General features: G+C 72.5%; 164 protein-coding genes and 1 pseudogene (1 of these 165 only partly in view). 79 read left to right on the plus strand and 86 right to left on the minus strand.

The features are described from left to right. The 4 genes in view from BLS95_RS13465 to BLS95_RS13480 are tightly spaced (at most 40 nt apart) and all read left to right on the plus strand, a layout consistent with a single transcriptional unit that may run on beyond the window. Nucleotides 1–81, plus strand: the final stretch of a protein-coding gene (locus BLS95_RS13465; protein WP_090931279.1) for a serine/threonine-protein kinase. 702 nt of this gene lie to the left of the window's left edge; 81 of the gene's 783 nt are visible here — the last part of the coding sequence; its start codon lies off the left edge, out of view; the stop codon is at nt 79–81. A gap of 40 nt (nt 82–121) precedes the next feature. Then, nucleotides 122–1231, plus strand: a complete 1110-nt coding sequence (locus BLS95_RS13470; protein ID WP_090931280.1) for a hypothetical protein — start codon at nt 122–124, stop codon at nt 1229–1231. Next, nucleotides 1228–2655 (plus strand): hypothetical protein, encoded by a 1428-nt coding sequence (locus tag BLS95_RS13475; protein ID WP_090931281.1) that lies wholly within the window; start codon nt 1228–1230, stop codon nt 2653–2655. Before BLS95_RS13470 ends, BLS95_RS13475 begins: the two co-directional genes overlap by 4 nt. Further along, nucleotides 2652–3962, plus strand: a complete 1311-nt coding sequence (locus tag BLS95_RS13480) for an AAA family ATPase (protein ID WP_090931452.1) — start codon at nt 2652–2654, stop codon at nt 3960–3962. The genes BLS95_RS13475 and BLS95_RS13480 overlap by 4 nt, the downstream gene beginning before the upstream one ends. Nucleotides 3963–4030: 68 nt before the next feature. On the opposite strand, the gene BLS95_RS13485 is transcribed toward BLS95_RS13480, so the two are convergent. Both BLS95_RS13485 and BLS95_RS13490 read right to left on the minus strand, forming a co-directional pair. Then, nucleotides 4031–4981 (minus strand): GNAT family N-acetyltransferase, encoded by a 951-nt coding sequence (locus tag BLS95_RS13485; protein WP_090931282.1) that lies wholly within the window; start codon nt 4979–4981, stop codon nt 4031–4033. Nucleotides 4982–5148: 167 nt separating this feature from the next. Further along, nucleotides 5149–6720, minus strand: coding sequence for an MDR family MFS transporter (locus BLS95_RS13490; protein ID WP_245765024.1), 1572 nt, complete (start codon nt 6718–6720; stop codon nt 5149–5151). A gap of 99 nt (nt 6721–6819) precedes the next feature. On the opposite strand from BLS95_RS13490, the gene BLS95_RS13495 reads away from it, so the two are divergent. Together BLS95_RS13495 and BLS95_RS13500 are read left to right on the plus strand one after the other, a co-directional pair. Then, nucleotides 6820–7365: a TetR/AcrR family transcriptional regulator gene (locus BLS95_RS13495; protein ID WP_090931284.1), complete on the plus strand. Its 546-nt coding sequence runs from the start codon at nt 6820–6822 to the stop codon at nt 7363–7365. A 102-nt stretch (nt 7366–7467) separates the two neighbouring features. Further along, entirely contained in the window at nt 7468–7905 is a 438-nt protein-coding gene (locus BLS95_RS13500; protein ID WP_090931285.1) for an ATP-binding protein, read from the plus strand. Nucleotides 7906–8087: 182 nt separating this feature from the next. On the opposite strand, the gene BLS95_RS13505 is transcribed toward BLS95_RS13500, so the two are convergent. From BLS95_RS13505 to BLS95_RS13515, 3 genes are all read right to left on the minus strand, one after another. Next, the gene (locus BLS95_RS13505) at nt 8088–8453 is read right to left on the minus strand and encodes a hypothetical protein (RefSeq protein ID WP_090931286.1); all 366 of its coding nucleotides are present in this window, start codon (nt 8451–8453) and stop codon (nt 8088–8090) included. A 68-nt stretch (nt 8454–8521) separates the two neighbouring features. Then, entirely contained in the window at nt 8522–9481 is a 960-nt protein-coding gene (locus tag BLS95_RS13510) for a Ppx/GppA family phosphatase (protein WP_090931287.1), read from the minus strand. Between the two features lie 9 nt (nt 9482–9490). Further along, nucleotides 9491–10726 (minus strand): cytochrome P450 family protein, encoded by a 1236-nt coding sequence (locus BLS95_RS13515; protein WP_090931288.1) that lies wholly within the window; start codon nt 10724–10726, stop codon nt 9491–9493. Nucleotides 10727–10865: 139 nt separating this feature from the next. Here BLS95_RS13515 and BLS95_RS13520 point away from each other — a divergent pair, with 139 nt between their 5' ends. Next, entirely contained in the window at nt 10866–11681 is an 816-nt protein-coding gene (locus tag BLS95_RS13520) for a formylglycine-generating enzyme family protein (protein ID WP_090931453.1), read from the plus strand. 4 nt (nt 11682–11685) lie between these two features. Then, entirely contained in the window at nt 11686–12840 is a 1155-nt protein-coding gene (locus BLS95_RS13525) for a UDP-N-acetylglucosamine--N-acetylmuramyl-(pentapeptide) pyrophosphoryl-undecaprenol N-acetylglucosamine transferase (protein WP_090931289.1), read from the plus strand. 36 nt (nt 12841–12876) lie between these two features. Here the strand turns inward: BLS95_RS13525 and BLS95_RS13530 are convergent, their stop codons facing one another. The 4 genes from BLS95_RS13530 to BLS95_RS13550 all read right to left on the minus strand — a co-directional run bounded on the left by BLS95_RS13530 (nt 12877) and on the right by BLS95_RS13550 (nt 16718). Then, nucleotides 12877–13761, minus strand: coding sequence for a hypothetical protein (locus BLS95_RS13530; protein WP_245765025.1), 885 nt, complete (start codon nt 13759–13761; stop codon nt 12877–12879). 20 nt (nt 13762–13781) lie between these two features. Continuing rightward, on the minus strand, nt 13782–14690 hold the full coding sequence (locus BLS95_RS13535; protein ID WP_245765026.1) for a hypothetical protein: 909 nt from the start codon (nt 14688–14690) through the stop codon (nt 13782–13784). Nucleotides 14691–14723: 33 nt separating this feature from the next. Continuing rightward, on the minus strand, nt 14724–15608 hold the full coding sequence (locus BLS95_RS13540; protein ID WP_245765027.1) for a hypothetical protein: 885 nt from the start codon (nt 15606–15608) through the stop codon (nt 14724–14726). Between the two features lie 312 nt (nt 15609–15920). Then, nucleotides 15921–16718 carry an LLM class flavin-dependent oxidoreductase gene (locus tag BLS95_RS13550; protein ID WP_090931292.1) on the minus strand — a complete coding sequence of 266 codons (798 nt, stop codon included), beginning with the start codon at nt 16716–16718 and terminating at the stop codon, nt 15921–15923. Between the two features lie 140 nt (nt 16719–16858). Between BLS95_RS13550 and BLS95_RS13555 the strand changes: the two genes are divergently transcribed. Both BLS95_RS13555 and BLS95_RS13560 read left to right on the plus strand, forming a co-directional pair. Continuing rightward, the gene (locus BLS95_RS13555; RefSeq protein ID WP_090931456.1) at nt 16859–17515 is read left to right on the plus strand and encodes a response regulator transcription factor; all 657 of its coding nucleotides are present in this window, start codon (nt 16859–16861) and stop codon (nt 17513–17515) included. Further along, entirely contained in the window at nt 17512–18681 is a 1170-nt protein-coding gene (locus tag BLS95_RS13560) for a sensor histidine kinase (protein WP_090931293.1), read from the plus strand. Before BLS95_RS13555 ends, BLS95_RS13560 begins: the two co-directional genes overlap by 4 nt. Before the next feature lie 3 nt (nt 18682–18684). Here BLS95_RS13560 and BLS95_RS13565 read toward each other — a convergent pair whose 3' ends face one another. Both BLS95_RS13565 and BLS95_RS13570 read right to left on the minus strand, forming a co-directional pair. Further along, nucleotides 18685–21510: an NACHT domain-containing protein gene (locus BLS95_RS13565; protein ID WP_090931294.1), complete on the minus strand. Its 2826-nt coding sequence runs from the start codon at nt 21508–21510 to the stop codon at nt 18685–18687. Between the two features lie 95 nt (nt 21511–21605). After that, nucleotides 21606–23471, minus strand: a complete 1866-nt coding sequence (locus tag BLS95_RS13570) for a propionyl-CoA synthetase (protein ID WP_090931295.1) — start codon at nt 23469–23471, stop codon at nt 21606–21608. A 45-nt stretch (nt 23472–23516) separates the two neighbouring features. Between BLS95_RS13570 and BLS95_RS13575 the strand changes: the two genes are divergently transcribed. Then, nucleotides 23517–24179: a nucleotidyltransferase domain-containing protein gene (locus tag BLS95_RS13575; RefSeq protein ID WP_090931296.1), complete on the plus strand. Its 663-nt coding sequence runs from the start codon at nt 23517–23519 to the stop codon at nt 24177–24179. A gap of 8 nt (nt 24180–24187) precedes the next feature. Here the strand turns inward: BLS95_RS13575 and BLS95_RS13580 are convergent, their stop codons facing one another. Next, nucleotides 24188–25132, minus strand: a complete 945-nt coding sequence (locus BLS95_RS13580) for a GNAT family N-acetyltransferase (protein ID WP_090931297.1) — start codon at nt 25130–25132, stop codon at nt 24188–24190. Nucleotides 25133–25262: 130 nt separating this feature from the next. Here BLS95_RS13580 and BLS95_RS13585 point away from each other — a divergent pair, with 130 nt between their 5' ends. Both BLS95_RS13585 and BLS95_RS13590 read left to right on the plus strand, forming a co-directional pair. After that, nucleotides 25263–26210: a hypothetical protein gene (locus BLS95_RS13585; RefSeq protein ID WP_090931298.1), complete on the plus strand. Its 948-nt coding sequence runs from the start codon at nt 25263–25265 to the stop codon at nt 26208–26210. Nucleotides 26211–26282: 72 nt separating this feature from the next. Then, complete coding sequence (locus BLS95_RS13590) at nt 26283–26792, plus strand: hypothetical protein (RefSeq protein ID WP_245765050.1); 510 nt, start codon at nt 26283–26285, stop codon at nt 26790–26792. A 69-nt stretch (nt 26793–26861) separates the two neighbouring features. Here the strand turns inward: BLS95_RS13590 and BLS95_RS13595 are convergent, their stop codons facing one another. Then, a complete protein-coding gene (locus BLS95_RS13595; RefSeq protein WP_090931300.1) occupies nt 26862–27656 on the minus strand; it encodes a class I SAM-dependent methyltransferase in 795 nt (264 codons plus the stop codon). Nucleotides 27657–27791: 135 nt separating this feature from the next. Between BLS95_RS13595 and def the strand changes: the two genes are divergently transcribed. The 5 genes from def (at nt 27792) to BLS95_RS13615 (ending at nt 30117) form a co-directional block, all read left to right on the plus strand. Further along, the gene (gene def / locus BLS95_RS13600) at nt 27792–28334 is read left to right on the plus strand and encodes a peptide deformylase (RefSeq protein WP_342742705.1); all 543 of its coding nucleotides are present in this window, start codon (nt 27792–27794) and stop codon (nt 28332–28334) included. A 7-nt stretch (nt 28335–28341) separates the two neighbouring features. Continuing rightward, on the plus strand, nt 28342–28980 hold the full coding sequence (locus BLS95_RS13605; RefSeq protein ID WP_245765028.1) for a helix-turn-helix domain-containing protein: 639 nt from the start codon (nt 28342–28344) through the stop codon (nt 28978–28980). After that, nucleotides 28973–29101, plus strand: coding sequence for a hypothetical protein (locus tag BLS95_RS58980; protein ID WP_281249990.1), 129 nt, complete (start codon nt 28973–28975; stop codon nt 29099–29101). The genes BLS95_RS13605 and BLS95_RS58980 overlap by 8 nt, the downstream gene beginning before the upstream one ends. A 210-nt stretch (nt 29102–29311) precedes the next feature. Continuing rightward, a complete protein-coding gene (locus BLS95_RS13610; RefSeq protein WP_245765029.1) occupies nt 29312–29740 on the plus strand; it encodes a CBS domain-containing protein in 429 nt (142 codons plus the stop codon). 23 nt (nt 29741–29763) lie between these two features. Continuing rightward, on the plus strand, nt 29764–30117 hold the full coding sequence (locus BLS95_RS13615) for an MmcQ/YjbR family DNA-binding protein (protein ID WP_090931303.1): 354 nt from the start codon (nt 29764–29766) through the stop codon (nt 30115–30117). 41 nt (nt 30118–30158) lie between these two features. Here BLS95_RS13615 and BLS95_RS13620 read toward each other — a convergent pair whose 3' ends face one another. Beyond that, on the minus strand, nt 30159–31046 hold the full coding sequence (locus BLS95_RS13620) for a D-alanyl-D-alanine carboxypeptidase family protein (protein ID WP_245765030.1): 888 nt from the start codon (nt 31044–31046) through the stop codon (nt 30159–30161). Nucleotides 31047–31154: 108 nt separating this feature from the next. Between BLS95_RS13620 and BLS95_RS13625 the strand changes: the two genes are divergently transcribed. The 8 genes from BLS95_RS13625 to BLS95_RS13660 are packed head-to-tail and all read left to right on the plus strand — an operon-like array spanning nt 31155 to nt 38038. Further along, entirely contained in the window at nt 31155–31916 is a 762-nt protein-coding gene (locus tag BLS95_RS13625; RefSeq protein WP_090931305.1) for a DeoR/GlpR family DNA-binding transcription regulator, read from the plus strand. After that, a complete protein-coding gene (gene pfkB / locus BLS95_RS13630; RefSeq protein ID WP_090931306.1) occupies nt 31913–32869 on the plus strand; it encodes a 1-phosphofructokinase in 957 nt (318 codons plus the stop codon). The genes BLS95_RS13625 and pfkB overlap by 4 nt, the downstream gene beginning before the upstream one ends. A 33-nt stretch (nt 32870–32902) precedes the next feature. Further along, a complete protein-coding gene (gene mtlA, locus BLS95_RS13635) occupies nt 32903–34054 on the plus strand; it encodes a mannitol-specific PTS transporter subunit IIC (RefSeq protein ID WP_245765031.1) in 1152 nt (383 codons plus the stop codon). 3 nt (nt 34055–34057) lie between these two features. Then, nucleotides 34058–34366: a PTS sugar transporter subunit IIBC family protein gene (locus BLS95_RS13640; RefSeq protein ID WP_090931307.1), complete on the plus strand. Its 309-nt coding sequence runs from the start codon at nt 34058–34060 to the stop codon at nt 34364–34366. After that, nucleotides 34359–34784 carry a PTS mannitol transporter subunit IIA gene (locus tag BLS95_RS13645; RefSeq protein ID WP_090931308.1) on the plus strand — a complete coding sequence of 142 codons (426 nt, stop codon included), beginning with the start codon at nt 34359–34361 and terminating at the stop codon, nt 34782–34784. Before BLS95_RS13640 ends, BLS95_RS13645 begins: the two co-directional genes overlap by 8 nt. Continuing rightward, the gene (locus BLS95_RS13650) at nt 34781–35785 is read left to right on the plus strand and encodes a zinc-dependent dehydrogenase (RefSeq protein ID WP_090931309.1); all 1005 of its coding nucleotides are present in this window, start codon (nt 34781–34783) and stop codon (nt 35783–35785) included. Before BLS95_RS13645 ends, BLS95_RS13650 begins: the two co-directional genes overlap by 4 nt. 23 nt (nt 35786–35808) lie before the next feature. Further along, nucleotides 35809–36090 (plus strand): HPr family phosphocarrier protein, encoded by a 282-nt coding sequence (locus tag BLS95_RS13655; protein ID WP_090931310.1) that lies wholly within the window; start codon nt 35809–35811, stop codon nt 36088–36090. Next, nucleotides 36083–38038: a phosphoenolpyruvate--protein phosphotransferase gene (locus BLS95_RS13660; RefSeq protein ID WP_281249991.1), complete on the plus strand. Its 1956-nt coding sequence runs from the start codon at nt 36083–36085 to the stop codon at nt 38036–38038. Before BLS95_RS13655 ends, BLS95_RS13660 begins: the two co-directional genes overlap by 8 nt. A 277-nt stretch (nt 38039–38315) precedes the next feature. Here BLS95_RS13660 and BLS95_RS13665 read toward each other — a convergent pair whose 3' ends face one another. Then, entirely contained in the window at nt 38316–39353 is a 1038-nt protein-coding gene (locus tag BLS95_RS13665) for an aldo/keto reductase (RefSeq protein ID WP_090931312.1), read from the minus strand. Nucleotides 39354–39357: 4 nt separating this feature from the next. Beyond that, a complete protein-coding gene (locus tag BLS95_RS13670; RefSeq protein WP_090931313.1) occupies nt 39358–39603 on the minus strand; it encodes a hypothetical protein in 246 nt (81 codons plus the stop codon). Nucleotides 39604–39617: 14 nt separating this feature from the next. Here BLS95_RS13670 and BLS95_RS13675 point away from each other — a divergent pair, with 14 nt between their 5' ends. From BLS95_RS13675 to BLS95_RS13685, 3 genes are all read left to right on the plus strand, one after another. Beyond that, nucleotides 39618–40310 carry an HAD family hydrolase gene (locus BLS95_RS13675; RefSeq protein ID WP_090931314.1) on the plus strand — a complete coding sequence of 231 codons (693 nt, stop codon included), beginning with the start codon at nt 39618–39620 and terminating at the stop codon, nt 40308–40310. 63 nt (nt 40311–40373) lie between these two features. Beyond that, a complete protein-coding gene (gene gndA, locus BLS95_RS13680; protein ID WP_090931315.1) occupies nt 40374–41798 on the plus strand; it encodes an NADP-dependent phosphogluconate dehydrogenase in 1425 nt (474 codons plus the stop codon). 314 nt (nt 41799–42112) lie between these two features. After that, nucleotides 42113–43465, plus strand: a complete 1353-nt coding sequence (locus BLS95_RS13685; protein WP_143043688.1) for a sensor histidine kinase — start codon at nt 42113–42115, stop codon at nt 43463–43465. A 56-nt stretch (nt 43466–43521) separates the two neighbouring features. Here BLS95_RS13685 and BLS95_RS13690 read toward each other — a convergent pair whose 3' ends face one another. Further along, nucleotides 43522–44295, minus strand: coding sequence for a thioesterase family protein (locus BLS95_RS13690; protein WP_245765033.1), 774 nt, complete (start codon nt 44293–44295; stop codon nt 43522–43524). Between the two features lie 86 nt (nt 44296–44381). Beyond that, a pseudogene (locus BLS95_RS13695) lies at nt 44382–44785 on the minus strand (helix-turn-helix transcriptional regulator); the annotation flags it as partial. Nucleotides 44786–44836: 51 nt separating this feature from the next. Here BLS95_RS13695 and BLS95_RS13700 point away from each other — a divergent pair. The 4 genes from BLS95_RS13700 (at nt 44837) to BLS95_RS13715 (ending at nt 48456) form a co-directional block, all read left to right on the plus strand. Continuing rightward, the gene (locus BLS95_RS13700; protein ID WP_090931318.1) at nt 44837–45913 is read left to right on the plus strand and encodes an epoxide hydrolase family protein; all 1077 of its coding nucleotides are present in this window, start codon (nt 44837–44839) and stop codon (nt 45911–45913) included. 49 nt (nt 45914–45962) lie between these two features. After that, nucleotides 45963–46391 (plus strand): type II toxin-antitoxin system PemK/MazF family toxin, encoded by a 429-nt coding sequence (locus BLS95_RS13705; protein ID WP_090931319.1) that lies wholly within the window; start codon nt 45963–45965, stop codon nt 46389–46391. 84 nt (nt 46392–46475) lie between these two features. After that, complete coding sequence (locus tag BLS95_RS13710; RefSeq protein WP_090931320.1) at nt 46476–47621, plus strand: NAD(P)/FAD-dependent oxidoreductase; 1146 nt, start codon at nt 46476–46478, stop codon at nt 47619–47621. A gap of 91 nt (nt 47622–47712) precedes the next feature. Further along, nucleotides 47713–48456, plus strand: a complete 744-nt coding sequence (locus tag BLS95_RS13715) for a DUF3152 domain-containing protein (protein ID WP_245765034.1) — start codon at nt 47713–47715, stop codon at nt 48454–48456. A 70-nt stretch (nt 48457–48526) separates the two neighbouring features. Here BLS95_RS13715 and BLS95_RS13720 read toward each other — a convergent pair whose 3' ends face one another. After that, on the minus strand, nt 48527–49102 hold the full coding sequence (locus BLS95_RS13720) for a TetR/AcrR family transcriptional regulator (protein WP_218135741.1): 576 nt from the start codon (nt 49100–49102) through the stop codon (nt 48527–48529). A 116-nt stretch (nt 49103–49218) separates the two neighbouring features. Here BLS95_RS13720 and BLS95_RS13725 point away from each other — a divergent pair, with 116 nt between their 5' ends. The 3 genes from BLS95_RS13725 to BLS95_RS13735 all read left to right on the plus strand — a co-directional run bounded on the left by BLS95_RS13725 (nt 49219) and on the right by BLS95_RS13735 (nt 52254). After that, nucleotides 49219–50007, plus strand: coding sequence for an SDR family NAD(P)-dependent oxidoreductase (locus BLS95_RS13725; RefSeq protein WP_090931321.1), 789 nt, complete (start codon nt 49219–49221; stop codon nt 50005–50007). An 86-nt stretch (nt 50008–50093) separates the two neighbouring features. Next, nucleotides 50094–51215, plus strand: coding sequence for an MBL fold metallo-hydrolase (locus BLS95_RS13730; RefSeq protein ID WP_090931322.1), 1122 nt, complete (start codon nt 50094–50096; stop codon nt 51213–51215). 109 nt (nt 51216–51324) lie between these two features. Then, nucleotides 51325–52254 (plus strand): pirin family protein, encoded by a 930-nt coding sequence (locus BLS95_RS13735; RefSeq protein WP_090931323.1) that lies wholly within the window; start codon nt 51325–51327, stop codon nt 52252–52254. A gap of 19 nt (nt 52255–52273) precedes the next feature. Here BLS95_RS13735 and BLS95_RS13740 read toward each other — a convergent pair whose 3' ends face one another. Then, nucleotides 52274–53275, minus strand: a complete 1002-nt coding sequence (locus BLS95_RS13740) for a coiled-coil domain-containing protein (RefSeq protein WP_090931324.1) — start codon at nt 53273–53275, stop codon at nt 52274–52276. A gap of 102 nt (nt 53276–53377) precedes the next feature. Then, nucleotides 53378–55030: a serine/threonine-protein kinase gene (locus tag BLS95_RS13745; protein WP_090931325.1), complete on the minus strand. Its 1653-nt coding sequence runs from the start codon at nt 55028–55030 to the stop codon at nt 53378–53380. Between the two features lie 133 nt (nt 55031–55163). On the opposite strand from BLS95_RS13745, the gene BLS95_RS13750 reads away from it, so the two are divergent. After that, a complete protein-coding gene (locus BLS95_RS13750; protein WP_218135742.1) occupies nt 55164–55802 on the plus strand; it encodes a GNAT family N-acetyltransferase in 639 nt (212 codons plus the stop codon). Between the two features lie 115 nt (nt 55803–55917). On the opposite strand, the gene BLS95_RS13755 is transcribed toward BLS95_RS13750, so the two are convergent. Both BLS95_RS13755 and BLS95_RS13760 read right to left on the minus strand, forming a co-directional pair. Then, a complete protein-coding gene (locus BLS95_RS13755) occupies nt 55918–57153 on the minus strand; it encodes a LacI family DNA-binding transcriptional regulator (protein ID WP_090931460.1) in 1236 nt (411 codons plus the stop codon). After that, nucleotides 57137–59581: a glycoside hydrolase family 3 N-terminal domain-containing protein gene (locus tag BLS95_RS13760; protein WP_090931327.1), complete on the minus strand. Its 2445-nt coding sequence runs from the start codon at nt 59579–59581 to the stop codon at nt 57137–57139. The genes BLS95_RS13755 and BLS95_RS13760 overlap by 17 nt, the downstream gene beginning before the upstream one ends. Before the next feature lie 390 nt (nt 59582–59971). Here BLS95_RS13760 and BLS95_RS13765 point away from each other — a divergent pair, with 390 nt between their 5' ends. From BLS95_RS13765 to BLS95_RS13775, 3 genes are read left to right on the plus strand one after another with little or no spacing between them, the layout of a single operon-like run. Then, nucleotides 59972–61282, plus strand: a complete 1311-nt coding sequence (locus BLS95_RS13765; protein WP_245765035.1) for an extracellular solute-binding protein — start codon at nt 59972–59974, stop codon at nt 61280–61282. Next, nucleotides 61279–62184 carry a carbohydrate ABC transporter permease gene (locus BLS95_RS13770; protein WP_090931328.1) on the plus strand — a complete coding sequence of 302 codons (906 nt, stop codon included), beginning with the start codon at nt 61279–61281 and terminating at the stop codon, nt 62182–62184. Before BLS95_RS13765 ends, BLS95_RS13770 begins: the two co-directional genes overlap by 4 nt. Nucleotides 62185–62188: 4 nt before the next feature. Further along, on the plus strand, nt 62189–63082 hold the full coding sequence (locus BLS95_RS13775; protein WP_090931329.1) for a carbohydrate ABC transporter permease: 894 nt from the start codon (nt 62189–62191) through the stop codon (nt 63080–63082). On the opposite strand, the gene BLS95_RS13780 is transcribed toward BLS95_RS13775, so the two are convergent. From BLS95_RS13780 to BLS95_RS13795, 4 genes are all read right to left on the minus strand, one after another. After that, nucleotides 63072–63863, minus strand: a complete 792-nt coding sequence (locus BLS95_RS13780) for a phosphotransferase enzyme family protein (RefSeq protein WP_090931330.1) — start codon at nt 63861–63863, stop codon at nt 63072–63074. The two genes, BLS95_RS13775 and BLS95_RS13780, sit on opposite strands and share 11 nt — an antisense overlap. A gap of 88 nt (nt 63864–63951) precedes the next feature. Next, nucleotides 63952–64512: a hypothetical protein gene (locus BLS95_RS13785; protein WP_090931331.1), complete on the minus strand. Its 561-nt coding sequence runs from the start codon at nt 64510–64512 to the stop codon at nt 63952–63954. A gap of 2 nt (nt 64513–64514) precedes the next feature. Next, entirely contained in the window at nt 64515–65282 is a 768-nt protein-coding gene (locus BLS95_RS13790) for a bestrophin-like domain (protein ID WP_143043689.1), read from the minus strand. A gap of 203 nt (nt 65283–65485) precedes the next feature. Continuing rightward, entirely contained in the window at nt 65486–66694 is a 1209-nt protein-coding gene (locus tag BLS95_RS13795; protein ID WP_176993171.1) for a sialidase family protein, read from the minus strand. 175 nt (nt 66695–66869) lie between these two features. Between BLS95_RS13795 and BLS95_RS13800 the strand changes: the two genes are divergently transcribed. Both BLS95_RS13800 and BLS95_RS13805 read left to right on the plus strand, forming a co-directional pair. Then, a complete protein-coding gene (locus tag BLS95_RS13800; RefSeq protein WP_176993172.1) occupies nt 66870–67424 on the plus strand; it encodes an acyclic terpene utilization AtuA family protein in 555 nt (184 codons plus the stop codon). 263 nt (nt 67425–67687) lie between these two features. Further along, nucleotides 67688–68314 (plus strand): protoglobin domain-containing protein, encoded by a 627-nt coding sequence (locus BLS95_RS13805; protein WP_090931335.1) that lies wholly within the window; start codon nt 67688–67690, stop codon nt 68312–68314. 262 nt (nt 68315–68576) lie between these two features. On the opposite strand, the gene BLS95_RS13810 is transcribed toward BLS95_RS13805, so the two are convergent. Then, on the minus strand, nt 68577–71549 hold the full coding sequence (locus BLS95_RS13810; RefSeq protein ID WP_218135743.1) for an AfsR/SARP family transcriptional regulator: 2973 nt from the start codon (nt 71547–71549) through the stop codon (nt 68577–68579). A 627-nt stretch (nt 71550–72176) separates the two neighbouring features. Between BLS95_RS13810 and tuf the strand changes: the two genes are divergently transcribed. Further along, the gene (gene tuf, locus BLS95_RS13815) at nt 72177–73343 is read left to right on the plus strand and encodes an elongation factor Tu (protein ID WP_090931337.1); all 1167 of its coding nucleotides are present in this window, start codon (nt 72177–72179) and stop codon (nt 73341–73343) included. A 75-nt stretch (nt 73344–73418) separates the two neighbouring features. Here tuf and BLS95_RS13820 read toward each other — a convergent pair whose 3' ends face one another. The 8 genes from BLS95_RS13820 to BLS95_RS13855 form a co-directional block, all read right to left on the minus strand. Next, on the minus strand, nt 73419–76238 hold the full coding sequence (locus BLS95_RS13820) for a glycoside hydrolase family 2 TIM barrel-domain containing protein (protein WP_090931338.1): 2820 nt from the start codon (nt 76236–76238) through the stop codon (nt 73419–73421). An 89-nt stretch (nt 76239–76327) separates the two neighbouring features. After that, on the minus strand, nt 76328–77482 hold the full coding sequence (locus BLS95_RS13825; protein ID WP_090931339.1) for an amidohydrolase family protein: 1155 nt from the start codon (nt 77480–77482) through the stop codon (nt 76328–76330). A gap of 140 nt (nt 77483–77622) precedes the next feature. Beyond that, entirely contained in the window at nt 77623–81012 is a 3390-nt protein-coding gene (locus BLS95_RS13830) for a phosphodiester glycosidase family protein (RefSeq protein ID WP_245765036.1), read from the minus strand. Between the two features lie 63 nt (nt 81013–81075). Next, a complete protein-coding gene (locus BLS95_RS13835) occupies nt 81076–83250 on the minus strand; it encodes a hypothetical protein (protein WP_090931340.1) in 2175 nt (724 codons plus the stop codon). Nucleotides 83251–83324: 74 nt separating this feature from the next. Further along, nucleotides 83325–85688, minus strand: coding sequence for a hypothetical protein (locus tag BLS95_RS13840; RefSeq protein ID WP_090931341.1), 2364 nt, complete (start codon nt 85686–85688; stop codon nt 83325–83327). A 59-nt stretch (nt 85689–85747) separates the two neighbouring features. Then, nucleotides 85748–86650, minus strand: a complete 903-nt coding sequence (locus BLS95_RS13845; RefSeq protein WP_245765037.1) for a sugar ABC transporter permease — start codon at nt 86648–86650, stop codon at nt 85748–85750. Next, nucleotides 86647–87648 (minus strand): carbohydrate ABC transporter permease, encoded by a 1002-nt coding sequence (locus tag BLS95_RS13850; RefSeq protein ID WP_090931342.1) that lies wholly within the window; start codon nt 87646–87648, stop codon nt 86647–86649. Before BLS95_RS13850 ends, BLS95_RS13845 begins: the two co-directional genes overlap by 4 nt. A 3-nt stretch (nt 87649–87651) precedes the next feature. Further along, nucleotides 87652–88938, minus strand: coding sequence for an extracellular solute-binding protein (locus BLS95_RS13855; RefSeq protein ID WP_090931343.1), 1287 nt, complete (start codon nt 88936–88938; stop codon nt 87652–87654). A gap of 325 nt (nt 88939–89263) precedes the next feature. Between BLS95_RS13855 and pulA the strand changes: the two genes are divergently transcribed. The 3 genes from pulA (at nt 89264) to BLS95_RS13870 (ending at nt 93643) form a co-directional block, all read left to right on the plus strand. Beyond that, on the plus strand, nt 89264–91903 hold the full coding sequence (pulA, locus tag BLS95_RS13860) for a pullulanase-type alpha-1,6-glucosidase (protein WP_245765038.1): 2640 nt from the start codon (nt 89264–89266) through the stop codon (nt 91901–91903). Between the two features lie 120 nt (nt 91904–92023). Next, on the plus strand, nt 92024–92665 hold the full coding sequence (locus BLS95_RS13865; RefSeq protein ID WP_245765039.1) for a hypothetical protein: 642 nt from the start codon (nt 92024–92026) through the stop codon (nt 92663–92665). A 252-nt stretch (nt 92666–92917) separates the two neighbouring features. Beyond that, a complete protein-coding gene (locus BLS95_RS13870) occupies nt 92918–93643 on the plus strand; it encodes a VIT1/CCC1 transporter family protein (RefSeq protein ID WP_245765040.1) in 726 nt (241 codons plus the stop codon). A gap of 6 nt (nt 93644–93649) precedes the next feature. Here the strand turns inward: BLS95_RS13870 and BLS95_RS13875 are convergent, their stop codons facing one another. The 5 genes from BLS95_RS13875 to BLS95_RS13895 all read right to left on the minus strand — a co-directional run bounded on the left by BLS95_RS13875 (nt 93650) and on the right by BLS95_RS13895 (nt 99554). Beyond that, a complete protein-coding gene (locus tag BLS95_RS13875) occupies nt 93650–94285 on the minus strand; it encodes a LysE family translocator (protein ID WP_090931466.1) in 636 nt (211 codons plus the stop codon). Between the two features lie 31 nt (nt 94286–94316). Beyond that, complete coding sequence (locus BLS95_RS13880; RefSeq protein ID WP_090931345.1) at nt 94317–94670, minus strand: GerW family sporulation protein; 354 nt, start codon at nt 94668–94670, stop codon at nt 94317–94319. A gap of 55 nt (nt 94671–94725) precedes the next feature. Continuing rightward, the gene (gene zwf / locus BLS95_RS13885; RefSeq protein WP_245765041.1) at nt 94726–96117 is read right to left on the minus strand and encodes a glucose-6-phosphate dehydrogenase; all 1392 of its coding nucleotides are present in this window, start codon (nt 96115–96117) and stop codon (nt 94726–94728) included. Nucleotide 96118: 1 nt separating this feature from the next. Next, nucleotides 96119–97768 carry a glucose-6-phosphate isomerase gene (gene pgi / locus BLS95_RS13890; RefSeq protein ID WP_245765051.1) on the minus strand — a complete coding sequence of 550 codons (1650 nt, stop codon included), beginning with the start codon at nt 97766–97768 and terminating at the stop codon, nt 96119–96121. A gap of 79 nt (nt 97769–97847) precedes the next feature. Continuing rightward, the gene (locus BLS95_RS13895; RefSeq protein ID WP_090931348.1) at nt 97848–99554 is read right to left on the minus strand and encodes an IlvD/Edd family dehydratase; all 1707 of its coding nucleotides are present in this window, start codon (nt 99552–99554) and stop codon (nt 97848–97850) included. A 62-nt stretch (nt 99555–99616) separates the two neighbouring features. Between BLS95_RS13895 and BLS95_RS13900 the strand changes: the two genes are divergently transcribed. After that, nucleotides 99617–101920, plus strand: a complete 2304-nt coding sequence (locus tag BLS95_RS13900; protein ID WP_090931349.1) for a phosphoketolase family protein — start codon at nt 99617–99619, stop codon at nt 101918–101920. Then, nucleotides 101896–103083: an acetate/propionate family kinase gene (locus BLS95_RS13905; protein WP_090931350.1), complete on the plus strand. Its 1188-nt coding sequence runs from the start codon at nt 101896–101898 to the stop codon at nt 103081–103083. Before BLS95_RS13900 ends, BLS95_RS13905 begins: the two co-directional genes overlap by 25 nt. 36 nt (nt 103084–103119) lie before the next feature. On the opposite strand, the gene BLS95_RS13910 is transcribed toward BLS95_RS13905, so the two are convergent. The 3 genes from BLS95_RS13910 to BLS95_RS13920 all read right to left on the minus strand — a co-directional run bounded on the left by BLS95_RS13910 (nt 103120) and on the right by BLS95_RS13920 (nt 105300). After that, nucleotides 103120–104154, minus strand: coding sequence for a PAS domain-containing sensor histidine kinase (locus BLS95_RS13910; protein ID WP_090931351.1), 1035 nt, complete (start codon nt 104152–104154; stop codon nt 103120–103122). Between the two features lie 41 nt (nt 104155–104195). Then, complete coding sequence (locus tag BLS95_RS13915; RefSeq protein WP_143043691.1) at nt 104196–104594, minus strand: ATP-binding protein; 399 nt, start codon at nt 104592–104594, stop codon at nt 104196–104198. Nucleotides 104595–104688: 94 nt separating this feature from the next. Then, nucleotides 104689–105300, minus strand: a complete 612-nt coding sequence (locus BLS95_RS13920) for a response regulator transcription factor (RefSeq protein WP_245765042.1) — start codon at nt 105298–105300, stop codon at nt 104689–104691. Nucleotides 105301–105583: 283 nt separating this feature from the next. On the opposite strand from BLS95_RS13920, the gene BLS95_RS13925 reads away from it, so the two are divergent. The 10 genes from BLS95_RS13925 (at nt 105584) to BLS95_RS13970 (ending at nt 116325) form a co-directional block, all read left to right on the plus strand. Further along, nucleotides 105584–106435, plus strand: a complete 852-nt coding sequence (locus BLS95_RS13925) for a DUF2382 domain-containing protein (protein WP_176993173.1) — start codon at nt 105584–105586, stop codon at nt 106433–106435. Between the two features lie 634 nt (nt 106436–107069). Next, nucleotides 107070–107978 (plus strand): hypothetical protein, encoded by a 909-nt coding sequence (locus BLS95_RS13930; protein WP_143043692.1) that lies wholly within the window; start codon nt 107070–107072, stop codon nt 107976–107978. Between the two features lie 86 nt (nt 107979–108064). Then, a complete protein-coding gene (locus BLS95_RS13935; protein WP_090931356.1) occupies nt 108065–108325 on the plus strand; it encodes a hypothetical protein in 261 nt (86 codons plus the stop codon). A 130-nt stretch (nt 108326–108455) separates the two neighbouring features. Then, nucleotides 108456–109784, plus strand: a complete 1329-nt coding sequence (locus BLS95_RS13940) for an FAD-binding oxidoreductase (protein WP_176993174.1) — start codon at nt 108456–108458, stop codon at nt 109782–109784. A 182-nt stretch (nt 109785–109966) separates the two neighbouring features. Then, nucleotides 109967–111547: an MFS transporter gene (locus BLS95_RS13945; protein ID WP_090931358.1), complete on the plus strand. Its 1581-nt coding sequence runs from the start codon at nt 109967–109969 to the stop codon at nt 111545–111547. Nucleotides 111548–111573: 26 nt separating this feature from the next. After that, nucleotides 111574–112698, plus strand: a complete 1125-nt coding sequence (locus BLS95_RS13950) for an FAD-dependent monooxygenase (protein WP_090931359.1) — start codon at nt 111574–111576, stop codon at nt 112696–112698. A 219-nt stretch (nt 112699–112917) separates the two neighbouring features. Further along, nucleotides 112918–113961, plus strand: a complete 1044-nt coding sequence (locus tag BLS95_RS13955; protein WP_090931360.1) for a fatty acid desaturase family protein — start codon at nt 112918–112920, stop codon at nt 113959–113961. Between the two features lie 88 nt (nt 113962–114049). Next, entirely contained in the window at nt 114050–114634 is a 585-nt protein-coding gene (locus BLS95_RS13960; protein WP_143043693.1) for a hypothetical protein, read from the plus strand. 94 nt (nt 114635–114728) lie between these two features. Then, entirely contained in the window at nt 114729–115343 is a 615-nt protein-coding gene (locus BLS95_RS13965) for a copper resistance CopC family protein (RefSeq protein ID WP_090931362.1), read from the plus strand. Next, entirely contained in the window at nt 115333–116325 is a 993-nt protein-coding gene (locus BLS95_RS13970; protein ID WP_090931363.1) for a hypothetical protein, read from the plus strand. The genes BLS95_RS13965 and BLS95_RS13970 overlap by 11 nt, the downstream gene beginning before the upstream one ends. A gap of 4 nt (nt 116326–116329) precedes the next feature. Here the strand turns inward: BLS95_RS13970 and BLS95_RS13975 are convergent, their stop codons facing one another. Continuing rightward, entirely contained in the window at nt 116330–117316 is a 987-nt protein-coding gene (locus BLS95_RS13975; protein WP_090931364.1) for an aldo/keto reductase, read from the minus strand. Nucleotides 117317–117470: 154 nt separating this feature from the next. Between BLS95_RS13975 and BLS95_RS13980 the strand changes: the two genes are divergently transcribed. Next, nucleotides 117471–118328 (plus strand): helix-turn-helix domain-containing protein, encoded by an 858-nt coding sequence (locus BLS95_RS13980; protein WP_090931365.1) that lies wholly within the window; start codon nt 117471–117473, stop codon nt 118326–118328. A 3-nt stretch (nt 118329–118331) separates the two neighbouring features. Here the strand turns inward: BLS95_RS13980 and BLS95_RS57795 are convergent, their stop codons facing one another. The 5 genes from BLS95_RS57795 to fxlM all read right to left on the minus strand — a co-directional run bounded on the left by BLS95_RS57795 (nt 118332) and on the right by fxlM (nt 123921). Further along, nucleotides 118332–120224: a hypothetical protein gene (locus tag BLS95_RS57795; protein WP_090931366.1), complete on the minus strand. Its 1893-nt coding sequence runs from the start codon at nt 120222–120224 to the stop codon at nt 118332–118334. Between the two features lie 55 nt (nt 120225–120279). After that, complete coding sequence (locus tag BLS95_RS13990) at nt 120280–120873, minus strand: pentapeptide repeat-containing protein (protein WP_090931367.1); 594 nt, start codon at nt 120871–120873, stop codon at nt 120280–120282. Nucleotides 120874–120890: 17 nt separating this feature from the next. Continuing rightward, complete coding sequence (locus BLS95_RS13995; RefSeq protein ID WP_425434722.1) at nt 120891–122036, minus strand: cation:proton antiporter; 1146 nt, start codon at nt 122034–122036, stop codon at nt 120891–120893. Nucleotides 122037–122060: 24 nt separating this feature from the next. Further along, a complete protein-coding gene (locus BLS95_RS14000; protein WP_090931369.1) occupies nt 122061–122543 on the minus strand; it encodes a cation:proton antiporter regulatory subunit in 483 nt (160 codons plus the stop codon). A 226-nt stretch (nt 122544–122769) separates the two neighbouring features. Then, complete coding sequence (fxlM, locus tag BLS95_RS14005) at nt 122770–123921, minus strand: methyltransferase, FxLD system (RefSeq protein WP_090931370.1); 1152 nt, start codon at nt 123919–123921, stop codon at nt 122770–122772. A 148-nt stretch (nt 123922–124069) separates the two neighbouring features. Here fxlM and BLS95_RS14010 point away from each other — a divergent pair, with 148 nt between their 5' ends. Next, the gene (locus BLS95_RS14010) at nt 124070–124357 is read left to right on the plus strand and encodes a HesB/IscA family protein (RefSeq protein ID WP_090931371.1); all 288 of its coding nucleotides are present in this window, start codon (nt 124070–124072) and stop codon (nt 124355–124357) included. A gap of 45 nt (nt 124358–124402) precedes the next feature. Here BLS95_RS14010 and BLS95_RS14015 read toward each other — a convergent pair whose 3' ends face one another. Next, complete coding sequence (locus tag BLS95_RS14015) at nt 124403–125383, minus strand: acetylxylan esterase (RefSeq protein WP_090931372.1); 981 nt, start codon at nt 125381–125383, stop codon at nt 124403–124405. A 111-nt stretch (nt 125384–125494) separates the two neighbouring features. Here BLS95_RS14015 and BLS95_RS14020 point away from each other — a divergent pair, with 111 nt between their 5' ends. Beyond that, on the plus strand, nt 125495–125770 hold the full coding sequence (locus BLS95_RS14020; protein WP_090931373.1) for a hypothetical protein: 276 nt from the start codon (nt 125495–125497) through the stop codon (nt 125768–125770). Between the two features lie 95 nt (nt 125771–125865). On the opposite strand, the gene BLS95_RS55630 is transcribed toward BLS95_RS14020, so the two are convergent. From BLS95_RS55630 to BLS95_RS58985, 4 genes are all read right to left on the minus strand, one after another. Then, nucleotides 125866–129933: a hypothetical protein gene (locus BLS95_RS55630; RefSeq protein WP_090931374.1), complete on the minus strand. Its 4068-nt coding sequence runs from the start codon at nt 129931–129933 to the stop codon at nt 125866–125868. Nucleotides 129934–130051: 118 nt separating this feature from the next. Next, nucleotides 130052–130558, minus strand: a complete 507-nt coding sequence (locus tag BLS95_RS14030) for a methyltransferase family protein (RefSeq protein WP_090931375.1) — start codon at nt 130556–130558, stop codon at nt 130052–130054. Between the two features lie 84 nt (nt 130559–130642). Beyond that, nucleotides 130643–130975 (minus strand): YnfA family protein, encoded by a 333-nt coding sequence (locus tag BLS95_RS14035; protein WP_090931467.1) that lies wholly within the window; start codon nt 130973–130975, stop codon nt 130643–130645. Between the two features lie 246 nt (nt 130976–131221). After that, on the minus strand, nt 131222–132676 hold the full coding sequence (locus BLS95_RS58985; RefSeq protein ID WP_281249992.1) for a zinc-dependent alcohol dehydrogenase: 1455 nt from the start codon (nt 132674–132676) through the stop codon (nt 131222–131224). Nucleotides 132677–132722: 46 nt separating this feature from the next. On the opposite strand from BLS95_RS58985, the gene BLS95_RS14050 reads away from it, so the two are divergent. Both BLS95_RS14050 and BLS95_RS14055 read left to right on the plus strand, forming a co-directional pair. Beyond that, nucleotides 132723–133337, plus strand: coding sequence for a nucleotidyltransferase domain-containing protein (locus tag BLS95_RS14050; RefSeq protein WP_090931376.1), 615 nt, complete (start codon nt 132723–132725; stop codon nt 133335–133337). A 377-nt stretch (nt 133338–133714) separates the two neighbouring features. After that, on the plus strand, nt 133715–133906 hold the full coding sequence (locus BLS95_RS14055; RefSeq protein WP_090931377.1) for a DUF1918 domain-containing protein: 192 nt from the start codon (nt 133715–133717) through the stop codon (nt 133904–133906). Between the two features lie 64 nt (nt 133907–133970). On the opposite strand, the gene BLS95_RS14060 is transcribed toward BLS95_RS14055, so the two are convergent. Beyond that, nucleotides 133971–134522, minus strand: coding sequence for a type II toxin-antitoxin system Phd/YefM family antitoxin (locus tag BLS95_RS14060; RefSeq protein ID WP_090931378.1), 552 nt, complete (start codon nt 134520–134522; stop codon nt 133971–133973). A gap of 107 nt (nt 134523–134629) precedes the next feature. On the opposite strand from BLS95_RS14060, the gene BLS95_RS14065 reads away from it, so the two are divergent. After that, a complete protein-coding gene (locus BLS95_RS14065; RefSeq protein WP_090931468.1) occupies nt 134630–135451 on the plus strand; it encodes an SDR family NAD(P)-dependent oxidoreductase in 822 nt (273 codons plus the stop codon). A gap of 400 nt (nt 135452–135851) precedes the next feature. On the opposite strand, the gene BLS95_RS57810 is transcribed toward BLS95_RS14065, so the two are convergent. Next, a complete protein-coding gene (locus tag BLS95_RS57810) occupies nt 135852–136775 on the minus strand; it encodes a class I SAM-dependent methyltransferase (RefSeq protein WP_245765043.1) in 924 nt (307 codons plus the stop codon). 55 nt (nt 136776–136830) lie between these two features. Here BLS95_RS57810 and BLS95_RS14080 point away from each other — a divergent pair, with 55 nt between their 5' ends. After that, on the plus strand, nt 136831–137592 hold the full coding sequence (locus BLS95_RS14080; RefSeq protein ID WP_090931469.1) for an SDR family NAD(P)-dependent oxidoreductase: 762 nt from the start codon (nt 136831–136833) through the stop codon (nt 137590–137592). Between the two features lie 66 nt (nt 137593–137658). Here the strand turns inward: BLS95_RS14080 and BLS95_RS14085 are convergent, their stop codons facing one another. From BLS95_RS14085 to BLS95_RS14125, 9 genes are read right to left on the minus strand one after another with little or no spacing between them, the layout of a single operon-like run. After that, on the minus strand, nt 137659–140739 hold the full coding sequence (locus BLS95_RS14085) for a chondroitinase family polysaccharide lyase (RefSeq protein ID WP_176993175.1): 3081 nt from the start codon (nt 140737–140739) through the stop codon (nt 137659–137661). Nucleotides 140740–140792: 53 nt separating this feature from the next. Beyond that, complete coding sequence (locus BLS95_RS14090; protein WP_090931380.1) at nt 140793–142214, minus strand: aldehyde dehydrogenase family protein; 1422 nt, start codon at nt 142212–142214, stop codon at nt 140793–140795. After that, nucleotides 142211–143233 (minus strand): P1 family peptidase, encoded by a 1023-nt coding sequence (locus tag BLS95_RS14095; RefSeq protein ID WP_090931381.1) that lies wholly within the window; start codon nt 143231–143233, stop codon nt 142211–142213. The genes BLS95_RS14090 and BLS95_RS14095 overlap by 4 nt, the downstream gene beginning before the upstream one ends. Then, nucleotides 143233–144411, minus strand: a complete 1179-nt coding sequence (locus tag BLS95_RS14100; protein ID WP_245765044.1) for a M20 family metallopeptidase — start codon at nt 144409–144411, stop codon at nt 143233–143235. The genes BLS95_RS14095 and BLS95_RS14100 overlap by 1 nt, the downstream gene beginning before the upstream one ends. Next, a complete protein-coding gene (locus tag BLS95_RS14105; RefSeq protein WP_090931382.1) occupies nt 144408–145208 on the minus strand; it encodes an ATP-binding cassette domain-containing protein in 801 nt (266 codons plus the stop codon). The genes BLS95_RS14100 and BLS95_RS14105 overlap by 4 nt, the downstream gene beginning before the upstream one ends. After that, on the minus strand, nt 145177–146091 hold the full coding sequence (locus BLS95_RS14110) for an ABC transporter ATP-binding protein (protein WP_090931383.1): 915 nt from the start codon (nt 146089–146091) through the stop codon (nt 145177–145179). Before BLS95_RS14110 ends, BLS95_RS14105 begins: the two co-directional genes overlap by 32 nt. A gap of 2 nt (nt 146092–146093) precedes the next feature. Beyond that, nucleotides 146094–146942, minus strand: coding sequence for an ABC transporter permease (locus tag BLS95_RS14115; protein ID WP_245765045.1), 849 nt, complete (start codon nt 146940–146942; stop codon nt 146094–146096). An 8-nt stretch (nt 146943–146950) separates the two neighbouring features. Then, complete coding sequence (locus BLS95_RS14120; RefSeq protein WP_090931385.1) at nt 146951–147889, minus strand: ABC transporter permease; 939 nt, start codon at nt 147887–147889, stop codon at nt 146951–146953. A gap of 7 nt (nt 147890–147896) precedes the next feature. Then, nucleotides 147897–149390 (minus strand): ABC transporter substrate-binding protein, encoded by a 1494-nt coding sequence (locus BLS95_RS14125; RefSeq protein WP_090931386.1) that lies wholly within the window; start codon nt 149388–149390, stop codon nt 147897–147899. Nucleotides 149391–149478: 88 nt separating this feature from the next. Here BLS95_RS14125 and BLS95_RS14130 point away from each other — a divergent pair, with 88 nt between their 5' ends. From BLS95_RS14130 to BLS95_RS14140, 3 genes are all read left to right on the plus strand, one after another. Then, nucleotides 149479–150231 carry a FadR/GntR family transcriptional regulator gene (locus BLS95_RS14130; RefSeq protein ID WP_090931387.1) on the plus strand — a complete coding sequence of 251 codons (753 nt, stop codon included), beginning with the start codon at nt 149479–149481 and terminating at the stop codon, nt 150229–150231. 30 nt (nt 150232–150261) lie between these two features. Continuing rightward, nucleotides 150262–151218 (plus strand): adenylate/guanylate cyclase domain-containing protein, encoded by a 957-nt coding sequence (locus tag BLS95_RS14135; protein ID WP_143043695.1) that lies wholly within the window; start codon nt 150262–150264, stop codon nt 151216–151218. 88 nt (nt 151219–151306) lie between these two features. Next, on the plus strand, nt 151307–152824 hold the full coding sequence (locus tag BLS95_RS14140) for an acyl-CoA synthetase (protein WP_090931389.1): 1518 nt from the start codon (nt 151307–151309) through the stop codon (nt 152822–152824). A 24-nt stretch (nt 152825–152848) separates the two neighbouring features. Here the strand turns inward: BLS95_RS14140 and BLS95_RS14145 are convergent, their stop codons facing one another. From BLS95_RS14145 to BLS95_RS14195, 11 genes are all read right to left on the minus strand, one after another. After that, entirely contained in the window at nt 152849–154132 is a 1284-nt protein-coding gene (locus tag BLS95_RS14145) for an RNA polymerase sigma factor (protein WP_090931390.1), read from the minus strand. A gap of 12 nt (nt 154133–154144) precedes the next feature. Beyond that, entirely contained in the window at nt 154145–154492 is a 348-nt protein-coding gene (locus BLS95_RS14150) for a YciI family protein (RefSeq protein ID WP_090931391.1), read from the minus strand. A 119-nt stretch (nt 154493–154611) separates the two neighbouring features. Next, entirely contained in the window at nt 154612–156222 is a 1611-nt protein-coding gene (locus BLS95_RS14155) for a benzoate-CoA ligase family protein (protein WP_090931392.1), read from the minus strand. Nucleotides 156223–156322: 100 nt separating this feature from the next. After that, complete coding sequence (locus tag BLS95_RS14160) at nt 156323–157141, minus strand: NUDIX hydrolase (protein WP_245765046.1); 819 nt, start codon at nt 157139–157141, stop codon at nt 156323–156325. A gap of 58 nt (nt 157142–157199) precedes the next feature. Further along, on the minus strand, nt 157200–157823 hold the full coding sequence (locus BLS95_RS14165) for a LuxR C-terminal-related transcriptional regulator (RefSeq protein ID WP_090931394.1): 624 nt from the start codon (nt 157821–157823) through the stop codon (nt 157200–157202). Next, nucleotides 157814–159001 (minus strand): sensor histidine kinase, encoded by a 1188-nt coding sequence (locus tag BLS95_RS14170; RefSeq protein ID WP_245765047.1) that lies wholly within the window; start codon nt 158999–159001, stop codon nt 157814–157816. Before BLS95_RS14170 ends, BLS95_RS14165 begins: the two co-directional genes overlap by 10 nt. Before the next feature lie 11 nt (nt 159002–159012). Then, nucleotides 159013–159210 carry a hypothetical protein gene (locus BLS95_RS14175; protein WP_143043696.1) on the minus strand — a complete coding sequence of 66 codons (198 nt, stop codon included), beginning with the start codon at nt 159208–159210 and terminating at the stop codon, nt 159013–159015. 162 nt (nt 159211–159372) lie between these two features. Continuing rightward, entirely contained in the window at nt 159373–160290 is a 918-nt protein-coding gene (locus BLS95_RS14180; RefSeq protein ID WP_090931397.1) for an ATP-binding cassette domain-containing protein, read from the minus strand. An 86-nt stretch (nt 160291–160376) separates the two neighbouring features. After that, on the minus strand, nt 160377–162008 hold the full coding sequence (locus tag BLS95_RS14185) for an ABC transporter permease (RefSeq protein ID WP_090931398.1): 1632 nt from the start codon (nt 162006–162008) through the stop codon (nt 160377–160379). Then, a complete protein-coding gene (locus BLS95_RS14190; RefSeq protein ID WP_090931399.1) occupies nt 162005–162898 on the minus strand; it encodes an ABC transporter ATP-binding protein in 894 nt (297 codons plus the stop codon). The genes BLS95_RS14185 and BLS95_RS14190 overlap by 4 nt, the downstream gene beginning before the upstream one ends. Before the next feature lie 35 nt (nt 162899–162933). Next, on the minus strand, nt 162934–163770 hold the full coding sequence (locus BLS95_RS14195) for an oxidoreductase (RefSeq protein ID WP_090931400.1): 837 nt from the start codon (nt 163768–163770) through the stop codon (nt 162934–162936). Nucleotides 163771–164032: 262 nt separating this feature from the next. On the opposite strand from BLS95_RS14195, the gene BLS95_RS59805 reads away from it, so the two are divergent. From BLS95_RS59805 to BLS95_RS14210, 3 genes are all read left to right on the plus strand, one after another. Further along, nucleotides 164033–164743, plus strand: coding sequence for a helix-turn-helix domain-containing protein (locus BLS95_RS59805; protein WP_090931401.1), 711 nt, complete (start codon nt 164033–164035; stop codon nt 164741–164743). A gap of 210 nt (nt 164744–164953) precedes the next feature. Beyond that, a complete protein-coding gene (locus BLS95_RS14205; RefSeq protein ID WP_090931402.1) occupies nt 164954–166129 on the plus strand; it encodes a glycosyltransferase in 1176 nt (391 codons plus the stop codon). A gap of 138 nt (nt 166130–166267) precedes the next feature. Further along, nucleotides 166268–166786, plus strand: a complete 519-nt coding sequence (locus BLS95_RS14210) for a hypothetical protein (protein ID WP_143043697.1) — start codon at nt 166268–166270, stop codon at nt 166784–166786. Nucleotides 166787–166837: 51 nt separating this feature from the next. Here the strand turns inward: BLS95_RS14210 and BLS95_RS14215 are convergent, their stop codons facing one another. Then, nucleotides 166838–167566: an SDR family NAD(P)-dependent oxidoreductase gene (locus BLS95_RS14215; RefSeq protein WP_090931404.1), complete on the minus strand. Its 729-nt coding sequence runs from the start codon at nt 167564–167566 to the stop codon at nt 166838–166840. 158 nt (nt 167567–167724) lie between these two features. Here BLS95_RS14215 and BLS95_RS14220 point away from each other — a divergent pair, with 158 nt between their 5' ends. The 4 genes from BLS95_RS14220 to BLS95_RS14235 are packed head-to-tail and all read left to right on the plus strand — an operon-like array spanning nt 167725 to nt 171262. Further along, nucleotides 167725–168819, plus strand: a complete 1095-nt coding sequence (locus tag BLS95_RS14220; protein ID WP_090931405.1) for a glycerophosphodiester phosphodiesterase — start codon at nt 167725–167727, stop codon at nt 168817–168819. A 44-nt stretch (nt 168820–168863) separates the two neighbouring features. Beyond that, complete coding sequence (locus BLS95_RS14225; RefSeq protein WP_090931406.1) at nt 168864–170267, plus strand: tetratricopeptide repeat protein; 1404 nt, start codon at nt 168864–168866, stop codon at nt 170265–170267. Nucleotides 170268–170308: 41 nt separating this feature from the next. Beyond that, nucleotides 170309–170875: a TetR/AcrR family transcriptional regulator gene (locus BLS95_RS14230; RefSeq protein ID WP_090931407.1), complete on the plus strand. Its 567-nt coding sequence runs from the start codon at nt 170309–170311 to the stop codon at nt 170873–170875. A 3-nt stretch (nt 170876–170878) separates the two neighbouring features. Then, the gene (locus tag BLS95_RS14235; RefSeq protein ID WP_090931408.1) at nt 170879–171262 is read left to right on the plus strand and encodes a tautomerase family protein; all 384 of its coding nucleotides are present in this window, start codon (nt 170879–170881) and stop codon (nt 171260–171262) included. 228 nt (nt 171263–171490) lie between these two features. Here BLS95_RS14235 and BLS95_RS14240 read toward each other — a convergent pair whose 3' ends face one another. Beyond that, complete coding sequence (locus BLS95_RS14240) at nt 171491–171976, minus strand: TetR family transcriptional regulator (protein ID WP_090931409.1); 486 nt, start codon at nt 171974–171976, stop codon at nt 171491–171493. A 171-nt stretch (nt 171977–172147) separates the two neighbouring features. On the opposite strand from BLS95_RS14240, the gene BLS95_RS14245 reads away from it, so the two are divergent. Next, on the plus strand, nt 172148–173038 hold the full coding sequence (locus BLS95_RS14245; RefSeq protein ID WP_090931471.1) for an NAD(P)H-binding protein: 891 nt from the start codon (nt 172148–172150) through the stop codon (nt 173036–173038). Nucleotides 173039–173248: 210 nt separating this feature from the next. On the opposite strand, the gene BLS95_RS14250 is transcribed toward BLS95_RS14245, so the two are convergent. After that, nucleotides 173249–173734: a DUF3224 domain-containing protein gene (locus tag BLS95_RS14250; RefSeq protein WP_218135745.1), complete on the minus strand. Its 486-nt coding sequence runs from the start codon at nt 173732–173734 to the stop codon at nt 173249–173251. 106 nt (nt 173735–173840) lie between these two features. After that, complete coding sequence (locus BLS95_RS14255) at nt 173841–174476, minus strand: TetR/AcrR family transcriptional regulator (protein ID WP_090931410.1); 636 nt, start codon at nt 174474–174476, stop codon at nt 173841–173843. Between the two features lie 153 nt (nt 174477–174629). Between BLS95_RS14255 and BLS95_RS14260 the strand changes: the two genes are divergently transcribed. Beyond that, nucleotides 174630–174818 carry a dihydrofolate reductase family protein gene (locus tag BLS95_RS14260; RefSeq protein ID WP_143043698.1) on the plus strand — a complete coding sequence of 63 codons (189 nt, stop codon included), beginning with the start codon at nt 174630–174632 and terminating at the stop codon, nt 174816–174818. Nucleotides 174819–174915: 97 nt separating this feature from the next. Here BLS95_RS14260 and BLS95_RS14265 read toward each other — a convergent pair whose 3' ends face one another. Next, nucleotides 174916–175383 (minus strand): SRPBCC domain-containing protein, encoded by a 468-nt coding sequence (locus tag BLS95_RS14265; protein WP_090931411.1) that lies wholly within the window; start codon nt 175381–175383, stop codon nt 174916–174918. Between the two features lie 88 nt (nt 175384–175471). On the opposite strand from BLS95_RS14265, the gene BLS95_RS14270 reads away from it, so the two are divergent. Further along, on the plus strand, nt 175472–176299 hold the full coding sequence (locus tag BLS95_RS14270; protein WP_090931412.1) for a PIG-L family deacetylase: 828 nt from the start codon (nt 175472–175474) through the stop codon (nt 176297–176299). 347 nt (nt 176300–176646) lie between these two features. Here BLS95_RS14270 and BLS95_RS14275 read toward each other — a convergent pair whose 3' ends face one another. The 4 genes from BLS95_RS14275 to BLS95_RS14290 are packed head-to-tail and all read right to left on the minus strand — an operon-like array spanning nt 176647 to nt 180472. After that, entirely contained in the window at nt 176647–177660 is a 1014-nt protein-coding gene (locus tag BLS95_RS14275; RefSeq protein ID WP_218135746.1) for a LacI family DNA-binding transcriptional regulator, read from the minus strand. Between the two features lie 21 nt (nt 177661–177681). Beyond that, entirely contained in the window at nt 177682–178503 is an 822-nt protein-coding gene (locus BLS95_RS14280) for an ATP-binding cassette domain-containing protein (RefSeq protein WP_090931414.1), read from the minus strand. Next, complete coding sequence (locus BLS95_RS14285; RefSeq protein WP_090931415.1) at nt 178500–179471, minus strand: ABC transporter permease; 972 nt, start codon at nt 179469–179471, stop codon at nt 178500–178502. Before BLS95_RS14285 ends, BLS95_RS14280 begins: the two co-directional genes overlap by 4 nt. A 2-nt stretch (nt 179472–179473) precedes the next feature. Continuing rightward, the gene (locus tag BLS95_RS14290; RefSeq protein ID WP_090931416.1) at nt 179474–180472 is read right to left on the minus strand and encodes a sugar ABC transporter substrate-binding protein; all 999 of its coding nucleotides are present in this window, start codon (nt 180470–180472) and stop codon (nt 179474–179476) included. Nucleotides 180473–180621: 149 nt separating this feature from the next. On the opposite strand from BLS95_RS14290, the gene BLS95_RS56815 reads away from it, so the two are divergent. Continuing rightward, nucleotides 180622–180974, plus strand: a 353-nt coding sequence (locus BLS95_RS56815) for a hypothetical protein (RefSeq protein WP_218135747.1), incomplete at its 3' end; no start/stop codon positions are given.

A 180974-nucleotide genomic window follows, 5' to 3' on the forward strand; every position in this document is an offset into this window, starting at 1 on the left:
GCGACGGCGCAGCTCGGTGACACCGCCCGGCTGTTCGGCGCCGCTACGCTGATGACGATCAAGAAGGAGAATGCCAAGTGAGCGGCTGGAAGCGGGAAGGCCCGCCCCACGGGGTGAGGCCATGAGCACGCAGCACCGTCTCGACGCGTTGCGGGGCACGACCCCGCCGCGCCCGCACGACGCCCGCGCCATCGCGGCCCTGGCCGCCAACCCCGGGTGCAGCCGCCGCGCGCTCATGGACGGCGCCGGCGTGGACAAGGACGCCGCCGCCCGGCACCTGGGGTTCCCCGCGCCGTTCGGGCAGTCGCCGTTCGCGATCACCCGCGGCAACGTGTTCGAGGCGCTGGTCAAGGCCGACGGGTGCGCGGAGCTGCTGCGGATGCTGCGCGAGGCGCTGGGCCTGCCGGTCGCCGAGGTCGCCTACCACGACGTGGAGAACGTCGGCGCCCACCTGCGCCACGCCCACACCAGGGCGCTCATCGACCGCGCGGCGACCGGCGGCCAGGACGCGGGCACCCTCTACGACCACCCGCTGCTCACCCTGGAGATCGCCGGGCACACCGCCTACCTGGAGCCGGACGTGGTGGCGTTCCAGCTCGGCGGCCGGTTCCACATCGTGGAGATCAAGTCGTTCGCGGTGATCGACGGCCAGGCCGACCCGGCGGCGGTGGCGGCGGCGGCGCGGCAGGCGGCCGTCTACGTGCTGGCGCTGCGCACGCTGCTGGAGGAGCTGGGCCACGACCCGCTGCAGGTCTCGCACGACGTGGTTCTGGTCTGCCCGGAGAACTTCGCCAACCGCCCCGTCGCGACCCTCGTCGACGTACGCAGGCAGCTCGCCGTGCTGCGCCGCCAGCTCACCCGCATGACCTCGCTCGACCGGCTGCTGGCGGCACTGCCCGAGGACGTCACGTTCGACCTGCGGCCGGACGAGGACGGGCGGCCCACCAGGCCGGTCGCCGAGCTGGCCGACGCGCTGCGCGGGGCCACGGCCCGGTACGCGCCCGACTGCCTGTCCACCTGCGACCTGTGCTTCTTCTGCCGGGACGAGGCCCGCCAGGAGGGCGCCTGCGACCTGCTGGGCCGCCAGGTGCGCGACGAGCTCGGCGGGGTGGCCTCGGTGGCCGAGGCGCTCGGCCTGGCCGACGGCACCCGGGACCCCGCCGTGGGTCAGGAGGAGATCGCCCGGCTGCTCCGCAACGCCGAGCGCCTGCGCAGGGAGTGCCTCACGTGAGCCTGCTGACCTCGCTGGCCCGGCTGCGGGCCCTGGAGGAGGGCATCGCGCAGCCCGTGGCGACCGTCCGGCACTGCCATCTGTCGGCGCGGCCGATGGTGTTCGTGCCGCTCAAGCTGTCGGGCGAGGCCGCCGCGCCGCTGGCCGCCATGCTCGGCACCGAGCGCGAGCGGCCCCGGCTGCTGGTGGTGACCCAGCCCCGCAACCGGGACCTGCGCTTCGCCTGGGCCGCCGAGCTGGCCGGAGTGCTGCTGCCCTACATCGAGGGGTTCCTCGCCGACACCGAGACGGTGGAGCGCAGGAACGCCGACCCCTACGAGCGGGCCATGGACGCGCCGCAGCTCATCGTGCCGAACCAGGGTGGCGTGGCCTTCACCCGGTTGCTCGGCCGCTCGACGCGCTTCCGCCGGCCCGACGGGCCCTACCCGGTGCCGGAGTCGGTGCCGGTACTGGGGCGGTGGCTGACCTATTTCGGGGAGCGGGCGGCGTACCCGGGGTCGGCGCTGATGCTGGCCGCGACCGAGGAGCTGGGCCGGCACTGGGCGAGCGGGCAGAGCGGGCTGGAGGACGCCAACCTGGCGGCGCTGCTCGCCTGGATCACCACCGGGCCGAGCGAGGAGGCCGAGGACCCTCTCGTCTGGCCGCCCGCCGGGCCCGCGACCGATCCCGGGTTCGACGCGGAGGTGCTGGCGCCGGCGATCGAGAGCGGGAAGCCCGAGCGCGTCGCCGAGGCGCTGCGCACGCAGCTCGAACCCACCTGGCGGCTCATGTGGCAGGCCATCGACCTGCTGGCCGGGCTGCCCGAGGGCGCGAGCGCGGCGCAGCGGTGGGAGCAGGACCGGGGGTCCTTCAGCGGCATGGCGACGCACCTGGCCGAGGGCGCGCCGCCGCAGGCCCGGCGTGACGGCGCCGTCGCCGCCGCGGCCAGGCTCGCCCGCATGGAGCGCGCCCAGGCCGCCTACGACGTCCAGCGCGCCTACGACGACCCCCTCGTGATGGCCGAATACCGGCTGACCGGCGAGGCGTTCGCGGGCGAGGTGGTCGAGACCGACCCGGACAACACCGAGGGCGAGGGCCGCTCGCGCAAGCTCCGCCCGCTGGTGGTGATCAAGACCGACGACCCGGTACGCCTGCCGCCCGGCGCCACCCTGGGCACCCCGCAACGCCGGGCCCAGGGCGCCGAGCTCGTGTCGGCCGGCGAGGGACTCGTCACCGTGAAGATCACCAAGGGTATGGGCCGGGGCCGGACGGCGGCTCCCGGCGCCGTGCCGGAGGTGGGCGAGCGGGTCTGCTACACCTCGCTGACCGACGACTTCCAGGGCTCGCCCCAGCTCCCCGAGGCCGAGGCCACGCCGTGGACGCACGGCGGGCCGCCGCAGGACTACGTGCCCGACGACGAGGACGCCCAGGAGGAGTGGTCGTGAACCCGCCCGCCGCGAGCGCCGGTCCGGAGCAGGACCTCCGGCCGGAACAGGTCATCAGCGACGTCCTGGCCGACCTGCCCCGCCACCGGGGCGTGGTGGTGGACTCGCCGCCGGGCGCGGGCAAGTCCACCCTGGTGGTACGCGCCGCCGCGCACATCGCGGCCACGGGCGAGCCGCTGATGATCGTCGCCCAGACCAACGAGCAGGTCGACGACCTGGTGACCCGGATCTCCGGCAAGCACCCGCACCTGAGCGTGGGACGGCTGTCGGCCGGTGGCTACGTGCCGCCGCCGCGCATGCTGGAGCTGCCCGGTGTCCGGTTCGGGACCAGGATCCAGGACCTGGGCGACCCGGACATCGTCATCGCCACCGCCGACAAGTGGGCCTGGATCGGGGACCGGGTGTGGCCGTGGGCGATCGTGGACGAGGCGTACCAGATGCGCTCGGACAAGCTGCTGCGGATCGCGGGGTCGTTCGAGCGGGCGCTGTTCGTGGGCGATCCCGGGCAGCTCGACCCGTTCTCGATCGTGGACGGGGACCGCTGGTCGGGCTTGTCGTGGGATCCGCTGCAGAGCGCGGTCTCGGTGCTGCTGCGGCACAACCCGGACCTGCCGGTGCACCGGCTGCCGGTGTCGTGGCGGCTGCCGGCGTCGGCCGCGCCCGTGGTGTCGCGGGCGTTCTATCCGTTCACCGGGTTCCGGGCGGGCACCTCCGACGGGGACCGGCGGCTGGAGCTGGCCACGGGCGGCATGGGGACCGTGCACGACCGGGCGCTGGAGGAGGCCGCCCGGTCGGGGTGGGCACTGCTGGAGCTGCCGAACCGGCACACCGTGCGCACGGACGGGGAGGCCGTGCAGGCGGTGGCGCTGCTGGCGGCACGGTTGTTGCAGCGCGGCGCGGTGGCGAGCTCGGAGCAGGGCGAGCGGCCGGTGACGGCCGACCGCATCGCCGTCGGGGCCGCCCACCGCGACCAGGTGGCCGCCATCCGCGCCGCCGGGCTGCCCGCCGAGATCACCGTGGACACCGCCAACCGGCTGCAGGGCCGCGAGTACGACGTGACGATCGTGCTGCACCCGCTGTCGGGCCGGCGCGACGCCACGGCCTTCCACCTGGAGTCGGGCCGGCTGTGCGTGCTGACGTCCCGGCACCGGCACGCCTGCGTGGTGGTGGCCAGGGCGGGCATCGCCGAGCTGCTCGACGCCCACCCGTCGGCCGAGCCGGTGCAGCTGGGGGTGCCGGTGAAGTTCCCGGACGGCTGGGAGGCGAACCAGTCGGTCCTGGACCACCTGTCCCGCCACCGCGTCTGACCCCACCGGCACCCCACCGCGTCCGGGTGCGGGCCGGGTCAGACGGGCAGGGTCAAAACGGGCAGGGGTCAGACGGGCAGGTCGCGGCGCCAGACGTCGATGGCCATGACCGCGCGCATCCCCGCCGACTCGTACAGCCCCAGCGCCGGGGTCGTGTTGTTGGAGTCCACGTGGAGGATGGTCCCCTCGCGGCCCCGGGCGGCGTCGGCGGCGAAGGCGTGGCGGAGCAGGAACCGGCCGAGGCCCCTGCCCCGGTAGTCCGGCAGCACCGCCAGCGTGTCCACGTAGCCGCAGTCCTGGTCCGGGACGAACTGGTTGTTGCCGATCAACAGGGCCGCCGGGTGGCCGTCGAGGTAGGCCAGGGTGAGCTGGCTCCAGTCGGTGGCGCTCGACGCCTGGCGGCGCTCGTACCACACGTCGTAGCCGACCGGCACGAAGCCGAAGTGCTCGGTGAAGGCCCGCTGGTGCACGAGGTGCGCGGCCCGCCGCACGTCCTCGCTCTCCCCGGTACGCAGGGTGAGCCCCGCGGGCGGCTCGGCCGTGACCGCGGCGGGGCCGGCCTCGGCGCCCTGGTGGTCGATGCGCATGCGGTGGAAGCTGGTGCCCGGCTCGAAGCCCTGCTCCTTGGCCTCGGCCTGCTTGCCCTGGTCGGCGCGGTAGACGCCGAGGTGGAGGGTGATCCGCGCGTGGCCGCGCGCGGCGCCCTGCTCGCGGGCGCGCCGCAGCACGCGCGGCCACAGCCGCGCGGCCAGGCCCTCGACCCCGGGCCGGACGATCACCTGCACGTCCACCAGGTCGCTGTCACCGTTCGAGCACGCCCAGGCCCAGCCGTCGAGCCCGCCGCCCGCGTCGTGGGCCAGCCAGCCGTCCTTGTCGCGGTCGAAGCCGGGCTCGACCAGTTCGTCGGCGACGTCCTCCAGGGTCATGTCCGGTGCACCGAGCACCGCCGTGTCACGGATCGCGATGAGCTCGTGGATGGCCGCGGCGTCCTCCACACGCGGCGCTCTGATGCTGTGCATAGGGAGGATTGTCCAGAAACCGAGGTTCCGCGCGCCTCCCATTTTCCGGCACCGGGCCCCGCTCTGAGCGGGAAGGCGGGCCTCGGGCGTCAACGCCGTCCCGCACGTGGTCGCGTTGACGCCCTACCGGCGCGGCCTGTTCCAGCTCACCGCGCTCGACCGGCCGTTCAGCCTGCCGCCGGGGTGACCTCTTCCTGCTTGGCGGCCTCCACCGGCGCGGCCCCGCGCAGCGGGATCTCCTTGACGAACGCCGCCAGCACCGGCACGACGATCGCGAACAGGATGGCCCACCAGAAGACCCCCGTCAGGGAGGTGGCCAGCGACTCCAGCAGCCCGGTACGCATGGGCGGCGGCATCTTGTCCAGCAGCTTCGGGTCCATCTGGGCGCCGCCCTTGGACAGCTTCTCCCCCGCCTCCGGGCCGAACCTGGCGGTCAGCTCCGACAGGAACCGGTTGTTGAAGATCGCGCCGAACAGCGACACGCCGAACGAGCCGCCGATCGACCGGAAGAACGTGCTCGCGCTGCTGGCGACGCCGAGGTCCTTCTGCTCCACGCTGTTCTGGGCGATCAGCAGCGTGGTCTGCATGAGGAAGCCCATGCCGAGGCCCAGTACGGCGATGTGCACGCCGGTCAGCCAGGCGGGCGTGGACACGTCCATGGTGGACAGCAGCCACATGCCCGCGGCCATGCCGACGCCGCCGAGGATCGGGTAGATCTTGTACTTGCCGGTGCTGGTGATCGCCTTGCCCACGAACAACGACACGACCATGGAGGCGGCCATCATCGGCAGCAGCAGCAGGCCGGAGTTGGTGGCCGTGGCGCCCTGCACCATCTGCTGGAACACCGGCAGGAAGGTGATCGCGCCGAACAGGGCGAAGCCGAGCAGGAAGCCGATGACCGAGATCAGGGTGAAGTTGCGGTTGCGGAAGAGCTGCAGCGGCAGGATCGGCTCCTCCGTCCTGCGCTCCACCATGATGAACGCCGCCAGCGTGACCACCGAGAGCGCGGCCAGGGAGAGGATCTGCCAGGAGCCCCAGGCGTACTCGTTGCCGCCCCAGGTGGTGATGAGCACCATGCCGGTGATGCTGATGGACAGCAGCACCGCGCCCTTCCAGTCGATCCGTACCTTGTTGTGCAGCTTGGGCAGGTGCAGCTTCACCACCAGCAGCACGAGCGCGACCGCGCCGATCGGCAGGTTGACGTAGAAGGCCCAGCGCCAGTCGAGGTTGTCGGTGATGAAACCGCCGACCAGCGGGCCCGCGATCATCGCCAGCGACATGACACCGGCCATGATGCCGGTGTACTGGCCGCGCTCGCGGGGCGGCACCAGGTCGCCGATGATCGCCATGACGTTGACGATCAGGCCGCCCGCGCCCAGCCCCTGGATCGCGCGGAACGCGATGAGCTGGGCCATGCCGTTGTCCGGGCCACCGAGCATCGAGGAGCCGGCCATGCCGCAGAGCGCCGAACCGATCAGGAAGATGACGACCGAGGTGATGAAGATGCTCTTGCGGCCGTACAGGTCTCCGATCTTGCCCCAGATCGGGGTGGAGACGGTCGTGCCCAGCACGTACGCCGTCACGACCCAGGACATGTGCGCTAAGCCGCCGAACTCGATCAGAATCTTCGGCATGGCCGTGCCCACGACCATGTTGTCCAGCATGGCCAGCATCATCGCCAGCAGCAGTCCTGGCAGGACGACCATGACCTCCCGGCGTCGCCCGACGGCCTCCGCCACCACACACCCCCATGTAGAGCTCTTGCTTACTTGCCGACCGGCAAGCATAGAATAAGGTAAATACTTACTTGTCGGCCGTCAAGTCGAAAAGGTGCAATTGTGCGGGAAGACACGCGAGCCCGGATCCAGGAGATCGCACTGAGGCTCTTCACTGAGCAGGGCTACGAGGCGACGTCCCTGCGCGAGATCGCCGAGGAGCTCGGCGTGACGAAGGCCGCCCTCTATTACCACTTCAAGACCAAGGACGACATCGTCACGAGCCTGGTCGATCTCCGCGTCGCCGAGCTGGAGAAGCTGCTGGAGTGGGCCAGGAGCCAGGAGAAGAACGCGGAGATGCGGCGCGAGCTGGTGCGGCGCTACGCGGAGCAGTTCACGACGCCGCGCTATCTGCAGGTGGCCCGGTTCCTGGAGCGCAACCAGACGGCGCTGCGCAACCATCCGAAGCTCGCCAAGATGCGCGAGGCGATGATCCGCCTGTCGGCGGAGATGTGCGCGCCGGGGGCGCCGGCCACCGAGCGCATCATCCACTCGCTGGCCTTCTTCGCGCTCCACGCGGGCAAGTGGCTGACACTCGAGGGTGAGTTCAGCGACGAGGAGATCGAGAAGGCCTCCCTGGAGGTGGCCCTGCGACTGCTTGAGTTGTAAATTTTCCGGACACTGGAGCCCAAAAAGGGATGATTAGAACAACGGATCGAGGGGAGGAAACCTACTCGGGAAACCACGGGTATCCACACGGGAGGAGACGCAGTGGAGACCACGATAGCGCTCCGGCTGCCCAGGGACGCGGCGAGCGTCCCGCTGGTCAGGCAGATGCTGGAGGGCACCCTGCGGTCGCTCGGCGTCGAGCAGCAGGTCCGCGACGACATCGAGCTGATGCTCACCGAGGCATGCTCCAACGTGATCAAACACGCGGAACCGAGCGACTGCTACCGGGTCAGCGCGGCCGTCTTCGACCACATGTGCATCATCAAGGTGGTCGACGCCGGCGGCGGCTTCGATCCGCGCGAGATCGTGGATCCGGAGCCGAACGCCGACCATGGACGGGGGCTGCAGATCATGCGCGCGCTCGCCGACGACATCCGCTTCACCAACAGGGCGCAGAAGGGGGCGGTGGTCTGCCTGGAGAAACGCCTCCGCTACGTACCCGGCGCCGCCGGGCCGCATCTCATGACCATGCCCGCCTAGCGCGCCACCCCTGACGACACCTCGGCCACCGGGCCGAGGTCCCCGCTCGGCAAGCCCCCTCACCCCGGTCCAGCGCCGGCACCCTCCGTCGAGCCACGAGCTCCGGCCGCTTCTGATGTTCCTTCCGTGCTCCGGTCGGCCCCGGGATCCCGGTCGGGCCGGAACCCCGGGGCCGATCCGGGTCAGATCCCGATGCGGCGCCGCACCGGGCGGTGGCCGTGTGGTCGCAGGCGTCGCGCGTCAGCGCCTTCTCCCCCGCTGCCGCGCCTCCCCGAAGGGAGGCCGCCGAGCCGGAGCCTGCGGCGTACCCGGGGGATGCCGCCGCTCAGCTCGGCCCGCAGCCGAGCGGGCGCCGTGTCCGCGCTGAGTTTCAGCGGGAGACGGGCCCGTCCGCGGGTCAGCCGCCGCCGCAACGCCCGCCAGTCCGTCATCGACCCGGCCAGCGCCACGAGGACCGCCAGGCCGACCACCGCGATGACCAGCACGGCCAGGACAATGAGCACCAGAACCACCGTCAAGGAGCCGATCATGCCGAGCACTGCCACCATTTGGCGAAGAATGCCCGCCCACCAGCGCTTCATGCAAAAATTTCGCAAAATTTAGGGATAGATCGAACTTACTCCGGCCCGCCGCCGAGCCGCTCCAGCCGTCCCGGCAGGATGTCGAGCCGGCGCAGGATCACTCCCTCGCGCAACGCCCACGGGCACACGTCGAGCCGGTCCACCTCGAACAGGTCCATGGCCGCGTCGGCGACCAACGCCCCGGCCGCCAGCTGCGCCGCCCGGCCCTCGGACACGCCCGGCAGCTGGGCCCGCTCGGCGGAGCCCATGGTGGTGAGCTTGACCGCCCAGTCGGCCATGTCCTGCCGCGACAGCGAGCGCGAGACGTAGGGGCCGTCGTTGGAGGGCGCGGCCCCGGCGATCCTGGCGAGCTGCTTGAACGTCTTGGACGTGGCGACCGCCCGGTTGGCCTCGCCATAGCGGGCGATGCCGCCGACCGTGCGGGCGATCTCGGTGCGTACGTGCTTGCGCAGCCTGCGGATCTCCTCGGCGGTCGGCGGGTCGCCGGTGAACCAGTCGCGCGTCAGTCGCCCGGCGCCCAGCGGCAGCGAGGCGGCCACGTCAGGCTCCTCGTCCACCCCGGCGGCGATCTCCAGCGAGCCGCCCCCGATGTCGAAGGCCAGCAGCCGCCCCGACGACCACCCGAACCACCGGCGCACGGCCAGGAACGTCAGCCTGGCCTCGTCGCGACCGGACAGGACCTCGATGTGCACCCCGCAGCGCGCGTCGATCTCGGCCAGCACCTGCTCGCCGTTGGCGGCCTCGCGCACGGCGGAGGTGGCGAAGGCCAGCACCTCCTCCACCCCCTTGTCCTCGGCCAGCCGCATCGCCTCTTCGACGAACTCGCCGAGCCGCGTGACACCGTCGCGCGCCAGCCGGTTTTCCGCGTCGAGGTATTCCGTCAGGCGCAGATCGATCTTGTTGGAGTAGGCCGGCATGGGCCGGGCGCCCCGATGGGCGTCGACGACCAGTAAATGGACGGTGTTCGAGCCGATGTCCAGCACGCCGAGTCGCATGGGAAAACGCTACCGGTCTGCGGCTTTCACGGCGAAACGGAGCCGGAAATGGTCAAGGGTGGCGGGCAGCGGAGAGGCCAGCGGCGTGTACGGCCGGACGGATCGCTCGCGCAGGATGGCGCCCAGGATCGTGGCGGCGGTGAAGAGCACGAGATCCTCCCCGGGGCAGCGGGCGAACCCGACGCTGAACGGCACACCCGCCCAGACGTCCTCGTCGCCGAGCCACAGCTCCGGGCGGAACGTGTCGCCGGGCTCGGCCCGGTTCACGTACGGGCAGTAGATGACCACGACCGTGCCCTCGGGGACGTCCCAGCGGGTGGGGCCGGTGATGTCGCGCAGGATCGCCAGCGTGGTGGGCCAGAGCCGCACGGACTCCAGCACGGCGGCGCGCAGGTGCTCCGGCCACCGGGCGGGGTCGCGCGGGCCGGGATGGCTGGTGAGCAGGGCGAGCGCGCGGTAGGCGGCCATGCCGGCCGAGTCGAAGGCGAACAGCCAGTGCGGCGCCTGCCCCTCGGCGTTCACGTCGGCCGGCGCGTGGGTGCCGGCGAGCACGGCCGCCAGGCTGCCCGGCTCGGCCCGCGCCAGGTGCCGGGCCAGCCTGCGGCGGAAGGCGCTGAGCACGTCGATGCGGTGGCCGCGCAGATAGGACCAGTTGGCGTCGCGGCGCAGCCGGTCGAGCTGCCGGGTGAGCGTCACGTCGTCGCGGGCCTGGTCGCCGAGCACGATACGGCGCACGATCCGCCAGTGGGCGGCGTGGAAGCGCGCCCAGGTGAGGATGCCGTCGCGGGGCAGCGTGGCGGCCTCCTCCTCGATCACCCGGCTGAACGGGCCGAAGTCCGAGCACACCACCTGCTCGTTCAGGGCGCGGCGCCGCTCGCGGAGCTCTCGTCCTGAGGTGATGAGCACGGAGTCGGGCGCGAAGTGGCCGAGCGCGCCGCACTTCTCCCGGTTGGCCGGGGTGAAGACCCGGTCCTCCAGCACCTCGCGCACGTCCCGCGAGGCCAGCGGCAACATCGCCCAGCCCCGTTTCGGCACCCGTACCAGCAGCGGCCCGTCGCCGTGCTCGGCGCGCAGCCGGTGCAGCAGCCGGATCGCGCGCCCGTCGGCGTCGGCCAGGCCGGCCAGCCGCACCGCGGGCGGGCGGCGCACGATGACGCCCTGGGCGACGGTCGGGAGCACCAGAGTGGTGGCGAGCGCGAGCGTCTGCGCGGCTGTGACCTGAGGCAGCCGCGTGATCGTGGCCATGCTTCAGGGACTACCCTTCCCTGTGAGTCGTGACACTTTGGGGGGATCCTTGAGTGCTTGTTGTGGTCCGAGCAGGGAGGCCGCCGCGCCGCCCCGGGAGACCGTGGCGACGGCCGTACGGCGGCAGGTGCCGCGCGGCATGGTGCGCATTCCCGGCGGGACGTTCCTCATGGGCGGCGACGACCCTGACGGCCGGCCCGAGGACGGCGAGGGGCCGGTGCGGGAGGTACGGCTGGACCCGTTCATGATCGACCCGGCGTGCGTGACGAACGCGCAGTTCGCCACGTTCGTCAAGGAGACGGGCTACGTCACCGAGGCCGAGCGGATCGGCTGGTCGTTCGTGTTCGCGCGGTTCGCCACGGGCGGCGTCATGGACGCGGGGGTGCCGGGGGCGCCGTGGTGGGCCGGCGTCGAGGGGGCCGCGTGGCGCACTCCGGAGGGGCCCGGCTCGTCGATCGGCGACCGTCAGAACCACCCGGTCGTGCACGTGTCGTGGCACGACGCGAGCGCGTACGCCGCCTGGGCGGGCAAGCGGCTGCCCACGGAGGCGGAGTGGGAGATGGCGGCCCGCGGCGGCCTGTCGCGCATGCGCTACCCGTGGGGCGACGAGTTGGCACCCAAGGGGCGGCAGCGGTGCAACATCTGGCAGGGCCGCTTCCCGACCGCGCCGAGCAGGGGAACGATGCCGGTGAAGTCGTTCCAGCCCAACGGCTACGGCCTCTACAACGTCTCCGGCAACGTGTGGGAGTGGACCACCGACTGGTGGGGCACGAGCTGGGAGCCCTCCGCCGACAATCCCACGGGTCCCGCCGAGGGCACGGCGAAGGTCATCCGCGGCGGCTCCTACCTGTGCCACGACTCCTACTGCAACCGCTACCGGGTGGCCGCCCGCACCTCGAACACACCGGACTCCTCGACCGGGCACACCGGTTTCCGCTGTGCGGCCCTAATCTGATCGCATGTCACGAACCCTGCGACTGTTGATCACCGGCGGCGGCACCGGTGGTCACACCTATCCGGCCCTGACGACCCTGTCGGCCGTCCAGCGACGTCAGGTGCCGCACGACGTGCTCTGGGTGGGCACAGCCAACGGCCTGGAGGCCAGGATCACGGCCGAGCACGGCATCCCGTTCAAGGCGATCACCACGGGCAAGCTGCGGCGCCGCCCCAACCTCAAGGAACTGGGCACCAACATCGCCGACGTGTTCCGCATCCCGGTCGGGGTGTTCCAGGCGGTGGGGCACGCCGCCCGCTATCTCCCCGACGTGGTGCTGTCGACCGGAGGATACGTGGCGGTGCCGATCGGGGTGGCGGCCAAGCTGATCCGCCGGCCGCTGGTCATGCACGAGCAGACGACCGTGGTGGGGCTCGCCAACCGCATCCTGGCCAGGCTCGCCACCAGCATCGCGCTGTCGCACGAGTCCTCGCTGGAATACCTGCCCGCCGCCGCCAGGGCGAAGGCCGTGGTGACGGGCAATCCGGTCCGGCCGGAGCTGCTGCAAGGCAACCGGGCGGCGGCCTACGACCTGTTCGGGCTGACGTTCGAGGTGCCGCTGATCTACGTGACCGGCGGCGCGCAGGGCAGCAAGCAGATCAACACGCTCATCGCGGAGGTCCTGCCGCGGCTGCTGCCGCACGCGCAGATCGTGCACCAGTGCGGCCCGGCCTGGATCGACCAGATGCGCGCCGTCGCGCTGCCTCCGGAGCTGGCCGACCGCTACCACCCGGTGCCCTACGTCGGCGCGGAGCTGGCCGACCTGTTTGCGGCGGCCGACGTGGTGATCTCGCGCAGCGGGGCGGGCACGGTGTCGGAGCTGACCGCGATCGGCAAGCCGTCCGTGCTGATCCCGCTGATCCCGACGGGCGGCGACGAGCAGCGCAAGAACGCCGGATACCTGGCCTCGGCCGGGGCGGCGCGGGCACTGCTGGAGCCGCGTCCGACGGCCGAGCAGCTGCTGGCCGAGCTGATGCCGCTGCTGGCCGATCCCGAGCTGCGCTCGTCGATGGGGCAGGCCGCGGCCGCGCTCGGCCGCGTGGACGCCGCAGACGCCCTCTGCGACGTGCTCCTGCGGGCGGCTCACCTCGGCACGGCCCAGGCGCAGGGCTCCCGATAGCGCGGTGTCCTCGGGGGACCAGATCGCGCGGCGCCCTCAGGGCTCCAGATGGCGGAACGCCTCGTGGGCGGAGCGCACGCTCCGCCTCAGCGCCTGTTCGAGCCGGTCGGCGTCCGCGGCCAGGCGTTCCAGCTCCGGTACGACGAAGCCGTCCGCCCCGCTCTCGGCCACCAGTTCCTCGTACTGGTGCAGCCGGCCGCGCAACTCCGCGATCTGGTGGTGGGCCAGGTAGGCGCGCTCGGCCTCGGTGACGTTGGCGGCGTAACGTTCCAGCGCCTCGACGCGGGCCAGCACGGCCTCCTCACTGCTGTCCAGAGCCCTGGCGAGCGGTTCTGCCACGGCCGCGACCTCGGGGGTGAGCCCCTTCGAGACGGTCTCCCTGTGCTTGGTACGCAGGTCCGACAGCTTGGCCAGCAGCCGGGCGATCTCCCACTCCTGCGCCGGCAGCATCACCGCGTTGCGCACGTCGTCCAGCAGGCCCTCGGTGTTGACCACGGAGTTCGTCACGGTGCCGATGGCCGCGCGGGCGCGGGCGAGCAGCCTGCCCGCGGACTCGTCGAGGTCGTCCAGGAGCACGTAGCGGCCCTCGTACCAGCGCAGTTGGTCGTAGACCCGGCGTTCGTACTCGTCCTGCTCGTCCTCGAGCACGTCGTTGCGGACGAACATGATGAGGATGAACGGGATGCCGAGCATGATCGCAAACAGGAGGCCGAATCCCCTGTTCAGCAGCCCGGCGCCGGTCATCAGCCCGAAGAACATCACCGTACCGATGACCGCGATCATGCGGTATTGCGTGCTCGAGACGGCTCCGCGCGATCGGGGGACCCAGCCCTGGCGCATCTTGATCAGCACCCGCCGGCTGTCCCTGAGCAACTGCGCGTCGTCCGGTGGCACTTCTGGGTCAATCACCACATCCGCCACGAACCGGATACTAAGCCAAGTCAACGACGTAGGTGGCGAAATGCTTCATGAGCGGAGCTGACGCTGTCGCGTAACGCCTGTTCGAGGCGGTCGGCGTCGTCCGACAACCTGCTCAGCTCCGGCACGGCCGACTGATCCGCGCCGGACTCGGCGAGCAGCTCCTCGTAGCGGGGCAGGCGGGCGCTGAGGCGTTCGATCTGGTTCCTGGCGCGGTAGGCGCGCTCGGCCTCGGCCACGTGGCCGGCGTAGCGCTCCAGGGCCTCCACCCGGGCCAGCACCGCCTGATGGCTGCTGTCCAGGGCGTGGGCGAGCGGCTCGGCGACGGCGGCCACCTCGGGGACGACCCCCTCGGAGACGACCTCCTGATGCTCCGAGCGCAGGGCCGACAGCTTGGCCAGCAGGCGGGCGATCTCCCACTCCTGCGCGGGCAGCATCACCGCGTTGCGCACGTCGTCCAGCAGGCCCTCGGTGTTGACGCTGGACGCCATGACCTGGTCGATGGCCGTCTGGGCGCGGGACATCAGGCTCCTGGCAGGATCGTCGAGGCTCTCCCGCAGGACATAGCGGCCCTCGTTCGCGGTGGCGGCGTCGTGGACGTCGCGTTCGAGCGCGTGCCTGCGTTCCACCTCGGCGTCGGGCCGGGGCCGGAGCAGGACGCCGACGATCAGCAGCGCGGCACCCGTCATGATCACCACGAAAGGCGTGTAGCGCTCGGCGACGAACAGGGCCAGGCCGTAGACGACCGCCGCCACAGCGGTGCCGGTGGCCACCAGGCGGGCCGCGGTGCCGGCCGCCGGATGAGAGCGCCGGCGCTCGGGAACCCAGCCCGAGTGGATGCGTACGAGGAGCTTGCGATTGTCACGGAGCAGGGAGGCGACGTGGTCGGGCACCGCCGGATCGACGATCACCTTCGCATGACGTCCGGGCACATAAGAGATCCTATGTTCCGGTCTGTCCGACTGTCAGCCTTCCAAGTAGCGGAAAGCCTCGTGGGCGGACTCGACGCTGCGCCGTAGCGTGCGCTCCAGCACGTCGGCGTCCTCGGCCAGCCGCTCGATCTCGGGCACGGCCAGGGAGTCCGCCCCGGACTCCGCCAGCAGTTCCTCGTAGCGCGGCAGCCGGGCGCGCAGCTCCTCGATCTGGCCGCGGGCGTGGTAGGCGCGCTCGGCCTCGGCCACGTGGCCGGCATAACGTTCCAGCGCCTCCACGCGGGCGACCACGGCGGCCTCGCTGTTGACCAGGGCGCGTTCGAGCGGCTCGATCACCGCGGCCACCTCCGGCGCGATGCCCCTGGCCAGCAGCTCACGGTGCTCCAGGCGCAGGGCCGACAGCTTGGCCAGGAGGCTGGCGATCTCCCACTCCTGCGCGGGCAGCATCAGGGCGTTGCGGGCGTCGTCGAGCAGGCCCTCGGCGTTGACGTGGGAGCGCAGCACGGACCCGATGGCCCGCTGCGCCCTGCCCAGCACCACCCTGGCCTCCTCGTCGAAGTCCTCGGCCAGCAGGTAGCGGCCGTCGTACCAGCGGGCCTGCTCGTACACGCCGCGCTCGTGCGGCCGCTGGTCGTCCACCACCTCGTTCATGGAGGCGATCTTCACCAGGACGATGAACACGTACGTGCCGAGGAGCACGAACCCGGCCGGCGCGAACGGCGAGGCCAGCAGCATGGCCATGAGCGCGACCACGAGGGGCGTGGCGGCCAGCAGCAGGGCGCTGGACGGGCTGTTGCGGCGGGCGGGGGCCGCGACGGGGGGCACCCACCCGGACCTGATCCTGGACAGTAAGGGAGCGTTGGCACGCAGCAATCCGGCGATTTCCGGGGGTACTCCCGGATCGACGACCACACCCACGCTCTGTCCTGGCACCCTGGCGCCCCCAACGCTCGTGATGTTCGGATATTACGTGCCATTCCGGCTGAGTGTCAGCCTCCGGAGGGGACAGGCTGGGAAACCATCAGTCGCGCGGACCGGGCGCTTCCATGACGGCGGGCACCGGAACGAGGGGCACCACAGGGGCGTTCACCAGCACCGCAACCGCCGATGCCACCCTCATGACCCGAAGCCCGCAATCGCCGAACGCGCCGGAGGCGGCGAGGACGCAAAACATGATCGTAGCCGTGGCGGTAATGGCCGGGGCGCCCGCCACGGCTCGTCGTCGCGGGGTCAGTCCTTGCCGACGAGCGTGCCGACCTCGGCCGCCATGCGTACGAAGCCCTCGGGGTCGGGCTCGTCGCCCGCCGGTTCGAGCACCACGTGGTCGGCGCCCGCCCGCGCCCGATCCCGGGCGATCCCGGCAACCGTCTCCGGGTCGCCGTTCCCGGACTGGACGTAGGCGATCAGCGGGTGCCGGTCGGTGCGGCCGGCCTCCGCCCGGCCCTCGTCGATCAGCCGCCGTGCCTGCCGTACCTGGTCGAGGGGCGTACCGGCGTGCAGGACGGTGCCGTCGGCCGCCGCGCCGGACAGCCTCAGCGTGCGGGGCCCCGTGGCCGCGCAGACCACCGCCGGCGGCGTGTGCGGCGGCCAGCCGAGGGCGACCGCGTCGAGCCGGACGTAGCGGCCCTCGGTGGTGACCTCCTGCCCGCGCAGCAGCGCCCGCAGCGCGTCGAGATGCTCGCGCAGGAGCGTCAGCGGCGACTCCGCCCCCGCCCCCACCTGCGCCATCCACTGCTGCACCCCGTGGCCGACGCCGACCGTCACCCGGCCGGGGAACAGCCGGTGCAGGGTCGCCACCTCCATGGCCGTCAGGGCGACGTTGCGCAGGGGCACCGGGAGCACGCCGATCGCGATCCGCAGCCGCTCGGTCCAGGCCAGTGCCGCCGCGGCCGTCGCGATGCCGCTCTCCAGGAAGCAGTCCTCCCAGAGCCACAACTCCGCCAGCCCGGCCTCCTCGGCCGCGGTGACCACCGAACGCAGGCGCTCGGGGGGAAGTTGTGGCCGAAATATCGCGCCTATAACCGTCATGCCCGGATCATTCCCCAGAGCGACGGCCCGTGGCAAAACCGGCCAGGACCTATAGCCTGGATCCCCGCTTCGAGTGGTTATGCGCGCGTTATCCGCAGCGGAGCACACTGTCGGGCACATGACATCTCATGGGGGGCGCGGTGCGGGTTCTGGTCGCCGAGGATGAGCGGATGCTCGCCGACTCGATCGCCGAGGGGTTACGGGGTGAGGCGCTCGCCGTCGACGTCGCCTACGACGGGGACGCCGCCCTGGAACGGCTCGGGGTGCACGACTACGACGTCGTGATCCTCGACCGGGACCTGCCGGTCGTGCACGGGGACGACGTGTGCCGGGCCGTCGTCGAGCGGGGCTGGCCGGTGCGGGTGCTCATGCTGACCGCCGCCGGTGACGTGCGCTCGCGGGTCGCCGGGCTGTCGCTGGGGGCCGACGACTACGTGACCAAGCCGTTCGCGTTCGAGGAGCTGGTGGCCCGGGTGCACGCGCTCGGCCGGCGGGCCAGGCCGGCCGATCCGCCCATGCTGGAGCGGGCGGGGGTGCGGCTGGACTGGGCGCACCGGCAGGTGTTCCGCGAGGGCGTGTACGTACCGCTGGCACGCAAGGAGTTCGGCGTGCTGGCGGAGCTGCTGCGCGCCCAGGGGGCCGTGGTCTCGGCCGAGAGCCTGCTGGAGAAGGTGTGGGACGAGCACATCGATCCGTTCACGAACACCGTGCGCACGACGATGATGAAGCTGCGCAAGAAGCTCGGCGAGCCCCAGGTCATCGAGACCGTGCCCGGATCGGGATACCGCATCCCATGAGCCTGCGCCTGCGTTTCGCGCTGGCCTGCGCCGGGGTGTTCCTCGTCGTCGGCGGGCTGCTCGTGACCGTGCTCTACTTCGTCACCCGGTCCAACCTCGACTACCGGGCCTCCGTGCTGACCCCCACCAAGATCACGTACGTCCGCGACGGGGAGGGCGTCTACTCCGTCCAGCGGTACAGCCCTCCGTACGAGCTCGCCCGCTCCTTCGCCATCCGGGCGAGCGCCACGTACCAGAACACCGCCCTGGCCGGGGTGCGCGACATCGGCGGGCTGGCCGTGCTGGCGGGGACGGGGGCGGCGTTCGGGCTGGGCTGGCGGACGGCGGGCGTGGTGCTGCGCCCGCTCAGGAAGGTCAACGAGAGCGCCCGCCGGGTCGCCCAGAGCCACGACCTGACCCAGCGCATCGCCTACCGGGGCCCGCGCGACGAGGTCCGGGAACTGACCGACAGCTACGACACCATGCTCGACCGGCTGGCCCGCGCGTTCGACGGGCAGCGCAAGTTCGTCGCGAACGCCTCCCACGAGCTGCGCACGCCGCTGACGATCAACCGGACGCTGGTGGACGTGGCCGTGCGCCGGCCCGACGCGACCGAGGACGTCCGGCGGCTCGGCGAGTCGCTCCTGGTGGTCAACACCCGCCACGAACGCCTCATCGACGGCCTGCTGGCGCTGGCCGAGGGCGAGCAGGCGGTGCTGGACCGGCGGCCGTTCGACCTGGCGGACGTGGCCGAGCACGTGCTCGACCAGGCGGCGGCCGAGGCGGAGGAGCGCGAGGTCACCATGCACCGGCTGCTCGATCCGGCGCCCACCACGGGCGAGGCGGTGCTGGTGGAGAGGCTGGTGCAGAACCTGGTGGAGAACGCCGTCCGGCACAACCACGCCAAGGGCGAGGTGTGGGTGACGACGCGGCGGCGGGCCGAGCGGGTGGAGCTGGTCGTGGCCAACACGGGACTGCAGGTGCCGCCGTACGAGATCGAGACGATCTTCGAGCCGTTCCGGCGGCTGCACGGCGACCGGCTGCGCTCCGAACGGGGCAGCGGGCTGGGGCTGTCGATCGTCCGGGTGATCACCGAGGCGCACGGGGGCACGGTGAGCGCCCGGCCACGGGACGAGGGCGGGCTGATGATCACCGTGGAGCTGCCGGTCGACCCCGCCGCGCCCTGAGACTCACCCGCGCGGGCCTGGCTCGGTGCTCTGGTGCAGGTCCCACAGCACCGTCTCCGGCACGCCGGCCCTGACGAGCTGCTCCCAGGCGGCCATCCGGTCCACCGGGTCGGCGAGCAGCGCGTGCAGCAGGGGCCGCAGCTCCGCGTGGTCGGCCCCCTCCTCCGTCCACATCGCCCCCGCCGCGCGGTACAGGGCGGGCGAGCGCACCGCCACCGTCCGCGCCAGCTCCTCCAGGATGCCGGCCCGGTCGCGGTAGGGCAGGTTCCGGCCCTCCCCCAGCGCCCCCAGCAGCAGGTCCAGCAGCCGGCGGTGGCGCGGCGTGTGACCGGTGGCGACCGCCACCACCACGTCCCCCAGCCCGGAGGTCTCCCCGCCGCCGAGCACCACGTCCTCCCGGCCCTCCTCGACCACCCGGTGCGCCGACAGCGCGGTGACCAGCCCGGTCCAGCCCTCCTGCCCGAGCTCGCCCTTCCACAGGTGGGTGAGCGCGGACCACCGTTCCAGGTGGTCGGGCTCCGGCAGCAGCGACGAGACGGTGACCGGCTCCTCGGCGGCGGCCACGATGAGCAGGGTGAGGTTGGCGGAGTACGCGGCCAGCCGCCGGGTCATCGTGTGGCGTACCGGCCGGAAGCCGGTGAAGTGACGCCGCGCGCGCTCGTGCAGCGACCGGCGCAGCAGCCCGGCCAGCAGGTCCACGCATCGCGCCCGGACGACGGAGGGCACCTCGTCCAGCAACTCCAGGATGAACCCGACCGTCGGCCCGCGCTCGGCCAGGCACGAGTGGGAGGTGACGGCGTACAGCAGGTCGTCGTCCACGCTCTGCACCAGGGCGAGCGGCTCGTCGCCGGCCAGGCGGCGGCGCCGGTCGAGGTCGCGCAGCGCGTACATGGTGAGCCAGGCCAGCAGGAAGTCGCCGAAGGTGGCGTGCAGGAACGTGTGGCCGTTGCGGCGTACGAAAAAGAACCGCTCGGTGGCCCGGCGCGCCCAGTCGACGCCCTCCCCGCCCGGGTCGTCCTCGCCGCCGTGGCACAGGGCGGGCACGTCCCTGTCGAGCTCCGCGTCGGTGATGACCTGGCGGCCGCGGGCGAGCATGGACAGGGCGACGGTGCCAAGCAGCACCAGCTCCTGGTCGATGGCGACCCGCTGCGCCCCGCCGGTCTCGCGTTCGGTGTAGTCGCGCAGCAGCACCTCGTACAGGCGGGCGCGGCCGAGCGGGCCGTGATCGCGCTGCAAGGCGTTGCTGCCGGCGTCGTAGAGCGCGAGCAGCAGCAGGAGCAGCGGTTGCCGGGCCATGTCGCCGTGGACGAGCGCCGCCTCGGCGGGCAGCGGCTTGAGGTCGCGGCGGGCCAGCAGGGCGCGGTTGGCCTGGTCCCAGATGTCCAGCCACTGGCGCACCTGCCCGTCCGCGAACGGCTGGAGCTGCAGCGCCAGCAGGCCCCGGGGGAACCTGATCCGGTCGGCGACCACGGTGCGGCTGGTCACGATCACCACGACGGGCCGCCCCAGCCCGGCCTCCCTGTCCTGGAATCGCTGGACCTGCTCCAGGTAGTCGTAGCGGTTGGCGCCGCCCTGGACCAGCTCGTCGAGCCCGTCGAGCAGGATCACCGGCATCGCCCCGTCGCCGGCGGCCACCAGGTCGGCGTAGGTCACCTCCTCGCCCAGCACCGCCCGTACGGCCTGCTCGATCTGCTCGGTGACGGAGGCCCGCGCCGCCACGCTCTGCAGCTCCACCCGGATCGGCAGGAACTCGGACCTGGCCAGCCGCGCGCCGAGCACCTCGGTCAGCTTGGTCTTGCCGGAGCCGGGCTCGCCCAGCACCAGCAGCGGCGCCTGGGTGGCGCGCAGCGAGGTGAGGTGACCCACCAGGAACGCCTCGGGGTCGGACAGCAGCCGCTGGTCGTCCCACCAGGCACGCAGCGCGGGCGTGGCCTCGCGGGTCAGCTCGGCGACCCGGCAGCGCGGGCTGAGGTAGCCCTCGCCGAGCAGCGGCAGCGACACGTCCTCCGGCAGCTTGCCGGCCAGCAGCAGCGGCTGGTCGAGCGCGTTCGCGGCCATCCGCACCCGGTGGATCATGGGCCGGTCGCCGACCCGGGGCGGGGCCAGCTCGGCCAGTAACCACGCCACCCGAGACAGGGCCGTGGCGGGCGCTGGCTGCTCCGTGACGAGGCTGCGCACGCCGAACTCGTGGCTGTCGAGCGCCAGCGACCGGTAGTCCTCGTCGTAGATGCGCAGCGCGTGCGCGGGCGGCCCCTCGGCGAGCATGCGGGGCAGCAGGAGCTGGTCGTCGACCGACAACTCGTCCCAGACCGCCAGGCCGCCGACGTATCCGGCCATGGCCTCCGACATGCGCAGGAAGGCACGTTCCACGGCCTGCCGGGTCTCCGCGTACGGCAGGTGCGGCTCGGGCATGGGCAGCCGGTCGAGCAGCAGCCCCGCCACCAGCCGGGCGAACCGCTCGCGGGTCGGCACCCCGTGCGAGATCGTGTCGTTGCGGTCGAGCCGGTCGAGTGTGAACGGCAGCTTGGCCTCGCCGAGCGCCTCGAAGTAGGCGGAGACGACGATCACCGCGTGCGCCGCGGCCAGCCGCTGCGTGCGGGTGAACCGGTCCACGCCGCTCTTCAGCTCCGGCAGGCGGCGGATGACGTCCTCGCCGTAGCGGACGATGCCCTCGCGCATGTCGCGCAGGCCCAGCACGAGCTGCCCGCCGCCGGCCAGCGCCCAGCCGGTGCGCTTGGCGGCGGCGGAGAACCCGACCACCTTGACGAGCCTGCCGTCCTTGCATCCGAGAATCCGCAAGGCGTCGGCGTAGCTCGGGGTTTCGATCATGGCCTCCTCCCGGGCACTGGATGTCCCCATCATCCGCCGTACGCCGCGGTCGCGCAGGCTCCTTGGTCTCCGACGATCCGAACGTTACCCGCGCGTCATGTTCGCTTCATCGCCCGGGCGATCTCCGGCAACGCCGCCGGATCCTCGATCGTCGAGGGGGTGCCGTACGGCCTGCCGTCGGCGATGTCCCGCATCGTGGCCCGCAGGATCTTGCCGGAGCGGGTCTTGGGCAGCCGGGAGACGACGACCGCGCGGCGGAAGGCGGCCACCGGGCCGATGCGTTCGCGCATCAGGGCGGTCAGCTCGCGTTCGAGGTCGGTGGGGTCGCGCTCGGAGCCCGCCTTCAGCACCACGAACCCCACCGGGAGCTGGCCCTTGAGCTCGTCGGCGACGCCGATCACCGCGCACTCGGCCACGTCCGGGTGGGAGGCGATGACCTCCTCCATCGAGCCGGTCGAGAGCCGGTGGCCTGCGACGTTGATCACGTCGTCGATGCGGCCCATGACGTAGAGGTAGCCGTCGGCGTCCAGGTGGCCGCCGTCGCCGGTCAGGTAGTGGCCCGGGTAGCGCTCCAGGTAGGAGCGGGCGAAGCGGGCGTCGTCGCGGTAGAGGGTGGGCAGCGAGCCCGGCGGGAGCGGCAGCCTGACCGTGACCGCTCCGTCCACCCCCGGCGGGCACTCCTCGCCGTCGGGGTCGAGGACCCGGATGTCCCAGCCGGGCACCGGTTTGGTGGGCGCGCCGGGCCTGATGGGGAGGGTCTCGATGCCGACGCAGTTCGCGGCCATCGGCCAGCCGGTCTCGGTCTGCCACCAGTGGTCGATGACGGGGATGCCGAGCAGGTCGGAGGCCCAGTGGTAGGTGTCGGGGTCGAGCCGCTCACCGGCCAGGAACAGGTGCCGCAAGCCCGACAAATCCCATTTTTTCGCGAAGCTTCCGGATGGGTCCTCTTTTTTGATGGCTCTGATCGCGGTCGGCGCGGTGAACAGCGTCCGCACCCCGTGCGTGGCCACCACCCGCCAGAACGCGCCGGGGTCGGGGGTGCCGACCGGCTTGCCCTCGTACAGGACGGTGGTGCAGCCCGCCAGCAGCGGCGCGTACACGATGTAGGAGTGCCCCACCACCCAGCCCACGTCGGAGGCCGCCCAGTAGACCTCGCCGGGGGCGGCGCCGTAGACGTGGGCCATGCTCCAGTGCAGCGCCACCGCGTGGCCGCCGTTATCGCGCACCACGCCCTTGGGCGAGCCGGTGGTGCCGGAGGTGTAGAGGATGTAGAGCGGGTCGGTGGCCGCCACGCTCACACAGCCGGCCGGCCGGGCCTCCCGCACGGCCCGCGCCCAGTCGAGGTCGCGCCCCTCCGCCAGCTCCGCCACGGCCTGGGGCCGCTGCAGGATCACGCACCGCTCGGGCCGGTGCTCGGCCTGCGCCAGCGCCGCGTCCAGCAGCGGCTTGTACGCCACCACCCGCCCCGGCTCGATCCCGCACGACGCCGACAGCACGACCTTCGGCCGGGCGTGGTCGATGCGGACCGCCAGCTCCCCGGCCGCGAACCCGCCGAACACCACCGAGTGCACCGCCCCGAGCCGCGCGCAGGCCAGCATCCCGATCACGGCCTCCGGCACCATCGGCATGTAGATCACCACGGTGTCCCCGGCCCGCACGCCGAGGTCGCGCAGCAGGCCCGCGGTCCTGGCCACCTCGTCGCGCAGTTCGGCGTACGTGATCGTGCGCACCGCGCCGGTGACCGGGCTGTCGTAGATCAGCGCCGGCTGCTCGCCGCGCCCCGCCGTGACGTGCCGGTCCACCGCGTTGTGACAGGTGTTCAGCCGCCCGTCGGGGAACCAGCGGCCGTCTCCGTGAACCGTGGTGGGCGCCACGTCCCAGTCGATGCCCCGGGCCGCCTCCGCCCAGAACTCGCCGGGCCGCTCAATGCTCCGCCGATAAGCCTCGTCATAACCGCCCACTTATCGATCAGATCAGCCGCCGGGTACATCACGCAAGATATTCGGATGAGCGATGACTTGATCCTTTCCGTCGTCACGGGTTCCCGGGCGTACGGACTCGACACGGCCGAATCCGACGTGGACCGGCGCGGGGTGTTCGTGGCGCCGACGGCCGCGTTCTGGCGGCTGGACAAGCCCGCCACCCACCGGGACGGGCCGCTGCCCGAGCAGTTCTCGTGGGAGGTCGAACGGTTCTGCGTGCTCGCCCTCGACGCGAACCCGACGATCCTGGAATGCCTCTGGTCACCCCTGGTGGAGGTGATCACCCCCGCCGGGCGGCGGCTGCGCGACCTGCGGGAGGCGTTCCTGTCGACGCGGGCGCTGCGGTCGTTCGCCGGATACGCCGAGGACCAGTCGCGGCGCCTCGACCCGGCCGCGCCCCGGTGGAAGCAGGCCATGCACATGATCCGGCTACTGCTCAGCGGCCTGCACCTGGCACGGCACGGGGAGCCGCTGATCCAGGTCGGGCCGCACCGGGACCGGCTGATGGCGATCAGGCGCGGCGAGGTGCCGTGGGCGGAGGTGGACGCCTGGCGGGCCGGACTGACCGCCGAACTGACCGCCATGATGACCGCGACGATGGCTGGGGCGCCCACCGTGCTGCCCACCCGGCCGGACCGCGACCGGGTGGAGGACTTCCTGGCCGGCGTGCGCCGGGAGCACCTCTGACCGGCGCGTCAGTCCTTCAGCGGGTCCGCCGACAGGACCAGCCTGATGGCCTGGTTGCGGTAGCCGGCCCGTTCGAACGCCCTGGCCATCGGCGCGTTGCCGCGGTCCGTGTCGGCCATGATGCGCTGGACGCCGCGGCCGGCGTGGCTACGGGTGATCTCGGCGAGCAGGTCGTCCACGTAGCCGTGGCCCCGGTGCTCGGGCACCACGCCAAGGTAGCCGACCACCGGCCCGCCGTCGTTGGCCGAGGGCAGGGCGAACCCCACCAGGTCCTCCCCGTCCCTGGTGTAGGCCAGGCGCCACCAGGAGCGGTCGCCCGGCATGGACCTGAGGTCGCGCACGTCCTCGCGGGCCTGCGCCTCCGGGTCCAGGGTGAGCAGCGCCTGCCGGGTGGCGAAGTCCAGGGTGCCGACGGCCGCCCGCCGGAAGGCCGCCACGAACGCCTCGTCGTCGTCATCGCCGCGGAACACCAGCCGCTTCGAGGGTTCCGGCACGGCCTCGTCCGGCGTCCACTCGTAGCGCAGGCGCTCCAGTTCCTCGGTCAGCCCGGCGCGGGCCGCGGCCTCCCGCCGCCAGGCGACGGCCCCCGCCGAGCGCGGCTGGTCGCGCCAGTCGTTGGTGAGGAAGATGTGGTATTCCGGCCTGCGGCCGTAGGCGGTGTGGGCGCGGGTCAGCAGTTCGGTGGCCAGGCCGACCCGGTCCTCGACCGACGGATGGACGTACACGCAGTCCAGGGCCAGGGGGTGGTCGGCCCCCGGGAAACCCCACCAGACGGCGCGGCCCAGGATCTCGCCGCTCTCCTCGTCCACGGCGAGCCAGATGCGGTCGAAACGGTAGTTACCCCGGTCCAGGTTGGACAGCAGCCGGTCGGGGTGGGCCCAGCTGATGGATTCGTCGACGACGCAGCCGAGCAGGCCGTCTAGATCGGCCTCGACAGCGGTGCGGAGACGCATGATTCCTCCGAGAAGTAGAAGCGGGCGCGGTGAGCGCCCAGAGCGGTGCCGTACATCTCAGCGCCTCCTTTCTTCCGACTTTTCGGTGTCAGAGGGCACTCTAGCCGAAATATCACGACAGGATGGGCTCGTGAGGTCCTACGACGACGACACGCTGCCCCTGCAGCCGCCCATCCGGCTGCCCGGCGCGGCCACCCTCGCGGCCGCCGTCCGCGCCGCTCCCCTGGCCGATCAGGTCCTGAAGGACGAGCTCATGGCGGAGGACGGCGACGACACGGAGGTGCTGTCCACCTGGGCGGAGCACTGCCGCGAGAGCCTGGCCGCCGACGAGGGGCTGCTGCTGGAGCTCATCAGGATGTTCCTGTCGCGCGAGCCGCTCAAGGGCGACGTGCCCGAGACGCTGTCGGGTCTCGGGCTGGTACGGCAGGCGGAGCCGTACACGCTGAGCTGGCTCGGCCTGTGGGTGGCGCGGCAGATCATCGCCGAGACCACCGGGCAGGACATCCCGGTCATGGGCACGCTCGCGGACCGGGACGCCGCGGCGTTGCTGCACGGCCTGCGCTCCTATCCGGAGCCCGAGCGCGGCGAGGAGCTGGCCGGGTGGCTGAAGGAGCGGGAGCCGGAGGCGGCGGCGGCCGAGATCGCCGCGGTGCTCGGCACGGTCAGCCCGCTGAGCCGGGCGGTCGGCGTGGAGCTGCTCTCGTCGGCGCTCGGCGACGAGGGCCGGCTGGCGCTGGCCCGGCTGCTGGAGGAGCCGAAGCTCGGCGCGGTCATCGCCGCCAGGACCGGGCGGGAGGAGCGGCAGCCCGCCCCCGACGAGATCTCCTGGGTGCTGGTGGACATGGCGGCGGCGCTGCTGGAGTTCGGGGGCGAGACGGGCGAGGTGATCGACTCGATCGCCATGGGGATGGACGCCGAGGAGCAGGCCGGCACGATCGCGATCCTGGCCTTCGGGGATCATCCCTGGACGGGACGGGTGCTGCGGGTGTTCATCGATCACCATCCGGACGAGAAGGTCGTGGCGGCGGCGCGCAAGGCGTTACGCCGCCTGCACGGCCTGGCCGACGTGCGGAGCTGAGATGGCGCGGGTGGTCTCCTCCGCCCCGGGGGTCGTTCCTCGCGGGTGAACGGTAGAGTCGGCCCAGTGAGCATGCATGCGATCTCCCCGCAGAGCGGCGTCCTGGGTGACGCGTTCGCCTGTGATTGCGGCGCCGTGCTGGCCGGGCGGATGACCGCCGAGCTGCACGCCGCCGAGAACGGCCTGTGCTCCGCCTGCCTCGGCACTGCCGAGGAGCAACTCGCCCCCGGGCTGCTACGCGGCTGTTCGGCCTGTGTGGGCACCGGCCGGCGCAAGGAGCAGATCACCTGGCAGCTCGCCTACGCCGAGGCCGAGCAGCGCATCACGATGTCCCTCGTCCGGGGGATCGTGGCGGGATTCGACGGGCCGTTCCGCCTGTCGGAGATCGCCGACACGGTCAGAGCCGGGCTGGGGCTGGCCACGGGCCGCATGCCCGTCGGGCCCCGGGTGCGCGACCTGCTGCTGCGGATGCAGGCCGGGGGCGAGATCACCATGCTGTCCGCGCCCGACGAGATGGTCGGCACGGACATGGTCCTCTACCGCGACCCGCAGTGGCAGCGTGCCCGCACCCTGGGCATCTGAGACGTAAACGGATCCCCGCCCGGGGATAGCGGTTCCCTTGGGCAGGGATAGCGGTTCGCTGAACTCGGCTCAGGCGCGGCAGAGGAGCTCGCCGTGCAGGATGGACAGCCAGCCGTCGTCCGCCGCCGCCCACTCCAGCCAGCCCGCCGAGATGCGCCGCAGGTCGGCCTCCGTGGCGGCGCCGGTGGCCAGGGCCTGCTCGGCCATGGAGGAGTGCAGGATCCGCTCCGCCCACATCCCGCCCCACCAGGCCCGGTCCTCGGGCGTGGCGAAGCACCAGGTCGAGGAGGTGGCGGTGACGTCCTCGAAGCCCGCCGCCCTGGCCCACGACAGCAACCGCCGCCCGGCGTCCGGCTCTCCGCCGTTCCCCCGCGCGACCCGCTGGTAGAGCGCCAGCCACTCCTCCAGCTCCGGCAGGAGCGGATACCAGGTGAATCCGGAGTAGTCGCTGTCGCGTACCGCCACCAGCCCGCCGGGCCTGGTCACCCTACGCATCTCCGACAGCGCCCGCACCGGGTCGCCGACGTGCTGCAGCACCTGGTGCGCGTGCGTCACCCAGAACGTGTCGTCCGGGAAGTCCAGCGCCAGCACGTCGGCCACCGCGAAGTCCACGTTCGACAGCCCCCGGCCGGTGATCTCGGCCCTGGCCAGGTCGAGCGCGCCGGCGCTCACCTCCGATGCCGTCAGCCGCTCCACCCGGGCGGCCAGGTCGGCGCTGATGGTGCCCGGCCCGCTGCCCACGTCCAGGACGGTCATGTGCGGCTGGAGGTGGGGCAGCAGGTAGGCGGCCGAGTTCTCGGCGGTGCGCCAGCGGTGCGAGCGCAGCACGGACTCGTGGTGGCCATGGGTGTAAACGACATCCATGTCAGGAACTCCTTTGTTTCGCCCACTCTAGCCGCATCTCACGATGCAAGAGAAAATGTCTTGTCATATGAGATTTCATTGATCATCTAAACTTGTGGCGGCATGTTCGTAAACCTCAGGGAAGGCGGTTGGTTCGTGGGAGAGATCCGGCCGATCGTGCACGTGGGCGACCCGGTGCTGCATCAGCCGTGCGAGCCGGTCACCCGGTTCGACGACGCCCTGGCGGCGCTCGTGGACGACATGTTCGCCAGCATGTACGCGGCGGAGGGCGTGGGCCTGGCCGCCAACCAGATCGGCGTGTCCCTGCGGGTGTTCGTCTACGACTGCCCGGACGCGGACGGCGAGCGCCACAAGGGCGTCGTGGTCAACCCGGTCCTGGTGCTCCCCGAGGTCGGCGAGCGCCGGCTCGACCCCGGCGAGGAGGGCTGCCTGTCGGTGCCCGGCCAGTACGCGCCCCTGCCCCGCGCGGACCACGCCACCGTGCACGGGTTCGACGTGGCGGGCGAGCCCGTCACCGTCGAGGGCACGGGGCTGCTCTCGCGCTGCCTCCAGCACGAGACCGACCACCTCGACGGCCACCTCTACATCGACCGTCTGCCGGCCAAGCGGCGCAAACAGGTGCTGGCCGCGTACGAGGCGGCCCGCGATTCCGCTATGGCGGACAAAACGCCGCTATAGCGGAAATGTGCATGGCGAAGGGGTTCTGTCCAGCGGCCTGTCGATGGCCGAACTGGGGCAGCGGATCCGGGCCGAGCGGCAGGCGCGCGGCCTGTCCATCGAACGCCTGGCCGAGCTGAGCGGCATCAGCCGGAGCATGGTGTCGGAGGTCGAGCGCGGCACGAAGACCCCGACCGTGCCGGTGCTCGACCGGCCGGCCACGGCCCTCGGCACCTCGATCGCCCGGCTGCTCGACGAGCCCGCGCACGCGGCGCTGCGGGTGCTGCGCCACGCCGACCAGCGGGTGCTGCGCGACCCGTCCGGCTGGGAGCGGCGGGTGCTGTCGCCGGTGCCGGCCGACGTGGAGTTCGAGTTCATGCGCACGACCATCGGGCCGGGCGTGGACGCGGGCGAGTTCGCGCCGCACGCGCCGGGCTCGCGGGAATACCTCGCCGTCGAGGCCGGCGACCTGCGGCTGACCGTCAACGGCAGGGCGTACGAGCTGGGCGCGGGCGACCCGGCCTACTACCCGGGCGACTGCCGCCACGCCTTCGCCAACGACGGCCCGATCGACTGCGTCTACTACCTCGCCATGGAGCTGGGCGGCGCCGGCCACCACCAGAGCGGCCACGGGGGCGATGGAGGCCAGGGAGAATCGCATGGATGACCTGACCAGGGACGAGTTGCGGCGGGCCGGGGCTGCGGCGGCCGGGGTCGTGGCCGATCATCTCGCGGGCGTCGCCGGCCGCCCGGCGTGGCGACCGGTGCCGGCCGCCGAGCGTGCCTGACTGGGCGGGCGGGACGTGCTGCGGGCCTGCTTCCTGCACCCGGACACCACCGAACGGGACCTGACCGTGCTGCTCGACGAGATCCGCCTGGCGGCCAAGACCCTCTGACCCCGGGGACCCGCCCCGCTGAGCTGGGCCCATAGGCCAAGGCCAGTGAGTCGGGCCCGTGCCCGGGTAGGGGGTTCGACACCGATCGACTGGGAGGTTCCCATGGCCGAGACCGTGGCGAAGACCGTGGCGGACGTGATGACGACGCATCCCGCGACGGTCGAGGCCGACCAGCCCGTGTCCGTGGCCGCCTCGCTCATGCGTGACCATGACACCGGCTGCGTGATCGTCAACCAGAACGGTCGCATGCAGGGCATCATCACCGACCGTGACATCACCGTACGCGTGGTCGCCGCGGACAAGTGCTGCCAGACGCCGGTACGCGAGGCGTGCAGCCCCTCGGTCGAGGCCATCGGGCCTGACACCACCCTCGAACAGGCGATCCAGCTCATGCGTTCGCACGCCGTACGCCGCCTGCCGGTGGTCGAGGACGGCCGCGCCGTCGGCATCGTGAGCCTCGGGGATCTCGCGCTCGAACGCGACCCGGACTCCGCGCTGGCCGGCATCTCGGCCGCCGAGGCCAATCGATAGCCGCCAGGCGGTAGCGTGGCCGGATGGTCACCGTCGACGATGTGCGCCGCTTCGCGCGCACGCTCCCGCGCACGTCGGAACATCTGATCAGGGATCGGGTCAAGTTCCGGGTCGGCAAGATCGTTTATGTGGCGTTCTCGCGTGACGAGACGCAGATGGGCTTCGGCTTCCCCAAGGAGGAGCGCGCGGCCCTGGTCGCGGCCGAGCCGGCCAAGTTCCTGCTGCCGCGCGAGTCCGACATGCGGTTCAACTGGGTGGTCGCGCGCATGGACGCGCTCGACGAGGAGGAGATGCGCGAGCTCGTGCTGGAGGCGTGGCGCATGTGCGTGCCCAAGAAAGTACGCCTGGAGCAGCAACTCACCGCCCAGGGCCGCTGACCCCGCCGCACCGCCTCCTCCCGCAAGGCCGGTGATGGCGTCTAGGACACGCTGCGGTAGAGATCCCTGGTCAGCGTGGTGATGCGCTTGACGGAGGCGCTCCACGTGCCGCCCACCGGGTGGGCCGTCAGCACCGCCATGACGTAGCGCTCACCCTTGCCCACCAGGCCGCTGGTGTGCAGCACGGGACGGCCGTAGTCGGGCACGCCCGACCCGGTGGCGCGCTGCGCGACCCACGAGACGGGCGCGCTGGTGGCCTTGGCGTCGCACCTGACCGGCGGCGTCGTGCCGAACCCCGACCACCCCTGCTTGACCGCCCACGGCCGGGGCAGCGCGTCGGGAATGCCGAAGGTCTGGTCGAAGCCGTCGGTCCCGCACGGCGTGGACCGCCGCAGGTGCCCCAGGATCGTGTCCCTGACCTTGGGCGCGGCCCGGTCGAGCAGGTAACGGTAGGTCCGCACGATGTCGTACGCGCTGAGCGAGGTGTAACCCCAGAAGCCCGGTTTGGAGGCGGGCGGCGGCGTGGTGTCGGACAGGCCGAGCTTGCGGGCCGTACGGACGACGATCTGCCCCTTGCCCCCGCGGTCCCAGAACGTGGAGGCCGCGTCGTCGTCGCTGGACCGCAGCATGATCTTCAGCAGGTTGGCGTCGGCCGCGGGCACGCTCTTGCGCCGCTCCAGGTAGTCGATCGCGATCAGGATCTTGACGACCGAGGCCGAGCGGTATTTCCGGTGCGCGTTCTTGGTGGCCACGATCTTGCCGGCATGCCGGTCGAACACCACCCACGCCGCCGTGGTCCCCGCCGGGACCCGGGGCGGCTGGATGTGCACGCTCGGAGCGGCCCCGCCCGCGGCGTCGGCGGCCTGGGGAGGACCCGCGAGCGCGAGGACGAGGGGCCCGGAAAGCAGCAGGGGGGTCAGAGGCTTCATGCGCATCCGCCTATAACTACCAGATTCCCCGAGTCTACCCTTGACCCTCCAACGCAATCGGGTATAAACACAGAGGAAACCAACTCGAAACGGCGGTGAACCAACATCGTGTACGCCGAGGAGCGGCACCAGGAGATCCTGCGCAGGGCACGGGCGGCGGGCCGGGTCGACGTGGTCACGCTGGCCACCGAGCTGGAGGTGACCACCGAGACGATCCGCCGCGACCTGACCTCGCTGGAGCGGGCGGGCGTGCTGCGCCGGGTGCACGGCGGCGCGATCCCCGTGGAGCGGCTCGGGTTCGAGCCCGCGCTGGCCACCCGCGACGAGGTGATGACCTCCGAGAAGGAGCGCATCGCCAAGGCCGCGCTGGCCGAGCTGCCCGAGGACGGATCGGTGATCATCGACGCGGGCACCACCACGGGCCGCCTGGTCCAGGTGCTCCCGGCCGACCGGGAGCTCACCGTCGTGGTCAACTCGCCACCGCTGGCCACGATGCTGGCCGCGCGCCCCAACCTGCACGTGATCATGCTGGGCGGCCGGGTGCGCGGCAAGACCCTGGCCACGGTCGACGACTGGGCGCTGCGCCCGCTGGCCTATCTCAACGTGGACGTGGCGTTCATGGCGGCCAACGGCTGCCTGCCCGCGCGCGGCCTGACCACGCCGGACCCGGCCGAGGCGGCGATCAAGCGGGCCATGATCAAGGCCGCGCAGCGCAGCGTGCTGCTCGCCGACCACACGAAGTTCACCAACACCTATCTGGCCAGGTTCGCCGACCTGAGCGAGATCGACGTGGTGATCACGGACTCCGGGATCGACGTGACCCTGGCCGCCGACCTGGCCGCCGCCGGCCCGGAGGTGATCAGGGCGTGATCGTGACCCTGACGCTGAACCCGAGCCTCGACCGCACCATCGAGATCGCCTCGCTCGACAGGGGCACGGTGATCCGCGCCGCCGCGGCCCACCTCGACCCCGGCGGCAAGGGCGTGAACGTCTCGCGCGCCTTACTCGCCAACGCGGTCGCCGCGCGCGCGGTGGTCCCGTACGGCGGGGACGAGGGCAGGCAGCTCGTCCGCCTGCTGGCCGCGGAGGGGCTCGACATGGTCACCGTCCCGGTCTCGGGCAGGACCCGCTCCAACGTCACCCTCGCCGAGCCCGACGGCACCATCACCAAGATCAACGAACCCGGCACGGCGCTGTCGCCCGCGGAGCTCGACACCATCGCCGAGGCGGTCCTGGCCGAGGCGCACTCCGACGACAAAGGGGCCGACTGGGTGGTCGCCTCCGGCAGCCTGCCGCCGGAGGTCCCCGCCGACGTCTACGCCCGGCTCTGCCGCAGGTTCGCCGAGGCCGGCATCCACGTGGCCGTCGACACCAGCGGCCCGGCGCTCGTCCACGCGCTCGGCGCCGCGCCCGCCCTGGTCAAACCCAACCTGGAGGAGCTGCGCGGGGCCACAGGCATGCCCATCCGCAACCTCGGTGACGTGGTGGAGGCGGCGGGCAAGCTGCGCGCGGCGGGGGCGCGTACCGTGCTGGCCAGTCTGGGCGCCGACGGAGCCGTCCTGGTCGAGGAGCACGGCGTCTGGTACGGCGAGGCGACCGTGACCGAGCCGCGCAGCTCGGTCGGCGCCGGGGACGCCATGCTGGCCGGTTTCCTGGCCGCGGGCGGACGGGGTCCGCGGGCCCTGGCGCGAGCGCTGGCCTGGGGGGCCGCCGCCGTACGCCTGCCGGGCAGCCGGATGCCGGGTCCCGGCGACATCGACCCGGACGGGGTCACCGTGGGCCCGCCCGGTCCCGACCGCCCCCTCACCGCGAGCAACCACTGATCCACTGCTCACCCCCCCCGAAGGAGCAAGTCCATGGCCGACACTTACACACCCCCGGTCACCGGAACCGGCGTCAAGGCCACCATCCAGCGCATCGGCGGCCACCTCGCCGGCATGATCATGCCCAACATCGGCGCGTTCATCGCCTGGGGCCTGATCACCGCGCTCTTCATCCCGACCGGCTGGCTCCCCAACGAGACGCTCGCGCAGATGGTCAGTCCGATCATCTCGATCCTGCTGCCGGTCCTGATCGCCTACACCGGCGGCCGGATGGTGCACGGGCAGCGGGGCGCGGTCGTCGGCGCGGTGGCGGTGATGGGCGTCGTGGTGGGTACGGACGCTCCGATGTTCCTCGGCGCCATGATCATCGGCCCCCTCACCGCCTTGATCCTGAAATATGTGGACAAGTTCACGGAGCAGCGGACCAGGGCCGGGTTCGAGATGCTGGTGGACAACTTCTCCGCCGGCATCGTGGGCGGCGCGATGGCCGTGGTCGGGATGCTGGGCATCGGCCCGATCGTCGAGACGGTCACCACGGCCGCGGGCAACGCGGTGGGCTGGCTGATCCAGCACAACCTGCTCCCCGTGGCCTCCGTGCTGATCGAGCCGGCCAAGGTGCTGTTCCTGAACAACGCCGTCAACCACGGCGTGCTGAGCCCGCTCGGCGTGGCCGAGGCGGCGGAGCAGGGCAAGTCGATCCTGTTCATGCTGGAGTCGAACCCGGGTCCCGGGCTGGGGCTGCTGCTGGCGTACCTGCTGTTCGGGCCGCGGGCGCTGCGGCCGAGCACGCCCGCCGCGATGATCATCCACTTCTTCGGCGGCATCCACGAGATCTACTTCCCTTACGTGCTCATGAAGCCGCGCCTCATCCTGGCCGTCATCGCGGGCGGCGCGGCCGGGGTGTTCACGTTCATGGTCACCGGTGCGGGGCTGGTCGCCACCCCGTCGCCGGGCAGCATCTTCGCCTACATCGCGGTCACCCCGAAGGGCGGATGGCTCGGCTCCAGCCTGGGCATCCTGCTGGCCACCGCGGTGTCGTTCGCCGTCGCCGCCGTACTGCTCGGCTTCGGCAGGGGCGAGAAGGAGGAGCCCGAGCCCGGCGAGACCGGCACGGGGCAGATGAATGAGGATGAGCACGCCCGCGCCGGGCACACCGGCACCGAACCCGCCACCAAGGAGGCCTGAGCCATGGCCGGCATCGACAGCAAGGACATCAAGAAGATCATCGTGGCCTGCGACGCCGGGATGGGCAGCAGCGTGATGCTCGCCTCCCAGCTGCGCAAGCAGCTCAAGGACACGGGCGTCAGCGTCGAGCACACGCCGGTCAACTCCATCCCCGACGACGCCGACGTGGTGCTGTGCCACGCCGGGCTGGCCGCCAGGGCCAGGGCCTCGGCTCCGGGGAAGGTGCTGGTGTCGTTCCAGATCTTCCTCGGGGACCCGGCGGTGACCCGGCTGGTGTCCACGATCAAGAACGGCGGCACGGTCGATGCGTGACGGCCTGCTCGACCCCCGGGCGGTGCTGCTGCACGAGAGCGCGCCCGACCGGGACGCGGCCATCCGCCGGTGCGGACGGGCGCTGGTCGAGGTGGGTGCGGTCGCGGAGCCGTACATCGAGGCGATGCTCGAACGTGAGCGGACCATCTCCACCTACGTCGGCGAGGGCGTGGCCATCCCCCACGGTACGAACGCCTCCAAGGAGGACATCAAGCACGACGCGATCTGCGTGGTGCGCTTCCCCGGCGGGGTTGACTGGGACGGCGAGCTCGTCACGCTCTGCGTCGGCATCGCGGCCCGGGGCGACGGGCACGTGCCGCTGCTGGCGGCGGTGGCCGAGATCCTGCTCGATCCCGATCGTGCCAGGACGTTGCGGGAGGCCACGGAGGTCTCCCGGGTATTGGAGGAACTGACATGAGGGTCGCCAGATTCCACGCTCCCGGCGACATCAGGATCGAGGACGCGCCCGAACCGGTCGCCGGCCCCGGAGAGCTGAAGATCCGGGTACGCAACTGCTCGACGTGCGGCACCGACGCCAAGATCTACAAGTTCGGGCACCACCACATCAGGCCGCCCCGGGTGATGGGCCACGAGATCGCCGGCGAGGTCGTGGACACGGGCGCACGGGTGCAGGTGATCGCGGCGATCCCGTGCGGCTCGTGCCACGAGTGCCGACACGGCCGCCAGACCGTCTGCCCGAACCAGGAGTCCATGGGCTACCACTACGACGGTGGTTTCGCCGAATACCTGATCGTCCCGGCGAAGGTGCTGGCCGTACAGGGTGTGAACGCCGTCCCGGCCGGGGTGGGCTTCGCGGAGGCGTCGATGGCCGAGCCGCTCGCATGCGTGCTCAACGGCCAGTCGCTGGCGCGCGTCGGGCCGGGCGACGACGTGGTGGTCATGGGCGCGGGCCCGATCGGCTGCCTGCACGCACGGCTGGCGCGGGCCCGCGGCGCCGCCCGGGTCTTCCTGGTCGACGTCAACGCGGGACGGCTGGCGATGGCCGCCGACCTGGTACGCCCCGACGCCGCGATCGATTCCGACGCCGTCGACCAGGTGCTGAAGCTCACCGGCGGCCGGGGCGCCGACGTGGTGATCACGGCGGCCGCGTCCGGCGCGGCCCAGGAGCAGGCGGTGCGGATGGCGGCCCGGCAGGGACGCATCAGCTTCTTCGGCGGCCTGCCCAAGGACGACCCGGTCATCGCGCTGGACGCCAATCTGGTGCACTACCGGGAGCTGACCATCGTGGGCGCGAACGGCTCCAGCCCGGCGCACAACGCCGAGGCGCTGCGACTGGTGGCCGAGGGGGCGGTGCCGGTGTCGGACCTGATCACGCACCGGCTGCCGCTGTCCCGGGTGCTCGACGGGATCGATCTCGTCAGCCGGGGCGAGGCCATCAAGGTCACCATCGAGCCCTGATCCGATCGGGAGGTTTGAGGAAGATGGCACATCGTACGGTGGTCGTGGCCTCCGCCAGCGGCCTGCACGCGCGGCCCGCCAAGCTGTTCGTGCAGGCGGCGATGCGGCTGGGGGTGCCGGTGAAGATCCGGCTGGGCGAGAAGTCGGTCCCGGCCAGGAGCATGCTCGGGGTGTTGTCGCTGGGGGCGGTCCGGGGCACGGAGGTCACCCTGGAGGCGGACGGGCCGGGGGCCGAGGAGGCCCTGGACACGCTGACGGCGCTGCTCTCCCGCGACCTGGACGCGGACGAGGCCCCCGATGCCTGACCCCACCCCCCACCCACCCCAGCACACCCCTCCCCCCGCCTCCCCCAACCCCGACGCCCCTCCCGTCCCCGGCCGCATCGCCTCCGGCACCGCCCCCGGATCAGGCACTCCTCCCTCCGGTGCCGCCCCCGGACCAGGCACACCCGCCCCCCGCACCACCTCCGTGTCAGGTACTCCCACCTCCGCGTCGGGCACTCCCGCCTCCGGCGCCACCTCTCCCTCCGACGGCCTCTCCAGCCCGGGCGGTCCCGCTTCTGGCGTCTCTCGCGGCGTCGGTGCTCTAGCCGCCGGCTCCCCTTCCAGCCTCGATACCCCCGTCTCCGACGCCGGTTCCGGTGTTGGCGGTGTCGCTCGCGGGGCCGGTGCCGGGGGGAGGCTGGGTGGGCTGGGGGTCAGTCCGGGCCGGGCGGCGGGGCCGGTGATGCGGATGGCCGGGCCGCCGGTGTTGCCGCCGCCCCGCCCGGTCGTGGACGCCGCCGCCGAGGTAGCCGCCGTGGGCAAGGCGCTGGCGGCGGTGGCCGCCGACCTCGACCGGCGGGCCGCCGCCGCGTCAGGGGAGGCCAGCGAAATCCTGGAGGCGCTGGCGATGATGGCCGGCGACCCCATGCTGCTGGAGGAGGCCGAGCAGCGGGCCGAGGCGGGCGCGGACGCGGCGCACGCTCTGGACGGGGCCTTCGCCGGGCACCGGGAGGCGCTGGCCGCGCTCGGCGGCTACCTCGCGGAGCGGGCCGCCGACCTGGACGACCTCAGGCACCGGGCGGTGGCGTACGCGCTCGACCTGCCCATGCCCGGCCTGCCCGACCCCGGCCACCCGTACGTGCTGGCCGCCGCCGACCTCTCCCCCGCCGACACCGCCGGGCTGGGCCCCGACGTGCTCGCCCTGATCACCGAGCGGGGCGGGCCGACGAGCCACACCGCGATCCTGGCCAGGGGCCGGGGCCTGCCCGCGGTGGTGGCCTGCGCGGGCGTCATGGACGTGCCCGACGGCACGGTCGTCGGGGTGGACGGTGGCACCGGCGAGATCACGATCGGCCTGACCGACGAGGAGGCGGCCGCGGTCGGGGAGGGCGACCGCGCGGAGCGGGCCCGGCTTGCGGCGAGCGCCGGACCCGGCAGGACCGCCGACGGGCATCCGGTGAAGCTGCTGCTCAACATCGGCTCGGCCGGGGACCTGCGGCCGGGCGCGGAAGGGGTCGGGCTGTTCAGGACGGAGTTCCTGTTCCTCGACCGTACGGGGGCGCCGTCGTTCGAGGAGCAGGTGGCCGCCTATGCGGAGGTGTTCGAGCAGGCGGAGGAGGTGATCGTGCGCACTCTCGACGCGGGCACCGACAAGCCGCTGCCCTTCCTGGGCCTGCCGGAGGAGCAGAACCCGGCCCTGGGCGTACGCGGCCTGCGGGTGGACCGCCTGCTGCCCGAGGTGCTGGACACCCAGCTCGACGCGATCGCCGAGGCGGCCAGGGCGACCGGCACGCAGGCGTGGGTGATGGCGCCCATGGTCACCACCCCGGCGGAGGCCGCCGGCTTCGCCCGCCGGGCCAGGGCCCGGGGCATCGCCAAGGTGGGAGCGATGGTCGAGGTCCCGGCCGCGGCGCTGCGGGCGGCGGCCCTGCTGCGGGAGATGGACTTCCTCAGCATCGGCACGAACGACCTGGCCCAGTACACGTTCGCCGCCGACCGCCAACACCCGGACCTGGCCGATCTGCTCGACCCCGGCCAGCCCGCGCTGCTCGCCCTGGTCGCCATGTGCGCGGAAGCGGGGCGGGCGGCGGGCAAGCCGGTCGGGGTGTGCGGCGAGGCGGCGGGTGACCCGCGGCTGGCGCCGCTGCTGGTGGGGCTGGGCGTGACGAGCCTGTCCATGGCCCCGGTGTCGGTCCCCGCCGTGCGGACGGCCCTGGCCGCCCGCACCCTGGCCGAATGCGCCGACGCAGCCCGATCCGCCCTGATCTGAGGCACGCGACTCTCCTCAATACCGCCCCGGCCTGAGACACGCGAACGTCAGCGACGCCGCCTGGCTGAGGCGCACGAAGTCCGGCAACGCCGCCTGGCCTAAGGCACGCGAACTCCGGCAACGCCGCCTGGCCTAAGGCACGCGAACTCCGGCAACGCCGCCTGGCCTAAGGCACGCGAACTCCGGCAACGCCGCCTGGCCTGAGGCACCGCGAACCCGGCGACGCCACCCTGCCCGGGGGCGTCTCAGCTCCGGTGCCACCTTGCCCTGGGGTGTGTCAGCTGCTGCGGCGGCGCAGGCTCGCGTCGGTCAGCTCCGGCGGCGCCCAGCCCGCGTCGGCCGGGTTGAGGGTGACGCCGGGCGGCACGATCTCGTCGATCCGGTCGAGCACGTCGTCCGTCAGGCGCACGTCGGCGGCGGTGAGCTGGCTCTCCAGGTGCTCCATGGTGCGCGGCCCGATGATGGCCGAGGTCACCGCCCGGTGCCTGATGGTGAAGGCCAGCGCCAGCTCGACCAGCGTGATCCCGGCCTCCTCCGCCAGCACGGCGAGCCGCTCGGCCGCCGCCAGCTTGCGCTGGTTGACCTCCAGCGCCATGTCATAACGCTGCGGCAGCATCACGGACCTGCGGGTCTGCGGCAGTTCGCGGCCCTCGCGGTAGCGCCCGGTCAGCCAGCCGCCCGCCAGCGGGCTCCACACGATGACGCCCATGCCGTACTTCTCGGCCACCGGCAGCACGTCGGCCTCGATGCCGCGCACGAGCAGCGAGTACGGCGGCTGCTCGCACACGAACCGCTCCAGCGAGCGCCGCTCCGCGGCCCACTGCGCCTCGACCACGCGGTGCGCGGGGAAGGTGGAGCTGCCGATGTAGCGGACCTTGCCCTGGCGGACGAGGTCGGTGAGCGCGCCGAGGGTCTCCTCGATGTCGGTGCCGGGCTCGGGACGGTGGATCTGGTAAAGGTCGATCCAGTCGGTGCCGAGGCGGCGCAGGCTGTTCTCGACGGCCTGGAAGATCCAGCGGCGGGAGTTGCCCCGCTGGTTGGGGCCCTCGCCCATGACGCCGTGGCATTTGGTGGCCAGGACCACGTCGTCCCGCTTGCCGGACTTGGCCAGCGCCCGCCCGACGAACTCCTCCGACTGACCCTGGGAGTAGACGTCGGCCGTGTCGATGAAGTTGATGCCGGAGTCGAGCGCCCGGTCGATGATCCGGGCCGACTCGTCGGGGTCGGACTCGCCCCACCCGCCGAACATCATCGCGCCGAGGCACAGTGGGCTGACCTTGAGACCGGTACGTCCGAGGTTGCGATATTCCGTCATGTCCTCACTCTGTCTTTAGAAGGCCGGCGATGGGCGTGCCGCCGGAGACGAGTTCCAGTGCCTTCCCGGCGGTCGCGGAGTCCGCGAGCACCGCGACGATGACCCCGATGGCCGTGACGTCGGCGCCGTACGCGGGCTTGCGCGTCGGCGCCGTACGCGGGCTCGCGTGCCAGGCCCGGCCGCCCCGGATCCCAGGCGCGGCGCGATCGTCCCAGGTCCACCCGCCACCACGGGCCGCACATCCACCCATGGTGTCATGGACGCATGAGCGACTATCCGCAAGCCCCCACCCCGGCATTCCTGTTCGACCTGGACGGAACGCTGATCGACAGCGTCTACCAGCATGTCATCGCATGGCGGCAGGCATTGTCCGGTATAGGGATCGACCTGTCGGTATGGCGCATCCACCGGCGTATCGGCATGAGCGGCGGGTTGTTCGTCAGCGCGTTGCTGCGCGAGACGGGGCTCGACCTGACGCGGGAGCAGATCGACGAGTTGCAGACCTCGCACGCGGAGGCATATGAGCAGCAGGCGCAGTCCGTCAGGCCGCTGCCGGGCGCCAACGAGTTGCTGTCCGAGCTGACCTCGCGCGGCGTGCCGTGGGCCATCGCCACCAGTGGATACGCCCGTACGGCCAAGCTCGCCCTGGGCCTGCTGGGCCTGCCGGACGGCACTCCGATGGTCACCCGTGACCTGGTACGCCGGGCGAAGCCGGACCCCGACCTGTTCCTGGCCGGCGCGGCGCTGGTCGGGGTGGATCCCCGGCACTCCATGGTGGTGGGCGACAGCATCTGGGACCTGCTGGCCGCCCGCCGGGCGGGAGCGCTCGGCATCGGACTGCAGTCGGGAGGGTATGGCAGGGACGAACTCGAACGCGCGGGGGCATTCAGGGTCTACGCTGACCCGGCGGACATGCTGGACAGGCTGGACGAGCTCGGGGTGCGGCAGAGCGATTAATCCAGGAATATCCCGCCGAACTACTTGGCTGGTTCATGCGTATTCCCCACAGAGGAGCTGAAGATGGATTTGGCAGACATCGGCGTCACCGGCCTGGCGACCATGGGGCGTAACCTGGCCCGCAACCTGGCCAGGCACGGATACGCGGTGGCCGTGCACAACCGCTCATATGCGCGGACGCAGCAACTCATGCAGGAATATGGCGGGGAGGGCACGTTCGTGCCGTCGGAGGAGATGGCCACCTTCGTCGCCTCGCTGAAGCGCCCACGGCGGGCGATCATCATGGTCAAGGCGGGCGCGGGCACCGACGCCGTGATCAACGAGCTCGCCGACCTGATGGAGCCGGGCGACATGATCGTCGACGGCGGCAACGCGCACTTCGATGACACCCGGCGGCGCGAGGCCGCGCTGCGCGAGCGGGGCATCCACTTCGTCGGCACCGGCATCTCGGGCGGCGAGGAGGGCGCGCTGCTCGGGCCGAGCATCATGCCGGGCGGGTCGAAGGAGTCGTGGGAGGCGCTCGGGCCGATCCTGCAGGACATCGCGGCCAAGGTGGACGGGGTGCCGTGTTCGGTGCACGTCGGCCCCGACGGTGCCGGACATTTCGTGAAAATGGTCCACAACGGCATTGAGTACTCGGACATGCAGCTCATCGCCGAGTCCTACGACCTGCTGCGCCAGGCCCTCGGCGCCACCCCGGCCGAACTGGCCGAGATCTTCCGCGAGTGGAACCGCGGCGACCTGGACTCCTACCTGATCGAGATCACCGCCGAGGTGCTGGAGCAGGTCGACGCGGAGACGGGCAAGCCGTTCGTGGACGTGGTGGTGGACCAGGCCGAGCAGAAGGGCACCGGCCGCTGGACCGTGCAGAGCGCGCTCGACCTGGGGGTCCCGGTGACGGGCATCGCGGAGGCCGTCTTCGCGCGGGCCCTGTCCGGCCACCCGGAGCAGCGCGCCGCCGCCGCGTCCCTGCAGGGCCCGTACGTGTCCGGGGACGGCGCCCGTGAGCTGGTGGACGACGTACGGCAGGCCCTGTACGCCTCCAAGATCGTCGCCTACGCCCAGGGCTTCGACCAGATGGCCGCCGCCTCGAAGGAGTACGGCTGGGACATCGAGCTCGGCGCGATGGCCACGATCTGGCGCGGAGGGTGCATCATCCGGGCCAAGTTCCTGGACCGCATCCGCTCCGCCTACGACGCCAACCCCGAGCTGCCGACGCTGCTGGCCGACCCGACCTTCGCCGACGTGCTGAACTCCGCGCAGGAGGCGTGGCGGCGGGTGGTGACCACGGCCGTGCGGATCGGCGTGCCCACGCCGGGCTTCTCCTCGGCGCTGGCCTACTACGACGGGCTGCGCCGCGATCGGCTGCCGGCGGCCCTGGTACAGGGGCTGCGGGACTTCTTCGGGGCGCACACGTACCAGCGGGTGGACAAGGAGGGCGCCTTCCACACGGACTGGTCCGGCGACCGCACGGAACGCCCGGCGTAACCTCCGCCGCACGTCCCCACGGCGCGGGCCGCGCCGGAAGCGGCCCCGCGTCCCGCACACCGCGGCCTCCGGCCGGCTCCGGCCCGCGTCCGGACGCCGCGGCCTCCGGCCGACCGCGGCCCGCGTCCGGACGTGCGGGCGGCCGCGGTTCGCGGGCCGGGAGGCCCGTGAGCGCGGATCGCACCCCATTTGACCAGGTCTTGGCGCCGCATTCGCCAACAATCGCCCGATCCCTTCACAGACGGCTACGGCCCATGTGCTGCACTGTGTGGAGGGATTGCACTATGACTACCGGGCGCCGCAGTTCGATAACAATGCGTATCACCCTGTTCACAGGGGTGGTGGCGGCCCTGATGTCGGCGCTCCTGGCCGTCACCGTCATGATCGCGTTCCATCGGTACGCCACCGGATCCCTCATCGAGGAGGTCACGGCGGCCGGCGGCCGGGTGGCCAGCGAGGTGGAGCACCGCCGGCTGGAGATGCCGCTCGCCCAGCACCGGGACCGCAACATACAGGTCGTCGACCCGCGCGGGACGATCGTCGCCGCGACACCGCAGTTGCAGGGCAAGCCGGTGATGGCCCAGTTCAACTCCGACAGCAGGAACATCGCCACCTCGGCCGTGTGCGGCGGCGTCTTCCCCGCGGGTGAGTGCGACATCGTGGTGGCGCAGTCGGCGCACCGGGACGGCCAGGACTGGACGATCTACAGCGCCTCCCCCACGATCCCGCCGTACGTGGATCCGTGGCTGGCCACGACGGTGGGCGGCGCCGCGCTTGTGCTGGCCGTGGCCATCACCTACCTGGGCCGGCGGATCGTGGCCGCCTCCCTCCATCCGGTGAGCGACATCCGGGCGGAGCTGGACAGGATCAACGAAACCTGCCCCGAGCGCCGGGTGCCGTTCCCGCCGAGCCAGGACGAGATCCACGACCTGGCCGACAGCGTCAACCGGACGCTGAGCCGCCTGCAGGCCGCGATGACGCAGCAGCGCCAGTTCACCTCGGACGCCTCCCACGAGCTCCGCAGCCCCATCGCCGCGATCCGCGCCGAGATCGAGGACGCGCTGCAGGCCCCCGAGGACACGAACCTGCCCCTGGTGTGCACGACCGTCCTGGCCAGCCTGGACCGGCTGGAGTCCATCGTGGACGACCTGCTGACCATCGCCAAGCTGGACGACGGCAGGCCGGGCGGGAAGGAGCCGATCGACCTGGCCGGGCTCGTGACCGAGGAATGCGAGCGGCGTCCCCGGCCGGACAAGCGGTTCGAGTACACCCTCGAACCCGGCGTCGTGGTGATCGGCGACCGGGCGCGGCTGACGCGCCTGCTCGCCAACCTGATCGACAACGCCGAGCGGCACGCCGCCAGCACCGTCAGCTTCCACGTGTGGCATGCGGCCAGCTCCAGGCGCGACGTGCACCGCTTCCCGAACGGGATCGCCCGGCTGGAGGTGATCGACAACGGGCCGGGCATCGATCCGGACAAGCGCGAGCTGGTCTTCCAGCGGTTCGCCCGGCTGGACACGGCCCGCGACAGGACCGCCGGGGGCACCGGCCTGGGCCTGCCGATCGCCCGGCAGATCGCCGAGGCCCACCGGGGCAGCCTCCAGATCGAGGACCACCCGAGCGGCACCCGAGTCGTCCTCTGCCTGCCCGCCGCCGGCCCGAACTAGCACCCGCCGAGCCCGTTCCCCCAGGCTCGGCGACCGCCTCACCCTTCGGACCAGGCTCAGCGACCGCCGAGCGGCGCCGGGTTGGCCACGGCCGTCACCAGGCAGAACCCGAACGGACCCGTCGTGTCGTGCAGCGTGACCTGGCCCGTGGCCACTCCGGCGGCGCTGAGGTGGCCGGTGGCCTCGACGCCGACGAGGTCGTCCACCGGCAGCCGGGCGAGGGTCAGCGTGTAGTCGGCGTTGATGAAGTGCAGCCCGTCCGTCGCAGAGTTGCTGAGCGGGCTGGCGAAGTCGGCGGCCAGCGCCGCGCGCACGAACGGCGTCACCGGCTCCTCGTCCACCAGCGGGTACGACTCCCGCATCCACACCCGCCCCGGCCCCGGCTCTCCCCAGCCGGTCACCCGCCACAGGTCGAACGGCGGCGTCCACCCCCCGCCCCGCACCGGCGGCCCGTCCGGCGGCGGCTCGTCCCACGCGGGCGTGACGAGCGTCTGCGTGCCCTCGGGTTGCTCCCCCCGGCGCAGCAGCACGGCACTGGCCCGCCCGATCACCCCCTGGTCGGTGGAGATCGTCGCGTCGGCGACCCGGATCCGGCGGCCGTCCCTGACCAGGGTCGTCTCCACCGTGACGGGCAGCATCGGGCTGCTGCGGAACAGGTCGACGGTCAACCGGGCGAACTGCAGGTCCGGCCGGCCGTGACGCTGCTCGATGGCCCGCGCGGCCAGGCCGCCGAGCAGACGGCCGTGGAGCATGTCGGGGGACCAGGGACCGCGGGCGTGCGGCGCGGGGACGAGCTCGTCCCGCTTCAGGGTGAAGAAGGCTGACGACACAGAGTCAGATTCTAGAGCCATGCGAGGCGCTTCCCCAGCGCGCGCAGGCTCTCCTTGAGCTCCACCGGTGCCAGCACCTCGAAGTTGCCCCTGCTGACGAGGCTGTGCGGCTCGGCCTTCCTGGACGCGCACTCGCCATGGTGGTCGGTGTAGTCGAAACGCAGCTGCTCGTGGTCGCGGCAGGCCGCGGCGACCCGGCTGAGCAGGTCGGCGTCCACGGTCGGGCCCTCCCGGTCGATCCGCACCGTGTGCGTCTGGACCGCGTTCACCCGGTGGCGGAGGCGGGCGGGCAGCACCTGTTCGAGCTTGGCCAGGGCACGCAGCGAGGTCTCCTCGATGCCGGTCACCGTGCGCCGCGCAGCCGTTCGACGTCGCGGCGCACGGTCCGCCTGGCGACGCCGAGCCGCTCGGCCAGCTCGGGTCCGGGCCAGTCGCGTCTGGTCTGCAGCAGGGACAGCAGGCGCAACAATCTTGCCGAGGTGTCCAGCACGCCCCCATTGTGGCCTGAATCTGACCGCATCGCCGTCTAACGTCGGCCGATATGGACACTTTCGTCATCGACATATCGCAGGACCGCCTCGACGACCTGCGGGCACGGCTGGCCCGGACCCGCTGGCCCGACGCCCTCGACGGGGTCGGCTGGTCGTACGGCGTGCCACCGGAGGCGGTGCGGGAGCTGGCGGCGTACTGGCTCGACGGCTACTCCTGGCGCGCGCACGAGGCCAGGCTCAACGAGCTGCCGCAGTACACGACCCGGATCGACGGGCAGCTCGTGCACTTCGCGCACGTGCGCTCGGCCCGGCCGGGGGCTTTGCCGCTGGTGCTGACGCACGGGTGGCCGAGCACGTTCGCGGACTTCTCGCGGGTGGCCGGGCCGCTCAGCCGGGACTTCCACCTGGTGATCCCGTCCGTTCCCGGGTTCGCCTGCTCCGGGCCGGCCACCGAGCCGGGCTGGGGGGTGCGGCGGGTCGCCGCCGCCTGGGCGGAGCTGATGGACCGGCTCGGCTACGACCGCTACGGCGCCCACGGCGGCGACCTCGGCGCCCTGGTCTCGCCCGCGCTCGCCCGGCTGGCGCCGGACCGGGTGGTGGGCGTGCATGTGAACGCGCTCACCACGTTCGTCACGGACGACATGTCGGGGCTGACGGAGGCCGAGGTGGCCCGGGCGCGCGGGATCGAGCGGTGGCGTACGGAGTTCTCCGGGTACGCCGCCGTCCAGGGCACCAGGCCGCAGACCCTCGCATACGCCCTGGCCGACTCCCCCGCCGGGCTGCTCGCCTGGACCCTCGACGTCTTCGCCTCCTGGGGCCGCGACGCCGGCGGGGTGCCCGCCGACGACCTCCTGACCGACGTCAGCCTCGCCTGGCTCACCGGTACGGCCGGGTCGTCCACCCGCATCTACCGGGAGAGCGGCGCGGACTGGGCGCCCCCCGCCACCCCCGGCAGCACGCCGACGGGCGTGGCCGTCTTCCCTGGCGACAACACGGTCAGACGGTACGCCGAGCGGGCGCACAACGTCGTGCACTGGTCGGAGTTCCCGCGGGGCGGGCACCACGCCGCGCTGCAGGCCCCGGCACTGCTGGCCGACGACATCAGGACGTTCTTCTCGAGCCTCTGAACATCCGCTCCGGGTGGATTTCGCCGCCTCGCCCCCGTAGGCTCCCCCAATGCGTGATCTAGGTGAGGACCCCCGCCCGGCCCGGGGCGCGGTACGCGAGATCCATGTGCTCAACGGCCCCGCCACCCTGGCCTACTCCCCCGACCTCGACGGCCTGGCCGACCCCGGCGAGATCGTCTGGGCCTGGGTGCCGTACGAGGAGGACCCGTCCCGGGGCAAGGACCGCCCGCTGCTGATCGTGGGGCGAACCGGGCGCAGGCTGCTGGGCATGATGTTGTCCAGCAAGGGCGACGACGGGCCCGACTGGGTGGAGCTGGGCGCGTGGGGACGCGACGACCGGGTGTCCTACGTGCGGCTGGACCGGGTGTTCGTGCTGGACGAGGACGACATCCGGCGCGAGGGCGCGGTGCTCGACGGGGAACGGTTCGCCCGCGTGGCGGCCCGCCTGATGAAGACGCACGGCTGGGGCGCCGGCTGACCCTGGGCCGGGTGTGGCCGGGTTTGCCGAGTACGGCCCAGACCGGGCACCGGTCGAGGTGAACGGGCTGAGATCATGGGATCCATGCGTGTTGTGGTGATCGGGAGCGGCATCGTCGGAGCCGGCGCGGCCTACTACCTGAGCGAGCGGGGTGTGTCGGTGACCGTGGTGGACGGCGGCTACCACGGCGAGGCGACGCAGGCGGGCGCGGGCATCGTGTGCCCGTGGGTGGACCATCCCGAGGACGAGGACTGGTACCGGCTCAACCGCGAGGGCGCCCGCCACTACCCGGGGCTGGTGGAGGCTCTGGGCGAGGACATCGGATATGCCAAGGTGGGCGCCCTCCTGGTGGCCGAGGACCCCGCCGACCTGGAGCCGGTACGCGCCCTGCTGCGCCGCCGCCACGCCGAGGCGCCCGAGATGGGGGACGTCGTCGACGTCGACACCCCGGCCGAGCTGTTCCCGCCGCTGTCCGACACGCTGCGGGCGATCCTGGTGCCCGGCGCGGCCCGGGTGGACGGCCGCACGGTGCGCGACGCCCTGCTGGCCGCCGCCGTCGCCCGGGGCGCCCGGATTCGCAGGGCCGCCGCGACGCTCACCCCCGACGGCCGCGTGTCCGCGCACCCCCTGCCCGGCGCGGCCCCCGCCGGACTGCCCCAGGACGGGCGGCACGACCTCGGCGTGTCCTGCCCGGCCGGAGAGGGTGAGCCGCTCGACGCCGACATGGTGATCGTCGCCGCGGGGGCCTGGACGGGCGAGGTGTGCCGGCCGCTGGGGGTGGAGCTGCCGGTGTTCCCGCGGCGGGGCCAGATCCTGCACGCCACCCTGGAGGGCGTGGACACCGCGTGGTGGCCGATGGTGCTGCCCCGGACCGGCCCGTACCTGCTGGGCTTCCCCGACTCCCGGGTGGTGATCGGCGCGACCGTGGAGGACGTGGGGTTCTCGCCGAGGGTCACGATGGGCGGGCTGGCCGAGGTGATCGACGCGGGGCTGCGGGTGGCGCCGGGCCTGTTCGCCGCCACGGTGTCGGAGACGAGGGTGGGCCTGCGCCCGGTCTACGCCCCCGGCCCGGCGCTCATCGGCCCGCTCACGCCGCGGGTGGTGGTGGCGACGGGCCTGAGCGCGTACGGGCTGACGGCGGGGCCGGTCACCGGCAGGATCGCCGCCGCCCTGGCGCTCGGCGAGGAACCCCCGATCGACATCGCCCCGTACGCACCGCCCACCGCCTGATCCGGGGCCGCCGCACAGCTGCCCGGCAAGGGCGACAATCAGCAACGTAGGATCAGATTTCTCCCCACCGTGATCTCGTGGGGAGGCCACGTTGCCGCAGCTCGCACGGCTGTCACCGCTGGTCCTGCTGATGTCGCCGGCCGTGCTGCTGGTGCCGGCCGGATGCGGCACCCCGCCGCCTCCGCCTCCCGTGCTGCCCACGGCCGCGCCGTCCCCGCCGCCCCGGCCGACCCCCACGCCCCGGCGGCGTTCCCGCCCGCCGAAGCCGAAGGTGCGGGTGCCGTTCGCGGCCTCGGGCGAGTACGTCGTCGTGCGCGGCGGCGCTCCCGCCCGGCCCGGCCGGGGTGCGGTGGTGCGCTATCTGGTGGAGGTCGAGCGCGGGCTGCCGTTCGATCCGGAGACGTTCGCGGCGGCCGTGCACCGCACGCTCAACGACGTCCGCGGCTGGGCCCGCTTCCGGCGCGTCGACCACGGCCCGGTGCAGGTGCGCGTCGCCCTGTCCAGCCCCGGCCTCACCATCCGGGAGTGCCTCCCGCTGCACACCGGTGGCGAGTTGTCCTGCTGGAACGGCACCCGCTCGATCATCAACGCGCGGCGCTGGGCCGAGGGCGTCCCCCAGTACGAGGGTGACCTGGCCGCCTACCGCCACTACGTCATCAACCACGAGGTCGGCCACAGCCTGGGCCACAGCCACCTCCCCTGCCCCGGCCCCGGCCGCCTCGCCCCGGTCATGACGCAGCAGTCGAAGTCGCTGGGCCGCTGCCGCCCCAACCCTTGGCCGTTCCCGAGCCGCCGCCCCGACGACCCGGACCAGGCCGACGCCCGCAGACCGTAACCGCCGTAACCCACCGTAACCCGCCGTTAGCGCCGCGACCGCGGGCTGTGGCCGTACCGGCCCCGAGGGGCTAGCCGAGGCCCCGGCCGGTGCCGACGCCGCGGAGGAGGGTGTCCACCAGGCGGGTGGCCATCGCGTCGGCGTCGCCGTCGCGGCTCTCCGCCGCCTCGTGGATCAGCGCGTAATAGACCCGCCGGGCCCACTCGGGGTCCACGTCGGCCCGCAGCACCCCCACCTCGCGCGCCCGGTGGAAGAGGCGACGGCAGCGCTCCTCGACGTCCGCGTGCACCCTGGCCACCTCGGGGTCGGCCGACAGCGCCCGGCTCATCGCGAACCCCCAGTCGAGCTTCACCCGCAGCACGTTGGCCGTGACCTGGTAGAGCGCGACCAGCGGCGGCGTGTTGTCGGGGTGGGCGGCCTCGACGGCGGCGGCGAACTGCCGGGTCGCCCACGCCGCCATCGCGCCCACCAGCGCCTCCCGCGAGGCGAACCGCCGGTGCACGGTCGTGCGCGCCACCCCGGCCGCCTCGGCGATCTGCTCCATGCTGGCCGCCGGATTCCTGCTGAGCACCCGCTCGGCCGCCTCCAGGATCGTGCGCACCGTCCGCTCGGCATCGGAGCGCAGCGCCCGCGTCGTCTCACTCACATCCCACAGGTTACGCCAGCGTCTCCGTTCCTCCCTCAATTTGCATCATAACTGTTGCAAGTCTAGGGTCTTCAGCGTCCGGCAAGATGCAATTTGGCCCGAGGGAAAGGATTGTCATGGACATGCGACTCACCGGCGGGACCGCCGTCGTCACCGGCGCGAGCAGGGGCATCGGGCTGGCCGTCGTCCAGGCGCTCGTCGCCGAGGGGATGCGGGTGGTGGCCGCCGCGCGGACGATCTCGCCCGCCCTGAAGGAGAGCGGGGCCGTGGCGGTGACGGCCGACCTGTCCACCGCCGGCGGCCCCGCCGAGGTGATCGACCGGGCGCTGGCCGCCCTGGGGGAGATCGACCTGCTGGTCAACAACGTGGGCGGCGGCGACGGGGGCGAGGGCCAGACGGGCGGCTTCCTCGGCTTCGACGACGAGCAGTGGCACAGCACGTACGACCTGAACTTCCTGAGCGCGGTGCGCGCCACCCGCGCCGCCCTGCCGAGCCTGCTGCGGCGCGGCGGCACCGTGATCAACGTGTCCTCCATCAGCGCGCGGATGCCGCACACGGGCCCGATCCCGTACACGACGTCCAAGGCGGCGCTGACGGCGTTCGGCAAGGCGCTGGCCGAGGAGTTCGGCCCGCAGGGGGTGCGGGTCGCCACGGTCTCGCCAGGGGCGGTGCGCACGTCGATGTGGGAGGACCCGAACGGATACGGCGCGGCGGTGGCGGCCGCGCACGGGGTCGAGCACGAGCGGTTCCTGGCGGGGCTGCCGTCGAACACCGGAATGACGACCGGTAGGTTCATCGAACCGGAAGAGGTCGCCGCGCTGGTGACGTACCTGGCCTCGCCGCATGCCGGGAGCATCAGCGGTGCCGACTACGTCATCGACGGCGGGTCCGGCAAAACAGTTTGAACTATCGCGATATATCTTAGAAGCGAGTCACAGGGGAGTCCCGCTCGGCCGGGGCGGGACGCACGGATTTCCAGGGGAGTGTGGCAATGGCAGGCAAGCGGACGGCGTGGCGGATCCTCACGGGCGGCGCGGCCCTGGCGGCGGCGGGCTGGGCGTTGCGTGACGTGCCCGCCGAGCTGGGGGTGCGCCCGCTGACGTCGGGGCCCGAGCGGGCGGCCAGGATACGGCGCTCGCCGCAGTTCCGGGACGGGGTGTTCGTCAACACCATGCCGGAGCAGGGGCACGCGATGACCACCCCGCCCGCGAACCTGATCGGCGAGCTGGCCAAGGACAAGGAGCTGCGCCGGCCCGCCGGTCTCGTCCCGCTGCGCTTCCCGCCGACCACCCCGCCGCCCGCCGACGGCGTACGCGCGGTCTGGTACGGCCACGCCTCCACGCTGGTGGAGATCGAGGGCAGGCGGGTGCTGTTCGACCCGGTGTGGAGCCGGCGGCCCTCCCCCGCGCAGTTCGTCGGGCCCAAGCGGCACCACCCGGTGCCCGTGGAGCTCTCCGAGCTGCCGCAGGTCGACGCCATCGCGATCTCCCACGACCACTACGACCACCTCGACCTGGCCACCGTGCGGTCGCTGACGCGTACGCAGAAGGCGCCCTTCCTGGTGCCGCTGGGCATCGGGGCGCATCTGGAGCGGTGGGGCGTGCCCGCGTACCGGATCGTCGAGCTCGACTGGGAGGAGGAGACCGTGGTGGCGGGCCTGCGCTTCGTGGCCACCGCCGCCCGGCACTTCTCCGGCCGGTCGTTGACCCGGAACGACACCCTGTGGGGGTCCTGGGTGGTGGCCGGGGCGACCAGGCGGGTGTTCTACGCGGGCGACTCCGGATACTTCGCGGGATATCGCGGTATCGGGGCGGCGCATGGGCCGTTCGACCTGACCCTGATGCCGATCGGCGCCTACAGCCCGGCCTGGCCGGACATCCACATGAACCCGGAGGAGGCCGTCAACGCCCACCTCGACCTGGGGGGCGAGCTGCTGCTTCCGGTGCACTGGGCGACGTTCACGCTGGCGCTGCACCCGTGGGCGGAGCCGGTGGACCGGCTGTGGCGGGAGGCCAAGGCCCGCGACGTCAGGATCGTGGTGCCCCGGCCCGGCGAGGGCGTCGACACCGCCGCCGCCCCGGCCGTGGACGGCTGGTGGGAGACCCTGACCTGACCCGGTCGGGCGGGTGGCGGGCCCTGACCTGACCCCGGCCGTGGGCGGCGGTCGCGGGAGGCCCTGGGCTGATCGGCCCGCCGCCCGCCGGACGCCGTACAGTCTTCGGGTGAGCAACCTGGAGCTGGACCCACGGGAGATCCACTGCGGCGCCGAGGCCGGCGCGGACCGCGAGGTGCTGCCCGGGCGCGAGGTGCCGCTGGGCGGGCCGCGCGCCATGCTGGTGAGCCGGACGCTGCCGGGCACGCGCCGGCGCATGATCGGCGCGTGGTGCTTCGTGGACGCCTACGGCCCGCAGCGGGCCGCCATGCGGGTGCCGCCGCACCCGCACACCGGCCTGCAGACGGTGAGCTGGCTGGTCGAGGGCGAGGTGCTGCATCTCGACAGCCTGGGCAGCCGCCGGCACGTACGCCCCGGGCAGCTCAACCTGATGACCGCCGGCCGGGGCATCTCGCACTCCGAGGAGTCCCCGGAGACGATGCTGCACGGGGTGCAGTTGTGGGTGGCGCTGCCCGGCGAGCACCGGCACGTCGGCCCCGGCTTCGAGCACCATCCGAGCCTGCCCGTGTTCGCGGGACCCGGCTTCGAGGCGACCGTCGTCATGGGCACGCTGGGCGGGGTCTCCTCTCCGGCCACCGCCTACAGCCCGCTCGTGGGCGCGGAGCTCGCCGTGGACGGCGCGGCCCGGGTGCCGTTGACGGCCGGGTTCGAGCACGGGCTGCTGCTGCTCGACGGCACGATCGACGAGCTGGAGCGGGGGTCGATGGTCTACCTGGCGCCGGGACGGGAGGAGTTGCGGCTGTCCGGGCGCGGGCGGGTGCTGCTGATCGGCGGGGAGCCGTTCGGCGAGGAGATCGTCATGTGGTGGAACTTCGTCGGCCGCACCCACGACGAGATCGCCGCGTTCCGGGCAGAGTGGATGGAGGGGCTGGAGTCGGGCGCCTCGGTCTTCGGCTCCGTCGCCGGGTTCGACGGGGCTCCGCTGCCCGCGCCAGTCCTGCCGGGCATCCGGCTCAAGCCGCGCGGGCGGGTGCGCTAGTCACCCCGGCGCCCGCCCCCTAGTACACCGAGATATGCGGGTGATCGTAGTGGTTGGCGGTCGTGCCGCCCCGGTCGGACATCGTGCGCCAACCGCCCGTCCTGACGTGCCAGATGCGCTGCCGGTAGATGATGTACATGATCCCCAGCCGCCTGGCGTTCTTGATCGCCCACTCGGCGATCTCGTCACCGCGCTTCAGCTCCTCGCCGGTCGGCATCGCCCCGCCCCGGCTCAGCATGAAGTCGCACGCCCGCCCCAGCGGATGCTCGCCACCGTCCTGGACGGCCCGGTAGCACCCGATCCCGTACGGCACGTCGAACCGCTGCTCGATGAGCATCTTGACCAGCCGCATCCTGGGCGTGACGTTGTCGGCCCCCTCGGGAAGCTGCGGCACCCACGTGCCGTCGGGCCGCCGCACCCCCGGCGCCGTGTAGAGCTGGTCGATCCGGTCCTTGATACGCTCGATCGTCTTCTCGGCCCTGGCCTTGCGCTCCTCCAGCTCATCGACCGTCCGGGCGAGCTCCTCGGCACGGGCGGCGGCCTCGCCCTTGGCCCGCTGGTGGTCGTCCCTGACCCGGGCGTACCCGCCCAGCCGGGCGTCCTGGAGCGTGACGAGGTGCCGGGTGAGCGCCATCCGGCCGAGGAGCGCGGACGGGTCCTGGGCGCCGGTCATCATGGTGACCTCGTTCGGCGCGCCGCCGGTGTACTGGGCGACGGCCATGGCCCTGAGCGCGACGGACTCGCGGTCGTAGACCTCCTGGGCGGCGGCCAGCTTCTCCCGTGCTGATTTTTCCGCCTTTTCCGCCTTCTGCTGGTCAATGCGGCTGCTGTAGTAGTCGGCGATGAGCTTGTCCGACTCCTTCTGGAGCTCGGCCAGCTCCTTCTTCAGCTGCTTCACCGTCGGCTTGGGCTCCGCCCGCGCCACGGCGGCGAATCCGGGCAGCAGAAGCCCCGTGATGAGGGCCGCGACGAAGGTCCTGGCCGGGCTGAGCGACCGGCCGGTGGGGGGCGCAACCGGCACTCTTCTCCTAACCACGCACAGCAGGGCGATTCCGGTCAGGAACTAATCGGTCCGGCAGCCGCCCTCTATCCCCCGCCGATAGTAGGGGATCGTACGTCTCCGCTACTCCATTTCCGGCTTTTCGATCTTTGGCCGCCGCCGTACCCTGCGTGCCACGATCCGGCGGCCGAGCAGCGCCGAGCCCGGCACCACCACCAGGCCCAGCAGGCTGGAGCCGAGCCCCAGGCCCACGTCGGCGTCCAGCAGCCCGTCGCCCTCCCCGCTGAGGATCGGCACGTTGAGCGACACCTTCACCGACACCGAGACGAGCGGCTCCCTGTCCCCGCCGGGCGGCGTGTCCGGGCCGGGCGGCGGGGTGTCCGGTGGCGGCGTGGCCGGCGGCCGGGTGGGGGACGGGTCGTCGTCGGGCGGGGAGGTGCTGGGCGGCCTGCTCGTGGGCGGGGCGGTGGTCGGCGGGCGCGAGGTCGCGGGCGTGCTGGGGCGGGCGGTCGGACGGGTCGTCCGGGTCGGTTCCCGCGTCGGCTCGCGTGTGGCGCGCGGCGGCTCCGGCCTGGCCCTCGTCGGCAGGGGCCGCTCCGCGGGCGGCACGGCCACGTCCGTACCGGGCTGGTCCACGGGCGGCGTTTCCCTGAGGCTCTCCGGCGGTGTGCCGCTCGGGCTCGGGGACGGCTCGGGCCGCTCGGAGGCCCGCGGGGCGGGCGGCTCGGTGAGCGACGGCGCGATCCGGACGGGCGGGAGGGCGGCGCCGCTCTCGGGCTCCGGCGTGTCCACGAGGATCACGAACGACGCCGCCACCGCCGCCGCGGTCGCCAGCACCAGCCCGCTCGTCATCGCGAACTTCGTCATCGGCGTGAGCGTGCTGTGGAACAGGCTGGTGCCGCCGTCGGCGACGGGCTGCGGCTTGGGCAGCAGCGCGGCGAGCGGCAGCGTCAGGATCCCGAGCCCGGTCCGTCCGCTAAGCTCCCATTCCTCCCCGTACGCATCGAGCGCGACCTGCTCCAGCTCGGCCAGGAACGCCTCCGCCGACTCCGGCCGGTCCGCGGGGTCCTTGGCCAGGCCGTGCTCGACGAGCGGGCGCAGCGGCTCCTCGACCTCCTCGACCGGGGGCGGCACGTGCTGGTGCTGGTAGGCGAGGGCGGCCACGTTCTCGCCTTGGAAGGCCCGGTGCCCGGTCAGGCACTCGAAGAACACCAGCGTCGCGGCGTAGACGTCGGTCGCCGGGCCGGCCGGGGCGTCGTCCCACTGCTCGGGCGCCATATAGGAGGGGGTGCCGGCGAGGTCGGCGCTCTCCCCGGAGTGCGCGGCGACGCCGAAGTCGACGAGTTTGCTGTCGCCGTCCTGGGTGATGATCACGTTCTCGGGTTTGAAGTCGCGGTGCACGATCCCGCGCCGGTGGGCCTCGGCCAGCCCGAGCAGCGCGCCCTTCAGCACCACGAGCGCGGCCTCGGCGCCGGTCCCGCCCTCGTGCTCCAGCAACCGGCGTAAGGTGATGCCGTCCACCAGCTCCATCACGATGACGGCGTCGTCCCCGGCCTCGACGTAGTCCAGCAGGCGCGCGGTGTACGGGCTGTCGATCTCCCGGATGACCTGGGCCTCCGCCCGGAACCTGGCGACGAACTCGGCGTTCTCGCGCAGCGCCTCGGACAGGTGCTTGATCGCGACCGCCAGCCCGTCGGAGTCCCGTACGGCGAGCATCACCCGGCCCGTCCCGCCGTGCCCGAGTTCCCGGATCTCGGTGTAGCCGGGAACTTCCATCTGGACCTCCTGCCCGGATAAAGATCCTGATGTCAGGAAGTTAGCCGGTGTAACGCCATGTGTCGACCCTCTTCGCGCGGGTAACCACACCCCTGCCGTAATCGATATTTTTACTACTCCCTATAGTAGGTGCGTGTCGATAACCGATCATCTTCGCCACTGGCTGGGAGCGTGGCCCCCGACGGAGAAACTGCAGGTCATCGGCTCCGAACAGCGCACCGTCCCGGCCTGGGACGGCAGCGTCCACCCGGCGCTGGGCGTCGGCACACCGGACGGCGCGGTCCTGTCGGTGCCACCGGAGCACGTCGCCCGGGTGGCCGCCGCACGCACGCGGGGGGAGATCCCCAAGCTGGTCGGGTACGGCGAGCGCGCCTGGTTCGAGGCCGTCTACCGCTGGACCGACAACCCGGCCCCACTGGCGGACGCCGGGCGGTGGCTGCCCGCCACGGCACCCGGCGTTCCCGACTGGCTGCTCCCGTTCGGCGGTGAGGTGCTGGTGGCCGTGGATCCCGGAACCGGCCGGCACCTGGCCGGGGTGGGGATCAAGCGGCACGACGCGTACGGGTGCGAGCTGGCGGTGGTGACGTCCCCGGCGGCGCGCGGGCGCGGGCTGGCCAGGCGGCTGGTGGCCCAGGCGGCGCGGCGGGTGCTGGACGAGGGAGCGGTGCCGACGTACCTGCATGCCACCACGAACGCCGCCTCGGCGGCCGTGGCCACGGCGGCGGGCTTCCCCGACCGGGGCTGGACGGCCTTCGGCGTCGCCGAGAAGTGACCCAACGCCTCCCCCCTGCGGCCCGTCGGGGGCGGGCGGCCGGCCCGTCCCGCCTCCCCCCTGCGGCCGGTCGGGGGCGGGCGGCCGGCCCGTCCCGCTTCCCACCGGAGGCGGCTCAGGCGGTGCGGTCGGGCGTGCCCTTCCCGTCCGTCGCCGCGGCTCGGGACGACGGCTTGCGCGACACGCGAGCCGGCCTGGGAGTCGAAGCCGGAGCCGGCCGCGAAACCGCGGCCGGAGCGGCCAAGGCGGACTGTGCGACCGGCGCCACGGACTCAGCGGCCGAGGAGGGACGCACGCCGGCCCGCGAGCCGGAAACGCGGGCCGTCGAGCCGCGGACCACCAGCTCGGTGGCCAGTTCCATGTGATGGGAGTCGACCCGCTCCCCCGCCACCAGCCGCAGCGCCGTCCGTAGCGCGACCCCGCCCATCTCGCGCAGCGGCTGCCGGACGGTGGTCAGCGGCGGTGAGGCCATCTGGGCGATCTGCGTGTCGTCGAACCCCACGATGCTGAGGTCCTCAGGGATGCGCAGCCCCCGGGCCCGGGCCGCCTCCATGATGCCGAGGGCCGTCTCGTCGCTGCCCGCGAAGATGGCCGTCGGCGCCACCGGCAGGTCGAGCACGGCCGCCCCGCCCACCACCCCGTCGTGATACCGGAAGTGCCCGGCCTGGACGTAGCCGGGCGGCACGGCGGCGCCCTCGGCCTCCATCGCGGCCCGGTAGCCGTGCAGCCGGGCCTGGTTGCAGGCCGCCGTGGCCGGACCCCCGACGTAGGCGATGCGCCGGTGGCCGAGCGACAGCAGGTGGTGGGTGGCGGCCAGGCCGCCGGCGAAGTTCGTCGAGCCGATGCTGGTCACCCGGGTCTGCGGCAGGTTCAGCGGGTCGATCACGACCAGCGGCAGCCGGGCCCGCGCCAGCGCCGCCAGCTGCCGGCCGGTCAGCTCGCTGGTGACGGCGATGAGCGCCCGCCGCCCTGCGTCGGCCAGGTCGCGGGCCCATCCCGCGGTGCGGTCGGACCCCTTCCTGATGCTGACGACGACCCCGACCCCTGCCTCCGCCCCGGCCGCCACCGCCCCCTGGATGATCTCGGTCGAGTACGCGTTCAGGTCCGTGTCGAACTGCACCTCGATCGAGGCCACCCCGCCCTTCTCGGCCCGCCGGGGCGCCGGGGCGACGTACTCGTGCTGCCGCAGCAGCGACTGCACGAGCGACCGGGTGGCGGGCGCCACGTCGCTGCGCCCGTTGAGCACCTTGGAGACGGTCGCCACCGACACGCCCGCCGAGGCCGCGACGGTGGCCAGCGTCGCCCGCCGGGGACCGGCCGACACCCCGGCGCGCCTAGGACTGTCCGGCATCCGCACCCCCTTGTCCTGATCCGCGGTCGTTGGAGCCCACCTCCACCGGCGTGACGAGCCGCCGGCCACGGCCGACGTGCCGCGTGGGGCCGGTCAGTCGCACGCTGCCCCGGCACGGCAGCTCCGCCGCGGACGTGCCCACGAACACCTCGACGTCTCCCGGCTCGACGATCCGCCGCAGGTCGCGCCCGGTGAACGCGGTCCGGTCGGCGTGCACCAGGAAGCGCACGCCGGTGCTCTCACCGGGCTCCAGGTGCACCCTGGCGAACCCGGCGAGCTGCCGCACCGGCCGGGTGACCTGGGCGAGCACGTCGTGCAGGTAGAGCTGGACGACCTCGGAACCCGCCCGGCCGCCGGTGTTGCGCACGCTGACGGACACGGTGAACTCCCCGTCCGTGGGCACCTCGGTCTCGCTGATCCGCAGGTCGCCGACCTCGAAGGTGGTGTAGGAGGCGCCGTACCCGAACGGGAACAGCGGCGTCGGGTCCAGGTTGCTGATGCCGTGGCTGTCGGCCCCCAGCGGCGGCTGCAGGTAGGTGCCCGGCTGCCCGCCCGGCGAACGCGGGATCTGCACGGGCAGCCGGCCGCCGGGCTGGACCCGGCCGGAGAGCACCCCGGCGATCGCCGCCCCGCCCTCCTCGCCCGGCATGAACGCCTGCACGAGCCCGGCGGCGCCGGCGTGCGCGTCGCCGAGCGCGTACGGGCGGCCGGAGACGACCACCACGACGACCGGCGTGCCGGTGGCGAAGAGCTCGGCCAGCAGGTCACCCTGCACGCCCGGCAGCCGCAGGTCCTCGGCGTCGCAGCCCTCACCCGAGGTGCCCAGCCCGAACAGGCCGGCCAGGTCGCCCACGACGGCCACGCACAGGTCGGCGGCGCGTGCCGCCGCCACCGCGGCGGGGAAGCCGGAGCGGTCGGCGCCGCGTACGTCGCAGCCGCGCTCGTGGGAGATCACGGCGCCGGGCAGCTCGGCGCGCAGCGCGTCGAGCACGCTGGGCGCCTCGATCCCGAGCCCGAGCCGGGGGTGGCGGGGCAGCACGTGGTTGGGGAAGGCGTAGCAGCCCATGAAGGTACGGGGGTCGTCCGCGCCGGGCCCGACGACGGCGACCCGGCCGGGCGCGGTGCGGCCCGCGCCGAGCAGCGGCAGGGCGGTCCCGGCGTCGAGCAGGATGACGGACCGCTCGGCCATCTCCCGTGCCAGGTCCCGGTTGGCCGGCGAGTCCAGGTCCACACCGCCGGCGGTCGCGGTGGCGACCGAGCGCTCCGGCGTCCAGCCCGGGTCGAGCAGCCCGAGCTGCACCTTCTGGGCGAGCAGGCGGCGCGCCGCCCGGTCGATCAGCGACTCCGGCAGCTCACCCCGCCTGACCCGCTCCACCAGGTGCTGTCCGAACCCGAGCCGGTCCGGCAGCTCGACGTCGATCCCGGCGGTCAGCGCCAGCACGCCGGCCTCCTCGGTGTCGCCCGCGACCGCGTGCATCGTCGCCAGGAACGGGACGGCCCAGTAGTCCGACACGACCGTCCCGGTGAAGCCCCACTCGTCCCGCAGCACCTCGGTCAGCAGCCACGGGTCGGCCCCGGCCGGCACGCCGTCCACGTCGGCGTAGGCGTTCATCACCGAGCGTGCCCCGCCCAGCGCGATGGCGGCCTCGAACGGCGGCAGGATCATGTCCATCAGCTCCCGCCGTCCCATCGGCACCGGACCGTGGTTCCTGGCGGCCCGCGAGGCGGAGTATCCGGCGAAGTGCTTGAGGGTGGCGACCACCCCGGCGCTCTCCAGCCCGCGCACGTAGGCGGCGCCGAGCATCGAGACGAGGTACGGGTCCTCGCCCATGGTCTCCTCGACCCGCCCCCATCGGTAGTCGCGCACCACGTCCAGCACCGGCGACAGTCCCTGGTGCACGCCCACGGCGGCCATGTCCCGCCCGATGGCCGCCGCCATGCGCTCCACCAGGTCAGGGTCGAACGTGGCCGCCCAGGCGATGGCCGCCGGGTAGACGGTCGCGCCATAGGTGGTGAACCCGGTCAGGCACTCCTCGTGCACGATCGCCGGGATGCCCAGCCGGGAGCGTTCGACGACCGCGCGCTGCAGTCGCACCACCTCCGCGGCGCCCTCGGCCACGCTCACCGGCGCGCTGCCGAACACCCGGGTCAGGTGGCCGATGCCGTGCCGGATCGCCTCCTCCCACGGGACCGTGCCCGAGGCGGCGAAAACGTCCTGCATCGGCGCCACGTTCAGCGTGTCGGCGTCCGGCTCGGGCGCCTCGTCCAGCATCTCGTTGCCGATCCACCGGCTGCCGAGCTGGCCGACCTTTTCCTCCAGAGTCAGCTCCCCGAGGAGGGCGTCGACTCGCTCGACCACGGGAAGCGCCGGGTCCTGCCACGGGCGAAGGACCTGGTCCGCCGCGGGAGTCCGATCAAGAGCCGTCATGTGCTCTCCCTTGATTCTGCTGTCGCAAGAGTTTCGAAATATTTCGGGCGCCGAACGGCTTCGCGCCGAAACTACAGTGCTCACCCGAAAAGACCAGGAGCCCGCGCCAGAGTACTTTACACGCGCCTATACCAAGGTGGAGAGTGGTTTCCACGCAACACTCTTGACACATAGAAAGCCGAAACCTAGATTGGCGACCCCCGCGGTCATGTCGAAAAAGTTTCGGAGAGCTGACCCAAGGAGGACTCGTAACGTGGCATCGGCAGGTGCCAGTCCCCCGACCGCCGGCCACCACATCGGATGATCAACGAGCCGCTCCCCCAGCAGCGGCATACGAGTACGGAGATCAGCGTGGAGTCCAGGAGTTCTTCTCGCCGCACCTTCCTTACCATGTCGATGGGCCTGCCCCTGGGCGCCGCGTTGGCCGCCTGCGGCACCTCCGGGCCGACCAGACCCGGCGCCACCAGCACCGGCGGTGGCGGCGGCGGCACCACCGCCACCTACTGGTATCTGTCGACCCAGCCGCAAGAGGGCGTGCGCACCAGGACGATGGAGCGCTTCAACAAGGCCAACCCCAACGGCCGGCTCGTCGGGACGACCTTCCAGAACGACGCCTTCAAGACGAAGATCAAGACGGCCATCGGGGCCGGCCAGGCACCCACGCTCATCTGGGGCTGGGGCGGCGGCGGACTGCGCAGCTACGTGCAGGCGGGCCAGGTCGAGGACCTCACCTCGTGGTTCGACCAGAATCCCGCCGTCAAGGACCGGCTGTTCCCCTCCTCCTTCGGCGCCGCCACCATCGACGGCAAGATCTACGCGATGCCGTGCGAGACGATGCAGCCGATCGTCCTGTACTACGACAAGCGGGCCTTCGAGAAGATCAAGGCCGAGCCGCCCCAGAGCTGGGGCGACATCATGGCCCTGGTGCCCAAGTTCAACGCCGCGGGCATCGCGCCGTTCTCGCTCGGCGGGCAGTCGCGCTGGACGAACATGATGTGGCTGGAGTTCCTGTTCGACCGCATCGGCGGTCCCGAGGTGTTCCAGGCCGTGTTCGACGCCGAGAAGGACGCCTGGTCCAACCCGATCGCCCTGGACGCCCTCACCAAGGCGCAGGACCTGATCAAGGCGGACGGCTTCATCAAGGGCTTCTCCTCCATCACCGCCGACTCCAACGCCGACCAGGCGCTGCTCTACACCGGCAAGGCCGCGATGATGCTGCACGGCGGCTGGACGTACGGCAGCATGTCCACCGACGGCGGCGACTTCGTCTCCGGCGGCAACCTCGGCTACATGAACTTCCCGCCCGTCGAGGGCGGCAAGGGCGACCCCAGCAACACCGTCGGCAACCCCGGCCAGTACCTGTCGATCTCCGCCAAGGCGACCCCCGAGCAGAAGGAGATCGCCAAGAAGTTCTTCGCCACCGAGCTGATGAGCGACGAGTCGGTGAAGGACTGGGTCGGCACCGGCGCGGTGCCGATCGTCAAGGGCGCCGACGCCGCGTTCGGCAGCGCCAAGGACGCCGAGTTCCTGAAGTTCGTCTACGGCATCGCCGTCAACGCCAAGACCTTCGCCCAGTCCTGGGACCAGGCGCTCAGCCCCACGGCCGCCGAGGTGCTGCTGGACAACATCTCCAAGCTGTTCCAGCTGTCGATCTCGCCACAGCAGTTCGCGACGAACATGAACGCGGTCATCGGCAAGTGAGCGCGCCCGCGACCTCCGTCCCGCGAGGGAGCGCCCGGCGTGGCTCCCTCGCGTGGCTGGCCGTCCCCGCGCTGCTCCTCTTCGTCTGTTTCGGGGTGATCCCGCTGGCAGGCGTGCTGCTGCTCAGCTTCACCTCCTGGGACGGGCTCGGCGACATCCACTTCGCCGGCCTGGAGAGCTGGCAGGCCATCCTCGCCGACCCCGGGCTGCCGCACGCGCTGTGGGTGACCTTCCTGGTGATGGCCGTGTCCTGGGCGGTGCAGACCCCGGCGAGCATCCTGATGGGCGTGTTCCTGGCCGGGTCGCAGCGCTACCGGGCGGTCCTGGCGGTGCTGTACTTCGTGCCGCTGCTGCTCAGCCACGCCGCGGTGGCGATCACGTACAAGGCGCTGCTCGACCCCAACTTCGGGCTCGGGCCGGGGCTCAACCTGGCGCTGCTCACGCAGGACTGGCTGGGCAGGCCGTGGCTCGCCTTCGGCGTGGTGATCTTCGTGGTCTCCTGGCAGTTCATCCCGTTCCACGCGCTGATCTACCAGGGCGGGGTCCGCCAGATCCCGCGCTCGATGTACGAGGCCGCCGAGCTCGACGGCGCCGGCCGGGTGCGCAAGTTCTTCAGCATCACCCTGCCGCAGCTCAAGTACACGATCATCACCTCCTCCACCCTCATGGTGGTCGGCTCGCTGACCTTCTTCGACCTGATCTTCGTGCTGACCGCGGGCGGACCGGGCGACGCCACCCGGGTGCTCGCCCTGGACATGTACAAGCGCGGGTTCCAGGCCAACCTCATGGGCCCGGCCAGCGCCATCGCCGTCATCCTGGTCCTCGTGGGGCTCGCGCTGGCGTTGCTCCTGCGCCGGGTCGGCGGCCGTGACGCCTCGCACAGCCAGCTGGAAGGGGCCTGACCTCATGGCGACCATCCTGTCCACCGGTCCCGAGCGGACGGCCCCGCCCCGGCCCCGGCCCGCCTCCGGCCGGGTCACCGAGCGCCCCAACTGGCTGGGCAGCCTGACGGCCTGGATCTGGCTGGCGATCGTGATCGTGCCCATCTACTGGATCGTCATCACCAGCTTCAAGACGCAGTCCAACTATTACGCCGAGCATCCCTTCATGCCGCCGGCCGAGCCGACGCTGGCCAACTACCGGATGGTCATCGAGGCGGACTTCGCCCAGTACTTCCTCAACAGCCTGATCTCCACGGTCGGTGCCGTGGTGCCGGCCGTGCTGTTCAGCTTCATGGCGGCGTACGCGATCGTGCGCAGCGGCGGTGCCAGCAGGTTCCTGCGCTGGACGAACTCGCTCTTCCTGATGGGCCTGGCGATCCCGTTGCAGGCGACGATCATCCCGATCTACCTGATCATCATCAGGCTGCACCTCTACGACTCGCTCATGGCGCTGATCCTGCCGTCGATCGCCTTCGCCATCCCCCTGTCGGTGCTGATCCTGGCGAACTTCATCCGCGACGTGCCCAAGGAGCTGTTCGACTCGATGCGGATCGACGGCGCCGGGGAGCAGGTGACGCTGTGGCGGCTGGCGTTCCCGCTGACGATGCCGGCCGTGGTGACGGTGACGATCTACAACGCGCTGATGATCTGGAACGGGTTCCTGCTGCCGCTGGTCCTCACCCAGAGCACCGACAAGCGCACGCTGCCGCTGGCGTTGTGGAACTTCCAGGGCCAGTACAGCGTGAACGTGCCCGCCGTGCTCGCCTCCGTCGTGCTCACCACGCTCCCCATCCTGCTGCTGTACGTGGTGGGCCGCCGCCAGCTCCTCAGCGGCCTGACCGCGGGATTCAGCCGGTGACCGGGTCCGCCAGCAGCGCCCGCGTCAACGTGGCCCGGTGGCGGGCCAGGTGGTCGATGTCCGCGCGATAGAGCGTGTCGTCGCCGCGGGCGATGTGACCGGCGAAGGCCGCCTCACCCGCGGCGGCCCGCTCGTGCATGTGCCGAACCAGGTGTGCCAGCCGCGCCCGCGCCGTCTCGGCCAGCGCGCCCCTGTCGCCGTCGCCGAGCCCGTAGGCGTCGGCGAACAGCCGCACCCGGCGCGCCTGCTCCGCCACGGGAGCGCCGTCCGGGTGCCGCGGGTCGCCGAGCGGCACGAACCGGTAGGCGGCGTAGGCCACGTCCCAGATCCGCGGCCCCGGGTGCGCCGTGTCGAAGTCGATGAACGCGACCGGCCGCCCGTCCCGGAACACGCAGTTGTAGGTCGCCACGTCCCCGTGGCAGACGACCTCGGCCGGACTTTGCGGCGGGAAGTACCACGACATGTCCGGAGATTTCGGGAAATCGAGGGTGGCGTCGTGGAGCTCCCGCAGCAGCCTCCCGACGACCGCCAGCGCGCCGTCCGCCCGGGCCCATTCCGGCAGCGGATGACCCGGCACCTCGCCGGGCACGAAGTCCAGGACCTCCCGCCCCGCGTCGTCCACCCCGTGGCACCGCGGCGCACCGGTGAACCCGCGTGCCGCCAGGTGCTCCAGCAGGGCGTGCACGGCCGGCGTCCACGGGCCCACCGGCCGCCGTACCGTGCCGCCGACCCGGACGACGTGGTTGACGCCCCCACCGGTCAGCACCTCCTCGTCGCCCACCGGCCCTCCCGACCCCTCCGAACCCGCCGGCCAGTCTGCCACGCTCAAGGGTGAGCGGGGCCGCCATGGCCAGGTGCCGTCAGGGGTTTCAGCCTCGGGCGCGGAATGCCACGGCCGTCGTCGAGCTGATCGCCGTCACCACCACCACCGTGACCAGCACCGTGGCCAGGGGACTCTTGCGCCGCTCCGAGGCCGCCAGCCACCTGACGTGCGACCGGGGCGACACCTTCGGCGTGGGCTTGGGAGTCGGGGTCGGGGCCGGAACGAGGAACGGCGCCGCGCGGGGCACGGGCCGGGCGGGGACCGGGCGCCGGGGCCGCTTGCGCGGGCACTCCCCCAGCACGACCCGGCCCATGCACACCGCGTCCCGGTAAATGGTCACCTGGGGCAGCGTGACCTTGGGCACGGGGCGGCGGGCGCGGGGCCGGATCGAGATCGACACCCCGGGGACGGGTTCGCGCCACGTCTTCACCTTGGGAACCGACACCCTGGGCCCCACCGACACCCCCTTGGGCGGGGCGGGCGGGACCGGCGGGCGTACGGACACCCTCGGCACCGGGCGGGGCTCCCGCTCGGCCGTCGCCGGACCCGCGACGACCACCGCCAGCAGGGCGGCGGCCAGCAGCAGCGGCGCGCGCCTCCCCGCCATGATCACATCCCCCCGGCGATGCGCGCGAACTCCTGCATCGCCCCACGGAACGCCTCCGGCCCGACGGCCAGCGGCCCGGCGAAGGCACGGGAGATGTCCCAGGTCAGGAAGACGCCGAAGCCGAGCAGGCCCGCCATCGCCACCAGCGGCGCGAGGGCCGGCCCGCGCGGCCTGGCCCCGGCCAGGAACGGGAAGAGGATGACCACCACCGCGGTCAGGACCGTCAGGTGCAGCAGCCCAGCGGGGGGTGTCGCGGCGGCGTCGGCGGTGCGCTGGGCGCGGGCGGCGGAGACGGCCCTGATGTGCTCCAGCACGGCGTCCTTGGCGTCCTCCTGCGTGTCGCCGCGCACCTGCAGCGCGTCGACCCGGCCGCGCAGCGCGTCCACCTTGGCCGCGCCGACGGGGTGCATCCGGCCCTCGGCCATGAACGGCCACTCGTCCCTGATCACGAAGGTGACGTAGTCGCGCAGTGCCGCGCGCACCTCCAGCGGCGCGGTGCCGGGCAGATCTCCGGCCGCCCAGTAGGCGTCGATCGCCGACTGGCTCTCGGTCTGTGTGTTGAGGCGGGCGGCGTCGGCGGTGGTCCACGGCACGATGATCGCGATGGCGAACACCAGCAGGAACATGGCCGACAACATCGACCCCGCGTGCCCGGCTGACGGCCCGCCGGGGTCCCGGTCGTCGCTCGCCCGCTTGACCTTGCTGAACACCAGCGCGGCGAGCGCCACCCCACCCACCGCCGCCAAGATCGAGAGTATGTACGCCACCATGAAGATCTCCCGAATCACCTCTGATACGTAGCGTCACATTACTATCACACAGTGCAATGTTGGTGTCAGGCCCTGAAACGCAAAGTCCCGGCAAGCCATGTGCTTACACCCACGGCCCGGCGGCGGCACCAGGGTGGTCGGCGCCGGCAACCCGACCGCCCTGGTGTGACAGCCGGACTGGACCCGTCCGGCTCCGCCGGGGGTCAGCGCAGGCCGATGCCGCTCTCCCAGAACCAGTTCCAGCGGATCTCGTCCCGGAAGCGGTTCACGCCCGCCTCGTAGAGCACGCCGATCGCGCCGTCGCCGATGAGCGTCATGTCGGAGTATCCGGCGTGGTCGCCGTCGATGCGGATGCCGCCGGCGCCGGCGGAGCCGTCCCAGTGCCGCCAGGTGGCGCCCTCGTCGAAGGAGGAGCGTACGTTCATGCCCACGGGGTTGTTGTCGGTCTTCGGGGTGGCGGGCGCGGACAGCAGGATCCGGGTGTACGAGCCGCCGGCCCCGCGCTGGCGGAGCAGGGCGGGATGGGTGGGCGGGGCGGTGATGGAGTTGTCGGCCCGGAAGTCGCCGTCGAAGGTGAGGCCGCCGTCGAGGCTGACGCCACGGGCCAGGCCGCGTACGGAGGTCTGGTCCGGGACCGAGCCGTTGCGGGCGATCACCAGGATGCTCCCGTCGGTCCGCTCGACCAGGGTCTGCTCGCCCAGCCGCAGCACCGACTTGTCGTAGGTCGCGGTCGCGCCGATCTTCCAGCTCGCGCCGCGGTCGTCGCTGTAGACGAGCCGCACGCTCTGCTGGTCGCCGATGCCGAAGTAGACCGGCACGACCAGCCGTCCCCGGTGGTCGGGATGGGTGAGCTCGATGCCGTGCCCCGGCCCGGTGGCGAACCAGTCCCCGGCGCCCGCGGGCGTCTTGATCACCCCCGACAGGTCGTCCGGCGCCGACCAGGTCCGACCGTCGTCGTTGCTGACCTGGACCTTCGGGACGCGGGGCGTGGTCTGGGTGGCGGTCGGCTCGGAGGTGGTGAACAGGAACACCGGCCCCGCCGAATGCGCCACCACCGTCGCGTTGCCCTGCAGGGCCGCGCCCGCGGCGCCGGCCAGGACCGTCCTGCTCGCCTCCCACGTGCGGCCGTTGTCGGTGGAACGCCGCATGACGACGTCGAACGCGCCGTGGTCGGCGCAGTTGTTGCGGTTGCGCCGCTCGGCGAACGCGAGCAGCACGTTGTTCCTGGTCTTGACCACGGCGGGGAGCCGGAAGCAGGTCGTCGACCCGCCGTCGGTGTAGGACCGCCACAGGGTCTGCTTGTGGAAGGAGAGCGTGGGCGGCTGGGCGGCCAGGGCCGCCGCGGGTGTCGCGGAGGTGGCCATGGCCACCACCGCTCCGATCACAGCGCCGAACGTCCGTAACGTACGCATGGATGACCTCCGAGGTCGGGTCCGGGCCGTCATGATCTCAACCACCGGACCCTTGATCCACCCCATCGCTCCGTCCGGGCTCGGGCGACCAGCCGGGTGACGTGCGGCGGCCGTTACGGAACACCGAATCGGGTAACAGCGTGTGATGGCCAGCGCAAAGGGTAGTCAAGTGATTATGCTGCGCATCGGCACATGGGGGACTGCCGAGTCGGCCGACGTCGTCGCCTGCGGGTGGCGCGACACCGGTCCCGGACTTGTCCGAACGGGCGTCAAACTCATCTATTCAGCGACCGGCCGGGTGCCGGAGTTACCGGGGCTGCGGATCGCCACGCCGGTCGCGAACGGGGCCGAGGAGATCGCCAGGGCGCTGTTCCAGGGGCTGGACGTGGTGCTCACCGCCCCCGATTGTTGTCCGGCCGCGCCCGTGGTGGCGGCGGGCATGTGGCACTACGGCTGGACGCGCGGCGATCTCGGCGCGCTGGCCGGGGCGACGGTGGCGGGGCTGGCGCTGGCCGCGCAGCCGGGGCCGTGCGTGATGGAGGTCCACCGCGACGGGCACAGCTTCCTTGACGGCGACGTGACGGCGGCGGCGGTGCGCGCCTGCCTGGCCGCCCGCTTTTCAGGCGGCCGTTACCGCACACCCGAGGTCACGGTCCCGCTCGACTCGGTACACCTCAGCCAGGAGGCCCCCACCCGCATCCTCATCGCCCCCTGCGCGGTCACCCCCTGACGAGCCCCACACCGCCGCCGGCGAAGTCGGCGTACGCCCCGACGACGCCGCTCTCGCGGAGATCGCGCAGCCGCGCGGTCAGGGGCGAGGTGTGACGCCTTCGACCAGGGTAGAGGCCCGGGTGGACGCCGGGTGCGGCGGATCTGCGGCCAGGTCCGCGCCTGTCCGGATCCGCGCGGAGCGGAGCATGGCGCCGGGGTTCGGGCGGCTCCTCCGTGATCTCGTCAGGTGCGGTGGCGTACCGAGCAAGGGAGGTCTTGGTGATGAGTGAGCATACGCCGACACCGAAACTGGTCACCGAACATGCCGAGGCGATCCCCGGTTACTCCTATGGCACCGCCGAGGCCGCCACCTCGCCGCTGACCCTGGAGGACCTGGAACGGCTCAAGGCCGTGGTGGGGCTGACCAAGGACGACGAGGACGCCTTGGTGGAGGCGGCCGGCGTACTGGTCGACCAGGCCGACGACATGGTGACCGCCTACCGCCGGCGGCTCGGGGAAATGCCGTTCATGCGCCCCTACTTCGGCCACCCCGACGGGAGCCCGAACCCGGAGTACGGCGCGGCGTCCCAGCCGCGGTTCGACCGGTTCATCATCGACGCCTGCACCCGCCCGCTGGATCAGGACTGGCTGAACTACCAGCAGGAGATCGGGCTGCGTCACACCCGGGCCAAGAAGAACGTCACCGATCACGCCGACTCCGCCGACCACATTCCGATGCGCTACCTGCTCGCCTTCACCGCCGTCGTGATCGCCACCGCGCGTGAGTACCTGGGCGCCACGGGCGCCTCCCCCGAGCAGGTCGACCGCATGCACGCCGCCTTCACCAAGTCGGTCATGCTGCACGTCACGGTCTGGACCCGGCCGTACGTGGACGCCGCCGAGTGGTGACGGGGACGAGGCGGACCGCGTCGCTGAAGACGCCATCCGCGGTCGCGTCCTGGCGGTCGCCACCGGGCCGGCCGCGCTCCTGGCGGTCTATTACACCGCGCGTAACGCCGACACCCGCTTCGTAGGAGCGAAATTCGGCGAGGCGATGTTGCCGGACTTCCCCATCACTGGGACGACACCATTCTTTCCGGGGCCGGCCCGAACAAGGCGGATTTCAGCATGATGTCGCCTCGGAGGCCGGCGTTGGTCGGCGTGGCGCGGGTCATGTGCTGAGGTCGGGTGCGGACGGGTCCTGGGGCGGGGTGCCGAGGGAGGCGAGCCAGGCGCGGAGGTCCTCGGTGTGGACGGTGCCGAGCTCGATGTGGATCGCCAGGGAGTGCTCCCCGTGCCGACGGGCACGATCGGGATCGCCGATCGCCTGAAAGGCCCGCCCGAGCCCGCGGTGGGCGCGGGCCTGCTCGTCCCGTTCGCCGATCTCCACGGCCAGGTCCAGTGCGGAGGTGTGCTGGGCGACGGCGTTCGCGTGGGCGCCGGCCAGGCGGTGGGCCTCGCCCAGGCCGTTCAGCACGCACACCTGCCCGTAGCGCTCGCCGAGCTGCCGGAACAGGGCCAGGGCCCGCTGGTAGAGGTCGAGGGCCGCTTGCGGCCGGGCCGACATCACCTGGACGTCGGCGAGGTTGTTCAGCGCGGTCGCCTCGCCGCCGACGTGGCCGAGCTCGCGGAAGATCGCCAGGGCCCGCGTGTGCCGCTCCGCCGCCGAGGCCAGGCGGCCGCACTGTACGTCCACGTCGCCCATGTTGTTCAGCGTGTTCGCCTCCCCGACCCGGTCGCCGAGCTCGCGGAACAGTTCGAGTGCCTGCTCGTGATGGCTGATGGCGGACTCCACCAGGCCCATGCGGCCCTGCAGCATGCCCAGGTTGCCCAGCGTACGGGCCTGCCCGGTGCGGTCGCCGAGCTCCCGGAAGATGGCCAGGGCCTGGGTGAAGTGCTCGGTGACCCGGTCGTGGTTGCCGAGCTGCAGGTGGACGACGCCGAGGTGGACGAGGGCGCCGGCCTCCCCGGCCAGGTCACCGGTCTGCCGGGCGGCCTGGAGGGCGTAGGAGTGCATGAGCAGGGCGTCCGTGGAGTGGCCGCCGTTGTCGAGGTAGGCGTACAGAACGGCGGCCAGCCGGGTGGCGTGGCCGGGCCGGTCCTGTTCCGCACGGGCGCACGCGGCGAGCAGGGCGGGCCGGTGGCGTTCCAGCCACGTTCGCGCGGCGGCGGCGTCGGCGAGCGCCGGCGAGTAGGGGGTCGGCGGCCCGACCTCGGGCCGGCGATGGCGCTCGGCCGGATAGAGGATGTCCATGGCCGCGCCGGCGGTGGTCAGGTAGTGATCGAACAGCCGGGTCAGCGCGTCGCGCCGCTCGTGCTCCGCGTCGTGACGGGCGCTCAGCCAGGTGGCGTACGCGCGCAGCAGGTCGTGCGTGCCGTACCGGCCGGGCGGGGCGGGCTGCAGCAGGCTGGCCCTCGCCAGCAGGGCCAGGGTGCGCTCGGCCCACTCGGGTGAGTCGCCGGTGAGCGCCGCGGCGGCATGGGCGTCCACGTCGGGGCCGGGAGACAGGCTCAGCAGGCGGAAGGCCCGCTGCACGGGCGGCGGGAGGCGCTGGTAGGACCAGGAGAAGACGGCCCGTACCGCGGCCCGCCCGTCCCCACCGGCTTCGAGCAGGTCGAGCCGCGCCTGGTGGTCGGCCAGCTCGCCGGTCAGCTCCGCCAGCGAAGCCCCGGGCCTGGTGGTGGCGAGCTCCGCGGCCACACGCAGCGCCAGCGGCAGCCGCGCGCACTGCCCGGCCAGTACGGCCGCCGCCCGCGGCTCCGCCGCCACCCGGGCGCCGATGAGCGTGCCCAGCAGGCCGATCGCGTCGGGAAGCGGCAGCAGGTCGAGCAGGATCCGGTGGGCGCCGTACAGGGTCACCAGTCCGGGCACCGAGTCGCGGCTGGTCACGATCACCATGCAGGAGGGCGAGCCGGGCAGCAGGGGGCGGACCTGCTCGGCCGAGGAGGCGTTGTCCAGCACGATCAGCAGGCGCCGGCCACTGACCTCGGTACGGAAGCGGGCCGCCCGCTGCTCGGTGTCCGGTGGCATGAGGGGCGCGGGCACCCCCAGCGCGCCGAGCAGGGCGGCCAGTGCCTCGTGGGCCGACATGGGCGGGCCGACGTCGTAGCCGCGCAGGTTCAGGTAGAGCCGGCCGTCGGGGAAGGCGTCCTTGACCCGGTGCGCCCAGTGCACGGCCAGCGCGGTCTTGCCCACGCCCGGGGTGCCCGACAGCGCGGAGATGATGACCGCGGTCGGGTGCTTCACCGACTCCTCCAGCAGGGCGTCCAGCTCGGCCAGCTCGGCGGCGCGGGCGGTGAAACCGCGGACGTCCAGCGGGAGCTGCTCCGGGACGACCCGGGACGGCGGCGCGGGCGGCGTGGATGGTGCCGGCGGTGTGGACGGTGGTGCGACGATCTCGTCGCGCAGCAGCGCCTGGTGCAGGTGCTGCAGCTCGGCCCCCGGCCCGGCGCCGAGCTCGTCGACCAGTCGCTCCCGGAAGGAGGCGTAGCAGGCCAGCGCCTCCGCGGTGCTGCCGGTCGCGTGCAGTGCCCGCATGAGGGCGGCGATCAGGGGCTCGGACAGGGGGTGCTCGGTCAGCAGCTCGCGCAGCCGGTGCGGGACCCGGTCCCGGCCACCGTACTGGAGCTCCAGCCCGGCCCAGTGCACGGCGACGTCCAGGCGCTGCCGGCCCCAGCCCTCTCGCACGCGCTCCGCCCACTCCCCCTTGATCCCGGCCAGGGGGACGCCCCGCCACAGCTCCAGGGCCCCGCGCAGCAACTCCAGCCGCTCGGGTCCGGCCAGGCCGGGGTCGCGGGCCCGCTCGGCCATGCCCTTGAACCGGTGCAGGTCGATGCGTTCGGGCTCGACCCGTAGCAGGTAGCCGTTCGCCTGCCGCGGCACGGACGCCGCCGTACCGCCGTCCCCGGCACCGGCGTCGCTCAGCAGGCGGCGGAGGCGGGTGATGTGCGCGTGCAGCGCCCGGCGCGCCCCGTCAGGCGGCCCGTCGCCCCACACCCGGCCGATCAGCGTCTCGGCCGACACCTGCCGCCCGGCGTCCACGGCCAGCGCCGCCAGCACGCTTCGCCGCTGAGGTGGTCCGATGTCCACCGCGCCGGCATCCGTCTCCAGCTCCACCGGACCGAACAGCCGGAATCCGAGCACACCGTCACCCCGATCTCGGGAGCACCGATACCTTCTGGGACACCCCATCACATCGGCGACAACATACTGACAACATTCCGCCTGCCTCGCCAGGTCCAAGATTTTCACAGGACGCCGGCGGCTCACGGGGGTGCACGGTCGCCGCGCTCCGGTAGAGGCGCCCCGGCGGCGGCACCAGCCCGTGCCGCCGCCAGGGCGGGTCGCGTCTTCGGCGCTGCTCCACATGCGCCGGTATAGATGCGCTGCTCCGCACACGGGGTTACGTCCACGGGGCCCCGGATGCGGGGGCCTCAGCCTGGGTCCACGGGCCGCCTCCCGATCGGGCCTCCCGCGGCCCCCCTCGCCGCCGCGGCTCCGGCCGGGTCGCGGCCCGCGGTCCCAGGTTGAGCGGGCGCCGGGCCGCCCGGGAATATTCCGTTGCCCTCCGGCGCTGATCGCCCCACTATGGTCCTCATGTTCCTGCGCGCTCGCCACACCGCACCCGCCGTGCCGGGTGCGTTCGAGCGTGCCTGCGACGGCCTGGAGCGCTGACCTCTTCCCGTAAGTCCTGAAGGTGACCCGGCGGGGGGAGGTGGACGACCCCGACGGGTCACGCGAGACGACCAGGCGATTCTGAGGGAAGGAATCATGGCCAAGCAGGCCTACGTACGGAACAAGCCGCATCTCAACATCGGCACCATGGGGCATGTCGACCACGGGAAGACCACCTTGACCGCGGCGATCACCAAGGTGCTGGCGGCGCGGGGGCAGGCCACGTACACGCCGTTCGAGCGGATCGACCGGACCCCGGAGGAGGCCTCCAGGGGGATCACGATCAACATCTCGCACGTCGAGTACGAGACCGACACCCGGCACTACGCGCACGTGGACATGCCGGGACACGCCGACTACGTGAAGAACATGATCACGGGGGCGGCGCAGCTCGACGGGGCGATCCTCGTCGTGTCCGCGCACGACGGGATCATGCCGCAGACCAGGGAGCACGTGCTGCTGGCCAAGCGGGTCGGCGTCGAGCACCTGGTCGTGGCCGTCAACAAGGCCGACGGCGCGGACCCGGAGCTGACCGACCTGGTCGAGCTGGAGCTGCAGGACATGCTCGGCGAGCACGGCTACCACGACGTGCCGATGGTCCGGGTGTCCGGGCTGCGCGCGCTGGAGGGCGACCCGGTCTGGACGGCGTCCGTCGAGGCGCTGCTCCAGGCGGTGGACGAGCACATCCCCGTACCGGTCCGGTACGTGGACGCGCCGTTCCTCATGCCGGTCGAGAACGTGCTGACGGTCACCGGCCGCGGCACGGTCGTCACCGGCGCCATCGAGCGCGGCTCCGTCCGGGTCGGCGACACGGTGGAGGCCGTCGGCTTCGGCGACGGGTTCAGCGCGGTCGTCACCGGGGTGGAGACGTTCGGCAAGACGATGGAGCGCGGCGAGGCCGGTGACAACGCCGCCGTGCTGCTGCGCGGGGTGCGCCGCGAGCAGGTGCGGCGGGGCATGGTGCTGGCCGAGCCGGGCAGCCAGCGGGCCCGTACGTCGTTCACCGCCCGCGTCTACCTGCTGACCCCCGAGGAGGGCGGGCGGAGCAGGCCGATCGCCTCCGGGTATCGGCCGCAGTTCTACCTGCGCACCACCGACGTGCCGGGCGAACTGGCCCTGTCCGGGCCGGGCCGGCCGGGCGACATGGTGGAGGCGGAGGTCGAGCTGGGCAAGGCGGTGGCGATCGAGCCCGGGCTCGGCTTCGCGATCCGCGAGGGCGGGCTGACGGTCGGCGCCGGCACGATCCTCACCGTCCCCGACTGAAACCCGAGTCCCACCGAAGGTCCAGCGTGCTGGGCAGGCCGGGGTCCCGCGAACCGCGCGGGGCCCCAGCCTTTATCAGCTCGGGTCGAAGCGGAGGGCGAAGGTGGCCCGGGCGGCCCGGAGCGCGTAGCGCGGCAGAGGTCCGGGGCCGCAGGCGGCGGTGCCGATGCCCTGGTGGGCGAGGTCCAGGTGGAGGTGCACCCGCTCCCCTGCCACCAGGTCCGGCCGGTGCCGGGCGGCGTCCAGTTCCTCGATGCTCCACGGCCGCGCCGTCATCCCGAACACCGGCTCCCCCGACACCCGGAAACCGCCGAAGTCGGCCCAGCGCACCTCAGCCCGGTGCCCGTTCTCCTGCGGGAACACGTACGGCGTCTGCAGCTCCGCGACCGTCGCCGACCAGCGGCCCACCCGGGCGGCCAGCCCCGTGTCCGGATAGGCCTCGCCGGGCCCGAGCCCGAACCAGGCGACCCGCGCCACCTCGCGCGGCAGCGACATCGTCAGCCCGAGCCGCGGGATCGGGTCCTGCCAGTCACCCTCGGGCTCGACCTCCAGCTCCAGCCGCAGCCCACCGTCGAACGTCCACCGGTACGTGGCCCGCATCCCAAGGTCGGTGGCCGCCGGCGCGACCCGGGTACGGACGGTCAGCCCGGCGCCGACCTCGACGGCGTCCACCCGGTGGGTGAGCCGGTGCAGGCCCAGCGCGCGCCACCGCCCGGCGAGACCGCCGTAGGAGTCGTTGTCGGTCGGCGCCCGCCACAGGTCCAGCCGGGGGCCGTCCACCTCCACCCCGAACAGCCGGACGAGCCGGCCCGTCCCCGCATCGAAGGCGGAGTCCCCGGCGGTGATCTCGCCGCCGTCCCGCACGAACCCCACACCCGCACCCGTGCCCGAGGTCGTGGCCGCCGTCCCGTCGGGGCGCGGAGGGGGCGGGGCCAGGAGCGTCTGTGCCCATGCCACCTCATGGCCCGCCTTCGCCCACGGCTGGTCCTCGGCCAGCACCGCGCGCACGGTCAGCCACCGCTCCCTGTCCCCGGCGGGCAGGTCGGGCAGCTTGACCACGCCACCCCCGGCGGGCACCGCCAGCGTCCCCGCCGGACCCAGCGTCCCCGCCGCGACCTCCGCAGTGCCTGCCGCCGACTCCACCGTGACGACGAGCTCCAGCTCGGCCAGATCCGCGAAGTCGTAGCAGTTGACGACCCGCACCACCCCGCTCTCGAACTCGAACTTGACCGGCTCGAACACCTTCTTCAGGTCCAGCAGCCCCGGCGAGGGCGTCCGGTCGGGGAACACGAGCCCGTCGATCACGAAGTTCCCGTCGTGCACGGGCTCGCCGTAGTCGCCGCCGTAGGCGTACTCGTGGACGGGATGCGCCAGGCCGTGATCGATCCACTCCCAGACGAACCCGCCGGCCAATCGCGGGTAGCGCTCGAACAGCTCCTGGTACTCGGCCAGCCCGCCGGGCCCGTTGCCCATGGCGTGGGCGTACTCGCACTGCAGGAACGGCATCGCCCGCCGCCGCGCGTCCAGGTCCGGGTCGTCCAGCGGGTCCTCCGCCAGCCGGCCGATGGCCTCGACCTCGGCGTGGGAGGCGTACATGCGGGAGTAGACGTCGGTGTGCGCGCACGACAGGTCGCCCTCGTAGTGCAGCGGCCGGGACGGGTCGCGTTCGCGGGCCCAGTCCGCCATGACGGCCAGGTTCCGGCCGACCCCGGCCTCGTTGCCGAGCGACCACATGATGACGCTGGGGTGGTTCTTGTCGCGTTCGACCATGCGGCGCATGCGGTCGAGCAGGGCCTCGGCGTAGCGGGGGTCGTCGGTGGGGTTGGCCCGCCAGCCGACCTGGCCGAAGCCGTGCGTCTCCAGGTCGCACTCGTCGATCACCCACAGGCCCAGCTCGTCGCACAGGTCCAGGAAGTCCGGATGCGGCGGGTAGTGGCTGGTCCTGACGGCGTTGATGTTGTGCTGCTTCATCCGCAGCACGTCCTGGCGCATCGTCTCGTACGGGACGGCGCGGCCGTGCTCGGGGTGGAACTCGTGCCGGTTCACGCCCTTGAGCAGGATCGGGCGGCCGTTGGCGAGCAGCACGCCGTCCGCGATGGAGATCGTGCGGAAGCCGACGCGCAGGCGTACCGACTCCTCGGGGCAGGTCACGACGGCGTCGTACAGGCGGGGGGTCTCCGCCGTCCACGGCTCCACGTCGAGGGTGACCTCGGTGCCGGGCTCAAGGTCGGCGACGCCGAGCTCCGGCACGCTCATCCGGCCGGGCGCCTCGAAGCTGAGCGTGCCGCGCCCGTCCCGGTAGGAGGCGCGTACGAAGACGTCCGCCGTGGAGCGGGTGAGCGTGACGTCCCGGAAAATCCCGGGCAGCCACCACATGTCCTGGTCCTCCAGGTAGCTGGCGGCCGACCACTGGTGCACGCGTACAGCGAGCACGTTGCGCCCCGGCCTGAGCCACGGCCCGGCGTCGAACTCGACGGGCAGCCGGCTGCCGGTGCTGAAGCCCAGCTCGTGGCCGTTGAGCCAGACCCGGGCGAAGGAGTCCACCCCCTCGAACCGCAGCCGGCCGCCGGTCCAGCCCTCCGGCAGGTCGAACTCCCGCCGGTAGTCGCCCGTGGGGTTCTCGCCGGGGACGTGGGGCGGGTCGACGGGGATGGGGAAGGAGACGTTGGTGTAGGCGGGGGCGCCGTGGCCGTGCAGCGGCCAGTGGGCGGGGACGGGCAGGTCGTCCCAGGAGGCGTCGTCGAACTCGGGGCGGGCGAAGTCGTCGGGGACGGTCGCGGTAGGTGACAGGCGGAAGCGCCAGGTCCCGTTGAGGTCGAGAGCCGGCGCGTCGGAGCGGAGTGCCGCCCGGGGTTCGAGTCGCCCCGAACCGGGCGTGAATGTTTCGGGATCCATCGTCGCCGAGCCTAGAGGTTCGCGATGGTTTCGTCATCGATGAGTTTTGTGCCCGATATGCACGGCGCCGGTCTGCGGTACCGGGCCGGTCAGGCGTCGGCGCCCAGGTCGTACACGCGGCGCGCGTTCTCGGCGCCCACCATCGAGGCCACCCGTACCGCCTGCGCGAGCGACCACTCACCCTCGTCCACGAACGCGCCCAGCACCCGTTCCATCGCCCGCCGCCACAGATGCGCCCCGAGGTAGTGGAGCTCGGCCGGTCCCCAGGCGTCGGACGAGAACAGCACCTTGGCGAACGGCGCCACCTCCAGGCTCTCCGCCACCAGCGCCGCGCTGCGCGCCCCCGAGTAGTTGAGGCCCAGTCCCACGTCGAAGTACACGTTCGGGTACGCGTGCGCCAGGAGCCCGGCATGCCGCTGATACGGATAGCAGTGCAGCAACAGCAGCGGCACCCCGGTCGGCTCGGCCCGTTCGATCAGCCCGCGCAGCAGCAGCGGGTCCGAGCGGCGCAGGTCCACGTCCGGGTCGCCGTAGCCGATGTGGAACTGCAGCGGCAACCCCCGTTCGAGACCGGTCCAGATGAGGTGCCGCAGCAGCACGGGGTCGTCGAGCCGGCCGCCGCCCGCCGCCAGCCAGCGCCCGGCCGCCTCCGTGACCTCCTCACGGCCCGGCGGGGCAGGGTCGAAGTCGAGGCCATGCCGGTAGGCGGCGATGGTCTTGAGCCCGCGCGCCGTGCGGCTGCGCTCCCACAACTCCTCCGCGAACCGCCCGGCGAACGCCGCGGCGTCGCACCCGGTGGCGGCGACCCGCTCGGCCACGGCCTCCAGGCGGACCACCTCGTCGGCGGGCACCCCGGCGAGCTCGGCCATCCCGGACGGGCCGAGGATCTCGTCGCCGCGGTAGCCGGTCTCGACCAGGAAGTGGCCGACGCCACTGGCGCCGAGCAGCAGCCGGTTGACCTCGTCGGTGCCCAGCCTGGCACGCCTGGCCAGGTATTCCTCCGGCGCGCAGTGCGGCTCCAGCCCGAGCACGGGCGCGCAGTGGCGCAGGATGGCGTAGCCGACCTGGGAGTCGAACTGGGTCATCCACTCGGGCACAGGCCGGTCGGACTCGGTGATCATCTCCTCGAAGGCCTTGCGTGACAGGTCCTTCGCCGAGGCCCCGTGCACGTGGTGGTCGACCAGCGGCAACGCCTCGACGGCCCGTACGAGTCCGGCGGGCACCAGGTCGAGCTCAGCGGACATCGGCGGGCCCCCAAGCACTCACGAGCGATTTGTCCTCCCCCCGTCACCCCGGTCCGTACCCGCGCCCCGGGCGCGGTGAACACCCGCGAGGCGGAGCCCCGCGGGACGGTGAGCCGTCCCGCGGGGCCCGGCGGAGAGGGTCAGGCGGCGGCCCTGGCGGCGATCGCCACCTGCGCCTGCCGCCTCACGCCGCTGACCGTGACGGCCACCGTCACCGTGCCCTTGCGCAGCGCCGTCAGCGTGCCCGTGGCCGGGTCGAGCACGGCGACGTCCCACGGTTTGGCGGTCAGGCGGCTGCCGATGTGCAGGTTCGGCGAGCCCGACCACGTCACCGAGACCGGGTAGGCGGCCGGCACCGTCCGGCCGCCCTGCTTGACCGCGGCCGTCACCGTCGCGGGCGAGCCGACGCGGACCGAGGCCGGGACGGTGAGCGTCAGGTCGTCCACGTGCGGGCGCACCTGCGTACCGATCCACTCGGGCGCGTCGGCGAACCAGTTACGCCTGACCTGCTCGGCCTCGGACTTCGAGACCGGGTCGACGCCCCACAGCGACCAGCCGGTGAAGCCGCCGTCGTCGGGAGCTGTGGCCGGGGTCTTGGCGGAGTTGCCGTTGACGAAGTACGGCACCGCGTCCACCCGGCCGGCGTGGAAGGTCCCCACGTGCGCCCCGATGTAGGCGGCGCCCTTGCCGGTCGCGCGCTGGAAGTCGGCCAGCCAGCCCTCCACCAGCGCGGCCTCCTTGCGGTCGCCGAGCTGGCTGGCCTTGGCGGGCAGGGGGTCGCGCGGCGGCACGTGGAACAGCACCGCGACCGACCCCACCTTCGGGTCCTCGGCCGCCTTGTCCAGCTCCGAACGCAGCATGGCCACCTGGTCGAAGCCGCCGCCCCGCAGGTTCAGTCGCGAGGTGTCCAGGGTGACGAAGCGGGTGCCCTTGTGGTCGAACGTCCGGTACGTGTCGCCGAAGACCGCCCTGAAGTTGTCGATCGCGCCGCCCATGACCTCGTGGTTGCCCGGAATGTAGTGGTATTCCAGCTTCCCGCCGAGCTCCTCGTCGAGGACCTTCTTGGCCAGCGCGAAGTCCTCAGGCGACGCCTCGTCCACCAGGTCACCGTTGATCACCAGGAAGTCCGGCTTGGCCGCCCTGATCTCCTGGAGCGTGCGGCGCGCGTTCCTGACCAGGTCGCTGTCCGGGGCCCGGGCCACGAACTGCGCGTCCGACATGACCGCGAACCGCCACGGCATCTTCCCCACCTCCGCCTTGACCACCGGGTCGGCGACCTCCGGCACGGCGGGCGGCGACACCGACGGCGGCACCTTGGCGACCAGGCCGTCGATGAGGATCTCGTTGGTGTACGAGACGGCGGCCTTGGTCTCGGCCACGTAGAACCGGCGCAGCTTGAGCGGGTGGTTGATGCCCGCCGGCACCGGGAACTCGACGTAGCGCCAGGCGGTCCACGTCATGTACGGCCCGCGCAGGATCTGCGACTGCCCGAGCGCGTCGTAGAACTCCAGGCTGGGCCACTCCCCCTTGCCGGTGGAGTTGATCCAGAGCCCGAACGCCTGCGGCTGCCCGTCCACCTCGATCTGCCGCGGCGGGCTGGCGTAGGCCGCCCGGGTGCCGGTGGAGGTGGTGAAGTCGTAGGACAGCTTGAGCCCGCCGCCGCTCTGGCCGGGCGCGGCGGCCAGCGAGCCGGTGGCGCGGGCGGCGGCGAAGGTCCACGAGCCCGCGTCCTCGAAGTCGGCGACCGGCTTGGTCTCCAGGCCGACGGTCACCGGGACGGCGGTGCTGATCTTGCCGACCTTGGCGGTGATCAGCCCGGAGGCGGTGGCCTGCCTGGCCTTGACGGTGAAGTAGCCCTCCTCGGCGGCGGTCACCTCGAACAGGTTCCGGTCGTAGTCGAGCGTGAGGTCGCCGGGCTCGATGGGCGCGGAGTTGCCGTTGCGGTCGTAGCCGACCACGCCGAACGTCGCGGTCCCGTTCACGCCCTGCATGCCGAGCCGGTCGGAGGTGGTGCCGAGCCGCTCCAGGGGCTGCAGGACGGTCAGGTCGAGGCTGCCCTTGGCCTTGCCGCGCGAGGCGGTGACGGTGGCCGGGCCGGGCACCAGGGCGTGGAACCTGCCGTCGCGGATGACGCCGTGCACCGCCGGGGTCGACCGCCAGGAGGGGGCGCCGGCGGCGGGGCCGTACGTCTCGTCGTACCCGGCGGCGGTGAGCCTCCTCGTGAGGCCGGGGAAGACGCGGTCGGGACGGCCACCGGGGACGGGCCCGATTCCGGGCGCCTTGGCCGGGTCGGTGGCGGTCTCCAGCCAGAAGCCCTTGAGCTTGCCGCTGCCCTCGGGCGCGTAGAGCGCCAGGCCGTTGGGCACGTGCCGCTCGCCGCCGTCGGAGGGGCTGTTCTCCACCTGGACGTCGGCGGAGCCGGGCTCGCGGGCGAGCATGGTGGACGAGCCGCCGCCGTCGAGGTTGAGCGCGTTCGCGGCGCCGAGCTCGATCATCATCTGGGCCAGCTCGTTGAGGGTGACGCCACGGCTGTCGACCTGGCGGCCGTCCACGGTCAGGAGGTACATCTCGCGGCCGTCGGCGGAGAACCCGACGGCGGTACGGGGGTGCGCGGCCGTGTCGGTGGAGTTCTGTACGACGCCGTCCTTGACCAGCACCCAGTTGCCGCCGATGGCCGCCTTGACCGTGCCGCCGTCGGAGGGCTTCGGCTGGTACTTCACGTCCACGCGGTCGCCGGGCTTCAGCGCGGCCAAGCTGGCGGCGCCGGCGTCGCGGCCGAGCAGGATGGAGGTCCCGGCGGGGATGGGGCCGGTGCCGGCGGCCGTGCGTACCTCGGTGACCACCCCGTCCACCAGCACGGCCTCGGCGACGGACGTGGCGCCCTCGACGGCGCGGGCCCGGTTGTAGGAGCCCCACAGCGGCGTGAAGAGCCCGACGCCGCCGCGCTGGATGATCTGGTTGAACTGGGTGAGCGCGATCGGCGCGCCGCCAGCCGGCGTGGCGCTGCCCTCGAAGTACATCTTGAGCACGCGCCCGACGCCGTCGCCGGTGACCGCGACGGCGTTCTCGTGCCCGGAGACCGGCGACTGGACGAGCTCGCCGTTCCGCACGCCGATGCCCTCGGCGGCGCCGGAGTTGTTGATGTCGAAGAAGTCGCCGTTGACGGCGGCGACGGCCCGGGAGCGCCGGGCGGGGCCGGACAGCGGCTCGGTCCTGGACACCTCGCCGGAGAAGACGTAGTCGGCCTTCGCGCCGCCGAGGTCGGCAGTGACGGCGTCGGCACGCAGCCACCCGAGCGCGTCGTAGGTGTCGAACGAGGTCAGCGAGATGCCCGGGGCGATCGGCCGGGTCCTCTTGGCCGTCTCCAGCTTCTGCCCGGCCTCCTGGGCGAGCAGCGTGGACGGCGGCGGGTAGGACGACGCCTCGAGCGCGTCCTCTGCGGGAACTGCGGGGTCGGCCTGCGCGGGCACGGCGGTCAGGGCCACGGGCCCTAATAACAGTGCGGCGGCCAGCAATCGGAGGGTCTGCACGACCCGAACTCAATCGCCCGCGGTTATAACTTTCAAGACTTGTACGTGAACTAAAAGATAATTTCAGATCTTGGAGGGCTGCAGATCCCCCGGCGGCGGCGACCCCGGCGACCCCGGCGATTCCGGCGACCCTCCCGAACCGGACGGCTCCGGCGTGCCGGACCGCTCCGCCTGCTCCGGCGCGTCGCCCGAGGCCATGGCGCGTACCCCGGCGTGCAGCACCAGCGGCACCGACAGCGCCACCACCATGGACAGCACGGCCGTGCCCGAGTCGTTGACCAGCATGCCGATCACCCCGCTGACCAGGGCGCCGATGAGCCCGGCCCGCAGCATGGGCGCCTGCGTGAACGCCCTGGGCACCGCGCCCGCGCTCACCTTGCCCGGCCGCAGCACCGCGAACACCAGGAAGATCATCCCGGCCAGCACGATCGGCATGAGGTTCGGCGAGAGCATGGTGTTGAGCATGGCGCCGAGCTTGCGCCCGATCATGGGCAGGAACGTCCCGTCGATCACCTGGCCCACGAACCTGCCCAGGTGCGTCTGCGTGGCCGGCGGCCGCAGGAAGTCGAGCACCGCGATGGCCGACACCAGCACGCCGCCCAGCACGCAGAACCCGGCCAGCTTCAGCAGCGACACCCGCCGGCCGGCCACCAGCAGCGCGACCACGGCGATGCCCGGCACGAACGCGATCACGCCGCCGAAGTCGCTGCCCACCCCTGGCCAGCCCGCCAGCAGCATCGCGATCACGCCGAGGCCCACCACGACGGCGACCGCGGCCTTCTGGCGCCCGGCGCGTACGAGGTGCTCGGCGACGATGGCGGTGCCCGTCAGCACGGAGGTGGCCAGCAGCGCGAACGGGATGTTCGCCAGCCCGTAGTAGCGCCCGCCGACCACGGCCGTGTAGCCCATCAGGCTGTTGAACTGCAACGTCGTCCCGGTCAGCAGGTCCCCCACCAGGATGGCGGCGGTGATGACGGCCACCGCGGCGGGTGGCCCGAGCGGGTCCCGCCGCCATGGACCGCACAGCGCGATCGTGGCGATGAGCGCCGTGATCGCCAGCACCCCGGCGACCGCCGTCGGGATGAGGTACGGGCTGCGGTCCCACGGCAGCAGGTTGACCGCGTAGGTGGAGACGGGCATCGCAGCGAGCACGATGGCGGCCGAGCCGATCAGCCGCAGCCGCCGGCGGCGCGACAGCAGGAAGTAGGCCAGCACGTAGAAGCTCACCTGGACGACGGCGAACGAGGTGAAGAACACCCCCGTGGCGCCGCGCACCGACACTCCCGCCAGGTCGTCCCTGCGCAGGTCGGCGGGGGTCGTGGTGGGGCCGAGCCGCCACTGCTGGCCGACGACGGTCGGGGGGGCCGCGATGCCGGCGGCGGCGAGAACCGTGGGCGTGATGTCGGGCAGGACGACCAGATCGTCTCTTCGGGTGGAGTTCGTCCCGACGGCCGGCCCGGACACCTCACCGGCCGCCTCACCGGAGGGCGTGGCCGCGCGCTTCCACATCGCCACCCGCAGGTGCGGCACGGAGCCGTGGTCGCTGATCCCGGCCAGCACGATCTCCGTGCCGGCGGGCAGCCGGTCCAGCACCGTGCCGATCCGGGCGTCGGCCTCGCGCGCCAGGGCCCGCCGCCGCTCCGGCGCGAGCGGCTCCGGCTCCTGGGGCAGCTTGCCGTCCACCAGGTACGGCCGCACCAGCGTGTCCACGTCCACCGCCAGCACCCGGCACCGCGACCAGTCGGTCAGCCCGCCGGGCTCGCTCGCGTACAGGTCGACCTTGCCCGCCCGGTCGGCCAGGCCCAGCGCCGCGCCCCTGCCCACGGCGGCCGTACACTGGCCGGCGGCGTGCACGGCCTCGCCGAGCGTGCCCGCGTAGGTGCCGTCACGGGTGGTGTGCAGCCAGGACACGTCGGTGACGACCGCCCCCGCGCCCTGCGCGACCGGCTCGGGCGGCAGCCCGCAGCGCTGCCCGACGGCCGAGCGCACGCCCGACGACACGGTCAGCCACCCGTCGTAGGGGCAGGCCAGGGTGCCCACGGTCTTGACCGAGACCGAGCCGAGCCCGCTCTCCCCGGCCAGCCGCCACAGGCGCGGCGTGTCCTGGGCGTTGACGTCCGACCACAGCAGGCCCGGCACCCCGATGAACGCGACCCGCCCCGCCTCGGCCGCGCGGGCCTCCGCGTGGACCGGCGGTGCCGCCCACCACAGCCCCGACGCGACCAGCAGTAGCAGCACCCATCTCACCGTCGGCCCCCGTGTTCCCTGCGGAAAGGTCTTCGAGTCCCCGAAACCCTACAGGGCGGGCCGTTCTAGACGGCGGGTTTCACGACGATCAGTCGGGCCAGTGCGGCATCGTAGGAGGGTTCGAGCCAGTAGTCCGAATGCCAGCGGGCCATCGGCAGCGGCCGGCCGGGCCTGGCCGGCAACGGATCCCAGCAGAACTCGTCCACGTCGTCCCCGTTGGCCGCGTCCGCGACGGCCGGTCCTGGGGCGGCTTTCCCGGCGGCGAGCGGATCGACCCGCCGGAACGCCGGTCCGCCGATCGGGTCGCTGAGCCGGTAGAGGTTGCACCAGGACACGGCGGTACGCACGGCGGACAGGCCGTCGTCGCCGAAGTAGGCGGGGAAGAAGGCGGCGTACAGGCGGCGCAGCGGCGAGCCGTGGGTGAGCAGCCGCACCCGGGGGCGCAGCTCGGGCCCCAGCTGCGGCACCAGGGCGGCGGCGATGACGGCGCCCTGGCTGTGTCCGGACAGCACGACCTCGTCCCGGTCGGTCTCGGCCAGGTCGCCGACGCGGGCGATCAGCTCGGGGACGACGCGTTCGGTGTAGCAGGGCGGCGCCAGCGGGTGCACGGCCCTGGGCCAGAAGGTGGCCACGTCCCACACGATGCCGATCGTCCTGCGCAGCCGCGGATCGCGGTACGTCCGCCGGCCCAGCACCACCAGTCCGACGACGAAGGCGGTGGTGGCCCAGCTCCCGACGGTGGCGAGCAGCCCCGCGAGCCCCCCGTCCGGGGTGAACAGCCCGAACCGGTCGATCACGGTCACGGCCAGGGTTCCGGCCACCCCGATCCCGGTGAGCACCCCGAGCGCCAGCCCGGCCCGGTCGGTGAGCGCGGCCAGCGACCACATGCGCGCGACCGTGACGCAGTCGCGCTCGCCGTAGTACGGCCGCAGCTCGGGGACGAGCCGGCGCGCGTGGCTGCCCCGGATCAGCCACAGGACGAGCGCGACGGCGGCGAACCCGGCCCCCAGCAGCGGCACCAGGGCCGCCGTCCACCAGAACGGGGCGTCGAGGAAGAGCCTGCCGTCGAGCGGGTCCGGCGCGGCCGGGGTGGCGGGGGCGCCGAAGAACGTGGCGGTCCAGAACAGCACGCCGAGCGACAGCCCGTTGGCGCAGCCCGCGGCCGCCATCAGCACGAACCAGGCGCCCATCCCGCACAGCGGCCGCCGCGCGGACTCGCCCCGGTCCCTGCGGGCCAGCACGCCGGTGGTGACCAGGACGAACAGCCCGAGTGCGATGGTGAACGCGATGTGGAACGCTCCAAATCCGATGTCGGGAAGTTGCCGCGCCGCCGATTGCGCGGGCATCCCGGCCAGGGCCAGCCCGATCGTGAGGGCGAGCACGGCCAGCGTGGCCGCGCGCAACGCCTGGCAGGCCGGCGACAGCCACCGGGGCACCGACTCGCTGGAGTGCGGGTCCATCCGCCGGGCGATCGACGGCAGCGCGGCCAGCCCCGCGGCGGCGAGTTGCAGGCCCGCGTTGGCGACGGTCAGCATCAGGCCGCGCGGGGTGCCGGTGAAGGGGGCGGACACGGCCAGCCCGATCGAGGCGAGCGCGAAGCAGACGTGCACGACCCGCAGCCGCCACACCGGCGCGCCGCCGTGCCACAACCGGGGCCGCGCCAGCAGCACCCCGCTCCGGACGCCACTGGACGGACCGCCCGCCCCTTCACCGTGACCCCCGGACGGACCGGCCCCGGGCTCGCCCCGACCACCGGGCTCGTCCTGGCCGGCGGGCGGGTGCTCGCTCCGGATGCCGCCGACCAGGGGTGGGACCGTGCGCTCGTCGCGGCTCCAGGTGCGCCGGGCGAGCCACCATAGCAGGGCGACGAGCAGCAGCGGCACCAGCGCGGTGACCGCCAGCCGCTTCGACGGCTCGTCCCCCCACAATGTGCCCAGCCAGTGCACCCAGCCGGGCGCGGACTCCCGGGTGCAGGCGCGGCCGGCGGCGGTGCACTGCCAGCCGACGAGGTCCACGCTGGCCCGGGTGACGGCGCCGACGAGCGTCCCGGTGAGCAGCAGGGCGAACAGCCGCAGCGCGGCCTCCGTGGCGTGCCGCAGCCGGGTCCCGCCCGGCGGCCGGGGCAGCATGAAGTACGACACGTTGGCCAGCGAGAACGGCAGCAGCAGGAGCCACAGCGCGATCGCCCGGCCGCCGGAGGTGAGGCCACCCCACGCGTAGGCCTCCCGGTGGTGGCTGTCCGGCACGTCCGCGTGGTCGCCGGCCGGCGGCCCGGCGGCCCACCAGCGCCGGTAGAAGCCCGTGGTGCCATCACCGGCGACGAGCCGGGGGTGGGGGTGGTTGAGGATGCCCGCCGGCGGGGTGCCGGAAGCGCCGTGTACGCGTAGCTCGGTCACACCTCCGCGGGTCTCGTCCAGGAATCCGTCCATGTCATCAGGATCCAACGCCTGTCACGTACAGTGATCGAGCTATTGCCCTGCGGATATGGTCAGGCTTTTGTGGCGCCCGCGGTGAGCCCGGTGACGAGGTGGCGCTGGACCAGCAGGAAGACCGCCCCGGCCGGGAGCGCGATGAGCACGGCCGAGGCCGTCATCAGGCCCCAGTCGGACCAGTGCAGGCCGACGAACTGCTGCAGCCCGACACCCAGGGTGCGCTTGTCCTCCTGGGTCATGAACACGGTGGCGTAGCCCACCTCTCCCCAGGCCGTCATGAAGCAGTAGAAGGCGGTCACCGCGACCCCCGGCCGGGCCAGCGGCAGCACGACCCGCCAGAAGGCGCCGAACGGGGTCAGCCCGTCCACCATCGCGGCCTGGTCGATCTCGATCGGCACGGTGTCGAAGTAGCTCTTCATCATCCAGGCGCAGAACGGCACCGCGATCGTCATGTACGCGATCACCAGGCCCGGGATCTGGTTGAGCAGCCCCAGCCGGGCCATCAGGTTGAACAGCGGCACGATGAGGATGGCCACCGGGAACATCTGGGTGACCAGCAGCAGCCACATCGTCGCCCGGTGGCCGGGGAAGCGGAACCTGCTGACCGCGTAGCCGGTGCTGGCCGCCAGGAAGACGCCGAGCACCATGGTGAGCCCGGCGGTCAGCACGCTGTTGAGCAGCCACTGCGGGAACTCGGTGCCGGTCAGCACCCGGACGTAGTTGTCGAGCGAGGGGTCGTTGAAGAACCGCAGCTCCGTGGACAACCAGCCGTTGCGCGGTTTGAGCGAGGTCAGCACCAGCCAGGCGACCGGGAACAGGGAGATCGCCACCGCGATCAGCAGCCCCGCGTGCAGCCCGACGGAGGCCAGCGGGCCGCGCTCGCCGCGCGGGCGCGCACGGGGCGACGTGCGGGGCGACGTCGGGGGCGGCGTGCGGACGGTGTGCACCGGGGAGGTCACCAGGGGTCTCCTTGGGAGCGCAGGGTGCGGCGGTAGCCGAGGGCGAGCACGACGAGCATGGCCAGGATGATCACGCCCCAGGCGGCCGAGCCGGCGTAGTCGCGGATCCCGGTGAAGGCCTCGCGGAAGGCGTAGGTGACCAGGATCTCGGTCTCGCTGCCCGGCCCGCCCCCGGTGATCAGGAAGATGATGGGGAACATGTTGAACGTCCAGATCGTGCCGAGCAGGACCACGGTGCCGGACACCTGCCGCAGGCCGGGCAGCGTGATCGAGGCGAACCGCTGCCAGGGGGATGCGCCGTCCACCTCGGCGGCCTCGTAGAGCTCGGCGGGGATCGACTGCAGGCCGCCGAGCAGGGCGACCATCATGAAGGGCACGCCGAGCCAGACGTTCACCGCGATCACCGCGATCTTGGCGGTGGTCGGGTCGTCCAGCCAGCCCACCCCCGACAGGCCGGCCAGCTTCAGGAAGCCGTTGATCACGCCGTAGTCGCTGTTGTAGAGGTAGCGCCAGATGAAGGCGGCCACGAACGCCGGGACGGCCCAGGGCAGGATCAGCAGCACCCGGTAGAGGGAGCGGAGGCGGAGCTTGCGGTTGAGCATCACGGCCAGGCCCAGTCCGATGCCGTAGTGCAGGCCCACGCAGGCGACCGTCCAGATGACGGTCCACAGCAGCTTGTCCCAGAACAGGCTGCTGGTCAGGATCTGCACGTAGTTGTCCAGGCCGACGAACTCGTACGTGGCGGGGATGACGTTCACCCCGATGGTGCGGCCGATGGTGGCCTCGGTCGCGTCCGTCAGCGACAGGTACACCCCCCACACCAGCGGCCAGCCGATCAGGACCAGCATGACGACGATCGCCGGTGCGATCATCGCCCAGGCGTACCAGTGGGTGGACATCGACCGCCGCAGCGGGCCCTGCCTGTCGGGGCGCCCGTCATGGCGCCGGCCGCGGGCGGACTCGCTCGCGGCCGGCACGCCTCCGGTGGAGACCGCCACCGCTCAGCTCCAGTCCTTCATGATCCCGCGATACTGCTCGTAGACCTTCTTGAGCATGTCCGTGGGGGTGGACTCGCCGCCGACGAGTGCCTGGTAGCCCTCCAGCAGCGGCTGGAACAGCTGGCCGCCCTCGGGGATCCACGGGCGGGGCACGGCGGTGTCCATGATCGGCTTGAACACGGCCACGTCCGCGTTGCCCTGGACGGCGGGGTCGGCGTAGGCGGAGGTACGGGTGGGGAGCAGGCTGATCTCCTTGGCGATCTTCGCCTGGGCCTGGACCGTGGTCATGAACCGGACGAACTCGTACGCCGCCGGGATGTTCTTCGACCCGGCGTAGATCGCCAGGTTCCAGCCGCCGGTGGGCGCGCCGGCCTTGACCGACCCGGCGGGCACGGGGGCGATGCCCAGGTTGGCCTTGTCCTGGAACTCCTTGCCCTGGTAGATCTCCGACAGGGCCCACGGGCCATTGTAGATCATCGCCGCCTTGCCCTCCTTGAGGGCGGTCATGGCGTTGGCGTAGCTGTCCGTGGTGGCGGGCTTGGGCGCGGCGCCGGAGCTGATGAGGTCGGCCACGGTCTGGATGGCCTTTGCGTTCGCCGGGGAGTTGACCACGATCTTCTTGTTCGGCACGTCCAGCAGGTCGCCGCCCTCACCGTAGATGAACGGCAGCAGGAAGTAGGAGTCCACGTTGAGCGCGAGCCCGGCCGCGCCGGTCTTGGCCTTGACGTCCAGGGCGGTCTGCTTCAGCTCGGCGACCGTGGCCGGCGGCGCGTCGTGGCCGGCCTCCTTCAGCAGCCGCTTGTTGTAGATCAGCGCCAGCGTGTCGGTCACCTGCGGCACCGCGTAGGTCTTGCCGTTGAACTTGGTGCTGGACAGCGGTCCTGGCAGGAAGTCGTCCGGCCGGTCCACCGCGCGGGTGCCGTCCAGCGGCTGCAGGTAGCCCAGCGAGGCGAACTGCGAGGTCCAGGCCACCTCGGAGCGGATCACGTCCGGCGCCCCCGACCCGGCCTGGGCCGCGGTCTGGAACTGGTTCTGTGCCTGGTCCGACGGCACGTTCACATAGTTGACCTTGATCTGCGGATATTGTGCCTGGAACTCCTTGATCAACGCCTGGAACGTCGGCCCCTCGCTGTCCGGGCGCGTCGTGTCCCACCACGTCACCTCGCCCTTGATCTGCGACGGGTCGGAAACGGTCGGGGCGGTGCCCGCGCTCTCGCCACCGCCGCCGCACGCGGAGATCGTCAGGGTCAATGCCGCGACGGCCGCAACGGCCGGTAAGAGTCGTCGCATGTCCTTTTCCTCACTGCTGGCCGGAGGTCGGGGTACGCCGGAGATTACGCCGACGTGACCCCGATCGATAGATCAGGACGCAAGGTTTCTGCAAGTTGTTACATTGATCCATCCGCGTGCCCCGGACGGTCTCGCGGCCTGCGGATTTTGCCGTTTCCGCAGGTCATGATGGACTTCTCCGCATTGTGCTCCGCGTCCGGCGGCGCGTCCATCGACGTACGGGCCAGGAAGCCGTTTGGACTGTTGCAGAAATTTCCAGCAAGCGTTGCAAAGCCACGGGGCCGCCGTCGCGCTTCACCGCCCCCCAGCGGGGAACGACCTTGGGGTGCCACGCGCCGAGGGGGCGACGAGCCTGAGCCACGTCATCGACCAGGGTGAGCGGACCGGCGCGCCCGCCGGGCGGGCCGAGGCCAGGGCCCACTGGATCGACCGCGACACGGTGGTCTGGCAGACCGACCCCGCCCTGCGGCACACGCTCGCCTTCAGCCCCGACGGGGGCATCGCCGTCGGGGCCTCCGGCGAGCTGACGGGGCACCCGCGCATCGTCAGGCTGGCCCCCGGCACGCTCAGCGAGGAGCAGCGAAGCCGCTGGCCCCACCTGGCCGGGTACACCGCGCTGAAGGTCGACCGGCGCGACGCCGGCCTGGTGCGGCAGGCACTGCGCGGCCAGGTCGTGGCCGTGGCCCGGGACGCCGAGGGCGGGCTGCGGGCCGCGACGGGCGTGCAGATCCCCGGCGTGCTCGACGACCTGTACGCCGCGGCGGCCACCGCCCCGCTCGGCCCGGCCGGTCGGGTGGTCCCCAGGCTGGCGTTGTGGGCGCCGACCGCGCGGCGGGTGGAGCTGGCCCTGTACGGGCGCTCGCGCACGGTCCACCCGATGCGGCGCGACGACCGGACCGGCATCTGGTCGTTCCGCGGGCTGCCCACCTGGATGGGACGCGAGTACACGTTCCTGGTCACCGTCTACTCCCCCGCGGCCGGCAGGGTCGTCACGAACGAGGTCACCGACCCCTACAGCCTGGCCGTCGCCCCGGACGGGACACGCAGCAGGCTGGTCAGCCTGGACAGCGCCGCGCTCAAGCCGCCCGGCTGGGACCGGCTGGCCAAGCCCGCGGCCGTGCCCCAGGAGCGGGCCTCGATCTACGAGTTGCACGTGCGCGACTTCTCCGCCTCCGACGCCGGCGTCCCGGCCGGGCGGCGCGGCACATATGCGGCCTTCTCCGGGGACGCTGCCGGGGATTCGGCCGGGATGCGCGAGTTGCGGGGGCTGGCCGCGGACGGGCTGACGCACGTGCACCTGCTGCCGGTGTTCGACTTCGCCACGGTCCCCGAGCGCGCGGCGGACCGTACCGAGCCGGACTGCGACCTCGCGGCCCTGCCGCCCGACTCCGAGCGGCAGCAGGAGTGCGTGGCGCGCACGGCCGCGACCGACTCCTTCAACTGGGGGTACGACCCGCTGCACTACACCGTGCCGGAGGGCTCCTACGCGACGGACCCGGACGAGCGGACCCGGCAGTTCAGGGGCATGGTCGCCGGGCTCAACCGGGCGGGGCTGCGCGTGGTGATGGACGTGGTCTACAACCACACCCACTCCACCGGCGTGCTCGACCCGATCGTGCCCGGCTACTACCACCGGCTGCTGGAGGACGGCACGGTGGCCACCTCCACCTGCTGCCCCAACACCGCGCCCGAGCACGCCATGATGGGCCGGCTGATCGTCGACTCGGTCGTCACCTGGGCCCGCCAGTACAAGATCGACGGCTTCCGTTTCGACCTCATGGGCCACCACCCGAAGGCCAACATCCTCGCCGTCCGCCGCGCCCTCGACGCGCTGACCGTGGCCAGGGACGGCGTGGACGGCCCGTCGATCATCCTGTACGGCGAGGGCTGGAACTTCGGCGAGGTGGCGAACGACGCCCGCTTCGAGCAGGCCACGCAGGCGAACCTGGCGGGCACCGGCATCGGCACGTTCACCGACCGGCTGCGGGACGCGGTGCGCGGAGGCGGCCCGTTCGACGCCGACCCGCGCGTGCAGGGGTTCGGCTCCGGCCTGGCGGGGGCGCCCAACGGGGCGCCGGCCAACGGCACGGCCGAGCAGCAGCGGGCCCGGCTGGCGTACTACACCGACCTGATCAAGGTGGGCCTGACCGGTAACCTGCGCGACTACGTACTGCCCTCCGGGAAGAAGGGCTCGGAGATCGACTACAACGGCTCGCCCGCGGGCTACACGGCCGCGCCCGGAGAGGCGGTGACGTACGTGGACGCGCACGACAACGAGACGCTGTTCGACGCGCTGGCCTACAAGCTGCCGCAGGACACGCCGATGGCCGACCGGGTGCGCATGCAGGCGCTGTCGCTGGCCACGGCGGTGCTGGCGCAGGGGACGACGTTCGTGCACGCGGGCAGCGAGCGGTTGCGGTCGAAGTCGCTCGACCGCAACTCCTACGACTCCGGCGACTGGTTCAACCGGCTGCTGTGGGACTGCGCGGCCGGCAACGGCTTCGGCGCCGGACTGCCGCCCCGGGCCGGCAACGCGGACAGATGGCCCTACGCCCGGCCCCTGCTCGCCGACCCGGCGCTGCTGCCCGACTGCGCGGCCATCGACGCCGCCCGGGCCAGGTACGGCGAGCTGCTGCGGATCCGGGCCTCGACGCCCGCCTTCGCGCTGGGGTCGCTCGCCGAGGTGCGGCGGCGGTTGACGTTCCCCGACGCGGCGGAGGGCGTGATCGCCATGCACGTGGACACGACCGGCCTGGATCCGCGGTGGAGGTCGGTCACCGTCGTGTTCAACGCGACGCCCTGGGCCTGCGCGCAGGCGATGGAGTCGCTGGCCGGGCGGGCGGTGGCGCTCCATCCCGTACAGGCCGGGTCCGGCGATCCGGTGGTGCGCCGATCGTCGTTCGACCCGGCCTCCGGCACGCTCACGGTGCCGCCGCGTACGGTCGCGGTGTTCGTCCAGTCCTGACCGGGGAAGGAACAACAGGAAAGACGCCCATCACTGGCGTCGGCGCGCACATCGGCGCAGACTGGATAGACGGCTATCGCGTGGAGCAGTGGAGCATCCGTGGACAATCACCTTGATCACATGCCGGTTCTGTCCCGCGGCAGGCATCGCAACCCCAAGCGCGGCGCCTGCTTCATGGAGCTGGCCTCCTACCTGGCCGGGGAGCGGTGGAGCGACCATCCGGCGTGCACGCACCCGCTGCTGGCCGCGCTCGCCCGCCTCGTCAACGACAACACCAGCGACGAGAGCCGGGCCAAGCTCGTCCGGCTCGTGCCGTCCATCATCGGCCTGGCCAGCGACGACCTGCGGGTGGACGCGCGGATCGCGCTGCGCTGCGCCACGACGGCGCTGCCGGTGGCGGCGGCCGAGCGCCAGCTCGCGCTGGCGGTGTCGGTGCTGGCGGCGGAGGAGATGCTGGCCCGGCTCGACGGGGCCCCGTCGGGACGGTTCAGCGAGGAGAGCCGGCGGGCGATGGCGGAGGTGCCGCAGGCGGCCGAGCAGGCCAGGCACTTCAGCCGCGCGGCCCGGATCACGGAGAAGGGTTTCCGCCGGTACGCGGCCCCGAACGCGGTGCAACTCGCGGTCGTGGGCATCGTCCAGGCCTGCATCCCGGACCCGGACGCGCTGCTGCGCAAGCTCCTGGAGGACACCATCACCGACTGCGCCACCCTGATCCGCGGCCCCCAGCCCACCCCCACCACCCCGGCCCCGATCCACGCCTGACCACCCGGGTCCGCCGCGAGCCGGCCAGGGCGGCAGCGAGCTCGTAGCGTCCCCCGGCCTCCGTCGATCAACTCGGTGCGCTCCCCGGGCTGGGGCAGCTTGAGCCAGTTGGCGACGGTGTGACCAGGGGGGCGACTGAGCGGGAACGGCAGCGCCTCGCGAGTAGACGCAGGTCAGGCAAGCCTGTCCTGCGTTGCGAGGTTTACGAGCATATGTCTACATTTGCTGGCCGAGGGTCGGCATATGGAGGGCATGATGACCATCGAGCTCACCCGCCCGTACTCCGCCGAGAAGCATCACCGTCACCGCGACGTCACCGGTGGCTGGTTGCGGCCGGCGGTGTTCGGGGCGATGGACGGGCTGGTGTCCAACTTCGCGTTGATCGCCGGGGTCGTGGGGGCGGCGGGGGCCGGGCGCGGGACGGTGGTGGCCGGGTTCGCGGGGCTGATCGCCGGGGCGTGTTCCATGGCGGCCGGGGAGTACACCTCGGTCAGGTCGCAGACCGAGCTGATGCGGGCCGAGATCGCCGTCGAGCGGCGCGAGCTGGCCCGCGATCCCGAGGGCGAGCAGGCCGAGCTGGCGGCGCTCTACCGGGCGCGGGGGCTGGACCCGGACCTCGCGCGCCAGGTCGCCGCCGGGCTGTCGGCCAACCCCGAGCAGGCGCTCCGGGTGCACGTGCGGGAGGAGCTCGGGGTGGATCCGGACGACCTGCCCTCGCCCTACGTGGCGGCCGCCTCGTCGTTCTGCGCGTTCGCCACGGGGGCGCTGGTGCCGCTGGCGCCGTTCCTGTTCGGGGCGTCCGGGCTGGTGGTGGCGCTGGTGCTGAGCGTGGTGGCGCTGTTCGGGTTCGGCGCGGTGGTGGCGCGGATGACGGCCCGGCCCTGGTGGCTGGGCGGGATGCGGCAGCTGGTGCTGGGGGTCGGGGCCGCGGCCGTCACCTTCGGGCTGGGGCAGTTGCTCGGCGTCGCCGTCTCATGAGCCCGGTCACGTACGGGTGGCGGTGGCGAGCCTGAGGCCGAGGGCGATGAGGGCGGCTCCCGTGAGGCCGTCCACCGTCCTGCGTACGGCCGGCCTGGTGAACAGCCTGCGCAGCGCGCCGACGACGTTGGCCACGACGAGGAACCAGGCGACGGTCCCCGCCAGGGCGATCAGCGACAGCACCAGGGCGTCCTCCAGCAGGGCCCCCGAGCCGACGAACTGGGGCACGAGGGCCACGAAGAACAGGGCCGCCTTGGGGTTGAGCACGTTGGTCAGCAGTCCCTCGGCGAAGGCGGCCCAGGCGTTGCGCCGCCCCGGGTCCGGCAGGTCGAGCTCCGGCTTCCCGCCGCCGCGCAGGGCCGAGCGCAGCGCCCGTGCCCCCAGGTAGAACAGGTAGGCCGCGCCCACCACCTTCACCACGGTGAACGCCATCGCCGAGGCGGCCAGCAGCGCCGCGACGCCGGTGGCCGCGGCGGCCACCCAGACGAACACTCCCACGGAGATCCCGGCCGCCGCCGCCATGCCGTGACGCCGCCCGGACACGGCCGAGCGGCGCACGACGACCGCGAAGTCCGGGCCGGGTGACATGGCGCCGAGCATCACCACACCGCCGAAGGCGGCTATCTGTGTCACAGAGGTCATGGCGTCCACCTTACGAGGCGGGCACCACGCCTCAGCGCTTGCGGCCGCGCTTCTTGATCAAAGAACGCAGGGTCAGCAGCAGCACGACGGCCACGATCTGGCCGGCCAGCACGATGCGGTTGACGTCCACGGCGGGCCGCCAGTGAGCGTCGCCGTCCTTGAGCACGTAGACGCCCGCGGGCGTGGCGCTGAGCCCGAACCCACCGCCGCTGCCGGTGCCCTCCTCGTTCTTCTCCCCCCTGCCCTGACCTTGACCGCCCCCGCCGCCCTGAGCGACCCGGGCGACGGGGATGACGACGACGTCGCCCTGCTGGATCGGCTCGCCGAAGACGCGTTTGACGGTCGCGGCGTCCTTCGATCGCTCCATGAGCTCCATGATGTTCATCCCCCCATCCTCGCCCTCGGCCGCCCGCCTGGCCACCGGCGCCCGCGGGCGTTCGCTAGTCGAAGGTGGTCGAGATCTCGTGCCACCCGCCCGGCGGGATCTTCGCCGCCGGCTCGGGCCCCCAGGTCCCCTTCTCGTACGGCAGCGGCTGCTCGGGCAGGTCGAGCACCCGGTGCACGATCCGCCACGACTCGTCCACCAGGTCGAACCGGGCGAACCTGCGTGGATCGCCGCTGAGGGCGTCGGTCAGGATCCGTACGTAGGCGGCCTCCATCGGCCCGAGCACCTTGGTGAAGTCGACGCTGACCGGCACCGGCCTGGTGTGCTGCTTGCCCGGCTCCTTGGCCAGCAGGTCGAACGTCACCCCGGCGTCCGGCTGCAGCCGGAACCTGATGAGGTTGGGCCCGGCGGGCTCGGCGCCGCCGCGGAACATCGTCACCGGCGGCCTGCGCAGCTCGGCGACGACCTCCAGGTCGGTGGTGGGCAGCGCCTTGCCGGAGCGGATGCACCAGGGCACCCCGGCCCAGCGCCAGTTGTCGATGTGGGCGCGCATGGCGACGTAGGTCTCGGTGGTCGAGCCGGGGCGGACGCCGTCGGTGTCGAGATAGCCGGCGTACTGGCCGCGTACGACGTCGGAGGGGTCGATGGCCTGGACGGCGCGCAGCACCCGCCACTTCTCGTCGAGCTGGGCGCGGGCGTCGGTGGACGGCGGCGGGTCCATCGCGAGGATGGCAAGCAGTTGCAGCAGGTGGTTCTGCACCACGTCGCGGATGGTGCCGTTGGCGTCGTAGAAGGCGCCGCGGTCGCGGACGTCGAAGTCCTCGGCCATGGTGATCTGGATGCTGCGGATGTGGTTGCGGTTCCAGATGGGCTCCAGCAGGGTGTTCGCGAAGCGGAACACCATGAGGTCCTCGACCGGCTCCTTGCCCAGGAAGTGGTCGACCCGCCGCAGGTGGTCCTCGTCGAAGTGGCACAGCAGCTGGTCGTTGAGCTCCCGGGCCGATGCGAGGTCATGGCCGAACGGCTTCTCCACCACCAGCCGCGCCTCGCGGTTGAGCCCCACCCCCGACAGCCCCTCGGCGACCACCGCGAACAGCGACGGCGGCACCGCCAGGTAGTGCACCAGGAAGCCCAGGCCGGCCACCTCGTCACGCAGCCCGGCGAACGTCTCCGGGTCGCGGTAGTCGCCCGCGACCAGCCGCAGATTGCCGGCCAGCTTCTTGAACGCCGCGTCGCCGACCTCGGCGCCGACGGCCTCGCGGACGTGCTCGCGCAGCGCCGCGAGGTCCATGTCGGTCTTGGCCACGCCGATGATCGGCAGGTCGAGCCGCTTGTCGGCGGTCAGGCGGTAGAGGGCCGGCAGGACCATCTTGCGCGCCAGGTCGCCGGTGACCCCGAACAGGACGAGTGCGCCGGCGTCTTCCACGCCCCCCGATGCGTGCCCCACGTCAGATCCGCCTTCCGCGCAGCTCCCGGTATTTGCGGACGAGCCGCTCGGTGGAGGCGTCAGGGAGATCGCCCGGCGGATCCTCGGAGGTGAGCGCGGGCGCCAGGTCGAGCGCCATCTTCTTGCCCAGCTCGACACCCCACTGGTCGAAGGAGTCGATGCCCCAGATCGTGCCCTCGACGAAGACGATGTGCTCGTAGAGGGCGACGAGCTGGCCGAGCGTGGACGGGGTCAGCTTGGGCGCGAGGATCGTGGAGGTGGGGCGGTTGCCGGGCATCACCTTGTGCGGCACGATCTCCGGCGGCGTGCCCTCGGCGGCGATCTCCTCGGAGGTCTTGCCGAACGCCAGCGCCGAGGTCTGGGCCAGCAGGTTGGCGATGAGCTGGTCGTGCATGCCCGCGCGGTCGTCGAACGGCTCGGCGAAGCCGATGAAGTCGGCCGGCACGAGCCGCGTGCCCTGGTGCAGCAGCTGGTAGAAGGCGTGCTGGCCGTTGGTGCCCGGCTCGCCCCAGAAGATCTCGCCGGTGTCGGCGGTGACCGGGGTGCCGTCGGCGCGTACGGACTTGCCGTTGGACTCCATCGTGAGCTGCTGCAGGTAGGCGGGGAAGCGGTGCAGCCGCTGGCTGTAGGGCAGGACGGCATGGGTCTCGGCGCCGAAGAAGTCGGTGTACCAGATGCCGAGCAGGCCCATCAGGACCGGCATGTTTGCCTGGAACGGCGCGGTGCGGAAGTGCTGGTCCATGGCGTGGAAGCCGGCGAGCATCTCGCGGAACCGCTCGGGCCCGATGGCGATCATCACGGACAGGCCGATGGCGCCGTCGAAGGAGTAGCGCCCGCCGACCCAGTCCCAGAAGCCGAACATGTTGTCGGGGTCGATGCCGAACTCGGCGACCTTGCCGGCGTTGGTGGAGACGGCCACGAAGTGCCGGGAGACCGCGTCCTGGCCGAGCGCGTCGACCAGCCACTGGCGGGCGACGCGGGCGTTGGTGAGCGTCTCCAGCGTGGTGAACGTCTTGGAGCTGACCACGAACAGCGTGGTCGCGGGGTCGAGGTCGGCGAGGTTTCCGGTGATGTCGGCCGGGTCGATGTTGGAGACGAACCTGGCCTTGATGCCCGCGTCGGCGTAGTCGCGCAGCGCCTCGTAGGCCATGGCGGGGCCGAGGTCGGAGCCGCCGATGCCGATGTTGACGACGGTCTCGATCGGCCGCCCGGTGGCGCCCGTCCAGTCCCGCGACCTGACCCGGTCGGCGAAGGCGCTCATCCTGTCCAGCACGGCGTGCACGTCGGCCGTCACGTCCTGCCCGTCCACGACGAGCTCGGCGTCCGGCGGCAGGCGCAGCGCGACGTGCAGGACGGCGCGGTCCTCGCTGACGTTGATGTGCTCGCCGCGGAACATGGCCTCGATCCTGTCGCGCAGGCCCGCGCGCTCGGCCAGGCTCACGAGCAGGTCGATGGTCTCCTGCGTGGCACGGTGTTTGGCGTAGTCGAGGTAGAGGTCGCCCGCGGTCACGGTCATGCGCTCGGCGCGGGCGGGGTCCTCGGCGAACAGCTCGCGCAGCCGCCTGCCCTTCAACTCCTCGTAATGCTTGGCCAGGGCCGCCCACTCATGGCTCTGGGTGATGTCGCCGTTCACGCTCTTTCCTCCTCGCATCGCCAAACCGATCACCATCGTCCCGTAACCCCGTACCCCCGATAGCGCATTCCGCCCGCCGCGGGGAGGACTCTTTGCCTCAGTGGGACTCCCGGCCCACGTGGTCGCCGCTGGACCCGATGAGGAAGTCCAGGTCGGCGCCGCGGTCGGCCTGGGTGACGTGCTCGACGTAGAGGCGTTCCCAGCCGCGGGTGGGGGCGGCGTAGCCGGTGGTGACGGGCTTCCTGGCGGCCAGCTCGGCCGCGGGCACGTCCACGTCGAGCCGCCTGGCGGGCACGTCCAGCACGATCGGGTCGCCGGTGCGCACCCTGGCCAGCGGCCCGCCGGCCGCCGCCTCGGGCGCGGTGTGCAGCACGACCGTGCCGTACGCGGTGCCGCTCATGCGGGCGTCGCTGATGCGGACCATGTCGCGTACGCCCTTGGCCAGTAACTTCGCCGGTAACGGCAGGTTGCCCACCTCGGGCATGCCCGGATACCCCTTGGGCCCGCACCCGCGCAGCACCAGCACCGACGTCTCGTCCACGTCCAGGTCGGGCGAGTCGAGCCGGGCGTAGACGTCCTCGACGCTGTCGAAGACCACGGCCCGGCCGCGGTGCCGCAGCAGCTCGGGCGAGGCGGCGGCGGGCTTGATCACGGCGCCGCCGGGCGCGAGGTTGCCGCGCAGCACGGCGATGCCCGCGTCGGGCAGCAGCGGGGCGGAGCGGCGCCGGATGACGTCCTCGTCCCAGATCTCGGCCCCGGCCAGGTGCTCGACGAGCGGCCGCCCGGTGACGGTGATCGCCTCGGGGTCGAGCAGGTCCTCGACCTCCTTGAGCACGGCGGCGAGCCCGCCGGCCCGGAAGAGGTCGTCCATGAGGTGCCGCCCGGCCGGCTGGAGGTCCACCAGCAGCGGCACCCCGGCGCCGATGCGGTCGAAGTCGTCCAGGGTCAGGTCCACGCCGAGCCGGCCGGCGATGGCCAGCAGGTGCACGACGGCGTTGGTGGAGCCGCCGATCGCGGCCAGGGTGACGATGGCGTTGCGGAAGGAGCCTTTGGTCATGACCTGGCTGGGGCGGCGGCCCTGCCTGACGAGGTCCACGACGTGGCGCCCGGTCTCGTGGGCGCGTTCGAGCAGGCGGTTGTCGGGGGCGGGGGTGCCGGCGGTGCCGGGCAGCGTCATGCCGAGCGCCTCGGCCATGCAGGCCATGGTGGAGGCGGTGCCCATGGTGTTGCAGTGGCCGCGGCTGCGGATCATGGACGACTCGGACTCCAGGAACGCCTCGCGGGAGAGCGTGCCGGCGCGTACCTCCTCGCTGAGCCGCCACACGTCGGTGCCGCAGCCGAGCGGGGCGCCGCGGAAGTGCCCGGTCAGCATGGGTCCGCCGGGTACCACGACGGCCGGCAGGTCCACGGAGGAGGCGGCCATGAGCAGCGACGGGATGGTCTTGTCGCAGCCGCCGAGGAGCACGACGCCGTCGATGGGGTTGGCGCGCAGCATCTCCTCGGTGGCCATGGCGGCCAGGTTGCGCCAGAGCATCGCGGTGGGGCGTACGTTCGTCTCGCCGAGGGAGACGACAGGCAGGTTGAGCGGCACGCCGCCGGCCTCCCACACGCCGTTCATGACGCGCTGGGCCACCTCGTTCAGGTGGGAGTTGCAGGGGGTCAGGTCGGAGGCGGTGTTGGCGATGGCGATGTGCGGCCTGCCGCCCTCGAACGCCTCACGCGGCAGGCCTCGCCGCATCCACGCCCGATGGATGTAGGAGTTGCGGTCGTTCCCCGAATACCACTGCGAACTCCTCAATTCCATGTTTGGCACCTTATCGGGGGCTTTGGGGATTCAGTACGCCCGGGGGAGGAAGCACCAAGGGCATGGAGCTCATCGACGCGTACTGGCGGGCGGCGAACTACCTGTCCGTCGGGCAGATCTATCTGCTGGACAATCCGCTGCTGACAGAGCCGTTGCGGCCGGAGCACATCAAGCCCCGCCTGCTCGGCCACTGGGGCACCACACCCGGGCTGAACTTCTGCTTCGCCCACCTCAACCGGATCATCACCGAGCGCGACCAGGACATGATCTACATCGCGGGCCCCGGCCACGGCGGCCCCGCCGCGGTGGCGCACGCCTGGCTGGAGGGAACGTACTCGGAGCGCTATCCGGACGTCTCGCAGGACGCCGCGGGCATGCGGCTGCTGTTCCGCCAGTTCTCCTTCCCCGGCGGGATCCCCAGCCACGTCGCGCCCGAGACGCCCGGATCCATCCACGAGGGCGGCGAGCTGGGCTACTCGCTCGCGCACGCCTACGGGGCCGCGTTCGACAACCCGGACCTGGTGGTGGCGTGCATCGTGGGCGACGGGGAGGCCGAGACCGGGCCGCTGGCCGCGAGCTGGCACTCCAACAAGTTCGTGAACCGGCGGCGGGACGGGGTCGTGCTGCCCATCCTCCACCTGAACGGCTACAAGATCGCCAACCCCACCGTCCTCGCCCGCATCCCCTTCGAGGACCTGGTCAAGCTCATGGAGGGGTACGGCTATCACCCGCACCTGGTGGGCCCCGACCACGCGGAGATGGCCGGCACCCTGGACACGGTCTTCGACGAGATCGCCGCCTACCGCGACGGCCGGGCCGACCGGCTGCCGATGATCATCCTGCGTACGCCGAAGGGCTGGACCGGCCCCCGCGAGGTGGACGGCAAACCGGTGGAGGGCACCTGGCGGGCGCACCAGGTGCCGCTGCCCCGGGTGCGCGAGGACGCCTCGCACCTGGCCCAGCTGGAGCAGTGGATGCGCTCGTACCGGCCCGAGGAGCTGTTCGGCGAGGACGGGCGGCCGGTCGGCGAGATCCGGCGCACGGTGCCGCGCGGCCCGCGCAGGATGAGCGCCAACCCGCACGCCAACGGCGGGGAGCTGCTGAAGCCGCTGCGGCTGCCGGACTTCCGCACGCTGGCGGTGGAGGTCAAGTCGCCGGCCGGGCAGTCGAGCGAACCCACCCGGGTGCTCGGCGGGCTGCTGCGCGACGTGATCGCCGCCAATCCGCGCAACTTCCGGCTGCTGGGCCCGGACGAGACGGCGTCGAACCGGCTGACGGACGTGTTCGAGGTCACGGACCGGGCGTGGGACGCCGCCGTCGAGCCGACCGACGAGCACCTGGCCGCGGACGGTCGGGTGATGGAGGTGCTGAGCGAACACCTGTGCCAGGGCTGGCTGGAGGGTTACCTGCTGACCGGGCGGCACGGGCTGTTCAACTGCTACGAGGCGTTCATCCACATCGTCGACGCCATGTTCAACCAGCACGCCAAGTGGCTGGAGTCCTCCCAGCGGATCACCTGGCGGCGGCCGGTGGCGTCGCTGACGTACCTGCTGTCGTCGCACGTGTGGCGGCAGGACCACAACGGGTTCAGCCACCAGGACCCGGGGTTCCTGGACGTGGTGGTCAACAAGAAGGCGTCCGTGGTGCGCGTCTACCTGCCGCCGGACGCGAACACGCTGCTGTCCGTCGGTGACCACTGCCTGCGCTCGCGGGACTACGTGAACGTCATCGTGGCCGGCAAGCAGCCCGTGCTCGACCTGTTCACCATGGACGAGGCCATCGCCCACAACACGCGCGGCCTCGGCATCCTGCCGTGGGCCTCCACCGACCAGGACCAGGACCCGGACGTGGTGCTGGCCTGCGCGGGCGACGTGCCGACCCTGGAGGTGCTGGCGGCCGCCGCGATCCTGCGCGAGCACCTGCCCGCGCTCAAGGTCCGGGTGGTCAACGTGGTGGACCTGATGCGGCTGCAGACGCCGTCGGAGCACCCGCACGGCATGCCGGACGCCGAGTTCGACGCGCTGTTCACCACGGACAAGCCGGTCATCTTCAACTTCCACGGCTATCCGTCTCTCATCCACCAGCTCACCTACCGCCGCCACGGCCACCAGCACCTGCACGTACGCGGCTACAAGGAGGAGGGCACCACGACGACGCCGTTCGACATGTGCATGCTCAACGACATCGACCGCTACCACCTGGTGATCGACGTGATCGACCGGGTCCCAGGGCTCGGCTCCCACCAGGCTCACCTCCGCCAGCGGATGACCGACGCCCGGCTGGAGGCCCGCGCCTACACCAGGGAGCACGGCGAGGACCCGCCGGAGATCAGGACGTGGACATGGCCGGCCACATTCTCGTCCTGAACACCGGCTCGTCGTCCATCAAGTACGAGCTGGTCGATCCGGCCAGCCGTGCCCGCCCCGCCAGGGGGCTGGTCGAACGCGTCGGCGAGGAGCAGGGGCTGCTCACCCACCACGCGGGCGAGGGGCCGCCCTACCGGCACGCGGCGCGTTTCCCCGGGCACGGCGAGGGGCTGGCCGCGGTGCTGGAGGCGTTCAAGGCGGCCGGGCCCGAGCTGGACCCCGTGGCGGTAGGGCACCGGGTGGTGCACGGCGGCACCAGGTTCACCGGGGCGGTGGTCGTCGACGACGCGGTGATCCGGGCCATCGAGGAGCTCGCACCGCTGGCTCCGCTGCACAACCCGGTCAACCTCACCGGGATCCGGGTGGCGCGCACGACCTTTCCCGGGGTGCCGCAGGTGGCCGTGTTCGACACGGCGTTCCAGCTCACGCTGCCGCCGGCGGCGTACACGTACGCGGTGCCGCGCGAATGGCGGCAGCGGCTCGGCGTGCGGCGCTTCGGCTTCCACGGCACCTCCTGCGCCTACGTCTCCCGCCGCGCCGCCGCCTTCCTCGGCCGCGACCCGGCCGGGTTGAACCTGGTCGTGCTGCACCTGGGCAACGGCGCCAGCGCGACGGCGATCTCGGGCGGGCGCAGCGTGGACACCTCCATGGGCATGACGCCGCTGGAGGGGCTGGTCATGGGCACGCGCTCGGGCGACGTCGACCCGGCGCTGGCCGGCTACCTGGCGCGGGTGGACGGGCTGGACGCGCGGGAGGTGGAGCAGGCGCTCGCCCGCCACGGCGGCCTGCTGGCGCTGACCGGGACGGGCGACATGCGGGAGGTACGCGCCCGCGACGACCCCGAGGCCGCGCTGGCCCTGGAGATCTACACCCGGCGCATCCGCAAGTACGTGGGCGCCTACTACGCGCTGCTCGGGCGGGTGGACGCGATCGTGTTCACCGGCGGGGTGGGCGAGCACGACGCCGCCACCCGCGCCGCCGCCCTGGCGGGGCTCGACCGGCTCGGCATCGCGGTCGACCCGGCGCGCAACCGGGCCGCCTCGACGGCCGAGCGCGCGATCTCGCCTCCGGGCGGCGAGGTGGCGGTGCTGGTCATCCCGACGGACGAGGAGGGTGAGATCGCCTGCCAGGCCCTGGCACTACTCGACGCCGACGGCTCATGACCGTTGCCGGGGGTTCATGACTTTTGCCGGGATTCATCACCGTTGCCGGCGGGGGACGGCGGGGACCCAGAACTCCACCGTCGTGCCCGCGCCCGGCGCGCTCCGGATGCTCCACCAGCCGCCCGCCGTCTCGGCGCGCTCCCGCATCTCGATCAGCCCGAAGTGGCCGGGCAGACCGTCGGCGGAGAGCAGGCCGACACCGTCGTCGCCGACGCGCACGTGCACGCCCCGGTCGAGCGCGGCCAGCTCGACGGTGACCGTGGTCGCGCAGGCGTGTTTGAGCACGTTGGTCACCGCCTCCTGGCAGATGCGGAAGATGGTGATCGCGGTCTCGGTGGGCGGCTCGCCCTCCAGATCGTGCACCAGGTCGAAGGCCAGGCCGCCGGCCGCCAGGGCCTGCTCCAGGTAGACGGCCAGGCTCTCCACCAGTCCCTCGCCGGGCGGGCGCAACCGGAAGGCGAGGTCGCGCAGCCGCACGACGGCCGCGTCCACGGCGGCGTCCAGCGCCTGCAGGGCGCCGGCGTGCTCCGCGGGCAGGCTCTCGCCCAGCATCCGCAGCCGCATCCCGACGGAGATCATGGTCTGGATGGTGTCGTCGTGCACGTCGGAGGCGATGCGGCGGCGCTCCGCCTCCTGGGCCTGGACCAGACGGGCCAGCAGCAGGCCGCGCTCGTCCAGCGCCCTGGCCATGCTGCGGCGCTCGGTCAGGTCACGGGTCACCTTGCCGTATCCGCGCAGGCCGCCGTCCTGGTCGTGCAGGGCGGTGATGACCACGCTGGCCCAGAACCTGGTGCCGTCCTTGCGGACCCGCCACCCCTCCTCCTCCCACCGCCCGTCGACGGCGGCGATCTCCAGCTCGCCGTCGGGCTTGCCGGACGCCACGTCCTCGGGCGGATAGAACACGGAGAAGTGGGTGCCGATGATCTCCTCGGCGGTGTATCCCTTGATCCGCTGTGCTCCCGCGTTCCAGCTCGCGATCCTGCCCTGGGGGTCGAGCATGAAGATCGCGTAGTCCCGGATGCTCTGGACGAGGAGCTGCATGTCCTCCGGTGGGCGCTCATGCTCGGGCATACCGCAGCCTTGCACGGCCGCTCACCGGAATCAAAGCCGGGTCAAACCGATGCCAGCTCGCACCACACCATCTTGCCGCCTTCCTTGCCCTCCCCGTTGGAGGAGATGCCCCAGCCGGTGGACAGCAGCCGGACGACGTGCAGGCCCCAGCCGCTGGCCGGGCCGGGGACCCGGGCCTCGGGCATGTGCGCGCCGGTGTCGCTCACCTCGACCCGTACGTGGGAGGCGCCACCCCACATGCGCAGCCCGGGCCCGCCCTCGCCGTGTAAGAGCGCGTTCGTCACGAGCTCCGACACCACCAGCAGCACGTCCTCGTGATGACCCTCATAGCCGCACTCCGCCAGAGCGCGCCGGACGATCTGCCGTGCCACGGTGATGCTGTCCATCTCCTCCGGCAGCTTGGTCTCCACGACGCACGCCCCCGCCTCCTCGGTTCCCACCCATCTACTTTCGGCGAGGTCGCCTACCGGCCACGAGACGCAACCGCGCCAGCCACCCTGATACGGCTGCGGCAAGCGCCATAGTGCATTTGCGTCAGTCGAGCAGCCCTTCCCTGCGGGCCAGCGCCACCGCCTCCAGCTTGGACCGCGCCCCCAGCTTCTCCAGCACATGCTGTACGTGGTTGCGCGCGGTGTTGCGGGCCACACCGAGCCGCTCGCCGATCTCGGCCGTGCTCGCGCCCTCGGCCAGCAGCAGCAACGTCTCGCGCTCGCGCGCCGTCAGCGCCGACCCCAGGTGCCCCGCGCGGCCCGTCAGCCGGTCGAGCACGCCCGGCAACAGCCCGGGAGCGAACACCACTCCCCCCGCCGCCACCTCCCGCACCGCAGACTCCAGCTCCCCCAGCCGCGACGACTTCACCACCAGCCCGGCGCCGCCGGCCGCCACCACCCTGGCCGCCACGGAGACGGTCGCCTCGGCGGTCAGCACCAGCACCCGGGCCCCGGGGGCGACGGCGGCAAGCTGGCCGATGGCCTCGATGCCGTCGCCGTCGGGAAGGCGCCGGTCGAGCACGACGACGTCGGGCCGGCACCGGGCGGTCTCGGCCACGGCGGCGACGATGGTGCCGGCCCGCGCCACGACCTCGATGTCGGGGGTCCGGCCGAGCGCGAGGCTGATGGCCTCCGCGACCATGGCATGGTCTTCCACGAGAACCAGCCTGATCGGCGGGGAAGACGGCATGGCGCATGTCCCTCGGGTCTCGGGTGCCTGGGCGCGGCCCGGGGTGTGGCCCGCGTCCATGAGGAGTCTGCCACGGGGTGCCGCGCGCCCGTCACCCGCCGTTGCCGCCGAGGCGCATGAGCGTGGAGAGGCCGGAGAGGCGCCGCCGAATTGGCCAAAAGCTTCCCTAACCGGGCATGACACTGTAGCGATTTAGGGTATTTGTCCTTTTTGAACCCGAAACGAACACATCGGGGGGATCGTCATGGCTATGGAGACAGAGATCCGTAACCTGCTCGACTGCCACGTGGTGGGTTCGGATGGACAGCCGATCGGCAAGGTCGGCCAGGTCTACCTCAACGACCGTACAGGGGAACCGGAGTGGGTGACCGTGCGTACAGGGTTCTTCGGTATGAAGCAGACCTTCGTGCCGCTGGCCAACGCGCGCCGCTCGGGCGAGGAGATCAGGGTCCCCTTCGACAGGGAGATGATCAAGGGAGCACCGAACATCGACGTGAACGGCCGCCTGGCGCTGGAAGAGGAGGCCGACCTCTACCGCTACTACGGCATGCAGCCGTCGGGCATCCCGCAGCAGCGCAGCGGCGAGCCGCGGACGCGGGGACCGTTCACGGGCGAGCGCTTCGCGGAGCAGGAGCGGGGCGTTCCCGGCGAGCCACTCGGCGAGCGCGGCGTTCCCGGTGAGCCGTTCGGCGGCCTCGCCGACGAGCGCGACATCGACATGACCATGTCGGAGGAGCGCCTGCGCATCGGCAAGGAGAGCAGGGAGACGGGCCGCGTGCGCCTGCACAAGTACGTCGAGACCGAGCACGTCACCGAGCGGATCCCGCTCTCGCACGAGGAACTCGTGATCGAGCGCGAGCCCATTTCCGACGGGGAGACCGCCACGCCGCTGGAGATCCGCGAGGAAGAGCGGCAGATGATCCTGCACGAGGAGCGTCCGATCGTCGGCAAGGAGACCAGGCCGGTCGAGCGCGTCCGCATCCACAAGCGGGACGTGCGGCACGAGGAGATCGTGGAGGGCCAGGTCCGGAGGGAGCGACTGGAGATCGACGAGGAGGGGATCACCAGGGCCGAGGGCGAGGGCCTGCCGCCGGAGCGGTGAACCCTTCGGCGGACCACCCTCGGATGGAACCGAGCGAACCGCGCTCGGATGGATCCCGGCGCACCACGCTCGGGTGATCGGGTGTCGCGCGGGGGCGGCGGACGACGTCCCCGCTGACGCCATCGGCCGCACTGCCGCCGCCCGCCACACGGACCGGTCCGGCGCACAGACCCGTCCGGCACACAGACCCGTCCGCTTCGCCGGCGCGTGTGCGCCTCGCCGGCGACGTGCGCCCTTCGAGGTGGACCGATTCGGTCTGGTAACCAAGCAGTGTCGACGGGGTAAGCCCTGCGGACTGGCGGGACTGCCGCGACCGCAGGCGGTGACCGGCGCCCCGCCTGCGGCCCGACCGAGAGCGAGGCCGCCCATACCCCCCGTGACCACGGCATCGATCACCCGCGCGGCCCACTCCCCCACTCCTGCCGACCGGCGCACGACCATGCCCGGAAACACAGCGTTCACCTGCGTGGAGAGGCCCGTTCACACCTGCGCCCGGCGCGGCGCCAAGCGATCGATACCAGATTCGTTAAGTGACAGTTGACAGGAAACCCGCCGCTGACGACCATCGTGGGCGTAGGTATTAAGTGTCAATTTACGAGTCGAGCCGGGCCCACGGGTCAGGAGGTGGCCTCAGTTGAGCATCGAGCCGAGGGCGAGAGTGGCCCCAGAGCGCGTGCTGCCAGGCCCGGTGCCCATGGCGCCGGAGACAGCCGCGCAGCAACGGGTGGTGCGGCGGATCTGCGCCAGGGTGGCGCCGGAGGGTATGGAGGTCGGCGTCGGCGAGCTGCCCCCGGGCGGCCTGCAGGTGTGGATCGACACCCCGGCCCCGCTCGGCACCCAGGAGTCCTGGGTGCTGCACCACCGCATGGCCCGCGAGGTGGCGCTGGTCGGCTGGCACTGCGAGGCCGACGCCGACCGCCTGCTGGTGCTCGGCTGGAGCGCCGCGTGCCTGCACAACCGCGTACGCCTGCTGCAGAGCGGACTGCGCAGACTGGCCGACTTCGAGCACACCGCCCAGCGGGCCGTGCAGCTCGACGGGCTGCTCGGCGAACTGAGCCCCGACGACGAGGCGCCCGCCCAGGTCGCGGCGGCCGTCTGCGAGTCGATCGAGCGCCGGCTGCGCTGGCCCGAGCGGCTGGCCGAGCTGGAGGGCTACGAGCGCAGCTCCGGCCTGCCCCACCTGCAGCTGCTGCTGGCCCAGGTCGCCGGGCTGGAGACGAAGGTCGCCAGCGCCTGCGAGGAGCACCTCGTCATGGCGCGCGTGCTGGCGCGGGCCGTCTGCGAGCACTACGCGCTCCACTCCGACCTGCGCCGCGCGCAGAGAGAAGTGCTGGCCGAGACCCGCCGATGGGTGCACGCCAGCTCCATGATCCGTGGCTCGGCCGGCCCACGGCCGGGCTTCACTGGTGGCGGCCGTCCCCACATGGGGCTGGCCGAGCGCCGCATCGCCGCGAGCGTCATCAACCACGGCACGCCGCGGGCCACCCCCGCGACCGCCGCTCCCCGGGCCGGACACCTCGGCCAGGGGGAGGGCGCCCGCTGAACCCGTAACCGCTCAACGGCGAGCGGTCGCCCGGAAACCCCCCACCCCACATCCGGTCACCAGAATCCGGTAGGAGAGCTCCCGTCATGCGAACCCCCCCGCACCTGCCCGCCCGATCCAGGCGCGAGTCCCGTGAGACCGACACCGCCAGACCCCGCCGCCACCCCTACGGCCTGCACGAGGTTCCCGTGCAGGCGGCTCCGCGCGGCACGCTCGACCTCCCCGACGCCGTCCCCGGCCTGCCCGACGAACCCGACGTGTTCGTCGAGCAGCGGCTGCTCGGCATCAGGGAAATGTCCAACCAGGCCATCGGCTCCATCGACGACCTGCTCCAGCACACTGCCTGAAGTGTGCCCCAGCGGCTCCGGGACGGGAGCCGGCACAGCGATATCTCAGAGGAGAGTCATGCAGGGACTATCGCGACTGGAGCTGAGGCCGCGTGATGTCGGAGGTCACCAGCCACGCTCCATAGCGGGCATGGAAGCGCCGCGCACCTTGGACGAGGTACGCGCACTCGTACGGCGGGCCATGGTCAGCAAGAGCCGCCTGTACCCGGTCAGCACCGGCAGGAACTGGGGCATGGGCTCCGCCATGCCGATCACCGAGGACAACGTCGTCGTCGATCTCAGCGGCATGAACCGCATCCGCAGCCTCGACCTGGAGGCCGGCTTCGCCGTCATCGAACCGGGAGTGACCCAGGCGCAGCTCGCCGAGGTGCTGCGCGAGACCCCGTGGATGCTCAACGTCACCGCCTCCTGTGCCGACACCTCCGTCATCGGCAACGCCCTCGACCGCGGCGACGGCTGCGTGCGCTCCCGGGTGCACGACGTGGCCGGGATCGAGGCCGTGCTGGCGGACGGCAGCGTGGTCACCACCGGCGGGCTGGACCCGGCCGGGCGCTATCACGGGCGGGTCGCCGGACCGGACCTGACGGCGGCGTTCGTCCAGCACAACCTGGGCGTCGTCACCGCCATGGCGGTCGCGCTGGTGCCACGCCCGCAGACCATCGGGCTGGTGCACGGCCGGATCCCGCGGGACCAGGCCGGCGTGGCGCTCGGCGCGGTCACGAACTTCCTGCGCCGCGGCAACCCGGCCGAGGGACTGCTGCGCGTACGCGAGCTGTCGCTCGTGCCGAGCCACGGCGACTGGATCCTGCCCCAAGGCGTCGATCCGAGCCTGTTCACCATCCTGGGGCCGCTCATGGGCAGCGACGCCACGGTGGAACTGGCCGAGGAGCTGCTGCGTAAGGCCCTCATCGAGGTGGAGGGCGCCGAGGCGCTGCGCGTCGTCGACGCCGCCGAGGTCGCCCCCGGCGACCCGCTCTACGCGCGGGCGCTCATGGCGCAGGGCATCCCCACCTGCCTCGGCGTACGCAACGCGCTCGGCGTGGCGTCGTGCGACCAGATCGACGAGGGCGAGATGGGCTTCCTGGCGCTGCTGCCGCTGATGCCCATGCACGCCCGCAGGACCGAGCACATCCTGGCCGCGCTCCAGACGGCCGTGGACGCGCACACCACCGCCCTGATGATCGAGTGGAACCTCGTCAGCAGGCACCTGGCCAACGGCGTCATCCAGATCTTCTTCGAACGCGACGCGCCCGACGCGCCCTACCGGGCACACCAGCTCCGCAACGACGGCAACTGCCTGCTGCGCGGCCACGGGTGCGCCATCTACCGGTCCGACATCGACCACGCCGCCGCCGACGTCTGGTCGGAGACCAGCACCGCCAGCCTCGGCATGCTGCACCGGCTCAAGACGGCGCTCGACCCCGACGGCCTGCTCTCCCCCGGCCGCTACGGCGCCTGACCGCCGGCCCCGGCCACCACACCCGACCGGAAGCACCACCGACCGAAGCACCACCGGACCCGAGGGTCCGGATCCCAGCCGGGCCCGGTCCTCGGGCCCGTACCACCTGTCCGAATTCGCCGGTCGCACAGCCGGAGTGTGCCGGCCGGCGGAGCCACATACATCGCTTTGGAGGTGACCACATGCGTTCGTCACCAGCGCGGGGGACGAGCACCGTAGACCGCCGTCACGGAATCATGCTGCGGCTGGTCGGCGCCGGTGTCATGTTGACGGTGATGGCCGACACCACGGCCACCACCCTGGCGGTCGGGGTGTTGCGGTACACGCCGGCGGGCGCCGGCATGCCGCTCGGCGACCTGGTCTGGCTGACCAGCGCGGCCTTCATCCCGATCGCGGCGTTGCTGGCCACCGCCGGCCGGTGGGCCGACCTGTTCGGCCGGCGCCGGGTGCTGGCCGTCGGGCTGGTGGTGTTCGTGCTGGGCGGGATCGCCACGGTCACCGTGGACTCCTGGTCGTACGTCCTGGCCGCACGCGCGGTCCAGGGCGCCGGCGCGGCGGCGATGATCCCGGCCAGCCTCGGGCTGCTGCTCGGCGAGCTGCCGGAGTCGCAGCGGCGCGGCGCGATCGCCCTGTGGAGCTCGGCCTCCGGGCTCGGCTGCCTGCTCATGCAGGCGGGCGGCGGCTGGCTGGCCGCCACCGTCGGCTGGCGGGCGCTGTTCGTCCCCGACGTCATCATCGGCGTCGTGCTCCTCATCGCCTGCGCCGCGCTGCCGCCGGGCAGGCGGACCACGGCCAAGGGCGTGCCGGACATGCTCGGCGCGTGGCTGCTCGCCGGGGGCATCGCGGTGATCGTCCTGGCGATCTCCAAGGCCATGGCCTGGGGCACGGACGTGCTGTGGCTGGCGCTGGCCGCGGTGGCGCTGCTGGGTGGCGCGCTCGCGCAGGCCAGGCACCACCGGCTGCCCGCGATCGACCTCGCGCTGTGGCGGCGGCCCAGGTTCGTCTGGGGCTGGCTGGCCACGTGGTGCTTCGGCGCGCTGTCGTTCGGCCTGCTCACCGTGCAGCCGCTCTACCTGCTCCACCTGGGTTACCCCATGCTGGAAGTGGCGATGTGGCTGACGCCCACGTCGGTGGCCGTCGTCGTGACGAGCTACCTGGCCGGCAAGCTCCTCAAGCGGGTCGGCGCGTACGGCCTGATCTACGCCGGCTCCCTGCTCTGCGGCGGCGCGTGCGTGCTCGTGCTGACGCAGGCCGGGCCCACCGTGTGGGGCCTGATCGCCAGCGTCGTGGTCGGCATGGGCGTCGGCGCGCTCGCGCCCGGCACGTCCGTGGCCACCACCCTGGCCGCCCGCCCCCACCAGTACGCCTCCGCCGTCGGCGCCGCCACCATGGCGCGCATGGTCGGCGGGGCCGTGGGCGTCGCGGTCGTCTCGGTCGTCATCGACCACCCGTTCATGACCGGCCCGTTCGCGGGCCTGGCCGGCGCGCTCGCCATGTGCGTGGCCATCTCCGTACTGATCGGCGCGATAGCCCTGACCAAGATCACCCGGCTGCGGACCGACCCCGGCGACGTCATGATCAAGGTGCCGCGGCGGATGCTGCTTGAGCTGCGCATGACCCTCGCGACCGTCGCGGCGGAGGCTGACGCTCTGCTGCCAGTCGAGACCCGCACACCCCCCATGGACACCCCCACGGACCGTGTCCCGCGTCCGCGGACGCCCGAACCCGGGCCGCTCGCCGGCACCCGCGGGCACACGCACTAGTACAACCATTCGAAAGGGCTCTCGTCATGGCAACCACTTCCTGCGACGTAGCCATCGTCGGCGCCGGGCTCGGCGGCTGCTTCCTAGCGTTATTGCTGGGACGCCGCGGCCGGCACGTCGTCGTCGTCGAGCAGGCTCCCTCCGTACCGAGCGGGGGCGCCGACTTCCTCAAGCCGCCGGGTCTGCGGGTGCTGGCCCGGCACGGAATGGCGCACCTCATCGAACGCCATGGCCTCAGACGCGACGTCATCCGCTACTACCACGACGGTGAGCCGATCAAGGAGTGCCGCTTCCCCGACGGCGGCTTCCTCATCCGCCCCTACCGCGAGCTGGTGGAGCTCATCTACGCCAGTTGCGCGATGGAGGGCGTCGAGTTCCGGTTCGACGCCAGCATCGACGACATCGTCATCGAGGACGGCCACGTCGAGGAGCTGGCGCTGTCCAACGGGGACCGGCTGCGGGCCGGCGTCGTGATCGGCGCCGACGGCACCAAGTCCGCCGTGCGCGAGGCGCTCGGCATCGAGCAGCGCACCATGCCGTACGAGCGGCTGCTGATGCGGGTGGCCACCGTGCCGCTGAGCGCCAGCGTCGCCCAGCTCAACCGGCTCTACTTCAGCTCGGAAGGCTGGCTCGCCTACCTCTACCCGATCAACCAGGACCAGGCCAGGGTGTTCGTCGGCCTGCCGCCGGAGGACGACAAGGAGATCTTCCAGGACGGCATCCCCGCGCTGCTCGACGAGCTGAAGAAGTTCGTCACCGACAGCTCCGACGCCTTCGACTTCCTGCAGCCCGCCACCTGGCAGCGGATCAAGGTGTCGTCGCTGCGGTTGAGCGCCTACCACAAGGGCAACGCGGCGCTGCTGGGCTCGGCGGCGTTCGCCTGCCACCCGATGACGGGCATGGGCATGAGCTACACGCTGCACGACGCCGAACTGCTGGCCGATGTCATCTGCGCGGCCGGCGGCGACCATGAGCTGCTCGACCGGCTGCTCTACGCCCGCTACGAGCCCCGCCGACACGCCCACCGGCAGCTCATCGACTATGGTGACGCCCTGGCCGCGACCTTCCGCGACAGGGACGCCTACCTGGCCGCCTTCCGCCCCGACCTGCACGTCCACGGCGAGGCTGCGGCGGCGCTCCTACCCGGCTGAGCCGGGGCCCCCGCCGCCCGCCATTCCCCAACTGAGGCCGTCCCGTGCGACGCTGAGTGCGATGGGCCGGCCCGATCCCCAGGCGGCGGGGGCGCCTCATGTGGTAGTGCCTGCCCTACCGCAAGTACGGGTGACAGCGGGGGTCCGCCCGGCACCGGATCTTCGCGATGCTGATGCGAGATCACGTACGACTCGTCGGCATCGGAGAGAACTGTGCCTATGGTGGACACGTCCCTCACCCCCGCGTCAGCCAGGAGAGATGGCGACAGGGGCAGCGACTTCGCGCGGTTGTCGCGCCGCATCGCCGAGGAGGGCCTGCTGGACAGGCGCCCCGGCTACTACGCGGTCCGGATCGGCCTGGTCGCGGCCCTGTTCGCGGGAAGCTGGGCGCTCTTCGCGGCGCTCGGGGACTCCTGGTGGCAGATCCCGGTGGCGGTGCTGCTGGCGGTGGCGTTCGCCCAGGTCACGCTGCTGGCGCACGACCTGGCGCACGGGCAGATCGCCCGGTCGCGGCGGACGAGCCGGATCGCCGGGCTGCTGGTGGGCAACCTGGGCGTCGGCCTCAGCTACGGCTGGTGGATGGACAAGCACACCCGCCACCACGCCAACCCCAACCACGAGGAGCACGACCCCGACGTCGCGCCCGACCTGCTGATCTGGTCGGAGCGGCAGGCCGCGACGGCCGGCGGGATCTCCCGGTTCATCGGGCGGTGGCAGGCGTTCCTGTTCTTCCCGCTGCTCACCCTGGAAGGGGTGAACCTCAAGGTCTCGAGCTTCCGCGCGCTGCGCCGCCCGTCGCTGAAGAACCGAAGGATCGAGGGGCTGCTGCTGGGCGGGCACGTGGCGGCGTACCTGGGGGCGCTGTTCCTGGTGCTGCCGCCCGGCAAGGCGCTGGTGTTCCTGGCCGTGCACCAGGCCTGTTACGGGATCTACCTGGGCTGCACGTTCGCGCCCAACCACAAGGGCATGCCGGTGCTCACCGCGCAGGACAAGCTGGACTTCCTCCGCCGCCAGGTGTTGACCTCCCGGAACGTGCGCGGCGGGTGGCTGACCGACATCGCGCTCGGCGGCCTCAATCTGCAGATCGAGCACCATCTCTTTCCCAGCATGCCGAGCGCGAACCTGCGCAGGGCACGGCCCATCGTGCGGGCGTACTGCAGCTCGCTCGGCGTCGAGTACGCCGAGTGCGGGCTGATCGAATCGTGGGGTGTGGCGCTGCGCCACCTGCACGAGGTGGGCAGGCCGCTGCGCGTCGGGACGTGACGATCGGCTCCGTCCCGCCGGGTCCGCTGCCCCGCTGGAGCGTGAGGAACCTGCGGGACCGGCCGGACCCTGTGTCAGGATGGCGACTGTGTCCACAGTGTCGCCGGTGCCCGTCGCGGCGGCCGCGTTGCGGCTGTCGCGGGCCGTCGTGTTCGCGGCGGTCTGCGGTGCCGTGTCGGCGGGCGGGCACGCGCTGGCCGGGGGCGGGCCGGTGCCGTTCGGGGTCTACCTGGCCGGGGTGCTGGGCGCGTTCGGGCTGGCATGCCTGATCGACGGGCGCGAGCGCGGGCCCGCGGCCGTGCTGGCCGCGACCGTGGGCGCCCAGATGGTGCTGCACCAGCTCTTCGAGCGGGTGGCGCCGGGCGCGGCGGGCGATCCCGGGCACGCGCACCCAGCGTTCGGCATGGCGCTGGCGCATCTCACGGTGGCGGCGCTGACGGCGTGGTGGCTGCACCGCGGCGAGCGCGCCCTGTGGCTGGTGCTCCGCCTCTACGCGACGCCGCCGCCGATCGGATGGCTGCCCGTCCGCGGGCCGGTGGCGGGCGCCGCCGGGTCCGGCGCGCAGGCCGCCCTGTCGTGGCGGCCGGTGACCCACGACGTGCCCGCGTCCGCGGGCAGGACCGTCTCCCCCACAGTGAGCAGGCGAGGGCCGCCCGGCACGCCGAGGCGTTGAAGTCCTTCGGCGTCCATGTCGGGCGCGTCCTTTCCTGCCTGTGCTCCGGACGGCGCCACGGGCGCGGTCCGGAAGATCCTTCTGGAGATCGGTCATGACATTCCCGCGGCTGAGCATCCGCAAAGCGGCGCTCGCGGCCCTCGCCTGTGCCCTCTTCCTGGCACTCCCCGCCTCGCCGGCCCTGGCCCACGACGCGCTCAAGCGCAGCTCGCCGGCCAAGAACGCGCAGGTCGGCTCGGTCGACCGGATCGAGCTCGAATACTCCGCCGGCGTCAAGTTCCCGTTCGTCCTGCTGCACGACGCGGCGGGCAAGCAGATCACGATCGGCGAGCCGCGCACCTCCGGGCACCTGGTGCTCGCCGACGTCCCGCAGCCGCTCGCGCCGGGCGCGTACGTGATCGCCTGGCGGGTGGTCTCCTCCGACGGCCACCCCATAGAGGGCGAAATCCCCTTCAGCGTGAAAGGATCATCCTCCGTATCGGCATCACCCTCGCCGGCCGGCGGGGCGGCCACCGGTGGGCCGTCCACGGCGGCGACCCGGCCGGCCCCGGCCGGATCCGCCGCGGCGGCCGGGGAGACGTCCGCCGCCTCGGCGGGCGTACCCGGCTGGATCTGGGGCGGGCTGGCGGTGCTCGTCGTGCTGGGCGCGTTCGTCCTGATCAGGACCGCGCGCCGCGGCCGTGATCGGGAGGACGTGAATGCGGATTGAGCAGGCCAGGCAGATCGCGCGGACGTGGGTGCGGGAGCACGGGGCCGGGCTGCCCGGGTTCGGCGGGGCCTTCCTCACCGGGTCCGTGCTGTGGGCCCCCGACCCGGACGCGGAGCTTCCCCCGACCGCCGACGTGGACGTCGTCCTGATCCAGGATCCGCCCTCGCGCCTCGGGAAGTTCCGTTACGAGGGGGTGCTGATCGAGGTCTCCGCCCTGGCCGGGCTCGGCTCCGCGCACGACGTGCTGAGCGACTACCACCTGGCCGGCGCCTTCCACCTGCCGTGCGTGCTGGCCGACCCGACCGGGCGGCTGGGCGAGCTCCAGCGGGTGGTGGCCCGCGACTTCGCCGAGCGGCCGTGGATCCTGGCCCGCTGCACCGACGCGATGGACCGGGTGCGCGGGTGGATCAACGGCATGGACGAGTCCGCGCCGCTGGCCGACCAGGTCACCTCGTGGCTGTTCGGCACCGGGGTGACCACGCACGTGCTGCTGGTGGCGGGGCTGCGCAACCCCACCGTGCGCCGCCGGTACGCGGCCGTGCGCGAACTGCTGGCCGCGCACGGGCGGCTGGACTTCCACGAGAGCCTGCTCGGCCTGCTGGGCTGCGCCGAGCTGAGCCCGGCCAGGGTGGAGCGGCACCTGGCCGCGCTGGAGACGGTATTCGACGCCACCTCGGGGCTGCGGGTGCCCTCCTACCGGTTCGACAGCGACATCTCGCCCGTGGCCCGGCCGGTCACCATCGACGGCAGCCGCGAGCTCATCACGTGCGGGCTGCACAGGGAGGCCGTGTTCTGGCTGGTGGCCACGTACGCGCGCTGCCTGGCCAAGCGGGCGGCGGCGGGCGCCGGCGGCTACGAGGACGGTTTCCTGGAGCTGCTGGCCGACCTCGGCGTGGCGACCTTCGCCGACCGCCGCCGCCGTGGCGATCGCGTCCTGGCCGCCCTGCCCGGGGTGTGGCAGACGGCCATGGCGCTGTGCTGACGGGTCAGCGGCCGTCCAGCAGGTGGAGGTCGTCGCCGTAGATGTCGGGGCTGAGGTCCACTTCGCCGACGAAGTTCCCGGGGAAGCCCAGCTCGAACTCCGCCGCCGACTCCAGCCGCCGCACCGCCTCCTCGGGCAGCGCCAGCCGCGTCGCTTCGAGGTTGTCCTTGAGCTGCTCGGCGCTGCTCACCCCGATGATCGGGTGCACGCCCCCGCGCAGCACCCAGGCCAGGGCCACCTGCGCGGGCGTGGCGCCCAGCTCGCCGGCCACCTCGACCACGACCCGCACCACGGCCCGGTCCCGCGCGCTGATGCCCTCGGGCGACACCCGCGAGGCCGCCGCGTCCGGGGCCTCGTAGCGGCCCGACAGCACGCCGTGCCCGAGCGCCCCCCACGCGGCCACGCTGATCTCCAGGGCCCGCGCCATCGGCAGCAGCTCCCGCTCCACGTCGCGGTGGACCAGGCTGTAGGGCACCTGCAGGCCGGCGAACGGCGTCCAGCCGCGCCAGTCGGCCAGGGTGTTGGCCTGGCTGACCACCCAGGCCGGGGCGTCGGAGAAGCCGATGTGCAGCACCTTGCCCGCGCGGACCGCGTCGTCCAGTGCCCGCATCGTCTCCTCGATCGGGGTGTGCCGGTCCCAGACGTGCACCCAGTAGAGGTCGATGTAGTCGGTACGCAGCCGCCGCAGGCTGCGCTCCAGCGACAGGACGAGGTTCTTGCGGTGGTTGCCGGCCGCGTTCAGGTCGGTGCGGTCGCGGGTGGGGGTGTACTTGGTGGCCAGGACGTAACGGTCGCGGCGGCCCTGGAGCAGCTCGCCGACGACGAGTTCGCTGTCGCCGTACATCGAGGCCGTGTCCACGACGTTGCCGCCCGCCTCGGAGTACAGGTCGAAGATCCGCCGCACCTCCGGCGTGGCCTCCCGGTAGGTCATCGCGCCCAGGAACAGCTCGGAGATCCGCAGCCCGGTGCGGCCCAGCAGGCGGTAGCGCATCACGTCGCCCCCTCTCGGGGCGCGGGTGCGGTGGTGGCGAGGTTCCGTGTCATGGAGCAAGCACATCGCGATCGGCCCTGGACAGGGAGGCCGGGGTGAGACTGGCCCCCGCAGGGCCACGATCAGGGCGCGGGGCCACCGTAGACTCGGGGCCGTGACCGACAACGAGCTGGGGGCGTTCCTCCGCGCCCGCCGCGAGGCGCTCAAACCCTCCGACGTCGGGTTACCGGACGGTCCGCGGCGGCGCACGCCGGGGCTGCGCAGGTCCGAGGTGGCCACCGTGGCGGGCGTGAGCGTCGAATATCTGACCAGGCTGGAGCAGGGCCGCGACCGCAACCCGTCCACGCAGGTGCTCGCGACGCTGGCCGGCGCGCTGCGCATGACGCCGCAGGAGCGCGTGCACCTGCGCTATCTCGCCAAGGTGGCCGGCGGCGGCCACCTGTTGTGCCCGGGGCCGGACCAGGCGCCCGCCCGTACGGTGCGCCCCGCGGTGCACGCGCTGCTCGACCGGCTCGAACCCGCCCCTGCGGCCGTGCTCAACCGGCTGGGCGACGTGCTCGCGCACACCACGGGCTTCGAGCGGCTCTTCGGCCCGCTCGGGCTGCTGGACGGCGAGCGGCCCAACATGTTCCGGTTCGTCTTCGCCGACGCGCGGTCCAGGGCCGCCTTCCCCGAGTGGGACCAGGTCGCCGACGAGTACGCCGCCACGCTCCGGCTGGAGGCCGCCGCCGACGACGACTATGCGACGGAGCTGCTCGCCGAGCTGTCGTTCGCGGCGGGTGAGTCCTTCGGCGCGCGCCTGTCGGGGCCACCATGCCCGCCGCGCCTGGCGCCCGTGGAGCGGCTGACGCATCCACGGGCGGGCGAGCTGCGGCTGGAGCTGGAGCCGCTCCACCTCTCGGACCAGGAGCAGCGCCTCATCGTCTACCTGCCGGCCGACGCCGCCACCGCGGCCGCGCTCGACCTGCTCACCGGCCGCCGGCCGGGCGCGCTGCGCGCCGTCGGCGGCTGACCCTCAGGCCCTGCGCAGCGACCGGGTGAGCCCGGCGGCGATCGTCGTCGCCAGCACCCAGCCCGCCACGATCAGCGCGTACGCGAGCCACTGCGTCCCGCCGCCGGGTTTGTACGCCTTCTCCTGCCCGAAGTCGATGATCGGCAGCAGCAGGTCCAGGGTGTAGACCAGCGCGTTGAAGTCCGGCGCCTCCCCCGGTTTCAGCGGCGGCGGCTCGAACGCGGTGAACACCCCCGTGCCCAGGGCCAGCAGGGCCGCCAGCCAGCCGGCCGCACGTAGGGGACGGAAGCCGTAGCCGACGGTGACGTCCTGCAGGCGGCCCCAGAGGCCGGCGTACCAGGGCAGGGTGGCGCGGCGGCGGCGCTGGCCGGCCAGGAGCGTGTCGCGGGCGTCGGCGTCGCTGCCCAGCCGCCGGTACATCGCGGCGAGCTGCTCGTAGGCGCCCGGCAGGTAGCCGTCGGGGTCGGCGCGCAGCCAGCCGAGCCGTTCCGCGGCGGGGAGCAGGGGTTCGAGCACCTCGTACGACAGCCCGTCCATACGGATCGCCGCGGGCCAAACGCCGGGGTCGTCGCGCAGCACCCCGATGCGCGCGTGGCGCAGCTCGACCGTGCCGCCGACGGGCCGCGCGGTGCGCAGGGCCAGCTCCCGCGCCTCCAGCCGCCAGCATTTCAGCGCCACCTCGCCGGGGGCCTCCAGGATGGCGTCGTCGAAGCACAGGCGGCTGCCGACCTGGGCGTTGGTCAGCCGGACGCGACCTCGGGCGGTGAAGCCGTGGCAGAGGTTGAGCACCTTGCCGACCGTGAGGCCGTTGGCCGACAGCGCCGAGCCGCCCGGGTTGTCCAGGCGGGCGCCCTCGAAGTGGGCCGGGCCGGTGACGGAGGCGTCGAGCAGGCTGACCTCGCCCTCCGCCGACAGACCCTTGCGGGCGTGCAGGGCGCCGTTCACGACGACGCCGTCGGCCGCGACCACCACGTCGCCGGGGTTGCGCAGGGTGGCGCCGTCCAGATTGAGCGCGCCGCCGATGGTGGCGTTCTTCAGGCGGATCTGGCCGTCGGCCTCGACGAGTGACAGGAACAGGCCGCCCTCGGCGTTCAGGCCGCCGCCGTGCACCGCGAGGCCGCCGGCGTTGGCGATGCGCGAGCCGCGCAGCGTGGCGGGCCCGCCGATGCGGGCGAAGCGCAGGCTGATCTCCCCGTCGGCCGTCATCCGCCGGGCGAACAGGCCCACCTGGACGTCCAGGTTGGAGCCGCCCAGCGCCAGGCCGCCGGGGGCGTGCAGAGTGGCGCCGTCGAGGTTGACGGCCGCGCCGATCCTGGCGGCGGTCAGGATGATCTCGCCGTCGCTGGTGAACCCGTCCTGGGCGCGCAGGTTGCTGCCGACATCGAGGTGCTCGGCGTAGACGGCGGCGCCGCCGGGGTTGTGCAGGCGGGTGCCGTTCAAGGTGAGGTTGCCGCTGATCCGGCCGCTGGGCAGGCGCACCTCCCCGGTGACGTGGCAGCCGGTGAGCCGTAAGTTGCCCTCCACCTGGATGTTGGAGGCGGTCAGGCCGGGCAGCAGGGAGCCGCTGAAGCTGAGGAAGCGGGTGCGGGCCTGGTAGAGGTCGGGGGTCTCGTCGAAGGCGCACCCCTGGAACATGACCGGGCAGCCGATCTCGCCGAAGGCCAGGTGGAGCCGGCCGGTGACGCGGGCTCCCGCCAGCCGCAGCGCCCGCCGGGGGGCGTCGTCCAGCAGCAGCTCGGCCAGCACCTCCGCGCGCACGCTGCGGTCGGGGTGCCAGGAGGCGGCGTCGGCGGGATCGTCGTGGCCGGGGGATCCGGTGCGCAGGTCCACCTGCGCGCCGCGGTCCAGGGCGGCGGCCACGGCCTGCTCGGCGGGGGTGAGGTCAGCGGTTCGCACACCGACATCCTGGCCGCCTGGAGCGTCGATCATGTAACGCCACTGATGACCGGCTCTAGTCGCGCACGTCCAGACCCAGGGCGGCGGCGATGACCGTGGCCTGGACGGGGTCGATGATCGCGCCCTTGATCGTGACGGTGTGCGGGTCGAGCGTGCTCAGGTCGCTGCCGCGCAGGTCGCACCGGGTCAGGTCGGCCTCGCGCAGCACCGCGCCCGACAGGTCGCAGCGCCGCAGCTCGGCGCCCTCCAGCCGGGCGCCCGTCAGGTCGGCCTCGCGCAGCCGGACGCCGTGGAAGGCGCTGCCGCGCAGCTCGGCGCCGCGCAGGCCGGCGAAGGACCAGTCGCCGCCCTCGACCTTGAGCAGGCCGTAGGTGCACCGGTCGAACACGCTGCCGGTCAGCTTGCAACCCTCGAACGTGGCCTCGAAGAGCGAGCACCGGGTGAAGGTGCAGTTGAGGAAGCGGGCGTCGCGGTGCTCGGACACGTTGAACCGCACGTTGCTGAAGTGGCATTCCTCGAACGAGGACCCGTGGTCGATCAGCTCGGTCATGTCCACGTCCTGGAACAGCACCCGCCGGTGCGTCTCCCCCGAGATCTCCAGGGTGTCCCAGTCCTCCGCCCAGATCGTCTTCTCCGTGGGATGTGCCATGCGAACACGTTAGCGGCTCAGGCCCGTTTCGCGATGGCCTCGATGAGGGGTTGAACGAGCTTGGCAGCCAGCGGGCCGAACGCGGCCAGGATGAGGACGTACGCCGCCGCCAGCGCGCCCAGGTCGGGATGAACGCCCGCGCCCACCGCCAGGCCGGCGATGACGATGTTGAACTCGCCGCGCGGGATGAGCGCGATGCCCGCCCGCGCCTGGCCGGCCCTGGCGATGCCCGCCCGCCGGGCCGCGTACGCGCCGGTGAGCAGTTTCGTGATCATGCTGATCACGGCCAGCAGGGCGGCCAGCCCGGCCACGGGAAGGATCTTGGCCGGGTCGGTCTGCAGGCCGAAGAACACGAAGAAAACGGCCGCGAACAGGTCGCGCAGCGGCTCCAGCAGCGCCCGCGCGTCGTGCGCGAGCTGCCCGGACAGCGCGATCCCGACCAGGAACGCGCCGACCGCCGCCGACACCTGCAGCTGCTGCGCCAGCCCGGCCACCAGCAGTGCCAGCCCGACCACCTTGAGCAGCAGCACCTCGGAGTTGGGGCTGGACACGAACGCCTCGATGAACCGGCCGAAGCGCAGCGCCACGATCAGCACCACGCTCACGGTCAGCAGCGCCACGCCCACCGAGACCGCCCCGCTGGCCAGGCTCAGCCCGGCCAGCATGGTGGTCAGCACGGGCAGGTAGATCGCCATCGTCAGGTCTTCGAACACCAGCAGGGACAGCACCGTGGGTGTCTCCCTGTTGCCGATCCAGCCCAGGTCGGACAGCACCTTGGCGGTGATGCCGGAGGAGGTCGCGTAAGTCACGCCGGCCATGGCCACGGCCGCCACCGGGCCCCAGCCCAGCAATAACGCGCACGCGGCCCCGGGGGCGGCGTTGAGCACGAGGTCCACGATGCCCGCGCGGGCGTTGCTCGTCAGGCTCGTGACGAGTTCGTCGGCGTTGTACTCCAGGCCGAGCGTGAGGAGCAGCAGGACGACGCCCAGCTCCGCTCCGACGGAGATGAACTCCTCGCTGGTCGCCAGCGGCAGCACGCCACCGGTCCCGAACGCGAGACCGGCGATGAGGTAGAGCGGGATCGGGGAGATGCCCGCCCGCAGGGCCAGCGCGCCGAGCACGCCGAGGCCGAGCAAGACAGCACCGAACTCCAGGAAAAGCACCGCGGTGTGGTGCAAACCGCGGCCCTACCCCTCTGCCAGGAGGTCGGCGACCTCTGCGGTGCTGTCCTCGCTGCCCACCACGACGACGACGTCGCCGGCGGCGAACACGAAGTCGGGCCCGGGGCTGGCGAACACCCGCCCGCCACGGACGACAGCGACGATCGAGGCGCTCGTACGGGTCCGTACGCGTGCCTCGCCCATCGGGCGGTCGGCGTACGGGGAGCCTGCCGGGATCGGCAACTGCACGCTGACCAGGCCCTCCACCTGCTGGTGCAGCGCGTTGAGCCGGGCCACGATGCGGGGGGCGCCGAGGAGCTCGGCCAGGGCGTCGGCCTCCTCGTCGTTGAGCTTGACGGTCTGGCAGGCGCGGTCGGGATCGTCCTTGTCGTAGATCACCAGATCCCGGCGCCCGGTTCGGTGGGACACGACGCCGACCCGCTGCCCCTTACGGGTGGTGAAGTCGTGCCGCAGTCCGATCCCTGGCAGTGCTGTCTGTTCGACCTCCACCTATCCCACCCGTCCAGATCACGCTTTTTCTGGACAACCTTACCAATAGTTCACTTCCCGGAAACCGCATAATTTATGGTCTTTTGTAGCGAACGGCGGCCCCGGCCACAGGCGCCGGCTCCTCCCGGGCAGGCTCAGCCCCGGAGGCGGCGGCACTCCCAGACCAGCGCAGCCGCGGGCGCGTCACCGGACGCGCCCGCGACCGGTTGGCTGAAGGTTAGGGGCTCTAGGGGAAGCTCAGCACCAGCTTGGTGTGCCGCTTGGCGATGATCGTGCCCGCCGTGGGGACGGCCCCCTGGTACGCCTCGACGCGCAGGTCCTCCGCCTCCGGCCGGCCCGCCCCATCCCACGCCCCGACGTGCGCGGCCAGCTCGGCGGCCAGCCTGGCGCCCCCCGGCCCGTGGCCGCGCGCCACCAGCGTGCGATCCTCCGCCAGCAGCGCGATGCTGTCGCCCTCCACGATTCCGGCGGTGATGCCGTATCCGGCGCCCAGCGTCCCGCTCAGCGTGCACCAGCGGGGCTCGTGCAGCGCCAGCCACAACGACAGGCCCATGCCGGTCGCGGACATCAGCGATGACATCTCCACCTTCGTGGCGATCTCGGTGGGCACGGCGCCGAGCGCGGCCGGCACGTCGCCGATCTCGCGCGGCTCCGGCAGCACCAGCATCAGGTCGGGATCGCGGCTCAGCACCAGCGTCACCTCGGGCCCGGCGAACGGCCCGCGCATGCGCATGAACCCGCACGGCAGCACCGACCGGCTGACCCAGTGCCCGCCGCTCCGCTCCATCGCCACGGACGCCTGCACGCCGCGCAGATCGAGCGGCACCACCAGCCGCCCGTCGCCCTTGAGCTGCTCCAGCCAGGCCGGGGCCAGGTCCCACACCCCGACGGTCGCGATCACCCGGTCGTACGGGGCCCGCTCCCGCCATCCCGCCGCCCCGTCGGCGCACACCACCTCCACCGGTGAGGAGGTCCCGGCGGCCGACAGGTGCCGCCTGGCCCCCGCCACGATGTCCTCGTCGATGTCCACGCTCACCACGTGCCCGCCGGGCGCCACGAGGTGGGCCAGCAGGGCTGCGTTGTAGCCGGTGCCCGCGCCGATCTCCAGTACCCGGTCTCCTGGCCGCACGCCGAGCTGGTCGAGCATGGCGGCCATGATCGCGGGCTGCGAGGAGGAGCTGATCGGCCGGCCCTCGTCGTCGCGCTTGGTGACGATGGGCTCGTCGCGATAGGACTCCTCGGGGTCGACGCCGGGCAGGAACAGATGCCGGGGCACCGCGAGCATCGCCGCGGCCACGGGCTCGCCGACCTCCTGGCGCTCGCGCAGCAGCGCCACCAGGGCGTGCCGCTGCGCCTCGTACTCCGACCCGCGGTCCATGAACCCATTGTCCCCCGGCGGGAGCCGGCCCGCCGGTGACGCGGGATCTCCGGGAAGTATGGGTAAAGAAACGGTCAGGAAGGGTTGAGCTCGCGAGTTGCGGGAAGGGCAGGCAATTCGTGTACGTCAAACGTGAGGAGGAGCCGTAGTGCTCACCCTGACAGCCAACGCAGCCCAGGCGATTCGCGATCTCACCGCGTCCGCGCCCGAGCCTTCCCAGAGCGGGATCCGCATCTCGTCCCAGGGGGAGGGCGCGAGTTCGCTCACCCTTACGCTGGCCACCGCCCCGGAGCCGGCCGACGAGGTGGTCGAGACCGAGGGGGCGCGGGTCTATCTCGATCCCGTCGCCGCGAGCGTGCTGGAGGACAAGTCACTGGACGCCGGGGCCGACGACCAAGGGAGTGTCTCGTTCCTCGTCAAGGAACAGCCGGTCTGACGCGGCCCCGCCGTGCCGGCACCGTCCGGCACGGCGGGATTCCGCTCAGCCGTCGGCGAGCAGCTTGTGCAGGTAGCGAAGCTGTTCCTCCGACTGGAAGCCGCCTCCGCCCTCGTGGTTGTTCCAAGGCCAGACCGTGATCTCCTTGGGACCCCGCCAGTGGTTGAAGGCGGCGAACACCGTGGACGGCGGGCAGATGTCGTCCATCAGCGCCACCGAATAGAGCGCGGGCACCTGGCCACGGGCCGCGAAGTTCAGCCCGTCGAAGTACGACAGCGTGCGGAACACCTGCTCGGCGCTGCCCCGCTGGGTGGCGAGGAACCGGACCAGCTCCTGGTACGGATCCCGCCCGGTGATCTCGACGGCCCGCCGGAAGTGGGTCAGGAACGGCACGTCGATCAGCGCCGCCTTGACCGAGGGGTGCAGGACGGCCGTGGCCTGGGCGATGCCGCCGCCCTGACTGCCACCCGAGACCACGATGCGGCCCGCGTCGACCGCCGGGTGGGCGGCGGCCACGTCCACGGCCCTGACGGCGTCGGTGAACACCCGCCGGTAGTAGTAGTCGTCGGGGTCGAGGATGCCGCGGGTCATCATGCCCGGCGCCTGAGGCGAGGCGCTGCCGTGCGGGTCCCCGGTGGCGCCGGGGCTGTTGGGATTGGCGCCGCCGTGGCCCCTGGTCTCCATGACGAACACCGCGTAGCCCGCCGACGGCCACATCAGGTGGTCCTTGGGGAACCCGCGGCCACCGCTGTAACCGATGTAGTGCATGACACACGGCACCGGCCCCTCCGTGCCGCGCGGCACGATGAACCAGCCGTTGATCCGGTGCCCGCCCCAGCCGGCGAACGAGACGTCGTACACGTCCACGGTGACGAAGGGCAGGTCGTAGGGGACGAATTCGGCGGCCGGCTCGGTCTCCCTGGCCTCGGCCAGAGTGCGGGTCCAGAACGCGTCGAAGTCGGCGGGCTCGTCCCGGTCGGGGAGGTATCGGCGCAGTTCCTCTAGGGGCAGATCGAACAGTGGCACATGATCTCCAACCTGTAGCTAAGAATGGTGATATTTCACCTCATAGGGACGAGAAGCACCATCCCGCCTTCCGGGATGCGAGAAACGGCGAGGGACGGGTAGGGGCGTCGCGTGAGCCACTACCTCATCGAAGTCCCCTACCCGCACCTCTATCCCGGGCTGATCCTGGACGCCCCGGCTGAGGTGGATGACTTCCTCGTGCTCTTCGGCGACGGCTCGGAGTCCAGGGCGCAACTGATCAGCGACGCCACCGGCCGGCCGGTGCTCCGGATGGGCGGCTACATGACGGCCGCCGGCACGGTCATCGACGAGCGCGTGTGGACGGTACGCGAGTCCGCCCGCCACGGCGACCGCCTCCACCTCCGCCTGGGCGAGCCACTCCCCTGACCGCCACCCCACCCACGAACCCCGCGCCAGCCCGTCCGGACCGCACCAGCGAGCCGGTCGCAAGTAGTAGGGGGTTGGCGCGGGTGGGGGAACGGTCAGCGGGTGTTCGGGTGGGATGGGCCGGGCCGGTCGCAGGAGCCGGCCTCGGTGCTCGCCACCTTCCAGTCCGCCCCCGGGAACGGGCTCATGAAGTGGGTCAGCAGGTCCACCGCGTAGTCCGGCACCCGACCGCCCGGGTCCAGCAGTGACACCATCTGCGGGCCGTCCGCGCCACGCAGCGTGATCGAGTTGCCGCCGCCGGCCGCGAAGCCCGGCTTGGCGTCCACGGTCACGCAGGCCAGGCTGATCCCGGCGGCCTTGATCTCCTGCTCGGCCCCGATGCGCCGCATCCGCTGGTCGTAGCGGCGCAGGGCCAGCGAGCTTGTACGGGTCAGGCGTACCGAGTCGTGGAAGACGTCGTTGCCGATCTCCCTGCTGAGCCGGACCTGCAGCGAGACGTCCGGCCGCAGGTCCACCCCCTTGGCGGCGAGCCGGAGCCGCCCGTAGTCCCCCTCGAAGCCGGGCGCGACGTAGCCGAGCACCGGCGGCGCCTTCAGCCCGAACGGGACCTTGCCGGGCCGCACGCGCAGCCACGACATGCGCTCGATGGACAGGGCGAGGTCCTTCACCGCGCTCGCACCCAGCCCGAACCGGCCGCCGACGTGGTAGGTGAGGAAGCCCTTGGTGTACGGGACCTCCTTGCTGACGGCGATGCGCTGGGCGGCCATGGGGTCCATCCGCAGCCCCGCGCGCAGCGAGATCCGCCCCGTGGGCACCGGTTTCGACACCAGGTCCAGCGACAGGTCCGGATTGAGGCGGACCGTGGTGTCGGCGGCCAGATCCTTGACCGCGAACGCCACGTCGCCGAGCCGGCCCCGCGGGTCCACCAGCCCGCCCTCGACGCCCAGCGAGCCGTCGAGCGTGTTCACGCCGCCCACGGCCTTGTACGTGACGGCGGGCACGCTCAGTCCGGCGCCCGAGGCGTCGGCGTCCACCCCGAACACGGCGGGCACGTCGGAGAAGCGCAGTTCCCCGGTGCCCTTCCCGGCCAGGGTGACCCTGGCGATCAGGCGCTTGACGGGCGCGGAGTTCGTCACGCGGATGCGAGTCTTGGCGCCGTACGTCCCGCGGACGTCCACCGCGGCGGGCACCGGGTCGATGGCCACCTGGCCGCGCACCCCCGCCGCCTCGGCCAGCACGTCGAGCGTGCCGAGCGTGGCCGCGGGCTCGATGCGGTACCCGGCCCGTACGGCGTTGCCCTGCGCCACCTCCAACGGCCCCAGCGCCAGGCTGGTGATCTTGGACGGCAGCCCGGTCAGCGTGGCCCTGGCCTTGATCGGCACCGGTGACAGGACGCTGCTGGCCAGGTAGACCCCCAGGTCCCGGCGCCGGGGACGGAACCCGGAGAACGCGAACGTCCGGCCCGCCACGTCCACCGACACCTGGTCGGGCAGCCCGGTCACGTCCAGGTAGCCCTGCAGCCCGAAGCACCCGCGCCCCGGCACGCAGAACGGCCCCTGGGCACAACCCGCCGACCCGGCCGCGCACCCGCCGTCCACCAGGGACACGCCGCCCGGCACGGCGGGGGCGGCCCCCATGCGGGACAGGGCGCCGACCTTGCCGAGCCAGGCCCTGGCCCGCACGTCCAGGCGCGAGCCCTGGTAGGTGAGTTTGCCGCCGGCGGCGGAGACGGCCAGGCGGCCGGGCACCGGGCCCACCGTGCCGATCAGGCCGAACCGGATATCGCCCTTGGTGATGTCGGCGTCCACGGCCATGCTCTGCCGGGCGGAGCGGAAGTCGGCGTCGAACCCCTCCTCGGCCGGGCTGAACTCGACGTGCGACAACCCCTTGACCAGCACGCTGGCGTCCAGGTCGCCGCTGGCCTGGTCGTAGTGCGCGGCCAGGTGCGGGCCGGTGGGCGCGGTGGCGCCGTCGTGGTTGGTGACGGCCAGCGCCGCCGATCCGACCGGGCCTGACAGTCCGCGGAACCGGTACGAGCCGGCCTGCCACGAGGCGTCGAACCTGGCCGGGACGCCGGTCACCTCGGCGGCGGCCCTGACGTATCGGCCGCCCAGCTTGGCCCTGGCCAGGGCCGAGACCTTGGTGACCGGGCCGTCCGAGGTCCAGGTGAGCGTCCCGGCGCCGGTGTCGGCGGCCAGTTCGGCGTGCTTGCGCACGCCCTCGACGGTCATCCGCAGGTCCTCGCCGGTCGCTGCGGTAGTTACGTTCGCTTTATTGGCATAAATCCTCAGTTGCTGGAGCTTGCCGGACGTGTCCACCTTGACCACCGACCGCTCGCCCAGCTCCCACGAGGCCGTGACATCGTCCTGCACGCCGAGCACGGTGCCGTCGATCGTCGGGCCCGACCTGCGGTCGGCGTAGGCGGCGCGCAGCCGGCCGATCACGCCGGTGGCCCGGTAGACGGCCTTCCTGGCGGCCGGGTCGATGGTGACGTCCACGGTGGAGGGGGTGTTCGAGAGCTCCAGCCGGGTCACGTGGACGCCGTCGATACTGGCCGCGCCCACGAACGACTTGCCGCCGGCGGTGGCCCGCAGGTGGGCGTGCGGCGCGGCCCCGTACGAGACGTCGAACCCGGACAGCCCCGACACCAGCCCCGACATCCCCAGGGCGGCGCCGTTCTTGATCATGGTGACGTGGCCGCCCCGCGGGCTGGCGATCGCGCCCTCGCCGCGCTGCAGCACCACCGCGAACGTGCCCACGGGAGAGCTGCTCGTCTGCGTGACGCGGCGCGCGTCCGGGTCGCTGACCAGGCGCACCTTCGCGGGCAGGTCGCTCATCTCGGCCTTCAGCACGGTCCTGGCGGCGGCCCGGTCGAAGAAGGTCAGGTTCGCCGCGCCGGCCCCGGGGCGGCCCGCGTCGACCGACAGGGTCTGCTTGCCGTTCGCGGCGGCGTACTTGGCGGTGAAGGACGGCGGCACCTGCCGCAGCTCGGCGCTCAGCGCGCGGGACAGGCGGCCGTCGCGGTAGGTGAAGTGGTGCAGCCGGGCGGTCGCGATCGGCGACGAGCTGGTGAAGCGCAGCTCGGTGCCCGACAGGCGTACCGCGGCGCGGGTGTCCATCCGGTCGAGCACGGCCTCGGTGAACCGCTGGCCCGACACCGACAGCGCCTCCAGCCGGGCCGGGGCGGAGGCGGTGACGTCCAGCGCGTCCAGCCGGGCGGGGGCGGAGGCGGTGCTGTCCAGGGCGGGCGAGCCGAGCGCGGCGTTCACGGTGAGCCGCTCGGTGGCGGGGGTCTGGCGCAGGCTCACGGCGGTGCGCCCGGTGAGGCCCGCGATCACGGCCGCGGACTCCCCCGGCTCCGTACGCTCGATGTCCGCCTTGACCCGCCTGCCCGCCAGGTCCATGGTGAACGTGCCCCGGTCGGAGCGCGACAGCGACGACCCGCGGCGCAGCCCGTCGAACCCGACCGACACCTTGCCGTCGTACTCGGCCCAGACCCGCGCCTTGAGGCTTTCCTTCGACAGCCGCCTGACGGCGAACCCGAGCCCGATCGAGCCCTCGGCGGGGCCGGCCACGGGGACCAGGTCGGCGGCCAGGTCGGGCATGCTGTCGCCGGTGACGTCGGCCGCCACCGGCACGCCGACCGGCCGGGCGATCGAGCAGGACACCGGCACGTCCGCGCTCTCCACGCAGAGCCGGTACGTCAGCCCCGGCACGGCCTTGCCCAGTCCCTCCAACTCCCGCGCCACCGCGGCCAGCGGCTTCAGGAGGGTCAGCGGCTGCGCCTGCGCGGTGTCGGGCACCACCTGGCCGACCGCGGGGGCCCGCCCGCTCATGCCCTGCTCCTGCTGGACGGCGGCGGCCGCGGCGGTGATCTCGTTGATCAGCCGTGGACCCGCGGGTGTGGTCACCTCGGGCATCTCGGGCCCGACGCGTTCGTCCCCGGCGGGGCGGGCGGCGATGGAGGGCCCGCTCGGCAGGCTCACCACGGCGGCCGGCGGCTCCTCAACGGCAGGCACCGGCCGGATCTTCGCCGCCTGCCGATCCATCACGTGTCGCGTCGCCGCCCCGTGCGCCTGTGCCTGGCTGGTGGCGGGCAAGGCCACCAGGACCGCGCTGGCAACGGTCGTCGAAGCGAGCACGCGCAGGAGGGCGTGCGTCATTAACGTTCTCCCCCGGACCGGTGAAAATCATCACATCAGAAACAACGGTCACGAGATGACCACATGTCATCACTCATCGTCAAACCACCGGGCACATGGGACTCCAATTTCTCTGCCGTCACGGCCGGTACGGGGACAGGCGCGGCCACCAGCCCGGCACGTGGGCGCGGTAGTCGTCGTAGTCGGAGCCGAACTTCCGGCGCAGGGCCGGCTCCTCGTACCAGCGCACGAAGGAATAGACGGGAACCCCCAGAACGGTCGCGTAGCCCAGCAGCCACGGATCACCGAAGATCGCGGCCTGCCCGACGACCGCCGCGAAGACCGCGACGTACATGGGGTTGCGGACGTGGCGGTAGAAGCCGCCGACCACCAGCCGGTCGGGCGGCGCGACCGGCATCGGCGTGCCGAATCCCTCGACCACGAACCTGACGAAGGCGTGGACCAGCACGACGAGCCCGGCCAGCACCAGCAGCCCGCCCAGCACCTGGAGCGGGATCATGACGGCGGGCGGGAAGGGGTCGCGCATCCGCCAGCCGCTGATCCAGTACGGGATCAGGACGGCGACGGTGCCCGGCGCGGCGGCGAAGAAGGCGGCACTGACGACGGCCGCGGGTGTCCTGCGCATACGATCGCTCCTCGGCGCTAATTCACTACATGATGAGTTTAAGAAGCGACGAAGAGCACCGTCAACGGCGTGCGGGCAGGGGGTTCAGCTTCGCGGGGCGTACATGATGACGGCCACGCCCACCAGGCAGATCAGCGCGCCGATCACGTCCCACCGGTCCGGGCGGAAGCCGTCCGCCACCACGCCCCAGACCAGGGATCCGGCCACGAAGACGCCACCGTAGGCGGCCAGGACGCGGCCGAAGTTGGCATCGGGCTGGAAGGTGGCGACGAAACCGTAGGCGGCCAGGGCGAGGATCCCGGCGGCGACCCACCACAGGCCGCGCTGCTCCCGCCAGCCCTGCCAGACCAGCCAGGCGCCACCGATCTCGGCGACGGCGGCGAGCAGGAACAGGGCGATGGAACGCAACACGGCCATGCCGCCCACGATACGAGCGCCCCGAAACCGCCGGTCCTCCGTGCCCGCCGGGGGCACGCCGGACGTCCCTGCCCACCAGGAGCACGCCGGACGTCCCTGCCCACCCGAGGCACGCCGGACATGCCTGCCCACCCGAGGCACGCCGAGCGTCCCTGCCCGCGAGAGGCGCCGGTCACACGCACCCACCGGGGCCCCTCATGGGAGGCTGCCGGGGCGCCTCTCATGGGAGGCGGCCGGGGGCTCCGGTCACGGGAGCCGGGGGTCGACGTGGATCTTGGGGGCGTCGCCCCACTCGAGTCGCCGCTCCCCCGCCAGCACGGCGGCCACCTCGCCCAGGGAGACGGTGGCCGCGACCAGCGGGCGGGGATCGACCTGGCGGGAGGCGTACAGGTCGGTGGTCCCGGCGAGCCCGCCCGAGGCGCTGAGGACGCCCACGGCGGTGACGTCCTTGAGCACCATCCGGCGCGTGTCGAGCCGGCTCGGCTCTGCCGACAGCCCGATGAACACCACGTGCCGGCCGGGTTCGACAAGGTCGAGCGCGAGCGCAGGCGAGCCGGCCCCGTTCGAGGCGTCGATCACGGCATCGAACCGCAACGAGGGATCGAGCCCCACCCCCGCCTTGCCCCGATCGTCCGCCTTCGCAGCATGCCCCGCCTTTGCCCCATCGCCCGCCTTGTCCCCGCCTGCCTTGGCCCCATCGCCCGCCTTCACGGCATGCCTCGCCTTTGCCCCATCCCCCGCCTTCTTCCCGAGCACCTCCGCGCCCGCTATTTCCGCACCCGCCGCCTCAATGCCGCCTCCCCGCAGTCCGCCGCCTCCACCCAGGCCCACAACTCCCTCCAGGCCCCCGGCTCCTTCCAGGCCCGCAGCTCCCTCCAGGCCCGCAGCTCCTTCCAGGCCCGCAGCTCCCTCCAGGCCCCGGGCTCCCTCCGGGCCCGCTCCTTTCAGACCCGCGGGTCCCTCCAGGCCCATTGCCCCCTGCAGGCCTGCCGGTCCCTCCAAGACCCTTACCCCCTCCAGGCCCGCTTCTCCTTCCGGGACCGGTGGTGCCGTCCAGGTGTGGGTGAAGCCAAGGGAGCGGGCGAAGGCGAGCGAGCGTTCGGTCACCCCCAGCAGGTGGACCTCCACCCCTTGGGCCCTGGCCATCAGCGCCGCCAGCAGCCCGATGGTGCCCGGTCCGATCACCAGTAGCCGCTCCCCGGGTGCCAGCGCTGCGGCCCGCACGGCGCGCAGCGCGTTGCCGCCCGGCTCCACCAGAGCGCCGAGCCCCGGATCGACCGTGTCGGGCAGCGGCAGCAGCGCGCGTACGGGCACGGGCAGGCGTTCGGCCAGCGCGCCGGGCCAGCCGTGGCGGATGCCGATCTCGTACCGGTCGTCGCAGAGGTGTTGCCGGCCGGAGCCGCACCGGGCGCACCGCCCGCACCCGAGCATGGTGTCGCCCGTGACGCGCCGCCCCAGCCAGGCGGGGTCGACTCCGTCGCCGACCTCGCACACCCGCCCGGCCCACTCGTGCCCGATTCGTACGGGATAACGGGCCTCGCCGGTACGCAGGTAGGCCATCGCACCGGAGAAGACCTCCGCGTCGGTGCCGCACACCCCGGCTCGTTCGACCTCGACCACCACCTCACCGGGGCCGGGCACCGGCGGATCGACCTCCTGGATCTCCGCGCGTCCCGGACCGGTGATGACGAAGGCACGCATGGCGGCTGACGTTACCCCAGCCCGGACAGCGGTGCATGATTGCCGGATGACGCTGCGAATCGAGACCCCGTGGGGGCCGTGGGAGGCCATGTCCCTGCCCTCGGTCGTCGAGCTGTTCCGGCAGGCCGCGGTGCCGTGGTGGGTGAGCGGCGGGTACGCGGTCGAGCTGGCCGTGGGCCGCGCCTACCGGGATCACGGGGACCTGGACGTCTCGCTGCTGCGCCGGGACCATGTCGCGGTGCGCGGCCTGCTGTCCGGATGGGACTGCCACGTGGCCGATTCGGGGACGCTGCGGCCGTGGCCGCCGGGTGAGGTGCTGCCGGAGACGGCCCACGACATCTGGGTACGTGAGCATCCCGGCGGGCCGTGGCGGTTCCAGCTCATGCTGGACGAGGCCGACGGCACCGACTGGGTCTACCGGCGCGACCCCCGCATCCGCCGCGCCCTGGCCACCCTGACGATCGAGGAGCCGGGTTTCCGGCGCCTCGCCCCGGAGGTCCAGCTCCTCTACAAGGCCAACGACCCGCGCCCGAAGGACGAGCAGGACTTCACCGAGGTCGTGCCGGTCCTCACCGGCGAGCAGCGGCACTGGCTGGACACGGCCCTCCGGCTCACCCACCCCACCCACCCGTGGCGCGAGCGCCTGCGCTCCGAGCCGTAACCACGCGGGCGGGGCCGTTGCAGCACGGGCAGGCCGTAGCCGCACGGGCAAGCCATAGCCACGCGGGCAAGCCGTAGCCGCACGGGCAGGCCATAGCCGCACGGGCAGGCCATAGCCACGCGGACAGGCCGTAGCCACGCAGGCAAGCCATAGCCACGCAGGCAAGCCATAGCCACGCAGGCAAGCCATAGCCACGCAGGCAAGCCGTTGCAGCGCAGGCAGGCCGTAGCCACGTGGGCAGGCCCGGGTCTCTTCGAGGGGCTCTGCCGAAGAATCCTCCGGCAAGTGGCGCGGCCTGTCGGCTTTCCGAGTCGGCCGCTCTCGTGCACTGTGGGATGGAATCCCAAGGTTGCCAGAGCCCGGCGAGAGGACCCACCATGCAGGCGAACGTCGGTGACATGCTGATCATCCATGGTCACGTCGTCGGCCAGCGAGACCGGAAGGGCGAGATCATCGAGATCCGGGGCCCGGCCGGATCACCGCCCTACGTCGTCCGTTTCGACGACGGGCATGAGCAGCTCATGTTCCCCGGCCCGGACGCGGTGGTCCAGCCCGCCATGTCCGAATGACCGCACCTGCACTGTCCCGCTAAATACTTCCGGCCGTGTCCTGAGGCCGTTGCTCCCGGCTCGATCAGGTTCCGCCGATCTCGCCGTGGCCGGGTGCGGCGAGGGCACGCAGGGCCTCGTTGACGTCGCCACCCGAGCCGGCCGCGATCTCGTGGCCCGCTCGGTCACGGGCCACGACGGCGACCGCCCCGTCCGCCAGGCGGGCCAGGGTGATCGTGGCGCCGTCGGTCAGCAGCCCGTCGGCGCCCGGCCGGTGCCGGGACCCGGGCCTGTCCAGCAGGCGCCGGGCCGCGACCAGCCCGGCGACCGGGGTGCGGTGCCGGCCCAGCAGCACGGGTGAGTCCTCGTACGGCTGCGCGACCTGCCGTACGAGGTCACCGAGTTTCGAGCGGGCGGTCGACAGCGGGACGAGCGGCAGGCCGCTCAGCACCCCGGACACCTCGGACAGCGGGACCAGCGCGGCCCACTCCCAGCGCTCGCGGGTGATGAGCGTGATCCCGCCGTTCGCGGCGGCCTTGACGAGCGAGCTCCAGCGGGCCCGGGCGTCCTCCACCCCGGCCGGAGGGCCGAACCGCGCCTCCAGCTCGTCGTACGACGGCCGATCAGTGTTGATCATACGGAGAATCGTAAGGCTGCTTACGGAATTTTCGCAAGCCGCCTTACAGAAACGCGGAACAGGGTGGCTGATAGCGTCGGAGCCTAACGGCCGGAGTGGAGGTGGGCATGCGTCCCATGGAGCAGCGGACGATTCTCGTCACGGGCGCGACCGACGGCCTCGGCCGGGCGCTGGCGGCCGACCTCGCCGGGCGGGGCGCCACCGTGCTCGTACACGGCCGGGATGAGCGGCGCGGGCAGGACACCCTGGAGGAGATCCGGGAGCGGGCCCCCGGCGCCCGGTTGCACTGGTACAGGGCCGATCTGGCCTCGCTCGCCGAGGTGCGGGAGCTCGCCGAGGCCGTACGGGGCGAGCATCAGGCGCTCGACACCCTGGTCAACAACGCCGGCATCGGGTCGACCGTGCCCGGGGGCGGGATGCGGCAGGAGAGCGCGGAGGGTTACGAGCTCCGGTTCGCGGTCAACTACCTGGCCGGCTATCTGCTCACCCGACTGCTGCTGCCGGTGCTGCGGGCGGCTGCCCCGGCCCGGATCGTGAACGTCAGCAGCCTCGGCCAGACCCCGATCGACTTCGGCGACGTGATGCTGGCCAAGGACTACAGCGGGGTGCGGGCCTACTGCCAGAGCAAGCTCGCGCAGGTGATGTTCACCGTGGACCTGGCCGAGGAGCTGGCGGGGAGCGGGGTGACGGTCAACGCGTTGCATCCGGCCACCTACATGCCGACGAAGATGGTCGCGACCCCGACGAGCGAGCTGCGCGAAGGGGTGGAGGCCACGGCCCGCCTGGTCACCGACCCGGAGCTGGACGAGGTGTCCGGGCGCTTCTTCGACGGCACGCGCCCGGCACAGGCACTCGACCAGGCCTACGACCACGACGCCCGAGCCCGCCTACGCACCCTGTCACACTCGCTGACCGACCTCCCGAGCTAACCCGCCTCCCGAGCTAATCGGGCTCCAGAACTGACCGGCCTCACAAGCTGACCGGGCTCACAAGCTGACCGGGCTCGCAAGCTGACCGGGCTCGCAAGCTGACCGGGCTCCAGAACTGACCGGCCTCCCAAGCCAACCCGCCTCCAGAGCTGACCAGGGCTCCAGAGCTGACCAGGGCTCCGGAACTGACCGACCTCCGGAGCTGACGGACCTCCCGAGCTAGCCCGCCGCCCGAGCTGACCGACCTCCGGAGCTGACCGACCTCCCGAGCTAGCCCGCCGCCCGAGCTGACCGACCTCCGGAGCTGAGCGACCTCCTGGAGCCGACCGGCCGCCGGAGGTTGACACCGGCCCGTACCGGTGCGGGCCGGAAGGGCCGCTGCGGCGGCTCCGACCAGCCCCTATATCCGGGCCACCACCGCGTAGCGCTCGTCGTCGATCTCCTTGCCCCACAGCACCGGGTCCGGCAGCGGATCGACGCGGGTGTCGGCGACGAGCGGTCGCAACGCCGCCACCAGATCGGCCGCGCTCACCCCACCCGCCCAGGGCAACTCGCCTCCCGGGCCACCGCCCGGATCGCCGCCAGAGTCGCCAGAGTCGCCACCCAGGCCACCGCCCGGATCACCGGCCAGGCCACCACTCGGATCGCCACCCGGGCCACCATCCGGATCGCCACCCGCGTCGCCGCCGGGGCCACCGCCGGGGCCGCCACGGCTACCCGCATCGCCGCCCGTAGTCCCACCCGCATCGCCACCAGGGCCGCCCGGATCGCCGCCAGGGCCGCCCGCATTGCCGCCAGGGCCGCCGAGGTCCCCGGGGCCGCCACAGCCGCCCGGGGTGACGTTGGCGGGTGTGCTCCAGCGGCCCTCCACGAGCACCAGGCGGCCGCCGGGGCGCAGCAGCCCCGTCCAGCGCGACAGGGCCGCCCCGGGGGCGGGGACGGTCCACAGGAGGTGGCGGGCGAGCAGCACGTCGAAGCGCCGGTCGCCGACCGGTGGCCGGGCCGCGTCTCCGACCAGGACGGACGCGCCCGTGCCCGCCAGCTTGGCGCGGGCCCGTGCCACCATCCGGGGCGCCAGGTCCACCCCCACCACGCGGTGCCCCTGCTCGGCCAGCAGCAGCGCCAGCGAACCCGTGCCGCACCCCAGGTCGAGCACGTCGAGCGGCCCGTCGGGTAACCATCCGGCCAGCCGGGCGGACCAGGCGGCCCGGACCGCGGGGTCGCGCAGGCCGTGGTCGGCCTCCTCGTCGAAGGTGTCGGCGGCGGCGTCCCAGAGTTCGGCGATGCTCTTCATGGCGTACAGCTTGCCTGTCTCCACTGACATTTCTGCGGTCAGGAACCTGGTGCACTGGTCAGACCAGTCGCTAGGGTTGCCTCTCATGGGATATGACGCGTTGTTCCGCCTCGATGGGCGACGGGCCGTGGTGATCGGGGCTGGGAGCGGGATCGGCCGGGAGGCGGCGCTGGCGCTGGCCGCCCACGGGGCCGGCGTGGTGTGCGCGGACCTCGACCTGGACGCGGCGGAGCGGACGGCCGCCGGGTGCGGCGGGTCCGCCCGCCTGGTCGACGTGCTGGACGACGCCGCGGTGCGCGGCCTGGCCGCCGCGGAGCCGGCCGACGTGCTGGTGTTCACGGCGGCCACGAACGTGCGCAAGCGGCTGCTCGACTACTCCGGCGAGGAGTTCGAGCGGGTGGTGAACCTCAACCTACGGGCCTCGTTCGACGTGGTGCGCGCGTTCGGGGCGGGCATGGTCGAGCGGGGGCGCGGCTCGATCATCGGGTTCGCGTCGATCCGGGCGTCCGTCACCGAGCCGGGGCAGGGCGTCTACTCCGCCACCAAGGCGGGGCTGGTGCAGCTGCTGCGGACGGCGGCGGCCGAGTTCGGGCCGAGCGGGGTGCGGGTCAACGCCATCGCGCCGGGCGTCGTCGAGACGCCGCTGACCCGGCAGATCAAGGACAACCCCGACTGGTACGCCGCGTACGCCGCCAAGAGCGCCCTGGGCCGGTGGGCGTCGGCGGAAGAGCTGGCCGGCGCGGTGGTCTACCTGGCCGGCGACGCGGCCAGCTTCGTGACCGGCTCCGTCCTGTACGTGGACGGCGGCTGGACCGCCGTGGACGGCCGCTTCGACCCGCCCAACTGACCCCCGCAGCAGTGACAGGGGCGGAGGCCCTTGCCCGGCCGGGTCAGGCGGCCCGCCGCCCGACCGTCAGCGGCGGCGCAGGCGGGCCTGCAGCGGCCGGCCGTGCACCGTCTCGAACTCGACGACCGTGCGCGACCCCGTGACCCTGGCGCGGCACGGCTGGCCCTCCTCCGCCCGCCAGCGCCCCTCCAGGGTCACCCGCAGCAGGTGCGGGTGGCTCGGCTCGGCCAGCCAGGGCCGCGACCACGGGCTGTAGTGCCCGACGTAGCGCCCCCGCTCGTACTGGTCGAGGTCGATCCCGCTGTAGAGCCGCAGGTCCGGATCGCAGACCGCCAGCACCAGCCCGTCGCCCTCCTCCCGGACGAGCAGCATCGAGGGCGTGTCCACCTCGCGCACCACCCCGTCCAGGCGGGTGCGCTCGAACACCGCGTACCCGGTCAGGCCGGTCTCCCGGTCGCTGACGACGTGCGCCGCCCGGTCGGCCCGCAGCACCCGGTACGGCGCCCGCGCCGGATCCGCCATCGCGGCGGCGAAGCCGGCCATCCGCTCGGCGGTCGTGTTCACCACCATCGCGTACTGGTAGGTCCCGTCGCGCGGCGCCCGCCCGTGCCTGATCCAGGCGGTGGCGAAGTCCCCGGCGGTGGGCTCCTCGGTGGCGTTGTGCCGGGAGGACTGGGCCGAGCGGGTGAGGGCGACCCGCTGCCCGGCTGCCAGGTAGTAGCCGATGCCCTTGTCGTCCAGCAGCCAGCGCGGCGCGCCGTCGAGCGCCTCGTAAGGGAAGGCCGTCACCGCGGACCCGTCCACCACCGTGGCCGCGTCCCGGGCGGCCAGCCGGGTCTGGAACAGGGTGGTCTCGGTCTCGTCGGCTCGGTCGTCGTTCGTGATGCCGGTGCCGACGGCCACGATCCGGTCGTCGAACAGGAACACCGACTTGCGGGCCCGGTGCGTGCCGTCGTACTTGGGGTGGCCGTGCAGGTCCATGGCGAACATGCCGTTGCGCCCGTCGATGCTGTGCGCCCCGGCGAAGCGGGAGTCGGTCAGCAGCATCTCCTCGATGGCCCCGGTGAGGTCGCCCTTGAGCCGGTCGAGCGGCTTGTGGATGACCGTGGTGCCGGGCCGCCGGTTCCAGTCCCAGCCGGGCTGGGCGTAGCCGCTGTCGAGGTTGGTGACCGGGTCGCCGCGGTGCAGGACCTGGATCTGGCCGTAGGTGTTGTAGCGGCCGTACCAGTTGGCTCCGACGTAGATCTCGGTGCTCCACAGGTAGCGGTTGTGGCCGCGTACGGTGACCTGCCACTCCTCGCGCCGGTGCACGGCGAGCGCCGCGTAGTTGAGCGCCCACGTCCCGCTCGGCGCGGCCTCGGCCCTGATGCCGCGGGCGGCCAGCCGGGCGGCGAGGTCGCGCTGCTCCGGCGTGGGCGAGGCGGGCAGCAGCCGCAGGAAGGCGGCGGCGATGTCGTCGTCCATGGGCGCGAGCCACTGGAAGGGGACGATCGACAGGGCGGTGGCGCCGCTGGGGTTGCGGCCGCTGATGGAGATCGGCCACTGCGCCTTGTTGGCGTAGACGCGCTGCATGAGCAGTGCCTTCTTGAGCCAGCCGAACGCCTCGCCGGAGACGGCGAAGGCGCCGCCGCGCATGACGTAGACGAGCGGGGCGAGCCCGGCCAGGCCGTCGCGCACGTAGTCGGGGAAGAAGCCGACGTGGTGGAAGGCCGTGCCGTCCACCTTGATCCCGTCCTGGATGCCGTCGGTGGGCATCAGGGTGTCGTTCAGCCAGTCGCGCAGCACCCGCAGGTAGGCGACCTGCTCGGCCTCGCCGTCGCGCAGCAGCACGGCCGCCAGCATGCCGCGGAACGTGGTGTTGTGGATGTCCATCATGCTGCCGCGCGCCATCCGGAACCCGAAGCCGCGGAAGATCCGGCCGAGCCCGGTGAGCCACTCCAGATCCGCCCGGACCCGCTCGAACTCCCCGGCCGCGCGCAGCGCGTCGCGCATGAGGTAGACGGAGTCGTGGAAGCCGCGGGCGTCGTAGCCGAGGTGGTGGATCGTGCCCTGGCCGCTGCCCCTGGTCCAGCCCTGCTCGCGCAGGTGGGCGACCATCCGCAGGTAGAGCCCGGCCAGCGCGGGCCGGTCCTGCGCGCTCGCCTGGTGGGCGCGGGCGATGGCCTGCATCAGGTCCGTGCAGGCGCGCAGCGTCACCGGGTTCACGAACGCCTTCAGCTCGGCCGCGATCTCCACCGGGTAGATCTGCGACTGGTAGGCGTGGGTGGGCCGGCCGACCAGGGCGTTCACCTGCGCGGTGAGGGCGGGGACGTCCGCCTTGACCGGGGCGATGAGGTATTCGTCGTGGTAGCGGGTGTGCAGGGTGCGCAGCGCGTCCAGCTCCGCCGCGGTCGGGGGTGACGGGTCCGGCTTGACGGTGGCCAGCAGCCGGTCGAAGCGGTTGAGGGCCTGCCAGTGCTGGTTGTCGTACTCGTCGCCCTCAGGGGCGATGTCGGGGAGCTGGTGGTCGCTGTTGGGGGCGTCGGGGCGCAGGGGCACGTTCAGCATGAGCTGGTCGAGGTGCAGGGCGCCGGCGCGGCGCGGGGCGATGACCCGCAGGGTGTCCATGGCGGGGTGGGGCTTGCCGCGCATGTCGTACGCGTACCGCACCCACGCCGTACGCCACCCGCTGAAGCCCAGCCGGAACTCGAACCAGACGTCGGTGCGCTCACCCCTGCCGAACTCGAACCTGAGCACGTCGTCCACCGGCGTCCCGTTGTGCACCCACACGCAGAACGCGTCCACCATCCCCTGCCACGCCTGGTCGTCGCCGTAGCGGTAGGGGTCGGGCGCCCACTTCAGCGGCGCCCTGACGGTGATCACGTCGCCCGGGCCGTGGTCCCAGCGCAGTGACCTGGTCCCGCACACCGCCACCTGGTCGCCGATCGACAGCCCGGTGCCGGAGAAGTGCGGCGGGACCGCGCTCTCCAGCAGGAACACCGGCGGCTCCAGCGCCATCGCCCGCTGCTCCAGGCCGGGATCGAGGGCCGCGGCAAGGGCGGAGCCCGGACCGGTGCCCGCGGTCATGGCGGCGGCGGGCTCCGGCAGGGTGAGGAAGGCGCTTGCCGCCCCGGCCTTGAACACCGTCCTGCGCGTGATCTTCGCCATGGCCGCCATCAAACGCGACAGTCGGGCGAAGGTAAAGACAACGCGTCGAACTGTTACGGCCGGATGATGGCCATCCTCGTGACCGTCAGCTCCTCGATGGCGAAGCGCGGCCCCTCGCGGCCGACGCCCGAGTCCTTGACGCCGCCGTAGGGCATGTTGTCCGCCCGGAACCCCGGCACCTCGTTGACCACCACTCCCCCGGCGTCGATGCGCTCGATCGCCGCGAACGCCGTGGCCAGCGACCGGGTGAAGACCGCCACGTGCAGGCCGTAGCGCGACTGGTTGACGGCGGCGAAGGCGGCGTCGAGGTCGGGCACCGAACGCACGCACACGACCGGCCCGAAGATCTCCTCGTCCCACGCCGCCGCGCCGTCCGGCACGTCGGCGAGCACGGTGGGCGCGATGGCCCGGCCGTCGCGGTGCCCGCCCGTGAGCGGTTCGGCCCCGGAGGCGGCGATCCACTCCAGGACGCGGTCGGTGGCGGGCCCGTCGATGAGCGGGGCCACCCGGGTGCCGGGCAGCCGGGGGTCGCCGACCTCGACGTCCTTGACCCGCTCGGCCACCAGGGACAGGAACGCCTCGCGTACGGGCTCCTCGACCAGCACCCGCTGCACCGAGATGCACGCCTGGCCGGAGGCGTAGTAGCCGCCCCGCACGACCGCGTCGGCGGCGGCCTCCAGGTCGGCGTCGGCCGCCACCACGAGCGCGGCGTTCGAGCCGAGTTCCAGCAGGACCTTGGTGGGGGCGGCGTTGCGCGCGATGGCGTGGCCGGCGGCGGCCGAGCCGGTGAAGGAGACCGCGCCGATCCTGCGGTCCTCGACCAGCCTGCGGCCGACCTCGACGTCCCCGGTGACGAGCTGCACGCCCCCCGGCGGCAGCGAGTCGCGCAGCAGGTGCACCAGCCAGAGGGTGGCCAGCGGGGTCGCCGGGGCGGGCTTGACGATCACGGGGCAGCCGGCGGCCACCGATGGGGCGATCTTGTGGGCGGCCAGCAGCAGCGGGTAGTTGAAGCCGGTGATCCCGACGACGACGCCGATCGGCCGGCGCGTCCAGAACCCGACCAGCCCCTCGCCGGACGGCAGCAGGTCCAGCGGCACGGTCTCCCCGTGCAGCCTGGCGACCTCCTCGGCGGCCGTGGCCAGCGTGACGAGCGTCCTGGCCACCTCGACCTTGCAGTCCACCAGCGGCTTGCCGGTCTCCAGCACCAGCAGCCGCTCGAAGTCCTCCTGCCGGTCCCGCAGGGTGTCGTGGGCCCGCAGGAGGGCCGCGCGGCGGGCGTGCGAGGGCAGCGCGGCCATGGCGGGAGCCGCCGCCAGCGCCGCGTCGAGGGCCGCCGCGGCGAGTTCGGGCGTGCCCAGCGGGGCCTTGGCGACCAGGGATCCGTCGTAGGGGAAGAGCACGTCGGTGGTGCCGGCGGTCTCCACCCAGCCGTTCCCGATGGGCAGCCCGGACGGCCATTCGGCGGTGAAGGTCATGATCGCCCTCCTGTGGCGCTCGGGAACACGTCGAGGTACGCGGGCGCGTCCTCGCGACCGGTGGCGGCCAGTACGGCGTGCGCGACGGCCCTGCTGAACACGTCGGCCGCCGCCGCCAGCGTGTCCTGGAGGGCGTCGTGGCCGGGGACCGGGCGGGCACAGGTGGCCAGGGCGAAGATGGTGTCGCCGTCGGTCATGGTGTGCGCCGGCCGGATGGCCCTGGCCAGGCCGTCGTGGGCCACCCCTGCGAGCTTGCCGCACTGCGCCTTGCCGAGGTCCAGGTCGGTGGCCACCACGCCGATGGTGGTGTTGAAGGACGGCCGGTTCTCGGGGTTCCAGGCCACGACCTCGTGCGGGGCGGGCGGCCGGAGGTGGTCGAACTCGCCGGGCAGCCCGTATCTGGCGCCGGCGAGGGTGCCGTCGACCGGGTCGAGCACCGAGCCGGCGGGGTTGACCACGGCCAGGGCGGCGACGGTGGCGCCGCAGTCCAGGACGGCGCTGGCCGTGCCCACGCCGCCGGCCAAGCCGCCCGCCGTCGCGGCGGTGCCCGCTCCGACGGAGCCGTTGGCCTCCGGGGGCGTCGTGCCGGGGTGCGGGTGCGCGGCGGCGTCGTAGGCCGCGCTGCCCAGGGCGGCGTCCGGGGTGGCGCGGAACGTTCCGCCCCGGCCCAGGTCGAAGATGACGGCCGCGGGGACGATCGGGACCACGCCGCCCGCCACGGGGTAGCCGACGCCCGCGTCCGCGAGCCGGTCCACCACCCCGCAGGCGGCGGCCAGCCCGTACGCGCTGCCGCCGGTCAGCACCACGGCGTGCACCCGCTGCACCAGGTTGCGCGGGTCGAGCAGCTCGGTCTCCCGGGTCCCCGGGGCGGCCCCGCGCACGTCGACCCCCGCCACGGCGCCGCCGTCGGGGGCCAGCACGACCGTGGTGCCGGTCCGGTGGCCGCCGCCGACCCGCTGGGCGTGCCCGACCCGCAGCCCGGCCACGTCCACCAGAGAGTTCGTCGGCCCGGGACGCATCAGTAGTCCCCGTTCAGGAAGCGCCGCGCGGCCTCGGCGAACACGCGGGTGCACCGGACGATCTCGGCCACCTCGACGAACTCGTCCGCCTGGTGCGCGATCCACTTCCCGCCGGGCCCGTACACGACCGAGGGGATGCCGCCCCAGTGCGTCAGCACGGTCCCGTCCGTCGAGCCCGGCACCCCGCCGTACACCGGCTCCTCCCCCGTCACCGACCGGTGGGCGGCGGCCAGCGCGGCCACCACCGGGTCGGAGACGGGCACATCCACCGGCGGCCGGTCCACCAGGATCGACACCTCGGCGGCGATCCCGTCGTATCCGGCGAGGGCGGCCACCCGGTCGGCGACGACCTTGTGCTCGACCCCGGGGATCGTCCGCACGTCCACGAACACCGAGGCCACGGCGGGGATCACGTTGACCTGCTCCTCCGAACCGGCCCGCAGCACGGTGGGGGTGACGTACACCTCGCCGAGGTGCTCGTGCGCCGGGTGCCGCGCCTGCAGCTCGTCCTGCAGCGCCCCGAGGCCCGCCAGCAGCGCGCCCACGGCGGGGATGGGGTTGCGGCCGTGCTGCGGCATGGCCCCGTGCGCCATCTTTCCGGTGAGGTCCACCCGCAGCCGCAGCGCTCCCTTGGCCACGGCGCAGATCTCCCCGGCCTCCGGCTCGGCCACGATCGCGCCGTCCACGTCGGCGGTCAGCCCCTCGGCGACGAAGTGGTGCGCGCCGAGCATGAGGCCCTCCTCGTCGGCCAGCGCGCACACCTTGATCCGGCCCGGGAACGGTCCAGCCAGCTGCAGCGCGCGGGTGGCGTAGAGGGTGGCGGCCAGGCCCGACTTCATGTCGGCGCTGCCCCGGCCCCACAGCCGCCCGTCGCGGATCTCGCCGCCGAACGGGTCCACGGTCCAGGTGGACAGATCACCCTCGGTGACGACGTCCGTGTGGCCCTCGAACATCAGCGTCGGCCCGTCCCCGCCGCCGCCCTCGACCACCGCCACCACGTTCGGCCTGCCGGGCGCGGCCTCGGACACCACCGGCCGCCATCCCCACTCGCGCATCTTCGCCTCGACCAGCTCGGCGGCGGGCCGCTCGTCGCGGCCCCGCGCCGGGTCGTTGGTGCTGGGGATCCGCACCAGCGCCTGCGTGAAGGCCACCACGCCCTCGGCATCGACCTCGATCAAAGCAATCCCTCCAGAGTTGGTACGGCCTGCAGCAACGTACGCGTGTAGGCGTGGGCGGGCGCGGCCCAGACGTCGTCCACCGGCCCGGTCTCCACGATCTCGCCCCGGCTCATGACCGCGACCGTCTCGCACACGTGCCGCACCACGGACAGGTCGTGCGAGACGAACACCAGCGTCAGCCCCAGCTCGTCGGCCAGGTCGGCCAGCAGGTTGAGGATCTGCCCGCGGACCGAGACGTCCAGGGCGCTGACCGGTTCGTCGGCGACCAGCACCTTCGGCCGGGGCGCGAGCGCGCGGGCGATGGCGATGCGCTGCCGCTGCCCGCCGGAGAACTGGTGCGGGTACCGGTCGGCGGCCGTGGCGGGCAGCCCGACCGCGTCCAGCAGCCCGGCCACCCGGTCGCCGACGGGCAGGCCGAGGGCGGTGAGCGGCTCGGCGACGAGGTCGCGCACCCGCATGCGGGGGTCGAGCGAGCTCATCGGGTCCTGGAAGACGATCTGCAGGTTCTCGCGCAGGAAGCGCAGCCGCCGCTCCGGCAGGCCGGCGATCTCCTGCCCGTCGAAGCGGATGGAGCCTCCGGTGGGCTGGTCGAGCCCGCACAGCAGGCGCAGCAGCGTGGACTTGCCCGAGCCGGACTCGCCGACGATGCCGTAACGCTCGCCGCGGTGCACGGTCAGCGACACGTCCCGCAGCGCGTGCACCTCGGCTCCCGGTTTGGTGAGCGAGGTGCGGGGGCGGCGGTAGACGCGGGTGAGGTCGCGGGCCTCAATCAGCGGGGTGCCAGCATGCGTGGGCATGTCCGTCTCCTGTCAGCGCCGGGACCTGCTCGCACGCGGTGGTGGCCTGCGGGCAGCGGTTCCTGAACACGCAGCCGTCGGGGAAGTGGCCGGCCGGCGGGACGTTGCCCTGGATGGTGGGCAGGCGGGTGCCGCGCGGGGTGAGCTTGGAGGCGGCCAGCAGGCCCTCCGTGTAGCGGTGGCGGGGGCGGGTGAACACCTCGCGGATGGGGCCGCTCTCCACGACGCGGCCGCCGTACATGACCAGGACCCGCTCGCAGACGGAGGCCACGACGGCGAGGTCGTGGGTGATGAACAGCAGCGCGGGCGCGACCTCCGCGATCAGCTCCAGCATCTGCTTCTGCACGGTGACGTCGAGCGCGGTGGTGGGCTCGTCGCAGATGAGCAGCCGGGGCTCGTTGGCCAGCGCGATGGCGAGCATGACGCGCTGGCGCTGGCCGCCGGACAGCTGGTGCGGGTAGGCGCGGAAGATCTGTTCCGGGTCGGGCAGCCGGACGCGGCCGAGCAGGTCGAGCGCCCGGGCGCGGGCCTCGGGGCTGGAGCGGCCGTGCAGGGTCATGACCTCGGCCACCTGGGCGCCGATCCGCATGAGCGGGTTCAGCGCGGTCATGGGCTCCTGGAAGACCATGGACAGCTCCCGGCCGCGCAGGTCCTTGATCCGGCTCTCGGGCACGCCGACCAGGTCGCGCTCGCCCAGGCGGGCGGTGCCGGAGGCGGTGACGCCTTCGGGGAGCAGCCCCATGAGCGACAGCGCGGTGAGCGACTTGCCTGACCCGGACTCGCCGATCAGCCCGACCCGCTCGCCGGGCGCGATGGCGAACGACACCTGGTGCACGAGCTCGGCGGAGTCCGCCCGCACGGTCAGGCCGTCAACACTCAGCATGCTCAACGGGTCGCTCCGTTCGCGGGGGGCTCGGCCTGCTCCCTGATCCGCCTGAGCCTGGGGTCCAGGTAGTCCCGCAGGCCGTCGCCCAGCAGGTTGAAGCCGAGCACGGCCAGCGCGATGGCCAGGCCGGGCCAGAGCGCCAGGCGCGGGGTGGAGAAGAGCAGCTCCTGCGACTCCTGCAGCATCCGCCCCCACGACGGGGTGGGCGGCCGGGTGCCGAAGCCGAGGAACGACAGCGCCGCCTCGGCCAGGATGGCGATGGCGAACGACACCGACGCCTGGACGATCAGCATCGAGGAGATGTTCGGCAGCACGTGCCGCACCGCGATGGCCGGGCGCCGCCGCCCTGCGGCCCGGGCGGCGAGGATGTAGTCGGTCACCATGACCTGGAGCGTGGCCGCGCGGGTCACCCGGGCGAACGCGGGCACGGTGGCCACCCCGATCGCGATCATCGCGGTGAGCGTGCCCGCCCCGTAGACCGCGCCGAGCATGACGGCCAGCAGCAGCGCCGGGAAGGCGAACACCAGGTCGTTGACCCGCATGATCAGTTCCGACAGCCAGCCGCGCGGGGTCATCCCGGCGACCATGCCGAGCGGCACGCCCAGCACGGCGGCGATGCCGACGGCCACGATGCCCACGTAGAGCGTGGTCCGGGCGCCGACCATGAGCTGGCTGAAGGTGTCGCGGCCGAATTTGTCGGCCCCGAGCAGGTAGCCGCCGCCCGGCTCGCGCAGCTTGCGCGCCGCGTCCACGAGTGTCGGGTCGTGCGGCGTCCAGAAGAACGACACCACCGCGGCCAGCCCCACCAGCGCCACGAGCACGGCGCCGACCAGCAGCGCGACGTTCACCCGGCCCTTCATCGCAGCCTCGGGTCGAGCAGGTGGTAGGCCACGTCCACCACGAAGTTGATCAGCAGCACGGCCGCCACCAATACCATCACCACCCCCTGGACGAGCAGCAGGTCGCGCCCTGCCACGCCGTTGAGCAGCAGGTCGCCCAGCCCCGGGATGACGAAGACCCGCTCGACCACGACCGCGCCGATGAGCAGCGTGGCCAGTTGCAGCCCGAGCACGGTGACGACCGGGATGGAGGCGTTGCGCAGCCCGTGCCGCCACAGCGCGCCGGTGCTACCCCGGCCCTTGGCCCGGGCGGTGCGCAGGTAGTCCTCGCGCATCACGTCGAGCACGGCGCTGCGCACGTAGCGGGTGAGTACGGCGCCCTGGACGAGCCCGAGCGACAGCCACGGGAGCAGCAGGCCGCGCAGCCACTCCGCCGGGTTCTCCGCGATCGGCACGTAGCCGCCGGACGGCAGGGCCTGGGCCTGCACCGCGAACACGAACACCAGCAGGATGCCCGCCAGGAACGCCGGGACGGCGATGCCGATCTGGCTGGCCGCGCTGATGAGCGCGCCGAGCGGATTGCGGTGGTGCACGGCGGCGAACGTGCCCAGCGGCACCGCGACCAGCAGCGCCACGATCATGCCGCCGACCACCAGCACGGTCGTCACGGCGAGCCGGTCGCTGATCTGCGGGCCGATCGGCGAGCTGGTGACGTAGGAGGTGCCGAAGTCGCCGTGGAGCAGCCCGCCGAACCAGTCGAGGAACTGCACGACGGGCGCCCGGTCGGTGCCGAACTGCCGGCGCAGCTCTGCGACCGCCTCGGGCGTGGCGTTGACGCCCAGGGCGATCTCGGCGGGGTCGCCGGGCAGCAGCCCCATGAACGCGAACACCACGACCGCGGCCACGGCGGTGCTGGCGACCAGCACCGCCAGCCGTTTCAGCAGGTAGAGCGTCATGTGGGGGTCACTGCTTGGCGAGCGCGGTGAAGTCGAAGGACTCCGCGATGGCGTTCTTCGGCAGCCCGGTGACGCCCTTCTTCGCCACGATCAGGTTGGGGAACAGGAACAGCCAGTCGGCCGCGGCGTCCTCGGACAGCAGCTTGGCGGCCTGCTTGAGGTCGTCGGTCTGCTCCTGCTCGGTGCCCTCGTCGGCGGCGGCGAGCAGCTTGCCGAACTCGGGGTTGTCGTAATGGAAGTAGTACGACTTGTCAGCAAAAATCCCCATGTCGCGGGGTTCGACGTGGTTGATAATGGACAGGTCGTAGTCGCCCTTCGTGAACACCTGGTCCAGCCAGCGGGCCGGGAACTCCAGGGGCTCGATCTCGGCATTGATGCCCACCTGCGCGAGCTGCGACTTGACGACCTGCGCGCTGGCGACCGCGTACGGCAGGTTGGGGATGCGCATCTTGACGTCGTACGTCTTGCCGCCGAGCAGTTCCTTGGCCTTGGCCGGGTCGTAGGGGTAGTCGCCGGTGCGGTCCTCGTACCAGGGGTCGGTGGGCGGCACCATCGAGCCGATCGGCTGGCCGCGCCCGGCCCAGGCGGTCTCCAGCAGCGCCTTGTGGTCGATGGCGTGCCTGACGGCCTGGCGGACCTTCTTGTCGTTGAACGGCGGGCGGCCGTTGTTCATCGACAGCACGACCTCGCCGTTGGTGGTGCCCTCGATCGTCTGGAAGCGGTTGGGGTCGGCGAACTGCTGCAGCGACTCGGGCGCCTGCACCGCGGAGATGACGTCGATGCCGCCGGTCAGCAGCGCGTTGCTCATCGCCGTGGCGTCCTTGAAGTATTTCAGGGTGACGGTCGGCACCTTCGGCTTCGTCCCCCAGTAGGAGGGGTTGGGCTGAAGCTGGATGGAGTCGCCGCGCCGCCAGGAGCCCAGCACGTAAGGGCCGGTGCCGACGGGCTTGTTGGCCAGGTCGGCCACCCCGGTGCGGCTGAACATCGCGCCGAGCCTGGTCGCCATCGAGTAGAGGAAGCCGTTGCTCGGCCGCTTGAGGGTGACGACGGCGGTGTGGTCGTCGGTCTTCTCCACCTTGTCGACCACGTCGAGCTGCGACTTGATCTTGAGCTTCCAGTCCGTCTTCACCCGGTCGAGCGAGAAGACCACGTCGTCGGCCGTGAACGGCGCGCCGCTGCTGAACTTCACGTCCTTGCGCAGGGTGAAGGTGTAGGTTTTGCGGTCGGCCGAGACGTCCCACTTCTCCGCGAGCAGCGGCACGATCTTGCCGTCCTGGTCGAGCTTGACCATGCCTTCGTAGACGTTGACGAGTAACGCCTGGGGAATGGCCGCGCCCTCGGTCGAGGTGAAGTCGAGGTTGGCGGGCTCGGCCACGAACCCGACGGACAACGACTGGGCTTGGGGGGTGCCTGTTCCGCCGCCACCGCCGGCACCGCCGCCGCAGGCGGCCAGGGCCAGCAGGAGACCGCCGGCGGCGATCCAGGTGCCGATTCGCCTCATCTTTTACAGCCTCCTGGCTAGTGCACTGGTCGGACCAGTAGGCTACGCACATTGCCAGTCGGCGGCGGCTCAGGTCAAGGGGGATTGCATGGGTGGTCCGCGCTTCGAGCCGGTGCGTGCCGTGCGCGCGTACGAGCGGGTCGTCGAGCAGGTCGAGGAGGCCATCGAGAGCGGCTCCCTGACCCCGGGCCAGCGGCTGCCCAGCGAGCGCGAGCTGATGGTGCAGTTCTCCGTCAGCCGCTCCACCGTCCGCGAGGCGCTGCGCGTGCTGCAGGCGCGCGGTCTGGTCCGCTCGCGGCCCGGCGACCCGAACGGGGCGGAGGTGCTGCCCTTCACACCCGCCGCGTTACACAAGTCGATGACCACCCTCGCCAGGGTGGAGGAGCTGTCGCTGGCCGAGCTGCTGCAGTTCAGGATGGTGCTGGACTCCTCGGCCATCCTGCTGGCCACCCGGCAGCGCAGCGAGGAGCAGCTCGCCGAGATGGACGCGGCCGTGGCCCGCATGCGGGAGGCGGTGGAGGCCGGCCATGACACGTTCGGGGCGGCCGACGTGGCCTTCCACGACGCCGTGGCCAGGGCGAGCGGCAACAAGCTGATCCAGATCTGCACCGACGTGGTCCGCTCGATCGTGCTCGGCCTGATCTCGGAGAAGATCGCCACCGCTCCCGACCGGGCGGCGCTGATGCGGCAGAGCATCAGCCACCACGAGGAGGTGATCGCCGCCGTGCGCGCAGGGGACGGCCGGCTGGCGGCCCGCCTGTCGCGAAAGGCGATGTACGACTACTACGCCGGCTACGTTCCGGCCGACGAGCGTTCCGCACTGCGGGCGCTGCTGGAGTGACCTGGCCCACAGAGTGTTATCTTGGCGCCCGTGGATGGGGACGGGGTGCTGGAGACCTTCCTGCGCGCGCCGCGCCGCTACACCAGCCACCAGGTCGCCCAGATGGCGGGGGTGCCGGTCTATCGCGCGCGGCGGTTCTGGCGTGCTCTGGGATTCGCCAACGTGGCCGACGACGCGGTCGAGTTCACCGACTCCGACGTCGAGGCGCTCAAGACGCTGCTCGGCATGGTCACCTCGGGCGTCTACGACGAGGAGCACGTGCTGCTGCTGGCCCGCTCGCTCGGCCGGGCCACCACCCAGCTCGCCGAGTCGCAGGCCGAGCTGGGCGTGGAGGCGCTCGACCAGGCGGGCGTGCCGCTCGCGGAGCGGCCCAGGGCCTGGCGCCGGCGGGCCGAGCGGGTGGTGCCCGACCTGGCGCGGCTGCTGGTCTACGCCTGGCAGCGCCAGCTCGCCGTGGCCGCCGGGCGCATCGCCGACCAGGACATGAGCGCCGTACGCCTGTCGGTCGGGTTCGCCGACCTGGTCGCGTTCACCCGGCTGAGCAGGCAGATCACGGCCGTCGAGCTGGCCCGGCTGATCGACGCCTTCGAGGGCCGCTCGGCCGACATCGTGATGTCCACCGGCGGCCGGGTGATCAAGACGCTGGGTGACTCGGTGCTGTTCGTGGCCGACCAGTCGCACGTGGCGGCGGAGATCGGGCTGCGGCTGGTGGAGACGCACAAACGCGGCCGGGACATGCCCGAGCTGCGGGTGGGGCTGGCCTCCGGGCCGGTGATCTGGCGCATGGGCGACGTGTTCGGCACGACGGTCAACCTGGCCAGCCGGCTCACGGCGCTGTCGCTGCCCGGCACGGTGCTGGCCGATCCCGAGCTGGCCGAGGAGCTGGAGGGCGATCGGGCCTTCCGGCTGCGCGCGGTCGACCGGCTGTCGGTGCGGGGCCTGGGCGAGCTGGCGCCGTTCACGGTCACACGCGCGGGCTCGCACTGACGCCGCGCCCGTATGCGGGGTGAGTTTCGCGGGCCTTCCCGGTTAGGATCACCCGAACATCGTTCTGCCATGATCGGAAGGTGTCGGGTTGACTCGTCAGCATGCCATCGGTGACCTGCTGCGGCGCTCGGCCGCGCGCCACCCCGCCAAGACCGCCGTCGTCTACGGCAACCTCCGCCAGAGCTACGCCGATCTGGACCTGACGGTCAACCGCACGGCCAACGCGCTGGCGGCCCGGGGGGTGGGCAAGGGCGACAGGTTCGCGGTGTTCAGCCACAACAACCACGCTTTCGTGGTGACGTACCTGGCGCTGGCGCGGCTGGGGGCGATCTCCGTGCCGATCAACTTCATGCTGGGGGCCGAGGAGGTCGCGTACGTGCTGGAGCACTCCGGCGCGACCGGCCTGCTGGCGGAGGAGGCGCTGCTGCCGGTCGCCGCGGCGGCGGCCGGACCCGCGGTGACGGTGCGCGGCGTGATCGGCGCCGCCGACGGGTGGGAGCCGTTCGCCGCGTGGGCGGCCTTCGACGACGCCTCCGAGCCCAGTGTGGAGATCGCCGACGACGACCCGATCCAGGTCATGTACACCAGCGGCACCGAGTCCCGCCCCAAGGGCGCCACACTGTCGAGCCGCAGCCTGATCTCCCAGTACGTCACGTGCCTGGTCGACGGCGAGATGCGGCACGAGGACGTCGAGGTGCACGCCCTGCCGCTCTATCACTGCGCGCAACTGCACTGCTTCCTGACGCCCGGCCTCTACGTGGGCGCCACCAACATCATCCTGCCCGGCGCCGACCCGGGGACGATCCTGGCCACGATCGAGGGCGAGAGCGCCACGAAGCTGTTCTGCCCGCCCACCGTCTGGATCGGGCTGCTACGCCACCCGTCCTTCGACCGCCGGGACCTGTCGTCGCTGCGCAAGGGCTACTACGGCGCCTCGATCATGCCGGTGGAGGTGCTGAAGGAGATCGCCGCGCGGCTGCCGGACGTGCGCCTGTTCAACTTCTACGGCCAGACCGAGATGGCGCCCGTGGCCACGGTCCTCGGCCCGGACGAGCAGCTCACCCGGCTGGGCTCGGCCGGGCGGCCCGCGCTCAACGTCGAGACCCGGATCGTCGACGACGCGGACCGGCCGGTGCCGCCCGGCGTGGTCGGCGAGATCGTGCACCGCAGCCCGCACGCCATGCTCGGCTACTGGAACGACCCGGCCACCACCGAGGAGGTCTTCCGAGGCGGCTGGTTCCACAGCGGTGACCTGGGCGTCATGGACGCCGACGGCTACCTGTCGGTCGTGGACAGGAAGAAGGACATGATCAAGTCGGGCGGCGAGAACGTGGCCGGCCGCGAGGTGGAGGAGGTCATCTACCGGCATCCGGCGGTCGCGGAGGCGGCGGTGTTCGGGGTGCCGGACCCCAAGTGGGTCGAGGCGGTGACGGCCGCGGTGGTGCTGCGGGACGGGGGCGAGGTGACCGCGGAGGAGCTGATCGCGTTCCTGCGGGAGCAGCTGGCCGCGTTCAAGACGCCCAAGCGGGTGGTGTTCGTGGATTCCCTGCCGAAGAACGCCTCCGGCAAGGTGCTCAAACGCGAGCTGCGCCACAGGTTCGGCTGAAGCGGCGGTCACCGGGCCGGCCCCTCAGGCTTCGCCGGGGCTTTCGAGGGCCGCCAGGCGGCGGCGCAGGTGGGCGCGTTCGGGCTCGGTGCCCGCCAGGGCGAGCGCCTGCCGGTAGGCCGCGGCGGCCTCGGCCCGCCGGCCGAGCCGTTCCAGCAGGTCGGCGCGGGCCGTCGCGTACGGGGTGTAGGCCCGCAGCCGCGGCTCGGCCGCCAGCGCGTCGAGGAGGGCCAGGCCCGCCGCGGGGCCGTCGCGCAGCGCCACCGCCGCCGCCCGGTTCACTTCGACGATCGGGGAGGGCGTGAGCGCGAGCAGCACGTCGTAGAGCGCCACGATCTGCGGCCAGTCGGTCGTGGCGACGTCGGCGGCCTCGTCGTGCAGCGCGGCGATCGCGGCCTGCACGCCGTAGGGGCCGGGAGGGCCGCCGGTCAGCGCGGCGGGCACCAGGGCGAGCCCCTCCTCGATCATCGCGCGGTCCCAGCGGCCCCGGTCCTGCTCGTCCAGCAGGACGAGCTCGCCGCCGGTCCCGGTGCGGGCCGCGCGCCGGGCGTGGATCAGCAGCATCAGCGCGAGCAGGCCCGCTACCTCGCGCTCGGCGGGCAGCAGGCGGCGCAGGATCCGCGCCAGCCGGATGGCCTCCTCCGCGAGGTCGAGCCGCTGCAGGTCCGGGCCCGCGCTGGCCGCGTACCCCTCGGTGAAGATCGAGTAGACGACCTGGAGCACGCCCGGCAGGCGTTCCGGCAGCTCGTCGGGGCCGGGCACGCGGAACGGGATGCGGGCCTGGCTGATCTTCTTCTTGGCCCGTACGATCCGCTTGGCGACGGTCGCCGGCGGCACCAGGAAGGCCCGCGCGACCTCGGGCGTGGTGAGCCCGCCGAGGCAGCGCAGCATCAGCGCCCCGCGGTCCTCGGCGGACAGGGCCGGGTGGGAACAGGTGAAGAACAACCGCAGCCGCTCGTCGGGCAGGCCGTCGCCGGCCTCGGCGGGCGGGACGGGTTCCGCCCGGTCGGCCTCCACCTGCAGGATGGCCAGCCGGGCGGCGTACGCCTTGTCCCGCCGCAGCCGGTCGACGGCCCGGCGGCGTGCCGTCGTCATCAGCCACCCGCCGGGGTTGGGCGGCACGCCGTCGACCGGCCAGCGCACCAGCGCCGCCTCGACGGCCTCCGAGGCCACCTCCTCGGCCAGGTCGAGATCGCCGAAGCGGCGGACGAGGGCCGCGAGCAGCCGGCCGTGTTCCTCCCGGAAGATCGCCTCCACCGACGCCCGCGCACCTGTCTCGGCGGGCCGGTCCGCACGCGGATCCCTCATGTGTCGCCCGGCCTAGAACTCGGCGACCGGGCGGACCACGATCGAACCGCCGGCGTGCGCGCCCGGGCAGCGGGCCGCCCAGTCGAGCGCGACGTCGAGGTCGGGGACGTCGATGACGTAGTAACCGCCGAGGATCTCCCGGGTCTCGGCGAACGGCCCGTCCGTCACGGTCCGCTCACCGCCCGGCCCGACCCGCACGGTCGTGGCCGTGGTCAGGTCCGCCAGCGAGTGCCCGGCGACGAAGATCCCCGCCTCCTGGACGGCCTTGTCGTAGGCCATCCAGTCCTCCACCTCGCACCCGTCGGACGTCGGGGCGTCGCTCTGCGTGGCGGCCGTGTGGATGAGCAGCATGTACTTCATGGTCAGGGTCCTTTCCGCGTGACTGTGACCGTGCGGCCGGACGCGACCGGGTCACCTTACGGGATGACCACGAACGGGACGCGCCCCGATGGACATCGCCCGGGCACGAACTTTCCGCTCTAGGCTCCGTGCTTGCCCAGCAGGTCGGCGGCGATGCGGCGGACCACCACGCGCTGGATCTTCCCGGTGGCCGTCTTGGGCAGCTCGTCCAGGATCAGCACCTCGCGCGGGCGCTTGAACGCGGCCAGGCCGTCCCGGCAGAAGGCGACGAGTTCGGCGGCGTCCACCGTACGGCCAGGGGCGGAGACCACGCACGCCACCGGCTTCTCCAGTCCCTCGCTGTCGATGTAGGCCACGACGGCGCACTCGCCGACCGAGACGTGCTGCAGCAGCCTGCCCTCGACCTCCATCGGCGACACCCAGATGCCGCCCGCCTTGATCATGTCGTTGGAGCGGCCCAGGCACTGGTAGAAGCCGTCCTCGCCGCGGATGTAGGTGTCGCCGGTGCGCAGCCACTCGCCCTGGAACACCTGGCGGGTGGTGGCCGTACGGCACCAGTAGCCGGTGGCCACGGAGTCGCCGCGGACGTACAGGTGGCCGGGCTCGCCGTCCTTGACGGGGGCGCCGAAGTCGTCGAGCAGCTTGGCCTCGTAGCCCGGCACGACGGTTCCCGAGCTGCCGGGCCGCACCCGGCCTGGGCGGTTGGAGATGAAGATGTGCAGCGCCTCGGTGGAGCCGAGGCCGTCGAGGATGTCGGTGCCGAAGCGGCCGGTGAAGCGGCGGTAGATCTCGGCGGGCAGGGCCTCGCCCGCGGAGACGGCCAGGCGTACCGACTGGAAGGAGGTGCCGGGGGCGTCGGTGGCGAGGAGCGCGGCGAAGAACGTGGGGCCCGCGAAGAACAGCGTCGGCCGGTGCTCGGCCACGCTCGCCAGCACTCCCGCGGGCGTGGGGCGGGCCGGGTCGAGGATGGCGGTGGCGCCGGCGGCCAGCGGGAAGAACAGGGAGTTGCCGATGCCGTAGGCGAAGAACAGCCTGGCCACGGAGAGGCAGCGGTCCTTCGGGCGGATGCCCAGCACCTGGCGGCCGTAGGTCTCGTAGACGTCCCGGATGGCGCCGTGGCGGTGCATCGCGGCCTTCGGGGCGCCGGTGGTGCCCGAGGTGTAGAGCCACAGGGCGGCCGAATCGCGCCAGGTGTCGTACGCGGGGGCGGCCTGCGGGCCGGTCGGGAGCAGGTCGGCCCAGCGGCAGGTGGTGACCTCGGCGGTCAGGCTCCGCGCGGCTCCAGCTGGGTCGGCCGGGCCCGCCGGCGGACGGCCGTCGGCGTCCGTGAGCACGAGCACCGCCACGTCGGGGGCGTCGAGAAGCGCCTCCCGCACGGTCGGCTCGAACTCGGGCGTGGCCACGACGACCCGCGCCCGCGAGTCCCGGATCAACGTCCCCAGCTCGGCGTCGGTGTACATGGTGGACACCGGCACGGCCACCGCGCCCATCCGCATGACGGCCAGCACGGTGATCACCGTCTCGGGCCGGTCCGACATGACCAGCAGCACCCGCTCCTCGGGCCTGACGCCCAGCGTTCGTAACCCGGTGGCCAGCGCGGCGACCTGCGCGGCGAGCTCCGCGTACGTGACCGTGCCCGCGGGGCCCGTGAGCGCGACGTGGTCCCCTCGCCCTGCTTCGACCTGCCGGTCCACGAGATAGACGCTGGCGTTGAACGACTCGGACGTCATTGGCCGACCCCATCCGCAGGCGGACATTGTACGAAAATCTTCTACACAGGAATGATGCTCCGTCAATGACTTGTAGCATTGCCAGGTCTCGCCGCCGGGATCAACGTTCGGCGGGCCATGCGTGGAGGGCGAACGGGACCTGGCCGAGGATGTGCGCGATGGCCGCCGCCGGGGAGTCGATCATGTCGTGCGGCAGGGCGTTCACGGGCCACCAGGCTAGTTCTGAGCATTTGTCCGGTTCGGCGTTGTAGGGCTCGCCGGCCCAGGTTTCCGTGCGGAAGAAGAGGCCCAGGCGTTCCGGGGCGCGGTGCATGACGTGGACCAGGGTCAGGTCCGCCGGGTCGAGGGTCACGCCCAGCTCCTCCTTGGCCTCCCGTACGGCCGCGTCGATCACCGGCTCCCCCTCCTCCAGGTGGCCGGAGGGCAGGTGCCACAGCCCGTCGCCGAAGCCGGTGCCGGTGCGCCTGCCGAGCAGCACTTCGCCACTCCCGGGGGCGCGGCGCAGCAGCAGGACGTGCACGTCGACGATGGGCCGGAACCGATCCGCCGCCGCCGGGGCGGGGGCGGGCCGGGGGTCGATGGATGGTGGGGACGGGCGGCGGTCGAGGGACTGGACCCATTTGACGGCCACGGCGGCCGCCTGGATCAGCTCGGCGCGCAACCGGTCAGGGTCCGACTCCGCGAACGCCTCCAGGACCTCCTCGGCCAGGATGTGGCGCCAGGTCAGGGTCCCGGTCCTGCCCGACTCGTCCGTCTCCTGCCGGGCCAGGTCCGCGTCGGCCACCCTGGCCGCGCCGCCCGTCCCGTCGGGCAGCACCTGCATGCCCCATCTCGCGTCCTGAGCCGCTCGCTCCGCCGCCACGTCAGCCAGGACTCTCGCCAGCGAGCCCGGTACGCCCGCATCCCCGTCATGTATCACCGTCCCAGTCTGGCGCAGGAACCCCGCAGGGCCGGACCCGCCGCACGCCTGGGATCGCTCAGCTTTCGAGGTAGCGCAGGATGGCCAGGGCGCGGCGGCTGTAGTCGCGGTCGCGCGGCAGGTCGAGCTTGTCCATGATGGCGTTGACGTGCTTCTCCACGGTGCTGAGCGACACGTGGAGGCGCTCGGCGATGGCGGCGTTGACCAGGCCCTGGGCGAGGTGGCGCAGCACCTCGGCCTCGCGCGGGCTCAGGCGGCTCAGCGGGTCGGCGTGCGTGGTGCGGGCCAGCAGCCGGCGCACCACCTCGGGGTCGAACGCGGTCCCGCCCGCGCGTACGCGTTCGAGCGAGTCGAGGAAGTCGGCCACCTCCGACACCCGGTCCTTGAGCAGGTAGCCGAGCCCCTGCGGGGACCCGGCCAGCAGCCGGGCCGCGTAGTGCTGCTCGACATATTGCGACAGGACGAGGACGCCGACCTCCGGGCGGCGTTCGCGGATCTCCAGCGCCGCCCGCAGCCCGTCGTCCTTGTGCGTGGGCGGCATGCGCACGTCGATCACGGCCACGTCGGGGCGGTGCTCATCGACGGCGGCCAGCAGCGCGGGCGCGTCGTGACCGGCGTCGTCGAGCAGCCGGGTGAGCCCTTCGCGCAGCAGGACGGAGTCGTCGGCGAGGATCACCCGCACGGCGGCGCCTTGGGCAGCCTGGCGGTGATGCGGGTGGGGCCGCCGGGCGGACTGTGCACGGTGAGCTCGCCGTCGAGCGCCAGGACGCGCCTGCCCAGCCCGGCCAGCCCGCCGCCCGCGGGGTCGGCGCCGCCCCTGCCGTCGTCCGAGATCGTCACGCTCACCGTCCGTTCGTCCTCGCCCAGCACGACCAGGATGTCATGGGCGGCGGCGTGCTTGACCGCGTTGGTGATGGCCTCGCGGGCCACGAAGTACAGGGCGGTCTCGGTCTCCGGCAGGAGGCGGCCGGCCAGCCCGTAGTGCATCGTCACCGGCACGCCGGCGCGCTCGGCCACGCCGTCGAGCGCGGCGCGCAGCCCCAGTTCGTCGAGCGCGGTGGGGTAGATCCGCCAGGCGACGCTGCGCAGCTCGTCGAGGAGGCGGCGCGACTCGGTGTAGGCCTGGGCGACCAGGTCGGTGGCGGCGGCGGAGTCCCGGGCGTGACGGGCGCGGCCGAGCAGCATGGCCAGCGCGACGCCGCGCTGCTGGACGCCGTCGTGCAGGTCGCGCTCGATCCTGCGCCGCTCCTCGTCCACGGCCTTGACGATGCCGGAGCGGGTGGCGGTCAGCTCGGCGATCCTGCGGCGCATCCGCTCGCGGTCGCCGGGGCCGAGGAAGCGGATGGCCAGCCGGCGTTCCAGCCGGCCGACGGCCAGGATCATCAGGGTCAGCACCGCCAGCAGGACGATCCCGTTGGTCAGGCCGAGCATGCCGCTGCTGGTGACGATCTTCACGCCGGGCAGGGTGACGGGCACCGGCTCGGACTCGCCGCGCAGCATGACCCAGGGCCCGCCGAACAGCAGCAGCGCGGTGACGAACAGCACGGCCGCGCAGCCGTATCCGCTCAGCAGGCCGAGCGCGGCGCGGGCGGCGAGGTATCCGTAGCCGCCCCGGCCGGTCGTCTCGTGGTCGAACCACCTCGCCAGCCGGGCGCGCTCGGCGGCCATGAGCCGGGCCAGGCCGCGGGCCGCGACCGGTCGCGCGGCCGGGATCAGCGCCGCGGGCCAGGCCACGGCCAGGAACGCCAGCTCGGCGAGGGCGAGGACCGTCCCCAGGAGCACCCCGGCCAGGACGCGCACGGCACCGCTCGAGGAGACCTTGTCATCCGGCCCGCCGTCGTACGTCATGCTGCCCGCCACGCCCGTGCAGTCTATGCGTCGCGGCGGCGCAGCACGGCGTGGCCGGCCGCCAGCCCGGCCGCGACCCAGGCGAGCAGCCAGGCCAGGCCCTCCCCCGCCGGGTACGGCATGGGCCCGCCGGTCAGGTTGTCCGTGCTGCCCATGAACGCCAGCCCGGCGAACATCGGCATCCGCAGCGAGAGATCCAGCGCGAGCCGGCTCCCGGTCATCAGCAGCATCAGCGCCGTCGCGCAGGGCGTCCGTGGCGGTGGCGCCGCCCAGGGTCAGCGCGGCCAGCACCATGAGCACCGTCGTGGCGGCCAGGCACCACCAGGTGGAGCGGACCGACCACAGCTTCACCCACTCGGCCCCGGCCGCCTGCCGCAACCCGCTCATGCGCCCGCCCGTCCCGTGGCGCCGTACTCGACGCTGTCCGCGGTCAGCTCATGGTAGGCCTGCTCCAGCGACGCCTCCCTGGTGCGCAGCCCGTGCAGCCGGATGCCCGCCTCGTGCGCCAGGTCCCCGACCCGCTCGACGGGGACGCCGGTGGCGGCGACCTCGTTCTCGCCGAGCCGTTCCGTCGCGATCCCGGCGGCGCGCAGGCAGGCGGCCAGCTCGCCCGCGTGCGGGGTGCGTACGAGCACGGTCGTGCCGGCGCTACCCGCGATGACCTGCGCCAGCGGCGCGTCCATGATGAGCCGCCCCTTGCCGATCACCACCAGGTGGTCGGCGGTCAGCTGCATCTCGCTCATCAGGTGACTGGAGACGAACACGGTACGGCCCTCGCCGGCCAGCGACCGCATGAGCCCGCGTACCCACCGCACCCCGTCCGGGTCGAGCCCGTTGACGGGTTCGTCGAACATGACCACCTCGGGATCCCCCAGCAATGCCGACGCGATCCCGAGCCGCTGGCTCATGCCCAGGGACAGCGCGCCCGCCCGGCGGCGGGCGGCCTCCGACATGCCGACCGTCTCCAGCACCTCCGCCACCCGCCGCCGCGGGATGCCGTTGCTGCGCGCCAGCGCCACCAGGTGGGCGCGCCCGCTGCGGCCCGGGTGCACGGCCCGCGCGTCGAGCAGCGCGCCGACCGTGCGCAGCGGGTTCCTGATCCGGTGGTACGGCACCCCGCCGATCGTGGCCGTGCCCGAGGTGGGCCGGTCGAGGCCGAGGATCAACCGCATCGTGGTGGATTTCCCGGCCCCGTTCGGCCCCAGGAACCCGGTCACCCTGCCCGGCTTCAGCTCCAGCGACAGGTCCTCCACCGCGAGCCGGTCGCCGTAGCGCTTGCTCAAACCCTTGAGACTGATCACGCCGCCCCACGGTAGGCGGGCCCGGCGCGAGCGGCCATGGGGGCGGGCCGCCGACCTCGATGGCGGGAAACCGTAAACGCGGCCGGTCAGCCGGTGGCGAGATCGCGGCGGCGCAGGCCGTACAGGCCGAGGGCCGTCAGGATCGCGGCGAGGGCGGTGAGCACCACCGTGGCCACCGGGGTGAACGTGCCCAGCGGGGTCCAGGGCAGGTGGGACAGCGCCGAGGTGTTCGGCACCCAGTCCGGCAGGCCCGCGTAGGTGCCCAGGACCGTCACGAACCCGCAGTACGCGAGCGCCGCCCAGGCCAGGCCGAGCAGCCGCGGGGCCAGGCCCAGCAGCGCGGCGGGGACGGCGAGCAGCACCAGCACCTCAGGGGCCCGGATCAGGCACGCCCGGGTGACCTCCCCCACGTACGCGGGATCGCCCGTCGACACGGCGGCCCCGACACCGAGCCCGGCTCCGTAAACCGCGAGCAGCACCACCACGGCGAGAACCGTGACCAGCAGCGACGCCCCGAACCACGTCACCCGGCCGGTCGGCCCTGCCAGCACGGGCCCGCTACGGCCGCGCACCTCCTCCGTCCGGAGCCGGAGGACCGACAGGACCGCGAAGACGGCGGTGTAGAGGGAGCCGGTGAACACCATGAGGCCGATCCAGGCCCGCCCGAGGTCCGCCCCGGCGGAGAAGATGGGCAGATCGGTGGTCAGCATGCCACCGGTCATGGCCCCCAGGATCAGGCCGACGGCCAGGAACGCGGCCGCCCACCAGCCGATGGCCGCCTGCTGCAGTCGCAGCGCGAGCGCGAACGGCGAGCGCACCCATGGGGCCGCCGAGGCCCGGCCGGGACGCGGGGCCACCAGGGAGGCGCCGAGGTCCCTGCGCTCCGCCAGCGCGTACGCGGCCGCCACCAGCAGCCCGGCGGCCAGCACCGGAAGACCGAGTGGCCACCAGCGCTCGTCGGCCAGTACCCGGGTCTGCTGCGACCAGCCGAGCGGAGACAGCCAGAACAGCGGGCCGCCCTCTGGGCTCTGCAGCGCTCCCGCCCCGCGCAGGATCCACGCCACGGCGAGCGCCACGCCCGCGAGCCCGGCCGCCCCTCTGGAGTGCTCGGTGACCTGGGCGGTGACCGCGGTGAGCGCGCCGAACACCAGCCCGGCCGCGGCGAGGGAGGCGCCGAACAGCAGCGCGCCCCCGATGGGGAAACCCACCGCGATCGCCGCGGCGGCGCTGCAGAGCGCGAGGGCGGCGTTGCCGATCAGCGCGAGGACCAGCGCCGCGGTGAGCTGGGCGTGCCGGCCCACGGCGGCCGCCCGGACGAGCTCGGCCCGGCCGGTCTGCTCCTCCGCCCGGGTGTGCCGGGTGACGAGCAGGATGGTCATCAGCGCGGCTGCCAGCAGGAACTCGACCCAGTAGGCGAGGAGGAAATACTGCTGCGAGGTGCCGGCCGGGTCGCCGAAGACGGGTCCGGCCAGCACCTTCATGAACGAGCCCTGGATCATCAGGGTGGCCTCCAACCTGGCCTCCGGCGTCGGGGCGACGACGGTGGTGGCCGCGCCGTAGAAGCGCGGGATGAGGGCCGTGATGGCGAGCACCCAGAGCGGCAGCTTGATCCGGTCGCGGCGCAGCGCCAGCCGGATCATGGCGCCGGTGCCGGTCAGCCGGCCGCCCGCCGCCCGCGATCCGGTACGGCCGCGCGTCCGGGAGACCGTGACGGTCATGCCGCCGCCCCGTTCCCGTAGTGCCGGAGCATGAGCTCCTCAAGCGTCGGCGGGTGGCTGACCAGCGAGCGGACGCCGAACTGGGCCAGGTGCCTGACGGCGGTGTCCAGGTGCTGGGCGTCCACGCTGAACCGTACGGTCCCGTCCGCGGTCGTCGGCCGATGCACGCCCGGCAGCCCGTCGAGGCCGGTGACCGGGCGGGCGGTGCTCGCCTCGATCGTCGTCCTGGTCAGGTGCCGCAGCTCCGCCAGCGTCCCGGACTCCACGGCCTTCCCGTCCCGGATGATGGTGATCCGGTCGGCGAGCCTCTCGACCTGGGCGAGGATGTGGCTGGACAGCAGGATGGTGTGGCCGGCGGCCTTGGCCTCGGCGACGACCCGCTGGAACACCGCCTCCATCAGCGGGTCCAGGCCGCTCGTGGGCTCGTCCAGGATGAGCAGCTCCACGTCGGCGGACAGGGCGGCGACGAGGGCGACCTTCTGGCGGTTGCCCTTGGAGTAGGTGCGTGCCTTCTTCCGCGGGTCGAGCTCGAACCGCTCGATCAGCGCCTGCCTGCGCTTGGGGTCGAGCCCGCCGCGCAGCCGGCCGAGCAGGTCGATGGCCTCGCCGCCGGTGAGGTTGGGCCACAGCTCCACGTCTCCCGGCACGTACGCCAGCCGCCGGTGCAACGTGACGGCATCGGCCCACGGGTCGCCGCCGAGCAGCCGGGCGCTGCCGGAGGTGGCCCGGATGAGGCCCAGCAGGACGCGGATGGTGGTGCTCTTTCCCGCGCCGTTCGGGCCGAGAAAGCCGTGCACCTCCCCGGCGGCCACGGTCAGGTCGAGCCCGTCGAGTGCCCGGGTCCGCCCGTAGGTCTTGACGAGCCCGGAAACGGCGATGGCAGGGGTCATGGGTTTCTCCGATGGCGGATCTGATGGGGTGCGGCTCATCGCCGCGTCGAGTCCGCGGGCCTGGTCACCGCCGCGTCGAACTCGCGGTCGGTGAGGGTTCTGTTGAGGTTGAGGAGCGCCTCGGCCTGCCAGCCCACGACGTAGCGGGTCTCCGGCCGGGCCGACTCGACGGCCTCCCGGATGGTGACCGCGACCACCTCGGGGTCCGAGGCCGGGCTGTCGCCGCCCAGGTGCGTCTCGGCCGCGTGTGCCATGGCCTCGGCCAGCCGCCGGTAGGCGCCGTTCCCGGAGATCTCCCGCAGTTGGCGCGCGGTTCCGGCCTCGAAGTCGGTTTTGATGATGCCGGGCTGGACGACGACGACGTCGATGCCGAAGGCGCCGGCCTCCATGCGCAGCGTGTCGGAGAAGGCCTCCAGGGCGTGCTTGGAGGCGTAGTACCAGGCGCCGAGCGGCAGGGCGATCTCGCCGCCGATCGAGGACACGTTGACGATCGTGCCGGAGCCCCGCGCCCGCATGTGCGGCAGGACGAGCTGCGCCAGCCGGGCCGGCGCGAACACGTTGACCTCGAACTCGTCCCGTGCCAGCGCCAAGGGCGTGTCCTCGACCGCGCCATGGAGCACGGCTCCCGCGTTGTTCACCAGGACGTCGATCCGCTCGTGCGCGTCCAGGACGGTACGGACGGCCCGCCGGAGGTCTTCCTCCTCGGTCACGTCCATCGCGAGGGCGTGGCCTCCCGCCTCCTCGATCGCCGCCATCAGGTGCACCCGGCGCGCCGCGCCGTACACGATGTGGCCGCCACGCAGGAGTTCGAGCGCGGTGGCGTGGCCGATACCGGACGAGGCACCGGTGACGAGACATACCTTGGCCGTCATGGCAGGGGTTCCTCAGGACTCGACGAATGGGCGGTGGGTCACCCGCCCCAGGCGGGAACGCCGATCGTTCACGCATGAGGAAACGCTACGGATGCGTTCGAGAATTCAGCAAGCCGGAAAGGCCGTTTACGCAGGTCAGACGCTTTCAAGTGGCGCAATAGCGAGAACCAGAAATGCAACAACGGGCTACCGGGGTGTCGCACCCAAGCACCTCCCGTACGCATACTTGGGCCGAGGTGACGACGAAGTGCCGGGAGGGCGCATGCCGGGAGGCCACCTGACGTACGAGGATCGCCGGAAGATCGCCGAAGGGCTGGCGGAAGGGCTCAGCTACGCGGAGATCGCCCGTCGTCTGGGGCGGCCGAGATCCACCGTCGGCCGCGAGATCGCCAGGAACGGCGGCCCGCACGCCTACCGCGCTGCCCGGGCGCAGCAGGCGACCGGGTGGCGCGCCCGGCGCCGGATCCCGCCGCCGAGCTCACCGGAGACCGCGGAGGCCGACGCGCGTGACCCCCAGGCGGTGCGGGAGCTGGAGCAGAAGCTCTCGGCGATGCTGACCGAGGCGGGCGGGGTGCCGGCCATCGCGGGCAAGGTGCTGGCCTGCCTGCTCACCAGCGACTCCGGCCACCGGACCGTGGCCGACCTGGTCGAACGGCTGCAGGTCAGCCCCGCGTCGATCTCCAAGGGCGTCGGCTGGCTCGACCGCGTCAACCTCGTCCGGCGCGAGCGGGAAGACCGGCGCGAGCGCTATTTCATCGACGAGGACGTCTGGTATCGGGCGTGGGTGATCAACAGCCGCGCGATGGCGAAGTGGGCCGACACGACGCAGGAAGGCGTCGAGATCCTCGGCGCGAACACCCCGGCCAGCGCCCGGCTCCGGGCCGCCAGCCAGTTCTTCCGGCTCCTCGGCCGCGACATGGCCCAGGCGGCCGAGCACTACCGGCAGATCGCCTCCGGACCTCCATCGGACTGAAACGACCGCCACCTCCCCGGCCCCGCCACCTCCTCAGCCCCGCCACCTCCTCAGCCCCGCCAACTCCCCGACCCCGCCACCGTCGAGTGCGGCGGCGGGCGGCTCGACGCGGGCTCCCCGCCGGGTCGTACCGGTAGTGATGCGGGCACTCCAGGTAACCTAGGGTTCCAGGATGCGTCGGGTGTCCGGATGCGGGGGGAAGGAGCCGGCGTGCGGGTGCTTTGTACCGTGACGGGGTCGATGTCACACGCCAGGGCCATGTTGCCGCTGGTGTCGGCGCTGGCGGAGGCCGGGCACGAGGTGCTGGTCGCGGCGCCGCGGCGGCCCGCGTCCATGCTGTCCACCGCGCCGGTGACTGTCGCCCCGGTCATGGGCGATCCCGCCGACCACACGCCCGTCACGCCGTGCCCGATCGACGAGCTGTGGTTCCAGATCTTCATGGGGCCGCTGCTGCTGGCGGACTTCGCGGCGCTGATGCCGCTCGCCCGGGAGTTCCGGCCCGACCTGATCGTGCGCGACGGCGGCGAGCTGGCGGGGCGGCTGGTGTCCGAGTCGCTCGGCGTGCCGCTCGTGGTCGCGCCCTCGGGCGCCGCCAACCACATCAACCCGGTCACCCTGCTGCCCGTGCTCAACGAGCGCCGCGCCCAGCTCGGGCTGCCCCGGGCCACGGAGCCGTACGCCGTCAACGGGTTCGGCCGGCTCGACTGCATGCCGCCGGAATACTCCTTCGACGCCTACCCGGCCAAGCGCACGCTCCTCTACCGGCAGCCCGCCGTCGTGGACCCGTCGGAGTCGGACCTGGACGGCTGGGCGGCCGACCTGCGCACCGGCCGGCCGCTGGTGCTGGCCTCCGTCGGCACCGTGCTGCCCCGGCTGACCCTGCTGCGGCCCGACGGCGCCACGCCGGACCGGCTCTTCCAGACCGCGGAGCTGCTCGACGCCATCGTCACCGGGTTGTCGCGGCTGGACTGCCACGCGCTCGTCGCCACCGGCGGCCTCCCGGTGCGGGAGCCGCCGCCCGGCAGTGGGGTCCGCGTCGTGGACCGGTTCCCGCAACCCACGTTGCTGCCGTACGCGCGGCTGTTCGTCACGCACGGCGGCTACAACAGCGTGCGGGAGGCGGTGGCGGCCGGCGTCCCCATGGCGGTGCTGCCGCGCTTCGGCGACCAGCCGCGCAACGCCGACCGGATCCGGCGGCTCGGCCTGGGCGACCGCCTGCCCGGCGACGACCCCGCCACCATCGCGGCCACGTGCGGCCTCCTGCTCCACGACTCCCGTACGATCGCGCAGGCCCTCAACGCCCGGCAGCGCATGCTCGCCCTGCCCCCGGTCGAGACGATCGTGGCCGACCTCGAACAGGCCGCCCGCTGCGGCCCCGACTCCTGACGGTTTCGTCATGGCGGATGGCAGGTGGGGCGTCGGCCGGCCCGGCTGTGGACGAGACGTAAGGATTCGGTGAGAAATCTCGCTTGTTACGGCCCCTACGGTGATCATGAATCCCTGCACGCTTTCAAGGAACCGTCGATGCGCCGATCCCTCCGCGGTGCCATGTCCATGGCCATGGCCACGACCCTGATCGTGTCCACGTCGCTGCCCCCGCTCACCTGGCCGCCCCGCGTCGCTCCGTTTCTGACCAAGTTCTGGATGGCCGCGTACGCCCGGACACGACGCCCTTCACCGGAGGCGTCCCCGTGCCCTGCCGTTCCGACCGGCCTCCCCGAGCCGGAACACCGCCGCCGCGAACTGGTCCACGGCCCGTCGTACGGCTGGATCCACCACGACAACGGCATCACACAGGTGGAGCTCTCGCTGTACCGCATCACGACCGGCCGGCCGTGCCTAGGGCGCCAGCCCGAGGTGACCTGGGTGGTCGACTGGAGGGCGAACCTGACGGACGAGGCGTTCGCCCCGATCACCGGTGACGGCCGGCCCGTGACGGAGGACGCGGTGCGATCGGGCACCTGGGATGTCCTGGCGTGCACGCTGCTGCGCAACGAGTTCGCCTTTCACGCGCAGCGATACGGGCGCACCGGAGCCGCATGAATCCGCCCCTTCCACACCGTCGTCGTACACGGGAGTGGCGGCCCGCCGCGGTCAGCGCGGGTGAGCGCCGCCGTCCACACCCATCACCTGGCTGGTGACGAACCCGTTGCCGAGTACGGCCATCGCCAGGTCGGCCACCTCCTCGGGACGCCCGTACCGCCCCACGGGCAGGTTGTCCGGGGAGGCCGTGGCGGGGAGCATGCCGGTGTCCTCGATCAGCGCGGGCGCCAGGGCGTTCACGGTCACGCCACGCCGGGCCACCCGCGCGGCCAGGTAGTGGACCAGGCCGTGCAGCCCCGCCTTGGAGGCCGCGTAGTGCGGCCCGACGATGCCGCCGGTGAACCCCGCGACCGACGACATGAACAGCACCCGCCCGAACCCCCGCTCGACCATCCCCGGCAGCGCCCGCTGGGCCAGCAGGAACGGCGCCCGCAGGTTGACGGCCATCGTCCGCTCCCACGTCGCGGCGTCCACGTCGGTGTAGTCGAGCTGGACGGCGTGTCCCGCGTTGGCGATCAGCAGGTCGACCGGGCCGAGCGCCTCGGCCGTGGCGCCCAGCAGGGCCATCGGCACCTGGGGATCGGCCAGGTCGCCCGGGAACGCGGCCGCGTCCACCCCCGCCGCCCGCGACTCCGCCACCAGTTCGTCGGCCTGGCGGGCGCGGGAGCCGTACGCGAAGGCCGTGCGCACGCCGGCGGCGATGAGCCGGCGCCCGAGCGCCCGCCCGATGCCGCCGGACGCGCCGGTCAGCAGGGCCACGCGGCCGTCGAGATCGGTCATGTCCCCAATCTTCCACGCGACGGCGCGAAACCCCGGCACCCGCGCCCGGTGTCCCCGAGCGTGTCATCCCAGCTCCCGCGCCGGGCCCCGACAGGCCCGACTCCCCCTGTGCGCCCGTCCGTAACTCGTGGTCCACCTGAGCGGTCTACGGTGCGCGCATGACAATCCGAAGGATCTTAGCCAGTGTGCTGGCCGGTGTGGTCGCCGGCGGTACGGTCGCCTTTGTGCTGACCCAGACGCCTCCCGCCACGGCCGACCGCCGCGGCCAGGAGCCCCTCGTGATCGGCCACCGGGGCGCCAGCGCGCACCGGCCCGAGCACACCCTCCTGTCGTACGAGACGGCCATCGCGATGGGCGCCGACTACATCGAGCCCGACCTCGTCTCCACCAAGGACCACGTGCTGGTGGCCCGGCACGAGAACGAGATCTCCGGCACCACCGACGTGGCCGACCACCCCGAGTTCGCCCCCCGCCGCACCACCAAGACCGTGGACGGCCGCCCTGTCACCGGCTGGTTCACCGAAGACTTCACGCTGGCCGAGCTCAAGACGCTGCGGGCCAAGGAACGCGTGCCCGACCTGCGGCCCGACAACACGGCCTTCGACGGGCTGCCGGAGATCCCGACGTTCGAGGAGGTCGTCAAGCTGGCCCTGCGGCACGGCGTCGGCGTCTACCCCGAGACCAAGCACCCGACCTACTTCGACTCCATCGGCCTGTCGCTGGAGGAGCCGCTGCTGGACGTGCTGAACCGGAACCGCGTGCGCAAGGCGTACATCCAGTCCTTCGAGACCGCGAACCTGCGCGACCTGAGCCGCAGGACCCGGCTGCCGCTGGTCCAGCTCATCACGTTCGGCGGCGCGCCGTACGACTGGATCGCCGCCGGGAGCACCCGGACCTATGACGACATGGTGACGCCCGAGGGGCTGCGCGAGGTGGCCCGTTACGCGAGCGGCATCGGCGTGGACACCCGGCGTGTGGTGCCCCAGGACGCCTCCGGCCGGACCACGCAGCCCACGACGCTGGTCGCCGACGCCCACCGCAGGCAGCTCGACGTGCACGTCTGGACGGTACGCAACGAGAACTCCCAGCTCCCCGCCGACTACCGGCTGGGCAACCCGGCGAGCCCGGTCTACCCGCGGGCGACCGGTGACGTGATGGGCTGGGTGTCGCGGCTCATCGAGCTGGGCGTCGACGGCGTGTTCTGCGACGACCCCTCCATGGGCCGGGCCGTGGTGGCCCGCCGCTCGCTCTGAGCCGGTACGCGTCGCGGCGCCGGCCCCCTGGGTACGCTGAATCGGTGACCACCGACCAGCACGGCCTGGCGATGACCGGGGCCGGCGCCGCCGCCGCACAGCACTACGACCGGGCGATCGACGAGCTGCTGCACTTCAGGGTGGAGGTCGCCACCGAGACGAAGGCGGCGCTCGCCGAGTCGCCCGGTTTCCCGATGGCCAACGTCCTGTCGGCGTACCTGGGGTTGCTGACCACCGAGGCGGACGACGCCCGCAAGGCGCGGGCGCGGTTCGGCGCGTTCCGCCGCGGGACCGACGAGCACGCGCTGCTGCCCCGCGAGCGGGCGCACGTGGCGGCCGTCCAGGCCCTGCTCGACGGCGACTTCCTGACCTGCGGGGCGCTGCTCGGCGAGATCACCGTGGAGCATCCGCGTGACGCGCTGGCGCTGGCCGTCGGGCACCAGATCGACTTCTTCACCGGCGACGCGCGCTCGCTGCGCGACCGGATCGGCGGCGCGCTGACCGCCTGGCGCGAGGACGACCGGCACTTCGGCCACCTGCTCGGCATGTACGCCTTCGGCCTGGAGGAGGCCGGGCACTACGACAGGTCGGAGGAGGTCGGGCTGCGGGCCGTGGAGCTGAACCCGCGTGACGTGTGGGGCATCCACGCGGTGGTGCACACCTACGAGATGCAGGGCCGCTTCGGCGACGGCCTGCGCTACCTCGACGCGCGGACGCGGGACTGGTCGACGGGCACGTTCTTCAACATCCACAACTGGTGGCACTACGGCCTCTATGCCCTGGAGTCCGGCGACGTGCCGCGGGCGCTGGCGATCTACGACTCGGTGCTGGCGGGCGGGGAGTCCAGCATGGAGCTGCTCGACGCCGCCGCCCTGCTCTGGCGGCTCCACCTGGAGGGCTCCGACCAGCACGAACGCTGGCTCGGCCTGGCCGAGGCGTGGCCGCCGCTGGTGGCCGAGCCGTTCTACGCGTTCAACGACATGCACGCGGTCATGTCGTACGTGGGCGCGGGGCGGATCGGGGACGCGGAGAAGCTGGTGGCCGCGCGGGAGGCGTACGTGCTGGAGCCGCGTCCGGGGGTGACGAACCTGGACATGACGCTCCACGTGGGCCTGCCGGTGTGCCGTGCCGTCGTGGCCTTCGGCCGGGGCGACTACGCGTCGGTGGTGGATCTGCTCTATCCGATCAGGCACCGGATCAACGAGTTCGGCGGCAGCCACGCGCAGCGGGACGCCGTCCAGCGGACCCTCCTGGAGGCGGTCCTGCGGGCGGGGCGGCGGGACCTGGCCAGGACGCTGGTGAGCGAGCGGATCAACGTACGGCCGTGCAGCCCGTACAACTGGCTCAAGCAGGCGGCCCTGGCCGACCTGCTCGGCGAGCGCGGCGCGGCGGCCGCGGCCCGGGTCCGCGCGGACGAGCTGGCCCGGGACGGCGGCCGGACCCCGTAGCCGAGGATATCGCGATCCTCTGTACCTACTAGTATGTAGGCATGGACACGAGGGAACGGCTCATCGAGAGCACGCGCGAGCTGCTGTGGGAACGCGGCTATGTGGGCACGAGCCCCAAGGCCATCCAGCACCGGTCGGGCGCGGGCCAGGGCAGTATGTACCACCACTTCACCGGCAAACCCGACCTCGCGCTGGCCGCGATGACCCGTAGCGCGCAGGAGATGAGGGACAGCGCCGAAGCCGCCTTCACCGGGCCCGGCACCGCGCTCCAGCGGGTGAGCGCCTACCTGCGCCGCGAACGGGACGCGCTCAAGGGCTGCCCCGTGGGCCGCCTCACCCAGGACCCCGACGTGATGGCCGACCCGGTGCTGCGCAAGCCGGTCGAGGAGACGTTCGCCTGGCTCGCCGACCGGCTGGCCGGGCTGCTGGCGGAGGCCCGCGAGGACGGCGAGCTCGACGCGGCGCTCGACCCCGCCGCCACGGCCGCCGCGCTGGCCGCCGTGGTGCAGGGCGGCTACGTCCTGGCCCGTGCCGCCGGCCGGCCCGACGCGTACGCCGCGGCCGTCGAAGGCGCCCTCGGCCTGCTGACCCGCCCGAAAGGGGACTGAGCCATGCCCTTCGTCCGCATCGACGCGCTGCGGGGCGGCGCCGAACGGCTCGACGCGCTCGGCCGCGCCGTGCACGACGCCCTCGTGGAGACCATCGGCATCCCGCCCGACGACCTCTTCCAGGTCCTGACCGGCCACGACGGCACTCTGCGGTACGGCACATTCCCCGGCATCGACCGCGACGACGACGTGGTGTTCGTGGCGATCACCATGCGCTCCGGCCGCACGCCCGCCCAGAAGCAGGCCATGTACCGGCGCATCGCGGAGTTCGCCCACGAGTACGCGGGCACCGAACCACGCAACGTGCTCGTCACCGTGACGGAGAACGAGTCCATCGACTGGTCGTTCGGCAACGGAGTGGCCCACTACGCCGCCCCCGCCCTCTAAGGTGGCGTAGCGGGCCCATGACGCGCTCAGCGTCGAGCCCGACCACCAGGCCACACATGCCCACTCACGCAGGGTCAGCAGCCGCAACCGCACCGGCTCTCGGCCGCGCAGGCCGGGCACCGTCAGGGGATCCCGGCGGCCGGGTGGGACGGCTGGTCACGGCATCAAGATTGCCGGCATGAGCCGATCATCCCCGGGCCGGAACACCGGCGCTGTCCGAGGCTTGCGTTACCGCAGTTGAGCGAATGCCTGGTCAGCGTCGGCGACGGCCTCGGGGTGGACGTCGCGGGCGGTTCGCCCGTCGGCGATTTTCTGCCAGTTGGCCCGGGCGAGCACCCGTTGGACCGCGAGCACCTGCGCGGCTCGCAGTCGTGCGTGGATGCCCGGGCCGAGGGCGCCCGCCAGCGCCTCCTCGTCCTCGAGCATGTACTGCGTGAGCCGTCCCGCCAGGCTCGGTGTGGTGAACACCAGCCGGTGAAACGCCACCACCTCGGAATGGTCGTTGAGGCCGGTGACGGGTTCGTACCGATCGAGGCCGGCCCGGAAGTGACGGTGCAGCGCCGTCACCGGGGAGACGTCGGGCCGGCGGTCACGCACGACGCGCGCGGCCTCGCCGTGGTGATCCGCGAATCGGTGCAGCGAGATCGCCGCGTCGGCGATGGCGTCACGGGTCCGCGCCTTCTTGCGGGCCCGCAGCCCCATCGGCTCGATCACCCGATCAGCGTAAGTAACGTTTGATGGACATGTGACTCAGACAGACACTCTCGTGGCCGGTGCCACCCCGACCGGCCTGACGCTCGCGTGTGATCTCGCCCGGCGCATGCGCTCCCGGGAGGACTGCATGGCTCACCACACGCGCCTGCCACGGACCTCGGCGAGGTGCTCATGACACGAACGCACGTGCCTCCGGTACTCGTCACCGGGGCCACCGGCCGGGTTGGCCGCGTCGTCATCGATCGACTCATCGACGCGGGCGTGCCGGTCCGCGCCCTCACGCGTCGCCCCGAGGCGGCGGCGACGCTGCCGGCGAACGTCGAGGTCGTCACCGGCGACCTCACCGTGCCCGAATCACTCGACGCCGCATTGCGAAGCACCGGTGCCGTCTTCCTCGTCTGGACCGCCCCGCCGGCGACCGCTCCGGCAGTTGTCGAGCGTCTGGCAGCCCACGCGCGGCGTGTCGTCTTTCTCTCCTCACCGCACCAGACGCCACACCCCTTCTTCCAGCAGCCGAATCCCATGGCGGCACTCCACGCCGATATTGAGCGACTCATCGCGGCCACCGGACTCGAGTCGACGATCATCCGTCCGGGAATGTTCGCGTCGAACACGTTGTCCTGGTGGGCGACCGCAATCCGGGCCGGCGATGTCGTCCGGTGGCCTTACGGCGCTGCCGAAACGGCACCCATCGATGACCGCGACATCGCAGCCGTCGCGGCACGGACCCTGTACCAGGACGGACATGCCGGAGGCGACTACGTCCTCACGGGCCCCGAGCCGCTGAGTCAGGCAGCGCAGGTGAGCATCATCGGTGACGTCCTGAGACGCCGGATCAGGTTTGAGGAGCTGACGCCGGACCAGTTCCGGAGTCAGACGGAGGGAAGCTGGCCCCGCCCGGCCGTCGACATGCTGCTCGCCGCTTGGAGCGCGACGATCGGAAGGCCCGCGTTCATCACCTCTACTGTCTCCGACATCCTCGGATCGGCGCCGCGATCGTTTCGCCAGTGGGTCGCCGACCACGCCACCGCGTTCATGGAGGGCCCCACCCCATCAAGCTGATCCTCACCCCAGCCAGGCACCGAACCAAGGCCACCACAGCCCCGGCTCCAAAGCACGCCGGGACCGCCACCCCACCCCGCCCCGAAGACCAGGGCGGGGCCGGCACCGCGACCTCGTCATAGATCCGCGTGCCGCCGGTCTCGATGCAACCGGGACGAGCGAGGGCATGACCGCACGGCGCCTTGCCCGGGATCGCGGACATGTGCTGCCTTACTTGTCGAACCAGTGGGTGAAGCTGTCCTCGGCTCGCCAGGTGCCGTCCGGCCCCAGCGCCACGGTGAACGTGCCGCGCCCGCGCAGCCCGGCCAGCTCTCCCGTGCCGGATCCCGGGACCACCGTCCAGAAGCCCCGCCCCGCCCCCGGCCGGTCCCCATAGCCGTAGCTGGTCAGTACGAAACTCCCTGATCGGCCGTCGATGGTGCCGACGACCCGTTCGACCCCGGCGACGATCTGCGAGCCGTCCGGTTGCATCACCCGAACGTGGTCGGCGTGCCCCGTGCCCTCGATGCCACCGGTGAACCGCTCCGTCATGAGCGTCGCGAACACCGCCGGACCGCCCTCGACCTGCGGGCCGATGTCCTGCCTGTCCATGGTCAGCACCACGACGGAGCTGGTGTGTGTCACCGCGTCAGCCGGCGGCTGCTCCTCCGCGAAGGTGACAGGTCCCTCGGTGAGTCCGCCCCAGGTGAATGACATGTGATCTTTCCCTTCCGCCGGACCTTGCCCGGCAACTATCAAACCAAACCGTTCAGTTCTCTTTCGAGGCAGGCGAAGAGCGTTCATGACCGATACCCCTCAGCCTTCAGGTGATCGCGCGCAGGAACATGTCCACGATCCGCTCGACGCGCTCGCGATCAGGGGCGGCCACCGGCCCATCCACGGCCACGATCCCGTCCGGCAGGACGTAGGTGAGCAGGCCACCCGTGAGCAACCGGGTCGCCGCCTCCACGTCATCGACCACCACAACCCCGGCCTCACGCGCCCGCTCCAGCAATCCGGCCACCACGAGCCGAATGCCCCCGGTGATCGTCTGAGCCCACAGCCGCCCGATCTCCGGCACCCGTGGCGAGTCGGCGATGATGACGCGCGCCAAGGCGAGATAGTCGCTACCCGACACGGCCTCCAGCACCTCCGATGCCAGCTCGACCAGCGTGGCCCGAAGCGCCGGCAGCGAGTCCACCGACCGCTCGCCTTCCAGTACCGCGTGATCGCGATTCAGCCTCGCCAGCAGCGAGCCGAGCACGTCGACCATGAGCTGCTCTTTACTGCGGTAATAGACGTACAGCGTCTGCTTGGACACACCTGCGGCCTTGGCGATGGCGTCCGTGGTCGCGCCGGCGAACCCCTCCGCCAGGAAGACGCGCGTTGCCCCATGACGGATCTGAGCCCGCTTGGCCTCACTACGCGCCGACCCCTGAGCCACCTTGGCCGCCTCCATGCTCCAAACCGTACTGTTCAGTTTGATTCTGCGTCAAGACGTCCCGATACGATGCGCCTCCGCCCACGTACACCCGGACTTCTTGGGCAGCCGCCCGTCTCTGACATCCGGTGAATGTCCGGTTGTTGTCCTGGTGAGGCGTAGTTCACATAGGTGGAATCAGGGGCCCGATCGGCGCTGGAGGCCGGGGGGCTGGACGAGCTCCGGATTCATCTGGTCCCCGTGCTGCTCGGTCGCGGGCGCCGCCTGTTCGACGTCCTGCCGTCGGAGATGGAGTTGGAGGTCATCCGAGTGATCGACACGCCGGCGGCCACCCACATCCGCTACCGCGTCCGTCGCTGAGCCGGTCGGCCCGCGGTGGCGCCTGGTTGCAGGGGTTCGAGCCGAATCGCGATCACCGGCGCCCGATCGGCCGCCGGTGCGGCACGGACTCGACGGGTCAGTCCGCCTGGCCGCCCTCGACGAGCTTGGCGAGGTTGTCCAGGGCCATCCGGGTGCCGGTCTCGTTGTCGGCGGCGGGCACGACGTCGGGAATCCCCTCGTGCAGGATGCGGACCTCGGTGCCGCCGTCCACCTCGGTCAGCGTCGTGGTCATCGTCATCTCGCCGCGCATCGCCGGATCCGCCGTCTCGAACTCGAACACCTCGACCACCTGCTCACCCGGCACCAGCCGGACGAAGTGACCGTGGTAGGTGTCGGTGTGCGCGGCCGACTTGCCTGTCCCGGTCGGTGCGTCGTACGTGAGCGAGACCCGGAACGTGCCACCTTCACGAGCGTCGAACTCGTGCACGTGAGAGCTCATATCGACCGGCACCCGCCACCTGGCGATCGCGTCCGGATCGATGAGTGCCCGGTAGACGGCCTGAGGCGGGGCGCTGACACGTCGGGAGATCTGTGTCGAATACACGCGTCCACCCTACGGCCTCGCACCGGGCAGACGGGGAGCGGAATGGGCCGGACGTCGATTGTCGGGGGCGGCGGCTAGTGTTCGAGCCATGGAACGCCAACTCACCCTGATGGCCGTGCACGCCCACCCCGACGACGAGTGTCTGAGCACGGGCGGCATTCTCGCCCGCTACACCGAGGAGGGCATCCGCACAGTCCTCGTCACCTGCACCAACGGCGAGCAGGGCGACGGCCCGAATGGTGTCAAGCCGGGCGAGCCGGGGCATGACCCCGAGGCCGTGGCCGAGCGGCGGCTGGGCGAGCTGCGCGAGTCGGTCGCTCACCTGGGCATCGACCACCTGGAGCTGCTCGGTTACCGCGACTCCGGCATGGAGGGCTGGGACACCAACGCCCATCCCGACGCGTTCGCCAACGTGCCGGTCCAGACGGCCGCGACGCGGCTGGCGGCGCTGATGGAGCACTACCGGCCCCAGGTCGTGATCACCTATGACGAGACGGGTGGCAGCGGCTACAACCACCCGGACCACGTGCAGACCCACCGGGTCACGATGGCGGCCACCGAGCTGACCGGCATCCCCGACAAGCTCTACTACACGGCCATCCCCCGGGCCTCGATCAAGCGGATGTTCGAGCTGATGCGCGACACCGGCATCGACCTCGGCGACTTCCAGCCCTCCGACGACTTCGGCACCCCCGACGAGCGGGTCACCAGCATCGTCGACGTCAGCCCCTACGTCGAGCGCAAGCTCAAGGCCCTCAAGGCGCACGAGAGCCAGGGTGACAGCATCTTCCTGCTGCGCATGCCGGAGGAGGCGCAGCAGCAGGCGTTCTCACACGAGGCGTTCGAGCGCAAGCTGAGCAAGGTGAGCGCGCCCGATCATGAGGAGGATCTGTTCGCGGGCCTGCGCGATGGCTAGGTCCTCCTGATCCTGCCCGCCGCCGCCTGTGGGGATTGGTCGCCGGGGGTCTGACACTCCGGGCGGGTCGGGGTGCGGGGTTGGGGTTACGTGGGCGAGCTGACATGCCGGTTCACCGCCCCCGCACTCGATGCCGCCGGCCCGCACGCCCGCTCCAGATGCTCGGGAGCCGCTCAGCCGGGCCGCTCGCTTCACGGAGGGATGTCCCACGGGACGGCCCCATGCCAAGCGCACGCGGTTGCGTCCCCGCGCAAAGGGCGGGCCGGTGGCCCTGATCGGAAGGCCAGCGGGGGCGCTTCCTTTGTGTGGGGTCGTCTGGCTTTGTCCGGGTGGGCGGGGCCTTGTGGTTAACGGGGTGGTGGGGGAAGTTCGCCCGAGCCCCGGGGCAGCAGGCGGGTCGGGACGAGGGAGCGGCGGGCCCTGGAGCGGTCGCCGTCCAGCCGGGCCAGCACCAGTTGCGCCGCCACCGCCCCCATCCCCGCCGGGTCCTGGGCCACCACCGTCAGCGGCGGGTCGAGCACCTCGGCCAGCGGCAGGTCGTCGAAGCCGACGAGGGCCACGTCCCGGCGCCCCGCCCGTGACAGCGCCAGCACCGCGCCCATCGACGCGAGGTTGTTGGCGGCGAACAGCGCCGTCGGGGGATCGGCCAGCTCCAGCAGTCGCAGGGTGGCGTGGGCCGCGGCCTCCTGGTCGTGGCCGGTCTCCACGAGCGCGCGGTCGAAGGGCAGCCCCGCCCGGCCGAGGGCGTCGCGGTAGCCGAGGAAACGTTCGCGGCGGGTGTAGAGGGTGGCGGGCTGGTCGCCGACGAACCCGATCCGGCGGTGGCCGTAGGCGACCAGATGGGCGACGCCGGCCCGGGCGCCCTCCCGGTTGGCGCTGACCACGCTGTCGGCCCGCAGCCCGACGGCCGGGCGGTCGAGGAACACGATGGGCAGGCCCGCCACCCGCTCGGTGCGCAGATGGCGGTGGTCGCCGGCGGCGGAGGGGACGATCATGAGCGCGCTCACCCGGCGGGCCAGGAACGTGGCGATCAGCGACTGCTCCAGCTCGGCCGTCTCGCTGGAGGAGCCCACGATGAGGGTGAGACCGCGGGCGCGGACGGCGCTCTCGACGCCGCCCGCGACCGTACCGAAGAACGGGTTGCCCATCTCGGGGATGATCAGGCCGACGGCGGCGTCCCTGGCGCCGACCCGCATGTTGCGGGCCATCAGGTTGGGCTGGTAGCCCAGCTTGCGGACCGCCGCCATGACGCGTTCGCGGGTCTCCACGGCGACCGGGCCGTCGTCGTTGAGCACCCGCGAGACGGTCTTCGCCGTGACCCCCACCTCGCGGGCCACGTCTGTCATCGTGGGGCGCCGCATTCCGCTCATGCTAGTGGCCCGTCAGGACAGGCCGATCGCCCTGGCCGCGCCCTGGTCGGCCACCACGGCCTTGCCCTCCGACACCTGGAGCGCGCCGGTCATGATGGCCACCACCTCGGCCATGCCGTGCTCGCCGGGACTGAGCTCGGCGACCCTGCGGCCCAGGCGCTGGACGTGGATGCGGTCGGCGATCTCGAACACGTGCGGCATGTTGTGGCTGATCAGCACCACCGGGGTGCCCCGGTCGCGGACCCGCCTGATCATGTCGAGCACCTGGCCGGACTCCTTGACCCCGAGCGCCGCCGTGGGCTCGTCCATGACGACGACGTGCGTCGCCCACGCCACCGCCCTGGCCACGGCCACGCCCTGGCGCTGCCCGCCCGACAGCGACTCGACCGGCTGGGTGAGCGAGCGCAGCCCGATCTTGAGCTCGGCCATGTGCCGGGCAGACTCCTCGCGCATGCGTTTCTTGTCCAGCAGCCGGAAGACCCGGCCGAGCACCCCCGGCTTGCGCAGCTCCCTGCCCAGGAACATGTTGGTCGCGATGTCCAGCGAGGCCGCGACCGCGAGGTCCTGGTAGACGGTCTCGATGCCGTGCCGGCGCGCGTCCAGCGGGTCGCGGAAGCGCACGGGCTCGCCGTCGAGCCGGATCTCCCCGGCGTCGGGCTGGAGGGCGCCGGTCAGCGCCTTGATCAGGCTCGTCTTGCCGGCGCCGTTGTCGCCGATGACCGCGAGCACCTCGCCTGGCCACAGGTCGAAGTCGGCGCCGTCGAGCGCGGTCACGTGCCCGTACCGCTTGACCAGGCCACGGGCCTGGAGGACCGGCGTCTGGGGGCTCGTCATCGGTTCCTCCTGCGGGAGAGCTGGTCGACGGCGACGGCGAGGATCACCAGGATGCCGGTGATGAGCGTCTGGTAGATCGACGGGACGCCCATGAGCTGCAGGCCGTTCCGGAACACCCCCACGATGAGCGCTCCGACCAGCGTGCCGAGCACCATCCCGCGACCGCCGAACAGGCTGGTGCCGCCGAGAACGACCGCGGTGATGCTGTCCAGGTTGTCGGTCTGGCCGGCCTGCGGGTCGCCCACGCCGGTACGGGAGACCAGCAGCAGGGCGGCGATGCCGTACACGAAGCCGGCCAGCGTGTAGACGCCGACGGTCAGGCGGCGCGTCCTGATGCCGGTCAGGCGGGCCACCTCGGGGCTGTTGCCGAGCGCGTACACGTGCCGGCCCCACGCGGTGGAGCCCAGCAGGTACGCGAACAGCAGGAACAGCAGAATCGTCAGCAGCGAGCCGTAGGTGACGTTCGTCTGGCCGAGCCGGAAGGTCTGCCCGAGGAACGTCAGCGGCGCGGGCAGGTTCGTGACCGTCTGCTCGGCCGAGTAGATGTGGGTCAGCGCGAAGACCACGTTCAGCATGCCGAGCGTCACGATGAACGGCGGCAGTGAGATCCGCGTCACCAGCAGCCCGTTGACCAGCCCGAACCCGGCGCACACGGCGAGCCCGGCGGCGATGGCGAGCAGCGCGGGCAGGCCGCTGTCCACGGCCAGCTTGGTCATCACGATGCCGCCGAACGCCATGATCGCGCCGTTGGCCAGGTCGATGCCCGCGGTGAGGATGATCAGTGTCTGCCCGATGGCCAGCGTGCCGACCACCATGACCTGCTGGATGATCAGGGAGAAGTTGGGCCCGGTGAAGAACTGGCCGGTGTTCAGCCCGAAGAACAGGCAGGCCAGCAGGAGGGCGGCCAGCGGGCCGGCGACAGGGGTGCTGATCAGGCGGCGTGGCAGCGTCGCTTCGGTCACGGTCATGCTCAGCCCCAGCAGTTGGCCAGGCCGAACGCGGTGTCCTTGGCCTCGACGCCGGTGACCGCCTTATCGGTGATCAGGGTGACGCCGGTGTCGGTGTAGCCGCTGGCCTTCTGCCCGCTCTGGGCGAACGTGGCCACGGCCTTGACGCCGTCCTCGGCCATCTTGAGCGGGTACTGCTGGCTGGTGGCGGCGATCTGCCCCGCCTGTACGGCCTTGGTGCCGGTGCAGCCGCCGTCCACGGACACGATCAGCACGTCCTTCTCCCGGCCCTTGGCCTTCAGCGCCGTGTACGCGCCCAGCGCGGCGGGCTCGTTGATGGTGTAGACGAGGTTGATGCCGGGGGCCTTCTGCAGGCAGTTCTCCATGGCGGTCTGGCCCTTGGCCTGGTCGCCCCGGGTGTCCTGGGAGCAGACGACGGCCGGGTCGCCCGACTGGATCCCGAACCCCTTGAGGAACCCGTCGTGCCTGAGCTGCCCCACCGTGATGCCGGGGGCCAGGTCCAGCGTGGCGATCTTGGCGGGCTTGCCGGCCATGGCCGCCTTGGCGTACTGGCCGATCAGCTCGCCCGCCTTGAAGTTGTCGGTCGCGAACAGCGCGTCGGTGGCGTCCTGCGGCTCCGTCGGGGTGTCGAGCGCGATGACGAGGACGCCGGCGTCGCGGGCCTTCTTGATCGCCGGGACGATGGCCTTGGTGTCGCTCGGGGTGATGAGCAGGCCTTTCACGCCGGCGGCGACCATGTTCTCGATGGCCGTGATCTGGGAGGCGTTGTCGCCGTCGAACTTGCCGGCCGCGCTCATCAGCTCCAGGCCGTTGGCCTCGGCGGCCTGTTCGGCGCCTTCCTTCATCTTGACGAAGAACGGGTTGGTCTCGGTCTTGGTGATCAGCCCGACCTTGGGCTTGGCGGAGGCGCCCTGGCCGCCGCCTCCGTTGCCGCCGCAGGCTGCGACGCCGAGGACGATCAGGGTGGTGGTGAGGAGGCCGGCCGTAAGCTTTGTCTTCATGGGCGGTGTCCCATCAGCGAGTCCTCGATGACATCGTTGACATATGTCAACGTTGACATCAGCCGTGCTGCGATGATGAACTCCGATTCCAGTTGCGTCAATGCCTCCGTGCCGTCACGAATCGGCAATGTGCCGGAAAGGTAGGTTCGATGATCGCCGTCCTGGGCGAGTGCGTCGCCGACGGCTTCACCGAGCGGCGTCCCGACGAGCGTCCGCACCCGGGAAGCCCACCGCACACCGGCATCGAACAGGCCGCCACCGAAACGGGGAACGCCGCCAGGGCTGCAGCCGGGCGCGCGGCCGAGGTCGGGAGCGCCCCCGAGGTCGGAGCCGAGAGCGGGACCGAGAGCGCGACCGTGGCCGGAGTCAGGAGCGGGGCCGGGGTTGGGAGCGGCGTCGGGGTCGGGAGCGGGGCCGGAGTCAGCAGCGGGGCCGGAGTCAGCAGCGGGGCCGGAGTCAGCAGCGGGGCCGGAGTCAGCAGCGGGGCCGGAGTCAGCAGCGG

Origin of the sequence: Nonomuraea jiangxiensis (assembly GCF_900099965.1) — a bacterium.
GTDB lineage: Bacteria > Actinomycetota > Actinomycetes > Streptosporangiales > Streptosporangiaceae > Nonomuraea > Nonomuraea jiangxiensis.

Excerpts from the sequence above, each read along its gene's own strand:
- BLS95_RS13675 (WP_090931314.1), top strand. The coding sequence starts at position 39,618 with ATGAGCGACTATCCGCAAGCCCCCACCCCGGCATTCCTGTTCGACCTG.
- BLS95_RS13595 (WP_090931300.1), bottom strand. The coding sequence starts at position 27,656 with ATGGATGTCGTTTACACCCATGGCCACCACGAGTCCGTGCTGCGCTCG.
- BLS95_RS14110 (WP_090931383.1), bottom strand. The coding sequence starts at position 146,091 with ATGCTGAGTGTTGACGGCCTGACCGTGCGGGCGGACTCCGCCGAGCTC.
- BLS95_RS13795 (WP_176993171.1), bottom strand. The coding sequence starts at position 66,694 with ATGCGTACGTTACGGACGTTCGGCGCTGTGATCGGAGCGGTGGTGGCC.
- BLS95_RS14155 (WP_090931392.1), bottom strand. The coding sequence starts at position 156,222 with ATGACGTCCGAGTCGTTCAACGCCAGCGTCTATCTCGTGGACCGGCAG.
- BLS95_RS14030 (WP_090931375.1), bottom strand. The coding sequence starts at position 130,558 with ATGCGCAGGACACCCGCGGCCGTCGTCAGTGCCGCCTTCTTCGCCGCC.
- pgi (WP_245765051.1), bottom strand. The coding sequence starts at position 97,768 with ATGCGAGGAGGAAAGAGCGTGAACGGCGACATCACCCAGAGCCATGAG.
- tuf (WP_090931337.1), top strand. The coding sequence starts at position 72,177 with ATGGCCAAGCAGGCCTACGTACGGAACAAGCCGCATCTCAACATCGGC.
- BLS95_RS59805 (WP_090931401.1), top strand. The coding sequence starts at position 164,033 with ATGCCGGGAGGCCACCTGACGTACGAGGATCGCCGGAAGATCGCCGAA.
- BLS95_RS13745 (WP_090931325.1), bottom strand. The coding sequence starts at position 55,030 with ATGGAAGTTCCCGGCTACACCGAGATCCGGGAACTCGGGCACGGCGGG.
- BLS95_RS14145 (WP_090931390.1), bottom strand. The coding sequence starts at position 154,132 with ATGAGGGATCCGCGTGCGGACCGGCCCGCCGAGACAGGTGCGCGGGCG.
- BLS95_RS13805 (WP_090931335.1), top strand. The coding sequence starts at position 67,688 with ATGAGTGAGCATACGCCGACACCGAAACTGGTCACCGAACATGCCGAG.
- BLS95_RS14050 (WP_090931376.1), top strand. The coding sequence starts at position 132,723 with ATGACGCTGCGAATCGAGACCCCGTGGGGGCCGTGGGAGGCCATGTCC.
- BLS95_RS14230 (WP_090931407.1), top strand. The coding sequence starts at position 170,309 with ATGGACACGAGGGAACGGCTCATCGAGAGCACGCGCGAGCTGCTGTGG.
- BLS95_RS13880 (WP_090931345.1), bottom strand. The coding sequence starts at position 94,670 with ATGAACATCATGGAGCTCATGGAGCGATCGAAGGACGCCGCGACCGTC.
- BLS95_RS13640 (WP_090931307.1), top strand. The coding sequence starts at position 34,058 with ATGGCCGGCATCGACAGCAAGGACATCAAGAAGATCATCGTGGCCTGC.
- BLS95_RS14130 (WP_090931387.1), top strand. The coding sequence starts at position 149,479 with ATGGGTGGTCCGCGCTTCGAGCCGGTGCGTGCCGTGCGCGCGTACGAG.
- BLS95_RS13785 (WP_090931331.1), bottom strand. The coding sequence starts at position 64,512 with ATGGCGGGGAGGCGCGCGCCGCTGCTGCTGGCCGCCGCCCTGCTGGCG.
- BLS95_RS13775 (WP_090931329.1), top strand. The coding sequence starts at position 62,189 with ATGGCGACCATCCTGTCCACCGGTCCCGAGCGGACGGCCCCGCCCCGG.
- BLS95_RS13950 (WP_090931359.1), top strand. The coding sequence starts at position 111,574 with ATGGCAACCACTTCCTGCGACGTAGCCATCGTCGGCGCCGGGCTCGGC.
- BLS95_RS13710 (WP_090931320.1), top strand. The coding sequence starts at position 46,476 with ATGCGTGTTGTGGTGATCGGGAGCGGCATCGTCGGAGCCGGCGCGGCC.
- BLS95_RS14215 (WP_090931404.1), bottom strand. The coding sequence starts at position 167,566 with ATGACCGATCTCGACGGCCGCGTGGCCCTGCTGACCGGCGCGTCCGGC.
- fxlM (WP_090931370.1), bottom strand. The coding sequence starts at position 123,921 with ATGGACCGCGGGTCGGAGTACGAGGCGCAGCGGCACGCCCTGGTGGCG.
- BLS95_RS13620 (WP_245765030.1), bottom strand. The coding sequence starts at position 31,046 with ATGAAGCCTCTGACCCCCCTGCTGCTTTCCGGGCCCCTCGTCCTCGCG.
- gndA (WP_090931315.1), top strand. The coding sequence starts at position 40,374 with ATGGATTTGGCAGACATCGGCGTCACCGGCCTGGCGACCATGGGGCGT.
- BLS95_RS14055 (WP_090931377.1), top strand. The coding sequence starts at position 133,715 with ATGCAGGCGAACGTCGGTGACATGCTGATCATCCATGGTCACGTCGTC.
- BLS95_RS13565 (WP_090931294.1), bottom strand. The coding sequence starts at position 21,510 with ATGATCGAAACCCCGAGCTACGCCGACGCCTTGCGGATTCTCGGATGC.
- BLS95_RS13990 (WP_090931367.1), bottom strand. The coding sequence starts at position 120,873 with ATGGCACATCCCACGGAGAAGACGATCTGGGCGGAGGACTGGGACACC.
- BLS95_RS13515 (WP_090931288.1), bottom strand. The coding sequence starts at position 10,726 with ATGGCCACGATCACGCGGCTGCCTCAGGTCACAGCCGCGCAGACGCTC.
- BLS95_RS13665 (WP_090931312.1), bottom strand. The coding sequence starts at position 39,353 with ATGACGGAATATCGCAACCTCGGACGTACCGGTCTCAAGGTCAGCCCA.
- BLS95_RS13670 (WP_090931313.1), bottom strand. The coding sequence starts at position 39,603 with ATGGGTGGATGTGCGGCCCGTGGTGGCGGGTGGACCTGGGACGATCGC.
- BLS95_RS13800 (WP_176993172.1), top strand. The coding sequence starts at position 66,870 with ATGCTGCGCATCGGCACATGGGGGACTGCCGAGTCGGCCGACGTCGTC.
- BLS95_RS13730 (WP_090931322.1), top strand. The coding sequence starts at position 50,094 with ATGGCAGGCAAGCGGACGGCGTGGCGGATCCTCACGGGCGGCGCGGCC.
- BLS95_RS13855 (WP_090931343.1), bottom strand. The coding sequence starts at position 88,938 with ATGCGACGACTCTTACCGGCCGTTGCGGCCGTCGCGGCATTGACCCTG.
- BLS95_RS13755 (WP_090931460.1), bottom strand. The coding sequence starts at position 57,153 with ATGCCGGACAGTCCTAGGCGCGCCGGGGTGTCGGCCGGTCCCCGGCGG.
- BLS95_RS13945 (WP_090931358.1), top strand. The coding sequence starts at position 109,967 with ATGCGTTCGTCACCAGCGCGGGGGACGAGCACCGTAGACCGCCGTCAC.
- BLS95_RS13655 (WP_090931310.1), top strand. The coding sequence starts at position 35,809 with ATGGCACATCGTACGGTGGTCGTGGCCTCCGCCAGCGGCCTGCACGCG.
- BLS95_RS58985 (WP_281249992.1), bottom strand. The coding sequence starts at position 132,676 with ATGCGTGCCTTCGTCATCACCGGTCCGGGACGCGCGGAGATCCAGGAG.
- BLS95_RS14280 (WP_090931414.1), bottom strand. The coding sequence starts at position 178,503 with ATGACGAGCCCCCAGACGCCGGTCCTCCAGGCCCGTGGCCTGGTCAAG.
- BLS95_RS14285 (WP_090931415.1), bottom strand. The coding sequence starts at position 179,471 with ATGACCGTGACCGAAGCGACGCTGCCACGCCGCCTGATCAGCACCCCT.
- BLS95_RS58980 (WP_281249990.1), top strand. The coding sequence starts at position 28,973 with ATGGATGACCTGACCAGGGACGAGTTGCGGCGGGCCGGGGCTGCGGCG.
- BLS95_RS13510 (WP_090931287.1), bottom strand. The coding sequence starts at position 9,481 with ATGCGACTCGGCGTGCTGGACATCGGCTCGAACACCGTCCATTTACTG.
- BLS95_RS13865 (WP_245765039.1), top strand. The coding sequence starts at position 92,024 with ATGCCGGTTCTGTCCCGCGGCAGGCATCGCAACCCCAAGCGCGGCGCC.
- BLS95_RS13975 (WP_090931364.1), bottom strand. The coding sequence starts at position 117,316 with ATGCGCTACCGCCTGCTGGGCCGCACCGGGCTGCGGATCTCCGAGCTG.
- BLS95_RS14120 (WP_090931385.1), bottom strand. The coding sequence starts at position 147,889 with ATGACGCTCTACCTGCTGAAACGGCTGGCGGTGCTGGTCGCCAGCACC.
- BLS95_RS13895 (WP_090931348.1), bottom strand. The coding sequence starts at position 99,554 with ATGGAATTGAGGAGTTCGCAGTGGTATTCGGGGAACGACCGCAACTCC.
- BLS95_RS57810 (WP_245765043.1), bottom strand. The coding sequence starts at position 136,775 with ATGTCAGTGGAGACAGGCAAGCTGTACGCCATGAAGAGCATCGCCGAA.
- BLS95_RS13645 (WP_090931308.1), top strand. The coding sequence starts at position 34,359 with ATGCGTGACGGCCTGCTCGACCCCCGGGCGGTGCTGCTGCACGAGAGC.
- BLS95_RS14290 (WP_090931416.1), bottom strand. The coding sequence starts at position 180,472 with ATGAAGACAAAGCTTACGGCCGGCCTCCTCACCACCACCCTGATCGTC.
- BLS95_RS14065 (WP_090931468.1), top strand. The coding sequence starts at position 134,630 with ATGCGTCCCATGGAGCAGCGGACGATTCTCGTCACGGGCGCGACCGAC.
- BLS95_RS13760 (WP_090931327.1), bottom strand. The coding sequence starts at position 59,581 with ATGACGGCTCTTGATCGGACTCCCGCGGCGGACCAGGTCCTTCGCCCG.
- BLS95_RS14185 (WP_090931398.1), bottom strand. The coding sequence starts at position 162,008 with ATGACCGTCACGGTCTCCCGGACGCGCGGCCGTACCGGATCGCGGGCG.
- BLS95_RS13900 (WP_090931349.1), top strand. The coding sequence starts at position 99,617 with ATGGAGCTCATCGACGCGTACTGGCGGGCGGCGAACTACCTGTCCGTC.
- BLS95_RS13825 (WP_090931339.1), bottom strand. The coding sequence starts at position 77,482 with ATGTCCGCTGAGCTCGACCTGGTGCCCGCCGGACTCGTACGGGCCGTC.
- BLS95_RS14125 (WP_090931386.1), bottom strand. The coding sequence starts at position 149,390 with ATGAGGCGAATCGGCACCTGGATCGCCGCCGGCGGTCTCCTGCTGGCC.
- mtlA (WP_245765031.1), top strand. The coding sequence starts at position 32,903 with ATGGCCGACACTTACACACCCCCGGTCACCGGAACCGGCGTCAAGGCC.
- BLS95_RS14035 (WP_090931467.1), bottom strand. The coding sequence starts at position 130,975 with ATGGCCGTGTTGCGTTCCATCGCCCTGTTCCTGCTCGCCGCCGTCGCC.
- BLS95_RS14245 (WP_090931471.1), top strand. The coding sequence starts at position 172,148 with ATGACACGAACGCACGTGCCTCCGGTACTCGTCACCGGGGCCACCGGC.
- BLS95_RS13520 (WP_090931453.1), top strand. The coding sequence starts at position 10,866 with ATGGTGCGCATTCCCGGCGGGACGTTCCTCATGGGCGGCGACGACCCT.
- BLS95_RS13940 (WP_176993174.1), top strand. The coding sequence starts at position 108,456 with ATGGAAGCGCCGCGCACCTTGGACGAGGTACGCGCACTCGTACGGCGG.
- BLS95_RS13580 (WP_090931297.1), bottom strand. The coding sequence starts at position 25,132 with ATGCGTCTCCGCACCGCTGTCGAGGCCGATCTAGACGGCCTGCTCGGC.
- BLS95_RS14220 (WP_090931405.1), top strand. The coding sequence starts at position 167,725 with ATGACAATCCGAAGGATCTTAGCCAGTGTGCTGGCCGGTGTGGTCGCC.
- BLS95_RS13685 (WP_143043688.1), top strand. The coding sequence starts at position 42,113 with ATGCGTATCACCCTGTTCACAGGGGTGGTGGCGGCCCTGATGTCGGCG.
- BLS95_RS13955 (WP_090931360.1), top strand. The coding sequence starts at position 112,918 with ATGGTGGACACGTCCCTCACCCCCGCGTCAGCCAGGAGAGATGGCGAC.
- BLS95_RS13725 (WP_090931321.1), top strand. The coding sequence starts at position 49,219 with ATGGACATGCGACTCACCGGCGGGACCGCCGTCGTCACCGGCGCGAGC.
- BLS95_RS13660 (WP_281249991.1), top strand. The coding sequence starts at position 36,083 with ATGCCTGACCCCACCCCCCACCCACCCCAGCACACCCCTCCCCCCGCC.
- BLS95_RS14275 (WP_218135746.1), bottom strand. The coding sequence starts at position 177,660 with ATGCGGCGCCCCACGATGACAGACGTGGCCCGCGAGGTGGGGGTCACG.
- BLS95_RS13470 (WP_090931280.1), top strand. The coding sequence starts at position 122 with ATGAGCACGCAGCACCGTCTCGACGCGTTGCGGGGCACGACCCCGCCG.
- BLS95_RS14190 (WP_090931399.1), bottom strand. The coding sequence starts at position 162,898 with ATGACCCCTGCCATCGCCGTTTCCGGGCTCGTCAAGACCTACGGGCGG.
- BLS95_RS14195 (WP_090931400.1), bottom strand. The coding sequence starts at position 163,770 with ATGACGGCCAAGGTATGTCTCGTCACCGGTGCCTCGTCCGGTATCGGC.
- BLS95_RS13840 (WP_090931341.1), bottom strand. The coding sequence starts at position 85,688 with ATGGACGGATTCCTGGACGAGACCCGCGGAGGTGTGACCGAGCTACGC.
- BLS95_RS13650 (WP_090931309.1), top strand. The coding sequence starts at position 34,781 with ATGAGGGTCGCCAGATTCCACGCTCCCGGCGACATCAGGATCGAGGAC.
- BLS95_RS13610 (WP_245765029.1), top strand. The coding sequence starts at position 29,312 with ATGGCCGAGACCGTGGCGAAGACCGTGGCGGACGTGATGACGACGCAT.
- BLS95_RS13560 (WP_090931293.1), top strand. The coding sequence starts at position 17,512 with ATGAGCCTGCGCCTGCGTTTCGCGCTGGCCTGCGCCGGGGTGTTCCTC.
- BLS95_RS13905 (WP_090931350.1), top strand. The coding sequence starts at position 101,896 with ATGGCCGGCCACATTCTCGTCCTGAACACCGGCTCGTCGTCCATCAAG.
- BLS95_RS14105 (WP_090931382.1), bottom strand. The coding sequence starts at position 145,208 with ATGCCCACGCATGCTGGCACCCCGCTGATTGAGGCCCGCGACCTCACC.
- BLS95_RS13820 (WP_090931338.1), bottom strand. The coding sequence starts at position 76,238 with ATGGATCCCGAAACATTCACGCCCGGTTCGGGGCGACTCGAACCCCGG.
- BLS95_RS14255 (WP_090931410.1), bottom strand. The coding sequence starts at position 174,476 with ATGGAGGCGGCCAAGGTGGCTCAGGGGTCGGCGCGTAGTGAGGCCAAG.
- BLS95_RS14150 (WP_090931391.1), bottom strand. The coding sequence starts at position 154,492 with ATGAAGTACATGCTGCTCATCCACACGGCCGCCACGCAGAGCGACGCC.
- BLS95_RS13935 (WP_090931356.1), top strand. The coding sequence starts at position 108,065 with ATGCGAACCCCCCCGCACCTGCCCGCCCGATCCAGGCGCGAGTCCCGT.
- BLS95_RS13870 (WP_245765040.1), top strand. The coding sequence starts at position 92,918 with ATGATGACCATCGAGCTCACCCGCCCGTACTCCGCCGAGAAGCATCAC.
- BLS95_RS13790 (WP_143043689.1), bottom strand. The coding sequence starts at position 65,282 with ATGGTGGCGTACATACTCTCGATCTTGGCGGCGGTGGGTGGGGTGGCG.
- BLS95_RS13615 (WP_090931303.1), top strand. The coding sequence starts at position 29,764 with ATGGTCACCGTCGACGATGTGCGCCGCTTCGCGCGCACGCTCCCGCGC.
- BLS95_RS13970 (WP_090931363.1), top strand. The coding sequence starts at position 115,333 with ATGCGGATTGAGCAGGCCAGGCAGATCGCGCGGACGTGGGTGCGGGAG.
- BLS95_RS14095 (WP_090931381.1), bottom strand. The coding sequence starts at position 143,233 with ATGCGTCCCGGGCCGACGAACTCTCTGGTGGACGTGGCCGGGCTGCGG.
- BLS95_RS13505 (WP_090931286.1), bottom strand. The coding sequence starts at position 8,453 with ATGGTGGCAGTGCTCGGCATGATCGGCTCCTTGACGGTGGTTCTGGTG.
- BLS95_RS14270 (WP_090931412.1), top strand. The coding sequence starts at position 175,472 with ATGGAACGCCAACTCACCCTGATGGCCGTGCACGCCCACCCCGACGAC.
- BLS95_RS13875 (WP_090931466.1), bottom strand. The coding sequence starts at position 94,285 with ATGACCTCTGTGACACAGATAGCCGCCTTCGGCGGTGTGGTGATGCTC.
- BLS95_RS13925 (WP_176993173.1), top strand. The coding sequence starts at position 105,584 with ATGGAGACAGAGATCCGTAACCTGCTCGACTGCCACGTGGTGGGTTCG.
- BLS95_RS14060 (WP_090931378.1), bottom strand. The coding sequence starts at position 134,522 with ATGATCAACACTGATCGGCCGTCGTACGACGAGCTGGAGGCGCGGTTC.
- BLS95_RS13965 (WP_090931362.1), top strand. The coding sequence starts at position 114,729 with ATGACATTCCCGCGGCTGAGCATCCGCAAAGCGGCGCTCGCGGCCCTC.
- BLS95_RS14210 (WP_143043697.1), top strand. The coding sequence starts at position 166,268 with ATGCGCCGATCCCTCCGCGGTGCCATGTCCATGGCCATGGCCACGACC.
- BLS95_RS13910 (WP_090931351.1), bottom strand. The coding sequence starts at position 104,154 with ATGCCCGAGCATGAGCGCCCACCGGAGGACATGCAGCTCCTCGTCCAG.
- BLS95_RS14090 (WP_090931380.1), bottom strand. The coding sequence starts at position 142,214 with ATGACCTTCACCGCCGAATGGCCGTCCGGGCTGCCCATCGGGAACGGC.
- BLS95_RS13525 (WP_090931289.1), top strand. The coding sequence starts at position 11,686 with ATGTCACGAACCCTGCGACTGTTGATCACCGGCGGCGGCACCGGTGGT.
- BLS95_RS13485 (WP_090931282.1), bottom strand. The coding sequence starts at position 4,981 with ATGCACAGCATCAGAGCGCCGCGTGTGGAGGACGCCGCGGCCATCCAC.
- BLS95_RS13590 (WP_245765050.1), top strand. The coding sequence starts at position 26,283 with ATGCATGCGATCTCCCCGCAGAGCGGCGTCCTGGGTGACGCGTTCGCC.
- BLS95_RS13765 (WP_245765035.1), top strand. The coding sequence starts at position 59,972 with ATGTCGATGGGCCTGCCCCTGGGCGCCGCGTTGGCCGCCTGCGGCACC.
- BLS95_RS13550 (WP_090931292.1), bottom strand. The coding sequence starts at position 16,718 with ATGACGGTTATAGGCGCGATATTTCGGCCACAACTTCCCCCCGAGCGC.
- BLS95_RS55630 (WP_090931374.1), bottom strand. The coding sequence starts at position 129,933 with ATGACGCACGCCCTCCTGCGCGTGCTCGCTTCGACGACCGTTGCCAGC.
- BLS95_RS13700 (WP_090931318.1), top strand. The coding sequence starts at position 44,837 with ATGGACACTTTCGTCATCGACATATCGCAGGACCGCCTCGACGACCTG.
- BLS95_RS14085 (WP_176993175.1), bottom strand. The coding sequence starts at position 140,739 with ATGGCGAAGATCACGCGCAGGACGGTGTTCAAGGCCGGGGCGGCAAGC.
- BLS95_RS13705 (WP_090931319.1), top strand. The coding sequence starts at position 45,963 with ATGCGTGATCTAGGTGAGGACCCCCGCCCGGCCCGGGGCGCGGTACGC.
- BLS95_RS13575 (WP_090931296.1), top strand. The coding sequence starts at position 23,517 with ATGAGCGATGACTTGATCCTTTCCGTCGTCACGGGTTCCCGGGCGTAC.
- BLS95_RS14235 (WP_090931408.1), top strand. The coding sequence starts at position 170,879 with ATGCCCTTCGTCCGCATCGACGCGCTGCGGGGCGGCGCCGAACGGCTC.
- BLS95_RS14175 (WP_143043696.1), bottom strand. The coding sequence starts at position 159,210 with ATGACCGGGAGCCGGCTCGCGCTGGATCTCTCGCTGCGGATGCCGATG.
- BLS95_RS14080 (WP_090931469.1), top strand. The coding sequence starts at position 136,831 with ATGGGATATGACGCGTTGTTCCGCCTCGATGGGCGACGGGCCGTGGTG.
- BLS95_RS14250 (WP_218135745.1), bottom strand. The coding sequence starts at position 173,734 with ATGTCATTCACCTGGGGCGGACTCACCGAGGGACCTGTCACCTTCGCG.